Raw genomic sequence first — 227514 nt, 5'->3', positions numbered from 1 at the left:
TGCCACCAGCGCGCGTCCGTGCCGACGAATCCCATGGCCCCCTCGTTGTCCGCCGGGACCTCCGAGGACATCGCCGTCCAGACCGCGCCGGAGATGCCGTCGGCGGCGCTCACGGCCTCGCCCTCGCTCAGCAGCGCGGCCATCTCCTGGGTGGTGCGCTGGAGCGTCGCGTCGACCGAGTCGATGGCCCGGCCCCGTTCCAGCCACACCGCGGTGCTGCCGACGACCACGAGCGTGAGGCCGGTGAGCAGCAGGACCGTCCGGATGATCTTGGCCCGCACCGTGCTGCGGCGGTACCACGGGCGGTCCGCCTGCGTCGGCGTGGCCGCTCCGGGGTCGGGGGCCTCCTCGTGCACCGCCGCCTCGGGCGTGGGGGCCGACGGCGCGGCGTCGCGCGCGGGCGCGCGGGCGGGCCCGGCGGTGCCGCTCCTGCGTCCGTCCACGTCCCAGCCTCCTCCGGGCCGCCCGTCGCGGCCCTGCCCACGCTAGTGTCCGTGGCCGGGATGAGGCGGAGATGAGACACGGGCTGCGGGACTCTCAGCGCCTTGCGCCGGCTCCCGGGACGGGCACGGGCCCGGCGCCGTCGCGCCGGGCCCGTGGCCACCTCGTCCTCGGGGTGCTCCGTTCAGCGGAGCAGCTCCGCCATGCGTCCGAGCGCCTCGGTGAGGTTCTCGTCGGACGTGGCGTAGCTCAGCCGGAGGAACCCCGACGGGCCGAAGGCCTCGCCCGGCACGACCGCGACCTCGACCTCCTCGAGGATGAGCGAGGCGAGCTCGGCGGAGGTCTGCGGGGTCCGGCCGCGGAACGTGCGGCCGAGGAGCCCCTCGACCGAGGGGTAGGCGTAGAACGCGCCCTTCGGCTCCGGCACCTCGATCCCGTCGATCGCCCGCAGGAGGTCGACGACCAGCCGGCGACGCCGGTCGAACGCCATCCGCATCTCCGCCACCGCGGTGAGGTCGCCGGACACGGCGGCGACGGCGGCGCGCTGGCTGACGTTGGCCACGTTCGAGGTCAGGTGCGACTGGAAGTTCGTCGCGGCCTTCACGACGTCGGCCGGTCCGACGAGCCAGCCCACGCGCCATCCGGTCATCGCGTACGTCTTGGCGACCCCGTTGAGCACGATGGTGGTGTCGGCGAGCTCGGGGACGACGCCCAGGACGGGCGTGAACTCGGCGTCGCCGTACACGAGGTGCTCGTAGATCTCATCGGTGATCACCCAGATGCCGTGCTCGAGCGCCCAGCGGCCGATGCGCTCGGTCTCCTCGCGGGAGTAGACCGTGCCGGTCGGGTTCGACGGCGAGCAGAGCACGAGGACCTTCGTGCGCGCCGAGCGGGCGGCCTCGAGGAGGTCGACGTCGACCTTGTAGCTGCGCTCGGCACCGGCGAACACCGGCACGGCCACGCCGCCCGCCAGCGAGATCGCCTCCGGGTAGGTGGTCCAGTACGGCGAGGGGAGCAGCACCTCGTCGCCCGGGTCCAGCACCGCGGCGAACGCCTGGAAGACGGCCTGCTTGCCTCCGTTGGTCACGAGCACGCTGCTCGGGTCGATCGGGTAGCCGGAGTCGCGCAGCGTCTTGGCCGCGATCGCCTCCTTGAGCGCGGGCAGGCCACCCGCGGGGGAGTACCGGTGGTTGACCGGGTCCTTGGCCGCCGCGACCGCCGCCTCGACGATGTAGTCCGGCGTCGGGAAGTCCGGCTCGCCGGCGCCGAGGCCGATGACGGGCCGGCCCTCGGCCTTGAGCGCCTTGGCCTTGGCGTCGACGGCGAGCGTCGCGGACTCGGCGATGCCGGCGAGTCGGGCGGAGATGCGGGGACGGGAGTCGGCTGTCGTCGTCACGACAACCATCGTGGCACGGTCCGCGCCCGGCGTCCCTCCCCGTCCGGGACCCGGTCGTCGGGGTCGCGCGACGCCGGGTGTGACGCGTGACCTTCCGCACCACGGTCGACCATGCCCTGGGCGGTGCGTACTATGGTCCATCGGCGGCGTCAGACCCGCAGACTTCCCCGTGCCCGCACGGTGGTGGGTCGCCGCCGAAGGGCAGTGGCGCAATTGGCAGCGCACCGGTCTCCAAAACCGGCGGTTGAGGGTTCGAGTCCCTCCTGCCCTGCACCTGACGGCGCAGGAGAACGACAGCCGTCGGGCCCGACCCACCGATGGTGGGCGCGCCCGCACCCGTGCCGGGAGCGGGCCACCGGCGACAGGCGAGGGACAGTGTTGACGTGAGCGAGACGACGGCCGCCGAGGGCGGCTCCGGACGCAAGGCGGAGGTCGAGCCCCGGCGCGGGCTGTTCGCACGCATCGCGCGCTTCATCCGGCAGGTCTTCGCCGAGATCCGCAAGGTGGTGCGCCCCACCCGGCGCGAGCTCATCACGTACTTCTTCGTCGTCGTCGTCTTCGTCCTCGTGATGATGGCCATCGTCGGAGTGCTGGACCTCGTGTTCGGCCAGCTCGCCCTGTGGACGTTCGGCTGAGCCGAGACCAGGGCCCTCGGGCCGTGAACCCGTGCGACCGACCGGTCGCGCGACCGACACATCCAAGGAGGATGTTCCCTCGTGTCTGTGGACTTCCATGGCGACGACAGCACGTCGACCGACGACCTGGGCGTGGACGCCGAGGCCGCCGCGTCGACCCCTGACGGCGCCGACGCAGGAGCCGAGGCGGACGCCCCCACCGCGGGGGACGACGCCCCCGGCGCCACCGACGAGCCCGTCGACGGCGCGGACCAGGCCGACGACGCCGAGCCCGAGCTCGACCCCGAGGCCGCGTTCCGGCTCGAGATGCGGATGCTGCCCGGCGACTGGTACGTCGTCCACACCTACGCAGGCTTCGAGAAGCGCGTGAAGGCCAACCTCGAGCACCGGCTGACGACCCAGAACATGGAGGAGTACATCTTCCAGGTCGAGGTGCCGACCGAGGACGTGGCCGAGATCAAGAACGGCCAGCGCAAGATGGTCAACCGCGTGCGCATCCCCGGCTACACGCTGGTGCGCATGGAGCTGACCGACGAGTCGTGGGGCGTCGTGCGACACACGCCGGGCGTCACGGGGTTCGTCGGCAACGCCCACGACCCGATGCCGCTCACGCTCGACGAGGCCATCTCCATGCTCAACGTCTCGCCCCCGCAGGTCGCCGCGGGCGCCGCGGAGGCCGACGGCGAGGCGCCGCAGCCCCAGGGCGGCGAGGCGGCCCCCGTCGTCGTCGACTACGAGATCGGCGAGACGGTCACCGTCACCGACGGTCCGTTCGAGACCCTGCCGGCCACCATCTCCGAGATCCACGTGGAGAGCCGGAAGCTGCAGGTGCTCGTCAGCATCTTCGGCCGGGAGACCCCGGTCGAGCTCTCGTTCTCCCAGGTCACCAAGGCCTAGGGGACGGACCGCGGTCGCCGCCGCGGACCTACGTTCCATCCATCGAAGGACCCGAATGCCTCCCAAGAAGAAGATCTCCGGCTACATCAAGCTCCAGATCCAGGCCGGAGCAGCCACCCCCGCACCGCCGATCGGACCCGCCCTGGGTCAGCACGGCGTCAACATCATGGAGTTCTGCAAGGCGTACAACGCCGCGACCGAGTCGCAGCGTGGGAACGTCGTCCCCGTCGAGATCACCGTCTACGAGGACCGTTCCTTCACCTTCGTCACGAAGACGCCGCCCGCCGCGGAGCTCATCAAGAAGGCCGCCGGCGTGCAGAAGGGCTCCTCGACCCCGCACACCGACAAGGTCGCCACGATCTCCCGCGAGCAGGTCCAGGAGATCGCGCGCACCAAGGCGGAGGACCTCAACGCGAACGACGTCGAGGCCGCCGAGAAGATCATCGCGGGCACCGCCCGCTCCATGGGGATCACCGTCGACGGCTGACCCCCGCAGGCGCCGCGACCGCGGCGCAGTGGCAGGGCCCGGCGTGGGCCCGACCGACCACGACTGCTCGAACCCAGCACAGGAGAAGCAGAATGACCACGCGCAGCAAGACCTACCGCAAGGCCGCCGAGAAGATCCACGACGGCGAGCTCTACGCCCCGCTCCAGGCGGTCCGCCTGGCCAAGGAGGGCGCCACCACGACGTTCGACCAGACCGTCGAGGTCGTCTTCCGCCTCGGCGTCGACCCCCGCAAGGCGGACCAGATGGTCCGCGGCACCGTCAACCTCCCGCACGGAACCGGCAAGACCGCCCGGGTCCTGGTCTTCGCCGTCGGCGACCGTGCGCAGCAGGCCATCGACGCGGGTGCCGACGAGGTCGGCGGCGACGAGCTCATCGAGAAGGTCGCGGGCGGCTACACCGGCTTCGACTCGGCGATCGCCACCCCTGACCTCATGGGCAAGGTCGGCCGGCTCGGCCGCGTGCTCGGTCCCCGTGGCCTCATGCCGAACCCGAAGACCGGCACCGTGACGATGGACGTGGCCAAGGCGGTGAACGACATCAAGGGCGGCCGGATCGAGTTCCGCGTCGACAAGCACGCGAACCTGCACTTCGTCATCGGCAAGGCCTCGTTCGACGAGACGAAGCTGGTGGAGAACTACGCGGCCGCGCAGGAGGAGATCCTGCGGCTCAAGCCGGGCAGCTCGAAGGGCCGGTACATCTCGCGGGCGACGATGAGCACGACGATGGGCCCGGGCATCCCGCTCGACGCCACCAAGACGCGCAACCTCACCAGCGAGGACGCGTCCTGACCGCAGCCTGACGCACCGCGGGCCCGGCACCCACCTGGGTGCCGGGCCCGCTTGCGTGAGCAGGCACACGCCGGGCGGGGGTCCGCCGGAGGGCGCCGCCCGCTACGATGGACCCGCCACAGACCGTCGGTCGTGCGGGACTCGTGTCCCGCGCCGAAGTCCACCCGGGTGGAGCCTGCGCAGGCGAGCTACGAGCCGAAGCATCACACCGATGCCACCGAGCCCCGTGCCGTCCGCGCACGGGGCTCTTCTTCGTCCGTGTGGGCACCCGCCGGTCCCACATCGGAAGGAGGGCTCATGGCAAGGCCGGACAAGACCGAGGCCATCGCCGAGCTCGAGACGGGCTTCCGCGAGGCTCAGGCCGTGCTGCTCACCGAGTACCGCGGCCTGTCGGTCTCCCAGCTCATGGAGCTGCGCCGCTCGCTCGCGGGCACGGCCCGTTACGTCGTCGCGAAGAACACCCTCGCGGCGATCGCGGCCGAGAAGGCCGACATCGAGATCGACCGCGAGTCCCTCACGGGGCCGACGGCGATCGCCTTCGTCCACGGTGAGGTCTCGGAGGCCGCCAAGGCCCTGCGCGACTTCGCCAAGGACAACGAGCAGCTCGCCATCAAGGGCGGTGTCCTCGACGGCGTCCAGCTCTCGGCGGACGACGTCCGCACGCTCGCGAACCTCGAGTCCCGCGAGGTCCTCCTGGGCAAGGCGGCCGGTGCCTTCAAGGCCGCGCTGTTCCAGGCGGCCTACATGTTCACCGCGCCGGCCACCCAGGCCGCCCGCACCATCGACGCCCTGCGCGAGAAGCAGGCAGCCGCCGAGGCCTGACCGGCCCGGCAGTACACCCCACCTCTGCTCGCGTAGCAGGACCGAAACGGAAGGAAAGCCACCATGGCCAAGCTCACCACCGACGAGCTCATCGAGGCGTTCAAGGAGCTCACGCTCATCGAGCTGTCCGAGTTCGTCAAGCAGTTCGAGGAGACCTTCGACGTCGTCGCGGCGGCCCCGGTCGCCGTCGCGGGCGCTGCGCCCGCCGCCGCCGGCGGCGGCGAGGGCGGCGACGACGCGGCCGAGCAGGACTCGTTCGACGTCGTGCTCGAGTCCGTCGGCGACAAGAAGGTCGCGGTCATCAAGGAGGTGCGCGCGCTCACGTCCCTCGGTCTCAAGGAGGCCAAGGACCTGGTCGACGCAGCCCCGAAGGCCATCCTCGAGGGCGTCGACAAGGACGCCGCCGACAAGGCCAAGGAGCAGATCGAGGCGGCCGGCGCCACCGTCACCGTCAAGTGATCGCCGCCCTCTGAGAAGGGGGCGCGCAGAACGACCGGCCCGGGGCCGGGACCCGCACGGGTCCCGGCCCCGGACCTGTTCCGGGAACCCTTCGTGCGCGTTCCAGGGACGGAGCGGGCGCGCGTGCCCTACACTGGACGCGGCCGACGGCCGGTCCGACGCAGCAGGGTCGCTGCGACGGGTCTCACGGACTCACCTGGGTGAGTGCGGGATCACGGGCACCTGCGGGTGCGCGCACCTGGACGGGGCGCTGCGCCGTGTGTAAGGTGGACACTTGCGTTAGCCGACGCCTGCCCTGCCTCCACCCACCCGAGCACCGATGTGCTCCGGACATCTCGAGCCGCGCCACCAGGCGTGATCCTCCCGGGGAACGGGCACGAAGTCGACACGCGCCGCGTGCACACCTCTCCGCAGGGAAGGACCCCCTTTGGCTGCCTCGCGCACCTCTGCCGCCCCGTCCGCCGACCTCGTCGCGAAGCGCCTCGCGTCGCCCAGGCTGTCGTTCGCCAAGATCTACGAGCCGATGCAGGCGCCCGACCTGCTCGGCCTGCAGACCGAGAGCTTCGACTGGCTCCTGGGCAATGACGCCTGGCGGGCCCGCTCCGAGGCCGACCCGGCCGGGTCGAGCCACACCATCTCGGGCCTGGAGGAGATCTTCGAGGAGATCTCGCCGATCGAGGACTTCTCCGAGTCGATGTCCCTGTCGTTCCGGGACCACCGCTTCGAGCCCGCGAAGTACACCGCCGAGGAGTGCAAGGAGAAGGACCTCACCTACGCCGCTCCGCTGTTCGTCACGGCGGAGTTCATGAACAACACGACCGGTGAGATCAAGTCGCAGACCGTGTTCATGGGCGACTTCCCTCTCATGACCGACCGCGGCACCTTCATCATCAACGGCACCGAGCGCGTCGTCGTCAGCCAGCTCGTCCGCTCGCCGGGCGTCTACTTCGAGCGCACGCCGGACAAGACCTCGGACAAGGACATCTTCACCGCGAAGGTCATCCCGTCCCGCGGCGCGTGGCTCGAGCTCGAGATCGACAAGCGGGACGCCATCGGCGTGCGCATCGACCGCAAGCGCAAGCAGTCCGTCACGGTGTTCCTGCGGGCCCTGGGGCTCACCGAGTCCGAGATCCGCGGCCACTTCGAGGACTACCCCGTCCTGCTGGAGTCCCTCGAGAAGGACACGGTCAAGACCCAGGACGAGGCGCTGCTGGACATCTACCGCAAGATCCGTCCGGGCGAGCCGCCCACGGTCGAGGCCGGCCGCAACCTGCTGGACTCCTACTACTTCGCGCACAAGCGCTACGACCTGGCCAAGGTCGGCCGCTACAAGATCAACAAGAAGCTCGGCATGACGACGCCGGCGGGGGAGTCGCTCCTGCGCGTCCAGGACATCGTCTCCACGATCCGGTTCATCCTCGCCCTGCACAAGGGTGAGGAGACGCTGCCCGGCACCCGGGACGGCGAGAAGGTCGACGTCCGGGTCGAGACCGACGACATCGACCACTTCGGCAACCGTCGCATCCGCGCCGTCGGCGAGCTCATCCAGAACCAGGTCCGTACGGGCCTGTCCCGGATGGAGCGCGTCGTGCGCGAGCGCATGACCACGCAGGACGTCGAGGCCATCACGCCGCAGACGCTCATCAACATCCGGCCGGTGGTCGCCTCCATCAAGGAGTTCTTCGGCACCAGCCAGCTGTCGCAGTTCATGGACCAGAACAACCCGCTCTCGGGCCTGACCCACAAGCGCCGTCTCTCGGCGCTGGGCCCCGGCGGCCTGTCGCGTGACCGCGCCGGCATGGAGGTCCGTGACGTCCACCCCTCGCACTACGGCCGCATGTGCCCGATCGAGACCCCTGAGGGGCCGAACATCGGCCTCATCGGCTCGCTGGCGACGTTCGCGCGCATCAACCCGTTCGGGTTCGTGGAGACCCCGTACCGCCAGGTGGTCGACGGCCGGGTCACCGGCGAGATCGAGTACGTCACGGCCGACGACGAGGACCGCCACACGATCGCCCAGGCGTCGGCCCCGCTGAACGAGGACGGCACCTTCGTCGAGGAGCGCGTCCTGTGCCGCACCCCCGGCGGCGAGCCGGCGCTCATCGAGCCCGCCGAGATCGCGTTCATGGACGTCTCGGCGCGGCAGATGGTCTCCGTCGGCACGGCGATGATCCCGTTCCTCGAGCACGACGACGCCAACCGCGCGCTCATGGGCGCCAACATGCAGCGTCAGGCCGTCCCGCTCATCCGCGCCGAGGCCCCGCTCGTGGGCACCGGCATGGAGCGTCGGGCGGCGGTCGACGCGGGCGACGTCGTCACCGCGCAGGTGGCCGGCGTCGTCACCGAGGTCTCGGCCGACTCGGTGGTCGTCCTCGACGACGACGGCGGCAGCTACACGCACCGCATCATGAAGTTCAACCGGTCCAACCAGGGCAATTCCTACAACCAGCGCGTGCTGGTCGACGAGGGCGACCGGGTCGAGGTCGGATCCGTGCTGGCCGACGGCCCCTCGACCGACGAGGGCGAGCTCGCGCTCGGCCGCAACCTCCTCGTCGCGTTCATGTCCTGGGAGGGCTACAACTACGAGGACGCGATCATCATGTCGCAGCGTGTCGTCACCGACGACATGCTCACCTCGATCCACATCGAGGAGCACGAGGTCGACGCCCGCGAGACCAAGCTCGGCGCCGAGGAGATCACCCGTGACCTCCCCAACGTCTCCGAGGAGATCCTCGCGGACCTCGACGAGCGCGGCATCATCCGTATCGGTGCCGAGGTCAGCGCCGGTGACGTCCTCGTCGGCAAGGTCACGCCCAAGGGTGAGACCGAGCTGACGTCCGAGGAGCGACTCCTGCGCGCGATCTTCGGCGAGAAGGCGCGCGAGGTGCGCGACACCTCGCTCAAGGTGCCCCACGGCGAGTCCGGCATCGTCATCGGCGTGCGGGAGTTCACCGAGGACGACGACGAGCTGCCCCCGGGCGTCAAGCAGCAGGTGCGCGTCTACATCGCGCAGCGCCGCAAGATCACCGACGGCGACAAGCTCGCCGGCCGGCACGGCAACAAGGGCGTCATCTCCAAGATCCTGCCCGTCGAGGACATGCCGTTCCTGCCCGACGGCACCCCGGTCGACGTCATCCTCAACCCGCTCGGCGTCCCCGGCCGTATGAACGTGGGCCAGGTCCTCGAGCTCCACCTGGGCTGGGCCGCGGCCAACGGCTGGGACATCACCGAGGCCGTCAAGGCGGCCGAGGAGTGGACGAAGAACCTGCCCGAGCACGTGCACCGCGCCGAGCCCGGCTCGACCGTGGCGACCCCGGTGTTCGACGGCCTGCAGCAGGACGAGCTCGAGGGCATCCTCGGGCACACCCTGGTGGGCCGCGACGGCGACCGCGTGGTCGGGGCAGACGGCAAGGCGCAGCTGTTCGACGGCCGGTCGGGCGAGCCGTTCCCGCACCCGATCTCGGTCGGATACATGTACATCCTCAAGCTGCACCACCTGGTCGACGACAAGATCCACGCCCGGTCGACCGGTCCGTACTCGATGATCACGCAGCAGCCCCTGGGCGGTAAGGCCCAGTTCGGCGGCCAGCGGTTCGGCGAGATGGAGGTGTGGGCGCTCGAGGCGTACGGCGCCGCGCACGCCCTGCAGGAGCTGCTGACCATCAAGTCCGACGACGTCACGGGACGCGTGAAGGTCTACGAGGCCATCGTCAAGGGCGAGAACATCCCCGAGCCGGGCATCCCGGAGTCGTTCCGTGTGCTCATCCAGGAGATGCGCTCGCTGTGCCTGAACGTCGAGGCCCTGGACTCCTCCGGGACGCTCATCGACCTCAAGGACTCCGACGACGAGGTGTACCGCGCGGCCGAGGAGCTGGGCATCGACCTCTCCCGCCGCCCGGACGCCTCGAGCGTCGACGAGCTCTGACCCGCCGCGCAGCGGCATTCGAACACGAGCGCTACCTGAACGAAGGAAGTAGGACACGTTGCTCGACGTCAATCTGTTTGACCAGCTCCACATCTCCCTGGCCACCGCCGGCGATGTGCGCGAGTGGTCGCACGGCGAGGTCAAGAAGCCGGAGACGATCAACTACCGCACGCTCAAGCCGGAGAAGGACGGCCTGTTCTGCGAGAAGATCTTCGGTCCCACCCGGGACTGGGAGTGCAACTGCGGCAAGTACAAGCGCGTGCGCTACAAGGGCATCATCTGTGAGCGCTGCGGCGTCGAGGTCACCCGCTCGAAGGTCCGCCGCGAGCGGATGGGCCACATCGAGCTGGCGGCCCCGGTCACGCACATCTGGTACTTCAAGGGCGTCCCGTCGCGCCTGGGCTACCTCCTCGACCTCGCCCCGAAGGACCTCGAGAAGGTCATCTACTTCGCGGCGTACATGATCACCGAGGTCGACGAGGACGGCCGGCACGAGGACCAGAGCACCCTCCAGAACGAGATCGACCTGGAGAAGTCCGAGCTGAGCAAGGCGCGCGACCTCGCGGTCGAGCAGCGCCGGCAGAAGCTCGAGGCCGACCTGGCCGAGCTCGAGGCCGCCGGCACGGACTCCTCGGCCCGCGACAAGGTCCGCAAGTCGGCCGAGCGCGAGGCGAACCAGATCCGGCGCAAGGGCGACGGTGAGATCGAGCGGCTCGAGAAGGTCTGGGACCGCTTCAAGGCGCTCTCGGTCGGCGACCTCGAGGGCGACGAGTCGCTCTACCGCGAGATGAACGCCCGCTTCGGCATCTACTTCAAGGGCTCTATGGGCGCCACGGCGATCCAGAAGCGCCTGGAGACCTTCGACCTCGAGGCCGAGGCCGAGTCGCTGCGCGAGACCATCGCGACCGGCACCGGTCAGCGCAAGACCCGCGCGCTCAAGCGCCTCAAGGTCGTCAACGCGTTCCTCACCACCGGCAACTCGCCGCTGGGCATGGTGCTCGACTGCGTGCCGGTCATCCCGCCGGACCTGCGTCCCATGGTCCAGCTCGACGGCGGCCGGTTCGCCACGTCGGACCTCAACGACCTCTACCGCCGCGTCATCAACCGGAACAACCGCCTCAAGCGGCTGCTCGACCTGGGCGCGCCGGAGATCATCGTCAACAACGAGAAGCGCATGCTCCAGGAGTCGGTGGACGCGCTCTTCGACAACGGCCGTCGCGGCCGCCCGGTCACGGGCCCCGGCAACCGTGCGCTGAAGTCGATCTCCGACATGCTCAAGGGCAAGCAGGGCCGGTTCCGGCAGAACCTGCTCGGCAAGCGCGTGGACTACTCGGGCCGCAGCGTCATCGTCGTCGGCCCGACGCTGAAGCTCCACCAGTGCGGTCTGCCCAAGCAGATGGCGCTCGAGCTGTTCAAGCCGTTCGTCATGAAGCGGCTGGTCGAGCTCAACCACGCCCAGAACATCAAGGCGGCCAAGCGCATGGTCGAGCGCCAGCGCACGCAGGTGTGGGACGTCCTCGACGAGGTCATCCGTGAGCACCCCGTGCTGCTCAACCGCGCGCCGACCCTGCACCGCCTCGGTATCCAGGCGTTCGAGCCGCAGCTCGTCGAGGGCAAGGCGATCCAGCTCCACCCCCTCGTGTGCGGCGCGTTCAACGCGGACTTCGACGGCGACCAGATGGCGGTCCACCTGCCGCTGTCGGCCGAGTCGCAGGCCGAGGCGCGGATCCTCATGCTCTCGAGCAACAACATCCTCAAGCCGTCGGACGGCCGTCCGGTGACCATGCCCAGCCAGGACATGATCATCGGCCTGTTCCACCTCACGACCGAGCTCGACGAGGGCACCGGCGCAGACCGGTACTTCTCCTCGGTGTCCGAGGCCATCCTCGCGATGGACAACGGCGAGCTCGATCTCGGCGCGAAGATCTCGATCCGGTTCACCGACCTGGTCCTGCCCGAGGGGCACGAGCAGGCCGCGAGCGCCGCCGCCGGCGAGCCCGTCGTGCTGCGCACTACACTCGGTCGCACGCTGTTCAACGAGCTGCTGCCGGTGGACTACCCGTTCATCGACGAGGTCGTGGACAAGAAGCGGCTCGGCCGCCTGGTCAACGACCTGGCGGAGCGGTACCCCAAGGTCGACGTGGCCGCGAGCCTCGACGCGCTCAAGGAGGCGGGCTTCCGCTGGGCGTCCCGCTCGGGCGTGACCATCGCGATCTCCGACGTCGTGGCCCCCGAGGCCAAGGCGGGGATCCTCGAGGAGCACGAGCGCAAGGCCGAGGCGATCCAGGACCAGTACGACATGGGTCTGATCACCGACGACGAGCGGCGCCAGGAGCTGATCGACATCTGGGGCGAGGCCACCGACGCGGTCGCCGACGCCATGCGCGCGAACTTCCCCAAGGACAACACCGTGTTCCGCATGGTGTCCTCGGGTGCGCGAGGCAACTGGATGCAGGTCCGTCAGATCGCCGGCATGCGCGGTCTCGTGGCCGACCCGAAGGGCGAGATCATCCCGCGCCCGATCAAGTCGAACTACCGCGAGGGCCTGTCCGTCCTCGAGTACTTCATCGCCACCCACGGTGCGCGCAAGGGTCTTGCGGACACCGCGCTGCGCACCGCGGACTCGGGCTACCTCACGCGTCGTCTCGTCGACGTCTCGCAGGACGTCATCGTCCGTGAGGCCGACTGCGGGACCCGTGGCGGGCTGCCCGTGACGATCGGCGTCCCGTCGGCGTCGGGGGAGGGCATCGTCCTCGACGAGAGCGTCGAGACCTCGGCGTACGCCCGGTCCCTGGCGGCCGACGTCGTCGACGCCGAGGGCACCGTGCTGGCCTCGGCGGGCGACGACGTCGGTGACGTGCTCATCGACCAGCTCGTCGCCGCCGGCGTCACCGAGGTCAAGGTCCGGTCCGTGCTCACGTGCGAGTCGAGGGTCGGGACCTGCCAGAAGTGCTACGGCCGGTCGCTGGCCACGGGCAAGCTCGTGGACATCGGCGAGGCCGTCGGCATCATCGCGGCGCAGTCGATCGGCGAGCCCGGTACCCAGCTGACGATGCGCACCTTCCACACCGGTGGTGCGGCGTCGGCGGACGACATCACCCAGGGTCTGCCCCGTGTCCAGGAGCTCTTCGAGGCCCGCACCCCCAAGGGTGAGGCCCCGATCTCCGAGGCCGCCGGCCGCGTGACCGTCGAGGACACCGACAAGGGGCGCTCGCTCCGCGTCACCCGTGACGACGGTCAGGAGGACGTGGTCTACCCCGTGTCCAAGCGGTCGCGCCTCCTCGTCGAGGACGGGCAGCACATCGCCGTCGGCGACCAGCTGGTGTTCGGCGCGGTCGACCCGAAGGCCGTGCTGCGCATCCTGGGCCCGCGCCGGACCCAGGAGCACCTCGTCGCGCAGGTCCAGGAGGTCTACCGCTCGCAGGGCGTGGACATCCACGACAAGCACATCGAGGTCATCGTGCGGCAGATGCTGCGTCGCGTGACCGTGCTGGACTCGGGCGAGACCCGGCTGCTGCCGGGCGAGCTCATCGACCGGACCGCGTTCAACGACGAGAACCGTCGCGTCGTCTCCGAGGGCGGGAAGCCGGCAGCCGGCCGGCCCGAGCTCATGGGCATCACCAAGGCGTCGCTCGCGACCGACTCGTGGCTCTCTGCGGCCTCCTTCCAGGAGACCACCAAGGTGCTCACCGAGGCGGCGATGAGCGGCCGTCGCGACCCGCTGCTCGGCCTGAAGGAGAACGTCATCCTCGGCAAGCTCATCCCCGCGGGGACGGGTCTGCCGCGCTACCACGACGTCGTCGTGGAGCCCACCGAGGAGGCGCGTCAGATGGCCTTCACCGAGCTGGGTTACTCCGAGCTCGACTTCGTCGGCAGCCGTGCGGGCGAGCCCGTGCTGCTGGACGACATCGACTTCTCCGCCTACGGCGGCGAGACCTACCCCGAGTTCCGCTGACCACGGGGGAGCGGCGCTCCCCCGTCCGCAGCACCCTGCCGCCGGCCCCGACGCATCGCCGTCGGGGCCGGCGGCGCCCCGGAAGGCGTCGACGTGTCACATCACACCACTTCGGCGACCCCGGTCCTTTGACGCCAGAAACTGGCGGCCGCTACTCTGGACGGCGGTGCCCGGACCGATCGGGCCCTTGCGCGCACGTCACCTGCCCCGGTCCTCGACCAGCGGCCGGCGGCGGACGACCAGAGGCGGACCGCCCGCGACGTCACCACGGCCCTCCGGGGCCGGTCGGCGTCACGCAGGTGCGCCACGCCCGAGCGCGGGGTGCAGAGATCAGATCGATCCGAGGCAGTCGCACCGATTGCAGCAACGAGACGGAGAAGTAGTGCCCACGATCCAGCAGCTGGTCCGCAAGGGCCGGTCGGTCAAGTCGAGCTCCTCGAGCACGCCGGCCCTCAAGGGGAGCCCGCAGCGTCGTGGCGTGTGCACCCGCGTGTACACGACCACCCCGAAGAAGCCGAACTCGGCACTGCGGAAGGTGGCGCGCGTCCGTCTCTCGAGCGGCATCGAGGTCACCGCCTACATCCCGGGCGTCGGGCACAACCTCCAGGAGCACTCGATGGTGCTCGTGCGCGGCGGTCGTGTGAAGGACCTGCCCGGTGTCCGCTACAAGATCGTGCGCGGCGCGCTCGACACGCAGGGCGTGAAGAACCGCAAGCAGGCCCGGAGCCGCTACGGCGCCAAGAAGGAGAAGAAGTAATGCCTCGCAAGGGTCCTGCCCCGAAGCGTCCCGTCGTCGTCGACCCGGTCTACGGCTCGACGATCGTCACCCAGCTCGTCAACCGCGTGCTGCTGGACGGCAAGAAGTCCACCGCCGAGCGGATCGTCTACGGCGCCCTCGAGGGCGTCCGCGGGAAGACCGAGGGCGACCCGACGGCCGTCCTCAAGCGCGCCCTGGACAACGTGCGGCCCTCGCTCGAGGTCCGTTCGCGCCGCGTGGGTGGCTCCACCTACCAGGTGCCGGTCGAGGTCCGTCCCTCCCGGTCCACCACGCTGGCGCTGCGCTGGCTCGTCGACTACGCGCGCGCCCGCCGCGAGAAGACGATGACCGAGCGCCTGATGAACGAGATCCTCGACGCCTCGAACGGGCTCGGTGCCGCGGTCAAGCGCCGCGAGGACATCCACAAGATGGCCGAGGCCAACCGCGCCTTCGCGCACTACCGCTGGTGATCGAGCGCGGCCGGCACGTCCGGCCGCGCCCCGCATCCGACCGACACCGAGACTCACGAGGAGAAACCCGACGTGGCAACTGACGTCATGACCGACCTCACGAAGGTCCGCAACATCGGCATCATGGCGCACATCGACGCCGGCAAGACGACGACGACCGAGCGGATCCTGTTCTACACGGGCGTCAACCACAAGCTCGGTGAGACCCACGACGGCGCGTCGACGACCGACTGGATGGACCAGGAGCAGGAGCGCGGCATCACCATCACGTCCGCCGCCGTGACGTGCTTCTGGGAGACCAACCAGATCAACATCATCGACACCCCGGGGCACGTCGACTTCACGGTCGAGGTCGAGCGCTCGCTGCGCGTCCTCGACGGTGCGGTCGCCGTCTTCGACGGCAAGGAGGGTGTCGAGCCCCAGTCGGAGACCGTGTGGCGCCAGGCGGACAAGTACGACGTCCCCCGCATCTGCTTCGTCAACAAGATGGACAAGCTCGGCGCGGACTTCTACTTCACCGTCGACACGATCGTCAAGCGCCTCGGCGCGAAGCCGCTCGTGCTCCAGCTGCCGATCGGCGCGGAGAGCGACTTCACCGGTGTCGTGGACCTCGTCCAGATGCGCGCCCTGGTGTGGCCCGCGGACTCCAAGGGCGACACGACGCTCGGCGCCAAGTACGAGGTGCACGAGATCCCGGCCGACCTCAAGGAGCGCGCGGAGGAGTACCGCACCCAGCTCATCGAGACGGTGGCCGAGGCCGACGAGGCCCTCATGGAGAAGTACTTCGAGGGCGAGGAGCTGACGGTCGAGGAGATCAAGGCGGGCATCCGCAAGCTGACGGTCAGCTCGGAGGTCTACCCGGTCCTGTGCGGCTCGGCTTTCAAGAACCGCGGCGTGCAGCCGATGCTCGACGCGGTCGTCGACTACCTCCCCAGCCCGCTCGACGTCCCGGCGATCCCGGGCGTCGACCCCAAGGACGAGAACGTCGTCATCGAGCGGCACGCGGACTCCACGGAGCCGTTCTCCGCCCTCGCGTTCAAGATCGCCGTCCACCCGTTCTTCGGCCGGCTCACCTACATCCGGGTGTACTCGGGGACGATCAACTCCGGGTCCGCGGTGCTCAACTCGACCAAGGGCAAGAAGGAGCGCATCGGGAAGATCTTCCAGATGCACGCCAACAAGGAGAACCCGGTCGAGGAGATCGGTGCCGGCCACATCTACGCCGTCATCGGTCTGAAGGACACGACGACGGGCGACACGCTCTCCGACATGAACGACCCGGTCGTGCTCGAGTCCATGAGCTTCCCGGAGCCGGTCATCCACGTGGCGATCGAGCCGAAGACCAAGGGTGACCAGGAGAAGCTGGGCACGGCGATCCAGAAGCTCGCCGAGGAGGACCCGACGTTCACGGTCCGCCTCGACGACGAGACCGGTCAGACGGTCATCGGCGGCATGGGCGAGCTGCACCTCGACATCCTCGTCGACCGCATGAAGCGCGAGTTCCGCGTGGAGGCCAACGTCGGTGCGCCGATGGTCGCCTACCGCGAGACCATCCGCCGCGCGGTGGAGAAGGTCGACTACACGCACAAGAAGCAGACCGGTGGCTCCGGCCAGTTCGCGAAGGTCCAGGTGTCCTTCGAGCCGCTGGACACCGAGGACGGGGAGCTCTACGAGTTCTCCAACGCCGTCACGGGTGGCCGCGTGCCGCGGGAGTACATCCCGTCGGTCGACGCCGGTATCCAGGACGCGATGCAGGGCGGTGTCGTCGCGGGCTACCCGCTGGTCGGCATCAAGGCCACCCTCCTGGACGGCGCGTACCACGACGTCGACTCCTCGGAGATGGCCTTCAAGATTGCCGGCTCGATGGTCCTCAAGGAGGGCGTGAAGAAGGCGGACCCCGTCCTTCTCGAGCCGACGATGGACGTCGAGGTGCGTACGCCCGCGGAGTACATGGGCGACGTCGTCGGCGACATCAACTCGCGGCGTGGCATGATCCAGTCGATGGAGGACGCCACCGGCGTCAAGGTCGTCCGGGCGCTCGTGCCGCTCTCCGAGATGTTCGGGTACGTCGGTGACCTTCGGTCGAAGACCCAGGGCCGCGCGGTGTACTCGATGCAGTTCCACAGCTACGCCGAGGTTCCTCGGAACGTCGCTGAGGAGATCATCAAGAAGACGCGGGGCGAGTAGGTCCCACGGGCCGCACCCCAGCACCAATCCCAACCGACCCGTAGGATCCATCTGCCCCTGGCGTGGGCATCCGGTTCTCGCCAGACAGACAACTACCCGAGTCCCAGGAGGACACCACAGTGGCTAAGGCCAAGTTCGAGCGGACCAAGCCGCACGTCAACATCGGCACGATCGGTCACGTCGACCACGGCAAGACGACGCTGACCGCGGCGATCTCGAAGGTTCTGGCGGACCAGTACCCCGACCTCAACGACTTCACGCCGTTCGATCAGGTCGACAACGCTCCCGAGGAGCGTCAGCGCGGCATCACGATCAACGTCTCCCACGTCGAGTACCAGACGGAGAAGCGCCACTACGCGCACGTCGACGCCCCTGGTCACGCCGACTACGTGAAGAACATGATCACCGGTGCTGCGCAGATGGACGGCGCGATCCTCGTGGTCGCGGCGACCGACGGCCCGATGGCCCAGACCCGCGAGCACGTGCTGCTCGCCCGTCAGGTCGGCGTGCCCTACCTCCTCGTGGCGCTCAACAAGTCCGACATGGTCGACGACGAGGACCTCCTCGAGCTCGTCGAGATGGAGGTCCGCGAGCTCCTCACGGACCAGGAGTTCCCCGGCGACGACGCCCCCGTGGTGCGCGTCTCGGCGCTCAAGGCGCTCGAGGGTGACGAGCAGTGGGTCAAGTCGGTGCAGGACCTCATGGCCGCCGTCGACGAGAACGTCCCGGACCCGGTCCGTGACATCGAGAAGCCCTTCCTCATGCCGATCGAGGACGTCTTCACGATCACCGGTCGTGGCACGGTCGTCACCGGTCGTGTCGAGCGTGGCCAGCTCAAGGTCAACGAGGACGTCGAGATCGTCGGCATCCAGGAGCAGAAGCAGACCACGACGGTCACGGGCATCGAGATGTTCCGCAAGCTGCTCGACACCGCCGACGCCGGCGAGAACGTCGGCCTCCTCCTGCGCGGCACCAAGCGCGAGGACGTCGAGCGTGGCCAGGTCGTCTGCAAGCCCGGGTCGATCACGCCGCACACGCAGTTCGAGGCGCAGGTCTACATCCTGGGCAAGGACGAGGGTGGTCGTCACAACCCCTTCTACTCGAACTACCGCCCGCAGTTCTACTTCCGCACCACCGACGTCACCGGCGTCATCCAGCTGCCCGAGGGCACCGAGATGGTCATGCCCGGCGACAACACGGAGATGACGGTCGACCTCATCCAGCCCATCGCCATGGAGGAGGGCCTCGGCTTCGCCATCCGCGAGGGTGGCCGCACCGTCGGCTCGGGCCGGGTCGTCAAGATCCTCAAGTGATCGCAGCCGGCACGCGCCGGTAGCAGGGCAGGGCCCGCCACCCCTCCGGGTGGCGGGCCCTTCCGCATGCCCGCAGAGCGTGCGCGGACGGTGGAGGCGCGGCCTGGACCGCACGCTGCCGAGTTGGACCGCGCTCTGCCGAGCTGGACCGATGGCTGCCGAGCCGGACCGCGCTCTGCCGAGCTGGACCGCGGCACGGTCCAGGTCGAGGGCCACGGGTCCACCTCGACGCGCACCGGGCGAGGTGGGCCACGGGGGATCGGCGCCGCAGGGCCGCCGCCGGCGCACCGGGTGCGGAGCCTCACACGGCCGAGCACCCGCCCGGGCTTCCGACCTGCGGGTCGGCGCTGGTAACGTTGACGGCCGGACACCGGTGCGCGCTCGTGCGCGTGCCGACCGCCGCAGGCACTCCAACCAGCGGCGGGCAGACGTTGCGGAGCCCGGGTCAGCCCGGTCAGCCGCAGGCCGGCCGTCACGGACATCGTTCGTGGGGGCGGGGCGTGGGCGGGAGGCCCGCGACGGCAAGCATCCAACGGTCAGGCCCACAAGGGTCGCTCGGGCCGGACGTGCGCAGAACGCGACACGCCCGGGCGCGGGGGTCGGCCGAAGCAAGGGTACGAGAGAGGTATGACGACGCCATGGCGGGACAGAAGATCCGCATCCGGCTCAAGTCCTACGACCACGAGGTCATCGACAGCTCGGCGCGCAAGATCGTCGACACGGTGACGCGCGCTGGTGCGACGGTCGTGGGCCCGGTGCCGCTGCCGACGGAGAAGAACGTCTTCGTCGTCATTCGGTCGCCCCACAAGTACAAGGACAGCCGCGACCACTTCGAGATGCGCACGCACAAGCGGCTCATCGACATCATCGACCCGACGCCGAAGGCCGTCGACTCGCTCATGCGTCTCGACCTGCCCGCGGACGTCAACATCGAGATCAAGCTCTGAGGACCGACGCCATGACCACCACTTCCCAGCAGACCGCCGGGGCCACCGTCAAGGGTCTCCTCGGCACCAAGCTCGGCATGACCCAGGTGTGGGACGAGGACGGGCTCCTCGTCCCCGTGACCGCCGTCAAGGTGGACACCAACGTCGTGACCCAGATCCGCACGCCGGAGCGCGACGGCTACACCGCCGTCCAGATCGCGTACGGCGAGATCGACCCGCGACGCGTGACCCAGCCGCTGCGCAAGCGCTTCGACGCCGCCGGCGTCACCCCGCGCCGCCACGTCACCGAGCTCCGCACGGCCGACGCCGAGGAGTACACGGTCGGTCAGGAGCTCGACGGCTCCACCTTCGAGACCGGCCAGCGCGTCGACGTCGTCGGCACCACCAAGGGCAAGGGCCTCGCCGGCGTCATGAAGCGGCACGGCTTCGCCGGTGTCTCCGCCTCGCACGGTGCGCACCGCAACCACCGCAAGCCCGGCTCGATCGGCGGTGCCGCGACACCCGGCCGCGTGTTCCGCGGCCAGAAGATGGCCGGCCGCATGGGTGTCGCCCGTCGCACCGTCCAGAACCTCACCGTCCACGCCGTGGACCTCGAGCACGGCGTGCTGCTCATCGCCGGCGCGGTCCCCGGCCCGAAGGGCGGCCTCGTCGTCGTCCGCTCCGCCGCGAAGGGGGCCTGACCATGACCGCGATCGACGTCCACGACGCCACCGGCAAGAAGACCGGCACCGCGGACCTCCCGGCCGAGGTCTTCGACGTCCAGGCCAACACGGCCCTCATGCACCAGGTCGTCGTCGCCCAGCTCGCGGCGGCCCGCCAGGGCACGCACGCCACCAAGACCCGCGGCGACGTCCGCGGCGGTGGCAAGAAGCCCTACAAGCAGAAGGGCACCGGTCGCGCCCGCCAGGGTTCGATCCGCGCGCCGCAGTTCGCCGGCGGTGGCGTCGTCCACGGCCCGCAGCCGCGCGACTACAGCCAGCGCACCCCGAAGAAGATGAAGGCCGCCGCCCTGCGCGGCGCCCTGTCCGACCGCGCCCGTGCCGGCCGCGTCCACGTGGTCTCCTCGCTCGTCGAGGGCGACACCCCGTCGACCTCCGCCGCGCGAGCCACCATCGCCGGCCTGACCGGCACGCGTCGCGCCCTCGTGGTGCTCACGCGCTCCGACGAGGTCGCCGCGCTCTCCGTGCGCAACCTCGCCGAGGTCCACGTGCTGTGGGTCGACCAGCTCAACACGTACGACGTCCTCGTCAACGACGACGTCGTGTTCACCTCCGCGGCACTCGACGTCCTCGTCGGCGGGCGCGCGGACGAGGAGGAGTCGAAGTGAGCCTCGAGACCGTCAAGAACCCGCGCGACATCATCGTCCGGCCCATCGTGTCGGAGAAGAGCTACAACCTCATCGACCAGGGGAAGTACACCTTCGAGGTGGACCCCCGCTCGAACAAGACCGAGATCAAGCAGGCGATCGAGCAGATCTTCGACGTGAAGGTCAGCGCGGTCAACACGATCAACCGCAAGGGCAAGACGCGCCGGACGCGGACCGGCACGGGCAAGCGCAAGGACACCAAGCGCGCCATCGTCACCCTGCGGTCCGGGACCATCGACATCTTCGGTGAGGTGGCCGGCTGACCGCCGGTCGGATTGGGATCGAGGGAACCAGAACATGGGAATCCGTAAGTACAAGCCGACCACGCCGGGCCGTCGCGGCTCCAGCGTGGCCGACTTCGTCGAGATCACGCGCTCCACTCCGGAGAAGTCGCTCGTCCGCCCGCTGAGCAAGTCCGGGGGACGCAACTCCTCGGGCAAGATCACCACCCGGCACAAGGGTGGCGGCCACAAGCGCGCCTACCGGGTCATCGACTTCCGTCGCCACGACAAGGACGGCGTGCCCGCCAAGGTCGCGCACATCGAGTACGACCCGAACCGGACGGCGCGCATCGCGCTGCTCCACTACGCGGACGGCGACAAGCGCTACATCCTCGCGCCGACCCGCCTGTCGCAGGGCGACCTCGTCGAGTCGGGCCCGGGCGCGGACATCAAGCCCGGCAGCTCCATGCAGCTGCGCAACATCCCGGTCGGCACCACGGTGCACGCGATCGAGCTCCGCCCCGGCGGCGGCGCGAAGATCGCGCGCTCGGCCGGCTCGTCGGTCCAGCTGCTCGCCAAGGAGGGGATCTACGCCTCGCTGCGCATGCCGTCCGGCGAGATCCGTCAGGTCGACATCCGCTGCCGCGCCACGATCGGGGAGGTCGGCAACGCCGAGCAGTCCAACATCAGCTGGGGCAAGGCCGGCCGCATGCGCTGGAAGGGCAAGCGTCCCACCGTCCGCGGTGTCGTCATGAACCCCGTCGACCACCCGCACGGTGGTGGTGAGGGCAAGACCTCCGGTGGTCGCCACCCGGTGAGCCCGTGGGGCAAGCCGGAGGGTCGCACCCGCCGTCCCAACAAGCCCAGCGACAAGCTGATCGTGCGTCGTCGCCGGACCGGCAAGAAGCGCTGAGCCAAGGAGCACTGACGAGATGCCACGCAGCCTGAAGAAGGGCCCCTTCGTCGACGACCACCTGCAGAAGAAGGTGGACGTCGCCAACGAGAAGGGCGCCAAGAACGTCATCAAGACCTGGTCCCGCCGGTCGGTCATCACGCCCGACTTCCTGGGCCACACCTTCGCCGTGCACGACGGCCGCAAGCACGTCCCGGTGTTCGTCACCGAGGCGATGGTCGGTCACAAGCTCGGGGAGTTCGCCCCGACGCGCACCTACCGCGGGCACGACAAGGACGACCGGAAGGGCCGCCGCCGCTGAGGCGCGCGCCCGACGACCAGCAGAGGTAAGGCAGAGACATGGAAGCCAAGGCGCAGGCGCGATTCGTTCGCGTGACGCCCATGAAGGCACGCCGGATCGTGGACGTCGTCCGCGGCAAGCGCGCCGAGGAGGCCGTGGACGTGCTCCGGTTCGCCCCCCAGGCGGCGGCGGAGACCGTCCGCAAGGTGCTCGAGTCCGCGATGGCCAACGCACGTGTGATGGCCGACCGCGACGGCGAGCGCTTCGACGCGAGCGAGCTCCGCGTCCTCGAGGCGTACGTCGACGAGGGTCCGACGATGAAGCGGTTCCGGCCGCGCGCCCAGGGGCGTGCCGCTCGGATCCTCAAGCGGACGAGCCACATCACCGTCGTCGTCGGCGACGAGTCCGAGGTGCCCGCGGGCGCCGGAAGCAAGGGAGGGACCAACTAGTGGGTCAGAAGGTCAACCCGACCGGTTTCCGGCTCGGCATCACCACCGACCACCGTTCGCGGTGGTTCGCCGACTCCACCAAGGAGGGGCAGCGCTACCGCGACTACGTCCGCGAGGACGTCGAGGTGCGCAAGCTCATGTCGAAGGGCCTCGAGCGCGCCGGCATCTCCAAGGTGGACATCGAGCGCACCCGTGACCGCGTGCGCATCGACCTGCACACCGCGCGTCCGGGCATCGTCATCGGCCGCCGCGGCGCCGAGGCCGACCGCCTGCGCGGCGACCTCGAGAAGCTCACGGGCAAGCAGGTCCAGCTCAACATCCTCGAGGTGAAGAACCCCGAGATGGACGCGCAGCTGGTCGCCCAGGGCATCGCCGAGCAGCTCGCCTCGCGTGTCTCGTTCCGCCGCGCCATGCGCAAGGGCATGCAGTCCGCGCAGCGCGCCGGCGCCAAGGGCATCCGCGTGCAGTGCGGCGGACGCCTCGGCGGCGCCGAGATGTCCCGCTCGGAGTTCTACCGCGAGGGCCGCGTGCCGCTGCACACCCTGCGCGCGAACATCGACTACGGCTTCTTCGAGGCCCGCACGACCTTCGGCCGCATCGGCGTCAAGGTCTGGATCTACAAGGGCGACGTCACCGAGAAGGAGTACGCCCGTCAGGAGGCCGACGCCGGCTCCCAGCGCGGTCCCCGCCAGGGACGCGGCGGTGGCCGTGGTCCGCGTCGGGACTCGCGGCCGGCCCCGGCCGCCACCGAGGGCGCCCCCGCGGCGCCCGCTACGCCCACGACGGAGGCCTGAGCATGCTCATCCCCAGGCGGACCAAGCACCGCAAGCAGCACCACCCCGGACGCCGGGGAATGGCGACGGGTGGCACCACCATCTCGTTCGGCGACTACGGCATCCAGGCGCTCGAGCACGCCTACGTCACCAACAGGCAGATCGAGGCGGCCCGTATCGCCATGACCCGTCACGTCAAGCGTGGCGGCAAGGTGTGGGTGAACATCTTCCCGGACCGCCCGCTGACGAAGAAGCCGGCCGAGACCCGCATGGGTTCCGGCAAGGGCTCCGTCGAGTGGTGGGTGTCCAACGTCAAGCCGGGTCGAGTGATGTTCGAGCTCGCCGGCGTCCCCGAGGACCTGGCCCGCGAGGCCCTGTCCCGTGCGCAGCACAAGCTCCCGATGAAGACGCGATTCGTCGTGCGTGAAGGTGGTGAGGGCTGATGGCCATCGGATCGAAGGGTCTGACGCCGATCGAGCTCGACGAGATGGACGACTCCGTGCTCGCCGAAAAGCTGGCGGAGGCCAAGACCGAGCTGTTCAACCTCCGGTTCTCCTCGGCCACGGGCCAGCTCGAGGACCACGGGCGGCTCAAGGCGGTCAAGCGGGACATCGCGCGCATCTACACGATCGCGCGTGAGCGCGAGCTCGGGCTGCGCACCGCGCCCGCCCCGGCCGAGACCACGAAGAAGAAGTGAAGGACGACATGAGCGAGAACCCCAGCGCCGCCACCACGGCGACGACGACGGACGAGCGCAACTACCGCAAGTCCCGTCGCGGCTACGTCGTGTCGGACAAGATGGACAAGACCGTCGTCGTCGAGGTCGAGGACCGCGTCAAGCACGCGCTCTACGGCAAGGTCCTGCGCCGCTCCGAGCGGGTGAAGGCGCACGACGAGAACAACGAGGTCGGCGTCGGCGACCTGGTCCGGATCATGGAGACCCGGCCGATGTCCGCCACCAAGCGCTACCGCGTCACCGAGATCATCGAGAAGGCCCGCTGACGCGGGCAGCTCGACCCACCATCACATCCGTTCGGCCAGGCTCGCCCGCCGGCGAGAACCGGCACGACGACAGGAGTAAAGAATGATCCAGCAGGAGTCGCGGCTCAAGGTCGCCGACAACACGGGTGCGAAGGAGATCCTCTGCATCCGTGTGCTCGGTGGCTCGGGCCGACGCTACGCCGGCATCGGCGACGTCATCGTCGCCACCGTCAAGGACGCGATCCCTGGCGGCAACGTGAAGAAGGGCGACATCGTCAAGGCGGTCATCGTCCGCACCCGCAAGGAGCGCCGCCGCCCCGACGGCAGCTACATCCGCTTCGACGAGAACGCGGCCGTCATCCTCAAGGCCGACGGCGACCCGCGGGGCACCCGCATCTTCGGCCCGGTCGGCCGCGAGCTGCGCGACAAGAAGTACATGCGAATCATTTCCCTGGCGCCGGAGGTGCTGTGATGGCGAAGATCAAGAAGGGCGACCTGGTGGTCGTCATCGCCGGTCGTGACAAGGGCAAGCAGGGCCGTGTGCTCAAGGTCGACGTCGCGAAGGACCGCCTGATCGTCGAGGGTGTCCAGCGCGTCACCCGGCACACCAAGGTCGGCCAGTCCTCCTCCGGCGGCACCAGCGGCGGCATCGAGACGATCGAGGCCCCGATCCACGTGAGCAACGTGATGCTGGTGGACCCGGAGACCAAGAAGGGCACCCGCGTGGGGTACCGCACCGAGCAGGTGGAGCGCGACGGACGGACCCGCGACGTGCGGGTCCGCGTGGCCAAGCGCTCCGGTAAGGACGTCTGACATGACCGAGACCACCACCGTCGTCCCCCCGCGCCTCAAGGAGCAGTACCGCTCCGAGGTCAAGGCGGGGCTCCTCGAGGAGTTCGGGTACGAGAACGTCAGCCAGATTCCGGGCCTCGTCAAGGTCGTCGTGAACATGGGTGTCGGTGACGCGGCACGCGACTCCAAGCTCATCGAGGGTGCGGTCCGCGACCTCACCCTCATCACCGGTCAGAAGCCCCAGGTGACGAAGGCGCGGCGCTCGATCGCGCAGTTCAAGCTGCGCGAGGGCATGCCGATCGGCGCGCACGTCACGCTGCGCGGCGACCGCATGTGGGAGTTCCTCGACCGCCTGCTGTCCATCGCGCTGCCGCGTATCCGCGACTTCCGGGGCCTGAGCCCCAAGCAGTTCGACCGGAACGGCAACTACACCTTCGGTCTCAACGAGCAGTCGATGTTCCACGAGATCGACCAGGACGCCATCGACCGGGTCCGCGGCATGGACATCACCGTGGTCACGTCCGCCATCAACGACGACCAGGGGCGCTCGCTGCTCAAGCGCCTCGGCTTCCCCTTCAAGGAGGACTGATCCCGTGGCCAAGACCGCTCTCAAGCAGAAGGCCGCCCGCACCCCGAAGTTCAAGGTGCGTGCCTACACCCGGTGCCAGCGCTGCGGACGTCCGCACTCCGTGTACCGCAAGTTCGGCCTGTGCCGCGTCTGCCTGCGCGAGATGGCCCTTGCCGGCCAGCTCCCCGGCGTCACCAAGTCCAGCTGGTAATTCACTGACGTCGCAGGTCCGAGACGGAAACCGCGACGAGGAAGGGCTGCTGCCCACCATGACGATGACCGATCCCATCGCAGACATGCTCACGCGTCTGCGCAACGCCAACTCGGCCTACCACGAGTCGGTGTCCATGCCCTATTCGAAGCTCAAGGCCGCGATCGCCGAGATCCTGCAGGCCGAGGGCTACATCGCCGGGTCGACGGTCGAGGACGCCGAGGTCGGCAAGACCCTCGTGCTCGCCCTGAAGTTCGGCCCCAACCGTGAGCGCTCGCTCGCGGGCGTCCGGCGCGTGTCCAAGCCCGGGCTCCGCGTCTACGCGAAGTCCACGAACCTGCCGCGCGTGCTGGGCGGCCTCGGTGTGGCGATCCTGTCCACCTCCTCCGGTCTGCTGACGGACCGCGAGGCCGGCGACAAGGGCGTGGGCGGGGAAGTCCTCGCCTACGTCTGGTGATCGGGAAGGAAGAGACAGTATGAGCCGCATCGGAAAGTACCCGGTCGCCGTGCCCACGGGCGTGGACGTCACCATCGACGGAGCCGCCGTGTCCGTCAAGGGCCCCAAGGGCGCCCTGTCGCACACGGTCAAGGAGCCCATCACCGTCGCCCGCGACGACGACGGCGCGATCGTCGTCTCGCGTCCGGACGACGAGCGCGAGTCGCGCTCGCTGCACGGCCTGACCCGCACGCTGATCTCCAACATGGTGACCGGCGTGACCGACGGATACACCAAGGGCCTCGAGATCGTCGGCACGGGCTTCCGTGTCGTCGCCAAGGGCTCGGACCTCGAGTTCGCCCTCGGGTTCTCGCACCCCGTGGTCGTGTCCCCGCCGGAGGGCATCACGTTCACCGTCGAGTCGCCCACCAAGATCAAGGTCTCGGGCATCGACAAGCAGCTCGTCGGCGAGACCGCCGCGAACATCCGCAAGATCCGCCGCCCCGAGCCGTACAAGGGCAAGGGCGTGCGGTACGAGGGCGAGCAGGTCCGCCGCAAGGTCGGAAAGGCTGGTAAGTAACGATGGCGATCACGATCAAGGGCAAGGGGCGTCGGGTCGCCCGCTCCCGTCGCCACCTGCGCGTGCGCAAGCGCGTGCAGGGCACGGCCACCCGTCCGCGCCTCGTCGTCACCCGCAGCTCGCGCCACATGGTCGCGCAGCTGGTGGACGACACGGCCGGTGTCACGCTGGCCTCGGCGTCCACGCTCGAGGCCGACCTGCGCTCCGCCGAGACGGAGAAGGTCGAGAAGGCCAGGACGGTCGGCCGTCTCGTGGCCGAGCGTGCCAGGGCCAAGGGCGTCACGGCCGCGGTCTTCGACCGCGGCGGCAACCAGTACCACGGCCGCGTGGCCGCCGTCGCCGACGGTGCCCGCGACGCCGGCCTGGAACTCTGACCCCGAGTAGAGAGCTCAAGGAGAGACATATGGCTGCACAGCAGCGAGACCGAAGCTCCGGCTCGGCCACGACGGGCGGTTCCACGGAGGGCCGTGAGGACCGCCGCGGTCGCGGCGACCGCCGGGGTGGGCGCGACAACCGTCGCGAGGAGAAGAGCCAGTACATCGAGCGCGTGGTGACCATCAACCGCGTGTCGAAGGTCGTCAAGGGCGGCCGCCGGTTCAGCTTCACCGCGCTCGTCGTGGTGGGCGACGGCGACGGCACCGTGGGCGTCGGCTACGGCAAGGCCAAGGAGGTGCCCGCGGCGATCGCCAAGGGGACCGAGGAGGCCAAGAAGAACTTCTTCAAGGTGCCGCGCGTCCGCAACACGATCCCGCACACCGTGCAGGGCGAGGACGCCGCGGGCGTCGTCTTCCTGCGACCGGCCGCCCCCGGTACCGGGGTCATCGCCGGCGGTCCCGTCCGCGCCGTCCTCGACTGCGCCGGGATCCACGACATCCTCAGCAAGTCGCTGGGCTCGTCCAACGCCATCAACATCGTGCACGCCACGGTGCAGGCGCTGAAGAACCTCGAGCAGCCCGAGTCCGTGGCGGCCCGCCGTGGGCTTCCGCTCGAGCGCGTCGCCCCGGCGGCGATGCTCCGGGCGCGCGCCGAGGGCGAGTCCAAGGACCGCGAGGCCAGGGACGCCGATGCGGCCAAGGCCGAGAACGACGCGGCCGTGGCGGGGGTGTCGGCCTGATGACCCAGCTCAAGGTGACCCAGACGAAGTCCACCATCGGTGGCAAGCAGTCCCAGAAGGACACGCTGCGGAGCCTCGGCCTGCGCAGGATCGGCCACACGGTCGTGCGCGAGGACCGACCGGAGGTCCGCGGGATGATCAGCACGGTGGCGCACCTCGTCGCCGTCGAGGAGGTCGACTGACCATGTCGGAGGAGACGACGGGCGCCTCGCGTCCGATCAAGGTCCACCACCTGCGCCCGGCACCCGGCGCCAGGACCGCACGCACGCGAGTCGGTCGTGGTGAGAGCGGAAAGGGCGGCAAGACCGCCGGCCGCGGTACCAAGGGCACGGGCGCGCGCTACCAGGTGCCCGCCGGTTTCGAGGGCGGGCAGACGCCGCTGCACATGCGGCTGCCCAAGATGCGGGGCTTCAAGAACCCGTTCCGCGTCGAGTACCAGGTCGTCAACCTGGACGCGCTGGGCGAGCAGTTCCCCGAGGGCGGCACGGTCGGCGTCGAGGAGCTCGTGGCCAAGGGCCTGGTGCGCAAGGGCCACCCGGTCAAGGTGCTCGGCGACGGCGAGCTGTCGGTCGCCCTCACGCTGAGCGTCGACAAGGCCTCGGCGTCCGCGCGCCAGAAGATCGAGGCTGCGGGCGGTACGGTCACGACCGCGTGACCACCACCCGCGCGTAGCCGAAGGGCGGTCCGGCTCAGCCGGGCCGCCCTTCCGCCGTCCGTGGCCCGCCGTGCGACCGGGCCCGACGACGCGATCCGGGCAGCGGCGGGACCTACGTCACGTCCGCCCGCCGCGCAGCCCTCCGACCCTTGCCGGACCGGCAGGTAGGGTGACCCAGGCGCCGCGTGCGCCGAGGACCGTGCGCCCCTCGCGCAACCGGTCGACGATCATGATCAGGAGACGAACTAGGTGCTGAGCGCATTCCTCCAGGCGTTCCGGACTCCGGACCTACGGCGCAAGCTGCTGTTCACGCTGGGGATCATCGCGATCTACCGGATCGGTGCGTTCGTGCCGGCCGTCGGCGTGAGCTATCCGAACGTGCAGCAGTGTCTCGGTGCGACGCAGCAGAACGACCTCATGGGCATGATCAACCTCTTCTCCGGAGGGGCCCTGCTGCAGCTGTCGGTCTTCGCGCTCGGCGTCATGCCGTACATCACCGCCAGCATCATCACGCAGCTCATGCGCGTGGTGATCCCGCGGTTCGAGGAGCTCCACAAGGAGGGCTCGTCGGGACAGGCGAAGCTCACCCAGTACACGCGCTACCTCACGGTCGGCCTCGCGGTCCTGCAGTCCGCCGTCATCGTCACCGTCGCCAACAACGGCCTGTTCCCCGGCTGCCCCGTCGACCCGATCCCGGACACCTCGCCGGTCTCCCTGCTCGTCACCGTCATCTCGCTGACCGCGGGCACGGTCCTCATCATGTGGTTCGGCGAGCTGATCACGGAGCGCGGCGTCGGCAACGGCATGTCGCTGCTCATCTTCGTCTCGATCGCCGCGTCGTTCCCGTCGGCCATGCTCACGGTGGGCCGCGGCGACGGCGGCGCCGGTCGCTTCGCCCTCATCGTCGGCCTGCTGCTCGTCATCACCCTCGTCATCGTGTTCGTCGAGCAGAGCCAGCGACGCATCCCCGTGCAGTACGCCAAGCGGATGGTGGGGCGCCGGACCTACGGCGGCTCGTCCACCTACATCCCGCTGAAGATCAACATGGCCAACGTCATCCCGGTCATCTTCGCGTCCTCGATCCTCATGCTGCCGACGATGGCCTCGCAGTTCGGCGACCCGAACGAGGGCTGGGTCCAGTGGGTGATGGTCAACTTCTCCCCGCAGAGCGCCGGCTACATGATCCTCATGGCCGCGATGATCCTGTTCTTCGCGTTCTTCTACACGTCGATCACGTTCAACCCCGACGAGATCTCGGACAACATGAAGCGTGCGGGTGGCTTCATCCCGGGCATCCGCGCCGGTCGTCCGACGGCGGAGTACCTGCGCTACGTCACCACTCGCATCACGACCGTCGGCGCCATCTACCTCACGATCGTCGCACTCATCCCGACCATCGCGCTCGCCGCCATGAACGTCACCCAGCTGCCGTTCGGCGGGACCTCGATCATCATCGTGGTCGGCGTCGGCCTGCAGACCGTCAAGGAGATCAACTCCCAGCTCCAGCAGCACCACTACGAAGGGTTCCTGCGATGACCTCACGACTCGTCCTCCTCGGCCCGCCCGGAGCGGGAAAGGGCACCCAGGCCGGTCGGATCTCGGACGCGCTCGGCGTCCCGGCGATCTCGACGGGCGACATCTTCCGGCAGAACGTGGCCCAGAAGACCGAGCTCGGGCGTCGCGCCCAGCGGTACATGGACGCGGGGGAGTACGTCCCCGACGAGGTGACCAACGCGATGGTCCGCGACAGGCTCGCGGAGGAGGACGCGGCGGCCGGCTTCCTGCTCGACGGCTACCCCCGCACCGCGGACCAGGTCGCCGAGCTCGACGACATGCTGAGCGCCGACGGCTCGGGCCTCGATGTGGTCGTCGAGCTCACCGCCGAGACCGACGAGGTCGTGGGCCGCCTCCTGCAGCGCGCGAAGGAGCAGGGGCGCGCGGACGACACGGAGGTCGTCATCCGCCGCCGGCTCGAGGTGTACGCCGAGCAGACGGCGCCCCTGGCCCGGCTCTACGCCGACCGTGGTCTGCTCGTGCAGGTCGACGGCATGGGGGACATCGAGAGCGTGACCGAGCGGCTCCTGGCCGCGCTGCCCCCGGCCGGCTGAGGGGCGTCGGGTGCGCGGGAAGATCGAGTACAAGACCGACGACGAGATCCGGTCGATGCGGACCCCCGGCCTGGTCGTGGCGGCGATCCACGAGGCCGTCCGCGGGGCCGTCTCGCCGGGCGTCACGCCCGTGGACCTCGACGACGTCGCCGCACGGGTCCTGCACGAGCACGGGGCGAGGTCGAACTTCCTGGGCTACCACGGTTTTCCCCGCCACATCTGCGTGTCCGTCAACGACCGGGTGGTGCACGGGATCCCCGACGACCGACCGCTCGCCCCGGGTGACGTCGTCTCCGTCGACGCCGGCGCCGTCGTCGACGGCTGGCACGCCGACGCCGCGTTCACGACGACGGTGGGAGAGCCGGTCGAGCGCGACGCCCACCTCGTGGAGGCCACGCGGCGGGCGATGTGGGCCGGCGTGGCGGCGATCGCACGTGGTGGTCATGTCACCGACGTCGGGCACGCGGTCCGGGACGAGGTCGAGGGGTACGACGCCGAGCACGCCACGTCCCACGACGTGGTCCAGGACTACATCGGCCACGGCATCGGCACTGCCATGCACATGGCCCCCGACGTCGTCAACCACCGGGTCCGCGCCCCGCGCTACCCGGTCCGACCGGGCCTCGTGGTCTGCGTCGAGCCGCTCCTGACGGTGGGCGCGCAGGACAACACGATCCTCGACGACGACTGGACCGTCGTCACCCTCGACGGCTCGCGGGCCGCGCACTGGGAGCACACGGTGGCAGTCCACTCGCGTGGGGCATGGGTGCTCACGGCACCGGACGGCGGGCGCTCCGAGCTGGCCGCGCGCGGGATCGACGTCGTCCCGCTGGGCGCGTAGCAGCTCCTCACGGCGCGACGCCGCCGCACGCGCGGTGCAGATCGTGTGACGACTTCGGTCACTCCTTCCCATCGGGTTGCCTGCAGCGCTACGGTGTCGCTACCTCACCCCCGGGAGGTACTGGTATGCGAGGCCGCATCGTCGTGCAGATCAACGCGTCGCACGCACGCGCAGCGGGATCTCCCGTGATCCCTGGTGCGTTCCGTCCACTGTCAGGAGCCGGCCGATGAGCGGCATACCCCGTGTATCCGTCGGATACCGGATGCCGCCCGTGGCGGCGGCACTGCTCGACCCGCTGCCCGCGCTCACGCTCGTCCACGCCCCCCGCGGCTGGGGCAAGACCTCGCTCATGGCCTCGCGGCTGTCCGGGGCCGGTGGGCACACGGGCCCCGTCCACTGGGTGTCGCTCGGCGAGCGGGCGATCACCGGGGCGGACGTGGAGAGCTACCTCGCCCAGCTGGCCGAGGTGGCGACCGACCCCACCGAGCGACCCACCCTCGTGCTCGACAGCCTGAGCGAGCTGGAGCCCGACGCGGTCACCGTCCTGCTCGAGACGGCCGAGGCCTGGGACGGTCCGAACCTCGTGCTCATGAGCCGGGACTCCCGTCCGCTGGTCACGCTCGCGCCGCTCGCCCCCGACTCGGTGATCATCACCGGCCAGCACCTGCGGATCGACGCCGACCGCACGGTCGAGATCGGCCGGCGCATGGGGGTGGAGCTCTCCACCGAACGCGCGCAGCGGATGGTCGACGACTTCGCCGGCTGGCCCGGACTCGTGCGTGGGGCCCTGTTCGGGGAGGTGACCGGGGGCGCGGGTGCCGCGAGCTACGACGTGCTCACCCGGTTGTCGACCCACGTGATGTCCGACTTCTCCGCGATGACCTCCGGCGGGTACGCAGGGCTCATGCTTCCCGAGCGGATCACCGACTGGGTGGCGGACGAGCTATTCGGCGGCATGGACGCGACCTCGGTCGTGCGCCGGGTCGAGGGCCTGGGTGTCGTCCGCCCCGCCGGTGACGCGTTCGTGTTCGCCGCGGGCATCCGGCGCATCGGGCTGCGCGCGTTCCGGGAGGAGCACCCCGACCATCTGAGGTCGGTCGCGCAGCGGCTCCTCGTGCGGGCGCGCCAGGAGGGGGACGTCCGGGAGGTGGTGCTCCTGGCGGCGGAGGCGGGCGACTGGCAGGCCGTGCGGACGGTCGTGCACGACGAGTGGGAGCTCCTCGTCCGTGACCATCCGGACGCGCTGCACGCGGTCGCGACGCGCGCGCCGGACTCGCAGGTGGCCGACGACCCGCGGCTGCTCGCGGCGCGCGAGCTCCTCGGCGCCGACGGCCCGCCGTCGTGGATGACCGAGTTCATGGCTGCCCGCATCCCGGCGAGCGCGCCCTCGTCGTCGATGGGTCCGCTGCCCGCGGCGGGTGCCCGCGGCATCGACGTGCTCGACTGGCGCAAGACCCTGGCCCTCCTGGCCGTGTCGCGGATGCGTGCCGCGGACGGCGTCACGGCCACCATCGCGGCCCACCAGGCCCTGAAGTTCCGACCCGGCGCCGACGCCGGGACCCCGTCGTGGGCCTCGGACCGGGCCGTGGCGGCCGGACTGTCCCTCGCGCTGACGCTCGTGGGGAACACCGCGGACGCGCTCGCATGGGTGGAGCGCATCGAGCAGACCCCGGGCGCCGGGTCGGCGTCCGGCGAGGACCGGGAACAGGGCGCCGGGCCGGACCCGGACGACCGGACGGCCGAGTCGGTGCTCGTCGCCGGCTGGCTCGCCCGGATCGCCGACGAGCTCGACCGGCTCGGCCCGGTGGCCAGGAGACCGGCGGACGGCGAGGAGGACGTGACTCTCGCCCTGAGGCGGCTGCTCGACTCGACCTCGGACGCCGGGCTCCAGGGCGGGATCGTCCTCGTCCTCACCGGCATCGCGCTCCTGCGGGGGGAGGCGGGCCCGATGCTCGCCGAGGTCGAGCAGCGCGCCGTCGTCGCCCGGTCGGCCACGCAGATCCCGGTGGCGCGCATCCTCATGCACGCCTGCGCCGCCGACCTGTGCCTGGCGCTCGGTCACACCACGGCGGCAGGGTCCTGGATCGACTCCGCGCACACGAGCGCGTACGCCTCGGTCCTCACGGAGCCGGTCACGACGCGGCTGCTGCTCGCCCGCGGGGACGTGGCCGAGGTGCTGCGCCGCACCGAGACGATCGACGAGTCGGTGGCCCCCCGGTACGCCCTCGAGCTCTGGCTCGGCCGTGCCGCCGCGGCGAAGCGCTCGGGACTGATCTACGTCCTGTCCGAGGCGGTCCGCGAGGCCGCGGCGCTCGCCGTCGAGCACCGTATCGTCCGCCCGTTCCTCCAGCTGCCGGCCGACGTCGCCCACGACATCGTCGAGCTGGCCGCGCCCGCCCTCGGTGACCTCGACGTCCCGCTGCTCCACGAGCACCGGGGCGTGTTCCCGGCCCCGGAGGACAAGGTGCGGCTGACGGCTCGCGAGCTCGAGGTCCTCACCGAGCTCGCCAAGGGGGCCACCGTGCCAGGGATCGCCCGCACGTACGTCGTCGCGCCGTCGACCATCCGCACCCACACGTCGGCCCTGTACCGCAAGCTCGGGGTGACGACCCGGGCCGCCGCGATCGAGCGTGCGACCCGGCTCGGGCTCCTGTAGGACGTGACCCGGTTCGGGCTCCTGTAGGACGTGACCCGGATCGGGCTCCTGTAGGACGTGACCCGGATCGGGCTCCTGCAGGAGGAGCTGGGCCGCCGCGATCGAGCGTGCGACCCGGCTCGGGCTCCTGCACGCCTGCAGGTGGGGCCTCGGTGCCCTGCCCGCTGCCGGCCCGGGTGCTCACGGCACGGTGCCTCTGGACACCGCCCGGACCCCACCTGGACGCAGGGTGGACGCTTCTCGAGGCCGAGCGCGCACGTGTCGGCGCTCGTCCTACTGCGCAGGCGTGGTCGGAACGGATTGGATCCGGGTACGGGCCCGGACCAGGGCCACGATCGGGCGGTCCGCGCGCGAGGGACGCGTCCCCCGGGCGCCTCACGGCGCGGCGCATCCGATCGAGCTGGTCACGGGCCCCGGCCGGGCCACGCCCGGCCGGCGCACAGCTGCGGATGCGGGGAAGGGAAGGGCCCGGCAACCGTGCGCGGACGTCAGGGGCGGGCACGGCGGGGGCCGGGTCCGGCCGCGACGTCCAGGGGGTGGGGGCGCGCACGCGCCCTCACCCCCGTGCGGGGGACCGGGGCGGCGCGCCCGTCGGGCCCATCTCGCCCCACCCGAGCTCGGCACGTGCGCTGGCTCACCGAGACGCCCGGTTCCGCGACGAGGCGCCATGGCGTAAAGTGGCCCGCTGGGCATGGCTGTGTCTCGGCACGGCTGAGCGACCGCACGGCGCGGTCGGAGCACCACCCACGACGTGAGCGGAGAGCATGGCGAAGAAGGACGGGGTCATCGAGATCGAGGGCAGTGTCGTCGAGGCACTCCCGAACGCGATGTTCCGGGTTGAGCTGAGCAACGGGCACAAGGTGCTGGCTCACATCTCGGGCAAGATGCGTCAGCACTACATCCGGATCCTTCCCGAGGACCGGGTCGTGGTCGAGCTCAGCCCGTACGACCTCACCCGCGGCCGCATCGTCTACCGCTACAAGTAACCCATCCACATCTCGAGCGTCGACGCCGCCCGAGCCCGTCCCGGGCCGGCGGGCGAGCGACGATGAAGGACACACCACCATGAAGGTCAAGCCCAGCGTCAAGAAGATCTGCGACAACTGCAAGGTGATCCGTCGCCACGGTCGCGTCATGGTCATCTGCGACAACCTTCGCCACAAGCAGCGCCAGGGCTGAACCCCTGGAAGTCGACCGGGCGACCCGGTCGGCGACATTCCGACAGCACGCGCGGCGCGCGTGCCACCCCTGGTCCGGAGGCCGGGGCCCGCACAAGGCGGGAGGTCGGGGTGATCGGACCTCCGGACCGGATCGAGGAGACCCGAGTTGGCACGTCTTTCCGGCGTCGATCTTCCCCGCGAGAAGCGGCTCGAAGTGGCGCTCACCTACATCTACGGCGTCGGCCGCACCCGTGCGGCCAAGACCCTCGAGGCGACCGGCATCAGCCCGGACCTGCGGGTCAAGGACATGACCGACGCCGACCTCGTCGCACTGCGCGACCACATCGAGGGCAACTATCAGATCGAGGGTGACCTGCGGCGCGAGATCGCCGCCGACATCCGTCGCAAGGTCGAGATCGGGAGCTACCAGGGCATCCGCCACCGTCGCGGTCTTCCCGTCCGCGGTCAGCGCACCAAGACGAACGCGCGCACCCGCAAGGGCCCGAAGAAGACCGTGGCCGGCAAGAAGAAGACCAAGTAGCCACATCCGCCGGCGCCCGCCACGCGGTGTGAGCGCCGCACCGATCAACCCACACCCTCGCGAGAACGGACAGACCCCATGCCTCCCAAGGCTCGTACCTCGACGGCCGCCCGCCGTCCGCGTCGCAAGGAGCGGAAGAACGTCTCCGCCGGCAACGCCTTCATCAAGTCGACGTTCAACAACACGATCGTCTCCATCACGGACCCGTCCGGTGCGGTCATCGCCTGGGCCTCGTCCGGCCAGGTCGGCTTCAAGGGCTCCCGCAAGTCCACGCCGTTCGCGGCGCAGCTCGCGGCCGAGGCGGCCGCCCGCCGCGCCCAGGAGCACGGCATGAAGAAGGTCGACGTCTTCGTCAAGGGCCCCGGCTCGGGCCGCGAGACCGCGATCCGTTCGCTGACGGCGACCGGCCTCGAGGTCGGCTCGATCCAGGACGTGACGCCGCAGGCCCACAACGGCTGCCGGCCGCCCAAGCGACGCCGGGTCTGAGACCTCCCGCCCCGGCCCCGTCGGCACCCGCGCACCGCGCGTGGCGCCCGTCGGGACCGGGGTCGCCCCGCCCACGGGCGGGCCCCTGCACGACCCGCGCGGACGGACAGAGTCCGCGCGGCCTGCGAGGCGTCATATAGCGGATGCCCGCCGAAAGGAATGATCGACCGTGCTCATCGCACAGCGCCCCGTTCTCACCGAAGAGGTCGTCGACGACCAGCGTTCGCGCTTCGTCATCGAGCCGCTCGAGCCGGGCTTCGGCTACACGCTCGGCAACTCGATGCGCCGCACGCTCCTGTCCTCCATCCCCGGTGCAGCCGTCACCTCGATCCGCATCGACGGCGTGCTGCACGAGTTCTCCACCGTGCCCGGGGTCAAGGAGGACGTCTCCGAGATCATCCTCAACATCAAGAACCTCGTCGTCTCCTCCGAGAACGACGAGCCCGTCGTCATGTACCTGCGCAAGCAGGGCTCCGGCTCGGTGACGGCCGAGGACATCACGCCGCCCGCCGGCGTCGAGGTCCACAACCCCGACCTGCACATCGCCACGCTCAACGCGAAGGGCAAGCTCGAGATCGAGCTGACGGTCGAGCGCGGCCGTGGCTACGTCTCCGCCCAGCAGAACAAGTCGGTCGACGCCGAGATCGGTCGCATCCCGGTGGACTCGATCTACTCGCCCGTCCTCAAGGTCAGCTACAAGGTCGAGGCCACCCGTGTCGAGCAGCGCACGGACTTCGACAAGCTCGTCGTCGACGTCGAGACGAAGAGCGCGATCACCCCCCGTGACGCGCTGGCCTCGGCCGGCAAGACGCTCGTCGAGCTCTTCGGGCTCGCGCGCGAGCTCAACGTCGAGGCCGAGGGCATCGAGATCGGTCCGTCGGCGATGGACACCGAGCTGGCCCAGGACCTGGCCCTCCCGATCGAGGAGCTCGGCCTGCTCTCCCGCTCGTACAACTGCCTCAAGCGTGAGGGCATCCACTCCGTCGGCGAGCTCGTCGCCCGCTCGGAGGCGGACCTCCTCGACATCCGCAACTTCGGTGCGAAGTCGATCGACGAGATCAAGGAGAAGCTGCAGACGCTCGGCCTCGGTCTCAAGGACAGCCCGGCGGGCTTCGACCTGGCCCAGCACCGCGGCACCGAGGTGGACGACGACTTCGGGGACATCCGGTTCTCCGCCGAGAACCCCGCCTGATCCCACCACCTATCGCGCACCGTATTCACCCAAGGAGTCATCATGCCCAAGCCCGCCAAGGGTCCGCGTCTGGGTGGTAGCCCGTCGCACGAGCGCCACATGCTCAACAACCTCGCGCAGTCCCTGTTCGAGCACGGCAGCATCACCACCACGGTCGTGCGCGCCAAGCGCGTCCAGCCGCTCGCCGAGCGCCTCGTCCAGTTCGCCAAGCGCGGCGACCTGGCCTCGCGCCGGCGGGTGCTGCGTCACCTCTCGGACAAGAACGTCGTCCACGGCCTGTTCGCCGAGACCGCCCCGAAGATGGCGGAGCGCAACGGCGGCTACACGCGCATCACGAAGGTCGGCAACCGCAAGGGCGACAACGCCCCCATGGCCGTGATCGAGCTCGTCCTCGAGCCCGTCTCGCCGAAGCAGGCCGTCGTCAAGGAGGCCACCAAGGCCACGCAGCGCAGCGCGCCGGCGGCCGAGGCCCCCACCTCCGCCGAGCCGATCGCCGAGGACGCGGGCGCCACCGCCGACGTCGAGGACGTCGAGACCGAGGCGCCCGCCGCGGACGAGGCGACCGAGGCACCCGCCGCGGACGAGGCACCCGCCGCGGACGAGGCACCCGCCGCGGACGAGGCGGACGCGTCGAGCGACGCCGCCGAGGAGGCCGGCGCGGACGAGGCCGACAAGGCCTGACGCCGGGCACGTAGCAACGCCGGAGGGCGGACCACCACGGGTGGTCCGCCCTCCGGCGTTCGTGCGTCGGCACGCCGGTGGATCAACGCGTCGGCGGTGCGTCCGTGGACCGGGCCGGTGGGGGAGCGGCGGACCACCGGCAGGGCGTCCCACCGTTCGGGACGCCGACGGCCGCGGTGCCGTCGCACCGCGGCCGTCGTCCGTCCCCGCGTGGACGGGACCCCCTCAGGAACCGTCGTCGCCGGACGGAGGCGCCCCGGGCTCGCACGCTTCCGGGACGCCGTCCGCTCGTGGCCCCCTGGCCGCGAGCGGGGTCAGTCCCCGGAGTCGGCGCTCGGCGCCGAGGCGCCGGAGTCCGCGCTGGGCGCCGAGGCCGGGGAGTCCGCCGACCAGCCCGAGTCGGCCGAGACGGGCGCCTGGCGGGGTGCAGGGGCCGGTGCAGGGGCCGGGGCGGGTGCAGGGGCCGGAGCCGCGGGTGCCTGCTGACGCGGCGCGGGTGCCGGGGAGGGCGCCGACGGGGCGGAGGCGGGCGACGGGCCGGACGCGGGCGACGGCGCCGATGCTGCGCTCGCCGCCGAGACCGCGGACGCCTGGCTCGGGGCGCTCACCGCTGTCCGGGTGCTGTAGGCGGAGTCGGGGAGGGCGAACCGCCCGGGTCCGACCAGTTCCACCCGTGGTGCCGACGGGGCCGAGTCGATGGACGCGGCCGAGTCCGTCGACGCGGCCGAGGCCGGCGACGGTCCGGAGACGGTCTGGCGCTGGGTCGTCGTGCGGTCGGCGGGGTGGTCGTCCCGGTCGTCCGCGACGGCGAGCGATCCGCCCGCGATGATGGCGACGGCCGACAGGGTGCCGGTGGTGATCCACAGCTTCTTGCTCATGGTCTCTCTCTCCTTGGTACGCCATCCGGGGGGATGGGGACTTCCTCGATGACCACACCGTGCCGGGCGCAGAGGTGAAGGCCGGGAGAGCGACGTGAAGGTCCCCTCATCACCGCGTGCGGGCCGGACTACCCTGCACGGGTGCGAGACGACGGGACCGGCGCCGAGCCCGCGGACGCCGTGCGGGACGCTCCGGGTGCCGGCGTGGACGCTTCGCGGGCCGTCGGGGCCGTCGGGGCCGTTGGGGCCGTCGGGGCCGCCGGGGCCGCCTGGCGGCACGCCGCGGAGACCCTGCGCGTCCGGCTCGACCTCGCCTACGACGGCACCGCCTTCTCCGGCTGGGCCGCGCAGCCCGCCCTGCGCACCGTCGAGGGTGAGCTCACCGCGGCTCTGACGACCGTCCTGCGCGTGCCCGGGCTGCGTCTCACCGTCGCCGGCCGCACCGACGCAGGCGTGCACGCGCACCACCAGGTCGCGCACGTCGACGTGCCGGCGGAGGCATGGGCGGCGGTGCCGGGCCGGACGGACCGGGACCCCGCGGACGCGCTCCGCACGCGGCTCGCGGGGGTGCTCGCGCGCTCGGCGAGCGGCCCGCGAGGGGCGAGCGACGTCGTCGTGCACGGCGTGCGCCCCGCCCCGCCGGGCTTCGACGCGCGCTTCTCGGCCACCTGGCGGCGCTACGCCTACCGGGTGAGCGACAGCGTCGCCACGCGGGACCCCGTGCGCCGTGGCGCCGTCCTGTGGCACCCGCGCGCCCTCGACGGCGCAGCGATGGGACGGGCGGCCGCCGGCCTCGTCGGCGAGCACGACTTCCTGTCGTTCTGCCGGCCCCGGGAGGGGGCGACGACGATCCGCACCCTCGAGTCACTCGCCGTGGAGCGGGCGGACGCCGGCCCGGACGCCGGGCTCGTCGTCCTCACCGTGCGCGCCGACGCCTTCTGCCACTCGATGGTCCGATCGCTCGCCGGCGCCCTGCTGGCCGTGGGCGAGGGGAGGCGGCCGGTGACCTGGCCGGCGGAGGCGCTCGCGCTGCGGAGCCGGACCGCCGGCGTCGACGTCGCGCCCGCCCACGGGCTCACGCTCGAGGGGGTCGGCTACCCCGCGGACGAGCTCCTCTCCGAGCGGGCCCGGGCCGCGCGACGCGTCCGCACGCTCGACGAGGACGAGGCGTCGCCCTGACGGGGTCCGACCGCACCGTCGGTGGGCACGGGCCGCACGCACGACACCGACGGCACGCCGTCCTGAGCGCGCCGTGGCCACCGTCACGAGCGCGATCGACGGCGGGACCTCCCGCGACCCGGCCGCGTGGGCTACCCTGGGGAGTCGTCGTACGTCCCTCGTGCGCCCGGTGCCTCCCACTCGCCGGAGTCGCGCCGAGGATGACCACGGCACGAAGCAACCGACCATTGGTGGTGGCGCCCACGAGCGCCGCACCCGTTCGTCAAGAACGCCGACAGTAGTAGTGAGGCATACGCCCGTGCGCACGTACACACCCAAGCCCGGCGACGTCACGCGGCAGTGGCACGTCATCGACGCCACCGACGTGGTCCTGGGCCGCCTGGCCAGCCAGGTCGCCACCCTGCTCCGTGGGAAGCACAAGCCGACCTTCGCCCCGCACGTCGACGGCGGCGACTTCGTCGTCGTGGTCAACGCGGACAAGGTCGCCCTGACCGGCGCCAAGCTGGCGGACAAGAAGACCTACACCCACTCCGGGTTCCCGGGCGGGCTCAAGTCGACGACGTACGTGGAGATGCTGGCCAAGCACCCGACGCGCGCCGTCGAGCGCGCCGTGCGCGGGATGCTGCCGAGGACGACCCTGGGTCGTCAGCAGCTCGACAAGCTCAAGATCTACGCGGGCCCCGAGCACCCGCACGCGGCCCAGCAGCCGCAGCCGTTCGTCATTGACCAGGTCGCTCAGCAGCCCGCCAAGGCCTGAGCCCACCACCGAGACCCACGAGGAGAACCGTGGCCGAGCCCACCACCGAGTTCGACGTCGACGCAGACGACGCGCCCGCCACCTACACGTCAGAGAGCGAGTCGGCCCCCGAGGGTGCCGGCGCCTCGATCACCGCCCCCGGTCAGGCCCTGGGCCGCCGCAAGGAGGCCGTCGCCCGCGTCCGGCTCGTCCCCGGCACCGGTGAGTGGACGATCAACGGCCGCACGCTCGAGGAGTACTTCCCGAACAAGCTGCACCAGCAGCTCGCGCGCTCGCCGTTCACGCTGCTCGACCTCGACGGCCGGTTCGACGTCGTCGCCCGCATCGCCGGCGGCGGCGTGTCCGGCCAGGCCGGCGCGCTGCGCCTCGGCGTCGCCCGGGCGCTCAACGTCATCGACCGCGACGCGAACCGTGCCGAGCTGAAGAAGGCCGGCTTCCTCACCCGCGACGCCCGCGCCATCGAGCGCAAGAAGGCGGGTCTGAAGAAGGCCCGCAAGGCGCCGCAGTACTCCAAGCGCTGATCGCCTCGTCGACGGCCCCGTCCCGGCAAGGGACGGGGCCGTCGTCACATCCGCGCGGGCGCGCCAGTGCGCAGCGCCCCGGCCTGGCAGGCTGGGTGCGGACCGAGATCGAGGAAGGGAACCGGATGGCACGCCTGTTCGGCACGGACGGGGTTCGCGGGCTCGCGAACCGGGACATCACCGCGAGCCTGGCGCTCGAGCTCGGCGTCGCCGCCGCACGCGAGCTGGTCGCGTCGGGGGCCGCGCACGGCACCGGCGACCGGCCCCGGGCGATCGTGGGCCGGGACACGCGCGTGTCCGGCGAGATGCTGTCGGCCGCGATGTGCGCGGGCCTCGCCTCGGCGGGTGTCGACGTCGACGACGTGGGTGTGCTGCCCACCCCGGGGATCGCCCACCTCACCGCGACCTCCGACGTCGATCTCGGCGTCGTCATCTCCGCCTCGCACAACGCGATGCCCGACAACGGCATCAAGTTCTTCGCCCGCGGCGGCTTCAAGCTCGACGACGCCGTCGAGGACCGCCTCGAGGCCCTCCTGGGCACCGACTTCGTCGCGCCCGTCGGCGACGGCCTGGGCCGGCTCGGCTCCGGCGCCGTCACGGCCGGCTCCACCTACGTCGAGCACCTCGTCGGCGCGATCTCCGGCACGCCCCTGGCCGGCCTGCGCGTCGCCGTGGACTGCGCGAACGGCGCCGCCTCCGACATCGCTCCGGCGGCCCTGCGCGAGGCGGGGGCCGACGTCGTCGTGCTCAACGCCTCCCCGGACGGGTACAACATCAACGACGCCTGCGGGTCGACCCACCCCGAGCAGCTCCAGGCCGTGACGGTGGCCGCGGGCGCCGCGTTCGGCGTCGCGTTCGACGGCGACGCCGACCGGTGCCTCGCCGTCGACGCCACCGGCACGCTCGTGGACGGCGACCAGATCATGGGGATCCTCGCGACCGACCTGCACGAGCGGGGCGAGCTCGCGCACGACACGCTCGTCGTCACCGTGATGTCCAACCTGGGGCTCCTGCAGGCCATGGACCGCGCGGGCATCGCGACGGTGCAGACCGGCGTGGGCGACCGCTACGTGCTCGAGGCCATGCGCGCCGGCGGCTTCGTCCTCGGCGGCGAGCAGTCCGGTCACGTCATCGCCGCGTCGCACGCCTCGACCGGCGACGGCGTGCTCACCGCGCTGCTCCTGGCCGCGCGCGTCGTCCAGACGGGCCGCACGCTCGCCGACCTCGCCGCCGTCGTCCCGCGCCTGCCGCAGGTGCTGCTCAACGTCAAGGGCGTCGACCGGGCCGCAGCGGCCACCGACGAGGGCCTGGCCGCGGCCGTCGCCGCCTCCGAGGGGCGCCTCGGCGGCGGGGGCCGCGTCCTCCTGCGCCCGTCCGGCACCGAGCCGGTCGTGCGCGTCATGGTGGAGGCCGGCACCGAGGACGAGGCGCGCCGGGAGGCGGAGGCGCTCGCCGCCGTCGTCGCCGACCGGCTCGCGCTGCCCGCCTGACCGCCATGGGCGAGGTGCTCGAGCTCGTCGACGCCGTCCAGACGTGGATGGTCGACCTCGCGTCCTCGCCGTGGGTGCTGCTCATCGTCCTGGTGGGCTGCATCGTCGACGGCTTCTTCCCGGCGGCACCCAGCGAGAGCGTCGTCATCTCGGCCGCGGCACTCACGGCCGCGGGGGAGGGACCGCACATCTACTTCCTCTGGCCCGTCGCCGCGGCCGGGGCGTTCATCGGCGACAAGATCGCGTACTGGATCGGTAGCAAGATCCCGCTCGCGCGCATCCCGGTGCTCAACGGCACGCAGGGGAGGCGGGCGGTAGCCGGCGCACGGCGCGCGCTGGGACGCCGGGGGGCCTCTCTCATCCTCGCCGCGCGCTTCCTCCCGTTCGGCCGGGTGGCCGTCAACATGACGGCCGGAGCGGTGGACTACCCGCGCACGAGGTTCACCGTGCTGGCCGGCATCGCCGCGGTCGTGTGGGCGACCTACACGGTCGGCCTGGGTTTCGGGGCCGGGGCGGCACTCAAGGACCACCCGCTCCTCGGCGTGGTCGTCGGCGTCGTCGGCGGGGTCCTGCTCGGCCTGGCGCTCGAGCGGCTCCTCGGCTGGGCGCAGGGACGGTTCCTGCCCGACCTGGGGATCCCCGAGGACGAGGGCGACGCCGACGATCTGCCCGCGGGGGCCGGTACCGACGGGGACGCAGCCACCGGCGACGACGCGGCCGCCTGCGACGACGCGTCCGCGGGCGACGACGCGTCCGCGGGCGATGACGCGTCCGCCGACGATCAGGGCCGGGTGGCGTAGCGCCGGCGCGTCAGAGCTTGCGCAGGAGCATGCGGTGCATCCGGTGCTCGCCGTCCTTGGTGATGACGAGCTTGGCGCGGCTGCGGGTGGGCAGGATGTTCTGCTCGAGGTTCGGGGCGTTGATGGTCTCCCAGATGTGGGACGCGGTCGCCGCGCCCTCCTCGTCGTCGAGGTCGGCGTAGCGCCGGAAGTAGGAGTCCGGGACCGAGAACGCGGTCGAGCGCAGCTTGAGGAACCGGTCGATGTACCAGCGCCGCACGTCCGCTGTCCGGGCGTCCACGTAGATCGAGAAGTCGAAGAAGTCGCTCACCGCGAGCATGGAGGAGCGGTCGGCGGCAGGTCGCGCGGGCTGAAGGACGTTGAGCCCCTCGACGATGAGGATGTCGGGGTGGCGGACGACCTTCTGCTCGCCGGGCACGATGTCGTACGTCACGTGGTCGTAGACGGGCGTCGACGCCGACCGCGCGCCCGCCTTGACGGAGGCCATGAAACGCAGGAGCGCGCGCCGGTCGTAGGACTCGGGGAAGCCCTTGCGCCCGAGGAGCCCGCGCCGCTCGAGCTCGGCGTTGGGCAGCAGGAAGCCGTCGGTCGTCACGAGCTCGACCCGGGGCGTCTGGGGCCAGCGCCTGAGCAGCTCGCGCAGCAGCCGCGAGGTGGAGGACTTGCCCACGGCCACCGAGCCCGCCACGCCGATGACGAACGGCGTGCGGGTGTAGCTGCCGCCGAGGAAGTGCTCGGTGCCGGCGTGCAGGTGGTCGGTCGCCGCCACGTACTGCTGCAGCAGCGCGGACAACGGCCGGTAGACGACGTCGACCTCGGAGAGGTCCAGCGGGTCGCCCAGGCCGCGCAGGTTGACGACGTCGGCGTCGGTCAGCGGCAGCGGCGTGGTCTCGGCCAGGCGCGACCAGGACTCCCGGTCGAGCTCGGTGTAGGGGGTGAGGTGGCGCTCGTGAGCGGCGCCGTTCCGGGATCCGTGGTCGGTTCTCAGGTGATCCTCTGACACCCGGACATCCTGCCACCGGCTCGGCGGTTATCCTCGCTCCCATGTGTGGAATCGTCGGCTACGTCGGCCCGAACGTCCCGTCCGCCCGTCCGCTCGAGATCGCGATGGACGGTCTCGCGAGGCTCGAGTACCGCGGCTACGACTCCGCGGGGATCGCCCTGCACACGGGGTCCGAGATCGTGGTGCGCAAGCGCGCGGGGAAGCTGCAGAACCTCAGGGACGCGATCGAGCAGGATCCGGTGCCGGACGCGGTGGCCTCGCTGGGGCACACGCGGTGGGCGACGCACGGCGGGCCGACGGACGGCAACGCGCACCCGCACGTCGGGGGCGCCGGCGCGGTCGCCGTCATCCACAACGGCATCATCGAGAACTTCGCCCCGCTGCGTCGCGAGCTCCTCGAGGCCGGCGTGACGATGAGCTCCGAGACCGACACGGAGGTCGTCGCCCACCTGCTCGCCGACGCCTACGAGGGCGACCTCACGGCCGCGCTGCTCGCCGTCGTCGGTCGCCTCGAGGGCGCGTTCACGATCCTCGCCCAGCACCGCGACCAGCCCGGCACGATCGTGGGCGCGCGCCGGTCCTCCCCGTTGGTCGTCGGCCTCGGGGAGGGCGAGAACTTCCTCGGCTCGGACGTGTCCGCGTTCATCTCCGGCACCAAGGAGGCGCTCGAGCTCGGCGAGGACCAGGTCGTGACGATCACGCCCGACTCGGTCGACGTCGTCGGTTTCGACGGCACCCCGGCGCAGGGCCGCCGCTACACGGTGGACTGGGACGCCGCGGCCGCCGTCAAGGGCGGGTTCCCGACCTTCATGGACAAGGAGATCCACGACCAGCCGGCCGCCGTGCGGGACACGCTGCTCGGCCGCCGCGACGAGGAGGGCCGCCTGGTCCTCAACGAGATGCGGATCGAGGAGTCGGTCCTGCGCACCGTCGACAAGGTCATCATCATCGCCTGCGGCACGGCCGCCTACTCGGGCCACGTCGCCAAGTACGCGATCGAGCACTGGTGCCGCATCCCGTGCGAGGTCGAGCTCGCCAGCGAGTTCCGCTACCGCGACCCGGTGGTCACCGAGCGCACCCTCGTCGTCGCGATCTCCCAGTCCGGGGAGACCATGGACACCCTCATGGCCGTGCGCCACGCGCGCGAGCAGGGCTCGAAGGTCCTGGCGATCGTCAACACGTTCGGGTCCACGATCGCCCGCGAGGCGGACGCGGTGCTCTACACGCACGCCGGCCCCGAGATCGCGGTGGCGTCGACGAAGGCGTTCCTCGCCCAGATCACGGCCTGCTACCTGCTCGGCCTCTACCTCTCCCAGCTGCGGGGCAACAAGTACCCCGAGGAGGTCGCGGGCTACCTCGAGGAGCTCGCCGCGATGCCGGACAAGATCGCGGACGTGCTCGAGAAGGAGGAGGGCCGGGTCCGCGAGCTCGCCCGCTCGATGGCGGACACCCGGTCGGTGCTCTTCCTCGGCCGCCACGTCGGGTTCCCGGTCGCGCTCGAGGGGGCGCTCAAGCTCAAGGAGCTCGCCTACATCCACGCCGAGGGCTTCGCGGCCGGCGAGCTCAAGCACGGGCCGATCGCGCTCGTCGAGCCCGGCCAGCCCGTGTTCGTCGTCGTGCCCACCCCCCGGCGTCCGGTCCTGCACCAGAAGGTCCTGTCCAACATCCAGGAGGTGCGCGCCCGCGGCGCGCTGACGATCGTCGTCGCCGAGGAGGGGGACACCGCGGTCGAGGAGGTCGCGGAGCACGTCATCCGGGTGCCCCGGACGCCGACCCTCATGATGCCGCTGGTGACCACCGTGCCGCTGCAGATCTTCGCGTCCGAGGTGGCCGCGGCGAAGGGCCTCGACGTCGACCAGCCGCGCAACCTCGCCAAGTCCGTCACGGTCGAGTAGCGGGGCGCGCGGTGGCGGTGCGCTCCGTGGGGATCGACGTGTGCTCCGTGGACCGGTTCACGGCGGCGCTCGAGCGCTCCCCGCGGTTGCTGACGCGGCTTTTCACGCCCGACGAGCGCGACATGCCGCCCGCCTCGCTGGCCGCGCGGTTCGCGGCGAAGGAGGCCATCGCCAAGGCGCTCGGTGCGCCGAGGGGCATGCGGTGGCACGACTGCACCGTACGGCGGGTCACGGGCGGGGCGCCGCTCGTGGAGATCCGGGGCACCGTGGCGGCGCGCGCCGCCGAGCTCGGGATCGTCACCTGGCACCTGTCGATCTCGCACGACGCCGGTATCGCCGCAGCGGTGGCGATCGGGGAAGGGAACTGATGCGCGTCGCACTGACCGCCGCGGCCGTCCGCGCGCTCGAGGAGCCGCACCTTGCGGCCGGCGTGCCGCTGATGGAGCGGGCCGCCGGGGCCGTCGCCGCCGCCGTGGAGGCCGAGCTGCGCACCACCCGGAAGGACCTCACCGGATCGCGGGTCCTGGTCCTCGTGGGCTCGGGCGCCAACGGCGGCGACGCCCTGCTCGCCGCCGCCCGGCTGGCCGCCAAGGGGGTCGCGGTCGTCGCCCTCGCCGTGTCCGCCTCCGCGCACCCGCCGGGCCTCTACGCGGCGCGCACCGCGGGCGTCGACGTCCAGGCCGCTCCCGGCGCGGACCTGCCGGACGCCCGCGTGGCCGGCGACCTCGCCGGCCTCGCAGGCTGGGCCGAGCTCGTCGTCGACGGGATGGTCGGCACCGGGGCGACGGGCGGGCTGCGCGGGCCGGCGCTCGCCGTCGCCGAGGCCGTGCTGGCGGCCCCCAGGCGACCGGTCGTCGCGATCGACGTGCCGTCCGGGGTCGGCGTCGACGACGCGACGCTGCCCGGACCCGTGCTGCACGCCGACGTCACCGTGACGATGATCGCCGCCAAGCCCGCGCTGCTGCTCCCACCCGCCGCCGGCCGGGCCGGCCGCGTCGAGGTCGCCGACATCGGCGTGCCCCCGACCGGCGTCCCGCACGTCCTGGCCCCGGAGTGGAGGGACGTCGCGCGTTGCGTGCGCCCGCCCGCCTGGGACGACGACAAGTACTCCCGCGGCGTGCTCGGCGTCGTCGCAGGCTCCGAGGCCTTCCCCGGCGCCGCCGTGCTCACGGTCGCGGGAGCGCTGCGCACCGGCGTGGGCATGATCCGGCTCCTCGCCGGCCGCCGCGCGACCGACCTCGTGCTCGCCGCGCACCCGGAGGTCGTGGGCGTCGACGGGCGCGTCCAGGCACTCGTCGTGGGGCCGGGCACCGACTCCGGGACGGACCGCGACGCCCTCGCGCCGGCGCTCGAGCGGGCGCTGGGTGACGGAACGCCTGCCGTGGTCGACGCCGGGGCGCTGCCCCTCGTGCCCGAGATCGTCGCGCAGCCGGGCGGGGAGGAGCCGCCGGCCGTGCCGCTGGTCCTCACGCCGCACGCCGGCGAGGCCGCGCGCCTGCTGGGCACCCTGCGCGGCGGGGACGTGCCTCGCGCGGAGGTCGAGGAGGCGCCGGCCGCCGCTGCGACCGAGATCGCCGCGGCGACCGGTGCGGTCGTGCTGCTCAAGGGCGCCCGGACCGTCGTCGCCGGAGGCGGCCCGCTGCGGGTCGCCTCGGCCGGCGTGCCCTGGCTCGCCACCGCAGGCTCGGGCGACGTCCTCGCCGGCGTCCTCGGCGCCCTCCTCGCCACGGCCGCCGCCCGTGCGGAGAGCGACGGCAGGACGCTCGCCCCCGCCGAGCTCGCCGACGTCGCCGTCGCGGCCGCCCACCTCCACGGCACCGCCGGCCTGCGGGCCGCCGGTCCCGCGCCGGGCCGGCCGATCGTCGCCGGGGACGTCGCGGCGGCCCTCCCGGGCGTCGTCGCCGACCTCGTGGCCGGCCGGGACCCGGCGGCGGACAACGAGATCGACGCCGGCGGGCGCGGGCTGCTCAGCCGGTTCGGCCTGCGGTGAACGCCGCCTGGCACACTGTCGCGGTGACGAACGAGCAGGTGCCGTCCGCCGCGGGGCCGGGAGCGGACGCGCCCGGCCCGGACGAGCGCGGCACGGAAGCGCGCGGCAGCGACGCGGCGGGGGCGGCGACGGCCGGCTGGCCCGCGACCGCGCGGGTCGACCACGAGGCCCTCGCGCACAACCTCCGCGTGCTCCGGGACCGGGCCCGCGGCGCCGACGCGCTCACCGTCGTCAAGGCCGACGCCTACGGTCACGGCCTCCTGCCGGTCGCCCGCACGATGCTCCGCTCCGGGGCGACGCTGCTCGGCGTCGCCCAGCTCGCCGAGGCGCTCACCCTGCGCGCCGGCCTGGGCGGCCGCGGACGCATCCTCGCCTGGCTCTACGCCCCCGGGGCCCCGCTGGCCGACGCGCTCGACGCCGACATCGAGATCGGGATCAGCGCCCCCTGGATGCTCGACGAGCTCCTCGCCGCCGTGCGGGCCACCGGCCGGGTCGCGACGGTCCATCTCAAGCTCGACACCGGCATGGCCCGGAACGGCTACGCGCCCGCCCAGGTCGACGACCTCGCCGCCCGGCTCGGCCCGGCGGTCGCCGAGGGGGCGCTCCGCGTCGGCTCGACCTTCTCCCACCTCGCTAGCGCTGACGAGCCGGCGAGCGGCACGACCGAGCGGCAGACCGCCCTGTTCCTCGAGCTCGTCGGCCGCCTGAGGTCCGCCGGCGTCGACCCGGGCCCGCTGCACCTGGCCGCCTCGTCCGGCGTGCTGCTGCACCCGGCGACGCACCTGGACATGATCCGTCCGGGCATCGCGCTGTACGGCGTCTCGCCGGCCGAGGACGTCATCCCGGCCGCGGACCACGACCTGCGTCCGGCGATGACCGTGAGCGGGCGCCTGGTCCTCACGCGCGAGTCGCCGGAGGGGACGCCCGTCGGTTACGGGCACACCGCCCGGACGGAGCGGGACACGGTGCTCGGCCTCGTGCCGCTCGGCTACGCGGACGGCGTGCCGCGGGCCGCGTCGAACCAGGTGGCCCTGAGCGTCGCCGGACGTCGGGTGAACCAGGTCGGCCGGGTGAGCATGGACCAGGTCGTCGTGGACCTCGGACCGGGCGCGACGGACCGGCCGGGGGACGAGGTCGTCCTCTTCGGCGACCCGGCCCGTGGGGAGCCCTCCGCCTGGGAGTGGGCGCTCGCCTCGGGGACGATCGCCTACGAGACGCTCACCTCCGTCGGTGTCCGCGTCCCCCGCGTCCACGTGGGCGCCACCCGGGGCGTCGACGACGCCGCCGGGACCCACGGTGAGGTGAGCCCGCGATGACGCCACGGACCTGGAGCGCCGACGCGCCGACGACGGACGACACCAGGGCACTCGCCGGCCGCCTCGCCGCGCACCTGCGTGCGGGGGACCTCCTCGTGCTCAGCGGGCCGCTCGGCGCGGGCAAGACCACGTTCGTCCAGGGTCTCGGCGCCGCCCTCGGCGTCCGCGGCACCATCGCCTCCCCGACCTTCGTCATCGCGCGCGAGCACCCGCCGCTCGGCGACGGTCCCGGCCTCGTCCACGTCGACGCCTACCGGCTCGGCGGAGCCGGCGAGCTCGACGCGCTCGACCTCGACAGCTCCCTGGAGGAGTCGGTCACCGTCGTCGAGTGGGGCGGGGGCACGGCCGAGCCGCTCGCGGACAGCCGGCTGGACGTCGTGCTCACCCGGCCGGTCGGCGACACGCGCACGGCGGGCGGCATGAACTCGTCGGGCGGCACGAACACGGCGGGAGGCGCCGCCGCCGAGCAACCGGGCGACGCGGACGAGCTCGCCGACACCGACGAGCCGCGGCTCGTGGAGATCACTGCGCACGGCCCGCGCTGGGCCGGCGTCGATCTCTCCGACGTGACGGGCCCGCGGTGAGCAGGGCGCCGGTCGCCCTGCTCGTCCTGCTCCTGCTGGGGCTCCTCGCAGGACCGGCCGGTGCGGAGTCGGCGACCGAGTCGCCCACGGAGTCCGCCTCCGACGCCCCGGGCGAGCCGGACCCTGCGCTCGACGGTCTGCTCACGCTCCCGATGACCGTCGAGCGCTGGTTCACGGTCGAGGCCGAGGCGGTCGCGCGCTCAGGTGCGCCCACCGTGCTCGCCGACGTGGTGGGGGACCGGGGGGAGGAGGTCACCGTCGGGACGCCGCGACCGGTCCTCACGTGGACCCGCGAGCTGCTGGCGCAGGACGCCACCGGCCCCGTCGTCACCTCGACCCCCCGCGCCGTCGCGCCCGTGCTCCTCGACGAGCTGCCGGTCGGCGTCGTCGTCCTCGAGACAGGTACCGGCACCTACGGCGGCGAGGTCCGCGACGTGCCGGGGCTCGCGCCGGCCCTCGCTGCGCTCGACCCCGAGGTGGGCGTCGTCGAGGACACGCGGACCGGGGCCTGGTACGCGTACGCGCACGGGCGGGTCGCGCCCCTGGACGACAGGGCGGGCGCCATGCTCGCCGGCTCCGCCGACATCGCCGCGTACCTTCCCTTCCTCCTCGACCCGGAGCCGGTCGGCACGACGCCGGAGGACCGGGGGGACCCGGTGCGCTGGGTGGTCGTCGTCGGCGCGGTCGTGGTGGGCGGCGTGCTCGTCGCGGCCGGGCTCGCCGTGTGGCTGCGCGGCTCGGAGGACGACGACGAGGCGGTACCCCGGCCGGCCAAGGATCGGCTGCGCGCCCGCGTGCGCGCCGAGCTCCGCGAGGGCCGCCCGGGCAGGTGGAGCCACCGGGGCTGACGCGCGCCTACCCTGGGGCGCGTGCGCGTCCTCGTCATCGACACCTCCTCCCGCCCTGTCGCCGCGTGTATCGACGCGGTCGGCGGCGATGCCGCCTCGGCCCACCTGCTCGGGCACGTCCGCGGGGTGCACGACCGGCGGCACGCGGAGGAGCTGGCGCCCGCCGTCGCCGAGCTCGTGGGCGAGCACGGCACGCCGGACCTCGTCGTCGTCGGCACCGGGCCCGGACCGTTCACGGGTCTGCGCGTCGGCCTCGTCACGGCCCGCGCACTCGCCCGCGGATGGGGCGCCGCCCTGGCGGGGGTGCCCTCGCTCGACGCGGTGGCGCGCGACGCGCTCGACGACGCGCCGGGGGCCACGGTCGTCGTCGCCACCGACGCCCGGCGCCGCGAGGTCCACCACGGCCGGTACCGTGCGCGCGGCGCGCACGAGGTGGAGGTGCTGGCCGCCCCCGCCGTCGCCGCCCCCGCGGACGTCCGCCGCGAGCTGGAGCCGAACGACGTCGTCGTCGGGGAGATGGCGCCCGCCGTCACGGCGACGGACGACGGGACCGGGGACCACGGGGCCCGCGAGGTGGAGGCCGGGTCCTCCGGCGCCGGGTCCGCAGCCTTCCCCCTCGCCCTGGCGCGGCTCGCCCTCGCGCGGCTGGCCGCGGGCGAGGAGCTGCCGGCCGAGCCGCTGTACCTGCGTCGCCCGGACGCCGCGGTCCCCGCGCAGGTGCGGCCGTGACGTACCGCCTGCGGCCGCTGACCCGGGCGGACATCGACCGGGTCGCCGAGCTCGAGCCCGTCCTGTTCGGCCCGGACGACTGGTCGGCGGGCATCTACCGCACGGAGCTCGCGCAGCAGGGCCGGACGTACCTCGCGGCCGTCGACGACGAGGACCGGCTCGTCGCCTGGGCCGGCACCGCGGCGGGGGAGGAGACCCAGGTGATGACGGTCGGCGTCGACCCGGCGCACCGGCGTCGGGGGCTCGCGACCCGGCTGCTGGGCGAGCTGGTCGACCGGGCCCGACGCGCCGGCTCGCGCAGCGTCGTCCTCGAGGTGCGGGCCGACGACGACGGCGCCCGGGCACTCTACGAGCGGGCGGGCTTCGAGGCCGTCGGGATCAGACCCCGTTACTACCAGCGGTCCGGCCGCGACGCGGTGGTCATGCGGCTCGGTCTGGAGCCCGGGAAATAGCGCGAGAATTCCGTACGAAACTCCTCACGAAAATGTCTCTTGACCATTTCCGGACCCACCGGAAAGACGAGTTCGGGACCATTCGTCTCGCGTGCGGGGAAAGGCCCGACCCATCGAACCCCCGGGGTTAGGATCGCCCTCGTGACCACCACTGCAGCGCCGTCGAGGGCGCGGACAGCACGGAGGACCACGGTCGCCCTCAAGGTCGCGATGGCCGTCACGGGTGTCATCTTCGTGCTCTTCGTCCTGTCCCACATGTACGGCAACCTCAAGATGTTCCAGGGCGCCGAGGCGTTCGACGGGTATGCGCACTGGCTGCGTGAGGCGTTCTACCCGATCCTCCCGCACCAGGGGCTGCTGTGGCTCATGCGGGTCGCCCTGCTCGCGTCGCTGGTGGTCCATGCCGGGGCGGCGTTCGCGCTCTGGAAGAGGGCCCGGGGGGCCCGCACCACGCGCTACGTGAAGAAGCGCTCGCTGCAGCAGACCTACGCGTCGCGCACGATGCGCTGGGGCGGTGTCATCATCCTCGCCTTCGTCGTCTTCCACATCCTGCAGTTCACGACCATGACGATCGAGGTGGGCGGCTCGTTCGACAGCCCGTACCAGCGGATGGTCGAGGCGTTCCAGCCCGCGCACTGGTGGGTGTACGCGATCTACCTCGTCGCGATGGTCCTGCTCGCCCTCCACGTGCGCCACGGCGTGTGGTCGGCGCTGCAGACCTTCGGCCTGTCGACGAAGCGGCGCGAGGCGGCGTTCAACGGCATCGCGATCGTCGTCGCGCTCCTGCTCCTCGTCGGGTTCATGGCGACCCCGACGGCCATCCTTCTCGGCATCGTGAATTGAGGCGCCCCCGCATGACCGCAGTGATCAACGACCTGTACCGCGAGGGTGCGCCCATCGCTGACACCAGCGCCCCCGCCGGCCCCCTGGCCGAGAAGTGGGCGCAGCGCCAGTTCGGCGCCAAGCTCGTCAACCCCGCCAACCGGCGCAAGATCTCGGTCATCGTCGTCGGGACCGGTCTGGCCGGCGGCGCGGCCGCCGCGACCCTGGGCGAGGCCGGCTACCAGGTCAAGGCCTTCTGCTACCAGGACTCGCCGCGCCGCGCGCACTCGATCGCCGCGCAGGGCGGGATCAACGCAGCAAAGAACTACAAGAACGACGGCGACTCCGTCTACCGGCTCTTCTACGACACCGTGAAGGGCGGCGACTTCCGGTCGCGGGAGTCCAACGTCTACCGGCTCGCCGAGGTCTCGCGTCAGATCATCGACCAGTGCGTCGCGCAGGGCGTCCCGTTCGCCCGCGAGTACGGCGGCCTGCTCGACAACCGCTCGTTCGGCGGCGTCCAGGTCTCGCGGACGTTCTACGCGCGTGGCCAGACCGGGCAGCAGCTCCTCATCGGCGCCTACCAGGCGCTCGAGCGGCAGATCGGCGCCGGGTCCGTCGAGATGAACAGCCGGCACGAGATGCTCGAGCTCGTCGTCGTCGAGGGCCGTGCCCGCGGCATCATCGTGCGGGACATGATCACCGGCGAGATCGAGACCCATCTCGCCGACGCGGTGGTGCTCGCCTCCGGCGGCTACGGCAACGTGTTCTTCCTGTCGACCAACGCGATGGGCTGCAACGTCACGGCCACCTGGCGCGCGCACAAGAAGGGCGCCTACTTCGGCAACCCCTGCTACACGCAGATCCACCCCACGTGCATCCCGCAGACCGGCGACTACCAGTCCAAGCTCACGCTGATGAGCGAGTCGCTGCGCAACGACGGCCGCATCTGGGTGCCGAAGAACGCGCAGGACTGCACGAAGGACCCGCGCGAGATCCCCGAGGAGGACCGGGACTACTACCTCGAGCGGCTCTATCCCTCGTTCGGCAACCTCGTGCCTCGCGACATCGCGTCGCGCCAGGCGAAGAACATGTGCGACGAGGGACGCGGGGTCGGCCCGGAGGTCGACGGCGTGCGCCGTGGCGTGTACCTGGACTTCGCCGAGGCCATCGGCCGGATGGGCCGCGGCGCGGTGGAGTCCAAGTACGGCAACCTCTTCGACATGTACGAGCGCATCACGGGCGAGAACCCCTACGAGGTCCCGATGCGCATCTACCCGGCCGTCCACTACACGATGGGCGGGCTGTGGGTCGACTACGACCTCCAGTCCTCGATCCCCGGCCTGTTCGTCGCGGGCGAGGCCAACTTCTCCGACCACGGGGCCAACCGCCTCGGTGCGTCGGCGCTCATGCAGGGTCTCGCGGACGGCTACTTCGTCCTGCCGAACACCATCAACGACTACCTCGCGGACCACCACGGCGCGCCGGTGCCCGAGGACCACCCCGACGTCGTCGCGGCCGCGGACCAGGTGCGTGAGCGCGTGGCCCACTTCCTTTCCAACGACGGTTCGCGCTCGGTGGACTCCTTCCACAAGGAGCTCGGCACCATCATGTGGGAGTACTGCGGGATGGAGCGCACCGAGGAGGGCCTGCGGACGGCGATCGACAAGATCCGGGCGCTGCGCGAGGAGTTCTGGCGCGACGTCAAGGTCACGGGGAGGAACGAGGAGCTGAACCAGTCGCTGGAGAAGGCCGGCCGCGTGGCCGACTTCTTCGAGCTGGGCGAGCTCATGTGCATCGACGCCCTGCACCGCAGGGAGTCGTGCGGCGGGCACTTCCGTGCCGAGTCGCAGACCGAGGAGGGGGAGGCCCTGCGCCACGACGACGAGTTCGCGTACGTCGCGGCCTGGGAGCACGGCGCGGACGGCGTCCCGGTGCTCCACAAGGAGGACCTCACCTATGAGTACGTCGAGATGAAGCAGCGGAGCTACAAGTGAAGATCACCATCAACGCCTGGCGTCAGTCCGGACCGGAGGACAAGGGGGCCATGCGCTCCTACCGGCTCGACGACGTCTCCGAGCACATGTCGTTCCTCGAGATGCTCGACGTGCTCAACGAGCAGCTCTTCGCGGCGGGCGAGGACCCCATCGCGTTCGACCACGACTGCCGCGAGGGCATCTGCGGCGCCTGCGGCATCGTCATCGACGGCGAGGCGCACGGCCCCGAGGTCACCACCACCTGCCAGCTGCACATGCGGTCCTTCAAGGACGGCGACTCGATCACCATCGAGCCGTGGCGGGCGACCGCGTTCCCGGTGGTCAAGGACCTCGTGGTGGACCGCAGCTCGTTCGACCGCATCATCGCGGCCGGCGGGTACGTCTCGGTCAACACCGGTGCTGCCCCGGACGCGCACGCGACGCCCGTGCCGAAGGACGACGCGGACCGCGCGTTCGAGGCCGCCGCCTGCATCGGGTGCGGCGCCTGCGTGGCCGCCTGCCCGAACGCCTCGGCGATGCTGTTCCTCGGCGCCAAGGTCACCCACCTCGGCATGCTGCCGCAGGGCCAGCCCGAGCGGCAGGCCCGGGTGGTGGACATGCTCGACCAGCACGACGCCGAGGGCTTCGGCGGCTGCACCAACATCGGGGAGTGTGCCGCGGTGTGCCCCAAGGAGATCCCGCTCGACGTCATCTCCCAGCTCAACGCCGACCTCGGCAGGGCCACGATCTCCGGCCGGAGCTGAGCCCGCGCCGCGGGTCAGGGCGTGACCGGCACGTACATCACCACGTGCAGGTCGGCGGCGTCCGAGGGCACGAGCCGGTGGTGCTCGAACTCGAGCAGACCGTGCTCGCGGTGCCGGAAGGTGCGCCTGCGCGACTCGAACCGCGAGACGGCCATCTCGGCGGAGTGGGTGCGGAACTCCTCGCTCGCCCCCGTGAGCCGGTCGACGACCGCCCGGTGCCCCGGGCCGGCCAGCCGCACCCCGGCCTCCGCCCGGAACTCGGCGAGGAAGCGACGGCTGTCCCGCTCCCAGTCGGGGAGCATGCGTCGCAGGTCGGGGTCGGTGTAGACGAGCCACAGCAGGTTGCGGTCGGCCGGTTCGACGTGCGCGATGCGCGGGTAGAGCCACGCGTAGCCGGCGTTCCAGCCGACGATCGCCCAGTCGGCCGTCACGACGAAGGCCGGGAAGTCCAGCGCGTCGACGAGCCGCCGGAGGTGGGCCGGGACGGCCTCACGGCGAGCCGGCGGGGCGACGGCCTCCTGCTCTGCGAGGCCGAGCACGTAGGCGGTCTCGTCCTCGGTCAGCCGGAGCACGCGGGCGACGGCGAGGAGCACCTGGCGCGAGACGTTGGTGTCCCGGCCCTGCTCGAGCCACGTGTACCAGCTGGCGCTCACGCCGGACAGGGCGGCGACCTCCTCCCGGCTCAGGCCCGTGGCGCCTCGGCGGGCCGGCGTCGGCAGGCCGAGCGCCGCCCGGTCGGAGGTGAGGCGCCGGGCCCGGAGGAAAGCACCGAGCTCCTCACGCCGGGGCGTGCGGGGACGGATCACCCACCGATGGTACTGGGAGTACCGGTACCAGCCGCATCCGGCGACCGGGCCCGGATCGTCGTGACGCGGCGTCGGGACGGGGGACGATGGGCACATGCCCGCACATCGCTCACGCACCGTCACCCACGGCAGGAACATGGCCGGGGCGCGCGCCCTCATGCGTGCCTCCGGCGTCGACGGCGCGGACATCGGCCGCAAGCCGGTCATCGCCGTCGCGAACTCCTTCACCGAGTTCGTCCCCGGCCACACGCACCTCGCGCCCGTGGGCCGGATCGTCTCCGAGGCGATCCAGTCCGCCGGCGGCATCCCGCGCGAGTTCAACACGATCGCCGTCGACGACGGCATCGCGATGGGGCACGACGGCATGCTCTACTCCCTGCCCTCGCGCGACCTCATCGCCGACTCGGTGGAGTACATGGTCAACGCGCACTGCGCGGACGCTCTCGTGTGCATCTCCAACTGCGACAAGATCACGCCCGGCATGCTGCTCGCCGCGCTGCGGCTCGACGTGCCCACGGTGTTCGTCTCCGGCGGCCCCATGGAGTCGGGGCGGGCGACGCTCTTGGACGGCACCGTCCGCACGCTCGACCTCGTCGACGCGATGTCCGAGGCGGTCAACGAGAACGTGGCCGACGAGGACCTCATGCGCATCGAGGAGGCGGCCTGCCCCACCTGCGGCTCGTGCTCGGGGATGTTCACGGCGAACTCGATGAACTGCCTCACCGAGGCCATCGGGCTCTCCCTGCCCGGCAACGGTTCGGTGCTCGCCACGCACACCGCCCGGCGCGCCCTGTACGAGAAGGCCGGCTCGCTGGTCGTCGACATCACGCGCCGGTACTACGAGGAGGACGACGACACGGTCCTCCCGCTCAGCATCGCGACCCCGGCGGCGTTCGAGAACGCGATGGCGCTCGACATCGCGATGGGCGGCTCGACCAACACGATCCTCCACCTGCTCGCCGCGGCCAGCGAGGCCGGCGTGGCCTTCGGCCTCGAGGAGATCGACGAGATCTCGCGGCGGGTGCCGTGCCTGTCGAAGGTCGCGCCCAACGTGGCCGAGGGCCGGACCTACTACATGGAGGACGTCCACCGGGCCGGCGGGATCCCCGCCCTGCTGGGCGAGCTGCGGCGCGGCGGTCTGCTGAACGAGGACGTGCACACCGTGCACGCGCAGACGCTGGGCACCTGGCTCGACGAGTGGGACGTGCGCGGCGGTCGGGCCTCGGAGGAGGCCACCGAGCTGTGGCACGCGGCCCCGGGCGGGCGGCGCTCGTCGACGGCGTTCTCCCAGTCCGAGCGGTGGGCGTCCCTCGACGTCGACGACACCCACGGGTGCATCCGGTCCTTCGCGCACGCCTACTCCAAGGACGGCGGCCTGGGCGTCCTGCGCGGCAACATCGCGGTCGACGGCGCCGTGGTGAAGACCGCGGGCGTGGACGAGTCGATCTGGACGTTCTCGGGGCCCGCGGTCGTGTGCGAGTCGCAGGAGGAGGCCGTGCAGCGGATCCTCGGCAAGGAGGTCAAGGAGGGCGACGTCGTCGTCATCCGCTACGAGGGCCCCAAGGGGGGACCGGGGATGCAGGAGATGCTGTACCCGACCTCCTACCTCAAGGGTCTCGGGCTCGGCAAGGCGTGCGCGCTCATCACGGACGGACGGTTCTCCGGCGGGACCTCGGGCCTGTCGATCGGGCACGTCTCGCCCGAGGCGGCCGCCGGCGGCACGATCGCACTCGTCGAGGAGGGGGACACGGTCTCGATCGACATCCCCCGGCGCAGCCTGACGCTCGACGTCCCCGACGAGGAGCTCGAGCGCCGCAGGGCGGCCCTGGAGGCGGGCGGCGGGTACCGGCCGAAGGAGCAGCGCCCCCGCAAGGTCACGCCGGCGCTGCGGGCCTACGCGGCGTTCGCCCAGTCCGCCGACAAGGGGGCCGTCCGGCTGGTGCCCGAGACGGTCTGACGGCGCGGCCCGGTGGTCGGTCGGCCGGCTCCCGGGCCGTCGGGTCGCCGGACGCGCTCCGCGCGTACGATCGCCTGCGTGACCTCCCCGCTCGTCCTCGGCATCGAGACCTCCTGCGACGAGACCGGCATCGCGCTCGTCCGCGGCACCGAGCTCGTGGCCGACGTGACGGCGTCGTCGATGGAGGAGCACGCCCGGTTCGGCGGCATCATCCCGGAGATCGCCTCCCGAGCTCACCTCGAGGCCTTCGGGCCGACGCTCGGCGCCGCCCTGGCGCGCGCGGACGTCGACCTCTCGGAGGTGGACGCGATCGCCGTGACCGCCGGTCCCGGGCTCGTCGGCTCGCTGACCGTGGGGGCGGCCGCCGCGAAGGCGCTCGCGCTGTCCGTGGGGCGGCCGATCCTCGGCGTCAACCACGTCATCGGCCACGCGGCCGTCGACGCCCTCGTCCACGGGGCCGTCCCGGCCCGCTCGGTCGCGCTCGTCGTGTCCGGCGGGCACACCACCCTGCTCTCGGTCGGGACGGGCATCACCGACGTCACCCTGCTCGGGGAGACGCTCGACGACGCCGCGGGGGAGGCGTTCGACAAGGTCGGCCGCCTGCTCGGGCTGCCCTACCCCGGCGGGCCGCACGTCGACCGGCTCGCCGCCACCGGTGACCGGGAGGCGATCCGCTACCCGCGCGGGCTCTCGGCGCCGAAGGACCGGGAGCGGCACGCCTACAACTTCTCGTTCTCCGGCCTGAAGACGGCCGTGGCCCGTGACCTCGAGGCCCGTACGTCCCGCGGCGAGGAGATCCCGGCGGCCGACGTCGCCGCGGGCTTCTCCGAGGCGGTCGCCGACGTGCTCGCGACCAAGGCGCTGCGTGCGTGCGCCGACCAGGGGGCCGACGTGCTCGTCGTCGGCGGGGGATTCTCCGCGAACTCCCGCCTGCGCGAGCTGCTCGCCGAGCGCGGTCCCGCCGCCGGCGTGGAGGTGCGCATCCCGCCGCCGAGGTTCTGCACCGACAACGGGGCGATGATCGCGGCCCTGGGGTCCGCCGTGGTCGAGGCGGGACTGCCCTCCTCGAGCCTGGGCTTCGGCGTCGACTCGTCGATGGCGGCCACGAGCGTCCTGGTCTGAGAACGGCGCCCACCGGCCGAGGCTCGGCGCGGCGGCGCCGGTGCCGCCAGCTCGTGCCGCCGGCGCCGTCAGCTCGCGGCGCCGGTGCCGCCAGCCCGTGCCGCCGGTGCCGTCAGCCCGCGGGGCGTCGCTCCTCGGTCAGCTCCCCGGCCAGGTGCAGGGGCACCGCTGCCCAGCCGTCCTGCTCCGCGGCCGCGAGCTGGCGCCGGTAGGAGGCCCCGGTGTCGAGGACGTGCTCCACGAGGGCGAGGTCGTCCGCGCAACCGAGCCGCTCCGCCGTCGGCGCGAGGTCGGCGACCAGACGTCGCACGGCCTCCGTGGCAGGGACCGAGCCGCCGTCGGTGTCGGTGACGAAGGTGGCGTCGAGCCCGAACCGGGCGGCGCGCCAGCGGTTCTCCGCGGTGAGCCAACGGGGGAGGGCGGGCAGCTCCTCCCCGGCGTCGAGGCGCGTCGAGGAGTCCTCGACGACGCACTGGTTGAGGGCGGTCAGCGCCGCGACCTCGGCGATCGTGGGCGGGGAGTCGCAGATCCGGGACTCGACGGTCCCGAGCTGGGTGGGGCGGGCGTCCCACCGGGTCTCGGTGCGGCGCGCGATGACGTCGGCGGCGAGCAGGTGTTCGACGATGCGCTCGTAGTCCGACCAGGTCGCCATCGAGTCCGGCAGCCCGGCGGTGGGCAGCTGCTGGAAGATCATCGTGCGGTTCGACGCGTAGCCGGTGCCCACCCCGCGCCAGGCGGGCGAGGAGGCCGACAGCGCGAGGATCGGACCGCTCGTCTGCAGGAGGGCACCGACCAGGGGGACCGCCTTGTGCCGGTCCTCGACGCCGACGTGCACGTGCAGTCCGTAGATGAGCATCTCGCGGCCCCACCAGGCGGTGCGGGCGATGAGCCGCTCGTAGCCCTCGGCCACGGGCTGGGCCTGCGGGTCGGCCGTGGCGTGGGCGCCTCCGCCGGACAGGACGAGGTCGCGTCGGCCGGCAGCCTCGACGAGCTCGTCGAGCACCTCGGCCAGCTCGGCGACCGCGGACGCGACGGTGGCGTGGACGCCGGTGACGATCTCGACGGTGCTGGCGAGCAGCTCGTGCGCCAGGCGGGGGTGCGGGGTGCCGGCCGCGGAGCGGAGGTCGTCGATGAGCGCGGGCCCCTCGTCGCGGGGCTCGCCGGTGGCCGCGTCGAGCACCTGGAGCTCCCACTCGACGCCGAGCGACGAGCGCTCCGAGGATCCGAACTCGACGGGCACGGCGCCATTGTGCACCGCGGGCCCCGGCACGAGACCGCGGCGACGCGCTCGGTCTCAGCCCTTGTCGCCGTGCTCGTGCGTCGGCTCGACGCTCGTCGCGTCCACCGGCTCGACGCTCGTCTCCGGCACCGGCTCGACGAGCAGGGCCACGTGCCGCCCCTCGGCGCGGGTGAGCACGAGCGTCGCCCGGTTCGGTCCCCTCAGCCGCAGCCGGCGGCGCACGTCCTCGACCTTCACGCCCGAGCCGCGCTGCTTGATCGTCAGGTCCCCGATCTCGCGAGCGGCGACGGCCCTGGCCAGGCCCTTGGCCCCCGCGTCGACCTGCTCGAGGATGCGGTAGGAGCGGGCGAACGGGGAGGCCGCCGGGGCGTCCGAGGTGAGGTAGGCGATCCGGGGCGAGACCACACCGGCGCCGAGAAGTCGGGCGAGGTCGGCGACGAGCCCCGCACGGATGACGGCGCCGTCGGGCTCGTGGAGGAAGGCGCCCAGCGGTGCCACCGGTGCGTCGTCGTGGGGTGCCGACGGGGGGAGCGGGCCACCACCCTCGGGCGCGAGCAGGTGCGGCTCCTCGCCGAGCAGGACGAGGGCGGAGCGGCCGGCTCCCTCCGGCGCGGCGTCGCCGAACCAGAGCGCGGCCTCGACCACCTCGCGGTCGACCGAGACCCACTGGGCATGCGCGTCGTCCGGGATCCGGTCGAGCTCGATGCCCGGCGCCACCTTGATCCCCGCCGCACGTACCGAGCGGGCTCGGGCGACGACGTCGGCCAGCGGCGGGCTCCAGCTCTCGGGTTCGGTCAGGCGCCGGCCCGCGGCGTCGCGGCGTGCCGGGTCGGCCCACAGGGCGTCGGCACCGAGGTCGGTCAGGTCGACGTCGAGGGCATCTGCCTCGCGCACCTCGGCGCCGTCGAAGGGCTCGAGGTTCGCGCGGGCGAACGCGGCGGTGACCGGGTCCTGCTCGACGGCGACCACCCCGGTGCCCAGACCGGCGATCGCGAGCGAGTCCAGGCCGAGGCCGCAGCCGAGGTCGGCGACCCGGGTGACGCTCGCCCGGCGGAACCGGTGCGCGTGATGTGCGGCGACGACGGTGCGCGTGGCCTGCTCGAGCCCGGCGCGCGTGAGGAGCAGCAGGTCCGCGACCGGGCCGAGACGGTCCGCGGCCTCGGCGCGCAGGGCGAGCTGGGTGAGGGCGGCGGAGGCGAGGTCGGGCGCCATCCCGTGGGCGCGCAGCCGAGCGTTCATGTGCTCGGCCGTCGCGGGCGAGTACGGGGGCAACGCGGCAAGCATCGCGCGGCCCTCGGTCGAGGCGAGAGTGCGCGCGGTGTCGAGCTCCATCCGGCCATCGTCGCAGAGCGGGGGGCGCAGGGCGGCAGGGTGGCGGACGCAGGTGCCGGGGCCTCCTCGTCCGCGGCGCGACATCCACGATCTGGCACTCTGATTGCGCGAGTGCTAATCGGCGACCTAGTCTTGACCCCGACGGACTCACCACGCGCCCGACCCCCGCGACGGCGGGAGCGAGGCTGAGGACGACAGTCAGAGATCCACTCCATACGTAGGAAGGGGAGGTCCGCAGTGTCGGTCTCCATCAAGCCGCTCGAGGACCGCGTGGTCGTCCAGACCCTCGAGGCCGAGCAGACCACCGCGTCCGGTCTCGTCATCCCGGACACCGCCAAGGAGAAGCCCCAGGAGGGCACCGTCGTGGCGGTCGGCCCGGGTCGCGTCGACGACAACGGCAACCGCGTCCCGCTCGACGTCGCTGTCGGCGACGTCGTCCTGTACTCCAAGTACGGCGGCACCGAGGTCAAGTACTCGGGCGAGGACTACCTCGTCCTGGCGGCCCGCGACCTGCTCGCCGTCGTCGAGCGCTGACCCGCTCGGCCCAGTCACGCGAGAGGGCCCCTGCGACCACGTCGGTCGCAGGGGCCCTCTCGTGCGTCCAGGTGCACCGGTGATGCCCGATCCGATCAGACGGCCCGGTCGGCCCGAGGGCCCGGGGCGGACGCTCGACCGCGGGCGGGCGGGTCAGCCGGCCTGCGGGCTCGTTCGTCGTCGGTCCTGGCGGTAGGTCGCCGCACGCTCGTCCTCGCTCAGGCCGCCCCACACGCCGTAGGGCTCGCGCACCGTCAGCGCGTGCTCCCGGCACTGCTCGAGGACCGGGCAGCCGGCGCAGATCGCCTTCGCCGCGTCGTCACGACGACGACGCACCCCGCCTCGCTCTCCCTCCGGGTGGAAGAACTGCTCGGGGTCGACCTCTCGGCAGGTCCCGTGGATCTGCCAGCTCCATACGTCGAGCAGCGGTCCGGGCAGTCGGGACAGCTCGGCCATGGGGCCTCCTCAGATCGGATGAGCAGGGGCCCGGCCGGACGACCGTCCGAGCACCATTCATCAACAGGTTATTACTTGCGCGAAAGTTGGGCAAGGGGGTGCGTGGCGGCACATGGCGCCGGGTCCCGCTGTGGCGTGCATGTTGCGCATGCACCGGAAATGCATAGGTTGGTGTCTCGCCCGTGTTGCCCGCACGGACCGTCGGACGGAGGATGGAGCATGGCCGCACGCCCCGAAGCTGCCCGCGCCTCGCGCCGCGGCACGACGGCGGACCGGGAACCCCCTGCGCAGGAGTCGGTCCACGAGGCTGAACTGGCCGGCGCGGTCGAGAGTCTCGACGGCGCCTACATCGACGAGAGTCGCCCGCTCGACCCGTCCGGAGCTCGACCCCCCGGCGATCGCGGGTCGAGCAGGTCGGCCCGCCGTGCGAACGCCGAGGACGGAGACGGAGATCCGGATCGGGACGAGAGATCTGTTCATGGGACAGACCTCGACCGGGATGCCGTTATCGCTTCGCGCTCGGCGGACGGTGCTGCGGCGGGCGTCGTCGCCGAAGCGCCCCTCACGGTCGGCGCGCTCGCTGAGCGGCTCGGCATCGCCACGTCGACGCTGCGCAGCTGGGACCGTCGCTACGGGCTCGGTCCGAGCGACCACCGCGCCGGCGACCGCCGCCGGTACGGCCCCGCCGACGTCGTCCGTCTCGAGCGGATGCGCGCACTCACGCTCTCCGGCGTCAGTCCCTCCGACGCGGCGCGGGCCGTCACGCAGACGCCGACGGGCTACGGGGCAGGGATGCCGGTCGCCGTGACCGCCACCAGTCTCGACGTGCAGTCGCTCGCCGCGGCGGCCGCCGCCGGGGACCGGAACGACGTCCGGCTCGCCGTGTCCCGGCACGTCGAGGCCCATGGCTGGACGGCCACCTGGCAGCGCCTGCTCTCGCCGACCTGCGACCTGCTCGCCGTCGGGGCGGAGCCCCAGGCACCGGGCAGCGACGGCATCACCGTGCTCACCGGCTGCGCGCTCGAGGTCGTCCGCACGACCGTCCTCGCCCACGGTGTGACGGAGCCCGTCCGCGTGGCCGTCCATACGACCCCGAAGCACGTCCTCGCCGCCCACGTCCTCGCCGGCGCCCTCGCCGAGCGCGGTGTTCTCACGCTCCTGCGGCGGGTCGGCCGCAGCCGGGTGCCGGACGAGGCGCTGTCCGACATCGTCGACCGGACGCCCGACGTCGGGGTGGTGGTGGGGTTCGGACGTGCCGCGAGCGTGCGGGCGCTCGCCGCGTCCGGGCGCGAGCGGCGACCCGAGGTCGTCCTCGTCGGCCCCGGGCTCCCGAGGCGCGTCCCGTCCGAGGCGATCCTGGCCTCCGACCTGCCGTCTGCGGTGTCCACGGTCACTGCGCTTCTCGAGGGCGCGGATCTAGCATGACGGGATGACGGAGACCCCCGCACACGACCCGTTCGCGCTGGTCGGACTGACGTATGACGATGTGCTCCTCCTGCCTGGGGCGACGGACGTCATCCCCTCCGAGGTGAGCACCGCTGCGCGGCTCACGCGCGAGATCGAGCTGCAGGTCCCGCTGGTCAGCGCGGCGATGGACACCGTGACCGAGGCGCGCATGGCGATCGCGATGGCGCGCCAGGGCGGACTCGGGATCCTGCACCGCAACCTCTCGATCGAGGACCAGGCGCAGCAGGTCACCGTGGTCAAGCGGTCGGAGTCGGGGATGATCACGGACCCCGTGACGATCGGCCCCGACGCGACGCTCGCCGAGCTCGACGAGCTGTGCGCCCAGTACCGGATCTCCGGTCTGCCCGTCGTCGACAGCGACGACGTGCTGCTGGGCATCATCACGAACCGCGACCTGCGTTTCGTCCCCACCGACTCCATGGGGGAGCGCACCGTGCGCTCGGCGATGACCTCGATGCCCCTGGTGACCGGTCCGGTCGGGATCAGCAACGAGGACGCCGCGGAGCTGCTCGCCGCCCACAAGATCGAGAAGCTCCCGCTCGTGGACGACGCCGGGCGCCTCCGCGGCCTCATCACGGTCAAGGACTTCGTCAAGTCGGAGCAGTACCCGCAGGCCACGAAGGACGCGGACGGCCGCCTCCGGGTGGGCGCGGCCATCGGCTACTGGGGTGACGCCTGGGAGCGGGCGACGGCGCTCGCCGAGGCCGGCGTCGACATCCTCGTGGCGGACACGGCCAACGGCGAGGCGCGACTCCTGCTCGACATGGTGCGCAAGCTGAAGAAGGACCCGGCCTTCGCGCACGTGCAGGTGATCGGCGGCAACGTGGCGACCCGCGAGGGCGCGCAGGCTCTCGTCGACGCCGGCGTCGACGCGGTCAAGGTCGGGGTCGGGCCGGGCTCGATCTGCACCACCCGCGTGGTGGCGGGCGTCGGCGTCCCGCAGGTCACCGCCATCCACATGGCGGCCCAGGTCTGCGGCCCGGCGGGCGTCCCCGTGATCGGGGACGGTGGGCTGCAGCACTCGGGCGACATCGCCAAGGCCCTCGTCGCGGGCGCCGACACGGTGATGCTCGGGTCGCTGCTGGCCGGGTGCGAGGAGTCCCCCGGCGACCTCGTGTTCGTCAACGGCAAGCAGTACAAGCACTACCGCGGGATGGGCTCGCTCGGCGCGATGGCCTCTCGCGGACGCGTCTCGTACTCGAAGGACCGCTACTTCCAGGCGGACGTCAGCACGGACGACAAGATCGTGCCCGAGGGGATCGAGGGCCAGGTCCCCTACCGCGGCCCGCTGTCCGCGGTCGCGCACCAGCTCGTCGGGGGCCTGCACCAGTCGATGTTCTACGTCGGGGCGCGGACCACCGGCGAGCTGAAGGAGCGCGGGAGGTTCATCCGCATCACGCCCGCGGGTCTCAAGGAGTCGCACCCCCACGACGTGCGGATGATCGCCGAGGCGCCGAACTACACCGCGCGCTGACCGGTTCGAGGCAGGGCTCGCGGGCGTGCGGTGCGCACGCGCGGACCGCGCGTAGGCAGTCGGTCGCGGCGCGCGCACCGGGTGGCCATCCGGCCCTCACTCCAGAAGGTGGTCGAGGTCTGGTGGTTCCGGATCTGGTGCCCGCCGATCCGGCTCGGGAGCCTTCCCGGGCGGAAGGCTGTTCCGCGACGCTGACCCTCGTGGCTCCGGTTCTGGCTGCGGCTCAGGCCCCGGCTCCGGTCGTCGGGTTCGCTCCTCGACGCGTCTCTTGAGCGCCTCGTAGCGCTCGCGGGTCATCTCCGGCGGCGGGGTCGGTCTCCGGTACGGGAACGGTGATCTCGGCGTCCGGTACCGGTGCCCGGTGGGGGTGCGGACCTCGAGCCCCTCGCCACCGGACGCGAGCTCGTGGCGCCACCCCGGGTTGTTCTTCACGTAGTTGTGGGTCTCGCACAGTCCCGACGCGTTGTCCGCGCTGGTCGCGCCGCCCTCCGCGTACGGCGTGGCGTGGTCGACGTGCCTGATCCCGCCGCTGCAGAACGGTCCGGTGCACGCGTCGTCGCGCAGGAGGATCAGCCGCCGGAGCTGCCCGCCGAACACCCGCGCACGGGACTCCATCGACACCACACCGCCCGTGGCGGGATCCGTCCACAGCCGCCGGAACCAGACCTTGGTCGCCTCGCGGAGCTGGTCCCGGACCACCGACGCGGCCACCGGGCCGTGACCGGGCAGCCAGGCCGGCTCGTTGCCACCGGCGAGCGTACGGTCGGTCATGACGATGGTCAGATCGACGTCCCGCGGCTCGGTCGCGCAGGTGCCTGTCACGTGCTCGACCAGGAGGTCGGCGGCGATCTGTCCAGGGGTGCGCCCTCGGGCGTTCCCGGAATTGACGATGCCTCCGGCCTGCGTGAGCAGGGAGGCGTGCACCCGTACCGCCTCGGTCATCGGCAGCAGCGCCGAGACGTAGGCCATCGACCCGGTTGCCGGCCGCACGCTGACATGACGCTGCCGCTTCTCCCGGAGACGCCGGCGCTCGGCGGCCCCCTCGTCGCGCTCGAAGGCGGCCTTGCGCGCGTGGTTACGCACCTGCCGGTCGCCCCAGGTCGGGAGGTCCGGCGCGAGCATCGCGTCGACCTCGCGGCGTTGCTCGACCGAGAGGCCGACGGTCTCCTGCGCGAGGATCGTGGCGCGCCACTCGGACACGAGCCCCTGACTCATCAGCGTGAGGGTCCGGGGCAGCTCGTGGACGAGGGTCTTGGCGAGCCCGAGGTGCCGGTCGCCCTTCGTGGGGGCCTCCTTGCGTGCCAGCGCGACCTCCGCCATCAGGCCCCTGGCGCGCTGACCGGCGGGGACACCGCGATCGGCCTCGTCCTCGGCGCGCATCCGGGCGAGATCGGCCGTGGCCATCGCCTGGCCCGCAGCTGCGACCGCCTTGAGCTCCTCGAGGAACTGGATCTGGTCGACCGCGTCGGCCTCGGAGGCGCGTTCGAGGCGGGGGATCGCCTCCCGCAGGGCTTGAAGCTTGTCCAGCGTCAGAACCGGGGGTGCGACGTCGGTCTCCTGCGTCGTCATCATCGCCCCCTCCGCGTCGTCGTCGACCTCGACCATCCGTGCGTTATATCGACCACGCTAGTCGGCACCACTGACACCGGCGGGGGACCGTCTGGAGCCTGTGGACAGGTGTGACCTGGGAAGACATGTGGAAACGTCGTCGCGGGTGAGCGGGTGAGCGGGTGAGCGGGTGAGCGGGTGAGCGGGTGAGCGGGTGAGCGGGTGAGCGGCTGAGCGGCTGGGCGGCAGGGCTGCCGTCCCGCCGGGGTCCGCCACCACGTCGGTCAGCCGTCGGCGAGCGCGAGCTCCCTGCCGCGCACGACGCCGACCCGCGCCAGCTCGCTCTCGAGCTCGCGCCGCGTCGCCGCGTCGGCGCCGCCGAACCAGGCCACGGACACCTCGCTCCCGCGCGTCCGCCAGGTTCCGACCACGACCCCGCCGCGCACGACGAGGTCGGAACCTCGCGAGACCTCGGCGCGGTGGTGCGGCGGGACGATCCGGTCGTCGGCGGTCCCGGGGCCGAGTACCCACGGGTCGTGACCGGGCAGCAGCCGAACGACGTCCGACGCCCGGGCGCCGAGGATCGCCTCGAGGTCCGCCCCGAGCGCCCAGGCGTCCCGGCCGTCGACGCCGACGCGGACGGCGTCCGCCGACCGGAGCCAGTCGAGGACCCGACGCCTCGGGGCGCTGAGCCCCTCGCCGAGCCAGTACAGGAGGTTCGCCTCGGTCGCGGGTGCGTAGGCGGCGAGATAGAGGACGACGGCGGCGACGCCCGCCTCGTCGGTCGCCTGCTCGATACGACCCGGATCGCGTCCGGGCGCGAGCCGGAATGTCGACCGCCCGTCCCGAGGGGGTCCGAAGACGATGTCGCCCCACCAGTGCAGCGGCTTGTAGAGCGCGTCCGCACCGAGACCGCCTGCGGCCCGTGCCAGGTGCGCGAGCGACGGGCTGCGACCGAGATGTGCCGCGATCTCCTCGCGGGTCGCCGGCCCAGCGGTGAGCAGCTCGCCCACCGCGGCGCGCAGGTCGCCCCAGTCGTCGAGCTCGAAGCTCGCCTGACGCTGGTACCGCGGGGTCTCCCACACCCGGGTCGTGCGGCGCACGGTCAGCAGGGTCCGCGCCGTGCGGGCCTCCATCACGTACGAGCCGCCGCGGAACGCGTAGGCCAGCACGAGGTCGTCACCGCCCAGGGTCTGCTCCAGCGCGCCGGCGGCTGGAACGGAGGACCGCGCCCCCACCGAGAGCTCCGCGCGCTCCGCCGGCCACCCGCGCAGCGCCACGACGCGACGCACGACATCGACCGGGTCGGACGCGCCCGCGTCGCCGAGGCCGTGCCGGTCCAGCCGCCACGCGAGAGCGCGGCGGCCGTCGAGCTCGACGGTGCGACTCATGGCCGTCGCTCGTGACCTATGCCGTCGGCTCGACCGGCCATGCCCGTGAGACGTGCGCGTCGGCACGTCCCTTGCCGCGCAGGAACTCCTCGAAGCTCTCCGCCCACTCGGCGTGCCACGTGGCCTGCGCCCGGTGGAGGTCGGCCGAGGGCAGGTCCGCGACCTTCGGGTGCTTCGCCGCCAGGGCCGTCAGGACGGCGAGCGTGTGCGCCACGTCGCCGTCGGCGGTGTGCGCGGCATCGTTCGCCGCGACCCCGTACGCCTCGCCCATCGCCTCGAGAGTCTTCTTCCCCTTCCGGAACCGCTCGACCTTCCGGTCCACGACGAGCGGGTCGACGACGGGGGAGACCTCCCGCCCGAGCCGCTCCTCGAGAGTGGCGAGGCCGTGCCGGGCGAGCTCGGCGCGCAGGATCGTCAGGTCGTACGTCGCGTTGAACGCGACGAGGACTGCGCCGGACGCGAGGGCGCCCGCGACGACCTGGGCCACCTCCTCGAGCGCCTCCTCCGGGGGCGCCCCGTGCTCGCGCGCGTAGGCCGTCGTGATGCCGTGGACCGCGGTCGCGGCCTCGGGGATCTCCACGCCGGGGTCGATCAGCCACGTGCGCGAGCTGCCGATCGTGCCGTCGGCCTCCCGCACGACGAGCGCCGCCGTCACCACGCGGTCGTTCCCGACGTCGATCCCCGTGGTCTCGGTGTCGAACCCGAGCCACACGTCCTGCGTCCATCCGGTCATCCGTCCTCCTGACGTCTGGGCCACTGTCGCAGAGCCCACCGACGTCGTGCAGGTAGCCTCCACACGTGAGCATCGAGATCGAGATCGGACGTGGCAAGCGCGGCCGCCGCGCATACTCCTTCGACGACGTCGCCGTCGTGCCCTCCCGACGCACGCGCGACCCGGAGGACGTGTCGATCGCCTGGCAGATCGACGCCTACCACGTGGACATCCCCGTGCTCGCGGCGCCGATGGACTCGGTGATGTCGCCGGCCACGGCCGTCGCCCTGGGCCGGCACGGCGGCATCGGGGTCCTCGACCTCGAGGGCCTGTGGACACGCTACGAGGACCCGGAACCGCTCTACGCGGAGATCGCCGGGCTCGACGCCGACGCCGCGATCAACCGGATGAAGGAGATCTACGACGAGCCGATCAAGGCCGAGCTCATCACGGCCCGCCTCAAGGAGATCCGGGCGAGCGGTGTGACGGTCGCCGGCTCGTTGTCCCCGCAGCGCACCCAGGAGCACTGGCGCACGGTCGTGCAGGCCGGCGTCGACCTGTTCGTCATCCGGGGCACCACCGTGTCCGCCGAGCACGTGTCGTCGGCGGCCGAGCCGCTCAACCTCAAGCGTTTCATCTACGAGCTGGACGTCCCCGTGCTCGTCGGAGGCGCGGCCACCTACACGGCCGCCCTGCACCTCATGCGCACCGGCGCGGCCGGCGTGCTCGTCGGCTTTGGCGGCGGCGCCGCCTCCACGACGCGTCAGACCCTCGGCATCCACGTGCCGATGGCCTCGGCGATCGCCGACGTCGCCGCCGCCCGTCGCGACTACCTCGACGAGTCGGGCGGCAGGTACGTCCACGTCGTCGCCGACGGCGGGGTCGGGCACGCCGGCAACCTCGTCAAGGCCGTGGCCTGCGGTGCGGACGCCGTGATGCTGGGGGCCGCGCTCGCCCGCGCCGAGGAGGCGCCCGGCCGGGGCTGGCACTGGGGGTCCGAGGCCCACCACCCGCAGCTGCCGCGGGGCGCGCGCGTCCAGGTCGGCACTGCGGGGACGCTCGAGGAGATCCTGCACGGGCCCTCCGACCGCGCGGACGGCACCGTGAACCTCATGGGTGCGCTGCGGCGTGCGATGGCGACGACGGGCTACTCCGACGTCAAGGAGTTCCAGCGGGTCGAGGTCGTCGTCTCGCCGTACCAGGCGTCCTGAGCCGGGCGGCGCACCCGGTGCCGCTGCCGGTGGGACACTGTGCGCGGCGGGCGCGCGGTCGCGCCCGTGACCGGCGCAGCGAGAGGAAGACGACGACGTGACTGAGTTCCGGATCGAGCACGACACCATGGGCGAGGTGCGCGTCCCGGCGGACGCCCTGTACGCCGCGCAGACGCAGCGGGCCGTGGAGAACTTCCCGATCTCGGGCAAGACCCTCACTCCGCAGCATATCCACGCCATCGGGCAGATCAAGCGTGCGGCGGCCATCGCCAACGCGGAGCTCGGCGTCATCGACAAGGACGTCTCCGCCGCGATCGTGGCGGCCGCCGAGCAGGTCGTCGCGGGGGACCACGACGGCGAGTTCCCGATCGACGTCTTCCAGACCGGCTCCGGCACGAGCTCGAACATGAACACCAACGAGGTCATCGCCACGATCGCCTCGCGCGACTCGGGCCTCGCGGTGCACCCGAACGACCACGTCAACGCGTCCCAGTCGTCGAACGACACCTTCCCGTCCGCGATCCACATCGCCGCCGTCGGGCTCGCGACCACCGGGCTCATCCCGAACCTCACCGTCCTGGCCGAGTCCCTCGAGCGCAAGGCGAGCGAGTTCGCCGACGTCGTGAAGTCGGGCCGCACCCACCTCATGGACGCCACCCCGATCACCCTCGGGCAGGAGTTCTCCGGCTACGCCCAGCAGATCCGCAACGGCATCTCCCGCATCGAGGCGACCCTGCCGCGGCTGGCCGAGCTCCCCCTCGGCGGCACCGCCGTCGGGACCGGCATCAACACCCCCGAGGGGTTCGCGCCCCGCGTCATCTCCCTCATCGCGGAGAACACCGGGCTGCCGCTGACCGAGGCGCCGAACCACTTCGAGGCGCAGGCCGCGCTCGATTCCGCGGTGGAGACCTCCGGCGCCCTGCGCGCGACCGCCGTCTCCCTGACGAAGATCGCCAACGACATCCGCTGGGGCGGCTCCGGGCCCCGCACCGGCCTGGGCGAGCTGCGCCTGCCCGACCTGCAGCCCGGCTCCTCGATCATGCCCGGCAAGGTCAACCCGGTGCTGCCGGAGGCGGCCGTCATGGTCGCCGCCCAGGTCATCGGCAACGACGCGGCCATCGCCTTCGCCGGTGCGCAGGGCAACTTCGACCTGCTCGTCATGCTGCCGGTGATGGCGCAGAACCTGCTCGAGTCGATGACGATCCTCGGCAACGTCTCGCGCGTGCTCGCCGAGCGCTGCATCGACGGGCTCGAGGCCGACGAGGAGCGCTGCCTGCGGCTGGCCGAGTCCTCGCCGTCGATCGTCACCCCGCTCAACCGGGTCATCGGCTACGAGGCGGCGGCGAAGATCGCCAAGCACTCGGTCGCGGCGGACCTGACGATCCGCGAGGCGACCCGCGACCTCGGCTACGTCGAGCGCGGCGAGATCACCGAGACCCAGCTCGACGAGCTCCTCGACGTCCGCACGATGACGGGCCCGAACCAGGCCTGAGCCTCCGTCCGGGCCGCGCTGGACCCGACACCCTCGAGATGGACCTCTGCACGGTCCATCTCGAGGGCCTCTGGTCCAGCTCGGCGCGGGGCTGCCGTCGACGGCGTCGGTCAGGCGCCGCTGACCTCGATCGTCTGCCGAGCGATCGCCAGCTCCTCGTTCGTCGGCACCACCAGCACCGTCACGGCCGAGCCCGGCGTCGAGATCACCCGCGGCTCGCCCGAGCGCGCGGTGTTCGCGTCGTCGTCGAGCTCGATCCCGAGGAAGGCCAGGGGAGCGAGGACCTCGGCCCTGATGAGGGCGTCGTTCTCGCCCACGCCGGCGGTGAACGTCACCGCGTCGAGCCCGCCCATGACGGCCGCGTACGCGCCGATGTACTTGCGCAGCCGGTGCGCGTAGACGTCGAGGGCGAGCCGGGCGTCGGCGTCGCCGGCTCCGGCCAGCTCGCGGACCTCACGCATGTCGTTGTGCCCGGTCATGCCCTTGAGGCCGGACCGCTTGTTGAACAGGTCGTCGATCTCGGCCACGTCGAGCCCGCCGACCCGGTGCAGGTGGAAGGCGACCGCCGGGTCGATGTCCCCGGTGCGGGTCCCCATGACCAGGCCCTCCAGCGGCGTGAGTCCCATCGACGTGTCCACCGCTCGTCCGGCGCGGACCGCCGACGCCGACGCCCCGTTGCCCAGGTGCAGGACGATCTGGCGCAGGTCGTCGCGCCCGAGGCGCTCGCTCACGGCCCTTGATACGAGCTCGTGCGAGGTCCCGTGCGCCCCGTAGCGCTTGACCGCGTACCGCTCGGCGGTGGTCCGCTCGAGCGCGTAGGTGGCTGCGGCCGCCGGCAGGTCGGCGAAGAACGCGGTGTCGAAGACGGCCACGTGCGGGACGTCCGGCACGAGCTCGCGCGCCACCCTGATGCCGGCGACGTTGCCGGGGTTGTGCAGCGGGGCGAGCGGGGAGAGCGCGTCGATGCGCTCCACGGCGTCGTCGTCGAGCTCGACCGGGCCGGAGAACTCCGCGCCGCCCTGGACGACCCGGTGGCCCACCGCGCGGATCCCGGCGTCGGCGAGGACCGGCCCGAGCTCGTCGAACGCCTCCAGCACCGCCGCGAGCCCGGCGGTGTGGTCCGGCACGGGCAGGTCCCGTTCGGTGGTCCCGTCCCCGGTCGTGTGCCGCAGGTGCCCGGAGACCTCGCCGATCCGCTCGAGCAGGCCGGAGGCGACGACGTCCGCGGTGTCGGGGTCGACCAGCTGGTACTTGATCGACGACGATCCCGAGTTGACGACGAGGACGGTGCCGCTCATGCGTTCTCCTTCTGCGCCTGGGCCTGGACGGCCGTGATGGCGACGGTGTTGACGATGTCTCCGACCAGTGCCCCGCGGGAGAGGTCGTTGACCGGCTTGCGCAGGCCCTGCAGGACCGGGCCCACGGCGACGGCCCCGGCCGAGCGCTGGACCGCCTTGTACGTGTTGTTGCCCGTGTTGAGGTCGGGGAAGATGAAGACCGTCGCCCGGCCCGCGACCTCGCTGCCGGGCAGCTTCTTCGAGGCCACGGAGGCGTCGACGGCGGCGTCGTACTGGATGGGGCCCTCGACGACGAGCTCGGCGGCCCGCTCCCGCACCGTGTCCGTCGCCGAGCGCACCTTCTCCACCTCGGCGCCGGCGCCGGACGCGCCGGTGGAGTAGGAGAGCATCGCGATGCGCGGGTCGACGCCGAACTGCGCTGCGGTGTCCGCCGAGCTGATGGCGATGTCGGCGAGCTGGTCCGCCGTCGGGTCCGGGTTGACGGCGCAGTCGCCGTAGACGAGGACGCGGTCCGCGAGGCACATGAAGAACACCGAGCTGACGATCGAGACGCCCGGCCGGGTCTTGATGATCTCGAACGACGGCTTGATCGTGTGGGCGGTGGTGTGCGCGGCGCCGGAGACCATCCCGCCCGCGAGCCCGAGGTGGACCATGAGCGTGCCGAAGTAGGAGACGTCGGTGATGACCTCGCGCGCCCGCTCCAGCGTCATGCCCTTGTGCTCGCGCAGCCGGGCGTACTCGGCGGCGAACTCCTCCACGTGCTCCGAGGTGGCCGGGTCGACGACGCGCGCGGCGTCGATGTCGAGGCCGAGCTCGGCGGCCCGCGCCCGTACCTCCGACTCCTTGCCGAGGATCGTCAGGTCCGCGACCTGGCGGGAGAGCACCGTCGACGCCGCGCGGAGGATCCGGTCGTCGTCACCCTCGGGGAGCACGATGTGCTGCCGGTCGGACCGCGCGCGGTCGAGCAGGGTCGCCTCGAACATCAGCGGCGTGACGACCTCGCTGGCCGGGACGTCGATGAGCCCGAGCAGCCGGTCGGCGTCGAGGTTCTGCTCGACGACGCCGAGCGCGAGGTCCCTCTTGCGCTGGGTGTGGCGGGACATCACGCCGCGCGTGCCGGAGACCTTGAGCGCCGTCTCGAACGTGTCGTCCTCGGTCGTGATGACGGGGAGCCGGTCGACGAGGCCCGACATGAGCTGCCGTAGCTGCTCGCTGGGCAGGTGACCGCCGTTGAGCACGAGCCCGGACAGCGAGGGGAAGCCGTCGGCCGCGTGGGAGGCGATGACGGCGAGGACGGCATCGACCCGGTCCGCGGGCGCGATGACGAGCGTGCCCTCGCGCAGCCGTTCGATGATGTGCTCGGCGTTCATCCCGGTGACGAGGATGTGCTCGGCCTCGCGGGAGAGCAGGTCGGGCTCGCCCATGTACAGGCGTCCCCCGAGGGCCTCGCGGACCTCGTCGACGGTCGGCGCCGACAGCACGGGGATCTCGGGCAGGACGCCGGTGTCCAGGGGCTCGTCCTTCAACGCTGCGCGGACCTCCTCGACCCGGTCGGCCTCGCACCGGTTGACGACCACGCCGACCGTGGTCGCGTGCCCCTGGGTGATCTCGTTGGTGCCCACGCCGACGACCTGGCGGATCTCGTCGACGCTGCGCCCGAGACCGCGGACCACCAGGAGCACGGGCGCCCCGAGGTTCGCCGCGATCCGCGCGTTGGACGCGAGCTCGGTCGGCGTCGTCACGTCCGTGTAGTCCGAGCCCACGACCACGACGACGTCGGTCTGCCGGGCCACCGCCCGGTAGCGCTCGACGATGGTCGTCAGCGCCGCCTCCTCGTCGGCGAACCACTCGTCGTAGGTCACGCCCAGGCACTCGTCGAACCCGAGGTCGACGGCGTCGTGCTCGAGCAGGAGCTCGAGGACGGGGTCGCGCTCCTCGCGGGACTCCACGAGCGGCCGGAAGACGCCGACCCGGGACGCGCGCCGGGCGAGCTGGTCGACCACGCCGAGCGCGACCAGTGACTTTCCCGTGAACCCCTCGATCGAGGCGATGTACAGGCTCTGGGTCATGCTCCGGGCTCCTTACGGGAGAGGACGGGACGCAGTCCTGGGGAGGACGGGACGCAGCCTCGATGCTTCCAGATCGGCGGCGTCCGCGCGTCGGCCGGCTCAGTCAACAGTGCCTGTGCTCGCCTACCCTGGGACGATGGACCCTGTCGCCGAGCGCTTACCCGGCGGGTCGGGGCGTACCGGCGGTGAGCCGGGGCGCACCGGCGCCCGTGGCGGCCTGGCGACGGCCCTGCCCGGCCGTGGCGACGACGAGGCGGCGGAGGACGCCGCGACCGGCGGCGACGGGGACGACCCCGTTCCGCCTCCCGCCCGCGGGATCGCGCCGGACCGGGACCCCGCCGCCATCGCCGCGGACACCGCCCCCGCGCCCGACGCCTCCGCCGGCCGCACACGTCGTCGCCGGGCGCCTCGCCCGAAGGTCTCGGCCCGCGAGCTGTGGCGCTCGGCCTTCTCGCTGCGGATGGTCGGGCTCCTCGTGCTGCTCCTGGCGGCCGCCGTCGTGTGCGTGCAGCTCGCCGCCTGGCAGCTCGACCGGGCCTCGCTGCGGGGGGCCGAGCGCGCGATCGCCGAGCACGCCGCCACGCTCGAGGCCGACCCGGTGCCGCTGGACGACGCCCTGCGGGCGCAGTCGAGCTTCTCCTCCGACGTCTACGCCACCGGAGTGAGTGTCATCGGGCGGTGGGAGCCCGAGAACCAGGTCCTCGTCGTCGACCGTGCCGTCGAGGGGGAGCCCGCGGTCCTCGTCGTCACGGCGCTGCGGCTGACCGACGGTCCCGACGCCGGCGCGATGATCCCTGTCCTGCGCGGATGGCTCCCCGCCGACGACGTCTCGGTGACCGACGCCGGGGCGCAACCTGCCGACCCGGCGGCGCTCGACGTCCCGGACGGGGAGGTCACGGTGACCGGCCACCTGTCGAACTCCGAGGCGCAGCGCACGGGCGACGCGGCGCCCGGCACCGCCCTGTCCATCTCCACGCCCGGCCTCGCCGGCGAGTGGGGCGGTCCGACCTTCTCGGGCTACCTCGTCCAGGGCGCGCACGACGGTGAGGGCTGGGTCCCGCTCCATGGCGCCGACGACGCGCTCGAGCAGGCGCCGGACCCGACCATCGCGGTCGAGACCGGGCTCAACATCCAGAACCTCGCGTACGCGATCGAGTGGCTCGTCTTCGGCGGCTTCGCGCTGTGGCTCTGGTGGCGCCTCGTCCGCGACGACGCGCTCGACCGCCGCGACGAGGAGCTGCTCGACGCGGAGCCGGTCGGGCCCGACGCCGAGGCAGACGCCGACGCCCGGCTCGTGTCGGCGGGCGACGGATCAGTCGGCCGAGCGACCGCCGACTGACTGCCGGCCTGCGCTCAGTCCTGCTGCCAGCTCGCCCACAGGGCCGCGTACTCGCCGCCGGCGGCGACCAGCTCGTCGTGCGGGCCGAGCTCGACGATCCGGCCGTCCTCGACGACGGCGACCCGGTCGGCGTCGTGCGCAGTGTGCAGTCGGTGCGCGATGGCGACGACCGTGCGCCCGGTGAGCACGTTGCCCAGGGACCGTTCGAGGTGCCGCGCGGCGCGCGGGTCGAGCAGCGAGGTGGCCTCGTCGAGGACGAGCGTGTGCGGGTCGAGGAGCACGAGCCGCGCCAGCGCGAGCTGCTGGGCCTGCGCGGGTGTGAGCTCGAGCGCCCCGGAGCCCACCTCGGTCTCCAGCCCGAGCTCGAGCCGGTCGACCCAGTCGAGGGCGTCGACGGCGTCCAGCGCGCGGCGCATCCCGGCCTCGTCCACGCCGGCGTCCGCGAGCCGCAGGTTGTCGGCGAGCGTGCCGACGAACACGTGGTGCTCCTGGGTGACCAGCGCGACCTGCCGCCGCAGCTCCTCCTCGGGCAGGTCGACGAGCCGGACCCCGCCGACGGTCACCGCACCGCCGGTGGGCGGGTGGATGCCGGCGAGCATGCGGCCGAACGTCGACTTGCCCGCGCCCGAGGGGCCCACGATCGCCAGGCGCTCGCCGGGCCGCAGGTCGAGGTCGATGCCGTGCAGGACGTCCTTGCCCTCGACGTACGCGTAGCGCACGGAGCGCGCGCTGATCTCGGCGCCGCGGGGGCGCTGCTCGCCGACGGTCCGGTCGGGCTCGACGAGCGAGATCCCGAAGATGCGGGCCAGGGACGCGGCGGCCACCTGCAGCTCGTCGATCCACATGAGCAGCTCGGTGAACGGTGCCCGCACCTGCATGGCGTACAGCGCCACGGTGGTCACCGCGCCGATGGTGACGACGTCCTGCTCGATGAGCAGCGCACCCCACACGACGACCGCGGCCAGCGGCAGCACGAAGCTCAGCTCGAGGCTGCGGAACAGGTGGACCCGGAGCCAGATGGTGACGACCTCCCAGTGCCAGGCCTCGGCCATCGCGCCGTCCGAGCGTCGGCGGCGCTGCCGTCCGAGCGAGAGGGCGTCGACCGTCCCGGCCTGCTCGACGTTCTCGGTGACGACGCCGTTGATGTCCGCGAACGCGGCAGAGTCGGCGAGGTAGGCGGGCATGGCGCGGCGCAGGTAGCGACGGGCGCTCCACCACAGCAGCGGCAGGCCGACGAGCATGCCGAGCGCGACCCGCCAGTCCACGAGGAACGCGGCCCCGTAGGTGAGGACCACGGTCGTGGCCCCGACGAGCAGCGCCGGGATCCCGAACCTCAGCACCCACTGCACGCGGTCGATGTCGTTCGTCGTCCGGCCGAGCAGGTCGCCCGTGCCGGCGCGCTCGACCGTGGACAGCGGCAGGTGGGTGACGGTGCGCAGGAAGTCCTCCCGCAGCTCGGCGAACAGCTGCTCGCCGAGGACGAGCGACGCACGGTGCGCCCAGGCCGCGAGCAGGGTCTGCGCGACGACGGCGGCCACGAGCCACAGCGCCGTCTCGTCGACCTCGGCGGCGACGGTCCCGGCGGCCACCGAGTCCACGAGCCGGCCGAGCAGCCAGGGCATCGCGAGCGCCGCGACGGCGGCGAGCGACTGGACGAGGACGACGACGGCGAGCTGGCCCGCGTGGGCGCGCAGGAAGCGCAGGCCCTGCCGGGCGGTCGTGCGCGTGTCGGCGACGGGGAGCCTCATCGCACGGCCTCCTGCTCGTCGTCGGCGGTGGACCTGGTGACGACGGCGCGGTAGCGGCGCGCCGCGGCGTCGCCCTCACGGGCGCGGCGGGCGAGCTCGGCGTGCGGGGCCTGCACGGTCACCCGACCGCCGTCGAGGAACGCCACGTCGTCGGCGTGCTCGAGGACGAGCGGGGAGGAGGTGACGACGACGGTCGTGCGGCCGGCGCGACGTCGCACCAGCGTCGCGGCGATCCGCGCCTCGGTGTGGGCGTCCACGGCTGACGTCGGCTCGACGAGCACGAGCGCCGGGGCCTCCGTGAGCAGGGCCCGGGCCAGTGCCACGCGCTGGCGCTGACCGCCCGACAGGGAGCGGCCCTTCTCCGCTATCTCGCCGTCGAGCGCGCCGCCGACGGAGTCCAGGACGTCCTGGCCGTCGGCCGCGGCGAGGGCGTCCAGCAGCGCGGTGTCGTCCCCGCGGTCGCGCACGTCGAGGGTCTCGCGCAGCGTGCCCGCGAACAGCTCGGGGCTCGAGCCGGCCACGACGACGCGCTCGCGCACCTCGGCCACGGCGAGCTCGTCGACCGGCGTGCCGTCGAGCAGCACGGGGGAGGGGGGCGCGGTGGCGCGGTCCGTGCCCGGCAGCGGGTCGGTGGCGTCGGGGACGAGGGTGGGGTCCACGAGCCCGAGGTCCGAGCGGTCCGGGTCGAGGAGCCGGCCGAGGCGGGCGGCGAGCGCGCTCGCGTCCTCCGGCGGGTCGGAGACCACGGCGACGAACGTCCCGGGCTCGGCGGCGAAACCGGACGTGGGGTCGGTGAGGCCCGCCCCGGATCGTGCGGGTCCGGGCCACGGGCGGTCGTCGGCCGCCTCGGACTCGGCGAGCGTGCCGGCGGACGGTCCGGTGCCGACCACCCGGATGACCTTGTCGGCGCCGACGCGGGCGCGGACGAGGAGCTGGACGAACTGGGTGAAGGCCTGGAGCGGGGCCGCGAGGTAGGTGGTGTAGCCGAACAGGGCCACGAGGTCGCCCGGCGACATGTCGCCGCTCAGGGCCAGGTGCGCCCCGAACCAGACGACGAAGGCGACGAAGAGGCCGGGCAGCAGGACCTGCAGACCCCGCATGAGCGCGGCGATCGTCGCAACGGAGACCCCGGCGGCGCGTACCTCCTGCGACCGGGTCGCGTACCGGTCGGTGAACACGTCCTCGCCACCGATGCCGCGAAGCACCCGCAGGCCGGCCACGGTGTCGGTCGCGAGCGCGCCGAGGCGGCCCTGGGCCTCGCGCTGGGCCCACTGGCGCCGCTGCATGGGCCGGACGAGGAGCGCCACGGCCGCGGAGACGACGGGCATGCCGATGAGCACGGCGAGCCCGAGCTGCACCGAGGTCTGCAGGAGCACGACCGCGACGAAGAGCACGCCGGCCAGCGACCCGACGAACCGCTGGGCCATCTCGAAGACGTTGCCGATGTGGAACGTGTCGTTCGTGACGCTCGCGACGACCTCCCCGGTCGCGGCGTTGCGCGTGACGTTCGGCCCGATCCGCGTGACGTGGTGACCCACGAGGCGGCCGGTGTGGAAGGTGCCGTAGACCCAGCTCATCGTCTCGAAGAGGTGCCCGTACGCCGAGGTGAGCGCGGCGGCGACGCCGACGAGCAGGACGGCACCCGCGCCCCACCAGGTGGCCGCCGACAGTCCGTCGGTCAGGCCCGTGTCGAGCGCCCGGCCGAGCACGAGCGGGATCCCGGCCGTCGCGACGTTGCGCGCGACGCCGAACAGGACGGCCACCAGCAGCGTGAGCCGCTGCCTGCGGGCCAGCCAGGCGAGAAAGGCGTTCGCACCCGTGAGCGGCGGCGACCCGGGGTGGTCGGTGGGCATGGTCAGCACCGTCCGGACGCTACGCCGCGGCCCCGACACCGGCCACGGCATTTGGGGTGACCGCCGACTCACCCTCCCCACCTCGTCGAGGAGGGACAATGGAGGCATGTCGGAGACAGGGCCCACCACCACGTCGGCCGAGGCGCGCGCGGCCGGCCAGGCCGCCGCCGAGGTGGCCGAGACCAGGGCGCACCGCGCGTTCGGCTGGTACCGCGCGATGGCGTTCGTCACGGGCGTGATGCTGCTCGTCCTCACCGCCGAGATGGTGCTGAAGTACGTGTTCGGCGCCGCCGGGTACGAGGACGAGTCGAAGTGGTGGACGGCGCGTCCCGTCATGGGCGCATGGGTCGCGATCCTGCACGGCTGGATCTACGTGGTCTACGCCGCCACCGTCCTCAACCTGTGGTCGGTCATGCGCTGGGGGCTGGGCCGGATGGTCGCGCTCGTCGCCGCCGGCGTCGTGCCCGTCCTGTCGTTCGTCCTCGAGCGGAAGGCCCACCACTGGGTCGAGGCCGACCTGCCCGCCGTCACCGGCCGTGCGCGGGTCGTCGCCGAGCGCCGGACTACCCTGGGCCGGTGACCACGGACGCGCCGGACACCGCCGGCACCACGAACCACCGCCCCGTCCTCGTCGTCGACTACGGGGCCCAGTACGCCCAGCTCATCGCGCGGCGCGTGCGTGAGGCCAACGTCCTCTCCGAGGTGGTGCCCCACACCGCCTCGGTCGACGACATGCTCGCCAGGGAGCCCGCGGCGATCATCCTCTCGGGCGGGCCGTCCTCGGTCTACGCCGAGGGCGCCCCGGGGGTCGACCCGGCCCTGTTCGACGCCGGGGTGCCGGTCCTCGGGATCTGCTACGGCTTCCAGGCGATGGCCAAGGCCCTCGGCGGGACCGTCGACCGCACCGGCGAGCGCGAGTACGGCGGCACGGTCGTGCGCGTCGGCGAGGAGCGCGAGGGCTCGACCCTGCTGGCCGGCTCGCCCGACGTGCAGACCGTGTGGATGTCCCACGGCGACGCCGTCTCCGCGGCGCCCGACGGGTTCGAGGTCCTGGCGACCTCGACCGGCGCGCCCGTCGCGGCGTTCGAGGACACCGACCGGCGGCTCTACGGCGTCCAGTGGCACCCCGAGGTCCACCACACCGAGCACGGCCAGACCCTGCTCACCCGCTTCCTGCGCGAGGGGGCCCGGGTCGACGCCGACTGGACGGCCCGCTCGGTGGTCGCCGAGCAGGTCGAGGCCATCCGCAGCCAGATCGGCGACGCCCGCGTGATCTGCGGCCTGTCCGGCGGCGTCGACTCCTCCGTCGCAGCCGCGCTCGTCCAGCGGGCCGTCGGCGACCAGCTGACCTGCGTGTTCGTCGACCACGGGCTGATGCGCGCCGGCGAGGCCGAGCAGGTCGAGCGGGACTTCGTGGCAGCGACCGGCGTCGACCTGCGGGTCATCGACGCCTCGGAGACGTTCCTCGACGCGCTCGCCGGGGTGACCGACCCCGAGGAGAAGCGCAAGATCATCGGCCGGGAGTTCATCCGCACCTTCGAGGAGGCCGCGGCGGGCATCGTGGCCGAGGCGGGGCAGCAGGGCGAGCAGGTGCGGTTCCTCGTCCAGGGCACCCTCTACCCCGACGTCGTCGAGTCCGGCGGCGGCGAGGGCGCGGCGACCATCAAGTCGCACCACAACGTGGGCGGCCTGCCCGAGGACATGACGTTCGAGCTCGTCGAGCCGCTGCGCCTGCTGTTCAAGGACGAGGTCCGCGCCGTGGGTCGCGAGCTCGGCGTCCCCGAGGTGATCGTGGCCCGCCAGCCCTTCCCGGGGCCCGGCCTCGGCATCCGCATCGTCGGCGAGGTCACGCGCGAGCGACTGGAGATCCTCCGCGCGGCCGACCTCGTCGCCCGGGAGGAGCTGACGGCCGCCGGCCTCGACGAGGCGATCTGGCAGTGCCCGGTCGTGCTGCTCGCCGACGTCCGATCGGTCGGCGTCCAGGGCGACGGCCGCACGTACGGACACCCGATCGTGCTCCGACCGGTCACGAGCGAGGACGCGATGACCGCCGACTGGTCGCGCGTGCCCTACGACGTGCTCGCCCGCATCTCGACCCGCATCACCAATTCCGTCCCGGAGGTCAACCGGGTGGTCCTCGACGTGACGTCGAAGCCACCGGGCACCATCGAGTGGGAGTGACGTCGCGCCACGGGTGAGCGGCCCGTGCGCGAGCGGGCCGGGCCCGCGCCCCGTGCGGTGAGCGACCTCATCGGCGCGTGGCAACTGTGCTGACACGGTGACAGATAACCTGGAGGCATGGACATCGTCACCGGCATCCTCCTCGTCATCCACCTCCTCGGCTGGGCGATGGCCCTCGGCATGGCGATCGCCGGGCTGCGCGGCGGCGAGCTCCCCAAGGGTGCGACCCACGGCGTGCTCACGGCCCTCGTCGCCGGCATCCTGCTCGTCGGCATGGCGGAGATGGGCGACGGCGAGGTCAACCACATCAAGATCGGTGTCAAGCTCGTCATCGCCCTCGGCGCGACCGTCGTGGCCTTCCTCGGCGACCGCGACCGCAGGGACGGGAAGAAGGGTTCCCCGATGATCCCGACCCTGATCGGGCTCATCGTCGTCAACGTGGCCGTCGCGGTGCTCTGGACCTGATCCGACGCCGCACCGAGGGGCCGGGACCTGACGGGGTCCCGGCCCCTCGCGCGTGCGGGGCGGCTCCCGCGCGTACGATCTGAGCCGCGCCGCCGACCGGCGCGCACCGACGAGGCAGGAGCGCGACCGTGGCCGAGCTGCTCACGATCCTGGCGATCGTCGTCGGGCTGTTCGGCACGGTGACGATGATCTTCCCCGGCGGCGGTCTCGTCGCGGCAGCCGTCGCGATCTGGGGCTGGTACCAGGGCGGCACGCTCGGCCTCACCGTCGCGATCATCGCGATCGCGTCCTTCCTCCTCGCGATGGTGCTCGGCTACGTCCTCGCCGGGCGGTACATGCAGCGCGGTGGCGTGCGCACGTCCACGCTCGTCGTCGCCGCCCTCGCCGGTGTCGTCGGATTCTTCGTCGTGCCGGTCGTCGGACTGGTCCTGTTCTTCGTCGGCACCGTGTTCCTCGTCGAGCTCGCGCGGCTGCGGGATGTCCGGAGCGCCTGGCCGGCCACGGTCCGCGCGCTCAAGGCCGCCGGGCTGACGATCCTCATCGAGCTCGCCGGGGCGATGGTCGCCGTCGGTACGTTCGTCGTCGCCTGGATCGTGCGGTGAGCGCGCACCCGGGGCGACCGCTGTCGCCGGCTCAGGAACGCCGGGCACGTGCGCGTGCGCCGGTCGGACTCGCCTCGTTCCTCGCGCTCGCCGGCGCGCTCGTCGCGTGCGGGCCGTCGGACGACGAGGCGACGGGGGAGTCGTCCACCGACGCACCCTCCGACGCGGCGTCGGAGGGGCCGCCCGACGCGTCCGCGTCCGACGGACCGGACGAGCCGACCGGTCCGGCCGTGACCGCGCGCACGGTGGCCGACACCGCTTCGCCCGGTGACGTGGTGGTCATCGACGCCGCTCTCATCGCGTACGAGCGGGCCGAGCTGTGCGACGTCGTCGGTGAGACGCACCCGCCCGTCTGTGCGCCCGCGATCCTCGAGCTGACCGGCGCTCCCCTCGACGATCTCAACCTGCTCGAGGCGTCCGGCGCCCGGTGGGGAAGCGTCGTCATCGTCGCCGAGGTCGTCGACGCGGACACGGTGGCCTATCTCGACGTGGTCGAGCAGAACGAGACCCCGTCCGGGTGGCCCGTGTCCGAGGGGCGAGAGTCGTGGACCGTGGCGGACGCCCTAGAGATCGCGGTGCCGAACCTCGGGCTCGTCGTCGACTCTGTCCTAGTCACCACGGATGCTCCGGACGGCTCGGCCTACCTCTGCGACGAGGTCACTGAGACGGAACCGCCCGCGTGCGACGAGCCCCGTATCGAGGTCACCGACGCCCCGCTCGACGAGCTCGACCTCGACGAGTCCGGCGGCGAGCAGGTCGGGCCCGTGCGCCTGGACCTCGGGTTCGTGGACGAGGACACGGCTGTGTTCCTCCGGGCGCGGTAGGCGGCTGCTCGTCGCTCAGTCGCCGAATGCCGCCCGGTCGACGATGACGGCGACCTGCGTGCGGTTCTCCGCCGCCAGCTTGGCCTGGACGCCCGCGAGGTAGGTCTTCACCGTTGTCTCGCCGAGGTGCAGGCGACCCGCGATCTGGCCGTTCGACAGCCCCTGAGCGACGAGGCGGGCGACGTCCATCTCGCGCTCGGTCAGGCCGGCCAGCGCCTCGCGCGCTGCCGTCCGACGCGTGGAGCCGGCTCCCGCCATCCGCCGCAGCAGCCCGGGCTGGACCTGCGGTGAGATCGCGCCGTGCCCCGCCGCCACCGCGTGGATCGAGGCGAGGAGCTCGGCCGGCTCGGCGGTCTTCAGCTGGTAGCCGACCGCCCCGGCCTGCAGGGCGGCGTCGACGCTGCTGTCGACGTCCCACGTGGTGAGGACGAGCACCGCCGGCGGCGACGGGCGCGCGCGGATGGCCCGGGTCGCGGCCACGCCGTCGGTGCCCGGCATCGTCAGGTCCATGAGGACGACGTCCGGGTGGTGGGCGATGACCGCCTCGAGCGCCGCGGCGCCGTCGGCGGCCTCGCCGACGACCTCGAGGGCGTCGTCGGTGTCGATGATCCGTCGCACGAACGCGCGCACCATCGGGTCGTCGTCGACGACGAGCACGCGAGTGGGCGGGGGCACCCGAGCAGTCTAGGAGGAGGTGCTGCCGTCCCCGTCCTGCCAGGGGAGGTGGACGTCCACGCGGAACCGGTCGCCGTCGACGCCGTACCGCGCGGTCCCGCCGAGCAGCTCGGCACGCTCGACGATGCCGACGAGCCCGGCGCCGCCGGGCGCGGCGCCGGGGCCGCGGCCAGTGGCACCGACCGGACCGAGACCGGGTTCGCCAGCCGGACCACCGGACTCGTCGGGCTCCGGTGGTGCGGGCACGCGGTTCGCGGCCTCGACGTCGATACCGGTCCCGGGGCCGCCCGTCACCCGCAGGCGGAGTGTCTCGCGGGGAGCGTGCTTGCGCGCGTTCGTCATGATCTCGGTCGTGATGCGGTGGACCGCCCGGGTGAGCGTGGCCGGCGCGGCGGCACCGTCGTCGATCCGCACCGTCGCCGACAGGAGCTGGCCGGCGTCCGCCGACTCGTCGAGCACGGTCTGCAGGTGGTCGAGCGTGACGACCGGCTCGGGCGTGGGCTCGCGCAGCATCCCCACCAGCGTCCGGAGCTCCTGGGTGGCCTCGGCGGCCTGCGAGCGCAGGCGTGCCGCCGATTCCTCGAGCCGGCCGTCCCCGCGCGCCTCGAGCTGTAGTGCCCCGGCCTCGAGGGAGAGCAGGGAGAGGCGGTGCCCGATGCCGTCGTGGATCTCGCGGGCGACCTGCTCGCGCTCGGCTCTGCGGGACGCGGTCGTCACGGCGTCGTCGCGTTCCCGGCGGGCGTCCATCTCGGCGGTACGCGCCTCCTCGGCCACGCTGCGGGCGCGGTCGGCGGCGTCGCGGGCAGCCCGCGCCTCGAGCCGCGCGCGCCGCAGCTGGCCGATGCCGATCGACGCACCGAACGTGAGGCCGACGAGGACGACGACGCCTGCCCACGGCACGGGTGCGGGCGCGTGGTCGGACGGCGCGTTGGACAGCAGGACCCGCATCCACGACGTCCATGTCGTGGTGCCGAGCAGGTCCCGCCACGTGCACACAGCCGTCGCGACGGCGACCACGGCGCAGGCGAGCACCGGACGGTCGAGCCGGCGGTGCGTGAGGTGGCTCGAGAGCACGACGAGCGCGGCGACGGGGGAGAACGGCAGGACGAGGGCGCTTGCCGAAGCGATCGCCAGGGTCACCCGCGGCCACCGAGCGCGCGGGAGGACCACCAGTCCGTGCAGCGCGCCGGCGAGGGTGAGGACCAGGACGAGCACGACCTTCCAGATGGCGGTCGTGTCGGGGTCCTCCTCCATCCATGCCCGCACCCAGGGGGAGTAGATGAGGTCCATCAGGGCGAAGACCCCGATCACCACGCAGAGCGCGATCGTCCGCGTCCGCCGCAGCTCGCGGCGGACCACCCCGAGTCGAGGAGCCGTGGAGGTGGCTCTGTTCGTGCCGGAGTCCCGGGGCGCTCGCCCGGGCGCCCTGACCCCTGCGGGCTGCATCGCCTCGCTCTCCCAGGCGGTGCCGTAGGCGCCCGGAGGGAGCACGGACGCCGGATCGGCGTGGTGCTCGCCGGGACGGCCGGCGCTCGGGATGGTCATGGCGCACATTGTGTCCGCTCCCGCGGCCTCCGGCGCCCTCCGTACGGCCCGGCCGGTCGGACCGATCGGAGGGGGCGGGGCGGACCGGTCGGGGGAGCCGCCGTGCGGGCCCGGCGGGCGAGTCTTCCCCCGTACCGACCAGCCCCCACCGGAGGATCCGATGACCACGCAGCCCACGCCCGAGAACGGCGGCCCTGCCGCCCCCACCCCCTACGGCGCGCCCGCCGTGCCGATGAGCAAGAAGGAGCTCAAGGCGCAGAAGCGCATGCAGAAGGCGAGCCGCGGCTGGCTCGCCCGCCACAAGGTGCTCACCGGCGTGCTCGTCCTCGCCGGCGTCGGGGTCGTCGGCTCCCAGCTCGGTGGGGACGAGGACGCCTCCGAGGCCGCGACGCCGAGCGTGACCTCGGCGCCCACCGCCTCCGCCGAGGCGACCGCGCCGGATGGCGACGCCTCTGCCGAGGCGACCGACGGCGTCGAGGTGGCCGACGGGGCCCCGGCGGACGACGCGCCGGCGGCCGACGCGCCGGCCGAGGAGCCGGCCGACCCGCAGATCGGCGTCCCGGTCCAGGTCGGCGACCTCGAGGTCACGGTGACCGAGGTCGAGACCGGCATCGCGTCGGTCGGCGACCAGTACTTCGGCGAGCAGGCCCAGGGCCAGTTCGTCCTCGTGCAGCTGAGCATGACCAACACCGGCGACCGCGCCGAGACCTTCGTCGAGTCGAACGCGGTGCTCGTGGACACGGCAGGCCGCCAGCACGACACGTCGTCGGCATCCATCTACCTCGACGGGACCACCTCGTGGCTGGTCACCGACATCAACCCCGGCAACACCGCCTCCGGCGCACTGCTCTTCGACATCCCGGCCGACGCCGAGGTCGACCTCCTCCAGGTCTCGTCCGGCCTGTTCTCCAGCCCCGAGGACGTCCGGTTGCGCTGACCATCGACCGCCCGGCCCGCGACCTCCCCGGCGCGGGCCGGGCCCCCGGTCCGGGATCGCGCGACCCCCGGCGCACGATCCCGGTGCCACGACGGCGGCCCGACGGCGGAGCTCACCCTCCGCCGTCGGGCCGCCGTCCCTCATGGTTCCCCGCTGCTCGTCGGCGCGCCGCCGCGACCTGCGACCGGGCAGAAGGCCCCGTCGGGACCGGTGTGCGCGTGACCGGTCGGCTGAGACCCTCGGGCGGACGGCGCGCCGACGCGGGTGCGAGGGACGGAGGGTGAGGGGCATGTCGGGCGCCGCCGACCAGGAGAGACCGAGGAACGGGGCCACCGGTGACCGCGACCGGCACCCGGGACGGACGCGGCTGCTCGTGGTGCTCGTCGTCGCGCTCGTCGCCGCCAACGTCTACCTGTGGTTCGACGGCTGGCCGGCCTTCGGCCAGGGCGGCGGCCCCGACGGTGACGCCGGGACCGTCGGCCTCGGAGAGCCGGTTCCGGTCGGTGCGCAGTTGCGGGGCGGAACCTCGGCGACGCCCGGCTCCGCCGGGACGCTGCGCGTCGACGAGGTCGAGGTCGGCGCCCCCGCGCCGCGCGGTTTCCGCGAGACCGACGGTCGGTACGTCGTCCCCCGGGTCGTCGTCGAGTCGGACTCGGACCAGATCCCGCTCCACCTCGACTCGGGCCGGCTCCGCGTCGTCGATGAGGAGGGGCGCCGGTACGCGGCGGTCGCCTCCGACGAGCAGCTGAGCGAGCACGCGTGGCTGATGGGCGGCGACGTGACGGTCGACGCCGGAGGACGGACGTCCGGGCGGCTGGTCGTCGACCTGCCCGCCGACGCCGTCCCGGACGCACTCTGGGTCCCGGCGCACCTCACGTCGGGCGCGACCGGTGACGTCCTCGTGGAGCTGCGATGAGCGGCGCGGAGGAGAGCGTGGGTCGCAGGTCCATGACGCGTCCTCAGAAGGTCCTCGCGATCGCGGCCGCGGTGCTGCTCGCCGTGTTCCTCGTCCAGGTGATCGTCGGGTTCGCCAGCACCAACGACGTGCCCGGACGGCTGGGCACGGCCGACGACGACGCCCCTGGCCTCGACGACACCGTCGAGATCGGGGAGCTCGAGGTGCGGGTGACGGATGTCGACGACGTCCTCCTGGGGACCCAGGTCGTCATGCGCGACTACGCCGACGAGGAGGACGGGCCGGGCTACGCGCGCAAGGTCACGGTCGTCACCGTCGCGATCTCCAACCCCACCGACGGCCCGCAGGAGATCGGTCTCGTCAACAGCGTGCTGGTGGACCGCGTGGGCGGTTGGTACGGCACGGTCGAACCCGACTGGCTGGGCGACGAGGCGCTGGCCGAGATCGCCGGCGAGGGGCGAGCCATGCCGCGCACCCAGCACGTCAATCCAGGGCAGACGGTATTCCGGGACCTCGTCTTCGACGCGTCCGAGGAGAGGATGCCGGACCACGTCCGTCTCGTCGGCGGCACGGAACGGTTCGAGCCCACCACGGGTGAGCACGTGGTCCGGTTGGAGGAGTAGGTGCGCCGTCCGGCCCGGTCGGTGAACGGCCCGGACGAGGCCCGTCGATCGGTCCGGCTGGACGGGCCAATCGGCGGTGTGGCTCCAGGCCGATCAGAGGTCCCTCAGAAGGCGGTCTCGAGGCGAATCTTGGCCCATGACAACGACACTCATGGCCCCGTCCACCCCCAGCCCCGCACGGTCCGGCGTCCGCGCCGATCGTCGCCGCCTCGTTCTCGTCGACCTCGAGAACGTCGTACGCGGCGGCGTCTCCACCCCGCAGCTCGCCCGTACCGGGCGCGCGATCATCGAGTCCCAGGTGGGCGTCGGTGAGCATGAGCAGGTCGTCGTCGCGACCGACGTGACCGGCGTCTTCAACGCCCGTACCGCATGGTCGGGCGCTCGCCTCCGGATCGGGACCGGTCCCGACGGCGCCGACCGAGCACTCCTCGAGGTGCTCGACGAGGGCCTGCCCGAGCGGTTCGACGAGCTCGTCCTGGTCTCCGGTGACGGCATCTTCGCCGACCCCGTCGGGCGCCTCGTGCGGCGAGGCCTTCCGGTGCGGGTCGCGGCGTGGAGCTGGTCGCTGTCGCGCCGGCTGAGGAGGGCGGCGTCGGAGACGATCCTCCTCGACCCGTGGTTCGTCACGGACGCGCCTGGCGTGCCGACACTCGCCTGATCAGACGGGGCGTCGGCACGTGTCTCGTGCCGATGCCCCACCTGCGCGCGTCCCCGTCCACAGGCCGGCGCCAGGGTGTCGGCGGGCGCGACTAACCTGGACCGACGATGAGCACCCTGTTCGACGGACTCGACCTCCCCGCGCGCCCGGGCCGCACCACGGCGCTGCCCGCGACCCTCGCCCCCCGCCCGGACGAGGACGACTGGGTGCCGCCCGAGGCGCCCCCCGAGGAGGACCCGGGCCCGTCGGACTCCTTGCCGGCGCAGGCCGACCCGTTCGCCGGCCTGCCCACGGCGGGCTCGGGGGCGCAGCTCCCGAGCCGGGCGGAGCGCGACGCGGCCCGTGCCGCGGCGGCCGGGGCGAGCGACGACGAGCGCGCCGAGTCCCTGCTCGTCGGGCTCAATCCGCAGCAGCGCGAGGCCGTGGCGCACGCCGGCGGTCCGCTGCTCATCGTCGCGGGCGCCGGCTCGGGCAAGACCCGGGTGCTCACGCACCGCGTCGCCCACCTGCTCGCCACCGGCCGCGCACGCCCGGGCGAGATCCTCGCGATCACGTTCACGAACAAGGCCGCCGCCGAGATGCGCGAACGCGTCGAGGACCTCGTCGGCGCCTCCGCCCAGCGCATGTGGGTCTCCACCTTCCACTCCGCCTGCGTGCGGATCCTGCGCCGCGAGCACGAGGCCCTCGGGATGCGCTCCTCGTTCTCCATCTACGACTCGGCGGACAGCCAGCGGCTCATCACGCTGGTCGGGCGCGAGCTCGACGTCGACCTCAAGCGCTTCCCTGCCAAGCTCCTCGCCCGCAAGATCTCCGACCTCAAGAACGAGCTGATCGACCCCGACGACCACGCGTCCTCGGTCATGGGCTCGGGCCAGGAGCTCGACGAGGTCGTCTCCCAGGTCTACCGCGGCTACGACGCGCGGCTGCGCCAGGCCAGCGCGATGGACTTCGACGACCTCATCATGCGCACGGTCCACCTGCTCCAGGCGTTCCCGGCGATCGCGGAGCACTACCACCGCCGGTTCCGGCACGTCCTGGTCGACGAGTACCAGGACACGAACCACGCCCAGTACGTCCTCGTCCGCGAGCTGTCCGGCGGCACCGAGGACGCCGGCGCGCCGACGGGCCCCGGGCAGGCGGTGCCGCACGCCGAGCTCACCGTCGTCGGCGACGCCGACCAGTCGATCTACGCCTTCCGCGGCGCCACGATCCGCAACATCCTCGAGTTCGAGGCCGACTACCCGGACGCCCGCACGATCCTGCTCGAGCAGAACTACCGCTCGACCCAGAACATCCTCACCGCGGCCAACGCGGTTATCACCCCCAACCCGGGGCGGCGCCCGAAGAACCTGTGGACCGACTCCGGCTCGGGCCCGCGCATCGTCGGCTACGTCGCGGACAGCGAGCACGAGGAGGCGCGGTTCGTCGTCGAGGAGGTCGACCGGCTGCGGGACGACGAGGGCGCCACCACCGGTGGGCCTGGGCCGGGCGAGCGCGCGCTGCGCTACGGCGACATGGCGATCTTCTACCGGACCAACGCCCAGTCCCGGGCGCTGGAGGAGATGCTGGTGCGGGCGGGCGTCCCGTACGTCGTCGTCGGGGGGACGCGCTTCTACGAGCGGCGCGAGATCAAGGACGCCGTCGCCTACCTGCGGGCCGTCGCCAACCCCGACGACGAGGCGAACCTGCGGCGCATCATCAACGTCCCCCGGCGAGGGCTCGGCGACAGGGCCGAGCAGATGCTCGAGCGGCACGCGGCGCGGGAGCGCGTCTCGTTCGGCCAGGCGATCGCCGACGCCGCCGGCACGCCGGGGGCGAGCGTCGACGGCCGGACGACCCCCGAGGTGCTCGGCCTGGCCACCCGCAGCCGCACCGCCGTGGGCGGCTTCCACGAGCTGATGAGCGGCCTGCGCGAGATGCTCGACGCCGGCTCGACCCCCGCAGAGATCCTCGACGCCGCCCTGGACCGGTCCGGCTACCTCGCCGAGCTGCGCGCCTCGGAGGACCCGCAGGACGCCGGCCGGGTGGAGAACCTCGCCGAGCTGCACGCCGTGGCCCAGGAGTTCGCCGAGGCCGACCCCGAGGCCACCCTGGGGGACTTCCTCGAGCGGGTCGCCCTCGTCGCCGACGCCGACCAGATCCCCGGCCGCGCGGGGGACGAGGGCGTCGTCACCCTCATGACCGTCCACACCGCCAAGGGCCTGGAGTTCCCGGTCGTGTTCGTCACCGGTCTCGAGGACGGCACGTTCCCGCACCAGCGCTCCCTGGGGGAGTCCGACCAGATCGCCGAGGAGCGCCGCCTCGCCTACGTCGCGCTCACCCGCGCGCGCGAGCGCCTCTACCTCTCCCGGGCGGCGGTGCGCACGGCGTTCGGCCTGCCCCAGGAGATGCCGGAGTCGCGGTTCGTCTCCGACATCCCGCCCGAGCTCGTCGAGTGGCGCCGCGAGCAGTCCTCGACCGACGCGATCCGTGGCTCCGGCCGCGGCGCCGACGGCCGCACCTGGGCCTCGGGCGTGCGGATCTCCCGCGCCGAGCCCCCACGCCCGGCGCGGCCGCCCCGGGGAGGTGCCTCCCCGGGGCCGTGGAAGCCCGGCGAGAACGTCCGCAAGGACGGCGAGGCGCGCTTCGGGTCCGCGACCCCGCGGCCCGACGTCGAGGTCCCGTCCCTGAGCCCGGGCGATCGCGTCACGCACGACGCCTACGGGCTCGGGACCGTCGTCTCGCTGGAGAATCCCGGCCCGTCCGCGGTCGCCAAGGTCGACTTCGGCGGCGGCCAGGTCAAGCGGCTGCTCCTGCGCTACGCGCCGGTGACCAAGCTCTGACGTGTCCGGCACGGCCGGGGACCTCGCGAGGACACCCGGCGTGAACGGGTGAGCCCGTGCCCGGATGCTGCTCCGAGAGGCCCTGACCACGGTGCTCGTGGTGCGTCTGTGGCTGGTGTGACCTGCGGGAATGGGCGGGCGAAGTGCGGGGATGTCTGCCCGCGCGTCGACCTCCCGCAGGGCAGAACCGAGTCATAGCGTGTGGCCGGACGACGTGGTAGCGGCGAGCGCCGGTGCAGCGAGCAACAGGTGGTGAGGCGATGGACGACCGTCAGCGACCAGACGGTTCGGTCGGTGCGCTGCGCGGCCCGACCGCACGAACCGGCCCGCCCCGCGGGGGCTCCTCGGCCCGCGACATCGTCCGCTCGGGACGCATCCCGGGCCTGGACGGCATCCGTGCGCTCGCCGTGGGCGCCGTGCTCGTGTTCCACCTCTTCCCGGCGTTCTCGCGCGGTGGGTTCATCGGCGTCGACCTGTTCTTCGTCCTGTCCGGCTTCCTCATCACGACCCTGCTGCTGCGCGAGATCGGGCGCTCGGGCCGGATCGACCTGCCCGGTTTCTGGCGGCGGCGTGCCAGACGCCTGCTGCCCGCCCTCGCGCTCGTCGTCGTCGTCACGGTGCCGGTGGCGGCCCTCGTCGAGCGCGACCTCATGGTCAACATCGGGCGGCAGGTGCTCGGCGCCCTGACGTTCTCCTCGAACTGGCTGGAGATCGCGGCGGGCTCCTCCTACGCCGACCAGACCGCGCCCCAGCTGTTCGTCAACTTCTGGTCCCTCGCCGTCGAGGAGCAGTTCTACCTCCTCTGGCCGCTGCTCGCGCTACCGCTCGTCAAGCTCGTCCGCGCCCCCCGGGCGCTCGCCGCCGTCGCGATCGTCGTCGCCGTGGTCTCGGGCATCCTCATGGCCGTCCTCGTGACCCCCGGCGCCGACCCGACGCGCGTCTACTACGGCACCGACACCCACCTGTTCGGCCTCATGCTCGGGATCGCGCTGGCGTTCGTCGCGCAGGACTCCCGCGGGCCGCTCACCGCGCCCGCGTGGCAGCGAGCGCGACCGGTCGTGCCGTTCGTCGGCCTCGCGGTGCTGCTCCTGCTCTCGACATTCATGGCGTTCGACTCCGTGTGGACGTTCCGCGGCGGCCTGTTCGCCGCCTCGCTCGCCGCGGCGCTGCTCGTGGCCGCGCTCCTCGGCCCGCGCACCTGGTTCACCGCCGTCATGGAGCTCGCGCCGCTGCGCTGGCTGGGCGAGCGCTCGTACGGCATCTACCTCTGGCACTGGCCGGTCGTCATCGTCCTCGACGCGCTCGTGCCGACTGCCGAGGGCTCCGCCGCACGGACCGTCCTGCGGCTCGCCGCGCTCGTCGTCACCCTCGGGGTGTCCGCCGCTTCCTACGAGTGGCTCGAGCAGCCCGTGCGCCGCAACGGCATCCGCGCCACGCTGCGCTCCTGGCTCGCCGCCATCACGGGTTTCCGCCCCGCCGCCGCAGCGCCCGCCCGCATGGCCGGCGCGCTCGGGCTCCTGCTCGTGGCCGGGACCGGGGTGGCCGTCGCCACCGCGCCCGACCAGACCGACACGGCCGCCCAGATCGAGACCAACGAGGACCGCCTGGCCCAGCAGCGCGCCGAGGAGCTCGCCGCCGCCGAGGAGGCGCAGGGGGCCGCGGGAGAGGCGCCGTCGGGCGGCGAGGACGCCGTGCCGGGGGAGCAGCCGCCGGAGGCCGAGGAGGGGGCCGGCGAGGAGAACTCCGGTTCGGAGAGCCCTGGTGAGGAGGGGTCCGGCGAGGCGGCCCCGTCGGACGAGGAGCCTGCGGAGGAGACGGACCCGATCGACTCCGACGCCGACTTCTCCGTGCCCACGGGCGACGAGCTGTCCGTGTTCGGCGACTCGATGGTCGTCACGACGCTCGACGCCCTGGAGTACTACTACCCGGGCGTGCACGTCAGCGCCCTGTCGAACGACCAGTGGCCGGCGGGGGAGGCCGTCGTCGACGCCGCGATCGAGGCCGGCACGGTGCGCCGCGCCGTCGTCGTCCACTACGGGACCAACGGCGGCGTGCCCGACCCGAGCATCCCCGAGCGGATCCTCGATGCGCTGGGCCCCGACCGGCCCGTCGTGCTCGTCAACCTCTACGGCGCGTCGTCGTGGATCCCCGCCGCGAACGAGGAGCTCGAGCGCCTCGCCGAGGGCCGGGACAACGTGGCGATCGCGGACTGGAACGCCACCGCGACGGCGAACCCCGGCGCGCTGCAGGCGGACAACATCCACCCCGACATCGACGGTGCCCACGAGTACACGCACACGCTGACGGCTGCGTTCGAGGAGATCGCCGAGCGCCACGGCCAGGGATAGGACAACGCCCCGCCACGGTCGTCCCAAGACTTGGCCACGATTGCCGGAAACCGCGGAGATCCGCCGTGGAACGTGGTCTGGCACACCCTGAGACGGTCCGGCCGGGACCTAGGTCCCGCGCTACGCTCCCAGCGGTGTCCCGGAGTCGAGACACCGCCAACGAGCGAGGGAAGGAACCATCGGGTGGACCTCTTCGAGTATCAGGCGCGCGACATGTTCGAGAAGCACGGCGTCCCCGTGCTGCCGGGCATCGTCGCCTCGACCCCGGCCGAGGCGCGCGCCGCCTACGAGGAGCTCGGTGGCGAGCTCGCGGTCATCAAGGCACAGGTGAAGATCGGCGGTCGCGGCAAGGCCGGCGGCGTCAAGCTCGCCCGCTCCGCCGACGAGGCCGAGCAGCACGCCCAGGCCATCCTCGGCATGGACATCAAGGGCCACACCGCCCGCAAGGTGCTCGTCGCCGCCGGCGCGGACATCGACACCGAGTACTACTTCTCCGTTCTCCTCGACCGCTCCGAGCGCCGCTACCTCGCCATGGCGTCCGTCGAGGGCGGCATGGAGATCGAGCAGCTCGCCGTCGAGCGTCCCGAGGCCCTCGCCCGCGTCCCCGTCGACCCGGTCGTCGGCATCGACAAGGCCAAGGCCGACGAGATCGTCGCCGCCGCCGGGTTCTCCGACGACGTCGCCCCGAAGGTCGCCGACGCGATCCAGCGGCTGTGGACCGTCTACCGCGAGGAGGACGCCACGCTCGTGGAGGTCAACCCCCTCGTGCGCACCCCCGACGGCGACATCATCGCCCTCGACGGCAAGGTCTCCCTCGACGACAACGCCTCCTTCCGCCACGAGGACCACGAGGCGCTGGTCGACGCGGCGTCGGAGGACCCGCTCGAGGCCAAGGCCAAGGCCAAGGGGCTCAACTACGTCAAGCTCGACGGCTCGGTCGGCATCATCGGCAACGGCGCGGGCCTCGTGATGTCCACGCTCGACGTCGTGGCCTACGCGGGCGAGACGCACGGGGTCGGACCGGCGAACTTCCTCGACATCGGCGGCGGCGCCTCGGCCCAGATCATGGCCGACGGCCTCGACGTCATCCTCGGCGATACGCAGGTCCGCTCGGTCTTCGTCAACGTCTTCGGCGGCATCACCGCCTGCGACGAGGTCGCCCGCGGCATCGTCCAGGCGCTCGAGATCATCGGCGACCAGGCCACCAAGCCGCTCGTCGTGCGGCTCGACGGCAACAACGTCGAGCAGGGCCGGGCGATCCTCGCCGAGGCGAACCACCCCCTGGTCACCCAGGCGGACACCATGGACGGCGGCGCGGCCAAGGCCGCCGAGCTCGCGGCAGCGAAGTAAGGAACGGGACCCACCACCATGTCGATCTTTCTCAACCGCGACTCCAAGGTCATCGTCCAGGGCATCACGGGCTCCGAGGGCACCAAGCACACCGGCCGCATGCTCGCCGCCGGCACGAACGTCGTCGGCGGAACCAACCCGCGCAAGGCCGGCACCACCGTCGACTTCGACGTGACGCCGATCGGCCCGGGCGCCGAGGAGCGCACCGGCGGGGCGGTGTCCGTCCCCGTGTTCGGCACGGTCGCCGAGGCCAGGGAGGCCACCGGCGCGAACGTGTCGGTCATCTTCGTCCCGCCGGCGTTCGCCAAGGGCGCCGTCGTCGAGGCCGTCGACGCCGGGGTCGAGCTGGTCGTCATCATCACCGAGGGCATCCCGGTCAAGGACTCCGCCGAGTTCTTCACCTACGCGCAGACCAAGGGCGTGCGCCTCATCGGCCCGAACTGCCCCGGGATCATCACGCCCGGCCAGTCCAACGTGGGCATCACCCCGCCGGACATCACCGGTCCCGGCCGCATCGGCCTGGTCTCGAAGTCGGGCACGCTGACCTACCAGATGATGTACGAGCTGTCCGACATCGGCTTCTCCACGGCCATCGGCATCGGCGGTGACCCGGTCGTCGGCACCACGCACATCGACGCCCTGCGCGAGTTCGAGGCCGACCCGGACACCGACCTCATCGTCATGATCGGCGAGATCGGCGGCGACGCCGAGGAGCGGGCGGCGGCGTTCATCAAGGACAACGTCACCAAGCCGGTCGTCGGATACGTCGCCGGCTTCACCGCCCCCGAGGGCAAGACGATGGGCCACGCCGGCGCCATCGTCTCCGGCTCCGCCGGCACGGCCGCGGCCAAGCAGGAGGCCCTCGAGGCCGCCGGCGTCCGCGTGGGCAAGACCCCCACGGAGACGGCGAACCTCGCCAAGGAGATCCTCGCGGCGAAGGCCTGACCCGACGTCGGGCCCGCACCCGCGGCCCGGTGCTGCACGGACGTACGCCCCCGGGCGACCAGATGGTCGCCCGGGGGCGTATGTCGTCGTCGGGCTTGCGCAGTGTCGGGTGCCGGGTGCCGAGGGGCGCGGGCCGCGGCCCGCGGTGAGCACCGACACCCGGGCGTGGCTCCCGCTCTCGGGCGACGATCGGCGCGACCATGTCCCCGATGACCGCCACGACGACCCGACCCGCGGCGACCGGCACCGGCCGCCGGTTGCTCCTGCCCGAGGGCTGGCTGCGCGCGCTCGTCGCCGCCCTCGAGGCGGCGCTGCTGGGCTGGCTGGTCTGCGTGGTCCCCGCGATCGCCGCCTACGTGGCCACGGCCGCCTCGCCGGCGCTGGGGGAGACGACGTGGCAGTCCGCGCTCGGCGTGGGCTCGGCCGCCTGGCTGCTCGGCCACGGCGCGCCGGCCGGGACGCTCTCGCTCGTGCCGCTCGGCCTCAGCGCGGTCCTCGCCGCGCTCGTCATGGCCACCGCCCGGCGCCACGTCCTGGTCGGCGCGACCCACGTCGTCGTCGGCGTCGGCTACGTCGTCCTCGTGCAGGGCGTCAGCCTCCTCTCGCCGTTCGACGTCGACCACCTGCGCCTCGCGCTCGGGTCCGCCCTCGTGGCCGCGGCCGGTGGCCTGTGGTCGTGGTGGCGCACCGGGGCTCGGACCAGGGACGTCATCGCCGACGACGCCGCGGCCGCCCCGAGCGACCGGTTCGGGTACCGCAGCCTCCTGGTCGGTGTCCGCGCCCTGCGCGGTGCGGCCGCGACGCTCGCCGTGCTCGTCTGCCTCGGCCTGCTCGCGTCGGTGGCCGCGCTCGCGCTGCACGCCGACCGGGTCCTCGCCCTCCACGAGTCCTTCGACGCCGGGGTCGTCGGGGCCACCGTGCTCGTGCTCGGCCAGCTCGCGTACCTGCCGACCCTGGGGGTGTGGGCGCTGTCCTACATCGCGGGTCCGGGCTTCGCCGTCGGCGCCGGGACCTCGGTCGCGCCCGGCGGTGTCGAGCTCGGCGCCGTCCCGGGCATCCCGCTCCTCGGCGCGCTGCCGGAGTCGCCGTCACCGCTGGGCGCCTGGCCCGTGCTGCTGGTCGTCGTCGCGGGCGCCGTCGGGGCCTGGTGGACGAGCCGGCCCGGCCACGCCCACCGCCTCGTCGACGCCGTCGCCGGCGCGCTCGGCGCCGCCCTGATCGTGGGAAGCGCGACCCTCGTGGCCGCACTGGCGTCGTCGGGCGGCATCGGCTCGGGGCGGATGGCCGACCTCGGCCCCGACGCCCTCGTGCTCGCCGGCCTCGTGACCGCAGGGGTCGCGCTCGGCGCCCTCCTCACCACGGTCCTTCTCCACCCCCTCGTCCGCGCCGGGATCGCCGGCGGTGTCCGCTCCGTGCGGGGGCGCACGGGAGGTACGGAGGGCACGGACGACGCTGACGCGGGGTCCGGGGCCGCCACAGCAGGGACGTCTACGAAGGGTCCGCGGAGCGAGAAGGGTCCGCGGGGTGAGAAGGGCGCGGCCGCTACGCAGGGCGCAGCGAGCACGACGGACTCGGCGAGCGCGGGTGCGGCGGGGGAGAGCGTGGCGAGGTCGACCGGTGCCGGGAGCGGCGCCGGCACGACCTCGACGCAGTCCTCCTCGGCCCGCTCGAACCGGTCGCGGACGTCGTCGACGCGCACCACCTCGTCGACGAGCGCCACATCCACGACCCGCACCACGTCGTCGGCGAGCGCCGGCCGCTGGTCGGTGACGGGCTCCATGGCGAGCTCCTCGCGGTCCCGCGGCGGTCGAGCGCACGGCGCCGCGGCCTCGGGCTCGACGCGCTGACGGCGCCGCGGCCTCGGACCCGTGGGGCTGACCGCCCCCGGCGTCGGTCAGGCGGCGTAGTCAGGCGGTGGCGGTGACCTGCCGGTCGGCCGAGGTGCGTGCGCGGTCGAGCGCCCGGAGGAGGTCCTCGACCAGGTCCCCGGCGTCCTCGATGCCGACGGAGATCCGCACGAGGTCGTCCGGCACCTGCAGGGGCGTGCCGACGGCGGCGAGGTGCGTCATCGTCGCCGGGTGCTCGATGAGCGACTCCACCCCGCCGAGCGACTCGGCGAGCGTGAACAGCTCGGTGGACTCGACGAAGGTGCGCGCCGCCTCGGCGTCGGTCAGGCGGACCGAGACCATGCCGCCGAACCCGGACATCTGGCGGGCGGCGACGTCGTGCCCGGGATGGGTGGTGAGGCCGGGGTAGGCGACCTCGGTGACGAGCGCGTGGTCCGCGAGGGCCTCGGCGACCCTCGCGGCGTTCGTACAGTGCCGGTCCATCCGCACGGCGAGCGTCTTGATCCCGCGGCTGACCAGCCAGGAGTCGAACGGGGACAGGCCGGTGCCCGCCCCGTTCTGCAGGTCGGCCAGGGCCTCGCGCCACGTGTCGTCGGCGAGGACCACCGCGCCGCCCACGACGTCGGAGTGCCCGCCCAGGTACTTGGTCAGCGAGTGCACGACGAGGTCGGCCCCCAGGGCGATCGGCTGCTGGAGGTAGGGCGTGGCGAAGGTGTTGTCGACGACGACGACCGCCCCGGCCGCGTGGGCGATCTCGGCGACCGCGGCGACGTCGACGATCCGCAGCAGCGGGTTGCTCGGGGTCTCGATCCAGACGACCCGCGGCGGGGTGTGCGCGACGGCCGCCCGCACGGCGTCGACGTCGGACAGGTCGACCGTGGACAGCGTGACGCCCCACGGGCCGAAGGTCGACTCGATGAGCCGGTGCGTCCCGGCGTACGCGTCGTCGCCGAGCAGGACGTGCGCCCCGGGGCCCGTCAGCGTCCGCAGCACGGCGTCCTCGGCGGCCATCCCGCTGGCGAACGTGAACGCCCCCGCGCCGCCCTCGAGCTCGGTGAGCGTCTCCTGCAGCGCGTCCCGCGTCGGGTTGCCGGTGCGGGTGTACTCGTAGCCCGCCCGCAGGACACCCACGGAGTCGTGGCGGAAGGTCGAGGAGAGGTGGAGCGGCCTGCTCACCGCGCCCGTCGCCGGGTCGGGGGACTGGCCCGCGTGGATGGTCCTGGTGCTCGGCTGCGTCATGCCCGCGACGCTAACGGCGCGGCGGAGCGGGCGCTGACGGCGAGGAGCGGTGTCCGGGACGTGGGACGGCGGGACCGGGGTCGGTGGCTCCGGAGCGTCCCTCAGCCGATGGGGAGCATGTCCCGCAGCCGGTCGTCGAGCTCGTTGGCGCAGGCTTCCCGCCCCTGGTTCGTCACGGCGCCGTCGAGGCACTCCTGGTGGTCGAGCTGGATGTTCCAGGCGAGCGCGGGCAGCAGGTGGAGCGCCGCGACGATCGAGCCGATGACGATCGTCACGACGGTCGAGCGCGCACGGCGCTGCTCGAGGGTGGGTCCCGGGCGGTCCTCGGGTGCGTCAGCGGCGCCGGCCCGGCCACCACTGCCGCCCTTTGCACCGCGGCTGCCCTGGCCGCCGACTGGCCCGGCCGGTCCCGCACCCGCCGTCGGTGCGCGGAACCGACGCGCGTAGACCGCGGCGGCGAGGCCCATGAGCGCGAGCACCCCCAGCCCGATGCTCTGCGGGAAGCGGGTGACGACCAGGGTGCCCAGGGCGCTGCCGATGACCAGGACGCTGGCCGCCGTCGACCAGCGGGCCAGCTGCGTGGCACGCTCCTCCTCCGCGGACCCGGACGGCCCCGGGTCGCTCGTCGGGGCGGGCGTCCGTCCGGTCGGTGGCGTCGTCACCGACCCATTGTCACCTCTTCGACGTCTACCGTTGGTCGTCGTGACCACCTCCGCCGCGCAGCGGCTGCGCCTCGTCGTGCTCGTCTCCGGATCGGGGACGCTCCTCCAGGCCGTCCTCGACGCCGCTGCGGGCGGGGCGCCGATCGATGTGGTCGCCGTCGGCGCGGACCGGCCGGGAACGCTCGGCGAGCAGCGCGCCCGGCGGGCGGGCGTGCCGACGTTCGTCGTCGCCCTCGGGGACCACCCGGACCGCGGGGCCTGGGACGCCCGGCTCGCGGAAGAGATCACCACCTGGTCGCCGGACGTGGTCGTGAGCGCGGGGTTCATGAAGATCCTCGGCCCGGCCGTGCTGGCCGCCGGCACCGTGCTCAACACGCACCCCGCGCTCCTGCCCGCCTTTCCCGGCGCCCACGGGGTGCGGGACGCCCTCGCCCATGGGGTGCGCGTCACCGGCTGTACCTGCCACGTGGTCGACGCCGGGGTCGACACCGGACCGATCGTCGACCAACGGGCCGTGCGGATCGAGCAGGACGACACGGAGGCGACGCTCCACGAGCGCATCAAGATCGAGGAGCGGGACATGCTCGTCGACGTCCTCACCCGGCTCGCCCGGGGCGAGCTCGCGCTCCCGGAGACGCGTCCCACGTCCTGACGGCGCGCCGTGCGCCGCGGGAGCGAGCCGTAGACTGGCCACCGGTCGCGACTGGCGAACGAGGTGGGTGACCACCGGGGAGCGACCGACGCACCCCTCACCGCGCCGCTCGCCTGGGCGCCGGGGCCGGGCGCCCGCCGCGCCCGGGACCGCCGACCCGAGGAGGACCCCGTGACCGTCCAGCCGAACACCGACGCCGCGCCCGACGCCGACGCCCCGTCCACGAGCACCGCACCCGGGACGGGCCCCGAGCGCTCCGTCCGGGCCGCCGCGGACCGCCACCAGGTCCGTCGCGCGCTCGTCTCCGTCTACGACAAGACCGGCCTGGAGGACCTCGCCCGGGCGCTCGCGGAGGCGCGCGTGGAGATCGTCTCCACGGGCTCGACCGCCGCCCTCATCGCCGACGCCGGTATCCCCGTCACCCCCGTCGAGGCCGTCACCGGGTTCCCCGAGTGCCTCGACGGACGGGTCAAGACGCTGCACCCGAACGTCCACGCCGGAGTCCTGGCCGACCGTCGGCTGCCCGCGCACCGCGAGCAGCTCGACGAGCTCGGCATCGAGCCGTTCGACCTCGTCGTCGTCAACCTCTACCCGTTCGCGCAGACCGTCGCCTCCGGTGCCGGGTACGACGCCGCGGTCGAGCAGATCGACATCGGCGGACCCACGATGGTGCGCGCCGCGGCGAAGAACCACCCCTCGGTCGCGGTCGTCGTCGACCCGGGCCGGTACGGCGAGGTCGTCGCCGCGCTGGACGCCGGCGGGTTCACGTTCGCCGAGCGGCGGGCGCTCGCCGCCGACGCCTTCGCCCACACCGCCTCCTACGACTCGGCCGTCGCCTCATGGTTCGCCGAGCAGGTCGGGAAGGCCGAGACCGCGTCGACCGGCTATGACGCCGACGCCCCCGTCGCGCAGGCACCGGCCTTCGTGGGGCTGGCGCTCGAGCGGCGCGCCACCCTGCGCTACGGCGAGAACCCGCACCAGGCCGCCGCCCTGTACGCCCCCGCGGGTGCCGTCGACGGTATCGCGGGAGCGACTCAGCTGCAGGGCAAGGCGATGAGCTACAACAACTACGTCGACGCCGACGCCGCCCTGCGTGCCGCACTCGACCACGAGCGGCCCGCGGTGGCGATCATCAAGCACGCCAACCCGTGCGGAATCGCGGTCGGTCAGGACGTCGAGGAGGCCTACCGCGCCGCGCACGCCTGCGACCCGGTCTCGGCCTACGGCGGCGTCATCGCCGTGAACCGGCCCGTGACCGCCGCGATGGCCCGGGCCATGAAGGGCGTGTTCACCGAGGTGCTCGTCGCACCGGAGATCGAGCCGGAGGCCGTCGAGGTGCTGTCCACGCGGAAGAACCTCCGCGTCCTCACGGTGACCCCGGCGCCGCGCGACGGCACGGAGATCCGACCCGTCACCGGCGGTGCGCTCGTCCAGGCCCGCGACGCGGTCGACGCCCCCGGCGACGCCGTGGAGGCCTGGACCCACGTGGCGGGCGAGCCGGCCGACGCGGCCACGCTCGCGGACCTGGAGTTCGCGTGGCGGTCCGTGCGGTCCGTGCGCTCGAACGCGGTGCTGCTCGCGCACGCCGGCGCGACCGTGGGCGTGGGCATGGGCCAGGTCAACCGCGTGGACTCCTGCCGGCTCGCCGTCGAGCGCGCGAACACGCTCGGGGTCGAGGTGAGCTCGGACGTCGACTCCGCGGGCGGCGCGCAGGCCACCGGTGCGGCCGCGCGGCCCGAGCGTGCGCGCGGCGCGGTCGCCGCGTCCGACGCGTTCTTCCCGTTCGCCGACGGGCTGCAGGTGCTCCTCGACGCCGGCGTCCGCGCCGTCGTGCACCCGGGTGGCTCGATCCGCGACGACGAGGTCACCGCGGCCGCGCAGGCCGCCGGCGTGACGATGTACCTCACGGGCACCCGCCACTTCGCCCACTGAGCCGGGCCCGGCCCGGTGCGCGGTCAGCGGCGCGCGATCGCGTCGCGCAGCCGCCGGGACGGGTCCGCCGCGACGGCGGCGTCGAGGTTGGGCCGGCCCCCGCCCGCCAGCGCGCGGCGCAGCGGCGGCACGTCGCGGGGGTGGTCGGCCGTGGCGGCACCGACGAGCCGGCCGGCGTCGTCGGTCCACAGCCAGGTGATCCCGGCGTCGTCCGACCGTTCCACGGTGGGCGGTCCGGTCGGGTCGCCGAGGACCGCGACGTCGTGCCCGAACATCTCCGAGAAGACGTAGGACGCCGGCGGTGGTGGGGCATCGAGGCCGAGGACGCCCGCCGCGAGCGCCGTCGGGTGGTGCAGCGCTCCCTCCCAGTGGGCACCCGGCTCCGTGCGGCCGTCGGGACGGACGGTCGCCGCGGCGTCCCCGACCGCCCACAGCCACGTCGGCCCGTCCAGGGCCCGTCCCAGGGCGTCGACCCGCACGTGACCGGTCGGGGCGAGCGGGGCGGCGCCGGCCAGCCAGTCCGTCTCCGGCACGGCCCCGAGTGCCGCGAGCACGACGTCGGCACGCACCTCGCGGCCGTCCGTCAGGGTGACGACGCGCTCGCCCGGGTCGGCCGGTCCGGCGTCGGGGCCCTCGGCCGGTCCGGCGTCGGAGGCTGCGGCCGGGTCGGCCGGTCCGGCGGCCTCGCGCGTCAGGGCGACGGTGGACACGCCGGTCCCGGTGAGCAGCTCGACCCCCGCGGACTCGAACCAGCCGCGGACGTGGCGCCCGAGCACGCGGGGCGCACGACCGAGCGGCTCGTCGGCGGTCTCGACGACCGTCACCCGGACCCCCGCCGCGGCGGCCGCCCCCGCTACTTCCGCGCCGATCCAGCCCGCGCCGACGACGACGAGCCGCGCTCCGGGTGCGAGCGCGGCCCGCAGACCCGTGGCGTCGGCGGCCGACCGCAGGGTCCGCGCGCCCGGCCACGGAGCGGCGACGGCGCGCGCACCGGTCGCGGCGACGACGACGCGGGCGCGCACGACCGTGCCGTCGTCGAGCGTGACCTCGGCCCTGGCGCCGGCGGGCGCCCCGGGACCGGTCGTCGTGCGGACCGCCGGTCGTGGCGTCGTGCCGGGGGTGCTCCCGGCCGCGTCCTCTCCGGTGGTGTAATCGCCGGCCGCGTCATCGCCCGCCAGGTCTCGCACCGACCGGACGGCCGCCCGGCGATGGGGGACACCGAGCGCGTCGAGGTCGCCGAGGCCGCCCGCGGACAGCAGCGGGGGTGCCTCCTGTGTGAAGAGGTGGGTCGACAGGGTGGTGCGGTCGTACGGGTCGCCCTCCTCGGCGCCGACGAGGAGCACCGTCCCGGCCAGGCCCGCCTCCCGCAGGGCGGCCGCCGTCCGCAGGCCCGCCAGGCCGCCGCCCGCCACGAGGACGTCGACCTGCTCGGGACGGGCTGCCGGCGGACGCATCCGCCCACGGTAGCCTCGCCGCGTGACGACGAACCGGGCACCCGTCCTCCCCGGACTCGCGATCCTCGGCTGGGTCGCGGTCGTCGTGCTCGTCGGCGTCGTCGTCGGCGTGCCGACCGCCTGCTACCTGCTCGCCGGCATGCTCGTCGTCATGGCCGTGGTCCGGGCCGCGTTCGGCGCGCGCGAGATCATCGGGGGCCGCGCGCTCGCGATCGACCTCGCCACGCTGCTCGGTGCGGCGGCCGTCCTGGCCTTCCTCGCCCCGTGGGGGAACGCCGTCGCGGTCTGACGGCCGGGCCGGGCGCGACGGCCGCCATCGCCGGAGCGGAGCGCCACACGCGGCCCGCCACCACGCCCGGTCGACCGACCCGATAATGGACGGGTGCACCCGCTACTTCAGGACTCCTTGCTCGTCCTCGTCTTCGTCCTCATCGGCGGGGTGTTCGCGGCCTCGGAGTTCGCGCTCGTCTCGCTGCGTGAGTCGCAGGTCCGATCGATGGCCGCCCGCGGCGGAAGCGGCGCCACCGTCGCGAAGCTGACCGAGAACCCCAACACCTTCCTGTCCGCGGTGCAGGTCGGCGTCACGCTCGCGGGCTTCTTCTCGGCCTCCTACGGCGCGTCGACGATCGCCCCCTACGTCTCCCCCTACCTCGTGGACTGGGGACTCTCCGAGCGGGTCGCCGGCACAGCGGCGTTCATCGGCATCACGCTCATCGTGTCCTACATGTCGCTCGTCTTCGGCGAGATGGTGCCCAAGCGGCTCGCGATGCAGGGCGCCGAGAAGTTCTCGATGATCGTGGCCCGGCCGCTCAACGTCATCGCCCTCGTCCTGCGCCCCGTCATCTGGCTGCTCGACGTCTCCACCAACCTCGTGCTCCGTGTCCTGGGCCGCGACCCGCACGCCCGCGCGGAGGAGATGGACGCCGAGGAGCTGCGCCAGATCGTCGCCGGCCACGAGGGGCTCGGCGCCGAGGAGCGCCAGATCGTCACCGACCTGCTCGCGGTGGGGGAGCGGTCCGTCCAGGAGGTGATGACGCCGCGCACGGAGGTCGAGTTCCTCGACGCCGACACCCCGATCGAGGACGCGCGCGCGACGGTGGGGTCGATGGAGCACTCGCGCTACCCGGTCCGCGGCGAGAACGACGACGACATCCTCGGCTTCGTCCACGTCCGCGACTTCATCAACCCCGGCCCCGAGATCCGGTTCGTGCGGGACCTCGTGCGCGAGACCCTGTACTTCCCGACGGGCAAGGAGGTCCTCTCGACGCTCACCGAGATGCGCCGCACGCACGCGCACTTCGCCGTCATCGTCGACGAGTACGGCGGCACCGACGGCATCGTGACGATGGAGGACGTCGTCGAGGAGTTCGTCGGCGAGATCCACGACGAGTACGACCGTGAGGAGCCGGAGGTCGTGGAGGGAGCCGGCGCCGACGACGTCTCCGGGCTGCTCAGCCGCGCAGAGATCCAGCGGCTGTTCGATGTCGAGCTGCCGGAGGGCCCCTACGACACGCTCGCGGGCTACATCATGTCCGAGCTCGGTCGTCTGCCGGCCGAGGGCGACGCCGTGGCCTGGGGCGACGCGACGCTCACCGTGCGGACCCTCGACGGACGCCGCATCGACCGCGTCACCGTCACGCGGCCCGAGCCGGAGCCCGAGGACACCCGTGCGGACGGGGCGGACGCGTCCGTCGCCGGTGCCGACGGGGAGCAGGCCCGCGCCGGTGCGGCCGACGACGGACGACCCGGCCCGGACCGGCCGCACGCCCACTAACCTGGAGGCGCGCGGGGCACCCACCGGCAGGCCGCGACCCGACCTGGCGGCGCCCCACCGGCCCACGTCCGCACATCCCCGACGAAGGAGTCCTGCATGTCCGCCACCCCCGTGAACGTCACCGTCACGGGCGCCGCCGGCCAGATCGGCTACGCCCTGCTCTTCCGCATCGCCTCGGGCCAGCTGCTGGGCGCCGACACGCCCGTGCGCCTGCGTCTGCTCGAGATCCCGCAGGCCGTCAAGGCGGCCGAGGGCACCGCGATGGAGCTGGCGGACGGCGCGTTCCCGCTCCTGGCCGGCGTCGACATCTTCGACGACCCGGTCAAGGCCTTCGACGGCACCAACGTCGGCCTGCTCGTGGGCGCACGCCCGCGGGGCGCCGGCATGGAGCGCGGCGACCTGCTCGCGGCCAACGGCGGCATCTTCGGCCCCCAGGGCAAGGCGATCAACGCCGGCGCCGCGGACGACGTCCGGGTCCTCGTCGTCGGTAACCCGGCCAACACCAACGCGCTCATCGCGGCCAAGAACGCCCCCGACGTCCCGGCCTCTCGCTTCACCGCGATGACCCGCCTGGACCACAACCGGGCCGTCAGCCAGCTCGCCTCGAAGACCGGCGCCGCCGTGAGCGACATCGACCGGCTGACGATCTGGGGCAACCACTCCTCGACCCAGTACCCGGACCTCACGCAGACGACGATCGCCGGCAAGCCCGTCACCGACCTGCTCGCCGACCGCGAGTGGGTCGAGAACGACTTCATCCCGACCGTCGCCAAGCGCGGGGCGGCCATCATCGAGGCGCGCGGCGCGTCGTCGGCGGCCTCGGCCGCGTCGGCCGCGATCGACCACGTGCACGACTGGGTGAACGGCGTGACGGGCTCGTGGACGTCGGCGGCCATCTACTCCGACGGCTCCCACTACGGCGTGCCCGAGGGCATCGTCTACTCCTTCCCCGTGACGTCGGAGAACGGCGAGTGGAAGGTCGTCGAGGGCCTCGACGTCGACGAGTTCTCCCGCGGCCGGATGGACGCCACCGCTGCGGAGCTCGTCGAGGAGCGCGACGCCGTCGCGGAGCTAGGCCTGATCTGATCCGTCCCGCCGGCGGGTGAGCCGGCGGGTCGTCCGTGGCTTGCGAGCGGGTGGGGACCACGGCACGTTGCCGGAGCGGACCCCGGTAGATCGCCGGAGCGGACCTCACGGGGCCGCCACCTACGGGTGGCGGCCCCGTCGTCGTTCGTGCTCGTCAAAGGTGCGGTGCGCCCGCTGGTTCTCGCGATGTGGGACCTCGGCATCGTCCGAGATTCCCAGGTCGCGGCGGGGATAGCGTCACGGTTCCCCTCGAGATCAAGGAGAACCATGAGGACCCCTCGACGCGTGATCGGTGGCGCTGCGCTCGGCACGCTGCTCCTGACGGTGGCCGCCTGCGGTGCCGACGATGCTGCGAACGACGACGACACCGCGACGGACGAGTCCGCGACGGACGACGACGCCGGAGAGAGCGAGTCCGGGACGGACGGGGCCGGCGGCTCGGGAGACGCCGTCGACGACGAGGAGCTCGCGCCCGGGCAGCACGAGTTCGCGGCCGAGATCGACGGTCACGACAGGAGCGGAGTCGTGCTCCTGCCGTCCGGCTGGACGCCCGACGCCGATCTCCCGCTCGTGGTCAACCTGCACGGATCCGGCTCGGACGGCGCCGAGCAGGTCCTGTGGTCCGCCGCTACCGGCACGGCGGACGCGGAGGGCTACGTCGTCGTGCTCCCCGACGGAGGGTTCGAGGACCCGGACGGCGGTCGGCTGTGGAACGTCCCCGGCGTGACCGACGCGCCTGACGACGCCCCGGACGACATCGCCTTCCTCCAGGCTCTGGTCGACTGGTCCGCCGAGGAGTACGGGACCTCGACCCAGGACGTCTTCGCGACCGGCTACTCCGGCGGGGGCCGGATGATCTCGCAGGCCGCGTGCGACGACCCGGACCTGTTCCGTGCCATCGCGCCCGTGACGGGACTTCGCTCCGGGGCGCCCGTCGAGGGCGAGGACGGCTGGGTGCCCGACCCCGCCACCTGCGAGCCGGACGAGGTCACGCCGATCGTCACGTTCGTCGGCACCGACGACCCGGTGAACCCGCTCGACGGGGGCGGCGCCGACTACTGGCGTTACGGGCACGAGGCCGCCCTCGACCGGTGGGCCGAGATCGGCGGCTACGAGGTCCGGGAGGACACGGACCAGGGGGACGGCGTCACCCTCACCTCCATCGGCGACGGCGAGGGCCCCGACGAGATCCGCTCGTGGTCCATCGACGGGGCCGGACACGTCTGGCCCGGATCGCCGGCGTTCGAGGAGGAGACCGACTGGGCCGGGACGCCCACGGACGCGATCGATGCGAACGAGCTCATCTGGGACTTCTTCGAGCAGTTCCTGGGCGAGAACCCGACTGCCGACGCAGGGCGCTGAGGCGTCGGACGTGGGTCGGCGGGCGCTGTGGACGTCCGACGACGTCCGCAGCGACCGCCGCACGTGACGGTGGTCAGGGTCGTGAGGGTGTGCGACACTCCCGTCCGAAGGCGCGGTGAACGGGAGATGCACAGTCGACGACGAGTGTGCTGACCGGTCCTGCAGGGCGGTCGCCCGGGGCGAGGATGGTCCGGGCACCGGTGACGGTCGCCCACCCTGCCCATGTCCCCACCCGGCAAGGAGCAACACGACGTGACTGTTCGCCCCATCACCGGACGACGGGGGGTGGGGCTGGGCGCTGTCGTCGCTCTCGGTCTGACCTCCGCCGTCGTTCCCGTCGCCGCGGCGCCCGCGGTGGCCGCACCCGACGACTCCGACGTCATCATCAACGAGTACTACGCGCGCGGTGGGTCCGCGAACGCGCCGTACCAGCAGAAGTTCGTCGAGCTGTACAACCCGACGAGCGAGCCGATCGACCTGTCGGGCATGTCGCTGCAGTACCGGTCCGCGACCGGCACCGGTGCCACGAGCGGCAACGCCGCGCTCGAGGGCACGATCGAGCCCGGTGAGTACTTCGTGGTCTCCGGCGGTTCGAACGGATCGACCGGTCAGGACCTCTCCGAGCTGTCTGACCTTCACGTCGGCGGCTCGCTCAACCCGGGCGGGAGCAACGGGGTGATCGTCCTCGTCGACGGCACGGACAACGTCACGCTGCCGCAGGGCAGCGTGGCGACCGGTGACCTCGACGGCGCGATCGTCGACCTCGTCGGGACGGGCACCGCGACGACGTTCGAGGGCACGGGGGCTGCTGCCAACCAGGGTGGTACCACTGACCCGCTGTCCTGGCAGCGCGACGGCCACGCGGACACCGACGACAACGCGGCCGACTTCGAGATGGCCGCCCCGACCCCGGAGATCGAGGGCGGTGGCACGGACCCCGACCCCGACCCGGATCCGGACCCCGAGCCGGGCGAGCCCCTGACGATCGAGCAGATCCAGGGCATCGGCGACGCGACCCCGTACGACGGCGACGCCGTCACCACACGCGGCGTCGTCACCGCCGTCTACCCGGCCGGCGGGTTCGACGGCTTCACCATCCAGACCGAGGGCACCGGAGGCGACCTGAGCGAGCACACCGCCTCGTCGGGCATCTTCGTCTACGGACCCGACGTCGTCGGCGACGTGGAGATCGGCGACTTCGTCGAGGTCTCCGGCACCGCCGGCGAGTACTTCGGCCTCACCCAGATCTCCGGGCCGACCGTGACGCCTCTGGAGGAGGAGTTCACCGACGTCGAGCCGGTCGAGATCGCCTGGCCCGAGACCGACGCGGAGCGCGAGCTCTACGAGTCCATGCTCATGCTGCCGACCGACGAGTTCACCGTCACCAACACCTACTGGACGCTCCAGTACGGCGAGGTCGGCCTCGCCACCGGCGACAGCCCGCTCATCACCCCGACCGACGTCGCCAACCCGGTCACGGACCCCGAGGGCGTCGCCGCCGTCGAGGCCGACAACGCCGCCCGCGGCGTCGTGCTCAACGACGGGTCGAGCTTTAACCTCATCAACTTCGACTTCGACGACCACGAGATCCCGCTGCCGTACGTCACGCCCGACGCGCCCCTGCGGACCGGCGCAGCCGCGACGTTCGAGGCCCCGGTGATCGTCGACTTCCGCCGCGTCCAGAACGGCGACAGCGCATGGAGCTTCCAGCCCACCACCCGCGCCAGCGGCGAGAACTACACCGACTGGCTCGAGTTCGAGAACGACCGCGCCGAGCACGCCGCCCCGGCGGAGGTCGGCGGCAACATCCAGGTCGCCTCGTTCAACGTCCTCAACTACTTCTCCACCCTCGGCGAGGACGAGGAGAACTGCGACTTCTACCCCGACCGTGAGGGCAACCCGACCACGGCCGACTGGTGCGACGTCCGCGGGGCCTGGTCCAGCGAGGCGTTCGCCCGCCAGGAGGAGAAGATCGTCGACGCGATCAACACCCTCGACGCCGACGTCGTCGCGCTCGAGGAGATCGAGAACTCGGCCGAGTTCGGTCAGGACCGCGACGCGGCCCTCGCCACGCTGACCGAGGCGCTCAACGAGGACGCCGGCGCCGGCACGTGGGGCTACGTCGAGTCGCCCGCCGAGCTCCCCGCGGACGAGGACGTCATCCGTACGGCCTTCATCTACCGGGTCGACACGATCTCGCCCGTCGGCGAGTCGCTGATCCTCACCGACAGCGACGCGTTCGGCAACGCGCGCGAGCCGCTCGCGCAGGAGTTCGCCGCGGTCGGCGCGGACGAGGAGCTCTCGGAGACGACCTTCGTCGTCACCGCGAACCACTTCAAGTCCAAGGGCTCCGGCACCGACGACGGCACGGGCCAGGGCAACGCCAACCCGGACCGCATCGCGCAGGCCGAGGCCCTCGTCGAGTGGACCGAGGGGAACTGGGGCGCCGACCAGCCCGTCCTGCAGGCCGGTGACTTCAACGCCTACTCGGCCGAGGACCCCATGCAGGTCTTCTACGACGCGGGGTACACGAACCTCACGGAGTTCGACCGCTCGGGCGCGCACAGCTACAACTTCGACGGCATGGACGGGTCGCTCGACCACATCCTCGCCAACGAGGCTGCGCTCGAGCTCTTCACGGGCTCGACGATCTGGGAGATCAACGCCAACGAGCCGCTCGCGCTCGAGTACAGCCGGCACAACTACAACGTGACGAACTTCCACGAGGTCTCCCCGTTCCGGTCCTCCGACCACAACCCGGGCATCGTCGGCCTCGACATCCCCCTCGACGCCGAGCCTCCGGCCGACCCGGGTCCGCTGTCGCTCACGGTGGTCAACCGGCAGGACGGTGTGGTGGGTTCGACGGGCTGGTTGTTCGAGTCGGAGGACGGCGCGTCGTTCTACGTCGCGGACAACAACCGGTCCACCGGTGAGGACGGCGTCGAGACGCTTGTCGACGAGGACTCCGCGTTCGGGTCGATCGTGGTCAACGGTCTGCCGGCCGGCGACTACACGGTGACCAACCAGTCGCCCGGTTCCTCGGGCTACCGCGCGCCGGAGCCGATCTCGGTGACGATCACGGGCGAGGAGCAGTCGCTGGAGCCGTTCGTCATGCTCGGCAACGGTTCGACCTCGGTGTTCGCGTACGACGAGGACGGCGAGCTCGTCCCGGGTGTCACCTACCGCTTCACCAGTGCCGAGGGCGAGACCTTCGAGATCGCGGACGGGTCCGAGCAGGACACCTCCGACGTCGAGGGCCGCGTGAGCGTGGGCGGCCTGGAGCTGGTGGACTGGACGATCGAGCTCGTCGAGGTGCCGGACGGCTTCGAACTCGACGAGGAGGCGTCCCTGACGGTTCCGCTGTCGCCGGGCACGCCGCACCGTATGGCCGGTTCGTTCACGCTCGCGGCCGCCCCGGTGGTGCCGGGCCCGGTGAGCTTCTCGGTGGCGGACTCCTCGGGGTACACGATCTCCAACACGGTGTGGCAGTTCACGGACGCCGAAGGCGCCACGTTCACGGTGGCGGACAACAACGCTCGGGCTGCGGACCTGGAGGACATCGACGACGAGCGCAGTCAGGTCACCGTGTCCGGGATCTCGGCCGGTGAGTACACGGTGGAGAACACCTCTGTGGCCTCGCCGTGGCGTGCACCGGAGCCGTTCTCGGTGACGGTCACCGGCGACGAGCAGGACCTCGGCGAGTTCCTCATGCCCGGTAACGGCCGCATCGCGGTGTGGGTGCAGGACCAGGACGAGGAGCCGATCGAGGGCGTGACGTTCCGATTCACGGCTGCCGACGGAACGGAGATCGACGTCGTCGACGGGTCCGAGGAGGACCTGGCGCCGGCCGTGGGCACGGTCCGTGCCGGTGAGCTGGAGCTGGGCACGTACCAGGTCTCGATCGTCGACGCCCCGGGCTACGCGTTCGACCCGGAGGAGACCCTCGAGGTCACGATCGACTCCGGTACCCCGAACAGGTTCGCCGGCGGCTTCACCCTGACCCAGGCCGTTCCGGGTCCGGTGACGATCGATGTCGACGACGTGGACGGACAGTGGGTGAACTTCACGACGTGGCAGTTCACGGACGTCAACGACCCGGAGTCGGTGTTCGTCGTCAACGACAACAACTACTACAGCCAGGACATCGCCAACCTGCAGGACACCGACGACGAGTTCGGTGTCACGACGTTCACGGGCCTGCCGGCCGGTGAGTACGAGGTCGAGGCGCTGCGGGTGCCCGACGCCTGGCGTGCGCCGGAGCCGTTCACCATCGAGGTGACCGGTGAGGAGCAGGCGTTCGAGCCGTGGGTGCTGCCCGGGAACGGGACGGTGACCGCGATGGCTCGGGACGAGGACGGTGCGCTGCTCGCCGGTGCGACGTTCCTGTTCACCGCGCCGGACGGTACGGCGATCGAGGTGGTCGACGGCGGTGAGCTGGACACCAACCCGAACGACGGTGTCGTGCGGCTCTCGGAGCTGGAGTTCGGTACGTACTCGGTCCAGGTGGTCGCGGCCCCGGAGGGCTACGAGTTCGACGCCGAGGACGTCCGCGAGGTCACGCTCACGCGCAGCTCCTACGTCGGATCCATCGGCCGGGCCTTCGAGCTCACCGAGGCGCCGGTCGAGCCGGAGCCGGAGCCGGAGCCGGTCCCGCCGACGCCGGGTCGTGGGTTCTACCTCAACGACGGCTGGGACATCTGGGCGGACCACGAGTTCTCCTTCGGCCGCCCCGGTGACGACGTCCTGGTCGGTGACTGGGACGGCGACGGCTCCGACACGCTTGCTGTGCGTCGGGGCAACAGCTACTTCCTGTCCAACACCCTGTACGGGGGCAACGCGGACGTGGAGCTGACCTACGGCCGCGCGAGCGACACCGTGCTCGTGGGTGACTGGGACGGCGACGGCGTGGACACCCTGGCCGTGCGTCGTGGCAACGCCTACTTCGTGTCGAACTCGCTCGCGGGCGGCAACGCGGACACGGAGCTGACGTACGGCCTTAGCACCGACACGGTCCTGGTGGGTGACTGGGACGGCAACGGGACGGACACCTTCGGTGTGCGTCGCGGGAACGCCTACTTCCTGGCGAACTCGCTGGCCGGTGGGAACGCGGACGTGCAGCTGACCTACGGCCGGGCGAGCGACACGGTGCTGGTGGGTGACTGGGACGGCAACGGCGTGGATTCGTTCGCGGTGCGTCGCGGTAACCAGTACCTGGTGTCGAACTCGCTGACCGGCGGATGGGCCGACCGCGAGGTCCGCTACGGCCGGGTCTCCGACGAGGTGTTCGTCGGTGACTGGGACGGCGACGGCTCCGACACCCTCGGTGTGCGCCGCTGACCCGCACACACGGTCACGCGTGAGCGGGCCCCGCACCCAGATCGGGTGCGGGGCCCGCTTCGTCGTATCGAGGGGATCGTGCTCAGCCGAGCGGTGGGCGATGTGCTCGCTCGCCGGGCGGAAGTCCGATCACTCGTGAGGAGGAAGTCCGCTCACTCGCCAGGGGTCAGGGCAGGACGACCGTGCGGTGTCCGTTGAGCAGCACGCGGTGCTCCGCGTGCCAGCGCACCGCGCGGGCCAGCACGCGCCGTTCGACGTCCTGGCCGCGCGCCACGAGCTCGGCGACCTCGTCGGCGTGGTTCACGCGCTCGACGTCCTGCTCGATGATCGGCCCCTCGTCGAGGTCCGCCGTCACGTAGTGGGCGCTCGCCCCGATGAGCTTGACGCCCCGCGCGTGGGCCTGGGCGTAGGGGCGCGCGCCCTTGAAGCTCGGCAGGAACGAGTGGTGGATGTTGATGGCCCGCCCCTCGAGCTTGCGGCACAGGTCGTCGGAGAGGATCTGCATGTAGCGGGCCAGCACCACCAGCTCGACGTCGAGCTCGTCGACGAGGTTCATCAGCCGGGCCTCGGCCTCGGGCTTCGTCTCCTTCGTCACCGGGACGTGGAGGAACGGCACCCCGTAGAACTGCGCCAGCGGCTCGAGGTCCGGGTGGTTCGAGACCACGGCCTGGATGTCGACCTGCAGGCGGTCCGAGCGCTGCCGGAAGAGCAGGTCGGTGAGGCAGTGGGCCTCCTTGGACACGAGCACGATCGTGCGCAGGGGCCGGCCGACGACGTCGAGCGTGTACGTCATGTCGAACCGCTCGGCGAGCCCCTCGACCGCGGCCCGCACGTCCTCGACGTCGTGCTCGGTGCGGACCTGGACCCGCATGAAGAACAGGCCCGTCTCCGGGTCCCCGTACTGCTGGGATTCGGTGATGTTGCCGCCGTGCTCGGACAGCACGCCGGACACGGCGTGCACGATGCCGGGCCGGTCCGGGCAGGACAGGGCGAGGACGAGGTGCTGCGGATCGACGACGGTGGGGGTCACCGGCCGCACCCTAGCCCTCCCCGCGCAGCCGCGGCCGGGATGACCACGCCTCGCGCCGACGTCCGTCACGGCGGCGCCGAGGGTGGAAGAATGTCGCCATGGACGTAACGATCGACGTGGTCGACGACGAGCACGCGGGCGACCTGCTGACGGTCCGTCGTGCCGCGTTCGTCACCGAGGCCCAGATCTACCAGGACCCGCACCTGCCGGCGCTCACGCAGTCGCTCACCGAGCTGCGGGCCGACCTGGCGCGCGAGGACGTCGTGACGATCGGCGGATGGCTCGGGCACCGGCTCGTCGGCTCGGTCCGGGTCGAGCTCGGTGGGGACCGGGCCACCCTGAGCAGGCTCGCGGTCGTCCCCGACCTGCAGAACCAGGGCATCGGGACCGAGCTGCTGATGTCGGTGCTCGAGTACCTCCCGGAGGAGACCTCCGAGGTGTGGATCTCCACGGGCCAGGACTCCATGCAGAACCTCGCGATGTACCAGAAGAACGGGTTCGAGCACCAGTTCGACCAGCACACCGGCGACCTCACGTACGCCTACCTGCGGCGCATCCTCGGCGAGGGGGAGCCGGTCGGGGCCAGCGCCGGCAGTCCCGAGTAGCCGGCACGGCGCCGGCGGCGCAGGCAGCGTCGAGCAGCCTGCACGGCGCCGAGCAGCCGCAGCCCGCGCGCTGGCACTCCACCCCCGTCGGACCGGTAGGCTGGCCGCGTCGTGACTGGCGCGAGGTGGATCCACCACCGGGGAGCGACGAACCGTGGCCCGCCACGGAGGCAGTCTTCGGCCGTCCGCCTGGGTCGGGGTCACCACAGTCGTGAGTCCTCACGCCGTGGCGTGACCGACCGAGGAGAGAGATGACCACCGAGACCAGCCCGACCGACCGCGCACTCACCGCACCGCTCGCGGAGGTGGACCCCGAGATCGCCGCCGTCCTCGACGGCGAGCTGACCCGCCAGCGCGAGACCCTCGAGATGATCGCGTCCGAGAACTTCGTGCCGCGCGCCGTCCTCCAGGCCGCCGGCTCCGTCCTGACGAACAAGTACGCCGAGGGCTACCCGGGCCGCCGGTACTACGGCGGCTGCGAGCAGGTCGACATCGCGGAGAACCTCGCGATCGATCGTGCGAAGTCGCTGTTCGGCGCCGGCTGGGCCAACGTCCAGCCGCACTCGGGCGCGCAGGCCAACGCGGCCGTGCTGCACGCACTCGCCTCGCCCGGCGACCCGATCCTCGGGCTCGACCTCGCCCACGGCGGCCACCTCACGCACGGCATGCGGATCAACTTCTCCGGCAAGCTCTACGACGTCGCCGCCTACGGGGTGGACGAGCAGACGCACCGCATCGAGATGGACGCCGTCCGGGAGGCCGCGCTGGCCCACCGCCCGAAGGTCATCATCGCCGGGTGGTCCGCCTACCCCCGCCAGCTCGATCTCGCGGCCTTCCGGGAGATCGCCGACGAGGTCGGTGCCTACCTGTGGACCGACATGGCGCACTTCGCCGGTCTCGTGGCCGCCGGGCTGCACCCGAACCCGGTCCCGCACTCGGACGTCGTCTCGACCACGATCCACAAGACGATCGGCGGGCCCCGCTCCGGGATGATCCTCGCGCGGGACCCCGAGCCGCTGGGCAAGAAGCTCAACTCCGCGGTCTTCCCCGGCCAGCAGGGCGGGCCGCTCATGCACGTCATCGCCGCGAAGGCGGTCGCACTCAAGCTGGCGCACGGCGAAGAGTTCAAGGACCGTCAGCGCCGGACCGTGCAGGGCGCCCAGATCCTCGCCGAGCGGCTCCTCGCCGACGACGTCGCCTCGACCGGGGTCTCGCTGGTCACGGGCGGCACCGACGTCCACCTCGTCCTCGTCGACCTGCGCGACCACGCGCTCGACGGCCAGCAGGCCGAGGACCTCCTGCACTCGGCCGGCATCACCGTCAACCGCAACGCGGTGCCGTTCGACCCGCGGCCCCCGCGCGTGACCTCCGGCCTGCGCATCGGCACTCCCGCGCTCGCCACCCGCGGGTTCGGCGAGAGAGAGTTCCGGGAGGTCGCCGACATCATCGCGATCGCCCTGCGCGACGGCCAGGCGGCCGACGTCGCGGCCCTGCACGCCCGAGTCGACGCGCTCACCGCCGACTTCCCCCTCTACGAGGGCCTGACCCAGTGACTGCGCGGCTGCTCCCCGGCGGTCCGGTCGCCGACGCCGTGCTGGCGGACGTCGCCGACCGCGCCGCCCGGCTCGTCGCTGCCGGCACCACCCCGGGACTGGGGACCATCCTCGTCGGCTCCGACTCCGCCTCCGCCGGCTACATCCGGATGAAGCAGGCCAAGGCCGCCGAGCTCGGCTTCACCTCTCCGCACATCCACCTCGGCGACGACGCGACGCAGGCCGACGTCCTGGCTGCCGTGCGCGAGATGAACGAGGCGGACGACGTCCACGGCGTGCTCCTCCAGCACCCCACCCCGCCGCAGATCGACTTCGACGCCGCGCTGCTCGCGCTCGACCCGGACAAGGACGTCGACGGCCTGCACCCGGTGAACATGGGCCGCCTCGCCCTGGGCATGCCCGGACCCGTGCCCTGCACGCCGGCCGGCATCGAGGCGCTCCTCGCGCACCACGAGATCCCGGTCTCGGGCCGCGAGGTGGTCATCCTCGGCCGCGGCACCACCCTCGGCCGGCCGCTCGGCCTCCTGCTGTCCCAGAAGCGGGCCACCGCGGACGCCGCCGTGACGGTCGTCCACACGGGCGTGCCGGACTGGGACCGCTACACGCGCAGGGCCGAGATCGTCATCGCCGCCGCGGGCGTCCCCGGCATCCTCAGGCCCGAGCACCTCTCGCCGGGTGTCACCGTGGTCGGCGGGGGAGTGCGCTACGAGGGCAGGAAGCTGCTGCCCGACGTCGACGAATCGTGCGCCGAGGTCGCGGGCGCCATCACCCCGCGGATCGGCGGCGTGGGCCCGACGACGATCGCGCTGCTGTTCCGCAACGCGGTCGAGGCGGCCGAGCGGGCCGCCGGGGCGGGCACGGCCGCGGGGGCGCAGCGCTGATCCCGGGAGCCCGGGCCCGCGGGTAGACCGACCGGGCGGCGTCCGAAGTTGCCGGGGCACGCGACCCCGGTTACGTTCGAGTGACGCTGCACACGATCCCGTGGAGGCACGTCATGGACCAGCCGCTGCACCTCGTCGTCGACGGCGCGGAGCGCGCCCTGTCGGTCGACCCGCGCACCACCCTGCTCGACGCGCTTCGTGACCGGCTGGGTGTGATGTCGCCGAAGAAGGGCTGCGACCACGGCCAGTGCGGGGCGTGCACCGTCCTCGTCGAGGGCCGGCGCCTCAACTCGTGCCTCGCGCTCGCCCTCGTCCATGACGGCGCGGAGATCACGACGTCGGACGGCCTCGCCGACGGCGACGAGCCCGGCGCACTGCACCGCGCCTTCCTCGAGCACGATGCGTTCCAGTGCGGCTACTGCACGCCGGGGCAGGTCTGCTCCGCCGCCGGCATGCTGCGGGAGGCGGCCGGCGGTGCGCCGAGCGCCGCCACCGAGGACCTCGACGGGCCCTCGGAGCTGACCGACGCGGAGATCCGCGAGCGGATGAGCGGCAACCTGTGCCGCTGCGGCGCCTACGTCAACATCGTCGCGGCCGTCCGCGACGTGGCCCAGGAGCAGCGATGAGACCGTTCGACTACGAGCGGGCGACCGACCCGCGCGGTGCCGTCACCGCCGTCGCGGACCGCCCGGACGCAGCGTTCCTCGCCGGCGGCACCAACCTCGTCGACCACCTCAAGCTCGGCGTGCGCTCGCCGGAGCTGCTGGTCGACATCAACCGGCTCGACCTGGCGAAGGTCGAGGACCTGGATGGCGGCGGCCTGCGTATCGGCGCGATGGTGCGCAACAGCGACCTCGCCGCGCACCCGCGGATCCGACGGCACTACCCGGTGCTCTCGCGCGCCCTGCTCTCCGGCGCCTCCGGACAGCTGCGCAACGCGGCGAGCACCGGCGGGAACCTGCTGCAGCGGACCCGCTGCGTGTACTTCCAGGACGTCACCACCCCGTGCAACAAGCGCGAGCCCGGCTCCGGCTGCTCGGCGATCGGTGGCTACACCCGGTACCACGCCGTCCTCGGAGCGTCCGAGCACTGCGTCGCCACCCACCCCTCGGACATGGCCGTCGCCCTGGCGGCGCTGGACGCCACCGTCGTCGTCCTCGGACCCGACGGTGAGCGCCGCCTCCCGCTCGTCGATCTCCACCGGCTCCCGGGCGACCGGCCCGAGGTGGACACCGTCCTCGCCCACGGCGAGCTGATCACGGCGGTGGAGCTGCCCCCGCCGTCACCCTCGAACCGCTCGACCTACCGGAAGATCCGCGACCGCGCGTCCTACGCCTTCGCGCTCGTCTCCGTCGCGGCGGTCGTGGACGTGGACGACACGGGCCCCGGGCAGAGGATCGCCGGCGCGCGGATCGCCCTCGGCGGCGTGGCCCACAAGCCCTGGCGGGCGCGCCTGGCCGAGGAGGTGCTGCGCGGCGCCGAGCCCACGGTCGACGTGTTCCGCCGCGCCGCCGACGCCGAGCTCGCGGCGGCGCAGCCCCTCGACGGCAATGCGTTCAAGGTCCCGATGGCGCGCGGCACCCTCGTCACCGTGCTGGCCGAGCTCACCGGCATCGAGGCGACCGGCGATGAGTGAGCTCCTGGCCGCCTCGGCGATCGGCACCGACCCGGCGCGGCTCGAGGGCGCCGACAAGGTCCGCGGCCGCGTGCCGTACGCCTACGAGCACGACGTCGGTGCCGCGTTGTACCTCCACCCGCTGCAGTCCGGCGTCGCGCGCGGGCGGGCGGCCGAGATCGACACCGCCGCGGCGGAGGCGGCCGAGGGGGTCGTGCACGTCCTCACCCCTCGCGACGCTCCGCCGCTCGGTGACACCTCCGACGGTGAGCTCGCCATCCTGCAGGGCGACGAGATCGGCTTCCGCGGCCAGTACCTGGGTGCCGTGGTCGCGACGACGCCGGAGGTCGCGCGGTACGCGGCCGGCCTGGTCGAGGTCCGATACGAGCACCAGGATCACGATGCCGACTTCCGGGCCGACCATCCCGCGGAGCGCGAGCCGGAGGGCGGCGCGGACGACGTCGAGGACGGCGACCTGGACGTGGCCCTGGCCGAGTCGGAGGTCGTCGTCGACGAGGTCTACTCCACGCCGATGGAGCACAACAACCCGATGGAGCCGCACACGACCGTCGCGCGATGGGACGGCGACCGGCTCACCCTGTGGATGTCGACCCAGGGTGCACACCCGGCGCGGAAGGCGCTCGCCCCCGTCCTCGGGATCGCACCGGAGCAGCTGCGGATCGTGGCCCCGCACATCGGCGGCGGCTTCGGGTCCAAGGGGCTGCCGCACGCCGACGCCGTGCTCGCGGCGCTGGCCGCGCGCGCCGTGCCCGGACGCGCGGTGAAGTACGCCGTCTCCCGGCAGCAGATGTTCGCGCTGACCGGCTACCGCGCACCGACGCACCAGCACGTGCGCCTCGGAGCCCGTGCCGACGGCACCCTCACCGCGCTCGGGTTCGACGCGGTCGCGATGTCCTCGCGCACCAAGGAGTTCACGGAGCTGGCGTCCAAGCCGGCGCGCATGATGTACGCCGGACCGAACCGGAGGATCACCCAGCGCGTGGTGCCGCTCGACGTCCCCGTGCCGTCGTGGATGCGCGCCCCGGGCGAGGCCCCCGGCATGGTGGGGCTCGAGATCGCGCTGGACGAGCTCGCCGTCCGTTGCGGCGTGGACCCGATCGTCCTGCGCGAGCGCAACGAGCCGGACGTCAACCCGACCAACGGCCTGCCCTTCAACCGGCGCCGGCTGATCGACTGCCTGCACGAGGGAGCGGCCAGGTTCGGCTGGGCCGACCGTGACCCGGCGCCGCGCTCGCGGCGCGAGAACGACTGGCTGATCGGCACCGGCGTCGCGTCGGCGCTCTACCCCTCCTTCCGTCAGCCCGGCTCGGCCGCGAGGATCCGCCGCACCGCCGCCGGCTACCGGGTCGAGATCGGCGCGGCCGACCTCGGAACCGGCACCTGGACCGCGCTGAGCCAGGTCGCCGCGGACGCGCTGGGCGTGCCGCTGGAGCAGATCGAGCTGCGGATCGGCGACACGGACCTGCCGAACGCCACGGTCGCGGGCGGCTCCAGCGGCCTGTCCAGCTGGAGCGCCGCCGTGCTGAGCGCCGCGGAGAGCTTCCGCCGCGAGCACGGCGCCGACCCCGCCCCCGGGGCCGAGTCGGAGGGGGAGGCGGGTCCCAACCCGGCGTCGAAGGAGATGTCGCTCAACTCGTTCGGGGCGCACTTCGCCCAGGTACGCATCAACGAGTCCACCGGCGAGATCCGGCTCGACCGCATGCTCGGCGTCTTCTCCGCCGGCCGGATCGTCAACCCGCGCACGGCCCGCTCGCAGCTCGTCGGCGGCATGACGATGGGCGTGGGCATGGCGCTGCACGAGAAGAGCGAGCTCGACCCGCGGTTCGGCCACGTCGTCAACCACGACCTCGCCGAGTACCACGTGCCGGTGAACGCCGACATCCCCGAGATCGACGTGAGCTGGCTGGACGAGGAGGACCCCGCCGCGGGGCCGTTGGGAGCGCGGGGGATCGGCGAGATCGGCATCGTCGGCGCCCCGGCCGCGATCGCCAACGCCGCCTACCACGCCACCGGTGTGCGGGTACGCGACCTGCCGCTGTTCGGGGACGCCTTCCTGTCCGCCTGAGCCCGCCGCTGCCACCGTGAGCCGGGCGTGGCACCCTGGCCCCATGAGGATCGCGACCGTCAACGTCAACGGAGTCCGGGCCGCCTACCGCAAGGGCATGGGGGAATGGCTGGAGGAGGCCGCCCCCGACGTCGTCCTCCTCCAGGAGGTCCGCGCCGACGAGACGATCCTCGCCGACCTCCTCGGCGAGGGATGGACGATCGTCCAGCAGGCCAGCGACCTCAAGGGCCGAGCCGGAGTCGCCATCGCCACGACGCTCGACGTCTCGGCCGTCCGCATCGGGCTCGGCACGGAGCAGGAGGCGCCGGTCGACACCGGACGGTGGGTCGAGGCCGACGTCGTCGCCCCCGGCCTGGAGGTCCCGCTCACGCTGGTCTCGGCCTACATCCACTCCGGGACGGTCACCGACCAGCAGAAGATGGACAACAAGTACGCCCACCTGCGACGCACGACCGCCCGACTGTCCGAGCTCACCGAGCAGCACAGCTCCGGCGAGCGCGAGGTCCTGCTGGCCGGCGACCTCAACATCGTCCGCAGCGAGCAGGACATCAAGAACTGGAAGGGCAACCACAACAAGACCTCCGGCGTCCTGGACGACGAGATCGCCTACGTCACCACGTGGATCGACGAGCTCGGCCTCGTCGACGTCCACCGCGAGCTCTCCGGCGACGTCCAGGGCCCGTACACGTGGTGGTCGAACCGTGGCAAGGCGTTCGACAACGACGCCGGCTGGCGCATCGACTACCAGCTCGTCACCCCCGGCCTCGCCGGGCGGGCCGAGTCCGCGCGCGTCGACCGGGCACCGAGCTGGGACACCCGCTGGTCCGACCACGCCCCGCTCGTGGTCACCTACCGCTGACCTGCACGTCACAGGGCGCCGAACAGCGCCGGTGTCGTTAGCCTGCTCGGTGTGAGCGAGACGACGGACGAACGGGCGGCATCGACCGCCGACGAGCCACGCACCATGAAGGACCGCGCGCTGGCGGCCTGGGGGTGGATCCAGCAGAGCAGGCTGTGGCGCGCCAACCAGCGCTACGGCACCGCGCGCGGCGCGATGCTCGCGGGCGGTATCGCCTACTCCGCGCTGTTCTCGATCTTCGCGGCCCTCGCCATCGGGTGGACGATCTTCTCCCGGATCATGGGCGGGAACGCCGAGCTGCAGCAGACCGTCATCGACGCCGTCAACGACGCCCTGCCGGGCATCATCGACGACGGGTCCAACGGGGGGCTCATCAGCCCCGACCAGCTCGTCGTCTCGACGGCGCTCAACCCCGCGTCGATCATCGCGTTCCTCGTGCTGCTGTGGACCGCGAGCTCCGTGATGAGCAACCTCCGCCTGTGCATCCAGGCGATGTTCGGCATCAACGCACCGCCGGAGAACTTCCTCGTCGGTCGCCTCGCGCGTCCGATCGCCGGGTTCTTCGTCCTCGCGCTCGCCGTCCTGGCCACCGCGATCGCCTCGATCGCCGTCAACACGATCGGCGAGACGCTCCTGTCGGCCATCGGGGTCGAGGGCTCCACCGGGCAGTGGCTCCTGCGCATCGGCACGCTCGCGGCCTCGTTCGTCGTCGACGCGGCCGTGTTCATCATGCTCATCTCGTTCACCGCGTCCGTGCGAGCACCCCGTAAGGACCTGCTGCTCGGCGCCGCGATCGGCGCGGTCGGCTCGGGCGTCCTGCGAGCGCTCGGCACCACCGCGGTCGGCGCCGTCGACAACCCGCTGCTCGCCGGTTTCGCGGCCATCGCCACGCTCCTGCTCTGGGTCAATCTCCTCGCCCGCCTCATGCTCTACGTCAGCGCGTTCATCGCGAACCCCCCGCTGCCGCAGCGCGCCGAGGAGCCGGAGGAGGTCCACTTCACCGAGCGGCCGAACTACATCACCGAGTCGGTCCCGGAGACCAAGGAGTGGCCGCACCAGCAGATCACCGGGGTCATCGACGTCGACCCCTCGCTGCACCCCGACGCCGTCGCCGCGCGCGAGCGCGAGGAGCGCCTCGCGGAGGAGATGGGGACCAACCCCGGCGGTGTCCTCGGCTCCCTGCGCGAGCGTCGCGTGCGCCGCCTCGAGGAGAAGGCCGAGCGGGCCCGCGCCGAGCTCGACGCCGACACCCGCCGGACCTACCGCAGGTACGGGCCGCGGTCGGAGCGATGACCGCCGAGCCCGGTGGCGACCGGTCACCTCCGATCCACGCCGTCGTCCCCGCCGGCGGTGCGGGCACCCGCCTGTGGCCGCTCTCCCGTCGCGACCGTCCGAAGTTCCTGCTCGATCTCACCGGGTCGGGTCGCACGCTCCTGCAGGCGACCGTCGACAGGCTCGCGCCGCTCGCGGAGACGGTCACGGTCGTCACGGGTGTCGCCCACGAGGTCGCCGTGGCCGAGCAGGTCGGCGACGGCGTCGACGTCCTCGCCGAGCCGAGCCCCAGGGACTCGATGGCCGCGATCGGGCTCGCCGCGGCGATCATCGGGGAGCGGCACGGGCCGGGCGCGCTCGTCGGCTCCTTCGCGGCCGACCACATCGTCTCCGACGACGCGGCGTTCGCGTCCGCCCTCGCCCAGGCGGCGGCGGCCGCCGGGCGCGACGACGTCTCCCTCGTGACGATCGGGCTGACCCCCGACCACGCCGCCACCGGGTTCGGGTACATCGCCGTCGGCGCGCCGCTGGGGGAGGGGCGGGCCCCCGACGCCCGCCGGGTGGGCAGCTTCGTCGAGAAGCCCGACGCCGCGACGGCCGCCCGCTACCTCGCCGGCGGCGCGCACCTGTGGAACGCCGGCATGTTCGTCGCCCGCGTCGGCGCCCTGACCGACGCGCTCGCCGAGCTGCACCCGGAGCTCGCGATCGGCCTCGGCGCGATCGGCCGTGCATGGGACACCCCCGAGCGCGACGCCGTGCTCGACGAGACCTGGCCGACCCTCACCCGCATCGCGATCGACCACGCGCTCGCCGAGCCGCTCGCGGCGGCGGGACGCGTCGCCGTCGTCCCCGCGGACCTGGGCTGGACCGACGTGGGCGACGCCGACGCCCTGGCCTCCGTGCTCGTCCCCGACGACCGGGGCGTGGCCGTCGGGACGGGCACCCGGGTCGTCGCCGAGGACTCCGACGGAGCGTTCGTCCACGCCGCCGGCCGGACCGTCGCACTGCTCGGCGTGCCGGGCGTCGTCGTCGTCGACACGGGTGACGCCCTCCTGGTGACGACCAGGGAGCGGGCCCAGGACGTCAAGGGCATCGTCGAGTCGCTCGACGGGCGCGGGCTGGGTCACCTCGGCTGAGCGCGGGCGCCGGGCCGGTGCGCGGACCGGGTCACCTCGGCTGAGCGCGGGCGCCGGTCATGGGCCCGAGTACCGTGGGCCGGTGCCCGCTCCCGACCTGCTGTCCGCCGTCGTCGCCTCGATCGACGCACGCACCGCCGACCTCGTCGCGTGGCGACGCCGGATCCACGCCCACCCCGAGACCGCCTACACCGAGCACGAGACCGCCGCGTTCGTCACCGAGGTGCTCACCGGCGCCGGGCTGAGCCCGCGGCGGGTGGCCGGCACCGGGGTCGTCGTCGACCTCGGGCCCGACCCGCGGCGGGAGCGACCCGCCCCGCCGGAGGGGGCGAGCACCCCGGCCGACCGCTCGCGCCGCTCCGGCGGCCGGCACGTCCCGGGCGGACGCTTGGCGCTGCGGGCCGACATGGACGCCCTGCCCGTCCCCGAGACGACCCGGCTGTCGTTCGCGTCGAAGCGCCGGGGGGTGGCCCACGCCTGCGGGCACGACATCCACACCACGGCCCTGCTCGGGGCCACCCTCGCCCTCGCGGAGCTCGACGCGAGAGGGAGGCTCCCGCGCGGCGTGCGAGCGATCTTCCAGCCCGCCGAGGAGGCCCAGCCCTCCGGCGCGCGCACGCTCGTCGAGCACGGCGTGCTCGAGGGGGTCGGCGGCATCTTCGCGCTGCACTGCGACCCCAAGCTCGACGTCGGCCGGCTTGGCACCCGCATCGGCGCCATCACGGCCGCGTCCGACGCCGTGACCGTCCACGTCCGCGCCGACGGCGGGCACACGTCCCGGCCGCACCTGACCGGTGACGTCGTCAACGCCCTCGCCACGGTGGTCACCGGCCTGCCCGCCGTGCTCCGCCGCCGCCTCGACCCGCGCATCGGCGTGGACCTCACCTTCGGGTCCGTGCAGGCCGGGAGCGCGCCCAACGCCATGCCGTCCACCGGCGTGCTGCGCGGCACCCTGCGCTGCCTGGACGCCGACGCGTGGCAGGAGGCCGGAGCTCTCGTCGAGCCGGCGGTGCGCGCCATGCTCGAGCCGTTCGGCGTCGAGGTCGACGTCGAGGTGCTGCAGGGCATCCCGCCGGTCGTCAACGACGAGCGCGCCACCCGTGCGCTGGACCGCGCGGCCAAGGCCGTCCTCGGGGAGTCCGCCACCGAGCTGACCGAGCAGTCCCTCGGCGGGGAGGACTTCGCGTGGTACCTGCGGCGGGTCCCCGGCGCGCTCGCCCGGCTCGGCACCCGGACGCCCGGCGGTACCACGTACGACCTGCACCGGGGCGACGCCGAGTTCGACGAGCGGGCGATCGCCGCGGGCGCGAAGGTGCTCGCCGGGGTCGCGCTCACCGAGTCGGACGTCCCGGCGCCGACCCCCTGACGTCCCACCTGCCGGACCCGCGATCCAGCAGGTGAACGCCTCGTGACGACGGGGCGACGGAGCGGTGACCGACGCGACATCCGGGCCGGTCACGGATGCGCATCAAGTGGTCGGGAACGGTCCTTCGGGCCACTAGTGTGAGCCGCACTCACCCCGGGGCGACGGCAATCGGAGCCGTCGCCGGATGGATCGGAGACCCCGTGAAGAAGACCCTCACACTCAGCGGCATCACCCTTGCCGCCGCCCTCGTGCTCGCCGCCTGCGGCGAGGCCCCCGACGAGGAGACCGACGCGGACAGCGAAGCTCCTGCCGACACCGGCGGAGACACCGGCGAGGACACCGGCGAGGCCGGCTCGGAGGCCGGCTCGGAGGCAGGCTCGGAGGCAGGCTCGGAGAGCGGCAGCGAGGCCGCCCCGGGCGGCGGTTCCGGCGACGGCGCCGACACCACTGCCTGCATGGTCTCCGACCAGGGCGGCTACGACGACCAGTCCTTCAACCAGTCCGGCGCCGAGGGCCTGGAGGCCGCGGTCGAGGAGTTCGGCGTCCAGACCATCCTCGTCGAGTCCCAGACCGACGCCGACTACACGACCAACGTCAACTCGCTCATCTCGCAGGGCTGCAACCTCGTCTTCGGCGTCGGGTTCCTCCTGGAGAACGCGATCGAGCAGGCCGCGAACGAGAACCCGGACGTCAGCTTCGCTCTCATCGACTCCGCGTTCGAGACGGACGACTTCGAGCCGGTCGAGCTCGAGAACGGGCGTCCGCTCATCTTCGACACGGTGCAGGCCGCGTACCTGGCCGGCTACGCGTCGGCCGGCATGTCCGAGACCGGCGTCGTCGCCACCTTCGGCGGCATCCAGCTGCCCTCGGTGACGATCTTCATGGACGGCTTCGCCATGGGCGTCGACGCCTACAACGAGGACAACGGCACCGAGGTCGCCGTCCTCGGCTGGGACGAAGAGGCCCAGCAGGGCTCCTTCACGGGTGACTTCGAGGACCAGGGGCAGGGTCAGACCCTCGCCGACCAGTTCATCGCCCAGGGCGCGGACGTCATCATGCCGGTCGCCGGCCCCGTGGGCCTGGGCGCCGCCGCGGCGGCCGAGGCGGCGGGCGACGTCATGATCGTCGGGGTCGACTCCGACTGGTACGAGTCCACGGACTACGGGTCGATCATCCTCACCTCGGTCCTCAAGGAGATCGGCCAGTCCGTCCAGGACACGGTCGGGGACTACGTGAACGACGAGTTCGACAACGAGCCCTACGTCGGCACGCTCGAGAACGGTGGTGTCTCCATCGCCCCGTTCCACGACTTCGAGGCCGACGTGCCGAGCGAGCTCGTCGACAGGCTCGCCGAGATCGAGGAGCAGATCATCTCGGGCGAGCTCGTCGTCGAGTCGGTCTCCAGCCCCCAGTAACGACCGAGAGGCGGCGGCGCTGACCGGTCGCCAGGTGCGCGGCGGCCCGGCCCTCACGGCCGGGCCGCCGTAGCGTCCACCGGGCGGCGATAGTCTGCCCGTCACGGCCGGGTCCGCCCACCGTCGCCCACCACCCGCACGACCGTCGGACCAACCGACCGAGCGAAGGAGCTCAAGTCCCGTGAAGCTCGAGCTGCGCGGCATCACCAAGGTCTTCGGACCGCTCGTCGCCAACGATTCCGTCGACCTCGTCGTCCAGCCCGGCGAGATCCACGCCCTCCTGGGCGAGAACGGCGCCGGCAAGTCGACGCTCATGAACGTCCTGTACGGCCTCTACCGGCCCGACGGCGGGCAGATCCTCATCGACGACGAGCCCGTCGAGCTCGACGGCCCGGGCGACGCCGTCGCCGCCGGTATCGGGATGGTCCACCAGCACTTCATGCTCGTCCCCGTGTTCACGGTGGCCGAGTCGGTCATCCTCGGCCAGGAGACGACCGGCCCGTCCGGCCTGATCAAGAAGCGCGACGCCGCCGCGTCGGTCCGCGAGATCTCCGCCAGGTTCGGTTTCGACCTCGACCCGGACGCGCGCATCGGCGACCTCCCGGTCGGCACCCAGCAGCGCGTCGAGATCGTCAAGGCGCTGTCCCGCAAGGCCTCGGTCCTCATCCTCGACGAGCCCACCGCCGTGCTCACGCCGCAGGAGACCGACGAGCTCATCGAGATCATGCGGGAGCTCAAGGCCTCCGGCACCTCGATCGTCTTCATCACCCACAAGCTGCGCGAGGTCCGTGCGGTCGCCGACACGATCACCGTGCTCCACCGCGGCAAGGTCGTCGACACCGTCGACCCGAGCACTCCCGAGGCCGAGCTCGCCTCGCTCATGGTCGGCCGGCCGGTCGAGATGCAGGTCGCCAAGGAACCGGCCAGCCCGGGCGAGGAGGGGTTCGCCGTCGAGAACGTCACGGTGCTCGACGACCGCAACCGGGTCGTCCTCGACGACGTGTCCCTCGACGTGCGCACCGGCGAGATCCTCGTCGTCGCGGGAGTGCAGGGCAACGGCCAGACCGAGCTGACCGAGATGATCCTCGGGCTGACCAGGCCCGTCCGCGGCCGGCTGACCCTCGGCGGGAAGGACGTCACCAGGCAGCGCGTCAAGCAGCGCCTGCACAGCGGCCTCGGGTTCGTCCCCGAGGACCGCTCGCAGGACGGCATCATCTCCTCGTTCACCATCGCCGAGAACTTCATCCTCGATCTCTACGACACCAGGCCGTACGCGTCCGGACCCTCGATGAAGCCCCGCGAGATCGCCCGGAACGCGCAGGAGCGCACGGAGGAGTTCGACGTGCGGCTGACGTCGGTCGACGACCCGATCTCCACCCTGTCGGGCGGCAACCAGCAGAAGGTCGTCATGGCACGGGAGATGTCGAAGTCCCTGCGCCTCTTCGTCGCCTCGCAGCCCACGCGCGGGGTCGACGTCGGATCGATCGAGTTCATGCACCAGCGGATCGTCGCCGAGCGCGACGCCGGCACGCCCGTCCTCATCGTCTCCACCGAGCTCGACGAGGTCGTCGCCCTCGCCGACCGCATCGCGGTCATGTATCGCGGCCGAGTGGTGGGCGTCGTGCCGGGCGACACCGATCGCGACACGCTCGGCCTGATGATGGCGGGCGTGCCCGCCGACGAGGCGGCCGCGCAGGCTGCCACGCACCACACGACACTCGGTGCCGCGGACCAGGAGGAGGCCTCGTGAGCGAGTCGAACGACGCCGCGGGACGCACGCCCGGCGACCCGCCCGCGCCCACCGCCCCGGTGCCCGACCCCGGCGAGCCGGAAGCCACCACGGCCGGACGGCGCCGTGACTGGCCGGGCACGGTGCGTGACATCTCGACCAAGGGCTGGCTCGTCACGCTGCTGGCCATCGTCGTCGCCCTGGTCGTGGGCTCGCTGCTCGTCATCGTGTCCTCGCCGCGGGTGGCCGAGACGTCGACCTACTTCTTCGCGCGGCCGTGGGACACGATCTACGCGTCGATCGACGCGGTCTACGGCGCCTACCAGGCCATGTTCCGCGGATCCATCTGGGACTTCCGGGCCGACACGCTCACCGGCGCCCTGCAACCCCTGTCCAACACCCTCGTCAACGCGGTGCCGCTGATCCTGGCCGGGCTCGGCCTCGCCATCGGCTTCCGGGCTGGCCTGTTCAACATCGGCGGCCAGGGGCAGATCATCCTCGGCGCCATCGTGGCGACCTACATCGGGTTCAGCTGGGAGCTGCCCTTCCTCGTGCACCTGCTGATCGCGGTCCTCGGCGGCGCACTCGGCGGAGCGGCCTGGGCATCGATCGCCGGCCTCCTCAAGGCAAGGACCGGGGCGAACGAGGTGATCGTGACGATCATGCTCAACTCGATCGCCGGGTTCCTCATCCTCTACGTCCTCAAGACCACGGTCTTCGGCGGCGAGCGGCCCAACGGCCAGACCTCCTTCCGGGTCGACCCCGACGCCACCTACCCGCTGCTCCTCGGGGCCGACTTCCGCCTCCACGCCGGATTCCTCCTGGCGATCCTCGCCGCGATGTTCACCTGGTGGTTCCTCGAGCGGTCCACCTGGGGCTTCGAGCTGCGTGCCGTCGGGGCGAACCCGGAGGCCGCGCGCACGGCCGGGATCTCCGTCCCCAAGGCCATCTTCGTCGCGATGGCCGTCTCCGGCGCTCTGTGCGGGCTGGCCGGTACCGCGCCCGTGCTCGGCACCGAGCAGTACCTCTCCCTCGGGGTCGCCGGCACGTACGGGTTCGACGCGATCACGGTCGCCCTGCTGGGCCGGTCGCGCCCGTGGGGGACCTTCTTCGCCGGCCTCCTGTTCGGCGCGCTCAGGTCCGGCGGCACGCTGATGTCGACGACCAACACGACGCCGCTGGAGGGAGCGCCCGCCTCCATGCCGATCGAGTTCATCCTCGTCCTGCAGTCCGTCATCGTGCTCTTCATCGCCGCCCCGCCGCTCGTGCGCTGGATCTTCCGGCTGCCCGACCCCGCGCGGCGGAAGAAGCCGGCCGCGGCCTCGGCCCAGCGGTCGAGCACGACCGAGGGCGACGACCTCGCCCCGGCCGGCGCCGTCGGCACGGGACGTGGCACCGGTACCGGCGGCGCCACCACCGGCTCGAGCACCACCACGAGCACGAGCACGAACACGAGCACCCGGGAGGACTCATGAGCGCCGCCGTCGCCGATCCGCTCGCCACGCCCGGCGCCGGCCCGGTCCAGCAGCAGGTCCGTACCGAGCTCGCCGCGCGGAGCTGGCGCTGGCCGATCATCCACGCACTCCTCGCCCTGATCGTGCTCGGCTGGTTCCTGCCCCGCACACCGGAGGGAGCCACGACCTTCCAGTTCTCGCTGCGCAGCGACATCGTGCAGGTCCCCAACGCCGAGCTCCCGGGATTCACCACCGTCCTGATCCTGGGCCTGCTCGTCGTCGCGATCCTCGGCGCCGTCACGTTCCTCGCCTGGTCGCGCAGGCACATCACGGTGTGGCTGCACGTGGTCAGCGTCATCGCGCTCGTCGTCGCCTTCCTCACCTGGGTGGGGGCCGGACGGCCGACGATCATCCCGGTCACGTCGCTCATCGCGGGCGGGCTGGCCCTGTCGGTGCCGCTCGTGTTCGGCGCGATGTCGGGCATCCTGTGCGAACGGTCCGGAATCATCAACATCGCGATCGAGGGGCAGCTGCTGTTCGGTGCCTTCCTCGCGGCGATCGTCGCGTCCATGACGGCCTCGGCCTACGTCGGGATGCTCGCGGCACCGGTCGCCGGCGCGCTCGTCGGCGGCCTGCTCGCGCTGTTCACGGTGAAGTACCACGTCGACCAGATCATCGTCGGCGTCGTGCTCAACGTGCTCGTCCTCGGCCTGACGGGCTTCCTCTTCTCGACCGTGCTCTCGGGCGACGGTGCCGACCTCAACCAGCGGCTCCGACTGCCGGACCTCCCGATCCCGTTGCTGTCGGACCTGCCGATCGTCGGCCCGGTGCTGTTCAACCAGTCGATCCTCGTCTACCTCATGTTCGCCGGCGTCGTCCTGCTGCAGATCTACCTCTTCCGCTCCCGCTGGGGCCTGCGGCTCCGGTCGGTGGGCGAGCACCCCAAGGCGGCGGACACGGTCGGCATCGACGTCGTCCGCACCCGCGTGCGCTCGGTGGTCCTCGGCGGCGCCGTCGCCGGGCTGGGCGGGGCGTTCCTCACCGTGGGCTCCGGCCTCGCGTTCGGCAAGGACATGTCCGCCGGACAGGGGTACATCGCGCTGGCGGCCATGATCCTCGGCAGGTGGAACCCGGTGGGCGCGGTGGCGGCCGCCCTGCTGTTCGGGTTCGCGCGCAACGTCGGCAACGTCCTGTCGTCGATCAACTCGCCCGTACCGTCGGAGATCCTGCTCATGCTCCCCTACGCCGTGACGATCGTCGCCGTCGCGGGGCTCGTCGGACGGTCGCGAGCGCCCGCGTCGATCAACACCCCCTACATCAAGGACTGACGCCCCGCCCGACGACGAAGGAGGAGACCGATGTCCCGTCCCCATCCGAACGGCTCGGGTACGGCCGGCCCGGACACGGGCGGTGCGGACGCGGGCGACGCGGACGTGCTCGGCGCGGACGCGCCCGGTCCGGACGTGTGGCAGCGCCTGACGGCGCTCGCCCGCTCCGCGTGCTCGATGGCGTACGTCCCCTACTCGCGGTTCCCGGTCGGCGCGGCCGCGCTCGTCGACGACGGCCGGTACGTCTCGGGCTGCAACGTGGAGAACGCCGGGTACGGGGTCACCCTCTGCGCCGAGTGCGGCCTGGTCTCCGACCTCGTGCTCGGCGGGGGCGGCCGCCTGGTGGCGTTCGCCTGCGTCGGTGCCGACGGAGAGCCGCTCACCCCCTGCGGGCGGTGCCGCCAGCTCCTCGCGGAGCACGCCGCGCCGGGGATGGTCCTGGCCGTCCCGGGCGGGAGAGCCACCATCGAGGAGATGCTGCCCGGCGCGTTCGGCAGCGAGGACATCGACCGGATCGCGGCCTGGCGGGCCGACCGAGCACCTGAGGAGCCCACGTGACCGAGAGCCACGACGCCGTCGACGTCATCCGCACCAAGCGCGACGGCGCACGCCTGAGCGAGGACCAGATCGACTGGGTGGTCGACGCCTACACGCGCGGCGTCGTCGCCGACGAGCAGATGGCGGCCCTCGCCATGGCCGTCTACCTGCGCGGCATGGACGCCGCCGAGACGGCCCGGTGGACGGCCGCGATGATCGCGTCGGGGGAGCGCATGGACTTCTCCTCCCTCGGACGCCCGACGGCGGACAAGCACTCCACCGGGGGCGTCGGCGACAAGATCACCCTCCCGCTCGCGCCGCTCGTTGCCGTCTTCGGCGTGGCCGTCCCGCAGCTCTCCGGCCGTGGCCTCGGGCACACCGGTGGCACCCTCGACAAGCTCGAGTCGATCCCCGGCTGGCGCGCGGCCCTGACGAACGACGAGATCATGGGGATGCTCGACGGGGTCGGCGCGGTCATCTGCGCCGCCGGAACCGGCCTGGCCCCCGCCGACAAGAAGCTCTACGCGCTGCGCGACACGACCGGCACGGTGGAGGCGATCCCGCTCATCGCCAGCTCGATCATGAGCAAGAAGATCGCCGAGGGGACCGACTCGCTCGTCCTCGACGTCAAGGTCGGTTCCGGCGCGTTCATGAAGGACCAGGACCGCGCCCGCGAGCTCGCCACCACGATGGTCGAGCTCGGCGAGCGCGCCGGCGTCGCCACGACCGCCCTGCTCACGGACATGAGCGTCCCGCTGGGTCGCACCGTCGGCAACGCCCTCGAGGTCCGCGAGTCCGTCGAGGTCCTGTCCGGCGGGGGACCGGCCGACGTCCGCGAGCTCACCCTCGCGCTCGCCCGCGAGATGCTCGACGCCGCCGGCAAGGCCGACGCCGACCCCGCCGCCGCGCTCGACGACGGCCGCGCGATGGACGTGTGGCGGCGGATGATCGCCGGCCAGGACGGGGACCCGGACGCCGCGCTCCCGACGGCGCGCCACACCCAGGACGTCGTCGCCGAGCGCGCGGGGGTGCTCACGCGGCTCGACGCCTACGGCGTCGGGGTGGCCGCCTGGCGGCTCGGGGCCGGCCGGGCCCGGCAGGGCGACGCGGTGCAGTCCGGCGCGGGCGTGGAGATCCTCGTGCGACCCGGCGAGCCGGTCGCCGCCGGGCAGCCGATCCTCACGCTGCACACCGACGACGAGCCGCGGGTGGCCCGGGCCCTCGAGGCGCTCGACGGGGCCCTCGAGGTCGGCGACGCAGCCCCACCGGTCGGCGAGGTCGTGCTCGCGCGGATCTCGGGGTGACCCTGGCGCCGGACGCCACCGCGGGGCACGCTGGGCGCATGACGACGCCGGCGCCCCGCCCGTGGGCACACGTCACCCTGTCCACGCTGCTCGACCCGTTCGCCCGCCCCGTGCGCACGACGCCCCTGGCCAGGCGGCTGTCCGCGCTGGTCCTGCCGGCGCGCGCGGCGGGGCTCACCGAGGACACCACGCGTGCCGCGAGCGTCGGCGACGCGCGGCTGCTCGCCGGGGTCCGCGCGGAGATCGGCGGCGCGCACGCCGTCCAGCGGGACCGGACCACGTGCGGGTCGGCCACCCTCGTCGTCCTCGCCGCGCTCGGGGACCCGGCGCTGGAGCGCTGGATCGCGGACGGCACCCGGCCGGCCGGTGCGCGGCCCGAGATCCCGGACGACGCCGAGACCGCGGCCCTGGCCGGCGACGGCCTCACGCTGAACTCGCCGGAGCGTCGGTTCGACGCCGCCCAGCGGATCGTCAAGCGGAGGACCTCCCGGCGGGCGCTCGCGATCGCCGACTGGCCCGACCGGCTGGGCACGCCGCCCTGGGCGGCGGCCCGCGTGGCCCGGTTCCCCGGTGTGCGCTACCGGTGGACCCCGGTCGACGACCGCTCCGAGCGCGGGGCGCAGGTCCTCGCCGCCGTCCACTCCGCGACGCTGGCGGGCGTGCCCGTCCCCCTGTACACCTCGGGCGACCTCGGCGGCGGCCTCGGCGTCGCGGTGCCCCGGCACGTGGTGCTCGCCCTGCCTGCCGTCGACCGCGGGAGCGGACGCGGCGTCGACGACTCGGGCGCGCCGGTGCTGACGATCTACGAGCCCTCGCGCGGGCTCGACCACCAGGTGCCCGTGGCGGACCTGCTCGCCCGGTCCGTCCCGCTCAAGGCACTCGGTTCCTGGTCGCACGTCGCCTGGGCGCTGCTTCCCGTGCCCGCCACGCGCTGAGGGAGGATCAGGTCCCCCTCGGGCGTGCGGGCGGAGGGACGATCAGATCCCGATCGCGGCGGCGACGTCCTCGCGCAGCGCGGCCATCCGGAGGTCGGCCGCCTCACGGGCGGCCGCCAGGCCGGCCTGGCCGACCCCGACGACGACCTCGAGGTAGCACTTGAGCTTCGGCTCGGTGCCGGAGGGACGTACGACGACCCGGTCGCCGACCTCCGTCTCCCACACCACGCCGTCGGTCGGCGGCAGGTCCCGGGACCCGTGAACGAGGTCGAGCGAGACGACGACGGGGGAGCCGGCCAGGTCCGTCGGCGGCTGCTCGCGGACCTGTGTCATCGCCCGGGAGATGAGGGACAGGTCGGTGACCCGCACCGTGAGCGGGGCGGTGACGTGCACACCGTGCTCCAGCGCGAGGTCGTCGAGCAGGTCCTGCAGCGTGCGACCCTCCCGCCGCGCGGTGCCGGCCAGCGCGGCGAGCCGGACCGCGGCGGAGATCCCGTCCTTGTCCTTCACGCCCTCGGGGTCGACGCAGTAGCCGATCGCCTCCTCGTAGCCGAACACGATCCGCGGCGCGCGCGCGATCCACTTGAAGCCGGTGAGGGTGACCGCATGGTCGAGCCCGTGCGCGGCAGCGACCTTGCCGAGCAGCCGCGAGGAGACCACCGAGCTCGCGAGGACCGGCCGCTGCCCGGCGGCCGCCGGAGAGTGCCCGTCGCGGGCGTCCGACGCCGCTCGCGCGGCCTGTGTGCCGAGGAGCGCGCCGATCTCGTCGCCCGTGAGCTGGCGCCAGCCGCCCGCGGCGTGCGGCGCGGGGACGGCGGCCGAGCAGCGGTCGGCGTCGGGGTCGTTGGCGATGACGAGGTCGGCCCCGACGCGGCGGGCCGCGGCGAGCGCGAGGTCGAGGGCGCCCGGCTCCTCGGGGTTGGGGAACGACACGGTGGGGAAGTCGGGGTCCGGGTCCCGCTGCTCGGCGACCTCGCTCAGGTCGCTCGCACCGATGCGCGCCAGCGCCGCCCGCGCCACCTCGGCGCCGACGCCGTGCATGGACGTGTGGACGATCGTCAGCCCCTCGGCGGCGCCGCCGGGAGCGAGCGTGGCGACCCGGTCGAGGTAGGCGTCGACGATCTCCTCGCCGAGCCCCTCGCGCTGCCCGCGGGGCAGCTCGCGCAGGTCGCCTACGGCGGCGATCGCCTCGGCGATCCGTGCGTCCCAGGGCGCGACGATCTGTGCGCCGCGCTCCTCGGCCGGCACGGTGCGGCCACCGAGGTAGACCTTGTACCCGTTGTCGGCCGGCGGGTTGTGGGAGGCCGTCACCATGATCCCGGCGTCCGCGTCCAGGTGCCGCACCGCGAATGCGAGCACCGGGGTCGGCAGGGGACGGGGCAGGAGGAGCGCCCGACCGCCGGCTCCGGAGACGATCTCCGCCGCGTCGCGAGCGAACTCGTGCGAGCCGTGCCGTGCGTCGTGGCCGACGACCACGACCGGGCCGTCGCCGACGTGCTCGCGCAGGACGGCCACGAGTCCCGCAGTCGCCCGCGTCACGGTGGCGCGGTTCATGCGGCTCTCGCCGGCGCCGATCTCGCCCCGGAGCCCGGCGGTGCCGAACTCGAGGGGTCCGTCGAACCGGCTCGCGAGGTCCGTCGCCGCGTCGCGGTCGGTCCCCGCGAGCGCGATGAGCCCGGTGAGCTCGGCCCGGGTGTCCGGGTCCGGGTCCTGGTCGGCCCAGTCGCGGGCCCGGCCCATGACGTCCGGCCCCACGACGATCGGTGCGGTCTCGCTGTCCTGCGCATCGGTCATCCCCCGAACCTACTGCGCGCCGGGGCGGGCCCGCGACGCGGCGGGCCCGGTCTCCCGGTCTCCCGGCCGCCCGTGCGGCGCGGGCGGACCGGCGGGCAGGCGACCCGGCATGCGGACGACCCGGCCCCCCGTGCGGCGCTCCGGCTACGCGGACTCTGGGAGCATGGGCGCCGTGAGCCAGACGACCAGCGCACCGCCGACCGCAGGGGCCGCCCCCGCACCGACCACCGGCCCGAGCACCACGCCGCACGCCGGCACCGAACGTCCGGGCCCCTCGGAGGTCCGAGGCGGGTCCCGCGTCGTCATCCTCGGGGGCGGGCCGGGCGGCTACGAGGGGGCGCTGGTCGCGGCCCAGCTCGGTGCCCGCGTCACGCTGATCGAGCGCCACGGCCCGGGCGGGTCCGCCGTGCTGACCGACGTCGTGCCGTCGAAGACCCTCATCGCCACCGCCGAGTGGCTCACCGTCACGGACTCCGCCCACGAGCTCGGCATCCGCTCCGACGAGGTGCCCGAGAGCGGCATCGGTGACCTGTACGCCGATCTGGGGGTCGTCAACGCGCGGGTGCGCGAGCTCGCCGCCCGCCAGTCGGACGACATCCGCGGCCGGCTCGTACGCGAGGGCGTCGAGATCGTCGACGGCACCGGGGCCCTCGGCGGCGTCCTGTCCGCCGGCGGCACGCGTCGCGTCACCGCGACCCTGGCCGACGGCACCGTCCGCGAGCTCGAGGCCGAGATGGTCCTCGTCGCCACCGGCGCGACCCCACGGGTCCTGCCGACCGCCGAGCCGGACGGCGAGCGGATCCTCACCTGGGCGCAGATGTACGCGCTCGACGAGCTGCCCGAGCACCTGGTCGTCGTCGGCTCCGGCGTCACCGGCGCGGAGTTCGCGAGCGCCTACAACTCGCTCGGCGCCCGGGTCACGCTCGTCTCCTCCCGCCACCGGGTGCTGCCCGGTGAGGACGCCGACGCGGCCGGGCTCATCGAGGACGTGTTCCGGCGACGCGGGATGACCGTCCTGTCCCGCTCGAGGGCCGCGGCCGTGCGCCGGGTCGGGGACGGCGTCGAGGTCGAGCTCACCGACGGCCGGGTGGTCGAGGGCTCGCACTGCCTCGTCGCCGTCGGCGGGGTCCCCGCGACGGACGGGATCGGGCTCGAGGAGGCCGGTGTCGAGCGGACCGGTTCCGGGCACGTCGTCGTCGACCGGGTCTCGCGCACCCGCGCGTTCCGCGTCTACGCGGCCGGCGACTGCACCGGCGTGCTCCCGCTGGCCTCCGTGGCCGCCATGCAGGGCCGGATTGCCATGTGGCACGCCCTCGGCGACGCCGTCCAGCCGCTGGACCTGTCCATCGTGTCCGCCAACATCTTCACGGCGCCCGAGATCGCGACGATCGGCGCGACGGCCGAGGACTGCGCCTCGGGAAGCGTCGACGGGGCGATCTCGATGCTGCCGCTGGCCCGCAACCCGCGGGCGAAGATGCTCGGCATCGCCGACGGGTTCGTCAAGATGATCTCCGACCGGGCCACGGGCACGGTGCTCGGCGGCGTCGTCGTCGCCCCCCGCGCCAGCGAGCTCATCCTGCCGATCACGCTCGCGGTCACCCACCGGCTCACGGTGGACCAGGTCGCCAACGCGTTCACGATCTACCCCTCGCTGTCCGGGTCGATCACGGAGGCGGCGCGCACCCTCCACGTCGCCGGGTCCGAGTCATGACGCCGCGACGGTGGCTCGCGGCGGCGGTCTGCGTGGCGGGCCTGGCTGCCTGCTCGCCCACGCCCTCCGGCCCGACCGACGCGCCGTCCGGGTCGTCGGACGCGCCGTCCGGGAACGACGAGCGGGCCGAGGCGGAGGAGCTGCTGCGGTCGGAGGGCTATCTCGCGGACGACGGCTCGGTCGAGTTCGGGCCGGCCGGGCCCGGGACCGACGAGGTCGACGTGCACGAGGCCCTGTGCACCTACGTCTTCGGCGCCGAGGGCGAGGTCGCCGAGCGGGCGGGCCTCGACGAGGCGGTTCTCGCCGACGGCAGCGGCTACCGGATGCTGGGTGCCAACGGTTCGGGGGTCGAGTGCGCCTGGGGCGCGCCCGAGGCTCCCGTGCTCGTGCTGGCGTCCTGGGGGAGCAGCGACCGGTTCGACGACGACGAGGACGCGCTCGAGGTGCTCGTCGAGCTCCCCGACGGCGTCGGGGTCGCCCACTACGACCCGGACTCCGACGTGGAGCGTCTCCCGGCCGACGAGCTCGAGGAGTGGTTGACGGAGGCGCCCGCGGTCACGCAGTCGGTGTGACCCGCGGGGGAGACTCCGCGCGGGTGCGCCGGCGGTCCGGCTACCCTGGCTCGGTGAGCGACCCCGCCAGTACCGGCCTGCCCCCCACGAACGCCACGCAGCTTCCCGACCTCGCGAGCAGCGACGTCGTCGACCTGTTCCGGGCGGTGTGCGACGTCCCGTCCGTCTCGGGGGCCGAGGCGCCGCTCGCGGACGCGATCGAGAGCGCCCTGCGCGCCCAGCCGCACCTCGAGGTCCTGCGCGACGGCGACACGGTCGTCGCACGGACGCACCTCGGCCGTGCCTCCCGGATCGTCGTCGCCGGCCACATCGACACGGTCCCGCTCGCGGACAACCTGCCCACCGAGCTCGTCGAGGAGGACGGCGCCCAGGTGCTGGTCGGGCGCGGCACCGTCGACATGAAGGGCGGGGTCACGGTGGCGCTCTGGCTGGCGGCCCGCCTGACCGGGCCGCAGCACGACGTCACCTGGGTCTTCTACGACAACGAGGAGGTCGACGCCGACCGCAACGGCCTCGGGCGCGTCGTGCGGGAGCACCCGGAGTGGGTCGCGGGGGACGTCGCGGTCCTCGGGGAGCCCACGGCCGGCGGCGTCGAGGGCGGCTGCAACGGCACGCTCCGCGTCGACGTCACCACCCGGGGCGTCACCGCGCACTCCGCGCGGGCCTGGCGCGGCCACAACGCCGTGCACGCGGCCGGGGAGGTCCTCGAGCGCCTCGCGGACTACGAGCCGGCGGAGGTCGCCGTCGACGGCCTGGTCTACCGTGAGGGCCTCAACGCCGTCGGCATCACCGGCGGGATCGCGACCAACATGATCCCCGACGCCTGCACGGTGAGCGTCAACTACCGCTTCGCGCCGTCGCGATCGGTCGACGAGGCGGTCGAGCACGTGCGCGCCGTGCTCGCCGGCATCGACGCCGAGGTCGTCGTCACCGACGCGGCCGGCGGGGCCCGGCCCGGGCTCGACGACCCCGTGCTGGCCGCCGCCGTGGCCGAGCTGACCGGCGCGACCGGCGGCAGCGTCGGACCGAAGTACGGCTGGACCGACGTCGCCCGGTTCGCCGAGCTCGGCATCCCCGCGCTCAACTTCGGTCCCGGCGACCCGATGCTGGCCCACGCCGACGACGAGCGGTGCCCGACGGACCAGGTGCGCGACTGCGCCCGGGCGCTCGGCGCGTGGCTCGCCCCCGACCTCGATCTCGCCGCCGCGGGGCGGGGAGCCTGACCCGTGGCGGGGGTGCGCACCGTCCCTGGTCGGTGCGCCACACTGGTGCCATGAGCGCCGAACGAGGGCCACAGCGTCGGACCGACGACACGTACCGGAAGGGGCCAGTACTCCTGCGCCGCCAGCAGATCCCCGACCAGACGACCGACGCGCGCCTCCTCGCGCCCGACCAGGACGCCTCCTTCGTCCACCAGGACCCGTGGCGGGTCATGCGCATCCAGTCCGAGTTCGTCGAGGGCTTCGGGGCGCTCGCCGACCTGGGCCCGGCGATCTCCGTGTTCGGCTCCGCACGGCTGGGCGAGGAGTCGCCCGAGTACGAGATCGCGCGCGAGGTCGGCCGGCTGCTCGCCGGCGAGGGCTTCGCGACGATCACCGGCGGCGGCCCCGGCATCATGGCGGCCGCCAACCGCGGCGCGGTCGAGGGGGGCGGGCTCAGCGTCGGGCTGGGCATCGAGCTGCCGCACGAGCAGGGCATGAACGAGTACGTCGACCTCGGCGTCAACTTCCGCTACTTCTTCGCCCGCAAGACGATGTTCCTCAAGTACAGCCAGGGCTTCGTCGTCCTGCCGGGCGGGTTCGGCACGATGGACGAGCTCTTCGAGGCGCTCACGCTCGTGCAGACGCAGAAGGTGACGAGCTTCCCGATCGTCCTGGTCGGCACCGCGTTCTGGTCCGGCCTCGTCGACTGGCTCACCGACACCATGCTCGAGCGGGGCACCATCTCGGAGTACGACGTCGAGCTCGTGCCGGTCGTGGACACCGCCGAGGAGGCCGTCGACGCCGTCCTGTCCCGGGTGCACCGGCTCGCCGACGAGAAGCGGGCCCAGCAGGCCGCCGAGGAGGAGGGCGCCGGTCGGCCCGAGTAGCCGGCGATCCGGGACACTGGTCCGACGGTCCCGAGGTCGGACCACCCATGACCACCCGAGGGCGAGGAGCAGCGCGGATGACGACCAGGACCGAGGAGGACCTGCTGGGCGCGGTCGAGGTGCCCGCGGACGCGTACTACGGGATCCACACGCAACGGGCGATCGACAACTTCCGGATCAGCTCGTCGAGGATCAGCGACTTTCCCGCGATGGTGCGGGCGATGGTGCAGGTCAAGAAGGCGTCCGCGCTCGCCAACGGCGAGCTGCGCACGATCGAGCCGCGGATCGCGCGGGCGATCGCGGCGGGCTGCGACGAGATCCTCGTCGGCGGACGGTGCCTGGACCAGTTCCCGATCGACGTCTTCCAGGGCGGCGCCGGCACGTCGGTCAACATGAACACCAACGAGGTCGTCGCCAACCTCGCCCTCGAGACGCTCGGGCTGCCGAAGGGCCGGTACGACGTCGTCAACCCCAACGACCACGTCAACAAGAGCCAGTCCACGAACGACGCCTACCCCACGGGCTTCCGCCTCGCCGTGTACTCGGTGGTGCACGAGCTGCGGGCGGAGATCGCCCGCCTCGCGGACGCGTTCGGGGCCAAGGGGGAGGAGTTCGCGGACGTCCTGAAGATGGGGCGCACCCAGCTCCAGGACGCCGTGCCGATGACCCTGGGCCAGGAGTTCACCGCCTTCGCCGTGCTGCTGCACGAGGAGGTCCGCCACCTGTCCCGGCTCGCCGAGCTGCTCCTCGAGGTCAACCTCGGGGCCACCGCGATCGGCACGCGGCTCAACACCCCGACCGGCTACTCCGAGCTCGCCGTCGCCAAGCTCGCCGAGGTCTCCGGGCTGCCCGTCGAGCCCGCGGAGAACCTCATCGAGGCGACGTCGGACACCGGTGCCTACGTCTCCATGCACGCCGGGCTCAAGCGCGTGGCCGTCAAGCTCGGGAAGATCTGCAACGACCTGAGGCTGCTGTCGTCCGGCCCGCGCGCCGGGTTCAACGAGATCAACCTGCCCGAGCTGCAGGCCGGGTCGTCGATCATGCCCGCCAAGGTCAACCCGGTCATGCCCGAGGTCGTCAACCAGGTGTGCTTCAACATCATCGGCAACGACGTCACCGTGACGATGGCGTCAGAGGCCGGCCAGCTCCAGCTCAACGTCATGGAGCCGGTCATCGCCCAGGTGCTCTTCGAGTCCGTCGACCTGCTGCGCAACGCCTCGAAGGGACTTCGCGAGAAGTGCGTCGTGGGGATCACGGCGAACCCCGAGGTCGGTCTCGCGGACGTCCTGGGCTCCATCGGGATCGTCACCTACCTCAATCCCGTCATCGGCCACCACAACGGTGACCTCGTGGGCAAGGAGGCGGCCCGCTCCGGCCGGTCGGTGAAGGAGGTCGTGCTCGAGATGGGCCTGCTGGACGAGGCGCGGGTCGACGAGCTGCTCTCCAGGCGCAACCTCATGCACCCCGAGTACCAGGGCGAGATCTTCCCCGACGAGGACCCGGACACCTACCCGCGCCCCGACGGCTCGACGCCGGACGGCGAGATGGCTGCGCACTGACCGGCGTGGCAGGTCAGCGGGGAGGCCGGACCATACAGCACCCTGCTACCTCCGGCGCGTCTTGACCTAGAATGTACGAGGCCATGGTGCCCGCGCGGTCGGTACGGGGCAGGCCCCCGTCTCGCGGCGGGCCCGATGATGCAGGAGAACGAGAGGTGCGGCAATGGCAGCGATGAAGCCGAGGACCGGGGACGGGCCGCTCGAGGTGACGAAGGAGGGCCGCGGGATCGTCATGCGCGTCCCGCTCGAGGGTGGTGGCCGCCTGGTCGTCGAGCTCAACGCGACCGAGGCCGGCGAGCTGAGCGAGGCGCTCTCCGCCGTCGCCTCCTGACCGACGCACCACCTGCCGACGGCCGGCCGCCCAGCGGCCGGCCGTCGGCGTGAACGGAGGACCGCCGTGCGCACCACCGAGACCACCGGCCCGCAGGTCGACCTTCCGGACGTCCGCCTGCCGGAGCTGAGCGTGACCGACCGTCCGTGGGAGGAGGCGCTCGGCGGCGAACCGGCCCCCGGAGCGGTCGTCCTCCTCCTCGGGACCGACGGCCCCGGCCCGCGGGCCCGCGCCGTCGGCGAGCGCTACGGCGTCGACGTCGACGCGGAGTCCGAGGCCGGGGGCGGTGGGGCAGCGGGTGCCGTGCGCACGGTGCGCCTCCCGCGCGTGCTCGACGGCGTCGACGTCCCCTGGGCCGGCCTGCCCCCCGTGCTGCACCTGGTCCGCGCCGGCGCCGGACGGGCGTCGGACCTGCGCGCCGCCGGGCTGGCCGCCGGCCGCGCGCTCGCCGGCACCACCGCCGCCGTCGTCGTCGCGGAGGACCCGGGCGCGTCCGCGCCGGGCGAGAGCGCCGCGGCGTTCGCGGCCGGCCTGTGGCTCGACGCGTACCGGCTGCCGACCGCTGCGCGCGACGACTCCACGAAGGCCCCGGTCTCCGGCGTCGAGCTGATCGTGCCCGGCGGCCCGAACCCCGACGGCACCGCGCTGGCCCGCGAGGCCGTCACCGCCACCCACCGGGCGCGTGCGCTGACCGCGACCCGGTCGACACTGAAGAACCCCGCGTGGCTCGCGGCCGCCGCGCGCCACCTCGTCGAGGGTCTCGAGCCCGCGGTCCGCGCACGCGTGAGCGTCGACGTCCAGGACGAGCGGGCGCTCGCCGAGCGCGGGGCAGGGGCGATCCTCGCCGTCGGCGCCGGCTCGCCCACACCTCCGCGGCTGGTCACCGTGACCTGGATGCCGTCGGGTCCGGTGCGCTCACGGGTCGCCCTGGTCGGCAAGGGCATCACGTTCGACACCGGCGGCCTGTCGAAGAAGCCGACCGACGGCATGCTGACGATGACCACCGACATGGCGGGCTCGGCCGCCGTGCTGTCCGCCGTCCTCGCGGCGGCGCGTCTCGGCCTCCCGCACGCCGTGACCGCTGTCCTCCCGCTCGCGGAGAACTCCTTCGGCGGCGGCTCCTACCGTCCCGGGGACGTCGTGCGCACCCTGTCGGGGCGCACCGTCGAGGTGGCCAACACCGACGCCGAGGGGCGGCTCGTCCTCGCCGACGGCCTCACCCACGCGATCGAGGTCGCCGACCCGGACGTGATCCTCGACGTCGCGACCCTCACCGGTGCCGCTCGCATCGCGCTCGGCACGTCGACGACGGCGATGGTCGCCACGGACGACGAGCTGGCCGCGGACCTGTCCGCCGCCGGCGAGGCGGCCGGCGAGCGACTCTGGCGCCTGCCGATGCCCGCGGACTCCGAGGCGGCGCTGGACTCCGACCTCGCCGACCTCCGGCAGACGCCGCGCGCCGACGTGCACGCCGTGGGCGGCACGATCTTCGCCGCCCTGTTCCTGCGCCGGTTCACCGAGGGCCGGCGCTGGGCGCACCTGGACATCGCCGGGACCGGGCGCTCGACCGGCGGCACGCGGCTGCCCAAGGGGGCACCCACCGGCGTCGGTGCCGCGCTCATCGTCCGGTGGCTCGCCGAGCTCGGCCGGGACTCGACGCCGGAGGACTGACCGGGCGCCGGTGAGGGGCGGTATCGCGGACGGAGGATCAGATGCGGACGGCGGCCACCACGCCGGTACCCGCGGTGAGCAGCGTCGGCAGGAGCCGCTCGTCCTCCCGCAGGGAGCGGACGAGCTCGCGCGCCGTGACGGTCGTGTCGTCCCGCCGGGCTGGGTCGGCCACGCGGTCCCCGGACAGCGCGCCGGAGACGACGAGGACGCCGCCCGGGCGCAGCAGGCGGATCGACTGCTCGACCGCCTCCGGAGCCTCGGCCGGGTCGCCGTCGACGTGCACGAGGTCGTAGGCGCCGTCCGCGAGGCGCGGCACCACGTCGAGCGCCCGGCCCGAGATGAGGCGCGTGCGGGCCGGACGGACGCCGAGCGCGAGGAAGGACTCGCGGGCCGAGCGCTGGTACTCGCCCTCGACGTCGATCGTGGTGAGGACGCCGTCGGCGGGCATGCCGGACAGCAGCCAGAGGCCGGAGACGCCGGTGCCGGTGCCGATCTCGGCGACCACCCTGGCCTGGACGGTCGCGGCCAGGAGGCGCAGCACCGCACCGGTGCCCGGGGAGACGGGCGTGACGCCGAGCTCCTCGGAGCGTGCCCGGGCCCCGGCGATGACGTCCTCCTCGGGGACGAACTCCTCCGCGTAGGCCCACGACTGCGCCTTGTCGACCGACATTCGATGCTCCCTCCACACGGCACGGCGTGCCCGACTGCCCCCGATCGTATGCGCCGGGCCGCCGCACGCCGGGAGGCGGGCCGCGCACCGGCTGCCGCGGGGGACCGCTCCACCGCGCCCGTGCCACGACCAGCACCGCGCGGCGATACCGTATGCCCGACAGAAGGAGGGTCACATGGCCGACGAGAGACAGTTCCCCGCCGGGCCGGGTGCGCGTGACGACGAGCGGCACCCGGACGGACGCCAGGGTCCTGCGGACCCGACGCAGGGGGGCCCGTACTCGCGGTTCGCCCCGCCCGCAGAGCACGACGACGAGCCGGCCGGCCGGCACGCCCAGTCAGGCCCGCAGGGCGGGCCCGGCGCGCCGGACCAGCGCCCGGCGAACCCGGCCCGACCCATCGGCGCGCCGCGCGAGCGGGCCGAGGCCCGGGGCGAGCCCCAGGGTGACGGACAGTGGATGCCCACGGGGGCGCGGCAACCGATGCCGTCCGCCCGTCCGACGGGCACCGGCCCGCAGTACGTGGGCGCGGGCGGCGAGGCTCCGTCGAGCGGTTCGACGACCGGAGCGACGCGCCCCCTCGACGGCGCGTCGGAGACGACTCCGGGGGCCCCCGCTCCCGTCGGTGGCGCGGGCGCGGCCCGGACCGGCGCCGCACCCGTGGCCGGTGGTCCCCAGGGAGGTCACGGGGCTGCGGGTCCTCGTCCGCAGGGTCCCGGTCCCGGCGGCGCCGACCCGACCGCCCCGAGCCAGGGGGCGGCCGGCGCCGGTGCTGCGGGCCGTTACGGACCGGGCGGCGCCTCCGGTCCGGGCGCTCCCGCTCCCTCGGCCACTTCCGGCGCCGGTGCCCACGGCGCCGCGTCGTCCTCGGCCGCGTCCGGAGGTGGCCCGTCGGGCGGTGGATCCTCCATGGGCGGCCACGACGCCGCGTACCGGCCGGGTCACGGCTTCTCCGCACCCGCCGGGTCATCCGACCACGGCGCCGCCCCCGGCCCGGGCGCAGGGACCGGGCAGGGTTTCGGCGGCGGTTCGGGCACGTTCGGAGCAGGTGGGCCCGGCGCCGGCTCGGGGCCGGGCGGGTTCGGCTCCGGGGGCCACGGCCCGGGCGCCGACCGGAGCGCCGCCGCGGGCGGCGACGGCTCCGGGCCGGGACGCACGCGCCGCACGGGGGTCGCCGTACCGATCGTCGCCCTGCTCACGGTCGTCGCGCTCCTGGCCGGGCTCGTGCTCGGCGCCGTCGGGGGCCGCTGGCTGTTCCCGGAGGGGTCCACCGACGCCGCCGACGAGGAGGGGGAGACCAGCGACTCCGCGGAGTCCGAGAGCGGAGCGGTCGGGGTCGACCGCCCGGACGCCTCGGTCGCGCAGATCTCCGACATCGCGCTCGCCTCGACCGTCTACATCGAGGCCCGCAGCGGCCAGGTCGGCGGCACCGGCACGGGGATGATCTACTCCGAGGACGGCCTCATCGTCACGAACAACCACGTGGTCGAGCCCGGCATCGACGGCCGGCTCACCGTGACCTTCCACGACGGGACCCAGGAGGAGGCCGAGCTCGTCGGCCGCTCGCCGGGGTACGACCTCGCGGTCCTCCAGGTGCCGCGCGAGGACCTCACGCCCCTCGCGCTCGCCGACTCCGACGAGGTCGTCGTCGGTGACCTCGTCATCGCCGTCGGAGCCCCGCTCGGCCTCACCGGCACGGTCACCGCCGGGATCATCTCGGCCCGGAACCGGCCCGTGACCGCCGGGGCGCCGGGCGACGAGAGCTACATCAACGCGCTCCAGACCGACGCGGCGATCAATCCCGGCAACTCGGGCGGGCCGCTGCTCAACTACGACGGCGAGGTCGTCGGCATCAACTCGGTGATCTACGCGACGTCGGGCGAGGGCGGTGGAACTCCCGGCAGCATCGGGCTCGGCTTCGCCATCCCGTCCAACCAGGTGGAGATCACGGTAGGACAGCTCATCGAGGACGGGACCGCCTCCTTCGCCCAGATCGGCATCAGCCTCGACCCCAGCTACTTCGGCGAGGGCGTGCGCGTGGTCGAGGACGAGAACGGCATCGTGCCCGACGGCCCCGGCGACGAGGCCGGGATCGAGCCCGGCGACATCATCACCGCCGTCGACGGCACCCCCGTCACGGAGCCGTCGGAGGTCATCGTGTTCGTCCGGTCGCACCAGGGAGGCGACACCCTCACGCTGACGATCGAGCGCGACGGCAACGAGGAGGAGGTCGAGGTCACCCTCGCGGAGGTCGAGGAGGAGGTGTGATGCCCCCCGCCTAGGATGGGGTGCCATGGGGATCAGCGGGAGCGAGCTCGTCGTCCTGCTGCTCGTGGGCTTCCTCGTCGTCGGACCGGAGAAGCTGCCGGAGCTCTCGCGCCAGCTCGCGCGGGTCGTGCGGCGCGTGGTGGCCGTCGCCCGGGACACCGGGGACAAGGTGCGTGCCGAGCTCGGCGACGACCTGGACGACCTCAAGTCCCTCGACCCGCGACAGTACGATCCGCGCCGGATCGTCGCCGACGCCATGAAGGAGCCGGCGCGCACCGCCCGTCCTGCCACGCCGGCCGAGTACACGGGGGCGTCCTCCGGCGCCTCGGGTGCCGCCGCGGGGTCGGTGGCGTCGGGCCTCGCCGGCACTGCCGGGTACCCGGACGGCGCACCGGAGCGTCCGCGGGCCGACCCGGTCGACCCGACCCGCCCGGCGCCGTTCGACCCGGACGCGACCTGACCGGTCGGTGACGTCCGACCCGGACGCGACCCGACCGTGCGTCGGTCCTGCGGCGGCTCAGCTCTCCGCCGGCGCCTCCACCGACCCGGGGGAGCGCATGACGACCAGCTTGGTGACCATCCGCTGGCACAGCTCGTCGTCCTGGTTGAGGGTGCGGCACTCCACGACGACGATGCCGCGGTCCGGCCGCGAGCGTGAGGGCAGGATCTCCTGGACCGTGCTGACGACCCGGAGCGTGTCGCCCGGCCGCGTGGGGCGCGGCCACTCGAGCTCGGCCCCGGCGCCGATGACGCCGGCGGCCAGCGGCACGCTCTCGACGACGAGGCGCATCGTCACGGAGGCGGTGTGCCACCCGCTCGCGGCCAGGCCACGGAAGAACGACTCGTCCGCGGCCTCGGGGTCGGTGTGGAAGGGCTGCGGGTCGTACCGGCGACCGAACTCCACGATCTCCTCGGCCTCGAGGCGGTAGGTCGCGCTCGTGATCTCGTCGCCGACCGTGAGGTCCTCGAGGTACAGGCCGGTCGCGGTCATGCGCGGTGCTCCTTGGTCATGGGTGGCTCTTCGACACGCGTGGCCGCGTCGACGGGTGGTGTGCGGGTGCGTCGGTGGCGCTCAGACCGGGGTGACGCCGAGCGACCGGCCGGCGAGTCCCCGCGCGCGGGTGCCGAGGCGGCTGGCGAGGTCGAGGAGGGCCACGGTCGCGGGGGACGACGCGGCGGCCGGGGAGACGGTCGCCGGGACGCCGGTGTCGCCGGCCTCACGGACCGGGACCTCCAGCGGGAGCTGGGTGAGCAGCGGGACGTCGTAGCCGAGCGTCTCGCTGAGCCTGCGGGCCGTCTCCGCACCGCCGCCGGAGCCGAACAGCTCGGTGCGCGTGCCGTCGGGCCCTTCGAACCAGCTCATGTTCTCCACGACGCCGACGACCTTCTGCCGGGTCTGCTCGGCGATGGTGCCGGCGCGCTCGGCCACCTCGGAGGCGGCGACCTGCGGGGTGGTGACCACGAGGATCTCCGAGCCGGGCAGCAGCTGCGCGACCGAGATGGCGATGTCCCCGGTCCCGGGCGGAAGGTCGAGGAGGAGGACGTCGAGGTCCCCCCAGTAGACGTCGGCGAGGAACTGCTGCAGCGCCCGGTGGAGCATCGGCCCGCGCCATACGACGGGGCGGCGGTCCTGGACGAACATGCCGATCGAGATGACCTTCACGTCGTGCTGGACGGGCGGGAGGATCATGTCGTCGACCTTGGTCGGTGGCAGCTCGACCCCGAGCATGCGTGGGATCGAGAAGCCGTAGATGTCGGCGTCGAGGACCCCGACCTTGAGGCCGGTCGCGGCCATCGCCGTGGCGAGGTTCGCGGTGACCGTCGACTTGCCCACGCCGCCCTTGCCGGACGTCACCGCGTAGATGCGCGTGAGGTTGCCGGGCTTGCTGAACGGGATCTCGGGCTCCGGCACGCCGCCCCGGAGCTGCGTCTTCAGCTCCTTGCGCTGCTCCTCGGTCATGACGCCCATCGCGACGCTGACGCCGCTCACGCCGTCGAGCGCGGCGACGGCGTTCGTCACGTCGCGGGTGATCGTGTCCTTCAGCGGACAACCCGCCGTCGTGAGGTCGATGCCGACCTCGACGTCACCCGCCTCCCCGATGTCGATGCTGCGCACCATGCCCAGCTCGGTGATGGGGCGGCGGATCTCGGGGTCGATGACCTTTGTCAGCTCGGCGCGGACGGACTCGATCGTGGGGGCGGTCATGCCTCCATGGTAGGCAGCCCCGGGCCCGCGTCCCGGTGCGTCTGGTCACCCCGACCGGGGGCGTCCGGACCGGCGTCGCCCGCGGGGCCGGCGCGTCCGGCGCCGTCGCGGGTGTCGTCCCGTGGGGCGTGCGCGTCGTCGGTGACGGTCCCGCGCAGCCCGGCCAGCTCCTTCTCGAGCTCGACGATGCGGCGGTCCCGGTCGGCGACCTCGTCGGCGAGCAGGTCGCGCAGCTCCGAGCGCACGAAGTCCCTGGTGGCGACCTCGCCGACGGCCATGCGCAGCGAGGCGATCTCCCGCGTGAGGTACTCGGTGTCGGTGAGGTTGCGCTCGGCCCGCTGGCGGTCCTGCTCGGCCGAGACCCGGTCCCGGTCGACCTGGCGGTTCTGCGCGAGCAGGATGAGCGGGGCCGAGTACGACGCCTGGAGCGACAGCATGAGGGTCAGGACCGTGAAGCCGAACTCCTGCGAGTCGAACCGCAGGTCGGCCGGCCCCCACGTGTTCCAGGCGAGCCACACGACGACGAACACAGTGAGGTAGATGAGGAACCGCGGCGTGCCGAAGAACGTCGCCACGGACTCCGAGACGCGCCCGACCCGGTCGGGATCGCTCGTGCGACGCAGGAGGCGGGGGCGTCTGGTCGTCGGTGTGTCGAGCCGGTCAGTCATCGGTTCGCCGCTCCTCCACGCTCTCGTCCATGGCCTCGTCGGTGACGTCCCCGTCGGCCTCGCGCCAGTCCTCGGGCAGGAGGTGGTCGAGGACGTCGTCGACGGAGACGGCGCCGAGGAGGCGTCCGTCCTCGTCGCCCACCGGCAGCGCGGTGAGGTTGTAGGTCGCGAGCAGGCGGGTCACCTTCCCGAGCCCGTCGGTGGGCAGCACCGGGTCGATGTCCGTGTCCAGCAGCGTGCCGACGGCCGTGACCGGTGGCTCGCGCAGCGCGCGCTGGAGGTGGACAACACCGAGCAGCCGCCCGGTCGGTGTCTCCAGCGGTGGGCGGACGACGAAGACCAGCGCACCCAGGGCGGCGGGGACGTCGCGGCGGCGCGCGTGGGCGAGCAGCGTCGCGACGGTGGCCTCCGGCGGGAGGATCACCGGCTCGGTCGTCATGAGGCCGCCGGCGGTGTGCTCGTCGTAGGCCAGCAGGCGGCGCACGTCCTCCGCCTCGTCCGGCTCCATCCGCTCGAGCAGTGCCGCGGCCGTCGACTCGGGGAGCTCGGACATGAGGTCGGCGGCGTCGTCGGGCTGCATGACGTCGAGCACGTCGGCCGCCCGCTCGAGGTCGAGGCCGGAGACGATGTGGACCCGGTCGTCCTCACCCATCTCCTCGAGCACGTCGGCGAGGCGCTCGTCCGGCAGCTGGGCGGCGACCTCGAGCCGGCGGTGGTCGGGCAGGTCGTGCAGGACGTCCCCGACGTCGGCCGGCTTGAGGTCGGTGAGCTGGGCGAGCAGGGACTCGGTGCCCTGGGACAGCGTCGCACCGGTGAGGTCGGTGATGCCCTCGATCCCGACGACGAGGGTCTCCCCGCGCTGGAACGTCGCCCGGGGCCGGTGGCGGCGGACGAAGACCTTCGTCACGAGCCAGTCCCGGTTGCGCTGCTGCTCGATCGCGAGGTCGAGGACGGTCGCCTCGCCCGAGCCGTCGGCCAGCGTGACCCGTCGGTCGAGGAGCTCGCCGACCACCTGGCGCTCCGCCGCTCTTGGCTGGAACCGGCGCAGGTTGAGCAATCCGGTGGTGATGACGGCCCCGGGCTCGATCGCCGTGACGCGGGTCAGCGGCACGAAGATGCGGCGCCGGCCGGGCACCTCGACGACGAGCCCGACGGCGCGCGGCGCGGCCCGGACCCGGGTGAGCAGGACGACGTCGCGCACCCGCCCCACCTGGTCGCCGATCGGGTCGAAGACGGCGGTACCGGCGAGCCGGGCCACGTAGACGCGCGCGACGGTGGTCGGTCGGGGCGTGGTGGCTGTCACGAGCGCAGCGTAACCACGGGCGGGCAGGTCGCACGCGGCGGACGGCCCGCGGGGCGCGGTGGCGGACGGTGCGCGGTGCGCGGTGCGCGGTGGCGGCCGGGTCGGGGCGAGCGGGATACTGGGCCCATGTCCATCACGAACCAGCCGCTCGGTGCGAAGGCGCAATCGATCCCCACGGGGGTCCAGATCTCCGCCTACTCCAGCTACGAGGAGGCGCAGCGGGCCGTCGACCACCTCTCCGACAACGATCACGACGTGCGTCTCGTGTCGATCGTGGGGGAGGACCTGCGGCTCGTGGAGCGCATCACCGGGCGGCTCGACTACGGGAAGGTGGCCGGCTCCGGCGCGCTCACCGGAGCCTGGTTCGGTCTGATGATGGCTCTGGTCATGTGGCTGGTCATCGGGAACTTCGGGCTCGTCGACTTCGTCATCCCCGTGCTCGTCGGCGCGGCCTTCGGCGTGCTGCTGGGCATCGTCAGCTACGCGGTCCGGCCCAAGACCCGCGACTTCACCTCGGCCAGCACGGTCGTCGCCAAGCGGTACGTGGTCATCGCCGGTCCGACGGCCGCCGACGAGATGCGCGCCGCCCTGAGCTCGGCGGGCCTGATCGGCGACGCGCCCGCCACGACCGCCCGGGCGCAGGCGGCGCCCTCCGGCGCGGGCGGGCCCGCGGGCCCGCACGGCGGCGGTGCCTATGGCGCCGGCGCTCAGGGTGCCGGCGGCGCTGCGGCCGGTGTCGGCGGAGCTGCGGCCGGCGGCGGCCAGGACGCCTGGACCCCGGGCGCCCGTGGGACCGGCAGCGCGCCCGGAGAAGTGCAGCAGGACACCGGTGTCGAGGATCAGCCCGGCCGCCCGGCGCCGACCGGCTTCGCCCCCGGCGTCGACGGCACGCCGCGCTACGGCGCCCGCCTCGAGGACCTCACCCCGGAGCAGCGCGCACACGCCGAGGCCCAGCTGCGTGAGGCGGACGAGCACCGAGGGGCCGCGGAGAACCGCCCGGCCACCGAGGCGGGCGGGCCCGACCAGCCGTGAGCATCCCGGTCGGCCTCTCCACGGCCTCCGTCATGCCGGGGTCGGTGGAGGACACCTTCGCCATGGCGGCGGAGCTCGGCTACGACGGCGTGGAGATCATGGTGCTCACCGCGCCCGAGTCCCGCGAGCCACGCCTCATCAACGCGCTGTCGCGGAAGTACGGCCTGCCCGTGCACGCGATCCACGCGCCCACGCTGCTGCTCACGCAGGGCGTGTGGGGCCGCGACCCGTGGGAGAAGGTCGACCGGTCGGTGGACCTCGCGGGGCAGGTGGGTGCCGACGTCGTCGTGCTGCACCCGCCGTTCAGGTGGCAGCGGAAGTACGCCCGCCAGTTCGTCGACGCCGTCGCCGAGCGGGAGGCGACGCGCGACGGCGTGCGGCTCGCCGTGGAGAACATGTTCACCTGGCAGGCCCAGGCCGGCGGCGCGCACGTCAAGGCCTACTCACCGGGCTGGGACCCCACCGAGCACGACTACGGCTCGGTGACGATCGACCTGTCCCACGCGGCGACCTCCGGGATGGACGCCGAGGCGACGATGGCGATGGTCCGCTCGCTGGGGAAGAAGCTCGCGCACCTGCATCTCACGGACGGCTCCGGGACGATCAAGGACGAGCACCTGGTGCCCGGTCACGGCAACCAGCCGTGCGCCGAGGTCCTGGCCCACCTGCGGGACACCGGGTTCGGCGGCTCCGTGGTCGTGGAGATCAACACCCGGTCGGTGTCGTCCCTGCAGCGACGCACGATGTGCATGGAGTCGCTCAGGTTCGCGCGCGAGCACCTGGCCGCGGACCGAGCGGGGTAGCCGGAGCGCGGCCGTTCCTCGGGGACCGGGCAGGGGTGTCGACGACCGGGCGGGCGCTCAGCAGGCCTGCTCGGTCGACGAACCCGCCGCCCCGTCGTGGACGGTCGACCACGCGAGCGAGGTCAGCCGCGCAGGTCTGCCATCCACGCCTCGATCGCGCTCGGCGTGCGGGGCAGGGCGGCCGACAGGTTCTCCACCCCGTCCTCGGTGACGAGCACGTCGTCCTCGATCCGCACGCCGATCCCACGCAGCTCCGTGGGCACCTTGAGGTCGTCGGCCCGCAGGTACAGGCCGGGCTCGATCGTGAACACCATGCCCGGGACGAGCTCGGCGTCGAGGTACATCTCCCGGCGGGCCTGCGCGCAGTCGTGGACGTCCAGGCCGAGGTGGTGCGACGTCCCGTGCACCATCCACCGGCGGTGGTACTGGCCGTCGGGCTCGAGCGACATGGCGGCGTCGACGGGCAGCATCCCCCACTCGGCCAGGCGGGCGGCGACGACCTCCATCGCCGCGGTGTGGACGTCACGGAACCGGACGCGCGCGCCGCCCTCGCCGACCCGGGCGGCGACGGCGAAGGCCGCGTCGGCCGCGTCGAGGACCGCCTGGTAGACCCGGCGCTGCGGCTCGGTGAAGACGCCGTCCACCGGGAGCGTGCGCGTGACGTCGGCGGTGTACAGGGAGTCGACCTCGACGCCGGCGTCGAGCAGGAGGAGGTCGCCGGGCCGGACCTCGCCGTCGTTGTGGATCCAGTGCAGCGTGTTCGCGTGGTTGCCGGCGGCCGCGATCGTCTCGTAGCCCATGCCGTTGCCGTCCTCGCGGGCCCGGGCCGCGAACGCCCCCTCGACGACGCGCTCGCCCCGCTCGTGGCCGGACGCCCGGGGGAACGAGCGGACCACGTCCTCGAAGCCCCGGGCGGTGGCGGCGACCGCGGAGCGGATCTCGCCGACCTCCCACTCGTCCTTGACGAGCCGGATCTCGGACAGCCGCTCGGTGAGCTCGGCGTCCGCGCCGGCGGTGCTCGTGAGGCCGGCCTGCGCGCGCACCTCGTCGACGAGCGCGGTGACCGCCCGATCGGCGCCGGTGACGAGGCGGACCTGCACCTGCCCGACGCCGGCGTCCTTGGCGAGGTCGTCCCGCAGGGTGTCGATGTGCGCGGTGCGCAGGCCGGTGGCGGCAGCGACCTCCTCCAAGGAGGGCCGCACCCCGACCCACAGCTCGCCGTACCGGGAGTCGGCGTAGAACTCCTCGGTGTCCTTCCCGGCCCGCGGGCGGAGGTACAGGACGCCCTCGTGGCCGTCGCCCTCGGGGTGCAGGACGAGCACCGAGTCGGGCTCGGTCGCCGCGCCCCAGCCCGTGAGGTGGGCGAACGCCGAGTGGGCGCGGAACGGGTGGTCCGTGTCGTTGCTGCGCACGCGCAGGTCGCCGCCCGGGAGGACCAGCCGCTCGCCGGGGAGCTCGAGGGAGATGGCCGCGCGCGCCGCCGCCGCCGTGTCCGCGGACGGCAGGCGGTCGGGCAGCGGGGCCTCCGTCTCCTCCCAGCCGTCGGCGATGAAGGCACGGAACGCCGCCGAGCTGGGGCGCTGGGACCGGTTCGAGCCGCGGTCCTCGACGGGCTGGCCGTCGGCGGGAGTGGCGGACCGGGTGGCGTCGGAGGAGGAGGTCATGCCCCCATCGTCGCACCGCGCGCGCCCGTACACTCCGTCCGGTGACGACGGCGCGGATCGACCCCCACACGCACTCGACGGTCTCGGACGGCACCGACAGCCCGACCGGACTCGTCGAGGCGGCCGCCGCCGCACGCATCGACGTCCTCGGCGTCACCGACCACGACACGACGGCGGGCTGGGCCGACGCCGTCGCGGCGGGGGAGCGCCTCGGCGTGACGATCCTGCGCGGCATGGAGGTCTCCACCCAGCACGAGGGACGCTCGATCCACCTGCTGGCCTACCTGTTCGACCCCGGGCATCCGGGCCTGCTCGCGCGCACCGAGCGGGCCCGCTCCTCCCGGCTGGACCGGGCCCGGATGATGGTCGAGCGCATCGCCGTGGACTTCCCGATCACGTGGGAGGACGTCCTGCGCCACGTCGACGACGGCACCACCGTCGGCCGGCCCCACATCGCGGACGCGCTCGTCGCCGCCGGACACGTGCCGAACCGCAACGCCGCGTTCGCGCCCGGCGGGCCGTGCGCCAACCGCACGAAGTACTACGTCCCGCACTACGCGCCCGACGTGGGCGAGGCGATCGGGCTCGTCCGGGAGGCGGGCGGCGTGCCGGTCATGGCGCACCCGTGGGCGCAGCGCGGCCGGGCGCTGACTGCCCGGGCGCTGGACGAGGCGATCGAGGCCGGCCTGCTCGGGCTGGAGGTCGACCACCTCGACCACGACGACGAGGCGCGCGCCGGGCTCAGGCGCCTCGCCGAGCGGCACGACCTGCTCGTCACGGGCAGCTCGGACTACCACGGCACAGGCAAGACCAACCGCCTGGGCGACCACCTCACCGACCCGGGCCAGCTCGAGCGGATCGTCGCGGCAGGCACGCTCCCGCTCGCGGGCGCCGGACACCGGGACGCGCGATGAGCGACCTCGTCGACCTCGCGGTCCTGGTCTCCACCTTCGTCACGCTGTTCGTCATCATGGACCCGGTGGGCAACCTGCCCATCTTCCTGTCCCTGACCTCCACGATGACGATCCGCGAGCGCAGCCGTGCGGCGCTCGCCGCCACGTGCGTCTCCCTCGGGGTGATCGGGGCGTTCGCGGCCGGTGGGCCCTACATCCTCGACTTCCTCGGCATCACCGTGCCCGCGCTGCAGCTCGCCGGTGGCCTGCTGCTGCTCATCGTGGCCATGCAGCTCCTCAGCGGGGCCGCCGAGGAGCCCGGCCCCTCGGGCTCCGGCGCCGCGGTCGCGCTCGTGCCGATGGGGACCCCGCTCATGGCGGGGCCGGGCGCGATCGTCGCTGCGATGCTGGCCGTGCAGGACGCGGACACCGGACCGCAGCTCACCGGCGTGGTGATCGGCATCGTCGGTCTGCACGTCGTCATCGGGCTCTCGCTGCGCTTCTCGAGCGTGGTCCACCGCGTGCTCGGGGTCTCGGGGACGACGCTCGTCACGCGCCTGTCCGGCATGCTGCTCGCCGCGATCGCGGTGCAGCTCGTCGCGACGGCGACCTTCGCGTTCGTCGACATGTACCTCGCCGGTCGCTGACCGGACCCGCTCCCGCGCGCCCTCGGCGAGCGAGGTCGTGCTTGGGCTGGCGAGTTCGTGCCTCGCACGCACGATCTCGCCACCGCAGGCACGACCTCGACATCAGGAGCGCGGCCCGGAGCGGGAGCCTCGGGGGCAACCGCTCCGGGCCGGCCGGGGCTCAGTCGGTCGAGGCGGGGGCGCTGGCGCCCTGACCGCCGCCGGCGGAACCACCCGTGCGACGGCGACGCCGCCGCCTGGGTCGGCCGGACCCGCCCTCGCCGCCGGAGCGCTCGGACCGGCCGTCCTGCTCGCCGGAGCGCCGGGAACGCGCGCCGTCGGGCCGACCGCCCTCGGACCTACCGCCGGAGCGCGGCCCGTCGCGTCGGGCGCCGTCACCGCGCCCGCCGTCGGACCGGCGCGAGCTCTGCCGCGAGCCCGCGGACTTCCCGGTCTCACCGATGTCCTCGACCTCCTCCGCGCCGAGCCCGGCGCGCGTGCGGGCCGAGCGGGGCAGCGTGCCGCCCGTGCCCTCGGGGATGTCGAGGTCCGCGTAGAGATGCTCGGAGGTGTGGTACGTCTCCGGCGGCTCGGCCAGGCCCAGGCCGAGCGCGTTGTTGACGACCGACCAGCGCGGGATGTCGTCCCAGTCGACGAACGTCACCGCGGTGCCCGAGTTGCCCGCGCGGCCGGTACGGCCGATGCGGTGGAGGTAGATCTTCTCGTCCTCGGGGCACTGGTAGTTGATGACGTGCGTGACGTCGTCGACGTCGATGCCGCGGGCGGCCACGTCGGTGGCGACGAGGATGTCGACCTTGCCGGTGCGGAACGCGCGCAGCGCCTGCTCACGGGCGCCCTGGCCGAGGTCGCCGTGGATCGCGGCCGACGCGAACCCGCGGTCGGCGAGGTCGTCGGCCACCTTGGCGGCGGTGCGCTTGGTGCGCGTGAAGACGATGGTCAGCCCGCGCTCGCGCGCCTGGAGGATCCGGGCGAGCATCTCGACCTTGTTCATCGCGTGCGCCCGGTAGACGACCTGGCGGGTGGCCTTGACCGTCGCGCCGGTGTCGTCGGGGTCCTGGGCCCGGATGTGCGTCGGCCGCGTCATGTAGCGCCGCGCGAGCGCGACGACCGCGCCCGGCATCGTGGCCGAGAACAGCATCGTGTGCCGGTTGGCGGGCGTGCGGGAGAGCAGGGTCTCGACGTCGGGCAGGAAGCCGAGGTCGAGCATCTCGTCGGCCTCGTCGAGCACGACGGTGGACACGGCGCTCAGGCGCAGCACCTTCTGCTTGAGCAGGTCGATGAGCCGGCCGGGCGTACCGACGACGACCTCGACGCCGGCCTCGAGCGCGGCGATCTGCGGCTCGTAGGCGCGGCCGCCGTAGACCTGGACGATCCGCACGGAGCGGCGGCGGGACGCGGCGACGAGGTCCTCCGCGACCTGCTTGGCCAGCTCACGGGTGGGCACGACGACGAGACCCTGCGGGGCGCCGGGGTCGAGCAGCTCGTCGTAGCCGTCCTCGCCCGGGGCGAGGGTGTGCTGCAGCAGCGGGATGCCGAAGCCCAGCGTCTTGCCGGTGCCCGTCTTGGCCTGGCCGATGATGTCGGCGCGCTTGAGCGCCACGGGCAGGGTGAGGGACTGGATCGGGAACGGGTGCGTGATGCCGACGTCGCGCAGGGCGCCGGCGATCGGCTCCGCGACGCCGATGTCGGCGAACGTCTGCTCGGCCGGGACGCTGGGCGTGTCGGCATCGGTGATGTCGGGGGTGGCGGCGTCGGTCTCGACGGGCGCGTGGGCGCCGGAGACGTCGACGACGCCCGAGGTGGCAGGGGTGGTCATGATCCTTCTTCGGTCGGCGGTGCGCCGGGTTGGCGCGGGCAGCCGATCGCACACGGTGCAGGGCGCTGGGCGCCCGAGGATTCGCAGGAACAACGACCGGTCAGCCGGGACCCCTCGACGATACTCCTCCCGGCGCCGCTCGGCGGGACCGGAGGAGTGGGACGGGACTCAGCCCAGGCCGAACCCCACGCGGCGGTCCTCGACCGCGCCGATCTCGACGTGCCCGATCGCGGCGGCGGGCACGAGGAACCGCTTGCCCTTGGAGTCCGTGACGTCGAGCGGCGAGTCGGACGCCAGCGCCTCACGGACGGAGGCGACGAAGGCCTCCTCGTCGGAGTCGATCTCGACGACGACGTCGCGCATGCTCGACCGCATACCGATCGTGACCTGCATTGATGTTCCTCCGTCCGGCCCGCTCGCGGCGGGCCTCGTGCTGGGAAGCGAGTCACCGAGGTGGTGCTGCTCCATCGTAAGGGCGCTCACTGACAGGTCGGGGCCCGGCTGCCAGACTGGTCGGCGATGTCCGACTCCAGACGACTCCCGACCGTTCTCGGCGTTCTCGCGTGCGCCGCGCTGGTCTCGTCGCCCCTCCTCGCCGCGCCGACGGTCGCGGACGAGCACGCCGCGGGCAGCGACGTGGACCTGCGCGCGGCGTGGGCCGCGCGCCCGGGACCGCTGCTGCCCGACGACGACGAACCGACCCTGCTCGAGCTCGTGCAGGTCCCCGACGGCACGGACGGTGACGGCACGGCGGCCGACGGGGCCGGGGACACCGACGTCGATCTGCCCGAGGGCGTGGACGAGGACGCCTACGGCGCGGGGATCCGGGGCGATCTCGTGGCCGCGGAGGGATCCGGCTCCCTGCGCGTGGTGGCGGGCACCGATCCGGCGCCGCGCGAGGCCGAGCGGACCTACAGCGTGCGGGTCGAGGTCGAGCGCGGCCTGCCGGTGGACCGCGAGGCGTTCGCCGACTACGTGCTGGACACCCTCAACGACGACCGCGGCTGGGGCCACGACGGCTCGGTGGCGTTCGAGCGCGTCGACGGCGAGGACGCGGACTTCGGTGTCACTCTCGCGGACGGGCCGCTGAGCATCGAGCTGTGCGAGCCGCTCGACGTCGGCGGCATCTACTCGTGCGGCCGCAACGGCCGGGCGGTCCTCAACGCCGACCGGTTCGGGGAGTCGATCGAGCCGTTCCTCGAGGCCGGCGGGACGCTGCCGCAGTACCGGCAGTACCTCGTCAACCACGAGGTCGGTCACCTCCTGGGGTACCAGCACGTGGACTGCCCCGCGCCGGGCGACCCGGCCCCGGTCATGGTCCAGCAGTCGATCAGCCTGCAGGACTGCGTCCCCAACGCCTGGGTGGCCGAGGAGTAGAGCCCGCAGCGGGCGGGGGGCCGGGCGCTGCGCCGGTCGGCCTGCCGCAGCGCGACCGATCCGAGCACCCGCCGACCGGGCGAACCGGACGTCGACCCACGGGCGCACCGCGGATGTCGGACCTGCGTGGTTGCATGACGGCATGTCCTCCCCGGTCCGTCCTCGGCTGCGCCTCGACACCGCTCCCGAGCCCGTCGAGGTGCCGCTGAGCCAGGTGGCCCGGTCGGTCGCGGACGAGCTGGCGGCCGGCCCGGGCCCGCACCTGCTCACGCTCGGCGCCCCCGGCGCGGGGCGGACCACGCTGGCCGTGCAGACCGTCGTCGAGGCGGCCCGCGCGGGCCGCCGCGTCGCGCTCCTGACACCGTCCCGGCGCGTGGCCGGTCGTCTGCGGGACGAGGTCGCCCACCGGACCGGGGCGCACGACGCCGCGGTGCAGGTCGTCACGCCGACCTCCTTCGCGTTCGCGCTCCTCGGGCAGCACGCCGCCTACTGGGGCGGTCCGGAGCCCGCTCTCCTGTCCGGCCCCGACGAGGACGGCATCCTCGCGGAGCTGCTCGATGCGCACGACTCGGGGCAGGTCACGTCACCCGGGTGGCCTGCGTCCGTACCCGCCGAGGCGCTCGGGCTGGACGCCTTCCGGCACGAGCTGCGGGACATCCTGGCGCGCGCGGGCGAGCTCGACCTCGAGCCCGACGACCTCCGGCGTCTCGCTGCCGACCACGACCGGCCCGAGTGGGCCGCGGTGGCCGCGGTCCTCGAGCAGTACCGCGACAGCACCGGCGCTCAGGACGCGGCCGACGAGCAGGCGCCCGCCGTGGGACTCGGCCCCGAGCGCCGCTATCGGCGCTACGACTCCGCGCGACTCGTCGACGAGGCGGCGCTCGTCCTCAACTCCTGGCACGTACCACCGACCGGCGTCCCGGCCGGGACCGCCGGTGCACCGACCGTGCCGCGGTGGGACCTCGTCGTCGTCGACGACTACCAGGACGTCACCCGTTCGACCGCGCGCCTGCTGCGCGTGCTCGTCCGGGACGGTGCGCGGCTGCTCCTGCTCGGTGACCCCGACGTCGCCGTGCAGACGTTCCGGGGCGGGAGCCCCACCCTGGTCGCCGAGGCGACGTCGGACTTCTCCGACGGGGGGTTCGGCGCCCAGGTCCGGCTCCTGCCCGAGGTGCACCGCGGGACGCGCGGCCTGCGCGCCGCGGTGGCCCGGCTGACCGAGCGGCTGCCCGCCGGCGGGCCCGGTCTGGCGCGTCGGCGATCGCCGGTCGCCGGAGGAGGAGCCGTTCCTGCACCGGATCCCGGGGCGTCGGGGATCGACGCCGACCGAGACGCGGGCCGTACGGCCGACCGCGACGAGCCGTGGCCCGCCGTCGAGGTACGCACACTCAGCTCCGCGGCCGTCGAGGCCGACACCGTCGCCGACGCCGTGCGCCAGGCCCACCTCGTCGACGGCCTGCCGTACCGGCGGTGCGCCGTCGTCGTGCGGACGAGCGGTCAGGCGAGCTCGATGCGGGCGCTCCTCGGTGCCCGGCGCGTCCCCGTCTCCCCGGGTCGACTGGGTGCGCTGCGGGACGAGCCTGCCGTGCGACCCCTCCTGGCGGCCGTGCGCGTGGCCGCCGAGGGGCCGACGGGCCGGGCGCTGCGCGACCTCATGCTCTCGTCCGTGGGCGGTGCGGACCCGGTGGGCCTGCGCAGCCTCATGCGCACGCTGCGGGCGGCGAGCGGGGCGCGCGGCGGCGCCGTCGACTCCGACACGGTCCTGCTCGACGCCGTGGCGGCGGTGGACGAGGGTGGCGTCGCCGCCCTGCCCGGGTCCATGTCCGCAGCCCTGACCGACCCGCTCGTGCGGGTCGCGCGGGTGGTGGGGCGCACGCGCACCGCGCTCGTCGCCGGAGAGGGACCGACGGCGGTCCTGTGGGCGGCATGGGACGCGGCCGGCCTCGCCGAGCCGTGGCAGACGCGCGCGATCGACGGGGGAGCCGGGGCCGCACAGGCGCACGCCGACCTGGACGCCGTGCTCGCCCTCTTCTACGCCGCCGAACGGTACGAGGCGCGCGGCGCCACGGCCGGTGCGATCGGATTCGTCGACCGCGTCGAGAAGCAGCGCGTCGCCGAGGACACCCTCGCCGCCCAGTCGGGCCGCCGCGACCTCGTCGAGGTGCTCACGCCCGCGCAGGCGGCCGGGCAGGAGTGGGACCTCGTCGCGGTCGCCGGCCTCCAGGAGGACGTCTGGCCGGACATGCGCCGCCGCGACACGATCCTCGGCAGCCAGGCGCTCGTCGACGTCGTCACCGGCCGCGGGGACGGCGCCGACCGCTGGACCGAGGCCCGCAAGGAGGTGCGGGACGACGAGCTGCGCCAGCTCGTGCTCGCGACTTCCCGCGCGACGAGCAAGCTCCTCGTCACTGCCGTCGATGGCGTCGACACGCGCCCCTCGCTGTTCCACGAGCTCCTCGCGCGGGACGCGGCCGCGCACGACCGCGGCGACGCAGGGGCCCGCACGGCTCCGGACGCCGGCGCACGGCCACGGCCAGCGGACCGGGAACAGATCGTGGCCCGGGACCTGCGTGAGCTCGTCGCGCGGCTGCGCCGGCGCCTCGCCGACGATCCGGGAGACGCCGACGCCGCCCGGGTCCTCGCGCGGCTGCGCGCCGAGGGCGTGGCAGGGGCGGACCCGCAGGAGTGGGTGCTCGCCCACGAGGTGAGCACGCTCGCGCCCCTGAGGAGCACGGACGAGCCGGTCACCGTCAGCCCGTCGGCCGTCGAGTCCGTCACCACGTGCGGACTTCGGTGGGCGCTCACCCGGTTCGGCGGGCGGGGCGGCGACTCAGACAGCCAGGCGCTCGGCACCCTCGTGCACGAGATCGCCGAGCAGCACCCGGCCGGCAGCCGCGACGAGCTACGGTCCGCGTTGCACGAGCGGATCGGTGAGCTCGACCTCGGCGAGGGCCTCGCCGCCGACCAGGAGCGGGCCAAGGCGGAGCGGCTCGTCGAGCGGCTCGCCGAGTACGTCGCCGTTCCGGTCCAGGTCGCCACGGAGGTCGACGTCGACGAGATCGTGGGCGAGGCGCGCGTCCGCGGGCAGATCGACCGGCTCGAGACCCAGTCGGACGGGCGGGTGGTGGTCGCCGACCTCAAGACCGGCAAGGGCATCAGCCAGGCCGAGGTCGAGGAGCACGCCCAGCTCGGCGCCTACCAGGCGGCCCTGCTCGAACGGCACCGCCGCGGTGAGGGGGCGGAACCCGCCGGCGCGCGGCTGGTCTTCCTCGGCACCCCCAACAAGTCCGTGGCGATCCGGGAGCAGGACGCCCTCGGCGCCGACCGGGGCACGTGGGCGCACGAGCTCGTCGATCGCGCCGTGACCGAGATGTCCGGAGCCGGTGTCCACGTCCGGACGAACAAGTACTGCGACTTCTGCGAGGTCCGCACCTCCTGCCCGCTGCAGACCGCCGGCCGTCGCGTCGGCGGGACCACCACCTCCGAGGAGACGGAATGACCGAGCCCGGCACGCCGCAGGCCGTGACGCCGGCCGGGACCGCCCGACTCCTCGGGAGCAGCTACGCGCCGACCGAGGAGCAGGCGGGCGTCATGGCGCATCCGATGGCGCCCCAGCTCGTCGTCGCCGGCGCCGGCTCGGGAAAGACCGAGACGATGTCGCTGCGGGTCGTCCACCTCGTCCACGCCGGCCTCGTGCGACCCGACCAGGTCCTCGGCCTCACGTTCACCCGCAAGGCGGCCGGCGAGCTCGACGTCCGCCTGCGCGAGCGGCTCGGCACGCTCCGGCGGGCGCTCGGCCACCGACGGACCGCACCACGCGACGACCTCGAGGCCGAGCGGCCCGAGGTCAGCACGTACGACTCGTTCGCCGGGGCCATCTACACGGACCATGCCCTGCGGCTCGGCCTGGACCCCACCGCCCGCCTCATCACCGCCGCCGAGACCTACGAGCTCGCCCACCGGGTCGTCGCGGGCTGGACCGGGCCGCTCGCCCACTCCTCCGACACCGCGCTGTCGACCCTGGTGAAGGCTGTGCTCGACCTCGACGGTCAGACCATGTCGCTCGTCGCCTCCGACGTCACGCCCGAGGCGCTGCGCACCGAGCTGGCGGCGACGGCGTCGACCCTGCTCGAGGCACCGGTCTCGGGGCGGAAGAAGGGACCGAGCGCGGAGGTGCGGTCGGTGGCCACCAGTCACCTCGCCCGCGTCGAGCTCCTCGAGATGGTTCAGACGTTGCGCGAGGAGCGCCGCGCGAACGGCGTGGCCACGTTCGCCGACATCGCCGACGCCGCCCGTCGGATCGTCACCGAGATCCCCGAGGTGCGCGACGAGCTCCGCGCGAGGTACCGGCTCGTCCTGCTCGACGAGTATCAGGACACCTCCGTGGCCCAGACCGACCTGCTGGCCGCTGCGTTCGGCGGCGGGTGGCCCGTCACGGCGGTCGGCGACCCGCACCAGTCGATCTACGGCTGGCGAGGCGCCTCTGCCGCCGCCCTCGAGGAGTTCCCGACCCGGTTCGGCGGCGCGGAGCCCGCGGCGGTGCGGAACCTGTCGGTGTCCTGGCGCAACGACCACGCGATCCTCGACGTCGCGAACGCGATCGCCGGCCCGCTCCGTTCGGGCTCCGGCCTCGGGCTGCCCACCCTGGACGCTCGGCCCGGCGCGGGGGACGGGACGGTGCTGGGCGCCTGGTTCGCCACCGACGGCGAGGAGGCGGCGGGGCTCGCTCTCGCGCTCCGGCAGCGCTGGTACGAGCCCCACGTCGCCGCCGAGGCGAGCAGACCGGGCTCCGGCCCGACGGCGGCAGTGCTCACCCGCACCAACGCCCAGCTCGCACTCGTCGAGGACGCCCTGCGCGCCGAGGGCGTGCCGTGTCAGGTGGTCGGGGTCGGCGGGCTCGTCACCCGGCCGGAGATCCTCGACGTGCGCGCGGCGCTCGCCGTCGCGGTCGACCCCACGCGGGGCGACCGGCTCGTCCGTCTCGTCACCGGTCTCGGGCTGGGGCTGGCCGACCTGCGCACGCTCTGGGCGTGGGCCGGGCACCTGGCGCGGCTCGGGCTCCGCGACGGCGCCGAGGCGGGCACGGCGGAACTCGCCGACGACGCGCCTGGCGAGAGTGCGGGCGAGGCCGGTCTCGACCGTGAGGAGACGGCCATCGACCCACGGCAGGAGCAGTCCCTCGCCGAGGCGATCGACCACCTCCCGCGCGACGGGTGGGCCTCGGCCGGTCACGCCCTCACCGACGTCGCCCGCGACCGGCTCTCGCGGCTGGCGCGTGCGCTGGGCCGCATTCGTTCGGTCGTGCGCCTACCGGTCCACGACGCCGTCGGGGTGGCGATCGAGGCGCTCGGCCTCGACCTCGAGGTCGTCGCCGCGTCGAGCGAGGCTCCGGCGACCGCCCGCGCCGGCCTCGACGAGCTCGTGCGGCTCGCCGGTACCTACGCGAACGGCATCGAGGGCGCGACGGTCGCCGGTTTCCTCGCCTACCTCGACCGCGCGGAGGAGCAGGAGGGCGGCCTGGCCGACGCGCAGGCCGGCGAGTCGGAGGTCGACGACCCGTTGCGCGGCGTCGTCCAGCTGATGACGATGCACCGGTCGAAGGGGCTCGAGTGGGACGTGGTCGCCGTCCCCGGGCTGTCGCTCGGTTCGTTCCCGAAGGTGTCCGTACCCGCGAGCCTCGCGAACCCCGCCGAGTTCGTCCCCAAGGACTCCGCCTGGCTCACCGACCGCGGCTCCGTCCCGGCGAGCGTGCGCGGCGACGCGGACCGGCTCCCAAAGCTCGAGCTCGCCGACGCGACCGACCAGCACGGCATGGACGACGCCCTCGAGGACTTCAGGCGCGCCGCCGGCCTGCACGCGCTCACCGAGGAACGACGGCTCGCCTACGTCGCCGTCACCCGCGCGCGGAGCGAGCTCCTCCTCACCTGGGCGAGCTTCACCAAGGAGACGAAGACGCAGCGGTACCGGTCCCCGTTCCTCGACGAGGCCGTCGACGCCGGTGTGGTCGAGCCGCTGACGGGCCACCTGCTCGACCGCCCGGACGATGCGCCGGAGGAGAACACGCAGATCGGGCGCGCGCGGGTCGCCACCTGGCCACCGCCGCCCGGACGCGAGGGGGAGGCGGTCCGTCGGGTGCGCGCCGCCGCCCGCGCGGTCGACGCGGCGTCGGCAGGGCCGCTGGATATCGAGGCCGGGGAGGGTGCCTCGGGGTGGGACCGGGCCGCCGCGCTGCTGCTCGCCGAGCGCGACGAGCTTCTCGCCCGCCGCGGCGAGGTCCCGCTCGGCGACCACCTCGCCGCCACCGGTCTTGTCTCGCTCGCGGGCGACCCCGAATGGTTCGCCCGGCAGATCCTGCGCCCCGTGCCACGGGCGCCGCGGCGCGAGGCCGACCTCGGCACGCGGTTCCACGAGTGGGTCGAGCGGCGCTTCGAGGCCGAGGTCCTCACCGGGCTGGCCGGCCACCTCGACGACGCCGAGCGTGGCGCCCTGGGGCTCGACCCCGACAACGGTGACGCGGACGAGGGGGGAGCACCCACCGGGGCCGGCGGGAGTGCCGGCACCGCCTCGGGCCGGGGCCCGGTCGACGAGCGCGAGCTCCGCCGACTCCAGGACGCCTTCGAGTCCTCGGAGTGGGGCAGCCGGCGACCGACCGCCGTCGAGGAGGCCGTCGAGGTGTCGGTCGGTCCGCTCGTCCTGCGCTGCCGCATCGACGCCGTGTACGCGAACGTCGACGGGACCGTGGAGATCGTCGACTGGAAGACCGGTCGGGTGCCGGGGCCCGACGAGCGGGCGGCGAAGCTCCTGCAGCTCGACGTCAACCGGCTGGCGTGGTCGCGGGCGAAGGGCGTACCGATCGACCAGGTGCGCGCGCACCTGTACTACGTGCTGCACGCCGAGACCATCCCCGCCCGGACCGACGACGAGGCCGCGGTCGAGGCGCGGATCAGGTCCGCGATCGAGCGGGGGGTCCGGCCCGGGAGCTGACGCGCGCGACGCGTAGCCCTACGGCTCGCGGCCCTCGCGGCGCCACTGCTCGTACTCCTCGGTGAGGTCCGCCGTCGCCGCGGTCGGCTCCGGGACGCCGGGCGCGTCCGGGGACTCGCCGGGGTGGACGTCGAACGCCGGCCACGCCTCGGTGTCGAGCTCGGCCGCCGCGCCGTCGGGACCGGCGGCGGGCTCGTCCGCCTCGGAGGGCGTCGAACCCTCGGAGCGCTCGACGGACCGCTCGTCGGCGGGCAGGGCAGCACCGGCGGTGTCAGCCGGCTCCTCGCTCGCCCGGTCGCCGTCGAGGGTCCGGTCCGTGGCGTCCGGGACCGCTGCGGCGCCGACGACGGTCACCGGCGCGGCCGCGGCCGCCGTCTCGGCGAGGATCTCGCGCACCTCGGCCCCGATTGGCGGTGCGTCCGCGACGTCGGACGCCAGCTCGGCGAGCATCTGACGCGCGTCGCCCACGACTGCGTCGTCCCGGGTGCGCAGCCCGAACATCAACCACCGCGTGAGCAGCAGCTCGGAGGCGAGCTGCGCACGGTCGAGGAGGAACGGGTCGTCGGGGGCCGAGGCGTGGCGGGCGTAGGAGCCGTGCACCTGCTCGAAGGTCTCCGGGTCGACCCCGGTGACGAGCCAGGCGAAGTCCTCCGCCGGGTCGCCGACGTGCGCGTCCCCGAACTGGGACAGCGCCACCACGCGGTCCCCGGACGCGCGCACGAGCTCGGCGTCGAGGTCCCCGTGGACGACCGTCGAGGCGGCGGGCCACAGGTCGTCCGCCTCCAGGGCCGCCTCCCACCGGTGCACGAGCTCGGCGGGCAGGTTGCCCGTGCGGGACGCCTCGTCGACCTCGGTGAGTCGGCGGGCCCGGTAGGTCGCCATGTCGTACACGGGCAGGCCGGCGCTGCCCACGAGGTCGGTGTCCAGGGAGTGCAGCGCGGCGAGCGCACGCCCGAGGTGGTCCGCCAGCTCGGGGCTCTCGTCGATGTCGCGCGGGTCGATCGCGCGGCCGGGGAGCTCGCGGGCGACCATCGCCCGGCCGCCGCCCTGGAGGGTGGCGAACCCGGCGGGCCGCTCGACGTCGAACGGCAGGTCGCGTGCGTCGACCCGCTCGGCCAGCCGCTCGAGCAGGGCGACCTCCCCCTCGAGGGACGCGCCCGCGGCCGCCGTGCGCGGCGCCCGCACCACCCAGTGGTGACCGCGTGAGTCGAGCACCCCCACGGTCTGGAAGTCGGTGGTGGTGCGGACCGGGGGTCGGGTGGCCACGACGTCGAGCCCCGGCACGGCCAGGGTCGCGAGCGCAGCCAGCGCGATGGGCGAGCGAGTCACGCGCCCACGGTAGGCGCTGCCCGCCGGACCGGTGGTGCTGGCGCGCCGCCGGTCACGGTCCGGTGACGGATGCCGCCTCGTCCACCAGCGCTCGTGCGGCGCGCGCGGCGGCGGCAGGCGCGCCGACCGCCGGCAGTGCGCCTCGCAGGGTGAGCGCACCCTCGTGGAGCGTGGTCAGGGTGAGCGCGAGCCCACGGGAGTCGGCGAGCCCCGCCTCCCGGGCGAGCCGTTCGAGCAGGTCGAGCAGCCACCGCTTCTGGTCGGCGGCCACCGCGTGGGCGGGGTGGCTCGGGTCGGGGAGCTCGGCGAGCGCGTTGACGAACGCGCACCCCCGCGAGCTGCCCGGCGACCACTCGAGCAGCGCGTCGAACGGGGCGGTGACCCGGTCCCGCGCGGAGCCGGCGGCGTCGACCGCTCGCTCCACCGCGCTGCGCCACCGGCGGTCGCGCGCGAGCAGGTAGGTGGCGACGAGGGCGTCCTTCGAGCCGAACCGGTCGTAGAGCGTGCGCTTGGTGACGCCGGACCGCTCGGCGACGAGGTCGACGCCGACCGCCGTGATCCCGCGGTCGTAGAAGAGCTGCGACGCGGCGTCGAGGATGCGCCGCGCGGCAGGGGTCAGCGCGTCCGGGTCGGGCGGGCTTGACCTCACCGATGTGTGAACCATAGCGTCGAGACTAGTTCACCGATCGGTGAGATTGAGGCATCTGGAGGTCACATGTCCGAGGAGACGATGACGGCGGCGGTGCTGCGCCGCCACGGGGGTCCCGACGCCGTCGAGCTGTCCCGGGTGCCCGTGCCACGCCCGGGCCCCGGCGAGGTGCTCGTGCGCGTGCGGGCGGCCGCGCTCAACAACACCGACCTGTGGACCCGCGAGGGCGCCTACGGGTTGCCGGGCGACCCCGACGCCCGGGCGGGCTGGCGCGGCCCCATGACGTTCCCGCGGATCCAGGGCGCGGACGTCACCGGGACCGTGGCGGCGGTCGGGGAGGGCGTGGCCCCCGACGTCGTCGGCCGCCGCGTGCTCGTCGACCCCGCGCTCTACGACGCAGACTCCGACGACGCGCACCCGGTCGGCCTGCTCGGCAGCGAGCGCGACGGCGGGTTCGCAGGCTTCGTCGCGGTCGACGCCGTGCGTGCCCACCCGGTCGACGACTCCCCGCTGACGGACGCCGAGCTGGCGACCCTGCCGACCGCCTACGGCACGGCGCTCGGCATGATCGAGCGCGGCGGCGTGACGCGCGGGGAGACCGTCGTCGTCACTGGTGCGTCCGGTGGCGTCGGCCTGGCGCTCGTTCAGCTGGCCGCCGAGCGCGGCGCGGACGTCGTCGCGGTGAGCAGTGCGGGCAAGCTCGACGCCGTGCGGTCGGCGGGCGCCCGCGCCGTCGTCGACCGTGGGGGAGACCTGTGGGCGGCTGTGGCGGGCGCGGCCCCGGGCGGCGTCGACGTCGTGCTCGACGTCGTCGCCGGGACCGGCGTGGCGGACGGGGTCGGGGTTCTGCGGGAGGGCGGCCGGTGGGTCGTCGCGGGTGCGCTCGGCGGTCACCGCATCGAGGTCGACGTGCGGCGCCTGTACCTGCACAACCGCACGATCGTCGGGTCGAGCATGCACACGCCGGCGCACTTCGCCGCGCTCGTCGAGATCGCCCGCACGGGTCGCGTGCGCCCCGTCGTCGCGGCGACCTACCCGCTCGCGGACATCGCTCGCGCGCACGCCGAGCTGGCCGAGCGGCGGCACGTCGGGAAGCTGGTGATCGACGAGCTCTGATCGGGCGCCTGGCCCGCGGTGGGCGGCAGTGCTTCCGCGCGGCGTCGCCGCCGTACCGAGACAGGGATGCCGATCTCAGACGTCGCCGTCGAAGATCCCGCCGTCGAGCAGCCAGTGGTAGCGCAGCCTGAGCGCCCGCTCGGTGCTGGCCAGGAGCGTGGCGACCAGCAGCGAGACGTTGAACCAGACGGGCAGCTGGATCGGCGATGTGAAGGTGCCCAGGCGCTCGGCGACGGGTGGAATCTGCGTGATCTCCTGAACGAGCTGCGGCACACCGAGCACCAGTGCCACGGCGAGGATGATCCACGAGACGGCGCCGAGGGCGCGGCTCGCCCCCGGGTGGCGGCGCTCGAGCCGGGCGCGCCGCCCCTCGGCCGACCGTGGGTCGGGGGAGAGCTGGCGCTCCGTGCCGTCGTGGGCGACGAAGTGGCACCGCCGGAGCCCGAACCCGCTCGTCACCACCTCGATCGTGCCGCCGGGCACGGGGAACATCGCCGGGAGCTTCGACCGCGCGTGCTGCTGCCCGTCGCGGTAGAGCACGGCCCAGACCTCACCGTTCGAGTCGCCGCCGTGGCGGAGGTCGACGGACCAGATGGGCCACTCGCCCGCCGCGTCGCCGAGGCGCACGTGGAGGAGCGACCGGAAGAAGGTCTGCCACCAGCGAAAGCGCTGGAGCTCGCTGCCGTCACCGGCCTTGATCTTGCGGAATGCTCGTCGTCGTTTTCGGTCCGAGGCCACGGCTGACACGGTAGACGTTGCCCGGCGGTCGTCGCCGAAGGCGTGCGACCCGCGCTCATCCGGTGAGCGCTGCGGCCGATCGCCCGTGCGGGTCCGTCAGTGCCCGAGGAACCCCGTCGACCGCCAGGACGAAACGGCCGGCCGCCTCGGGCTCGACCTCGACCCGGTGCACCACGCCGTTGCCCTCGTTGCTGATCCAGCGGCCCGGCAGATCACTGACCAGGTCGACGAACCGGGCTCGATCCTCGGCCGACAGGTACGCGAGAACGGCGGTGTGGAAGACGACGAGGGTCGCCTCCGTGGGAGCTCCTGCCGCGAGGTCGGGGAGCACGTCGAGCAGGTCGCCGCTCGCCACAGGCGGTGGGTCACGGCGTGCGACCTCGAGCGCCGACACGAGCCTGTGGCGGCGCTCGTCCTGACCCGGCCAGACGAGCGTCTCGAGCCAGGTGCGCGCGTCGTCGTCCTCGACGTCGACCGGCGAGAGATCGATTCCCGCGCGCCAGACCACGTGGGGCACCGTCGTCGGGGGCGTGATGCCGCCGAGGTCGCACTCGATGGTGACGGGCGACGGACCGTCGGCCGGGTCGAGCGTGTCGTCGCCGTATCGATACGAGTATCGGTCGGGCAGCAGGCACAGTCCGGCGGACGCGCCGACCTCCAGCAGCGCGAGCGGACCCGGTAGCTGCGCGAGGAACGGCAGCAGGACGGCACAGCGCCCGGCCTCGTTCGTCTGGGTCGCGCGAACGAGGACGGTCTCCCGTACGTCGTCCCACCGTTCGATCACCGTCCGGCGGAACGATTCGACCGTGGCGGCGGCGCCGTGGAAGCGTGCTGCCGCGAGGACGAGATTCGGCTGGCGCTCGGCACGAGGCAGATCCGCGAGCAGGTCGAGGATCTCGTCGTCGCCGGCGACGGCCTCCGACCACGCCTCGTACACGGGCGAGACGCCGCGCGCCTCACGTCTCGCGAAGAGTCGATAGCCGTCGGCGATCGTCTGCGAGTCACGGCCACCTGCTCGGTCCATGTCGCCCATGGTGCGCGGTGGGCCGCGCCCGCCGCAGCTCAAGGATCGGCGGCGCGCGGCGGACCGTGGACGAGCACGGCCCCGGACGACCGAGGGTCGTCCGGGGCCGCTCAGGGCAGTGCCGCGGTTCCCGGCCCGTCGCCGGGCCGGGGGGCCGGTGGGTCAGGCCGCCTGCGCGTACGACTCCGACGCGGCGTCGAGGCGGGCGATCTCGTCCTCGGTCAGGGCGAGAGACGGCGCCGCCATGAGGGCGGGCAGCTGCTCGACCCGGCTGGCCGAGGCGATCGGCGCGGTGACGCCCTTGGCGAGCAGCCAGGCCAGAGCGACCGTCGCGGGTGCAGTCCTGTGTGCCTCGGCGATCTCGACGAGCGCGTCGACCACGCCGAATGTCGCGTCGCCCAGATACCCGGACGCGAAGTCCTTCCGTGCCGCGCCCTCGAGGTCCTCGGCCGTGCGGTACTTGCCCGTGAGCAGGCCCGAGGCCAGGGAGAAGTAGGGCAGCAGTGCGGCGTCGAACTCGGCGGCGATCGCGCCGTAGCCCTGCTCGACGTCGGCGCGGTGCAGGAGGCTGTACTGCGGCTGGATCGCCACGGGGACGGTCAGCCCCTCGCGGGACGCGGTCTCGAACCACTCGCGCATACGCTCGGGGGAGTGGTTCGACAGGGCGATGTGGCGGACCTTGCCGGACTCCACGAGGGCGTGCGCGGTGCGGACCTGGTCGGCGATCGAGACGTTCTCGTCGTCGTAGTGGAAGTAGTAGAGGTCGACGTGGTCGGTCTGCAGGCGGCGCAGGGAGTCCTCCAGCGCGGCGGTGACGTTCTCCTGCGAGAGCCCGGGACGGGTAGGCAGGCCGCCGACCTTGGTAGCGATGACGACGTCGGCGCGGTTGCCGCGCGCCGCCAGCCACTCGCCGATGATCTGCTCGGACACGCCGCCTGTGCCGTCGGCCCACACGGAGTACAGGTCGGCGGTGTCGATGAAGTTGCCGCCGGCGGCGACGAACGCGTCGAGCACTGCGAACGAGGTCTCGCGGTCCGAGGTCCACCCGAAGGTGTTGGTGCCGAGGTTGAGCGGGAACACGTCGAGGTCCGTGCGCGGGATGAGGGTCATGGGGGCTCCTTCGGTGGTCGTGTGCGGGTGATCCGGCAGGTCTGACCGGACCGGGCCGGGTCTGATGGGACCCGGCCGAGCCGGTGGTGGTCGCCCGGCCGGAATGCTTGCTACGGAAACCACGGTAGGGGCTATTACTTTCCGTGGCAACTCATTGCTACGCTCGGGTGATGGACAGCACCTCGGATCCGCGATGGCTCACGGCCGACGAGATGGCGACCTGGCTCTCGCTGTGGTCGACGATGACCTGGCTGCCCGCGCGCCTGGACGCTCAGCTGCGCAGGGACGGCGGCCTGAGCGCGAGCGAGTACCACGTGCTGTCGCAGGTCTCGATGGCGCCGGGGGGCTCCCGGCGCCTGAGCGAGGTAGCGGCGGCCGCCAACCTCACGCTGTCCCACCTCTCCCGGGTCGCCGACCGCATGGCGCGCGCGGGCTGGCTCGTGCGCAGCCCGGACCCGGCCGACGGCCGCTTCACGCTGGCGACGCTGACCGACGAGGGGATGCGCGTCGTCGAGGCAGCTGCCCCCGGGCACGTCGCCGCGGTGCGCGAGTACGTCTTCGACCGGCTCGACGCCGAGCAGGCGGTGGCGCTGGGGAAGGCGCTCGCCGTCATCGCGGACGCGGCCGGGCCGGCCCCGACGGCGAGGGACTGAGCCGGCCGGCGTCCCCCGCGCGTTCAGCCGACGACGACGAGCCCGGCGCCGGCCCCGATCACGCCGACGACCACCGAGATCCCGCCGGCCGCGATGCACCACCGCATCGCGTTCGGACGCTGCGGGTCGCGGCCGACCACGGAGAGGAAGAAGCCCAGCGGCATGAGGATCGCGCCGAGCAGCACACCGACGGACATCGTCTCCGCCCAGGCCGGCACGTCGGCGCCGCGCAGGTAGAGGCCGATGACGAGCCCGAGGATGACGAGGACCCCGGCGTGGGCGTGGCCGGCCCGGAAGTAGGTGCGCTGCAGCTCGTTGGCGGGTACCTGGCCGCCGACGACCCGCAGCAGGAACGCGCCACCGAACGCGATCGCGACCACGGTGAGCAGGACGATCCCGGCGTTGAGGTCGGTCATGATGAGGCCTTTCGTCGATGGGGCTGTCGCGCGGGCGTGCGGCGTGCCGTCGCACGGGGTGGGCAGGCCCGCGCGCGGCGCACGGCGTCGACGGTGCTCATCCCGGTGACCCGTAGAGCATCCCGGCGGCGCGCCGGACGAGGTCGAGGAGCTCGGGGGCGGGACGTCCGCCGGTGAGGTTGGCCCGCTCGAGGTTGCCCGTCAGGGCGAGCGTGGTGAGGCCGTGGACGAGCGACCAGCCGGCGACGACGGCGGCGTGCGCGTCCTCGACCCGCCCGTCCGCACCGAGCGCCTCGACGCCGGAGCGGAGCTCGCCGAACGCCCGGCCGCTCGCGCGTGCGAGCTCCGGGTCCTCCAGCAGGAGGTCCGGGGCGAACATCACGGCGAAGTGCGCCGGGTGGGAGGTGCCGTACCCGACGTAGGAGACGCCGACGTCGAGGAACGTCCCGCCGCCCTCACGGGTGGCGATCAGGGCGTCGGCGAGTCCGTCGAAGCCCTCGGTGGCGATGGCGGTCAGCAGGCCGTCGCGAGAGCCGAAGTGGTGGCGGGGTGCCGTGTGGGAGACGCCGATCGCGGCGGCGATCGCGCGCAGGGAGAGCTGCTCGGGGCCGGACGACGAGATGATCCTCAGGGCCTCGTCGATGACTGCTCGCCGGAGGTCGCCGTGGTGGTAGCTCGGGTGCATGGCCAGAACTTACCGCCGGTAAGTTGTCGCTGTAAAGATAGGTGCGCGTGCGCCGTCGGGTGGGCTCGAGCGACAGCCGGCAGCGGGAACGGCCACGGCCGTCGTCCCGTTGCGACGCCGAGGCCGGAGGAGGACGATCGCATGAGGAGGCGATCATGACCGGGTACCCGACCATCCGACTCACTGCGATCGATACGACCGACGTACGCGGGCTCGCCGACTTCTACCGCGAGCTCCTGGGCTACCGGTACCGACCCGGGGACGAGCCGCCGACCGGCGGTCCGGACAACGCCGACTGGCTCGTCCTGCAGGACGGCGCGGGGGCCGACCGGTTGGCGTTCCAGGAGGTCGAGCGTCTCGAGCGCACGACCTGGCCCTCCCACGACGTCCCGATGCAGATGCACCTCGACCTGACGGTCGCCGACCGTGACGAGCTCGAGCGACAACGTGGACGGGCAGAGGCGCTGGGCGCGGCGCTGATCATGGACCGGACGGACGACCCTGACGTGCCGCTCTACGTGCTCGCCGACCCGTCCGGGCACCCGTTCTGCATCCTCGTGTGGTGAGGCGGAGGTTGCTCGTCGACCTCCCCCGACCACTGCAGGGACACGATCGACGGCGAGCGGGCGACCGGGGTGCCGGGCCCCGCCGGATCACGCGTCCGCGCGCTCGCCGTCGAGCAGGAGGTCGTCCACGAGTCGCGGTGCTGCAGGGGAGGCGAGCGCGACGGTGCCGTTCGCGCGGGCGTCTCAGTCGGCCGCGAGGCCGCGGAGCACGAGGCCCGGAATCTCGGCCAGCATGGGTGCGAGGTCCGCGTCGAGGTCGCGTTCGAGGAGGGTGGTGGGGGCGTCGATGAGGTGCTCGACGAGCGAGACGGCGACGTCGAGCGGCATCCGACGCAGCTCGCCGGAGGCCATGCCGTCGCCGAGGATGCCCCGTAGGAGCGCCGAGTCCTCCTCGCTCACGACGAGGTAGACGGGGGTCCCCTTCGCGTCCCGGTGGGAGACGGCGATCTCGACGCCGGCCGAGATCTCCGGCCGGTGCGTGTCGAGGTGGTGCAGGTAGGCCTCGACGTAGGCCCGCAGCCGCGCCGTCGGGCCCTCGTGCGGCGCCACGGCTGCGGCGAGCGCGGTCTCGAGATGGCCGAACACGTGCTCGAGGACGTGCATGAGCAGCGCGTCGCGGGAGCCGAAGTAGTAGACGACCGCGCTCTTGGCGACGTCCGCGCGGCGGGCGATCTCGGCCAGCGACGCACGCGGGTAGCCCACCTCGTTGACGGCGGAGATCGCGCCGTCGAGGATCTGCCGGCGCCGCGCCGCGCCGGTGAACGTCTGGGTGGTCACGGGATCTATCCTGCTCGCTCGGCGAGCAGGAGCTCGTCGACCAGGCCCGGCGCGGCGCGCATGGCGAGGTCGACCGCCTCGTCCGCGGCGACGTCGGGGGCCTCGTAGGCGCCCCACCCGCCGGCGGTCATGGCGGAGACCGTGCTCAGCCCGAGCCGGCGCTGCAGCAGCGAGCGGCGCACGGCGATCGTGCTCACGGCGTCGCGGCGCAGCGCGGTCGTGGTGCGGGTCGTCAGCCCGGAGCGCACGACGAGGTGCTCGCCCGAGATCGCGTGCCCCAGGGCCCGGTAGGAGACGATCGCGCCGAGCAGCCCGACCGCCCAGGCCCCGACCGGCAGCCAGCCGACCCACGCGGGGACCGCGCCGGTGAGCACCGGCGTAGCCACCGCCCCCGCGACGACGGCGGCGAGGCCGGTCGCCCACAGGGCGCGCTGGACGAGGGCGGTGCGCGGGTGGCGGCGCAGGGGTGCGTCGAACGGCGACGGGTCGCCGAGCACCTGGCCCGCAACGCGGCGCGCCACGCCGATCGGCCCCCGGGGCAGGATCGCGGTCGGCTCGGACGGGTCCCACACGCTCAGCCCGGTCGTCACCACGTTGGTGTCCGCCATGCCGATGAGCCGGCCGAGCACCGGCTCGCCGATCGACAGCCCCCGCGTGCGCGCCTCGTCCCGGTTGACCTCGCGGGTGCTGAGCAGACCGCGGCGCGTGCGCAGGAAGCTCGTCCCCTCCGAGCGCACGCGGGCGAGCTCGAAGCGCCAGAAGCTCGTGAGGAAGTTGATGCCCATCCCGACCGCGCCCACCAGCCCGCCCGCGACTACCGCGAGCGCGATCCGCGCGATCAGGCCGAGCGAGGACCAGTCGACGAGCCGGCCGCCGATCTGGAGCAGGTCGACGCCGAACGTCAGCGCGAACCAGTACCCGCCCCAGAGCAGTCCCGCGGCCATGAGGTAGGCCCAGATGCTGAACAGGTGGTAGACCACCCACCACGCCCGGAAGGTCACGAGGATCGTCGTGCGGCCGTCGTCGGCGGTCGACGGATCGTCGTCGGTCACCGGTGCGTCGGCAGGCGATGGTTCGTCCGCGGGCTCCGGTTCGTCCGTGGGCGGCGGACCGTCGGGCACCTGCGGCGCCGGCCGGACCCGGGTGCGCAGGAGCTCCTCGCGCAGCCGCTCGGCGTCGGCGGTCGCGAGCGCGTCGAGACGCAGCGCGGACTCTCCCGCCGCCGCTTGCTGACCGGCGCCGATGGCGACGACCCGCAGCCCGCCGAGCCTGTGGTGGAGCCTCGCCTCGGTGTCGACGCTGCGGATGCGTTCGCGCCGGACCGTGCGGTGGCGACGCACGAGGACCCCGGTGCGGCGCTCGACGTGGGTCGGCGTCACCCGGTACCGCGTGAACGCCCACCGCACGAGGTCGGCCGCGGCGCCGACCACGCCGATCACGGCGATGAAGATGAACGGCCACAGGGTGCTCAGCTCGGGCCGGATGCCGAACGCGAGGGCGATCGGGACCGGCAGCGTGGAGACGAGGCTGCGCGCGAGGTCGACCCAGATCACGCGGTAGCTCAGCCGGTACCACGGGGTCGGGTCCGACGCCGGGGCGGCATCCGGATCGCCGGACGCCTCGTCCGTCGGCTCGCGGGTCGACGTCGTCGGGTCGACGCCGACCTCCGGCTGCGTCCCGTCCCACGCGGGGGCGGTCGTGACGCCGTCCGTCGTCGCGGGCCGGCGATCGTCGGGGGAGGACGGGTGCTCGCTCACGTGGCGTCACCCTCGGTGAGCTCGGCCGCCTTCGCCAGCCGCGTGGACGCCTCCTCGGCGACGGCGCGGTCGAGCCCCTGCACCTTGATCGCGCCGTAGGACGAGGCTGTGGTCACGCGCAGCGTCGACAGGCCGAGGAGCTGCTCGATCGGTCCGCGCACGGCGTCGACGGTCTGGATGCGCGAGACCGGGGAGACCCGCCACTCCTGCACGAGCCACCCGGTGGTGGCGTAGGCGGCGTGCTCGGTCAGCTCCCACCGGTGCACGCGGAAGCGCCACCACGGCTCGACGGCGACCCGGACGAGAAGCATCGCACCTGCCGCAACGGCGGGGGCCAGCAGCCACGGCCGCGCCGACTCCCACAGGCCGTACGCGACGAGGAGCGCCGTGAGTGCCGCGCCCCACACCGCGAGCGCCCGGAGCGCCCACATCGCTATGGCGCGGCGCTCGACGCCGTGGGCGGGCCGGCGGACGCGCGCGGCGTCGGCGCCGTCGCCGGGGTGGTCGTCGCTGGCGTTCATGAACCCTCCCGAAGTTGACCGATCGGTCCAAGTCTAGACCGATCGGTCAAGAGCGGTCGACGGCGAGGTCTCGAGCTGCGGGGACCTGCCCGGGCTGAGGGCTCAGGCCGTCCGGTGCCCGCCGGGCGTCGCCGCTCAGGCCGTCCGGGGCTTGCCGGCGGAGACGAGGGCGTTGTGCATGCCCGCCGCGACGTCGCCGGTGAACGTGACCTCGGGGTCCTCGAAGCCGACGTTCCGAAGGATGGTCAGGTACTCGCTGCGGGAGAGGGCGCCGGCGATGCAGCCTGCGAAGGAGCCCCGCTCGGCGCGCTCGGCGGCGCTGAGGTGGTCCTCCGCGACGACGTCGGAGATCGCGATCCGTCCCCCGGGTGTGAGGACCCGGAAGGTCTCGGCGAGGACCGCCGGCTTGTCGGTGGACAGGTTGACGACGCAGTTGGAGATCACGACGTCGACCGAGGCGTCGGCCACGGGCAGGTTCTCGATCTCGCCCTCGCGGATGTCGACGTTCGTGGCCCCGGCCGCCCGCACGTTGGACCGGGCGCGTTCGATCATCGCGGGTGTCATGTCGACGCCGATCGCGTGGCCCGTCGGGCCGACCTGGCGGGCCGCGAGGAGGATGTCGATGCCGGCCCCGGAGCCCAGGTCGAGCACCCGGTCGCCCGGCGCGATCTCGGCGATGGCGCCCGGGTTGCCGCATCCCAGTGAGAGCGCGATGGCGTCCGCGGGGAGGTCGACGAGGGCGGTCGCGTCGTAGAGCCCGGAACCGAAGGGGGGGTCGTCCTCGACAGGCCCGCAGCAGCCGGAGCCCGACGTCGCGACGGCGGAGTACCGCTCGCGGACCTGTTCGCGCAGCCCGGCGACCGGGGTGAGCGACAACGTGGTCGCGGTGCTCTCGGAGGTCGAGCCGCAACAGCCGCTCGCGGCTGCGCCGGTGGTGCTGCCGGCGGGGCTGCAGCAGGAGACCAGCTCGTCCGTCCCGCTCATGCGGACTCCCGTCATCGTGCGACAGCGCGAGGGCCGCGCCGCCCCAGGAACGTGTATCGACCCTGATCAATATAGACATCGGCGGTCCCCGGTGCGGTGGACGTCGTCGCGGGGGCGCTGGCTTCGGATCGCGACCAGCGAGTCGGCGAGTCCGTCGATGCCCTTGGTTGCGATAAGCCGTGAGCAGTTAGATGCCCATGACGAGTCGGATGCCGTCGGCGATCCTGGTGAGCAGGTAGGACGGTACCCGCCCGACCGGGTGCGACTCGATGAACTCCCGGCCGACAGGGCCGACCTGCGAGACGACGGCGACGGAGTCCTTCTCGAGCCCGGCGGCGTCGACAGGAATCAGTACGTTTCCCGGGAACGCGTCGAGGGCCACGTTCGAGGTCAGGGGAGTTACGAGAACTGTGGAGATCCTGGTGGCGAGCAACCAGTCCTCCTGCATGACGACGGCGGGGCGCCGCTTGGCGGGTTCGGAGCCGCGAGGAGAGCCGAAGTCGACCCAGACGACGTCGCCGTGCGAGATCACCAGTCGGTGCTCCTGAGCATCGTGCGCTCCGACTCGTCCAGGAACGGGCTGTCCGCGCCGGGTTGCCCGACTCGTTCGATCACCGAATCCGCCAGAGCCGTCAGCTCCGCCTCGCCCTCGAGCTCCTCGACCAGCCGTCGTCCGGCGCGCCGAAAGAACTGTGACCTGTTCATGCCGTGTCGCGCGGCCACTCGCTCGAAGCGCTCGAAGTCGCGGTCGGGGATAGAGATGGCGGTCTTCATGCACCCCAGTATAACCAGTAATACCGTTCGTTGGGCGTCCTGTGGACGAACAGCGCCCAAGGGCGGGCGGGAGGGCGAAACTGGCACGGACGATCCCGATCCGCCATATGTTCTAGGGCGGCGGTCCGTGATCGCATATCTCTTGGGGGCAGGATGACCGATCCGTTGGCGTTGCTCGAGTCCGAGGTGCGCGAGCTCGTGCGCAGGCGGGACATCGACCCCGCGCGCGAGCCCGACACCACCCGGACGCTGGCCGTCGCGGCCGCCGCGGAGTTCGAGGAACGCTCGACCCGGGGGCTCGTGCCCCCGCTGGCGGACGTCGACGCGGCGATCAAGCACGTGATGGACGCCGTCGTCGGCCTCGGACCGCTCCAGGCCCTGCTCGACGACCCGGAGGTCGAGGAGCTCTGGATCAACGAGCCGGGCAAGGTCTTCGCGGCTCGGCACGGTCGGGCCGAGCTCACCACCGTCTTGCTCGACACCCAGCAGGTGCGGGACCTCGTCGAACGCATGCTCCGCTCCAGCGGCCGACGGATCGACCTGTCCTCGCCGTTCGTCGACGCCGCGCTGCCCGGCGGTGAACGGCTGCACGTCGTCATCCCCGAGATCACGCGCGAGCACTGGGCGGTCAACATCCGCAAGTACCTCGTGCGGGCGCGGTCGCTCGACGACCTCGTCCAGCGGGGATCGCTCAGCCCGCACGCCGCCCGCGTGCTGGACGGCTCCGTCCGTGCCGGCCTCAACGTCCTCGTCTCGGGGGCGACCCAGGCCGGCAAGACGACGATGCTCGCCGCCCTGTGCGGGTCGATCCCGGCGACCCAGCGCGTGGTGACGGTCGAGGAGGTCTTCGAGCTCAACCTCGCCCGGCGCGACGTCGTGGCGATGCAGACCCGGCAGCCCAACCTCGAGGGCAGCGGCGAGATCCCGCTGCGCCGGCTCGTCAAGGAGTCGCTGCGGATGCGGCCGGACCGGATCATCGTCGGCGAGGTGCGCGAGGCCGAGGCGTTCGATCTCCTCGTCGCGCTCAACGCCGGCCTGCCCGGGGCGGCGACACTGCACGCCAACTCGGCGCGGGAGGCCGTCGCCAAGCTGTGCACGCTGCCGCTGCTCGCGGGGGAGAACGTCACGTCGGACTTCACCGTGCCGACGGTCGCCACCTCGGTCGACCTCGTCGTCCACCTCGACCTCGACCACACCGGGCGACGTACCGTCCGCGAGATCGTGCACGTCACGGGTCGGGTGGAAGGTGGCGTCGTGGAGACGTCGCGGATCTTCGAACGCCGCGGCGAGCGCCTCGTGCGCGCCAGCGGGCACATCGGGCCGGACCCGAGGTTCGACCGGGCGGGCCTCGACGTCGCCGCCCTGCTCGCCGAGTCCTGACCGTCGCGACATGAGGTCGCCCGGTCGGTCGGACACCTACGTGTCCGGTCCGCGAACGGGGTTGTGGAAACCGGCCCGCGGCCCCCGCCGTCGAACTACTCTCTCGATTGTGTCTCCGGACACCAGGACCATCAGCCAGGGGGGCGTCATGGCCGACGTGCAGGCCTCGCACGTGAACCGCACCGCGTGCGCGGGCGCGCGCCGGGCCGCCCGACGGCACCCCGGGACCGGCGGCTGACGTGGGCGTCGTCGCGGGTCTGCTGCTGGGGGCCGGACTGTGTCTCGTCTGGTTCTCGTTCTTCGAGCCGGCGGAGCGAGCCACCCGGACCGCCCGGTGGACGGACCACATCCAGGACGTGCTCACCCGGTCGGGCTCGCCGTCGGTGAGCCCGGCCTCGTTCCTCGCCGTGTCGACGGTGCTCGGTCTGGCGGTCCTCGTCGTTGTCCTCGCGCTGACCGGTGCGGCGCCGGTCGCGGTGGCCTTCGGCGTCATCGCCTCGGTCGCGCCGTGGCTCGTCGTCACCTCGAGGGCCCGGGCCCGGAGCACCCGGCTGCGTGAGGTCTGGCCCGACGTCATCGACGCGCTCGTCTCCGCCGTCCGCGCCGGGCGATCGCTGCCCGAGGCCGTCGGCACGCTCGCCGAGCGCGGCCCGGAGTCCGTCCGTCCGGAGTTCCGGCGGTTCGTCGCAGACCACCGCGCCACCGGCAACCTCGTCGTCTCGCTCGATCGTCTCAAGGCTCGGCTCGCCGACCCGGTGGCCGACCGCATCGTCGAGGCGCTCAAGCTCACCCGTGAGGTGGGCGGGTCCGACCTCACCCGGCTGCTGCGGGCCCTGGCACACATGCTGCGCGAGGACCAGCGCACGCGTGGGGAGCTCGAGGCTCGTCAGAGCTGGACCGTCAACGGCGCCCGGCTCGCCGTGGCCGCGCCCTGGGTCGTGCTCGCGCTCCTCGCTGGCCGCCCCGAGGCCGGGGAGGCGTACGGCACGAGCACCGGTGCCGTCGTTCTCGTCATCGGCGCCACCACCTCCGCGCTCGCGTACTGGCTCATGCTCCGGCTCGGTCGCCTGCCCGACGAGGCGCGGGTGCTGCGATGAGCCCAGCCATGTCCGGCGGCGTCGCCGGCCTGCTCCTCGCCGTCGGCGTGTGGGTCGTCGTCGCACGCCTCGGCGCCCGGCGTCCGCGGCTGGCCGACCGGCTCGCGCCCTACCTCGTCGAACGACCGACCTCGTCACGTCTGCTCGCGGAGGCACCCGCCCGCACGCCGCTGACCGTCGTCGAGCGACTCGTCGCCCCGGTGATCGACGACGTCGTGCCCGTGCTGGAGAAGCTCGGCTCGACCACGACGACCGTGCGCCGGCGCCTCGCCGAGGTCGGGTCGACGACGACCGTGGCCCAGTTCCGTACCGAGCAGATGGTCTGGGGGGCGATCGGGCTAGCGGCCGGGCTCGTCGTCGCCCTCACCGTGGGCGCCCTGCGCGATGCGCCCGCCCCGATCCTCCTGCTCGGTGTCGTGCTCTTCGGGGTCGGCGGCGCCGTCATGCGGGACACGCACCTCACCGCGCAGGTCGCGCGACGACGCGAACGGCTCGCGGCCGAGCTGCCGGACATCGCCGAGCTCATCGCGCTGTCCGTCGGCGCCGGCGAGGGGCTCGTGCCCGCGTTGGAGCGCGTGCAGACGGTGGCCCACGGAGCGGTCGCCGACGAGCTCCGGCGCACGCTCGCCGAGACGCGGGCGGGCGCCCCGATGATCGTCGCGCTCGAGAACCTCGCCGGCCGGACCGGCTCGCCCGCCCTGAGCAGGTTCGCCGATGCCGTCGCCGGCGCGGTCGAGCGTGGTACGCCGCTCGCCGAGGTGCTTCGAGCCCAGGCGCAGGACGCCCGCGAGACCACCCGTCGCGAGCTCATGGAGCTCGCCGGCAAGAAGGAGGTGGCGATGATGGTCCCGGTCGTCTTCTTCGTCCTGCCCACCACGGTCATGTTCGCCCTGTTCCCGGGGCTCGCAGCACTCCGGATGGGCCTATGACCGCAGATCCGTACCCCGATCCGACGACGCACACCACTTCGAGAGGCGACCGACATGCATCAGTTCCTGACCCTGCTGACCTGGCTGGGCGACCGGTTCCGCGACGACGACCCGGAGCGTGGCGACGTCCCGGGCTGGGTCATGGTCACGCTGATGACCGCGGGGCTGGTCATCATCATCTGGGCGATCGCGGAGACGCAGCTCGGCGAGCTCTTCCAGACCGCGATCGACCGCGTGCTCGGCGGCGGGAGCTAGTCCGACCAGAGCGGAGCGTCGTCGCGGGTGGTGCTGCCGCCGAGGACGATCGCGAGGACCCGGCGGCCGACGACACCGAGCGGGGCTCGGCCATCGTCGACTTCGTCCTCGTCTCGGCGCTGCTCCTGCTCCTCGTCGCGGCGGTGCTCCAGCTCGCGCTCCTGCTCCACGTGCGCAACACGCTCATCGACTCCGCGTCCGAGGGTGCCCGGCACGGTGCGCTCCTCGGTTCCGACCCCGCCGACGGTGCCGCCCGGACGGCCGACCTCATCCGGGCCGGCCTCGCGGACTCCTACGCCGAGGACGTCTCGGCCGACGTCGTCACCGCCGGCGGCGTCCCGCTCCTCCAGGTCCGCGTGCGCGCGCCGTTGCCTGTCGTGGGCCTGTTCGGCCCGGGCGGCGAGCTCGAGGTCGTCGGGCACGCCGCGCTGGAGGTGGAACCGTGAGCCACCCCCGCCCCTGCCGAAGTCCCAGAGCCCGTATCCGTCCCTCGCGCCGCCCCGAACGGGACCCGGAGGCCGGCAGCGCCGTCGTCGAGTACCTCGGCGTGGCCCTTCTGCTCCTGCTCCCGCTCATCTACGTCGTCGTGGCGATCAGCCGGATCCAGGCGGCGTCGTTCGCCGCGGAGGGGGCCGCGCGCGAGGCCGGGCGCATCGTCGCCCAGGCCGACAGCGAGGCCGCGGCCGCCGGCCCCGCGGCGTCAGCCGTCGAGCTGGCCTTCGCCGACCAGGGGTTCGACGTCGACGGCACCGAGGCGCTCGCCGTCACGTGCGCCGCCGACCCGTGCCACACCCCTGGCGCCCGGATCGACGTCGAGGTCGCCACGGCCGTCGCACTCCCGCTGCTCCCCGCCTCGATCGCGGGCGTGCCGACGTCGATGTCGGTGGAGTCCCGGCACCTCGTCATCGTCGAGGACCACCGGGGGACCGGGTGACGCCCGCCCCGGAGCAGGGTGAGCACCGCCGACGACCCGCACCCCGCACGACCAGTGCCGAGGAGGACCCCGAGGCGGGACGGATCATGGTGCTCGGCATCGGATTCCTCGTCGTCCTGGTCGCCCTGGTCCTCGTCATCATCTCGGTCTCGGCGATCCACCTCGACCGCAAGCGGGCCCTGGCCGCCGCCGACGCTGCTGCCTCCGCGGCGGCCGACGCCGTCGCGGAGGCTGCGTTCTACGCGGAGGAGCGCGACGCCCTGCTCACCGACGAGACGGTGCGTACCGAGGCGGCCGCCTACCTGCAGCAGCTGAACCTCACCTCGAGCGGCGGCATCCGCTCGGTGGAGTTCGGCGAGCCCACCGGCACAGAGGACGGCGAGACGGCCGTCGTCACCCTCGTCGCCGTCGTCGACCCGATGTTCGTCCCGGACCTGGTGAGCGACGCCGTCGGGCCGGTGACGATCACCGTCACCGGGCGCGCCCGGGCCATCGACGTCGAGAACGGGTAGCGCCCCCCGCCGGGGGCGGGGAAATGAGCTGTCCGGCTGAGCGATGATGGGAATCGGCTGTCCGCGTCCGGGTTCGACGTCGCGCTCGCAAGGTGCGCGCCGCGACGGCCGGACGGAAGGAGGGGCCGGATGACCGAGACGCTGCGCGACGCCGGCCAGGTCCCTCTGCCGTGGGCCAGCCGTTCCTGGGGGTGGGAGGGCCTGCCGCGCGCCACGGCCGAGCACCACCGGACCTCCCGTGCCAGCGCCGTCGTGGTGCTGACCAGGCCCGTCGGGGACGACCTCGCCTACCTGATCGTGCGCCGCTCCACCAGGCTGCGCTACCACGCGGGCGAGTTCGCCTTCCCCGGGGGCGGGATCGACCCGGGGGAGACGCCGGTCGCCGCGGCCCTCCGCGAGTGCGGCGAGGAGACCGGGGTGCTGCTCGCTCAGGCCCAGGTCCTCGGCACCCTGCCCGCGCTGTACCTGGGGGCGAGCGGCAACGTCGTCACGCCCGTGCTCGCACGGCTCGGAGCCGGCGACCACCTCCCGCGGATCGCGCACGACGACGAGACCCGGTCCGCCCACTGGGTGACGCGCAGCCACCTCCTCGACCCGAACAACCGCACCACGGTCACCTACCGCGGGCGGTGGGCCGGGCCGGCGTTCCGGTTCGAGGACACCTACATCTGGGGCTTCACGGCCCGCGTGCTCGGCTGGGTCCTCGACGAGGAGAACCTTCTCGCCCAGGACCTGGCGCGCATCCCGGACGTCAGTGACAGGGCGACTCGACGGACACGTTGACCACGTACGGGTCGGTCGTCGGCGCCGCGGGACGTGCGTTCACTTCCGGCTCACCCTCGTCGTGCGGTCGTCGTTCCCGCCTGGATCTCAGTGCTCGGGCACAGGGCCGAGGTCGGGGCCCGACCCGCCGCGGGGGTGGGCGTCACCTGCCCTCTCGGGCATCGGTCGGATCTCCTCGCGCAGGTGCCCCATCCGCTCGTCGAGCTCGGTGGCGAGCCGGGCGGCCTCGTCGAGCTCGCCCGCGAGGTGGGCCGGGAGATCGGCGTCGTACTTGTACTTCAGCTTGTGCTCCACGCTGGCCCAGAAGTCCATGGCGATCGTGCGGATCTGCAGCTCCACCGGCACGTGCTCGGTGTGCGTGGACAGGAACACCGGCACCTGCACGATGAGGTGCAGGGAGCGGTACCCGTTCGCCTTCGGCCGCGCGATGTAGTCCTTGACCTGCAGCACCTCGAGGTCGGGCTGGCGCTCGAGCATCTGCGCGATCCAGTACACGTCCGAGACGAAGCTGCACGTGATCCGGATCCCCGCGATGTCGAGGATCTGACGGCGGATCGCCGGCAGCGAGAGCTCGTCGCAGGTCCGCAACGCCTTGTCCAGCAGGCTCTCGGAGGACTTCAGGCGCGTGCGGACGTGCTCGATCGGGCTGTAGTCGTGGATCTGCTCGAACTCCTGGCGCAGGATGTCGACCTTCGTCCGCACCTCCTCGATACCCGCCTGGTAGTGCATCCGCAGGGCGGCGAAGCCGTCGAGCGCCTCCCGCAGCTGCGCCGCCAGCTCCTCGGTGTCCGCGCCCTGGGCGAGCTGCGCGCCGCGCCGCGCCGCCACCAGCGACCGCATGCGCGCGGCGGCGGCGCCGGGGCCGCCCGTCGGGCCGAGTGTCGGTGCTGGTTCGGAGCTCATGAGGCCTTCGTGGGGGAGCGGGGGAGGTCTCGAGGGTAGTCGCGAGGCGGGCCGGGCGGGCGATCGGACCCTGTGGCGGGGCCGGGACGGCCCGGACCGGCCGAGCCCGCGGTCGCGCCTGGCAGAACCGGCCGGCCCCTGAAGGAGGCTCGGGAACTCCGCTCCAGGATCGTTCCGGACAGAGAACGATAATGATTCTCATCAATGTTAGTGTCGCCCGGTCCGCATCACCAGTCCGGAAGGAGCCGGGCCCGCCGCCGGCGGCGCCCCACCAGCCATGAACACCACCACCGCCCCCCGACGACACCGCGCCCTCGCGGTGCTCGCCGTCCTCCCGCTGGCCCTGCTCGCCGGCTGCTCCGGCGACGCCGAGGGCGATCCGACCGGCGACGCCTCGGAGCCCACGGACCCCGGCGAGACCACCGGGACGGCCTCGGAGTCCTCCTCCGACGAGAGCGAGTCCGAGGCCGGCCACGACCACGACGACGCCGGCGCGGCCACCGAGGCCGCTGCCGCCACGCCCCGTATCGCCCTGACCTACGACGGCGGCATCCAGGTGCTCGACGCCACGACCCTCGAGGTGATCGAGGACGTCGAGCTCGAGGGCTTTAACCGCCTCAACCCCGCTGGTGACGGTCGGCACCTCTACGTCTCGACCACCGGCGGCTTCCAGCTTCTCGACGCCGGAGCCTGGGCCGAGCCCCACGGCGACCACTCGCACTACTACACGGCGCCCCCGGCGCTCACCGAGCAGCTCGTCGAGGCCGACATGCCCGGCCACGTCGTCCCCCATGAGGGGCGCACGGCCCTGTTCGACGACGCCACCGGCGAGATCGTCGTCCTCGACTCCTCCGCCGTCGCCGACGAGGACGCCGAGGGGCGCACCTACACGACGCCGTCGCCCCACCACGGCGTCGCGCTCGAGCTCACGGACGGCTCGCTCGTCGTCTCCGAGGGCACCGAGGACGCCCGCACCGGCATCCGCGTGCTCGACGAGGCCGGCGAGGAGATCGCCGCCTCCGACGAGTGCCCCGGCGTCCACGGCGAGGCGACCGCCGAGGGCGAGGTCGTCGTCATCGGCTGCGAGGACGGCGCACTGGTCTACTCGGGCGGCGAGATCACCCACGTCGACAGCCCCGACGAGTACGGCCGCATCGGCAACCAGGCCGGCAGCGACGTCTCCCCGATCGTGCTCGGCGACTACAAGACCGACCAGGACGCCGAGCTCGAGCGCCCCGAGCGCGTCTCGCTCATCGACACCACCACCGGCGAGCTCTCGCTCGTGGACCTTCCCTCGAGCTACAGCTTCCGCTCCCTGGCCCGCGGCGACGACGGCGAGGCCCTCGTCCTCGGCACCGACGGGAACCTGCACGTCATCGACCCCGCCACCGGTGAGCTGACCGCCTCCCACCCCGTGGTCGAGCCGTGGGAGGAGCCCGTCGAGTGGCAGGAGCCGCGACCCGCGCTCTGGGTCCACGACGGCACCGCGTACGTCACCGAGCCGGCGACGGGCTCGATCCACGCCGTCGACATCCTCACCGGTGAGGTGTGGAACACCGCCGAGCTCGAGGTCACGCCCAACGAGGTCAACGGCATCTCCGGGAACGTCGAGGCCGGATCGACCGAGTTCGGCGCCGGCGAGGACGATCACGAGGGCCACGACCACTCCGGCGAGACCGGGTCCGACCACGACCACTGATCGTTCGCACGGGGTGCCGGGCCGCGCCGGCCCGGCACCCCGCAGCCCTGGAAGGACACCCATGCACCCACGCCCCCGACCGATCCCCCTGCCCGCCCGGCGCCGTCACCCGCGACGGTCCGGCCCGGCCGTCGTCCCGGGCGGCAGCACCGACGGAGGCGGAGGCGCCGACGGTCGGACCCGCGGCGCCGCCGCGCGCACCTCGAGCACGGCGCTCGCCGCCGCGGCGCTGCTCGCCGCCTGCTCCGGCTCGGACGCCGACGACCCCGCCGCTGACGCCGACGCAGCCGCCGTCGTGGTCATGGCGAGCTTCTACCCGCTGCAGTTCGTCGTCGAGCGCGTCGGCGGGGAACACGTGTCGGTGGACAACCTCACCCCGCCCGGGGCCGACCCGCACAGCCTCGAGCTCTCGCCGGCAGAGGTGGCACAGCTGGAGTCGGTCGACCTCGTCACCTACGTGCCCGGGCTCCAGGCGGCGACCGACGACGCCATCGGCGTCACCGACCCGGCCGCCGTGCTCGACGCGGCCGAGGCCGCCGGGGTCGCGGAGGACGACCTCGCCCGCGACCCGCACTTCTGGCTCGATCCCACCCTCGTGGTCCCCCTCGTGGACGGCGTGGCGGACACGCTCGGCGACCTCGACCCCGAGAACGCCGAGGACTACGCCGAGCGGTCCGCCGACCTCGTCGCCGAGCTCACGGACCTCGACGACGCCTACCGCGAGGGGCTCGCCGCGTGCGCCGGCGCCACACTCGTGACCTCCCACGAGGCGTTCGGCTACCTCGCCGAGCGCGACGGGCTCGAGCAGGTCGGGATCAGCGGCATCGACCCCGAGGTCGAGCCGTCACCCGCGCGGCTGCGCGAGGTGGGCGAGGTCGTCCGTGCCGAAGGCGTCCAGACCCTGTACTTCGAGGTCATCGCCGGGCCCGACGTCGTCGAGGCGCTCGCGGCCGACCTCGACGTGGACACCGACGTCCTCGACCCGATCGAGGGGCAGACCGACCCGGACGCCGACTACCTGGACGTCATGCGCTCCAACCTCGCCGCACTCGAGCGCGGCCTCGTCTGCGACGGGTGAGTGCCTCGCGGACGTCCGTGGAGCGGGGGACCGTGCCGGGCGTCCGCGCGACCACCTCGGGCGTCCGAGCGGCTGCCTCGGGCGGCGGCGCGACCCACTCAGGCGCCCGCGCGTTCCCGGCAGCTCGCGCAGCGGCCGTAGATGTCGACGACGTGGCGCACCTTCTCGAACCCGTGCTGCCGGGCGACCTCGTCCATCCACGACTCGTCGGGCGGTTCGACGTCCACGGTCGCCCCGCACGACTCGCACACGAGGTGGTGGTGGTGCCCCACCTCGCAGGCGCGGTAGAGGGTCTCGCCGTCGGAGGTCTGCAGGGCGTCGACGACCCCGTAGGAGACGAGCCGCTTGAGGACCCGGTACACGGTCGCGAGGCCGACCTGCCGCTCGGACCCCTGCATGCGGCGGTGGAGCTCCTGCGCACTGACGAACGTCGAGTCGGCCCCGATGGCCTCCCGGACGGCGGTCTGCTGCCACGTCTGGCGTTGCCGGGTCATCGGCCCATCATCGCCCATCGGCGACGGCGCGTCAGTGTCCGGCGCCACGCCTCCCGGGGGCGGCGGCGGAGCGCCCGGACAGGTGTACCCCGCCACGCGCGGGACCGTGGTGCGCCGCTCTGGCTACGGTGACCCCGTGAACCAATGGAGTGCGCAGAGCCCCGGGAGCGGTGCGCCGGGCGGATGGGGCAGCGCCCAGACGCCCCAGCAACCCGCGGGCTACGGCCCCGGCGGCCCCTGGCAGGGGGGTCAGTACCCGGCGCCGATGCAGCCCGGACCCGGCGGCCCGTGGAACGGCGGTGGCGGCCCCGACGGCGGGAACCGCGCCGTGTACATCGTCCTCGGCATCGCGGCCGTCCTCGTGGTCGCGCTCGTCGTGACCGGCCTGCTCCTGCACCGCAGCTTCACGTCCGGCTCGGGCGCGGAGACCACCACCTCGGCCCCCGGCCCGGACCAGGATCCCGGCGGCGGGACGACGACGCAGCCCTCGGGGCCCACCGCGCCCCCCGGGGTCGAGGCGTCGGGACCGACCACGGTCTTCGACATCGAGGTCGGCAACTGCGCCCTCTACGAGGACTACACCGCGGTGTCGAACGACCTCGTCCTCACGCCGTGCGCCCAGCCGCACTACATGGAGTTCTTCCACGTGTTCGACGTCGAGGACCGCGACCAGTTCCCCGGCGTCGAGACCATCAACGCCGAGGCTCGCGAGGAGTGCGACGCGTTCTGGAACACGCTGCCCGAGGTCGACCTCGACCTGTCCCGCATCAACCTCTCGACCCTCGCGCCGTCCGAGGCGACCTGGGAGCAGGGTGACCGCGAGGTCCTGTGCATCGCCCGGACCGCCGACGACACCGACACGATCCAGGGCAACTTCCAGGACGGCTCGGCCGTCCTCGTCTCCTGACCCCGGGCCCGATCCCCTGACCCCGGGCGCGATCTCCTCGCGCCGCGCGCGTTCTCCTGACCCCGGGCCGAGCCGCCCTGTCCCCGGTGCGACGCAGCTCCTCCTCGGAGGCGTCCGGGCACCCCTGCCTCACGCCGTGAGGTCGTGGTGCCACGGGGCATGGGGAGCGCACCCCATCCGCCGCGGTGCGAGCCCTCCGTCGCGTTATCTATCGTCGCTGCGTGACTCGTTCGTCGCGCCTCCGGGGCGGTCGGCCCGCGCTCGCGGGGCCCGATCGCGCTCCCGCGCACGCCGACGACGCCTCTGCCGAGGAGGCACCGGGGGGCGCCGCGCACCACGAGATCCCCGACGACGAACCGCCCGTCGAGCGCGCCCAGGTGCCGCTCCCGCCCGGTGCCGGGTGGCCCGCGCTGCGCAGCCGGCCCGGCCACCCGGAGGCGGGAGCGGAACCGACCGTCGACCGCTCGCGTCTCGCCCCGACGGCCGACTCGCCGCCCACCGCGCCGCCCGAGGCCGCGGACAGTCGCGGCTCGGGCGCCCGGCCGGCCCCCCGCCCGGGCACGGCCCTGCCCGCCCCCAGTGGTGCGCGGCCCCCCGCCGGTGCGAGGGTCGACACCGACGAGGAGCGACGAGCCACGCCCACCGGCCCCACGGCCCGTCGCGCGCTCCCGCGCACGGTCTTCCACGGGCTGCAGTCCGCCTCGGCGACGGTGCGGCCCGACCAGGCGCGTCCGACGGCGGTGCCGAGCTCCGTGGAGATCGAGGATCCGAGCGAGGGCGCTGCCCGTCCGTTCGACACGGGCGGGGGAGCCGGCGCAGCGGTCGGCCTGCCGCGCATGTCCGACGACGCCCCGGGCCGAGCCCCGGCCGGCGGGGCCCACGCCTGGCGCGGTCCCACCTCGGCCGGACCTGGCGCGGACGGCGCTGCTCGTTCCGGACGTCGACGCCGCCCGGTGGTCCTCATCGGCGCCGCTGCCGCGCTCGCCATGGCCGTCGTCGTCGGCGCCACCACGTACTCCCTCGTCGGCGGGGACGACCTGTCGAGCAACCTCGGCCACTCGCCGGCGCTGTCCGAGGAGGAGGACGGTGCCGCGCACACGGACGCCGAGACCGCTCCCGGGGCAGCGGGCGGAACGACCGACCAGGCGCCCGAGAATCCCCCGGACGCCGCGCAGGACGGTGCCGAGGGCGGGGCACCCGACGAGACCCCCGGCGGGGCACCGGGCGAGACGCGCGAGGAGGAGCCGACCCGTGACCCGGGCAGCGCCTTCGCACCGCCCGGGCTGCAGCGGGGCGAGCGGGAGGGCGGCGCCGAGCTGCGGCAGCAGGGGACCCCCGAGCGGGTCGGCACCGCAGGAGATCTCTCCCTCGGCGACTGCCTGACCGCCGAGGCGTTCGCCGACCGGTCCGAGCGCACCGAGCTCGTCGGCTGCGATGAGCCGTTCCAGGCGCAGGTCGTCGCCGAGATGACGCTCCACCTCGAGACCTTCCCCGGCGAGGACGCCATGCTGCGCAGCGCCGCCGAGTCCTGCTCGAGGCTCGTCGACTCCGACCCACCGCCAGGTCTCGCGGCCTCCGGCGAGCCCGCCATGGTCGCGCTCGCCCCCACGGCCTTCTCCTTCGGCGCCGGTGACCGGACCATCCTGTGCGTCGCCACCACCGGCTCGGACGACGAGTGGTTCGAGGGCTCGCTCCTCGACGAGGACAGCTCGGCCGAGGGCCCCGGCGCCTCCGGCCCGCACGGCGGCCAAGGAGCGCGCGACTAGTAGACTCGATCCTCGTGGCTACAGACTTCTCCTCCGAGATCGCGGACCTGCGCAGCACCTACGCGACCATCTCGGCCGTGACCGACCCTGACGCCCTGCGCGCCCGGATCGCCGAGCTCACCGAGGAGTCCTCCGCGCCGAACCTGTGGGACGACCCGGAGGCGGCCCAGGTCGTGACCTCCCGGCTGTCCCACGCGCAGCACGATCTCGAGCGCCTCGAGCGCGTCGGTACCAAGATCGACGACCTCGAGGCGCTCGTCGAGCTCGCCGAGGAGGAGGACGACGACCTGGAGGAGGAGGCCGAGGCCGAGCTCTCGGCCGTCCGCAAGGCGCTCGGCGAGCTCGAGGTCCGCACGCTCCTGTCGGGCGAGTACGACGAGCGTGCCGCCGTCGTGACGATCCGCGCCGGGGCCGGCGGCGTCGACGCCGCCGACTTCGCCGAGATGCTCATGCGGATGTACCTGCGCTGGGCCGAGCGGCACGGCTACGCCACCACGGTGATGGACACCGCGTACGCGGAGGAGGCGGGTCTGAAGTCCGCCACGTTCGAGGTCGACGCGCCCTACGCCTTCGGCACGCTCTCCGTCGAGTCCGGCACCCACCGGCTCGTGCGGATCTCCCCGTTCGACAACCAGGGCCGTCGGCAGACGTCGTTCGCCGCCGTCGAGGTCATCCCGCTCATCGAGCAGACCGACCACGTGGAGATCCCGGAGTCGGAGATCAAGGTCGACGTCTTCCGGTCGTCCGGTCCCGGCGGGCAGTCCGTCAACACGACCGACTCCGCCGTGCGCATGACCCACGTGCCCACCGGGATCATCGTGTCGATGCAGAACGAGAAGTCGCAGATCCAGAACCGCGCCGCCGCCCTGCGCGTGCTGCAGTCCCGCCTGCTCCTGCAGCGACAGGAGGAGGAGGCCGCCGAGAAGAAGGCGATGTCCGGCGACGTCAAGGCCAGCTGGGGCGACCAGATGCGCTCCTACGTGCTGCAGCCCTACCAGATGGTCAAGGACCTGCGCACCGAGCACGAGTCCGGCAACCCGTCCGCCGTGTTCGACGGCGAGATCGACGACTTCATCGACGCCGGCATCCGCTGGCGGCGCTCGGCCGACCCCGAGGACTGAGCGCCCCGGTCCGCCGTCCATGGCGGACGGCGACGGGAGCCCTCCGGGCCGTCGGGACACGGGCAGGTGACGACGAGCGCAGCGATCCGGTGTCGGGGCGGCGTGGCGTGCGCACCCCGTGACCGGCGGCGACGTAGCATCCAACCGGCCAGGTTCCACCTTCCCCGCCCCCGAGACTGGCCACCGCAGCTGTGATCCGACTCGACAACGTCTCCAAGGTCTACAAGCGGGGCGCACGTCCCGCGCTCGACGAGGTGACCCTGGAGATCGAGCGGGGCGAGTTCGTCTTCCTCGTCGGCGCCTCCGGATCCGGCAAGTCCACCTTCCTGCGGCTCGTGCTGCGCGAGGAGCGTGCCACCTCCGGAACGGTGTACGGGCTCGGCCACGACCTCGCTCGGCTCTCCCGGTTCCGCATGCCCCGGCACCGCCGGCAGATCGGCATGGTCTTCCAGGACTACCGGCTCCTGCCGGGCAAGTCGGTGTTCGACAACGTCGCCATCACCATGCAGGTGACCGGTCGTCCCCGCCACCAGATCCTCACCGTGGTGCCCCAGACCCTCGACCTCGTCGGCCTCACCGGTAAGGAGAAGCGGCTCCCGCACGAGCTCTCGGGCGGCGAGCAGCAGCGCGTGACGATCGCCCGCGCCATGGTCAACCGGCCCCAGGTCCTGCTGGCCGACGAGCCCACCGGCAACCTCGACCCGGACACGTCCGGCGGGATCATGGAGCTCCTCACCCGCATCAACTCCACCGGCACCACGGTCGTCATGGCCACCCACGACGACGATCTGGTCGACCGTGCCCGCCGCCGCGTCGTCGAGCTCGTCGACGGTCGCGTGGTGCGCGACGAGGCCGGCGGCGCCTACCTCGCCGTCGTCGCTGCGGCCCGTCGTGCCGCCGGCCGCACCGAGGACGAGGCCGAGGTGGCGCGATGAGGCTGCGGTTCATCCTCGGCCAGGTCTCCCAGGGGATCCGCCGCAACGTCGCCATGACGGTCGCCGTCGTCCTCGTCACCTTCGTGTCGCTCGTCTTCGTCGGCGCCGGCCTGCTGCTGCAGACCCAGGTCGACCGGCTGAAGGACGACTGGTACGAGCGCGTCGAGGTGGCAGTCTTCATGTGTCCCACGTCGTCGGAGAACCCGGCCTGCGCCGCGGGCGAGGCCACCGAGGAGGAGATCGACGCCGTCGGGAACCTTCTCGAGTCCTCCGACCTCGCGCCGTACGTCGCCGAGGTCTTCCTCGAGACCAAGGAGGAGGCGTACGAGAACTTCCGGGAGCGCCTCGAGGACTCGGCCTGGTCGCGCCAGGTGACGGCCGACCAGATGCAGGTCTCCTACCGGGTCCGGCTGGAGGATCCCGAGCAGTTCCGGATCGTGGCCGACGAGCTCGAGGGACGCGCCGGCGTGGACATCGTCGTCGATCAGCGCGAGCAGCTCGAGCCCCTGTTCGTCATCCTCAACCGGTCCACCGCGGTCGCGCTGGGCATGGCCGGCGTCATGGCCGTCGCCGCCGTCCTGCTCATCACCACCACGATCAGGCTCTCCGCCCTGTCCCGGCGCCGCGAGACCGGCATCATGCGGCTCGTGGGTGCCTCCAACTGGGTGATCCAGGCACCGTTCATGCTCGAGGGCGCGATCGCGGCCCTCCTCGGGTCCGTCCTGTCCGTCGGCGGCCTCCTGGCCGCGGTGCGGTACGGCGTCGAAGGATGGCTCGCTCCGTCCGCCCCGTGGGTACCATTCGTCACGACGTCCGACGTGTGGAGAGTCGCCCCGGTTCTCGTCCTTGCCGCCGTGCTGGTGGCAGGCCTGTCCTCAGTCGTCTCGCTCGCCCGTTACACGAAGGTCTAGGTCCTCCATGCCGACGCATCCCCGCACCCGCCGAGCCCCCGGGCGCTCGTGGACGACCCGGCTGCGCGCCCGGGCGGCGCTCGTGGCGACCGTCGCTCTCGCCGGCACGCTCGTCGGCCCCGGTGCCGTCGCCGACGACGACGACCCCAGCCGCGACGAGCTCGTCGAGCGGCTCGCGGACAACGAGGAGCGGCGCGAGGAGCTCGAGCACGACCTCGAGGGCGTGTCCGCCGAGCTGTCCACCACGCTGGTCGACCTCCAGCTCACCCGGGAGCAGATCCCGGTCGCGCAGGAGGCGCTGCGCGTGGCCGAGGAGGACCTGGCGGCCGCGGACCGGCACCAGGAGCAGGTCGAGGGACGTCTCGGGGTCGCCGAGTCCGACCTTGCGGACCTGGAGGCCGAGATCGCCGACGGCGAGGCCGCCTCGGAAGAGACGCAGGATGCGCTGGGGGAGCTCGCCCGGTCGACCTATCGTGGCGACACGGCGCCATCGACGCTCGCGCTCATCACCGAGGCGTCCTCCGCCGAGGACTTCATCGGTTCCTACTCGGTCGTCAGCACCGCCGTGCGCACGCAGACCGGACTCCTCGACCGGGTGGCCGAGGAGAACGCGACCAACCGCAACCAGCGGCTCCGGCAGGACACGCTCACGCAGCGCGTCGACGACCTCAACGACGAGGCCGTCGAGGCGGTCGCCGCCGCCGACGAGCTCCGCGGCCAGCAGGAGGCGGCGCTGGCCGAGGTCGAGGACCTGGAGGCGCTGCAGGCCGACCTGGTCGAGGAGCTCGAGGGGCGCGAGGAGGACCTGAACGCCGAGATCAACGCGATCGGCCGGTCCAGCCTCACCACCCAGCAGCAGATCGCGGCGATCGACGAGGAGAACCGTCGTCTCGAGCGCGAGCGTCTCGAGCGCGAGCAGCGCGAGCGTGAGGCCGCCGAGGAGGCGCGCCGCGAACGGGAGGCGCAGGAGCGCGCGGACCGTATCGCCCGCGAGCAGGCCGAGATGGAGGCCAACCCGGTCGCTCCGCCCCCGGCGGCCCCGGCGCCGACCCCCACGCCGCCGCCCGCGCCGTCCCCGGAGCCTCCGCCCGCGCCGTCCCCGGAGCCTCCGCCCGAGAGCAGCGCGACGTTCATCCCGCCGGTGCCGCGGCCGCTCGTCATCACCTCGCCGTACGGGCCGCGCATCTACCCGATCACGGGGGCATGGTCGATCCACCCCGGCGTGGACTTCCGCAGCGCCTGCGGCAACACGCAGGTGGCCATCGCCGGAGGCACCGTCTCCGCCACGAACCCCTCCGGGGCCACGGGCACGAGCGGGAACCAGGTGATCATCAACCACGGGATCGTCGACGGGCGCTCGACCGTGTCGATCTACAACCACCTCTCGTCCTTCGCCGTGTCGCCCGGACAGTCCGTCAGCCAGGGACAGGCGATCGGTTCCACCGGCCAGACCGGCATGGTCACCGGCTGCCACGTGCACCTCGAGCTGTGGCTCGACGGACAGATGACCGACCCGATGAACGTCCTCTGACCGACCCGATGCACGTCCTCCGAGCGACCCGAGGAAGGTCCTCCAGCGAGCGCGGGGGAGCGGACCGCCGAGGCCGTGCCGGGTCCGGAATCGGGCTGGACACGTCCCGCTAGGATTGGTCCTCGGCCCTGACGGCATCCCGTCCGCGGGCCGGCAGACACCGCGTCGGGCACACGGCCGGCGGCGGGGACGAGACGGACGGAGGTCGGTCATGAGCAGGATGAGCAGGGCGGCCAAGCCGACCCAGGCGGAACGCGCCAAGGCCGAGGCGGACGCCAAGAAGATCGTGGCGCGCAACAAGAAGGCACGCCACGACTACCACCTGGACGAGGTCCTCGAGGCGGGGCTGTCGCTGTGGGGGACCGAGGTCAAGGCCATGCGCGCCGGCCGCGCCTCCCTCGTGGACGGCTGGGTGGAGTTCGACCGCGGCGAGGCCTGGCTGCGCGACGTCCACATCCCCGAGTACGCCCAGGGCACGTGGACGAACCACGCGCCGCGGCGCAGGCGCAAGCTGCTGCTCCACAAGGAGCAGATCGCCAAGTGGGCGGTGGCCTCGCGGGAGAAGGGACACACCGTGGTCCCGCTCGAGCTGTACTTCATCGGCGGCAAGGCGAAGGTCTCGATCGCGCTCGCCCGCGGCAAGCAGGAGTACGACAAGCGCCAGACCCTCCGCGAGCGCCAGGACGAGATGGAGGCCCGGCGCGCGATGAGCCTGCGCAACCACGGCTGACCGCGGGCGGAGGCGCGGGTCGCGCGCCCACGGACGCGGTGGCACGGGTCGCGAGGAATAGCCTCGCGCCGGACTACGTTGGGCACGTATGATGGACAGTCGCACCGCGGCAACCCGGGGGACCGGACCGCGGCGCAGCACAACTCAACAGGGGATGATCGGTTTCGACGATGGTCGTGCTTCCAGGAGAAGCGGGTAGAGGATGCAGAGTTATCTCTTTAACGCCCTCTGCAAACCAATAGGTGCCGATTCCAAGCGCACCGACTTCGCCCTCGCCGCCTGAGCGAGCCTCGAAGTCCGTCAGCCCGGGCCTGCTCTCGTCCCGGTTCCTGGCGTCATCTAGAGAGCCACTGCTCGTAGCCCTCGTCAGCGGGGCTGCGGGAACACTCAGTTGACTGGGCCTGTCAGCAGCTTGTCCGCGTGACTGCTGGGGCCGAGAAAATCTGCTAGCGGACTGCACCCGGAGAAGTCCTGTTCTCACGCCGTCGGACGCGGGTTCGATTCCCGCCATCTCCACAGACATCCCTGAGCGAGAAGCCCGGGCCCGCGAGGGTCCGGGCTTCTCGTTGCCCTGGCGCGGAGAGGTCGGGGTGGCCGTCGTGCGGGGTCCGCGTGTGACGCTCCGCCGTCGCCTCCCGACAAGGCACCTGGGTCAGGCCCGTATCAGGCCCACCCGGGGCGCTCGCCGGCCACCCCGCCGCTCGCCGGCCACCCCACCGCTGGTCAGCTCCCGAAGGCCTGCACCAGCTCCGGCACCTCGCGCAGGTGGACCGCGATCAGCCGTGAGGCGCGCTCCCCGTCGTGGTCCTCCAGGGCCGAGATGAGCTCGCGGTGCTCGCGGGAGATCGTCTCGTAGCGCTGCGGCGCCGTCGTGATCGTCCGCAGCGCGAGGCGGATCTGCCGCGACCGGAGCGACTCGTACATCTGGGTGAGGACGTCGTTGCCGTTCCACCGGACGAGCTGCTGGTGGAACTCCTGGTCCAGGCGGGCCGAGTCGTGCCAGCGCAGCTCCGCGGCGGCTAGGTCCATCTCGTCCGCGACCGCGCCCAGCTCGGGCGGTGCCCCGCGCCGTCGCTCGCAGATGTTCGCCACCACGTGCGACTCGACCACGAAGCGGGCCTGGTAGATCTCGCCCATCTCCCGCGCGTTGACCATCCGCACCTGCGCGCCGCGCCGGGGGACCAGGTCGACGTACCGCTCGGCCTGGAGCCGTTGGAGCGCCTCGCGCACCGGGGTCCGGGACGTCCCCACCTGCTCCGCGAGCGCGACCTCCTCGACGAACTCACCCTCGGCGAACTCGCCGGTGAGGATGGCCTCGACGATCCAGTCGTAGGCCCGGTCGCCGGCCGGACGGGTACGCGGGGAGCGACGTCGGGGCTCCTTCGCGGGCTCCCTCGCAGTCCGACTCATGCCCGAGAGCATAGCGTTGCACGTTGGATGCACGCCGTGTATACATGGCGTGCACATGGTTCCCGGTGGCCACCGCTGCTCTCCGGGCACCTCCGACGAAGGAGGAAGATGAACTCCCGAACGCAGTCCCGTCACGCGGTCTGGCTGACCGAGCCGTCCACCGCCGCGGTGGAGATGGCCCGCATCGCGGGGTACGACACGATCGTGCTCGACATCGAGCACGGCCTGTTCGACCTCGCCGCGCTCGACTCGCTGATCCCGTTCATCCGGGCCACCGGCATGCGCGTGATCGCCAAGGTGCTCGGTCCCGAGCGCGGGCCCATCCAGCAGGCGCTGGACTTCGGCGCGCACGCCGTCGCGATCCCGCACATCGAGTCCGCCGAGCACGCGGCCGAGATCTGCGGCTTCGCCAAGTTCCCGCCGCTGGGAGACCGCTCCTTCGCCGGCGGCCGGACCTCCTCCTACCGCGGCTTCACCGACCAGTGGGTGAGCGACCAGGACACCGGCACGGCTTGCTACCCGATGATCGAGGACGCCTCCGCGTTCGACGCGATCGAGGACATCCTCGCCCTTCCCGTCGTCGACGGCGTCTTCGTCGGCCCGTCCGACCTCTCGCTGCGCCGGGACCGCGGGGCCTACTCGGTCCAGGCCGAGGACCTCGACGACGTCCGCACCGTCGCCAGGGCCGCGCAGGCCGCCGGCAAGCCGTGGGTCCTGCCCGCCTGGAGCCGCGCCGAGCAGGAGCTCGCGGTCGAGGAAAACGCAGACACGATCGTGGCCGTCATGCAGTACGGGGCCATGCTGAACGGCTTCACGACGACGAGGGACGCGCTGCTCGAGATCGAGTCGCGCGGGAAGGACGCCTGACATGACGCTCACGGCAGCCGTGGTGCAGCTCGCACCCGGCAACGACAAGGACGCCAACCTGGCCGAGATCGAGTCGCACCTCCGTGCGGCCGCCGCCCGCGGCGCGCGGCTCGTCGTGCTCCCCGAGTACGCCGTCTTCACCGTCCCGGCCATGGACCACCGGTTCGTCGAGAGCGCCGAGCCCCTCGACGGGCCGACCGTGCGCAGGCTCGCCGAGCTGGGCGCCGAGCTCGACCTGACGATCGTCGCCGGCGTCAACGAGCCCGCCGGGGACGGCCGCATCCACAACACGCTCGTCGGGCTCCAGGGCGGTCGGGTCGCGGCCGTCTACCGCAAGGTCCACCTCTACGACGCCTTCGGCTACAAGGAGTCCGACCGGGTCGACGCGGCGAGCCCCGCCGCGCCGCAGCTCCTCGAGGTCGACGGCTTCACCGTGGGGATGCAGACCTGCTACGACCTCCGGTTCCCCGAGGTGAGTCGGACCCTCGTCGACGCCGGGGCGGACGTCCTCGCGCTGCCGGCCGAGTGGGTTCCCGGCCCCCTCAAGGAGTACCACTGGAACACGCTGCTGCGTGCCCGGGCGATCGAGAACACCGCCTACGTGGTCGCGGCCGACCAGTGCGCGCCGACCGGCGCCGGCAACAGCGTCGTCCTCGACCCGATGGGAATCGCGGTCGCGGGCGTCGGCGAGGCCGCGGGCGTCGCCGTCGCCGAGCTCGACCCGGACCGGCTCGCCCACGTGCGCACGGTCAACCCCGCGCTCGAGCTGCGCCGGTACGCCGTCGTCCCGCGAGGAGAGCGATGACGTCGGGTCGCACGCGGCACCGTCGGTCGGTCGCGGCGCTCGCGTGCGCCGCGACGGCGGCAAGCCTCGGGCTCGCCGCCTGCGGCACCTCCGCGGAGGAGGGCGAGGAGTTCGTCCTGCACTACACGACCTACTCCAACGCGACCTCGGACCAGAGCCTGACCGTCCAGCGGTGGGCGGACGAGGTCGAGGAGCTCACCGACGGGGGAGTCCGGGTGGAGTTCCACTACTCGGAGAGCCTGGTCGGGGCCGACGAGTCGGTCCAGGCCACCCTCGACGGTCGGGCCGACCTCGCGCAGGTCGGATCGCTGTACGCCGCTTCCGACCTGTCGATGTTCACCGTCGTCGAGCTCCCGTTCGAGACGGAGAACCCTGAGGTGCACATGCGCACCATCGAGCGGATGTACGAGGAGGACCCGATCTACCGGGAGGACTTCGACCGGCAGGGCGTCCGCCAGCTCTTCCCCCTCCCGCTCGCCAGTGCGGTCGTCGGTGTCAACGAACCGGTGGAGTCCCTGGACGAGCTCGCGGGCCGGAGCATCCGCGCCGGTGGCCTCACCGCCGGGGTGCTGCTGGCGGCCGGTGCCAACCCCGTCGCCATGACCGCCACCGACGTGTACGAGTCGATGGAGCGCGGCGTCATCGACGGGTACACGTCGCTGGCCCTCGCCAGCCTGCCCACGTTCGGCCTGTCCGACGTCACGCCGCACATCCTCGACCCCGGCATCGGGGTGTACGCCTCCTCGATCGTCGTCGTCAACGAGGAGCTCTTCGACTCGATGCCGGCGGAGTACCAGGACGCGATCCTCACGGCCTCGGGGAACGCCGTCGACACGGGGCTGGAGGAGATGGGCGTGCTCGGCGACGAGGCGTGCGCCGACCTGCAGGCGAACGACACCGAGTTCTCGTCCCTCCCGGACGAGGACGTCGACGCCTGGCGCGAGTCCGCCGCGGCGGACGAGGACTGGATCGCCCGTTACGACGACCGCGGGTACGACGCCGGTGCCGTGCTCGACACCTACCGGCAGATCATCGAGGAGGAGACCGCGACGTCCACCTACGTCGACCCCCTCCACCAGTGCATGGAGCAGGCCTCGTGACCGCGCCCCGCCTGCCCCGCCCGATCACCGGCTTCGCCCAGGTCCTCAGCCTCCTCGCCGGCGCGCTGCTCCTGGTGCTCGCCCTGCTCACGGTCGCCGACGTCGTCGGGCGGTCCGTGTTCGACCGGTCGATCGTGGGCACGGTCGACATCTCGACGATGCTGCTCGTCGGCGTCGCCTTCCTCGGGCTCGCGGCCGCCCAGGTCGACGGCCGCCACGTCGACGTCGACCTCGTCGAGGCCCGGCTGCCGCAGGGCGCCCGGGTGGCCATGGCGCTCACGCGGTGCGTGCTCCTCGTGCTGCTCGGCGCCGTCCTCACGTGGGGCCTGACCGAGCAGCTCCTCAGCGCCCACGGCCGGGGTGAGACCACCAACGACATCCTCCGCCTGCCCACGTGGCCGGCGAAGCTGGCGCTCGTCGTGTCCTTCGCCCTGTTCTTCGTCACGGCCGTGTGGTCGACGGTGCTCGACGTCCGGCGGCTGCGCCGCGGCGAGGAGCTCGCCCCCTCGTGGGCGGACCAGACGGTCGACGAGAGCCTGCTCGGCACCGCGCAGACCACCACGACCACCGCCACCACGACCACCGACGGAGGTGCGCGATGAGCGCCGAGAATCTCTTCGCACTGGCCTCCGTGCTGGTCGTCTTCCTGGCGCTGCTCGCCGTCAGGTTCCACGTCGGGCTCTCGCTCATGCTCGCCGGCATGGTCGGCGTCGTCATGCTGCGCACGACCGACGCCGCGGTGAGCACGGTCGCCAGCCAGCCGTTCTCCACCTCGGCCGACTACTCGCTGACGATCATCCCGCTGTTCATGCTCATGGGTGTCTTCGCGGTGCACGGCCGGCTCGCCGCCGCGGGCTTCGACGGTGCCTCCCGCATGCTCGGCCGGTTCCCGGGCGGGTCGGCCCTGGCCTCGCTCGCCGGGTCCGGCATGTTCGCCGCGGTCACCGGGTCGAGCGTCGCCACCGTCGCGACCATGGCCCGGGTCTCCACCGACGCGATCGTCAAGGCCGGGCACGGCATCAAGCTCGCCGCCGGAGTGGTGAGCGCGGGCGGCACGCTGGGGGTGCTCATCCCGCCGTCGATCGTCCTCGTCCTCTACGGGGTCGTCACCGAGGAGAGCATCGGGCAGCTCCTGCTGGCCGGCATCGGACCGGGCCTGCTGACGATCCTCGTCTACGGGATCACGATCGTGCTCCTCGTCGTGCGCGAGCGGCGGCGCGCCGCCCGGGCCCCCGCCGCCGCGGCGGCCGTCGGCGGGTCCACCGGGAGTGCCGCGGCCGACGGCGAGGCCGCGCGTCCGGCCACGGACGGCGCCGGGACGGACGTGGCCGGGACGGACGGCGCCCGGCCGGCGCCGGTCACCAGGCCCGACCGGGCGGGGGTCGCCTATCTCGCGGTGATCTTTCTCGTCTCCATCGGCTCGATCTACGCCGGTATCGCGACCCCGACCGAGGCGGCGTCCTTCGGCGCGACGGCGGCCCTGATCATCCTGCTGATCCGCACGCGGCCGCCGCGGTGGATGACGGTGCTCAAGGAGTCGGTGACGGAGGCCGTCGGGCTCACCGCCATGACGTTCCTGCTCATGGCCGGGGCCGGGGTGTTCACCTACTTCCTCGCCCTGTCCGGCGCGAGCAGCGCCCTGGTGGACGCCGTGGTCTCCGCCGACCTCGCGCCCTACCTGGTGCTCGTCCTGTGCCTGCTCATCCTGCTTCCGCTGGGCATGTTCCTCGACGGCGTGTCGATGATCCTCGTCGCGGCCCCGCTGCTGCACCCGATCCTCACCGAGTACGGGTTCGACGGCATCTGGCTCGGGATCCTCGTGGTCAAGGTGGCCGAGATGGCCCTCATCACGCCGCCGGTCGGCATGAACGCCTTCGTCTACGCCGGCTCCGTGCCGGAGGCCGGGCTCGGGCGGGTCTTCCGCGGGATCGTTCCGTTCATCGTGGCGGACATCGTGGTGGTCGCGATCCTCATCCTCGTGCCGGACATCGTCACGTTCCTGCCCGAGATGGGCAACGCCTGACGGCGGCGGCCACCAGGGAGGCGGCGCGGTCGAGATCGCGTCGGCCGACCCCGTGACCGCCCGGACGACGAAGGATCCCGAACCGAACGGTTCGGGATCCTTCGCGTGCGTGCCGACGAGCCAGGAGGGTGCGAGTCTCCCGCTCGGCGGCCCGTCCGCCTCACCGGAGGAGTCCGGCGGCGAGCAGGTGCCGGCCGAGCTCGGCGCGCTCGTAGCCCGTGCTCGCGTCGAGATCGTCGCCGACGTCGTGGCCGAGGAGGCGTCGGACGACGGCGAGGGTTCCGCTGCGCGGGATGGCCGTCGGCGCGTGCACCTCGGGGGTGGTGACCGTGGCGCCGTGCTCCTTACGGATCACGAGGATCGGCTCGTCGACACCGGCGTCCCGGACGGCGGTGCCGATCAGGGGTGGGTCGAGGGTGCTGGGGATGGGCATGGGGTGTCCTTCGCGGTGGTGGGCGCGCGGGAGCGCCCGTCGGGTGTGCGTGCGTCAGGGGCGTGCTCGGGCAGTGCTCGAGCGCCCGGTCGTGGGTGATCGCCCCGTCGGGCAGGCATGCCCGACGTCGAGGAGCAGGGGCGGCTCCCGTGTCGTCTCGCGCGTCACGTGGCCTCGTCCCGTGCGCGTCCTCTAGTGCTGCGTCATGCCGCTCACGCTACGAGGGTGGCCACGGGTGTGTCGCGTCTTTTTCCGCCGACCGCTCAGAGCGACCCGGCGGACCGGAAGACGTCGACGAACGCCGAGGCGGCGGGGCTCAGCTCGCCCGACCGGTGCATGGCGACCACCGTCAGCCCGACCTCGGTGCGCAGGTCGTTGACCTGGAGGCCGGCGTGGCGGGCGAGCGAGCGCCAGCCCTCGGCCATGATCGCGGTCCCCGTCCCCGCGAGCACCATCGGCAGGATGGCCTCGCGGTGCTCGGACTCGATCGCGACGGACGTCGAGCGGTTGGTCGCGACGACCTCGTCGGCGACCTTGCGCATCCCCGTCCCCTCCTGGCCGGCGATGAGGCGGAGCCCCTCGAGGTCGGCGTAGGTCAGCGCCCGGCCCGCGGGCAGGCTGCTGTCGCGCGGGGCGACGACGATGAAGCCCTGGTGCGTGACGGGCACGAGGGTGAGGCTGCCGGAGTCGATCGGCGTCGTCGTGGCCGCGACCCCGACCTCGACGGTCCCGGACAGCACGAGTGTGCTCACCGTCGACGGCGTGCCGGCCGCTCGGATGACGATCTCGACGAGCGGGTACCGGCGCGTGAAGGCGTCGAGCACCGCCGGGAGCGGGTCGACCGCCTGCGACGGCATCGTCGTGATGACGAGGCGCCCCTGGCGCAGCCCGGAGACCGCCTCGACGTTGGCGCGCGACAGCGCGAGCCAGTGCAGCACCTGCCGGGCGGGGGAGACGAGCGCCTCGCCCGCGGCGGTGAGCCGGAGCGAGCGGCCCGTGCGCGTGAACAGGTCCGTCCCCAGGCTGCGCTCCAGGTTCTTGATCGACTGCGACACGGACGGCTGCGCGACGAAGAGCTTCTCGGCGGCCGGGTGCACCCCGCCCTCGTCGACCACGGCGAGGAAGTACTCGAGCTGTCGGGCGTCCATGACGGGACGATACCGAGGCGCGACCTATCAGAGCGCCGATCCTGCTCGGTCTGAACGGCCACGATTCGCTGGGACGATAGCTGCTGCCTATCTGAATGATCCGCAACTCGTCTTGGACGCGCTGCGCTGCCACGCGCTTCACTGTCCGGGTCGCTGCGAGGACGCAGCGCACAGCCGCAGCCGCACAGGAGCGTGTCGTGACGAAGTCGTTGAGCATTGCCGTCATCCCTGCCGACGGGGTGGGGCGTGAGGTGGTCGAGGTCGGCCGGCAGGTCCTCGAGGAGGCCGTCGCCGCGACCGGCGGGGACGCGGACCTGACGTGGACCGAGTACCCGTGGGGCTCCGAGTACTACGCCGAGCACGGCACGATGATGGCGGCCGACGGCCTCGAGCGGCTCAGGGAGCACGACGCGATCTACTTCGGCGCCGTCGGCTGGCCCGGCGTCCCGGACCACGTGAGCCTGTGGGGCCTGCGGCTCGCCATCTGCCAGGGGTTCGACCAGTGGGCGAACGTCCGGCCGGTCGTGTTCCACCCCGGGATCACCAGCCCCTTGCGCAAGGCCGACACCACGCCCCTGGACTGGGTCGTGGTCCGGGAGAACAGCGAGGGGGAGTACGCGGGCATCGGGGGCCGGAACTTCTCGGCCCGCGACGGCGGCGAGGTCGCCGTGCAGAGCTCGCTGTTCACCGAGTCCGGCTGTGAGCGCATCATGCGCTTCGCGTTCGACCTCGCCCGCACGCGGGACCGCAAGAAGGTCGCGAGTGTGACCAAGTCCAACGCACAGCAGTACGGCATGGTCCTGTGGGACGACGTGTTCCGCCGGGTCGCCGCCGACTACCCGGACGTGGAGACCGAGAGCGTGCTCGTCGACGCGATGGCGGCGAAGTTCGTCCTGCGTCCTGAGGAGCTCTCGGTGGTCGTCGCCTCCAACCTCAACGCCGACATCCTCTCCGACCTCGGCAGCGCGCTCGCCGGCAGCCTCGGGCTGGCCAGCAGCGCCAACCTCGACCCCGACCGCCGCTTCCCGTCGATGTTCGAGCCGGTCCACGGGTCGGCGCCCGACATCGCCGGGACCGGGGTCGCCAACCCCATCGGCGCGGTGCTCAGCGGTGCGCTCATGCTCGACCACCTCGGCCTGACGGACGCCGGCGACGCGGTGCGGGCCGCCGTCGACGCCGTGACGGGCTCCGGCGTGCTCACCCCCGACCTCGGCGGCACCTCGGGCACAGCCGACGTCACGTCCGCGCTGCTCGCCGAGCTGCGCTCCGCCGGCGACGCCGCGACCGCCCGGGCCGGTGCAGGAACCGCCGCCCGCTGACCGGCTGGCCGGGCCCGCCCCGGCCGACCATCCGGCGACGACGCGCCCACCGCGTCGCCGCCACGCGCACGACGCACGTACCCGGTTCGCACGACACGATCCAACGGAGGACGAGAGATGAACCGACCGACGAAGACCGCGGCGCCGCTCCTGGCCGGCGCGCTCCTGCTGGCCGCCTGCGGCGGTGGCGGCGGCGATGCCGCCGACTACCCCGAGCAGCCGATCGACTACGTCGTCGCCTTCGACGCCGGCGGCGAGTCCGACATCACCGCGCGCCTCCAGCAGAACCCCCTGGCGGAGGCCCTCGGGGTCGACATCACCGTCTCCAACCAGCCCGGCGGCGGCGGCGCGCTCGCGTGGTCCGAGCTCACCCGCACCGCGCCGGACGGCTACACCGTGATGGGCCACAACATCCCGCACATCATCCTCCAGCCGATGATGCGCGACGACGCCGGCTACGAGACCGACGACCTCGAGCACGTCTACTTCTTCCAGAGCACGCCGAACGTGCTCATGGTCAGCGCCGACAGCGAGATCGAGACCTTCGCGGACTTCGTCGAGGAGGCCCAGGCGAACCCCGGCACCCTGTCGATCGGCGGGTCGGGCGACTACAGCGCCAACCACGTCGGCACCCTCCTGCTCAACGACGAGGCGGGCATCGAGACGACCTACACCCCGTTCTCTGGGACCGGCGCGGCGACCCCGGCGCTCCTCGGCGGCCACGTCGACGCGCTCATGACCTACACGCCGATGATCGACCAGCTCGGCGACCAGGTCCGCGTCCTCGCCGTCGCGACGGAGGAGCGCCTCCCGCAGTGGGAGGAGTACGAGACCTTCATCGAGAATGACGTCGACCTTGCCGACGGCGCCTACCGTGGTGTCGCCGTCCCGCCCGAGACGCCGCAGGAGATCATCGACCAGCTCGTCGCTGCCTTCGAGGAGGTCAACGAGGACGAGGAGCTCGTCTCCCAGTTCGAGCAGCAGGGGTTCGTGCTCGAGAACATCGGGCCGGACGAGGCCCGGGAGCTCATCGACGAGCGCCGCGAGGTCTACACCGACCTGTTCGAGCGTCTCGGCCTGCTCTGACCACCGGCGGCTGAGAGCAGAGACCATGCTGGAGATGCTCGGCCAGGGACTCCTGGCGAACCTCGCGCCGTCCACGCTGCTCCTCGTGCTCGTCGGCACGGCGGGCGGCATGGCGATCGGCGCCATGCCAGGACTGAGCGCCACGATGGGACTGGCGCTCCTGGTCCCCTTCACGTTCACGATGGACCCGACGAACGCGATGGTCCTGCTCGGGGCCTTCTACATGGGGGCCATCTACGGCGGCTCGTTCACCGCGATCCTCGTCAACGCCCCCGGCACGCCGTCGTCCGTCGCGACCGCGTTCGAGGGCTACAAGATGACGAAGAAGGGCAAGAGCGAGCTCGCGGTCGTCGCCGCCACCATGGGTTCGCTCGTGGGCGGCATCGTCGGCGTCGTCGCGCTCATCTTCCTCGCCCCGCCGCTGGCGGACTTCTCGCTGCGGTTCGGCCCCCAGGAGTACTTCTGGGTCGCCATCTTCGGTCTGACGATCATCGTCAGCATGTCGACCGGCTCGATCCTCAAGGGGGTCATCGGCGGTGCCATCGGACTGCTCCTGGCGACCATCGGGATCGCGCCCGTCGGCGGCGACGTCCGCTTCACCTTCGGCGAGCCGATGCTCCAGGGCGGTGTCCCGCTGGTGCCGGCGATGGTCGGCCTCTTCACCATCCCCGAGGTCATCAAGCTCATCGCCCGCAAGGGCCGCGAGGCGGAGATGGAGCTGGCACCGAAGGAGCGCGACAGCGTCTGGCGGATGATCGGCCAGACCGTCGGCAAGCCGTTCAACGCCATCCGCTCGGCCGTCATCGGCACCGTCGTCGGCATCCTGCCCGGGGCCGGGGGCAGCGTGGCCAACCTCGTCGCCTACAGCGAGGCAAAGCGAGCCTCGAAGGTCAAGGAGAACTACGGCAAGGGCGAGGTCGAGGGCGTCGTCGCCGCCGAGTCCGCGAACAACGCCACCGTCGGCGCCGGCCTCATCCCCACGTTGACGATCGGTGTGCCGGGCACGCCGCCGGACGCGATCATCCTCGGAGTCCTGCTGCTGCACGGGCTCCGCCCCGGCGCCGAGCTCTTCGAGACCTCGGGCGACCTCGTCGGCACCCTCATCGTCGCGCTCGCGGTCTCCGCGATCATGATGGTGCCCGTCGGGCTCATCGCCGGCCGCGGCCTGCAGCGCGGCGTGCTCGCGCTTCCTGCCCGCTACCTCGCGCCCGGGATCATGGTGCTGACCATCGTCGGTGCGTTCGCCGTCCGCTCGTCGGTCGTCGACGTCGTCATCATGCTCGTCCTCGGCGTGCTGGCGTACCTCCTTGGGCTCGTCGGGATCAGCTCCGCACCGATCGTGCTGGGACTGATCCTCGGCACGATCGCGGAGACCGGTCTCGTCCAGGGCCTGCTGACGTCGCAGGGCGACGCGACCCCGTGGCTGTCCTTCTTCACCCGCCCGATCAGCATCGTGCTCATCGCGATGACCGTGATCTCGCTGCTCTGGCCCGTGATCCAGGGCATTCGGAAGAGGCGCGGGACGGCCACGGACCTGGAGTCCGAGCTGACCGAGGCGCACGAGGCGGAGAAGGCGTCGGCACTGGCCGACGACGACACGGTGGTGTCCGACGCTCACGCTGCCAACGACCACGACGGGGCCACCACCGACCGTGGCCAGGCCGAGCACCGAGGCGGAAGGGACTGACATGGCACGCGTTCTCACGGCCTCGTCCAAGGTCAACATCCTCGTCGGTGCCCTCGTCGTCGCCGTCGCCGGCGTCTTCTGGAGCCAGCGCAGCTACACGACGCCCTACGGGGGAACGTTCCCCGACCCGATCATCCTCGTCCTGGGCGTGCTGGGACTCGTCCTCGTCGTCCTCGGTCTCCTCGGCAAGGACGTGAGCGGCGGAGACGACCAGGACCTCGAGCGGCTTCCGGTGCTCCGGCTGCTCGTCGCCGTCGCGGTGCTCTCGGGCTGGGTGCTCTCGCTGCCCTTCCTGGGGTACGTGGTCGGCGGCATCGTGTTCTTCGTCCTCACCGCGTTCCTTATGCGCAAGGAGCGCCCCACCTGGAAGGGCGTCGTCCTCGACGTCGCCGTCGCGGTGGTGCTCCTGGTCGTCTTCAACTACCTGTTCGCCGAGTTCCTGTACATCCGGCTGCCCGTCCTGGGCCTCTGAGACCGAGCACGACGACGTCCCGCGCGGGGCGGGCGTCGTCCCGCCCGCACCCGCCCCGGACGCCCGTCCCCACCGAGAGGAAGCCCATCCATGAGGATCGTCGAGATCCGCGAGCGCACGTTCCCGATCAGCTCGCCCATCCGCAACGCCTACATCGACTTCAGCAGGATGACCCTGAGCCTCGTCGCCGTTGTCACCGACGTCGTGCGCGACAGCCGCCCGGTCGTCGGGTTCGGCTTCAACTCCAACGGGCGGTACGGGCAGGGCTCGATGATGCGTGAGCGGTTCATCCCCCGCGTGCTCGAGGCCGACCCGGCCTCGCTTCTGGACGAGACCGGGGAGAACCTCGACCCGTCGGCCGTGTGGGACGCCATGATGTCCAACGAGAAGCCGGGCGGCCACGGTGAGCGGTCCGTCGCCGTCGGGACCATCGACATGGCGGTGTGGGACGCGGTCGCCAAGATCGCGGGCGTGCCGCTCTACCAGCTCCTCGCCGACCGGTACGGCGACGGGACGCCGGACCGCGACGTCTTCGTCTACGCGGCCGGGGGCTACTACTACCCCGGTCAGGACCTGCGTGCGCTGCAGGACGAGATGCGCGGCTACCTCGACCGCGGGTACACCGTCGTGAAGAAGAAGATCGGCGGCGCCGACCTGGACACCGACCTGCGGCGGATCGACGCCATCCACGAGGTCATCGCGGGGCGCGCCACCCTCGCCGTCGACGCGAACGGACGCTTCGACCTGGAGACCGCGCTGCGGTACGGGGAGGCGCTGAGCGACTACGACCTGTTCTGGTACGAGGAGCCGGGGGACCCGCTCGACTTCGAGCTCCAGGCGCAGCTCTCCCAGGCCTACCGGGGGGCGATGGCCACGGGCGAGAACCTCTTCTCCGCCCAGGACGCGCGCAACCTCATCAGGTACGGCGGGATGCGACGCGACCGCGACTGGCTGCAGTTCGACTGTGCCCTGAGCTATGGGCTCGTCGAGTACCTGCGCATCCTCGAGATGCTGCGCGAGCACGACTGGTCCCCCCGGCGCTGCATCCCGCACGGCGGTCACCAGATGTCGCTGAGCATCGCGGCCGGGCTCGGCCTGGGAGGCAACGAGTCCTACCCCGACCTGTTCCAGCCGTTCGGCGGGTTCCCCGACGGGGCCCGGGTCGTCGACGGGAAGGTCACGCTGCCCGAGCTGCCCGGCATCGGGTTCGAGGGCAAGTCCGACCTGTTCGAGCTGATGGCGGACCTGGCGGGCTGAGCCGGCCCGGGCCTGCGGTCAGCCGATGTTGAACATCCAGCCGATGCCGTACCTGTCGGTGACCATCCCGAACGAGGCGCCCCACGGCGCCTCCTCGAGCGGCTGCGTGGCCTCGCCGCCCTCCGCGAGCGCGTGGAACGCAGCGGTCAGCGCCTCCTTGTCCTCGGCGTCCCCGACCAGGGAGATCTGGACGCTGCTGCCGGGCGTGTGCGGCATGTCGGCGGGGACGTCCGCGGCCATGACCTGGAAGCCGAACGGGGTGGTCAGCTGGGCGTGCATGACGAGGTCCGCCTGCTCCGGGGGAACCATGAGCTCGCCTCCGGTGCTCTGCGCGAACGAGGCGTGCGTGTCCACCTCGAGCTCGCCGCCGAGCACGGACCGGTAGTGCTCCATGGCCTCGGCCGCGGTGCCCTGGAAGTTGAGGTAGGGGACGAGTGTGACGGTCATACGGGTTCCTCCCGTGCGACGCCGCCCGGCGGGCGACTCGTTGTCCGGCGCCCACGGCGTCGCAGGCACCCGTCGACCGATGCGCGGTCGACGCCTCACACGCTAGCGCCGGTCACCGACACCGGGAACCCCGGCGGGCCGGCTCCGGTCCGCCCGTGTGGGCGGGTGCCCTGCGCGCGGGAGCCGGCCCGCCCCGCGGGCAGTGACCAGGCGGGCTCGTTCGCGCTCACCCCGCGGGTCGATCGCCGACGGCCCAGCCCTGCCGCACGTGGCGGACCGTCAGGCGCGCGGCCTCGGCGATCACGCGCGCAGCCTCGCCCGACACGAGGGTCGACGCCCCGGCGTCGGGCAGGTCGGAGCCGAGGGCGGCGAAGCCGATCTCCTGGCCGCCGATCCGCAGCAGCCCGGCGTCGTGGCGCAGCCCCGGCAGCTCACCGGGCTTGTGCAGCACCTCGACACCGGGTGGGACGCCCGCCGGTATCCGGTCGTTCGCCGTCTGCTCGGCCAGGATCGTCAGCAGCACCTGCGTCGAGCGACGCGTGAGGAGCTCGCCCGCCCCGACGCGCCGGTAGAGCACCGCGAGCTCGCCCGCGGACGCGACGTTGTCCCGACCCTCACGCGCGGCGGCCGCATCCATCATCCGCCGGCGCAGCGCGGTGGTGCGCAGCCCCAGGGCCGCGACGTGCTCGCCCAACGCGTCCAGGCCGAGCAGGTCGATGAGCATGTTGGTGGCGGTGTTGTCGCTGACGGCGAGGCAGAGCGTGAGCGTCTCGCCCAGCGTGAGCGCCTCGACCGACCCCAGCAGCCGCAGCGTCCCGGACCCCCCGGTACGGACCTCCGGGACCGTCAGCCGCTGCCCCAGGTCGAGCCGCCCGGCGTCGACCTCGCGCAGGACGGCCACCGCCAGCACAGTCTTGACGGTGCTGGCGGCCGGCACGGCGTCGTCGGCGCGCGCGCCGGCCTCCCAGGCCGCCGTGGAGACCGCGAACGACCAGGTCCCCGGGGAGCGCTCGGCGAGCTCGGCCAGCGCCGGCTCGAGCGCGTCCGGCGCCGCGCGTGGACGGCCGGTCACAGCACGAGCAGGAACAGCGCCGCGAACATCACCAGCGTGGCCGCCATGACGGTCCAGCCGTTGATGAGCATCATCTTGAGGTTGGACGACCGGGCGAGGCCCATCTGCGCGATCATGTCGGCGTTGGGGAACGGGCCGAACCAGTCGATCTGGCTGCCGCCCAGCAGCGCGGCCGCCCACAGCCCCGGCGGGATACCCAGCGACATGGCCAGCGGCGCGAACAGCTGGTTGATGAGGACGACCTGCGCCACGGCGGCCCCGGCGATGCCGATCCAGCCGACGACGAGCACGAGCATGAGGAAGCCCCACGGGCCGACGCTCTCGAGGGTGGGCTCGAGCGCGGAGAGCATGCTCTCGTACGCCCCGGAGCCCTCCATGACGACGAGCAGCGGGTTGAACAGCCAGAACAGCAGGAACAGCCAGACGAGGCTGCCGGCACCGCGGAAGAACGCGTCCATCACCCTGGGGGCGGCCAGTCCCGCGGCCAGCGCCGTGGTCACGGTAGTGACGAGCATGGTGACGATCGCCCAGGTGAAGCCGGGCTCCAACCAGATGCCGAGCGCCGTCATCACGAGGATCGTGCCGATGAAGGCGAGTGCGGCGCGCTTCTCGCTCGCCGTCGAGGGGCGGTCGAGCTCGGAGCGGGCGGCGACCTCCTCCTCGTACTGGTCGCCGGCGGTGCGGCGATGGATCACGCGCGCCATGACGAACCCGACGCCCCACACCACGACCGCCATCGGCAGACCGGCGTGCAGGAGGTAGTCGACGTAGCTGATCTCCGCGGCGCGCATGATCGAGACCACCGGCGGCGTGTACGGCCCGATGACGAGGCCCGCCGCACCGGCCGTGTGCAGCATGATCGCCACGGCCGGCCGGGACCGGCTCGCGGCCGCCGCCACGGGGATGACCAGCGGCGCGAGGATGGCGTTGGCGCCCGCGAGCGTGCCCAGCGCGCCGACGAGGACCGTCGAGGCGAGCATGATGCCGACCTGCGCGCGCCCCGGGGTGCTCATGCCCACTCTGCGGAGCAGGACGGCGACGAGCGTGCGGGCCGCCCCGGTCTCCGAGGCGACGGCGCCGAGGCCGCCGCCGAGCATGATGATGAGCCCGACGACGGCGATGAACGACCCGAGCGACTCGGACATCAGGGTGCCCGCCTCGACCGGCGTGGTCCGGGACATGACGAGCGCGACGAGCAGGGCGATCGCCGTCGACAGGACGACGTTGAGCTCGAGGAGGACGAGCACGGCGTACACCACGACGGGGAACAGGCCCCACATGCCGAGCTGGCCGTCCACGGTCAGGGCGACCACCACGGCGGTGACGAGCCCGCCGAGGGCGACGACCATCCCGATGCGCTGACGCAGGGCCGACGCCCCGTGCTCGAGCCTCTCGTCGGAGGCAGGGACAGGGTGACTCATCGGTTCCTCCGTGAGGTCGGGACGTGGTCGGAAGCGGTCGGTCGAGGCGGCCGGTCGGTGATCACGGTGCCGTGGCGGGAGTCGGTGACCCGGCCGCCCACCACGGCGGGGCGACCGCCGACCCAGACGTGCTCGACGCCGTCCGAGAGCTCCCACGGCTCCTCGAACGTCGAGCGGTCCGCGATCGTCCTCGGGTCGAACGCCACGAGGTCGGCGCGCGCACCGACCCCGAGGACGCCGCGATCGGCCAGGGCGAAGCGTGAGGCCGGCAGCGAGGTCATCCGCCGCACGGCCTCGGGCAGGTCGAGCAGACCGCGCTCGCGCACGTACCGGCCGAGCACGCGCGGGAAGGTCCCGAAGTTGCGCGGGTGGGGATGACCCGCACCCCGGGCGCGCAGCACCCACCCGTCGGAGGCGACGGCGCACAGCGGATGCGTGAGCACGGCCTCGACGTCGGCCTCGGCCATCGCGTGGGCGACGACGGTGACCGCACCGGATCCCCGACGGAGCAGCTCGGCGGCCGCCCGGCCCGGCGTGGTGCCCCTGTCCCGGGCGACGTCGGACAGCGACCGGCCGACCACTCCGGCCGGCCCCTGGTCGCCTCCCGCCGCGTCCCGCCCGCCGACCGCGGCGACGACCAGCCGGTCCGGCTCGAAGAGCGGCTGGGCGCCGGCGTCGAGCTGGTCGCTCAGTTCGCTGCGGCGCCGGTCGTCGGAAAGAATCTCGAGCAGTCCGTCGACCCCGGCCGCCATCGCCCAGGCGGGCAGGCGGCTCGTCAGCGTCGTCGAGGAAGCGGTGTAGGGGTAGACGTCGAAGCCGACGTCGAAGCCCTCGTCGACCGCCGCCTCGATGAGGGCGATCGCCTCGTGGACCCGTCCGTGGTTCGCGGCACCCAGGGCCTTGAGGTGGGAGATCTGCGTGCGCACCCCGGTGGCCCGGGTGATCGCCAGCGCCTCGTCCACCGCCTCGAGCAGCGAGCCCGCCTCGTTCCGCACGTGCGTGGAGTACGTGAGCCCGAGCTCGGCCGCGACCTCGGCGACGGCCACGAGCTCCTGCGTCGTCGCGAAGGAGCACGGGGCGTAGGTCAGCCCAGTCGAGTAGCCGCGGGCCCCCTGGGCCGCGGCGTCGGCGAGGAGGCCGCGCATGACGTCGATCTCGCTCACGGTGGCCGGGCGGTCGTTCGGGCCGACGGCGGCGAGCCGGAGCGCGGAGTGGCCGACCTGCAGCGCGAGACCGACGCCGGTCCCGCGCTCCTGCACCGTCCGGGCGAAGGAGCCGGGACCGGTCGCGTCCCAGGGGACCTCGGGGGAGAAGAACGACGACGCCGAGGGCAGGTCCGGGCCGCCGTCGTGCGGGAACGGCGACCAGCCGCAGTTGCCGGACACCAGCGTGGTCACGCCCTGCGTGAGGACGGTGGTGGCGGCCGGCGAGCCCCACAGCGAGAAGTCCGCGTGGGAGTGGATGTCGACGAAGCCGGGAGCAAGGACGAGCCCGGTGAGGTCGATCCGCTCGCGGGCCGGCGGCTCGGGCGCGTCCGGGCGCAGCAGGAGAACGACGCGGCCGTCGTCGACCCCCACCGTGCCGGCACGCAGGGGCGCACCGGTGCCGTCGGCGAGAGTGGCACCCACGAGCAGCAGATCGACCTCGGACATCTCCTCGCTGAGACTCATCGGAGCGACCCTAGGGACGAGCCCGACCGGTCAGCATCCCCCCGGAGGGAGGAGACAGGGCGCCGGCGCCTCGGTCCGCCGGGCCCCGGGCGTCCGTGAACAGCGCCCTGCGCGTGGGCAGGCCCAGCTTGCGCAGGACGTTGCGGACGTGCGTCTTGACGGTGGAGACCTCGAGGAAGAGCTCGGCGGCGATCTCGGGGTTCGTCCGGTGCTCGAGGAGCAGACCGAGGACCTCCCGCTCGCGCTCGGTGAGCCGGGCCTCGTTCCCGAGGGAGGAGGCCGCGGCCGGCCGCGCGGCCCCGGCACCGCCGGCCGCGCCTGGTCCGCCGGCCGCGCCCGGTCCGCCGGCCGCGCCCGAGACGGTGCGCAGGGCCTCGACGAGCGCCGGTCCGTCCGTCGTCTTGGGGATGACCGTCACCTCACCCGACCGCACCAGGCCGGCGGTGGGGACGTCCTCGCTGAAGGCCGTGTAGAGCACGAGCCGCGCGTCGCACACGGCACGCAGCCGACGGCCCAGGTCGATCCCGATGAACTCCCCGCCGAGACGTGCCGGCAGGAGGACGACGTCGGGGCCCAGGCGGCCGGCCGCGCGCAGCGACTCCGCCGCCGAGCCGGCCTCGCCGACGATCTCCATGTCCGGCCGGTGCATGAGCAGGCTCTTGATGCCCCACAGGACGACCGGATGGTCGTCGACGAGCAGCACCCGGGTTCGCCCGTCCACGCCCATCTCCTCCCTGCGCTCCTCCCGACGGGGTGATCCCGCGCCCGGGAGGGCCTACCTACCGTCGCTCCATGACGGATCCGGACGAGTCAGGTTCTCATACCGCGGCGGCAGGAGGCGGGACCCATGACGTCGTCGTGGTCGGCGCCGGTGTGGTCGGGTCGACCGTCGCGCGGCACCTCGCGGCGGGCGGCCGTTCGGTCGTCGTGCTCGATGCGTCGGACGATGTCGGAGGGGGCTGCAGCTACGCCAACGCCGCCCTGCTGGCCCCCGCCCACGTCGGGCCCCTGTCGACGCCGGGCGCCCTGCGGGACGCCGCCCGGCAGCTCGGTCGCCGCCCCCCGGCGGTCCGCGTGCACCCCGACCCGAGCCTCGCCGGGTGGGCGACGCGCCTCCTCGCCGCGGCCGCGTCCGGGCGCGTCGCGGCCACCGCGCAGGAGCTCGGCCGGCTCGCGCACCGCAGCGCCGAGCTCCACGAGGAGCTGCACCGCTCGGGGCTCAACGACTCCTGGTCGCGGACCGGGTCGGTCGACGTCCGGCTCACCGGCGCCGGGCGCGCCCGGCGCGGCGTGGCGTCCGCTCTGTCCGGGGCCGAGCTGCGCGCGCTCGAGCCCGCACTGGGCCCGGTCGTCGGCGGAGACCTGCATCCGCACGAGGCCGTGACGGAGAGTCGCGGGTTCGTCCGGTCGATGCTCTCCTCGTTGCGCGACAACGGCGGCGAGGTGCGGTTCGGGACCCGCGCGACCGGGCTCGACGTCGCCCGCGGCGCGGTCGTCGGGGTGCGGACGGACCGCGGGCCGCTCATCGCGCGCCACGTCGTCGTCGCCGCGGGACTCGGGAGTGCGGCGATCGCCCGGGATGCCGGCCTGCGGCTGCCGCTGCGCGGCGGTCGCGGGTACGTCGTCGATCTCGCCCGCGGACCGGGCGACCCCGCCGTGGCCGTCCGGCTCGTCGAGCACCGTGTGGTCGTCACCCCCATGCAGGACCGGGTCCGGGTGTCGGGGTACCTCGAGCTCGGCGCGGAGGGACGTCCCCTCGACCGTCGTCGCGCGGCCGACCTCGTCCGGGTCGCCGCGCGGGCCGTCCCCGCGCTCACGGGCCGCGTGGTCGTCGACACGTGGGCGGGGGAGAGGCCCGTCCTGGCCGACGGCCTGCCGGCCATCGGCCCGTCGGCGGCGGCGGACGGCCTCGTCCTCGCCGTCGGGCACGGGATGTGGGGGCTCGTGCTCGCGCCCGTCACCGCCGAGCTCGTGGCCGGGCACGTGGACGGCTCCGCCCCTCACCCCGTGCCGGGTCTGTCGCCGGACCGGTTCACCCGCGGCCTGGCCCCCGGCCGGGCGGCATGACCCGGGACGCGGCGTGCCGCGCCCCGCACCCCTGTTGCGGGTGTGACTCATGGTGTCCACGTGACGCGACTGGCCGATGAATCGGCGCCACACCGCCGATTTCTGCCTGCCGAAGCACGCATGGGGCCAGATCTGTGCGTAGTCTCGTCGCACTGCGCTCCACCGGGCGCTCACCACGTACGACGAGAGGGATTACATGTCCGTCAACCGCACCGAGCTCGTGGCCGCCATCGCTGAGCGCGCCTCCCTGACGAAGGCTCAGGCCGACTCCGCCCTGGGCGCCTTCCAGGACGTCCTCATCGAGTCGCTCAAGGCCGGCGACCCCGTCAAGGTCACGGGCCTGCTCTCGGTCGAGCGCGTCGAGCGCGCGGCCCGCACCGGCCGCAACCCGCGCACGGGCGAGGCCATCGAGATCCCCGCCGGCTACGGCGTCAAGGTCTCGGCCGGCTCCAAGCTCAAGGACGCCGTCTCCTCGAAGTGACCTCGGGCTCCGCGACGGGCGGGTGGTGGCTGCCGCCGCCCGCCCGTCGTCGTTCCGGCTCGAGCCGAGCCGCCGCACCTGGCCGGCGCGACACACCCGCGTGGTCTTCGCGACGCCTGAGGGGACTGCCGGGCGCGTTGACCGAGACCTAGACTGGCGGTCATGAGCTCCATCCCGGACGAGAACCAGCCGCACGCCGCCCCGGCGGGCCCGGCGACCTCCACGGACGTCCTCGAGCGCACCGAGACGGAGCACGAGGAGCGGCTCGACGCCGGCGACGCCGAGCGGTACGCCCACTACGTCCGCAAGGACAAGGTCGAGGCCGGGCGGCCCGTCATCGCCCTGTGCGGCAAGGTCTGGACGCCGGGCCGTGACCCGAAGAAGTTCCCCGTCTGCCCCACCTGCAAGGAGATCTACGAGGGTCTCGGCGGCGGCGAGGGCTCAGGTGGCGGACGCCGCGGCTGGCCGTTCGGCCGGGGCCGCGGGGAGTGACCGCCCGCCAGACGTCCAGGTCGGAGCCGACCCCCCAGCACGCGGGACCGCCCGCGCCCCAGGCGCCGTCGACCGCCGCGGCCGAGCAGCTCTCGCCGGCCTTCCCGCAGCGTGCCGCCTGGGGCACGGTCGCTCCGCTGCGTGCCTGGCAGGCCGAGGCGATCGACCGGTTCCGCGAGCTCGACGCCCGGGACTTCCTCGCCGTCGCGACCCCCGGCGCGGGCAAGACGACCTTCGCGCTGCGGGTCGCCACCGAGCTGCTCTCGACCGGTCAGGTGCGGCGCGTGAGCGTCGTGTGCCCGACCGAGCACCTGAAGTCCCAGTGGGCGGCCGCGGCCGAGCGCGTCGGCATCTCGCTCGACCCGTCCTTCACCAACGCCCAGGGGCGCCACGGGGCGCACTTCGACGGCGTCGCCCTCACCTACGCGCAGGTGGCCGCCAACCCCGCGCTGCACCGGGCGCGCACCGAGACCGAGCCCACCCTCGTCATCCTCGACGAGGTGCACCACGGCGGGGACGCGCTGTCCTGGGGCGACGCCGTCCGGGAGGCCTTCGAGCCGGCGCGTCGCCGCCTGGCCCTGACCGGCACCCCCTTCCGCTCCGACACGGCCGCGATCCCGTTCGTCGACTACATCGCCGGCGCCGACGGCATCCGACGCTCCCGCGCCGACATCACCTACGGGTACGGTCAGGCGCTCGCTGACGGCGTGGTCCGGCCCGTCATCTTCCTCGCCTACTCCGGGCTCATGCGGTGGCGCACCCGCACGGGCGACGAGATCGCCGCCTCGCTCGGCGAGCCGCTGACGAAGGACCAGACCGCCCAGGCCCTGCGCACCGCGCTGGACCCCGACGGCGAATGGGTGCCGTCGGTGCTCGCGGCCGCCGACGCCCGGCTCACGGAGGTGCGGCGGACCGTCCCGGACGCGGGCGGCCTCGTCATCGCCACCGACCAGGCGGCCGCTCGCGCCTACGCGCGGGTGCTCGCCGGGATCGCGGGCGAGGAGCCGGTCGTCGTCCTGTCCGACGACGCCGGCTCGTCGGACCGCATCGAGGACTTCGCCCGCGGCGAGCAGCGCTGGATGGTGGCCGTGCGGATGGTGTCCGAGGGTGTCGACGTGCCCCGGCTCTCCGTCGGCGTGTACGCCACGACGACCGCGACCCCGCTGTACTTCGCGCAGGCCGTCGGACGGTTCGTCCGCGCCCGGCGCCGCGGGGAGACCGCATCGTTGTTCCTACCCTCGGTGGGTCCGCTCCTGGCGCTCGCCGGCGAGCTCGAGGCCGAGCGGGACCACGCCCTCGACCGACCGGTGCGGGAGGAGGAGTTCGTCGTGCCCGAGGACGCGCTCCTGGCAGAGGCGAACCGCGAGGAGAAGGCCTCCGACGAGCTCGCGCTCCCCGGCTTCGCCGCCCTCGGCTCGCAGGCGACGTTCGACCGGGTCCTGTTCGACGGCGGGCACTGGGGCACCGAGGCCGACGTCGGGTCGCCCGAGGAGCAGGAGTACCTCGGCATCCCCGGGCTGCTCGAGCCGGAGCAGGTGACGACGCTGCTGCGCGAGCGGCAGGCCAAGCAGGCTGCCGCGCAGAAGGACCAGGCGGCGGCCGCGCGTCGTCGGGCGGCGAACGCGGGGGTCGACGAGCACAAGCGGCGCGCCCAGGCCCGCAAGGAGCTGTCCTCCCTGGTGTCCGCGTGGTCGCGCCGGGCGGGGACGCCCCACGGTGTCATCCACACCGAGCTGCGCTCGCGGTGCGGCGGCCCGGAGGTGGCCACGGCGTCGACGGAGGAGATCGAGGCACGCATCGCGCTCGTGAGGAAGTGGTTCGTCGGCGGTCGCTGACCCCCGCCACCGACGAGTGAGCGGAGTTCTGCTCGGCGAGTGCGCGCGACGCCCGGACGGGGAGGACTGCCACGGCCCGCGGGCACCGGCGCGTGAGAACCTTGACCACGCACCGACGAGAAGCACGACCGAGGAGGACCCCGTGGGCTGGTGGCTGACCCCGTTGCTGCTCGGCGCGCTCGCGATCGTCGTCGGCGTCCACGAGCACGAGATCGGCTGGCTGCAGTGGATCGGCGTTGGGCTGGTCGTCGTCGGGCTCGCCGTGTCGATCGCCCGGCCCGGTGGCACGAGGCAGAAGACGGGGCGCCCGTCGGACGTCCGGGGCGCGGCCGGCCCGTACTTCAGCTGACCTGGGCGGGTCGACAGCCGCACACTCGCTGACCACCATCCGCAGTCCCGGCGACCCGGGGGCAGGGACGCGAGACCCCTCGGCTGCTAGGTGTCGTCGCTCGCGTCGACGTCGACGTGCCGGGTCGGGATCGCCGGCTCGCCCTCCGAGAGTCGCCATGCCGGGTACGGCAGCGCCGCGCGCGCCTCGGCGTGCCGTTCCCGGGCGGCCCCGAGCGCACCCGGGCCGTGGTGCTCGGCGACCGGTTCGCCGCCGACGACGAGGTCGACCATGAGGCGGCGCGCCCCCTGTCGGTCGACCTCCGCCCACACCTGCTCCGACGACGTCCCGGACACGACGAGCTCCTCGACCGCGCGGCCGGCGCCGTCGACGATCCGGCCCGCCCGCTTGAGCCCGCCGACCGACTTCTTCGACGTCGACCGCTTGGCCACCTCGTGCGGCCGGCCGTCCGCGCCCACGCGGGAGACCAGCTTGTAGACGAGCTCGGCGGTCGGGTGTCCGGAGCCGGTGACGAGCTTCGTCCCCACGCCGTAGCTGTCCACGGGCGCGGCGTTGAGCGCGGCGATCGCGTACTCGTCCAGGTCGGAGGTCACGGTGATCCGCGTCGTCGTGGCGCCGAGCGCGTCGAGCTGCGCGCGCACGGTGAACGCCTGCGCCACGAGGTCGCCCGAGTCGAGGCGCACAGCACCGAGCTCGCCGCCGGCGGCGCGCGCGGCCGCGACCGCCAGCTCGACCCCGCGCTCGACGTCGTAGGTGTCCACGAGCAGCGTGGTCCCGGGCCCGAGGGCGTCGACCTGGGCGGCGAACGCCTCCTCCTCGGAGTCGTGGAGGAGGGTGAACGAGTGGGCGGCCGTGCCGATCGCGGTGATGCCGTACCGGCGGCCGGCCTCGAGGACCGAGGTCGCGGAGAAGCCGCCGACGACCGCCGCGCGAGCCGCGGCCACCGCGGCGTCCTCGTGCGTACGGCGGGCCCCCATCTCCAGCAGCGGCCGACCGTGCGCCGCCGTCGCCATTCGGGAGGCCGCGGCTGCCACGGCGCTGTCGTGGTTGAGGATCGACAGCACGAGCGTCTCGATCACGACGGCCTCGAGGAACGTGCCCTCGACCACGACGATCGGCGACCCGGGGAAGAACACCTCGCCCTCGGGGTAGCCGACGACGTCCCCGGTGAACCGGTACTCGCGCAACCGGTCGATCGTCTCCTCGGAGACGATCTGCTCGCGGTGGAGGTAGTCGAGCTCGGCGGGGCCGAACGTGAAGTCGCCGAGCGCATCGAGGAGACGTCCCACGCCCGCGACGACGCCGTACCGCCGCCGCGGCGGGAGCCGGCGGTTGAACACCTCGAAGACGCTGCGACGCTCGGCGGTCCCGGAGCGCACTGCGGCCTCGACCATGGTCAGCTCGTACATGTCCGTCTTCAGCGCGGTCGATGCGCGGGGGCTCATGGACAAAGGTTAGTCGCGAGGGGTCGGCGTCGCCGCGCCCGGACCGCGCGAGGCCGTGACCCCGGCGGCGGACGTTATCGTGGACGCCATGGTCCGACCCGTGGCACCGGCCGCCCCGGAGGCTCCCGCGGCCCCGGAGACCGACCGGCTCGCCGAGGCGAGCGCCGAGCCCGAGGCGCGGCGGGCGCCGGTCTGGCGCTGCGTGGTGCACGACGACCCGGTCAACCTCATGACCTACGTGACGTGGGTCTTCCGCACCTACTTCGGCTATCCGGAGGCGCGGGCCCGCAGCCTCATGCTCCAGGTGCACCAGGATGGCCGCGCGGTCGTGTCGACCGGCTCGCGCGAGTCGGTCGAGGCGGACGCCGCGGCCATGCACGGGTACGGGTTGTGGGCCACGATCGAGGAGGGCGAGGACTGACATGGACCCCTTCCGCCGCGTGCGGGGCGGCATCGCCTCGCGCCTCGACGTCCATGAGCGGCTCTTCCTCGCCCGGCCCTTCTCCGACGTCGCCTCGCTCCTGGGGCACGGCGAGCCGCCGGGCGAGACGGAGGGCGCCGGCACGGCGCCCGGTGACGCAGGAACCGACGGTCGAGGCGCCGCGGGCACCGAGCCCGCGCCCCCCACGGGCGACGACGCCGTCCTCGCGGCCCTCGACTTCGTCCCCACCGATGCCGGACCCGCCGGCGACCGGCCGCCGACCGACCCGGCGCTCGCCCGCCTCCTGCCCGCGATGTCCGAGGACGAGTCGATCGCCGGCGAGCTGCGCGAGCTCACCGAGGCGCCGCTGCGCGCCGAGAAGATCCAGCGCCTCACGGCGGTCGTCGAGGAGCTCGACACCCCGACGGGCCCCGACGGCGCGTTCCTCGTCCGCGACGGCGAGGAGGCCGACGTGCTGCGCGCCGTCAACGACGTCCGCCTCGTGCTCGCCACGCGGCTCGGTCTGGGGGACACCCTCAGCGACGAGGAGCTCTACGCGCGCGCCGAGGCCGCCGGCTCGGGCGCCACGGACGGGCCCGACGCGGTCCTCGAGGCCATGGCGATCCTTTACACGTCCTTGACCTGGTGGCAGGAGTCACTGATCAACGCGCTGCACACGCGACCCCGGTCGAACTAGCGTCGTCGCCATGAATGATGCGCCGATCGGCATCTTCGACTCCGGCGTCGGAGGCCTGACGGTCGCTCGTGCCGTCATCGATCAGCTCCCGCACGAGCAGGTCGTGTACATCGGTGACACGCGCAACAGCCCCTACGGCCCGCGCCCCATCGGGGAGGTCCGCCAGCTCGCGCTCGAGGTCATGGACGAGCTCGTCACCGCCGGTGTCAAGCTCCTCGTCATCGCCTGCAACTCCGCCTCGGCAGCCGTCCTCGCGGACGCACGCGAACGGTACGCCCTCGACGCGGGGGTGCCCGTCGTCGAGGTCATCCGACCGGCCGTGCGGCGTGCGGTCGCAGCCACCGGCACCGGACGGGTCGGCGTCATCGCCACGCGCGCGACCGTCGACTCCGGTGCCTACCGAGACGCCTTCGCCGCGGCTCCCCGCCTGGACCTGACCATCGCTCCTGCGCCGCGGTTCGTCGAGCTCGTCGAGGCGGGCATCACCTCGGGCCCCGAGGTGCTCGAGATCGCGGAGCAGTACCTCGCGCCCGCCAAGGATGCCGACGTCGACACCCTCGTGCTGGGCTGCACCCACTACCCGCTGCTGACGGGGGCGATCTCCTACGTCATGGGACCCGACGTCACCCTCGTCTCCTCCGCGGAGGAGACCGCGAAGGACGTCTACCGCACGCTTGTCGCCCACGACATCGAGCGCAGCCCTGCCGCCGGGCCGCCGCAGCACAGGTTCCTGTCCACCGGGGACCCCGAGGAGTTCGAGCGGCTCGCGCGCCGCTTCCTCGGTCCCGAGGTCAGCAGCGTCGAACCCACCAGCCGAGGGGCGGTCGCGCTGTGAGGCTCACCGTCATCGGCTGCGCCGGATCGATGTCCGGACCCGACTCCGCGGCGTCGGCCTACCTCGTCCAGGCGAGCGGCCCCGGTCCGGACGGCACGGAGCGGGTGCACTCGATCGTCCTCGACCTGGGGCCCGGGGCGATGGGCGCCATGCTCAACCACGTGGACCCGGCCGACCTCGACGCCCTCGTGCTGGGCTGCACCCACTACCCGCTGCTGACGGGGGCGATCTCCTACGTCATGGGACCCGACGTCACCCTCGTCTCCTCCGCGGAGGAGACCGCGAAGGACGTCTACCGCACGCTTGTCGCCCACGACATCGAGCGCAGCCCTGCCGCCGGGCCGCCGCAGCACAGGTTCCTGTCCACCGGGGACCCCGAGGAGTTCGAGCGGCTCGCGCGCCGCTTCCTCGGTCCCGAGGTCAGCAGCGTCGAACCCACCAGCCGAGGGGCGGTCGCGCTGTGAGGCTCACCGTCATCGGCTGCGCCGGATCGATGTCCGGACCCGACTCCGCGGCGTCGGCCTACCTCGTCCAGGCGAGCGGCCCCGGTCCGGACGGCACGGAGCGGGTGCACTCGATCGTCCTCGACCTGGGGCCCGGGGCGATGGGCGCCATGCTCAACCACGTGGACCCGGCCGACCTCGACGCCCTCGTGCT

214 protein-coding genes, 1 tRNA gene, 1 other RNA gene, 2 pseudogenes and 2 riboswitches (1 of these 220 only partly in view) are annotated in these 227514 nt (G+C 73.1%); of the genes and pseudogenes, 163 read left to right on the top strand and 55 right to left on the bottom strand.

The features are described 5' to 3' along the window. Both ACPYO4_RS06235 and ACPYO4_RS06230 read right to left on the bottom strand, forming a co-directional pair. Positions 1–443, bottom strand: the 5' portion of a protein-coding gene (locus ACPYO4_RS06235) for a sensor histidine kinase (protein ID WP_425708352.1). 1219 nt of this gene lie to the left of the window's left edge; the window shows 443 of its 1662 coding nt (coding positions 1–443); its start codon is at positions 441–443; its stop codon lies off the left edge, out of view. 182 nt (positions 444–625) lie between these two features. Continuing rightward, entirely contained in the window at positions 626–1846 is a 1221-nt protein-coding gene (locus ACPYO4_RS06230; protein WP_425708351.1) for a pyridoxal phosphate-dependent aminotransferase, read from the bottom strand. Between the two features lie 189 nt (positions 1847–2035). On the opposite strand from ACPYO4_RS06230, the gene ACPYO4_RS06225 reads away from it, so the two are divergent. The 44 genes from ACPYO4_RS06225 to rplQ all read left to right on the top strand — a co-directional run bounded on the left by ACPYO4_RS06225 (position 2036) and on the right by rplQ (position 38504). Continuing rightward, positions 2036–2108 (top strand) — tRNA-Trp (locus ACPYO4_RS06225). Positions 2109–2220: 112 nt separating this feature from the next. After that, a complete protein-coding gene (gene secE / locus ACPYO4_RS06220; protein WP_425708350.1) occupies positions 2221–2472 on the top strand; it encodes a preprotein translocase subunit SecE in 252 nt (83 codons plus the stop codon). Positions 2473–2553: 81 nt separating this feature from the next. Next, positions 2554–3369 carry a transcription termination/antitermination protein NusG gene (nusG, locus tag ACPYO4_RS06215; protein ID WP_425708349.1) on the top strand — a complete coding sequence of 272 codons (816 nt, stop codon included), beginning with the start codon at positions 2554–2556 and terminating at the stop codon, positions 3367–3369. Between the two features lie 55 nt (positions 3370–3424). Continuing rightward, positions 3425–3856: a 50S ribosomal protein L11 gene (rplK, locus tag ACPYO4_RS06210; protein WP_425708348.1), complete on the top strand. Its 432-nt coding sequence runs from the start codon at positions 3425–3427 to the stop codon at positions 3854–3856. Positions 3857–3948: 92 nt separating this feature from the next. After that, a complete protein-coding gene (gene rplA / locus ACPYO4_RS06205; protein ID WP_425708347.1) occupies positions 3949–4665 on the top strand; it encodes a 50S ribosomal protein L1 in 717 nt (238 codons plus the stop codon). Between the two features lie 297 nt (positions 4666–4962). Continuing rightward, positions 4963–5487, top strand: a complete 525-nt coding sequence (rplJ, locus tag ACPYO4_RS06200) for a 50S ribosomal protein L10 (RefSeq protein WP_425708346.1) — start codon at positions 4963–4965, stop codon at positions 5485–5487. Between the two features lie 63 nt (positions 5488–5550). Continuing rightward, positions 5551–5946 (top strand): 50S ribosomal protein L7/L12, encoded by a 396-nt coding sequence (rplL, locus tag ACPYO4_RS06195; protein WP_425708345.1) that lies wholly within the window; start codon positions 5551–5553, stop codon positions 5944–5946. Positions 5947–6373: 427 nt separating this feature from the next. After that, positions 6374–9871 (top strand): DNA-directed RNA polymerase subunit beta, encoded by a 3498-nt coding sequence (rpoB, locus tag ACPYO4_RS06190; protein WP_425708344.1) that lies wholly within the window; start codon positions 6374–6376, stop codon positions 9869–9871. Between the two features lie 58 nt (positions 9872–9929). After that, the gene (locus tag ACPYO4_RS06185; protein ID WP_425708343.1) at positions 9930–13826 is read left to right on the top strand and encodes a DNA-directed RNA polymerase subunit beta'; all 3897 of its coding nucleotides are present in this window, start codon (positions 9930–9932) and stop codon (positions 13824–13826) included. A gap of 382 nt (positions 13827–14208) precedes the next feature. Continuing rightward, the gene (gene rpsL / locus ACPYO4_RS06180; RefSeq protein ID WP_425708342.1) at positions 14209–14583 is read left to right on the top strand and encodes a 30S ribosomal protein S12; all 375 of its coding nucleotides are present in this window, start codon (positions 14209–14211) and stop codon (positions 14581–14583) included. Continuing rightward, positions 14583–15053, top strand: a complete 471-nt coding sequence (rpsG, locus tag ACPYO4_RS06175) for a 30S ribosomal protein S7 (protein ID WP_425708341.1) — start codon at positions 14583–14585, stop codon at positions 15051–15053. Before rpsL ends, rpsG begins: the two co-directional genes overlap by 1 nt. A gap of 72 nt (positions 15054–15125) precedes the next feature. Then, on the top strand, positions 15126–17240 hold the full coding sequence (fusA, locus tag ACPYO4_RS06170; RefSeq protein ID WP_425708340.1) for an elongation factor G: 2115 nt from the start codon (positions 15126–15128) through the stop codon (positions 17238–17240). 119 nt (positions 17241–17359) lie between these two features. Continuing rightward, complete coding sequence (gene tuf, locus ACPYO4_RS06165; RefSeq protein WP_425708339.1) at positions 17360–18553, top strand: elongation factor Tu; 1194 nt, start codon at positions 17360–17362, stop codon at positions 18551–18553. 638 nt (positions 18554–19191) lie between these two features. Then, positions 19192–19500 carry a 30S ribosomal protein S10 gene (gene rpsJ, locus ACPYO4_RS06160; RefSeq protein ID WP_425708338.1) on the top strand — a complete coding sequence of 103 codons (309 nt, stop codon included), beginning with the start codon at positions 19192–19194 and terminating at the stop codon, positions 19498–19500. Positions 19501–19511: 11 nt separating this feature from the next. Further along, complete coding sequence (gene rplC / locus ACPYO4_RS06155; RefSeq protein ID WP_425708337.1) at positions 19512–20180, top strand: 50S ribosomal protein L3; 669 nt, start codon at positions 19512–19514, stop codon at positions 20178–20180. A 2-nt stretch (positions 20181–20182) separates the two neighbouring features. Next, positions 20183–20827, top strand: a complete 645-nt coding sequence (gene rplD / locus ACPYO4_RS06150; RefSeq protein ID WP_425708336.1) for a 50S ribosomal protein L4 — start codon at positions 20183–20185, stop codon at positions 20825–20827. Continuing rightward, entirely contained in the window at positions 20824–21129 is a 306-nt protein-coding gene (rplW, locus tag ACPYO4_RS06145; protein WP_425708335.1) for a 50S ribosomal protein L23, read from the top strand. Before rplD ends, rplW begins: the two co-directional genes overlap by 4 nt. 34 nt (positions 21130–21163) lie before the next feature. Beyond that, the gene (rplB, locus tag ACPYO4_RS06140; RefSeq protein ID WP_425708334.1) at positions 21164–22000 is read left to right on the top strand and encodes a 50S ribosomal protein L2; all 837 of its coding nucleotides are present in this window, start codon (positions 21164–21166) and stop codon (positions 21998–22000) included. 19 nt (positions 22001–22019) lie between these two features. Further along, positions 22020–22301, top strand: coding sequence for a 30S ribosomal protein S19 (gene rpsS / locus ACPYO4_RS06135; RefSeq protein WP_425708333.1), 282 nt, complete (start codon positions 22020–22022; stop codon positions 22299–22301). Positions 22302–22339: 38 nt separating this feature from the next. Continuing rightward, positions 22340–22729 (top strand): 50S ribosomal protein L22, encoded by a 390-nt coding sequence (gene rplV / locus ACPYO4_RS06130; protein ID WP_425708332.1) that lies wholly within the window; start codon positions 22340–22342, stop codon positions 22727–22729. Continuing rightward, the gene (gene rpsC / locus ACPYO4_RS06125; RefSeq protein WP_425708331.1) at positions 22729–23523 is read left to right on the top strand and encodes a 30S ribosomal protein S3; all 795 of its coding nucleotides are present in this window, start codon (positions 22729–22731) and stop codon (positions 23521–23523) included. Before rplV ends, rpsC begins: the two co-directional genes overlap by 1 nt. 2 nt (positions 23524–23525) lie before the next feature. Next, positions 23526–23945 carry a 50S ribosomal protein L16 gene (gene rplP, locus ACPYO4_RS06120; RefSeq protein WP_425708330.1) on the top strand — a complete coding sequence of 140 codons (420 nt, stop codon included), beginning with the start codon at positions 23526–23528 and terminating at the stop codon, positions 23943–23945. Continuing rightward, a complete protein-coding gene (gene rpmC / locus ACPYO4_RS06115) occupies positions 23945–24199 on the top strand; it encodes a 50S ribosomal protein L29 (RefSeq protein ID WP_425708329.1) in 255 nt (84 codons plus the stop codon). Before rplP ends, rpmC begins: the two co-directional genes overlap by 1 nt. An 8-nt stretch (positions 24200–24207) precedes the next feature. Then, on the top strand, positions 24208–24504 hold the full coding sequence (gene rpsQ, locus ACPYO4_RS06110) for a 30S ribosomal protein S17 (RefSeq protein WP_425708328.1): 297 nt from the start codon (positions 24208–24210) through the stop codon (positions 24502–24504). Positions 24505–24586: 82 nt separating this feature from the next. Then, the gene (rplN, locus tag ACPYO4_RS06105; protein WP_425708327.1) at positions 24587–24955 is read left to right on the top strand and encodes a 50S ribosomal protein L14; all 369 of its coding nucleotides are present in this window, start codon (positions 24587–24589) and stop codon (positions 24953–24955) included. Then, entirely contained in the window at positions 24955–25296 is a 342-nt protein-coding gene (rplX, locus tag ACPYO4_RS06100) for a 50S ribosomal protein L24 (protein ID WP_425708326.1), read from the top strand. Before rplN ends, rplX begins: the two co-directional genes overlap by 1 nt. Before the next feature lies 1 nt (position 25297). After that, on the top strand, positions 25298–25864 hold the full coding sequence (rplE, locus tag ACPYO4_RS06095) for a 50S ribosomal protein L5 (protein WP_425708325.1): 567 nt from the start codon (positions 25298–25300) through the stop codon (positions 25862–25864). Between the two features lie 4 nt (positions 25865–25868). Continuing rightward, positions 25869–26054 (top strand): type Z 30S ribosomal protein S14, encoded by a 186-nt coding sequence (locus tag ACPYO4_RS06090; RefSeq protein ID WP_425708324.1) that lies wholly within the window; start codon positions 25869–25871, stop codon positions 26052–26054. Positions 26055–26112: 58 nt separating this feature from the next. Next, complete coding sequence (rpsH, locus tag ACPYO4_RS06085) at positions 26113–26511, top strand: 30S ribosomal protein S8 (protein WP_425708323.1); 399 nt, start codon at positions 26113–26115, stop codon at positions 26509–26511. 19 nt (positions 26512–26530) lie between these two features. Next, the gene (rplF, locus tag ACPYO4_RS06080; RefSeq protein ID WP_425708322.1) at positions 26531–27070 is read left to right on the top strand and encodes a 50S ribosomal protein L6; all 540 of its coding nucleotides are present in this window, start codon (positions 26531–26533) and stop codon (positions 27068–27070) included. Positions 27071–27072: 2 nt separating this feature from the next. Next, positions 27073–27444, top strand: a complete 372-nt coding sequence (rplR, locus tag ACPYO4_RS06075; protein WP_425708321.1) for a 50S ribosomal protein L18 — start codon at positions 27073–27075, stop codon at positions 27442–27444. A 29-nt stretch (positions 27445–27473) separates the two neighbouring features. Further along, the gene (rpsE, locus tag ACPYO4_RS06070; protein WP_425708320.1) at positions 27474–28184 is read left to right on the top strand and encodes a 30S ribosomal protein S5; all 711 of its coding nucleotides are present in this window, start codon (positions 27474–27476) and stop codon (positions 28182–28184) included. Further along, complete coding sequence (gene rpmD, locus ACPYO4_RS06065; RefSeq protein WP_425708319.1) at positions 28184–28366, top strand: 50S ribosomal protein L30; 183 nt, start codon at positions 28184–28186, stop codon at positions 28364–28366. Before rpsE ends, rpmD begins: the two co-directional genes overlap by 1 nt. 2 nt (positions 28367–28368) lie before the next feature. Further along, complete coding sequence (gene rplO, locus ACPYO4_RS06060) at positions 28369–28839, top strand: 50S ribosomal protein L15 (RefSeq protein WP_425708318.1); 471 nt, start codon at positions 28369–28371, stop codon at positions 28837–28839. Between the two features lie 249 nt (positions 28840–29088). After that, positions 29089–30375, top strand: a complete 1287-nt coding sequence (secY, locus tag ACPYO4_RS06055; RefSeq protein ID WP_425708317.1) for a preprotein translocase subunit SecY — start codon at positions 29089–29091, stop codon at positions 30373–30375. After that, positions 30372–30947 carry an adenylate kinase gene (locus ACPYO4_RS06050; RefSeq protein WP_425708316.1) on the top strand — a complete coding sequence of 192 codons (576 nt, stop codon included), beginning with the start codon at positions 30372–30374 and terminating at the stop codon, positions 30945–30947. Before secY ends, ACPYO4_RS06050 begins: the two co-directional genes overlap by 4 nt. Positions 30948–30957: 10 nt before the next feature. Continuing rightward, positions 30958–31788, top strand: coding sequence for a type I methionyl aminopeptidase (map, locus tag ACPYO4_RS06045; RefSeq protein WP_425708315.1), 831 nt, complete (start codon positions 30958–30960; stop codon positions 31786–31788). Positions 31789–32014: 226 nt separating this feature from the next. Beyond that, positions 32015–34444, top strand: coding sequence for a LuxR C-terminal-related transcriptional regulator (locus ACPYO4_RS06040; protein WP_425708314.1), 2430 nt, complete (start codon positions 32015–32017; stop codon positions 34442–34444). Between the two features lie 764 nt (positions 34445–35208). After that, on the top strand, positions 35209–35430 hold the full coding sequence (gene infA, locus ACPYO4_RS06035; protein ID WP_043501486.1) for a translation initiation factor IF-1: 222 nt from the start codon (positions 35209–35211) through the stop codon (positions 35428–35430). A 79-nt stretch (positions 35431–35509) separates the two neighbouring features. Then, a complete protein-coding gene (gene rpmJ, locus ACPYO4_RS06030) occupies positions 35510–35623 on the top strand; it encodes a 50S ribosomal protein L36 (RefSeq protein ID WP_100421663.1) in 114 nt (37 codons plus the stop codon). A gap of 147 nt (positions 35624–35770) precedes the next feature. Continuing rightward, a complete protein-coding gene (gene rpsM / locus ACPYO4_RS06025) occupies positions 35771–36145 on the top strand; it encodes a 30S ribosomal protein S13 (RefSeq protein WP_425708313.1) in 375 nt (124 codons plus the stop codon). Positions 36146–36223: 78 nt separating this feature from the next. Then, positions 36224–36631, top strand: coding sequence for a 30S ribosomal protein S11 (gene rpsK / locus ACPYO4_RS06020; protein WP_425708312.1), 408 nt, complete (start codon positions 36224–36226; stop codon positions 36629–36631). Positions 36632–36800: 169 nt separating this feature from the next. Next, positions 36801–37823, top strand: coding sequence for a DNA-directed RNA polymerase subunit alpha (locus ACPYO4_RS06015; protein ID WP_425708311.1), 1023 nt, complete (start codon positions 36801–36803; stop codon positions 37821–37823). Between the two features lie 42 nt (positions 37824–37865). After that, a complete protein-coding gene (gene rplQ / locus ACPYO4_RS06010; RefSeq protein ID WP_425708310.1) occupies positions 37866–38504 on the top strand; it encodes a 50S ribosomal protein L17 in 639 nt (212 codons plus the stop codon). A gap of 314 nt (positions 38505–38818) precedes the next feature. Here the strand turns inward: rplQ and ACPYO4_RS06005 are convergent, their stop codons facing one another. Further along, positions 38819–39382: a hypothetical protein gene (locus ACPYO4_RS06005; protein ID WP_425708309.1), complete on the bottom strand. Its 564-nt coding sequence runs from the start codon at positions 39380–39382 to the stop codon at positions 38819–38821. 291 nt (positions 39383–39673) lie between these two features. Between ACPYO4_RS06005 and ACPYO4_RS06000 the strand changes: the two genes are divergently transcribed. The 5 genes from ACPYO4_RS06000 (at position 39674) to ACPYO4_RS05980 (ending at position 44129) form a co-directional block, all read left to right on the top strand. Further along, positions 39674–40561, top strand: coding sequence for a tRNA pseudouridine synthase A (locus ACPYO4_RS06000; protein WP_425708383.1), 888 nt, complete (start codon positions 39674–39676; stop codon positions 40559–40561). A 298-nt stretch (positions 40562–40859) separates the two neighbouring features. Continuing rightward, positions 40860–41318 carry a 50S ribosomal protein L13 gene (rplM, locus tag ACPYO4_RS05995; RefSeq protein ID WP_425708308.1) on the top strand — a complete coding sequence of 153 codons (459 nt, stop codon included), beginning with the start codon at positions 40860–40862 and terminating at the stop codon, positions 41316–41318. Between the two features lie 29 nt (positions 41319–41347). Beyond that, positions 41348–41839 carry a 30S ribosomal protein S9 gene (gene rpsI / locus ACPYO4_RS05990; protein ID WP_425708307.1) on the top strand — a complete coding sequence of 164 codons (492 nt, stop codon included), beginning with the start codon at positions 41348–41350 and terminating at the stop codon, positions 41837–41839. A 125-nt stretch (positions 41840–41964) separates the two neighbouring features. After that, on the top strand, positions 41965–43329 hold the full coding sequence (gene glmM / locus ACPYO4_RS05985) for a phosphoglucosamine mutase (RefSeq protein ID WP_425708306.1): 1365 nt from the start codon (positions 41965–41967) through the stop codon (positions 43327–43329). A 5-nt stretch (positions 43330–43334) separates the two neighbouring features. Beyond that, entirely contained in the window at positions 43335–44129 is a 795-nt protein-coding gene (locus ACPYO4_RS05980) for a DedA family protein (protein ID WP_425708305.1), read from the top strand. 10 nt (positions 44130–44139) lie between these two features. Here the strand turns inward: ACPYO4_RS05980 and coaA are convergent, their stop codons facing one another. After that, complete coding sequence (coaA, locus tag ACPYO4_RS05975) at positions 44140–45117, bottom strand: type I pantothenate kinase (protein WP_425708382.1); 978 nt, start codon at positions 45115–45117, stop codon at positions 44140–44142. A gap of 56 nt (positions 45118–45173) precedes the next feature. On the opposite strand from coaA, the gene glmS reads away from it, so the two are divergent. From glmS to ACPYO4_RS05920, 11 genes are all read left to right on the top strand, one after another. Beyond that, complete coding sequence (gene glmS / locus ACPYO4_RS05970; protein ID WP_425708304.1) at positions 45174–47027, top strand: glutamine--fructose-6-phosphate transaminase (isomerizing); 1854 nt, start codon at positions 45174–45176, stop codon at positions 47025–47027. 26 nt (positions 47028–47053) lie between these two features. Beyond that, positions 47054–47395 carry a holo-ACP synthase gene (locus ACPYO4_RS05965; RefSeq protein ID WP_425708303.1) on the top strand — a complete coding sequence of 114 codons (342 nt, stop codon included), beginning with the start codon at positions 47054–47056 and terminating at the stop codon, positions 47393–47395. Further along, on the top strand, positions 47395–49017 hold the full coding sequence (locus ACPYO4_RS05960; RefSeq protein ID WP_425708302.1) for an NAD(P)H-hydrate epimerase: 1623 nt from the start codon (positions 47395–47397) through the stop codon (positions 49015–49017). Before ACPYO4_RS05965 ends, ACPYO4_RS05960 begins: the two co-directional genes overlap by 1 nt. A gap of 23 nt (positions 49018–49040) precedes the next feature. Next, the gene (gene alr, locus ACPYO4_RS05955; RefSeq protein ID WP_425708301.1) at positions 49041–50333 is read left to right on the top strand and encodes an alanine racemase; all 1293 of its coding nucleotides are present in this window, start codon (positions 49041–49043) and stop codon (positions 50331–50333) included. Beyond that, positions 50330–50917 (top strand): tRNA (adenosine(37)-N6)-threonylcarbamoyltransferase complex ATPase subunit type 1 TsaE, encoded by a 588-nt coding sequence (tsaE, locus tag ACPYO4_RS05950; protein ID WP_425708300.1) that lies wholly within the window; start codon positions 50330–50332, stop codon positions 50915–50917. Before alr ends, tsaE begins: the two co-directional genes overlap by 4 nt. Further along, positions 50914–51765, top strand: coding sequence for a hypothetical protein (locus tag ACPYO4_RS05945; protein ID WP_425708299.1), 852 nt, complete (start codon positions 50914–50916; stop codon positions 51763–51765). Before tsaE ends, ACPYO4_RS05945 begins: the two co-directional genes overlap by 4 nt. A gap of 21 nt (positions 51766–51786) precedes the next feature. Then, positions 51787–52494 carry a tRNA (adenosine(37)-N6)-threonylcarbamoyltransferase complex dimerization subunit type 1 TsaB gene (tsaB, locus tag ACPYO4_RS05940; protein WP_425708298.1) on the top strand — a complete coding sequence of 236 codons (708 nt, stop codon included), beginning with the start codon at positions 51787–51789 and terminating at the stop codon, positions 52492–52494. Further along, the gene (rimI, locus tag ACPYO4_RS05935; protein ID WP_425708297.1) at positions 52491–52946 is read left to right on the top strand and encodes a ribosomal protein S18-alanine N-acetyltransferase; all 456 of its coding nucleotides are present in this window, start codon (positions 52491–52493) and stop codon (positions 52944–52946) included. The genes tsaB and rimI overlap by 4 nt, the downstream gene beginning before the upstream one ends. Positions 52947–53087: 141 nt before the next feature. After that, the gene (locus ACPYO4_RS05930) at positions 53088–53789 is read left to right on the top strand and encodes a succinate dehydrogenase cytochrome b subunit (RefSeq protein ID WP_425708296.1); all 702 of its coding nucleotides are present in this window, start codon (positions 53088–53090) and stop codon (positions 53787–53789) included. A gap of 11 nt (positions 53790–53800) precedes the next feature. After that, a complete protein-coding gene (locus ACPYO4_RS05925) occupies positions 53801–55765 on the top strand; it encodes a fumarate reductase/succinate dehydrogenase flavoprotein subunit (protein WP_425708295.1) in 1965 nt (654 codons plus the stop codon). Then, positions 55762–56508 carry a succinate dehydrogenase/fumarate reductase iron-sulfur subunit gene (locus ACPYO4_RS05920; protein WP_425708294.1) on the top strand — a complete coding sequence of 249 codons (747 nt, stop codon included), beginning with the start codon at positions 55762–55764 and terminating at the stop codon, positions 56506–56508. The genes ACPYO4_RS05925 and ACPYO4_RS05920 overlap by 4 nt, the downstream gene beginning before the upstream one ends. A gap of 14 nt (positions 56509–56522) precedes the next feature. Here ACPYO4_RS05920 and ACPYO4_RS05915 read toward each other — a convergent pair whose 3' ends face one another. Next, positions 56523–57314, bottom strand: a complete 792-nt coding sequence (locus tag ACPYO4_RS05915) for a helix-turn-helix transcriptional regulator (protein ID WP_425708293.1) — start codon at positions 57312–57314, stop codon at positions 56523–56525. 94 nt (positions 57315–57408) lie between these two features. Between ACPYO4_RS05915 and ilvD the strand changes: the two genes are divergently transcribed. Continuing rightward, positions 57409–59271 (top strand): dihydroxy-acid dehydratase, encoded by a 1863-nt coding sequence (gene ilvD, locus ACPYO4_RS05910; protein WP_425708292.1) that lies wholly within the window; start codon positions 57409–57411, stop codon positions 59269–59271. A gap of 78 nt (positions 59272–59349) precedes the next feature. Beyond that, a complete protein-coding gene (gene tsaD / locus ACPYO4_RS05905; protein ID WP_425708291.1) occupies positions 59350–60393 on the top strand; it encodes a tRNA (adenosine(37)-N6)-threonylcarbamoyltransferase complex transferase subunit TsaD in 1044 nt (347 codons plus the stop codon). Positions 60394–60505: 112 nt separating this feature from the next. Here tsaD and ACPYO4_RS05900 read toward each other — a convergent pair whose 3' ends face one another. Then, a complete protein-coding gene (locus tag ACPYO4_RS05900; RefSeq protein ID WP_425708290.1) occupies positions 60506–61633 on the bottom strand; it encodes a YbdK family carboxylate-amine ligase in 1128 nt (375 codons plus the stop codon). A 54-nt stretch (positions 61634–61687) separates the two neighbouring features. After that, a complete protein-coding gene (locus tag ACPYO4_RS05895) occupies positions 61688–62965 on the bottom strand; it encodes a THUMP-like domain-containing protein (RefSeq protein ID WP_425708289.1) in 1278 nt (425 codons plus the stop codon). Between the two features lie 237 nt (positions 62966–63202). On the opposite strand from ACPYO4_RS05895, the gene groES reads away from it, so the two are divergent. Then, a complete protein-coding gene (groES, locus tag ACPYO4_RS05890) occupies positions 63203–63499 on the top strand; it encodes a co-chaperone GroES (RefSeq protein ID WP_425708288.1) in 297 nt (98 codons plus the stop codon). Between the two features lie 153 nt (positions 63500–63652). Here groES and ACPYO4_RS05885 read toward each other — a convergent pair whose 3' ends face one another. After that, positions 63653–63955 carry a WhiB family transcriptional regulator gene (locus ACPYO4_RS05885; protein ID WP_425708287.1) on the bottom strand — a complete coding sequence of 101 codons (303 nt, stop codon included), beginning with the start codon at positions 63953–63955 and terminating at the stop codon, positions 63653–63655. A gap of 219 nt (positions 63956–64174) precedes the next feature. On the opposite strand from ACPYO4_RS05885, the gene ACPYO4_RS05880 reads away from it, so the two are divergent. Then, positions 64175–65380 (top strand): MerR family transcriptional regulator, encoded by a 1206-nt coding sequence (locus ACPYO4_RS05880; RefSeq protein WP_425708286.1) that lies wholly within the window; start codon positions 64175–64177, stop codon positions 65378–65380. Positions 65381–65384: 4 nt separating this feature from the next. Then, a complete protein-coding gene (gene guaB / locus ACPYO4_RS05875; RefSeq protein WP_425708285.1) occupies positions 65385–66896 on the top strand; it encodes an IMP dehydrogenase in 1512 nt (503 codons plus the stop codon). Positions 66897–66992: 96 nt separating this feature from the next. Here guaB and ACPYO4_RS05870 read toward each other — a convergent pair whose 3' ends face one another. From ACPYO4_RS05870 to ACPYO4_RS05860, 3 genes are all read right to left on the bottom strand, one after another. Beyond that, positions 66993–68501, bottom strand: a complete 1509-nt coding sequence (locus tag ACPYO4_RS05870; RefSeq protein ID WP_425708284.1) for an HNH endonuclease — start codon at positions 68499–68501, stop codon at positions 66993–66995. A 227-nt stretch (positions 68502–68728) separates the two neighbouring features. Next, positions 68729–69835 carry a DNA glycosylase AlkZ-like family protein gene (locus ACPYO4_RS05865; RefSeq protein WP_425708283.1) on the bottom strand — a complete coding sequence of 369 codons (1107 nt, stop codon included), beginning with the start codon at positions 69833–69835 and terminating at the stop codon, positions 68729–68731. Positions 69836–69851: 16 nt separating this feature from the next. Beyond that, on the bottom strand, positions 69852–70568 hold the full coding sequence (locus ACPYO4_RS05860; RefSeq protein ID WP_425708282.1) for an exonuclease domain-containing protein: 717 nt from the start codon (positions 70566–70568) through the stop codon (positions 69852–69854). Positions 70569–70633: 65 nt separating this feature from the next. Between ACPYO4_RS05860 and ACPYO4_RS05855 the strand changes: the two genes are divergently transcribed. Both ACPYO4_RS05855 and ACPYO4_RS05850 read left to right on the top strand, forming a co-directional pair. Continuing rightward, positions 70634–71758, top strand: a complete 1125-nt coding sequence (locus ACPYO4_RS05855; RefSeq protein WP_425708281.1) for a GuaB3 family IMP dehydrogenase-related protein — start codon at positions 70634–70636, stop codon at positions 71756–71758. 97 nt (positions 71759–71855) lie between these two features. Then, positions 71856–73250 carry a class II fumarate hydratase gene (locus ACPYO4_RS05850; protein WP_425708280.1) on the top strand — a complete coding sequence of 465 codons (1395 nt, stop codon included), beginning with the start codon at positions 71856–71858 and terminating at the stop codon, positions 73248–73250. Positions 73251–73360: 110 nt separating this feature from the next. On the opposite strand, the gene ACPYO4_RS05845 is transcribed toward ACPYO4_RS05850, so the two are convergent. Together ACPYO4_RS05845 and pta are read right to left on the bottom strand one after the other, a co-directional pair. After that, positions 73361–74548, bottom strand: a complete 1188-nt coding sequence (locus tag ACPYO4_RS05845; protein WP_425708279.1) for an acetate/propionate family kinase — start codon at positions 74546–74548, stop codon at positions 73361–73363. Next, positions 74545–76617 (bottom strand): phosphate acetyltransferase, encoded by a 2073-nt coding sequence (gene pta / locus ACPYO4_RS05840; protein ID WP_425708278.1) that lies wholly within the window; start codon positions 76615–76617, stop codon positions 74545–74547. Before pta ends, ACPYO4_RS05845 begins: the two co-directional genes overlap by 4 nt. Before the next feature lie 136 nt (positions 76618–76753). On the opposite strand from pta, the gene ACPYO4_RS05835 reads away from it, so the two are divergent. Continuing rightward, a complete protein-coding gene (locus tag ACPYO4_RS05835) occupies positions 76754–77956 on the top strand; it encodes an SURF1 family protein (protein ID WP_425708277.1) in 1203 nt (400 codons plus the stop codon). A 14-nt stretch (positions 77957–77970) separates the two neighbouring features. Here ACPYO4_RS05835 and ACPYO4_RS05830 read toward each other — a convergent pair whose 3' ends face one another. Together ACPYO4_RS05830 and ACPYO4_RS05825 are read right to left on the bottom strand one after the other, a co-directional pair. Beyond that, a complete protein-coding gene (locus ACPYO4_RS05830) occupies positions 77971–79704 on the bottom strand; it encodes an ABC transporter ATP-binding protein (protein WP_425708276.1) in 1734 nt (577 codons plus the stop codon). Continuing rightward, a complete protein-coding gene (locus tag ACPYO4_RS05825) occupies positions 79701–81557 on the bottom strand; it encodes an ABC transporter transmembrane domain-containing protein (protein WP_425708275.1) in 1857 nt (618 codons plus the stop codon). Before ACPYO4_RS05825 ends, ACPYO4_RS05830 begins: the two co-directional genes overlap by 4 nt. 106 nt (positions 81558–81663) lie before the next feature. On the opposite strand from ACPYO4_RS05825, the gene ACPYO4_RS05820 reads away from it, so the two are divergent. The 5 genes from ACPYO4_RS05820 (at position 81664) to ACPYO4_RS05800 (ending at position 85629) form a co-directional block, all read left to right on the top strand. After that, positions 81664–82137, top strand: coding sequence for a DUF3817 domain-containing protein (locus tag ACPYO4_RS05820; RefSeq protein WP_425708274.1), 474 nt, complete (start codon positions 81664–81666; stop codon positions 82135–82137). Continuing rightward, the gene (gene guaA, locus ACPYO4_RS05815) at positions 82134–83738 is read left to right on the top strand and encodes a glutamine-hydrolyzing GMP synthase (RefSeq protein WP_425708273.1); all 1605 of its coding nucleotides are present in this window, start codon (positions 82134–82136) and stop codon (positions 83736–83738) included. Before ACPYO4_RS05820 ends, guaA begins: the two co-directional genes overlap by 4 nt. A gap of 117 nt (positions 83739–83855) precedes the next feature. Then, positions 83856–84203 (top strand): hypothetical protein, encoded by a 348-nt coding sequence (locus tag ACPYO4_RS05810; RefSeq protein WP_425708272.1) that lies wholly within the window; start codon positions 83856–83858, stop codon positions 84201–84203. Positions 84204–84331: 128 nt separating this feature from the next. After that, positions 84332–84805, top strand: a complete 474-nt coding sequence (locus ACPYO4_RS05805) for a DUF456 domain-containing protein (RefSeq protein WP_425708271.1) — start codon at positions 84332–84334, stop codon at positions 84803–84805. Continuing rightward, complete coding sequence (locus ACPYO4_RS05800; protein ID WP_425708270.1) at positions 84802–85629, top strand: hypothetical protein; 828 nt, start codon at positions 84802–84804, stop codon at positions 85627–85629. Before ACPYO4_RS05805 ends, ACPYO4_RS05800 begins: the two co-directional genes overlap by 4 nt. A gap of 15 nt (positions 85630–85644) precedes the next feature. Here ACPYO4_RS05800 and ACPYO4_RS05795 read toward each other — a convergent pair whose 3' ends face one another. Then, complete coding sequence (locus ACPYO4_RS05795; protein WP_425708269.1) at positions 85645–86304, bottom strand: response regulator; 660 nt, start codon at positions 86302–86304, stop codon at positions 85645–85647. 9 nt (positions 86305–86313) lie between these two features. Next, positions 86314–87849, bottom strand: a complete 1536-nt coding sequence (locus ACPYO4_RS05790; protein ID WP_425708268.1) for a sensor histidine kinase — start codon at positions 87847–87849, stop codon at positions 86314–86316. A 160-nt stretch (positions 87850–88009) separates the two neighbouring features. Between ACPYO4_RS05790 and ACPYO4_RS05785 the strand changes: the two genes are divergently transcribed. The 9 genes from ACPYO4_RS05785 to ACPYO4_RS05745 all read left to right on the top strand — a co-directional run bounded on the left by ACPYO4_RS05785 (position 88010) and on the right by ACPYO4_RS05745 (position 100295). Next, on the top strand, positions 88010–88786 hold the full coding sequence (locus ACPYO4_RS05785; RefSeq protein ID WP_425708267.1) for a DUF4352 domain-containing protein: 777 nt from the start codon (positions 88010–88012) through the stop codon (positions 88784–88786). Positions 88787–89075: 289 nt separating this feature from the next. Further along, complete coding sequence (locus ACPYO4_RS05780) at positions 89076–89702, top strand: hypothetical protein (RefSeq protein WP_425708266.1); 627 nt, start codon at positions 89076–89078, stop codon at positions 89700–89702. 32 nt (positions 89703–89734) lie between these two features. Further along, complete coding sequence (locus tag ACPYO4_RS05775; protein WP_425708265.1) at positions 89735–90325, top strand: hypothetical protein; 591 nt, start codon at positions 89735–89737, stop codon at positions 90323–90325. A gap of 136 nt (positions 90326–90461) precedes the next feature. After that, positions 90462–90983 carry an NYN domain-containing protein gene (locus ACPYO4_RS05770; RefSeq protein ID WP_425708264.1) on the top strand — a complete coding sequence of 174 codons (522 nt, stop codon included), beginning with the start codon at positions 90462–90464 and terminating at the stop codon, positions 90981–90983. A gap of 107 nt (positions 90984–91090) precedes the next feature. Further along, positions 91091–93805: a UvrD-helicase domain-containing protein gene (locus ACPYO4_RS05765; protein WP_425708263.1), complete on the top strand. Its 2715-nt coding sequence runs from the start codon at positions 91091–91093 to the stop codon at positions 93803–93805. Between the two features lie 260 nt (positions 93806–94065). Then, positions 94066–96153, top strand: coding sequence for an acyltransferase family protein (locus ACPYO4_RS05760; RefSeq protein ID WP_425708262.1), 2088 nt, complete (start codon positions 94066–94068; stop codon positions 96151–96153). A gap of 183 nt (positions 96154–96336) precedes the next feature. Further along, entirely contained in the window at positions 96337–97503 is a 1167-nt protein-coding gene (sucC, locus tag ACPYO4_RS05755) for an ADP-forming succinate--CoA ligase subunit beta (RefSeq protein ID WP_425708261.1), read from the top strand. Positions 97504–97521: 18 nt separating this feature from the next. Continuing rightward, a complete protein-coding gene (gene sucD / locus ACPYO4_RS05750) occupies positions 97522–98448 on the top strand; it encodes a succinate--CoA ligase subunit alpha (protein ID WP_425708260.1) in 927 nt (308 codons plus the stop codon). Positions 98449–98657: 209 nt separating this feature from the next. Beyond that, positions 98658–100295, top strand: coding sequence for a DUF6350 family protein (locus ACPYO4_RS05745; RefSeq protein ID WP_425708259.1), 1638 nt, complete (start codon positions 98658–98660; stop codon positions 100293–100295). A 60-nt stretch (positions 100296–100355) separates the two neighbouring features. Here the strand turns inward: ACPYO4_RS05745 and ACPYO4_RS05740 are convergent, their stop codons facing one another. Then, complete coding sequence (locus ACPYO4_RS05740) at positions 100356–101534, bottom strand: cystathionine gamma-synthase (RefSeq protein WP_425708258.1); 1179 nt, start codon at positions 101532–101534, stop codon at positions 100356–100358. A gap of 101 nt (positions 101535–101635) precedes the next feature. Next, positions 101636–102196, bottom strand: coding sequence for a hypothetical protein (locus tag ACPYO4_RS05735; RefSeq protein WP_425708257.1), 561 nt, complete (start codon positions 102194–102196; stop codon positions 101636–101638). A gap of 40 nt (positions 102197–102236) precedes the next feature. On the opposite strand from ACPYO4_RS05735, the gene purN reads away from it, so the two are divergent. Further along, complete coding sequence (gene purN, locus ACPYO4_RS05730) at positions 102237–102848, top strand: phosphoribosylglycinamide formyltransferase (protein ID WP_425708256.1); 612 nt, start codon at positions 102237–102239, stop codon at positions 102846–102848. 37 nt (positions 102849–102885) lie between these two features. Next, positions 102886–102974, top strand: a riboswitch (ZMP/ZTP riboswitch). Between the two features lie 198 nt (positions 102975–103172). After that, the gene (purH, locus tag ACPYO4_RS05725; RefSeq protein ID WP_425708381.1) at positions 103173–104780 is read left to right on the top strand and encodes a bifunctional phosphoribosylaminoimidazolecarboxamide formyltransferase/IMP cyclohydrolase; all 1608 of its coding nucleotides are present in this window, start codon (positions 103173–103175) and stop codon (positions 104778–104780) included. Between the two features lie 23 nt (positions 104781–104803). Here the strand turns inward: purH and ACPYO4_RS05720 are convergent, their stop codons facing one another. Further along, complete coding sequence (locus ACPYO4_RS05720) at positions 104804–106234, bottom strand: FAD-dependent oxidoreductase (RefSeq protein ID WP_425708255.1); 1431 nt, start codon at positions 106232–106234, stop codon at positions 104804–104806. A 22-nt stretch (positions 106235–106256) separates the two neighbouring features. Here ACPYO4_RS05720 and ACPYO4_RS05715 point away from each other — a divergent pair, with 22 nt between their 5' ends. From ACPYO4_RS05715 to ACPYO4_RS05695, 5 genes are all read left to right on the top strand, one after another. Continuing rightward, positions 106257–106523: a hypothetical protein gene (locus ACPYO4_RS05715; protein ID WP_425708254.1), complete on the top strand. Its 267-nt coding sequence runs from the start codon at positions 106257–106259 to the stop codon at positions 106521–106523. Positions 106524–106616: 93 nt separating this feature from the next. After that, a complete protein-coding gene (locus ACPYO4_RS05710) occupies positions 106617–108008 on the top strand; it encodes a hemolysin family protein (protein WP_425708253.1) in 1392 nt (463 codons plus the stop codon). A 96-nt stretch (positions 108009–108104) separates the two neighbouring features. Continuing rightward, complete coding sequence (locus tag ACPYO4_RS05705; RefSeq protein ID WP_425708252.1) at positions 108105–109094, top strand: malate dehydrogenase; 990 nt, start codon at positions 108105–108107, stop codon at positions 109092–109094. 267 nt (positions 109095–109361) lie between these two features. Next, positions 109362–110456 carry an alpha/beta hydrolase family esterase gene (locus ACPYO4_RS05700; RefSeq protein WP_425708251.1) on the top strand — a complete coding sequence of 365 codons (1095 nt, stop codon included), beginning with the start codon at positions 109362–109364 and terminating at the stop codon, positions 110454–110456. A gap of 252 nt (positions 110457–110708) precedes the next feature. After that, entirely contained in the window at positions 110709–115793 is a 5085-nt protein-coding gene (locus tag ACPYO4_RS05695; RefSeq protein WP_425708250.1) for an ExeM/NucH family extracellular endonuclease, read from the top strand. A gap of 166 nt (positions 115794–115959) precedes the next feature. Here ACPYO4_RS05695 and purU read toward each other — a convergent pair whose 3' ends face one another. After that, positions 115960–116823: a formyltetrahydrofolate deformylase gene (gene purU / locus ACPYO4_RS05690; protein WP_425708249.1), complete on the bottom strand. Its 864-nt coding sequence runs from the start codon at positions 116821–116823 to the stop codon at positions 115960–115962. 98 nt (positions 116824–116921) lie between these two features. Between purU and ACPYO4_RS05685 the strand changes: the two genes are divergently transcribed. The 17 genes from ACPYO4_RS05685 (at position 116922) to ACPYO4_RS05605 (ending at position 136898) form a co-directional block, all read left to right on the top strand. Continuing rightward, complete coding sequence (locus ACPYO4_RS05685; protein ID WP_425708248.1) at positions 116922–117428, top strand: GNAT family N-acetyltransferase; 507 nt, start codon at positions 116922–116924, stop codon at positions 117426–117428. Between the two features lie 101 nt (positions 117429–117529). Further along, a riboswitch (ZMP/ZTP riboswitch) is annotated at positions 117530–117630 on the top strand. 49 nt (positions 117631–117679) lie between these two features. Next, positions 117680–118981, top strand: a complete 1302-nt coding sequence (gene glyA / locus ACPYO4_RS05680) for a serine hydroxymethyltransferase (RefSeq protein WP_425708247.1) — start codon at positions 117680–117682, stop codon at positions 118979–118981. Continuing rightward, positions 118978–119862, top strand: a complete 885-nt coding sequence (locus tag ACPYO4_RS05675; RefSeq protein ID WP_425708246.1) for a bifunctional 5,10-methylenetetrahydrofolate dehydrogenase/5,10-methenyltetrahydrofolate cyclohydrolase — start codon at positions 118978–118980, stop codon at positions 119860–119862. Before glyA ends, ACPYO4_RS05675 begins: the two co-directional genes overlap by 4 nt. A gap of 113 nt (positions 119863–119975) precedes the next feature. Continuing rightward, positions 119976–120488, top strand: a complete 513-nt coding sequence (locus tag ACPYO4_RS05670; RefSeq protein WP_425708245.1) for a 2Fe-2S iron-sulfur cluster-binding protein — start codon at positions 119976–119978, stop codon at positions 120486–120488. Beyond that, complete coding sequence (locus tag ACPYO4_RS05665) at positions 120485–121498, top strand: FAD binding domain-containing protein (RefSeq protein WP_425708244.1); 1014 nt, start codon at positions 120485–120487, stop codon at positions 121496–121498. Before ACPYO4_RS05670 ends, ACPYO4_RS05665 begins: the two co-directional genes overlap by 4 nt. Next, positions 121491–123563: a xanthine dehydrogenase family protein molybdopterin-binding subunit gene (locus ACPYO4_RS05660; RefSeq protein ID WP_425708243.1), complete on the top strand. Its 2073-nt coding sequence runs from the start codon at positions 121491–121493 to the stop codon at positions 123561–123563. The genes ACPYO4_RS05665 and ACPYO4_RS05660 overlap by 8 nt, the downstream gene beginning before the upstream one ends. Positions 123564–123606: 43 nt before the next feature. Next, positions 123607–124422 (top strand): exodeoxyribonuclease III, encoded by an 816-nt coding sequence (locus ACPYO4_RS05655; protein WP_425708242.1) that lies wholly within the window; start codon positions 123607–123609, stop codon positions 124420–124422. A 51-nt stretch (positions 124423–124473) separates the two neighbouring features. Then, positions 124474–125715: a YihY/virulence factor BrkB family protein gene (locus ACPYO4_RS05650; protein ID WP_425708241.1), complete on the top strand. Its 1242-nt coding sequence runs from the start codon at positions 124474–124476 to the stop codon at positions 125713–125715. Continuing rightward, a complete protein-coding gene (locus tag ACPYO4_RS05645; protein WP_425708240.1) occupies positions 125712–126830 on the top strand; it encodes a mannose-1-phosphate guanylyltransferase in 1119 nt (372 codons plus the stop codon). Before ACPYO4_RS05650 ends, ACPYO4_RS05645 begins: the two co-directional genes overlap by 4 nt. Positions 126831–126912: 82 nt before the next feature. Next, positions 126913–128196: an amidohydrolase gene (locus ACPYO4_RS05640; protein WP_425708239.1), complete on the top strand. Its 1284-nt coding sequence runs from the start codon at positions 126913–126915 to the stop codon at positions 128194–128196. A gap of 200 nt (positions 128197–128396) precedes the next feature. Then, positions 128397–129611 carry a BMP family lipoprotein gene (locus tag ACPYO4_RS05635; protein ID WP_425708238.1) on the top strand — a complete coding sequence of 405 codons (1215 nt, stop codon included), beginning with the start codon at positions 128397–128399 and terminating at the stop codon, positions 129609–129611. A 181-nt stretch (positions 129612–129792) separates the two neighbouring features. After that, on the top strand, positions 129793–131361 hold the full coding sequence (locus ACPYO4_RS05630) for an ABC transporter ATP-binding protein (RefSeq protein ID WP_425708237.1): 1569 nt from the start codon (positions 129793–129795) through the stop codon (positions 131359–131361). Then, the gene (locus ACPYO4_RS05625; protein WP_425708236.1) at positions 131358–132815 is read left to right on the top strand and encodes an ABC transporter permease; all 1458 of its coding nucleotides are present in this window, start codon (positions 131358–131360) and stop codon (positions 132813–132815) included. Before ACPYO4_RS05630 ends, ACPYO4_RS05625 begins: the two co-directional genes overlap by 4 nt. Continuing rightward, positions 132812–134122: an ABC transporter permease gene (locus tag ACPYO4_RS05620; RefSeq protein WP_425708235.1), complete on the top strand. Its 1311-nt coding sequence runs from the start codon at positions 132812–132814 to the stop codon at positions 134120–134122. The genes ACPYO4_RS05625 and ACPYO4_RS05620 overlap by 4 nt, the downstream gene beginning before the upstream one ends. A 30-nt stretch (positions 134123–134152) precedes the next feature. After that, complete coding sequence (locus ACPYO4_RS05615) at positions 134153–134680, top strand: cytidine deaminase (RefSeq protein WP_425708234.1); 528 nt, start codon at positions 134153–134155, stop codon at positions 134678–134680. After that, positions 134677–135963: a thymidine phosphorylase gene (locus ACPYO4_RS05610; RefSeq protein ID WP_425708233.1), complete on the top strand. Its 1287-nt coding sequence runs from the start codon at positions 134677–134679 to the stop codon at positions 135961–135963. Before ACPYO4_RS05615 ends, ACPYO4_RS05610 begins: the two co-directional genes overlap by 4 nt. Before the next feature lie 38 nt (positions 135964–136001). Continuing rightward, a complete protein-coding gene (locus ACPYO4_RS05605) occupies positions 136002–136898 on the top strand; it encodes a hypothetical protein (protein ID WP_425708232.1) in 897 nt (298 codons plus the stop codon). A 42-nt stretch (positions 136899–136940) separates the two neighbouring features. On the opposite strand, the gene ACPYO4_RS05600 is transcribed toward ACPYO4_RS05605, so the two are convergent. Further along, the gene (locus tag ACPYO4_RS05600; RefSeq protein WP_425708231.1) at positions 136941–138692 is read right to left on the bottom strand and encodes a phospho-sugar mutase; all 1752 of its coding nucleotides are present in this window, start codon (positions 138690–138692) and stop codon (positions 136941–136943) included. Positions 138693–138864: 172 nt separating this feature from the next. Between ACPYO4_RS05600 and ACPYO4_RS05595 the strand changes: the two genes are divergently transcribed. From ACPYO4_RS05595 to ACPYO4_RS05565, 7 genes are all read left to right on the top strand, one after another. Next, positions 138865–140403 (top strand): NAD(P)H-quinone dehydrogenase, encoded by a 1539-nt coding sequence (locus ACPYO4_RS05595; RefSeq protein WP_425708230.1) that lies wholly within the window; start codon positions 138865–138867, stop codon positions 140401–140403. Continuing rightward, positions 140400–140975 (top strand): hypothetical protein, encoded by a 576-nt coding sequence (locus tag ACPYO4_RS05590; RefSeq protein ID WP_425708229.1) that lies wholly within the window; start codon positions 140400–140402, stop codon positions 140973–140975. The genes ACPYO4_RS05595 and ACPYO4_RS05590 overlap by 4 nt, the downstream gene beginning before the upstream one ends. A 53-nt stretch (positions 140976–141028) precedes the next feature. Further along, positions 141029–142198 (top strand): succinyl-diaminopimelate desuccinylase, encoded by a 1170-nt coding sequence (dapE, locus tag ACPYO4_RS05585; protein WP_425708228.1) that lies wholly within the window; start codon positions 141029–141031, stop codon positions 142196–142198. A gap of 50 nt (positions 142199–142248) precedes the next feature. Then, positions 142249–143064: a TIGR00730 family Rossman fold protein gene (locus ACPYO4_RS05580; RefSeq protein WP_425708227.1), complete on the top strand. Its 816-nt coding sequence runs from the start codon at positions 142249–142251 to the stop codon at positions 143062–143064. A 77-nt stretch (positions 143065–143141) separates the two neighbouring features. Further along, positions 143142–144623, top strand: coding sequence for an aspartate ammonia-lyase (gene aspA, locus ACPYO4_RS05575; protein WP_425708226.1), 1482 nt, complete (start codon positions 143142–143144; stop codon positions 144621–144623). A gap of 163 nt (positions 144624–144786) precedes the next feature. Further along, positions 144787–144954 (top strand): DUF3117 domain-containing protein, encoded by a 168-nt coding sequence (locus tag ACPYO4_RS05570; protein WP_425708225.1) that lies wholly within the window; start codon positions 144787–144789, stop codon positions 144952–144954. 66 nt (positions 144955–145020) lie between these two features. Further along, positions 145021–146625 carry a leucyl aminopeptidase family protein gene (locus tag ACPYO4_RS05565; RefSeq protein ID WP_425708224.1) on the top strand — a complete coding sequence of 535 codons (1605 nt, stop codon included), beginning with the start codon at positions 145021–145023 and terminating at the stop codon, positions 146623–146625. 37 nt (positions 146626–146662) lie between these two features. On the opposite strand, the gene ACPYO4_RS05560 is transcribed toward ACPYO4_RS05565, so the two are convergent. Further along, entirely contained in the window at positions 146663–147295 is a 633-nt protein-coding gene (locus ACPYO4_RS05560) for an O-methyltransferase (protein ID WP_425708223.1), read from the bottom strand. A gap of 907 nt (positions 147296–148202) precedes the next feature. Here ACPYO4_RS05560 and ACPYO4_RS05555 point away from each other — a divergent pair. Both ACPYO4_RS05555 and ACPYO4_RS05550 read left to right on the top strand, forming a co-directional pair. Next, complete coding sequence (locus ACPYO4_RS05555; RefSeq protein WP_425708222.1) at positions 148203–149561, top strand: trypsin-like peptidase domain-containing protein; 1359 nt, start codon at positions 148203–148205, stop codon at positions 149559–149561. A gap of 25 nt (positions 149562–149586) precedes the next feature. Continuing rightward, a complete protein-coding gene (locus ACPYO4_RS05550; protein ID WP_425708221.1) occupies positions 149587–150021 on the top strand; it encodes a twin-arginine translocase TatA/TatE family subunit in 435 nt (144 codons plus the stop codon). Between the two features lie 57 nt (positions 150022–150078). Here ACPYO4_RS05550 and ACPYO4_RS05545 read toward each other — a convergent pair whose 3' ends face one another. The 4 genes from ACPYO4_RS05545 to ACPYO4_RS05530 form a co-directional block, all read right to left on the bottom strand. Beyond that, positions 150079–150552 carry a MaoC family dehydratase gene (locus ACPYO4_RS05545; RefSeq protein ID WP_425708220.1) on the bottom strand — a complete coding sequence of 158 codons (474 nt, stop codon included), beginning with the start codon at positions 150550–150552 and terminating at the stop codon, positions 150079–150081. Between the two features lie 81 nt (positions 150553–150633). Next, entirely contained in the window at positions 150634–151767 is a 1134-nt protein-coding gene (locus tag ACPYO4_RS05540) for an Mrp/NBP35 family ATP-binding protein (protein WP_425708219.1), read from the bottom strand. Continuing rightward, on the bottom strand, positions 151764–152435 hold the full coding sequence (locus ACPYO4_RS05535) for a DUF1003 domain-containing protein (RefSeq protein ID WP_425708218.1): 672 nt from the start codon (positions 152433–152435) through the stop codon (positions 151764–151766). The genes ACPYO4_RS05540 and ACPYO4_RS05535 overlap by 4 nt, the downstream gene beginning before the upstream one ends. Next, positions 152428–153738 carry a magnesium transporter MgtE N-terminal domain-containing protein gene (locus ACPYO4_RS05530; protein WP_425708217.1) on the bottom strand — a complete coding sequence of 437 codons (1311 nt, stop codon included), beginning with the start codon at positions 153736–153738 and terminating at the stop codon, positions 152428–152430. The genes ACPYO4_RS05535 and ACPYO4_RS05530 overlap by 8 nt, the downstream gene beginning before the upstream one ends. Positions 153739–153864: 126 nt before the next feature. Here ACPYO4_RS05530 and ACPYO4_RS05525 point away from each other — a divergent pair, with 126 nt between their 5' ends. Continuing rightward, positions 153865–154770, top strand: coding sequence for a general stress protein (locus ACPYO4_RS05525; protein ID WP_425708216.1), 906 nt, complete (start codon positions 153865–153867; stop codon positions 154768–154770). Beyond that, on the top strand, positions 154767–155573 hold the full coding sequence (locus ACPYO4_RS05520; protein ID WP_425708215.1) for a sugar phosphate isomerase/epimerase family protein: 807 nt from the start codon (positions 154767–154769) through the stop codon (positions 155571–155573). Before ACPYO4_RS05525 ends, ACPYO4_RS05520 begins: the two co-directional genes overlap by 4 nt. A 122-nt stretch (positions 155574–155695) precedes the next feature. On the opposite strand, the gene ACPYO4_RS05515 is transcribed toward ACPYO4_RS05520, so the two are convergent. Continuing rightward, on the bottom strand, positions 155696–157237 hold the full coding sequence (locus ACPYO4_RS05515) for an aminopeptidase P family protein (RefSeq protein WP_425708214.1): 1542 nt from the start codon (positions 157235–157237) through the stop codon (positions 155696–155698). 41 nt (positions 157238–157278) lie between these two features. Here ACPYO4_RS05515 and ACPYO4_RS05510 point away from each other — a divergent pair, with 41 nt between their 5' ends. Then, complete coding sequence (locus ACPYO4_RS05510; protein ID WP_425708213.1) at positions 157279–158151, top strand: PHP domain-containing protein; 873 nt, start codon at positions 157279–157281, stop codon at positions 158149–158151. Further along, positions 158148–158777, top strand: coding sequence for a MarC family protein (locus tag ACPYO4_RS05505; RefSeq protein WP_425708212.1), 630 nt, complete (start codon positions 158148–158150; stop codon positions 158775–158777). Before ACPYO4_RS05510 ends, ACPYO4_RS05505 begins: the two co-directional genes overlap by 4 nt. 160 nt (positions 158778–158937) lie before the next feature. On the opposite strand, the gene ACPYO4_RS05500 is transcribed toward ACPYO4_RS05505, so the two are convergent. Together ACPYO4_RS05500 and ACPYO4_RS05495 are read right to left on the bottom strand one after the other, a co-directional pair. Next, positions 158938–160593, bottom strand: coding sequence for a DEAD/DEAH box helicase (locus ACPYO4_RS05500; protein ID WP_425708211.1), 1656 nt, complete (start codon positions 160591–160593; stop codon positions 158938–158940). Positions 160594–160761: 168 nt separating this feature from the next. Beyond that, the gene (locus ACPYO4_RS05495) at positions 160762–160986 is read right to left on the bottom strand and encodes a DUF3107 domain-containing protein (protein WP_425708210.1); all 225 of its coding nucleotides are present in this window, start codon (positions 160984–160986) and stop codon (positions 160762–160764) included. 126 nt (positions 160987–161112) lie between these two features. Here ACPYO4_RS05495 and ACPYO4_RS05490 point away from each other — a divergent pair, with 126 nt between their 5' ends. The 3 genes from ACPYO4_RS05490 to ACPYO4_RS05480 all read left to right on the top strand — a co-directional run bounded on the left by ACPYO4_RS05490 (position 161113) and on the right by ACPYO4_RS05480 (position 168954). After that, positions 161113–161970: a DUF3152 domain-containing protein gene (locus tag ACPYO4_RS05490; RefSeq protein WP_425708209.1), complete on the top strand. Its 858-nt coding sequence runs from the start codon at positions 161113–161115 to the stop codon at positions 161968–161970. A 142-nt stretch (positions 161971–162112) separates the two neighbouring features. Next, on the top strand, positions 162113–165469 hold the full coding sequence (locus tag ACPYO4_RS05485; RefSeq protein WP_425708208.1) for a PD-(D/E)XK nuclease family protein: 3357 nt from the start codon (positions 162113–162115) through the stop codon (positions 165467–165469). Beyond that, a complete protein-coding gene (locus tag ACPYO4_RS05480) occupies positions 165466–168954 on the top strand; it encodes an ATP-dependent helicase (protein WP_425708207.1) in 3489 nt (1162 codons plus the stop codon). Before ACPYO4_RS05485 ends, ACPYO4_RS05480 begins: the two co-directional genes overlap by 4 nt. Before the next feature lie 18 nt (positions 168955–168972). Here ACPYO4_RS05480 and ACPYO4_RS05475 read toward each other — a convergent pair whose 3' ends face one another. Beyond that, positions 168973–170283 carry a phosphotransferase gene (locus tag ACPYO4_RS05475; protein WP_425708206.1) on the bottom strand — a complete coding sequence of 437 codons (1311 nt, stop codon included), beginning with the start codon at positions 170281–170283 and terminating at the stop codon, positions 168973–168975. A gap of 52 nt (positions 170284–170335) precedes the next feature. Continuing rightward, positions 170336–170947, bottom strand: a complete 612-nt coding sequence (locus tag ACPYO4_RS05470; protein ID WP_425708205.1) for a TetR/AcrR family transcriptional regulator — start codon at positions 170945–170947, stop codon at positions 170336–170338. 51 nt (positions 170948–170998) lie between these two features. Between ACPYO4_RS05470 and ACPYO4_RS05465 the strand changes: the two genes are divergently transcribed. Continuing rightward, complete coding sequence (locus ACPYO4_RS05465; RefSeq protein WP_425708204.1) at positions 170999–172048, top strand: zinc-binding dehydrogenase; 1050 nt, start codon at positions 170999–171001, stop codon at positions 172046–172048. Positions 172049–172123: 75 nt separating this feature from the next. Here ACPYO4_RS05465 and ACPYO4_RS05460 read toward each other — a convergent pair whose 3' ends face one another. The 3 genes from ACPYO4_RS05460 to ACPYO4_RS05450 form a co-directional block, all read right to left on the bottom strand. After that, positions 172124–172786: a hypothetical protein gene (locus ACPYO4_RS05460; protein ID WP_425708203.1), complete on the bottom strand. Its 663-nt coding sequence runs from the start codon at positions 172784–172786 to the stop codon at positions 172124–172126. 55 nt (positions 172787–172841) lie between these two features. Beyond that, entirely contained in the window at positions 172842–173810 is a 969-nt protein-coding gene (locus ACPYO4_RS05455) for a DUF2332 domain-containing protein (RefSeq protein WP_425708202.1), read from the bottom strand. Between the two features lie 162 nt (positions 173811–173972). After that, positions 173973–174920, bottom strand: coding sequence for an aldo/keto reductase (locus tag ACPYO4_RS05450; protein WP_425708201.1), 948 nt, complete (start codon positions 174918–174920; stop codon positions 173973–173975). A gap of 170 nt (positions 174921–175090) precedes the next feature. Here ACPYO4_RS05450 and ACPYO4_RS05445 point away from each other — a divergent pair, with 170 nt between their 5' ends. Continuing rightward, a complete protein-coding gene (locus ACPYO4_RS05445) occupies positions 175091–175573 on the top strand; it encodes a MarR family winged helix-turn-helix transcriptional regulator (RefSeq protein WP_425708200.1) in 483 nt (160 codons plus the stop codon). 23 nt (positions 175574–175596) lie between these two features. Here the strand turns inward: ACPYO4_RS05445 and ACPYO4_RS05440 are convergent, their stop codons facing one another. Both ACPYO4_RS05440 and ACPYO4_RS05435 read right to left on the bottom strand, forming a co-directional pair. After that, positions 175597–175989 (bottom strand): hypothetical protein, encoded by a 393-nt coding sequence (locus ACPYO4_RS05440; protein ID WP_425708199.1) that lies wholly within the window; start codon positions 175987–175989, stop codon positions 175597–175599. Positions 175990–176086: 97 nt separating this feature from the next. Further along, a complete protein-coding gene (locus tag ACPYO4_RS05435; protein WP_425708198.1) occupies positions 176087–176674 on the bottom strand; it encodes a TetR/AcrR family transcriptional regulator in 588 nt (195 codons plus the stop codon). 155 nt (positions 176675–176829) lie between these two features. Between ACPYO4_RS05435 and ACPYO4_RS05430 the strand changes: the two genes are divergently transcribed. Continuing rightward, positions 176830–177240, top strand: a complete 411-nt coding sequence (locus ACPYO4_RS05430) for a VOC family protein (RefSeq protein WP_425708197.1) — start codon at positions 176830–176832, stop codon at positions 177238–177240. Between the two features lie 183 nt (positions 177241–177423). Here the strand turns inward: ACPYO4_RS05430 and ACPYO4_RS05425 are convergent, their stop codons facing one another. The 6 genes from ACPYO4_RS05425 to ACPYO4_RS05400 form a co-directional block, all read right to left on the bottom strand. After that, the gene (locus ACPYO4_RS05425) at positions 177424–178017 is read right to left on the bottom strand and encodes a TetR/AcrR family transcriptional regulator (protein WP_425708196.1); all 594 of its coding nucleotides are present in this window, start codon (positions 178015–178017) and stop codon (positions 177424–177426) included. Between the two features lie 5 nt (positions 178018–178022). Then, positions 178023–179774 carry a PH domain-containing protein gene (locus ACPYO4_RS05420; protein ID WP_425708195.1) on the bottom strand — a complete coding sequence of 584 codons (1752 nt, stop codon included), beginning with the start codon at positions 179772–179774 and terminating at the stop codon, positions 178023–178025. Then, positions 179771–180295: a PH domain-containing protein gene (locus tag ACPYO4_RS05415; protein ID WP_425708194.1), complete on the bottom strand. Its 525-nt coding sequence runs from the start codon at positions 180293–180295 to the stop codon at positions 179771–179773. Before ACPYO4_RS05415 ends, ACPYO4_RS05420 begins: the two co-directional genes overlap by 4 nt. A 135-nt stretch (positions 180296–180430) precedes the next feature. Continuing rightward, positions 180431–181279 carry an arsenite methyltransferase gene (gene arsM, locus ACPYO4_RS05410; protein WP_425708193.1) on the bottom strand — a complete coding sequence of 283 codons (849 nt, stop codon included), beginning with the start codon at positions 181277–181279 and terminating at the stop codon, positions 180431–180433. A 187-nt stretch (positions 181280–181466) separates the two neighbouring features. Further along, positions 181467–181811 carry a type II toxin-antitoxin system PemK/MazF family toxin gene (locus ACPYO4_RS05405; RefSeq protein ID WP_425708192.1) on the bottom strand — a complete coding sequence of 115 codons (345 nt, stop codon included), beginning with the start codon at positions 181809–181811 and terminating at the stop codon, positions 181467–181469. After that, the gene (locus ACPYO4_RS05400) at positions 181808–182053 is read right to left on the bottom strand and encodes a ribbon-helix-helix domain-containing protein (RefSeq protein ID WP_425708191.1); all 246 of its coding nucleotides are present in this window, start codon (positions 182051–182053) and stop codon (positions 181808–181810) included. The genes ACPYO4_RS05405 and ACPYO4_RS05400 overlap by 4 nt, the downstream gene beginning before the upstream one ends. 153 nt (positions 182054–182206) lie before the next feature. Between ACPYO4_RS05400 and ACPYO4_RS05395 the strand changes: the two genes are divergently transcribed. The 4 genes from ACPYO4_RS05395 (at position 182207) to ACPYO4_RS05380 (ending at position 185714) form a co-directional block, all read left to right on the top strand. Continuing rightward, positions 182207–183433 carry a CpaF family protein gene (locus tag ACPYO4_RS05395; RefSeq protein WP_425708190.1) on the top strand — a complete coding sequence of 409 codons (1227 nt, stop codon included), beginning with the start codon at positions 182207–182209 and terminating at the stop codon, positions 183431–183433. Between the two features lie 239 nt (positions 183434–183672). Next, positions 183673–184530 (top strand): type II secretion system F family protein, encoded by an 858-nt coding sequence (locus ACPYO4_RS05390; protein ID WP_425708189.1) that lies wholly within the window; start codon positions 183673–183675, stop codon positions 184528–184530. Next, the gene (locus ACPYO4_RS05385) at positions 184527–185459 is read left to right on the top strand and encodes a type II secretion system F family protein (RefSeq protein ID WP_425708188.1); all 933 of its coding nucleotides are present in this window, start codon (positions 184527–184529) and stop codon (positions 185457–185459) included. The genes ACPYO4_RS05390 and ACPYO4_RS05385 overlap by 4 nt, the downstream gene beginning before the upstream one ends. A 54-nt stretch (positions 185460–185513) precedes the next feature. Further along, on the top strand, positions 185514–185714 hold the full coding sequence (locus ACPYO4_RS05380) for a hypothetical protein (protein WP_425708187.1): 201 nt from the start codon (positions 185514–185516) through the stop codon (positions 185712–185714). Here ACPYO4_RS05380 and ACPYO4_RS05375 read toward each other — a convergent pair. Then, complete coding sequence (locus ACPYO4_RS05375; protein ID WP_425708186.1) at positions 185711–185884, bottom strand: hypothetical protein; 174 nt, start codon at positions 185882–185884, stop codon at positions 185711–185713. The genes ACPYO4_RS05380 and ACPYO4_RS05375 overlap by 4 nt on opposite strands. Between ACPYO4_RS05375 and ACPYO4_RS05370 the strand changes: the two genes are divergently transcribed. The 4 genes from ACPYO4_RS05370 (at position 185858) to ACPYO4_RS05355 (ending at position 187943) form a co-directional block, all read left to right on the top strand. Beyond that, positions 185858–186160 carry a pilus assembly protein gene (locus tag ACPYO4_RS05370; RefSeq protein ID WP_425708185.1) on the top strand — a complete coding sequence of 101 codons (303 nt, stop codon included), beginning with the start codon at positions 185858–185860 and terminating at the stop codon, positions 186158–186160. The genes ACPYO4_RS05375 and ACPYO4_RS05370 overlap by 27 nt on opposite strands. Beyond that, positions 186157–186648, top strand: coding sequence for a pilus assembly protein (locus tag ACPYO4_RS05365; RefSeq protein ID WP_425708184.1), 492 nt, complete (start codon positions 186157–186159; stop codon positions 186646–186648). Before ACPYO4_RS05370 ends, ACPYO4_RS05365 begins: the two co-directional genes overlap by 4 nt. After that, positions 186645–187160, top strand: coding sequence for a pilus assembly protein TadG-related protein (locus tag ACPYO4_RS05360; RefSeq protein WP_425708183.1), 516 nt, complete (start codon positions 186645–186647; stop codon positions 187158–187160). The genes ACPYO4_RS05365 and ACPYO4_RS05360 overlap by 4 nt, the downstream gene beginning before the upstream one ends. Before the next feature lie 129 nt (positions 187161–187289). After that, positions 187290–187943: an NUDIX hydrolase gene (locus ACPYO4_RS05355; protein ID WP_425708182.1), complete on the top strand. Its 654-nt coding sequence runs from the start codon at positions 187290–187292 to the stop codon at positions 187941–187943. Between the two features lie 87 nt (positions 187944–188030). On the opposite strand, the gene ACPYO4_RS05350 is transcribed toward ACPYO4_RS05355, so the two are convergent. Beyond that, positions 188031–188846, bottom strand: a complete 816-nt coding sequence (locus ACPYO4_RS05350; protein WP_425708181.1) for a GTP pyrophosphokinase — start codon at positions 188844–188846, stop codon at positions 188031–188033. A 277-nt stretch (positions 188847–189123) separates the two neighbouring features. Here ACPYO4_RS05350 and aztD point away from each other — a divergent pair, with 277 nt between their 5' ends. Both aztD and ACPYO4_RS05340 read left to right on the top strand, forming a co-directional pair. Then, on the top strand, positions 189124–190545 hold the full coding sequence (gene aztD, locus ACPYO4_RS05345; protein WP_425708180.1) for a zinc metallochaperone AztD: 1422 nt from the start codon (positions 189124–189126) through the stop codon (positions 190543–190545). Positions 190546–190606: 61 nt separating this feature from the next. Then, on the top strand, positions 190607–191623 hold the full coding sequence (locus tag ACPYO4_RS05340) for a metal ABC transporter substrate-binding protein (protein WP_425708179.1): 1017 nt from the start codon (positions 190607–190609) through the stop codon (positions 191621–191623). 98 nt (positions 191624–191721) lie between these two features. Here ACPYO4_RS05340 and ACPYO4_RS05335 read toward each other — a convergent pair whose 3' ends face one another. Then, entirely contained in the window at positions 191722–192117 is a 396-nt protein-coding gene (locus ACPYO4_RS05335) for a Fur family transcriptional regulator (protein ID WP_425708178.1), read from the bottom strand. Positions 192118–192253: 136 nt separating this feature from the next. Here ACPYO4_RS05335 and ACPYO4_RS05330 point away from each other — a divergent pair, with 136 nt between their 5' ends. The 8 genes from ACPYO4_RS05330 (at position 192254) to ssrA (ending at position 200537) form a co-directional block, all read left to right on the top strand. Then, positions 192254–193024: a septum formation family protein gene (locus tag ACPYO4_RS05330; RefSeq protein WP_425708177.1), complete on the top strand. Its 771-nt coding sequence runs from the start codon at positions 192254–192256 to the stop codon at positions 193022–193024. A 221-nt stretch (positions 193025–193245) separates the two neighbouring features. After that, the gene (locus ACPYO4_RS05325) at positions 193246–194790 is read left to right on the top strand and encodes a hypothetical protein (RefSeq protein WP_425708176.1); all 1545 of its coding nucleotides are present in this window, start codon (positions 193246–193248) and stop codon (positions 194788–194790) included. A gap of 14 nt (positions 194791–194804) precedes the next feature. Further along, positions 194805–195911, top strand: coding sequence for a peptide chain release factor 2 (gene prfB, locus ACPYO4_RS05320; protein WP_425708175.1), 1107 nt, complete (start codon positions 194805–194807; stop codon positions 195909–195911). A gap of 191 nt (positions 195912–196102) precedes the next feature. After that, positions 196103–196846 carry a cell division ATP-binding protein FtsE gene (ftsE, locus tag ACPYO4_RS05315; RefSeq protein WP_425708174.1) on the top strand — a complete coding sequence of 248 codons (744 nt, stop codon included), beginning with the start codon at positions 196103–196105 and terminating at the stop codon, positions 196844–196846. Continuing rightward, positions 196843–197757 (top strand): permease-like cell division protein FtsX, encoded by a 915-nt coding sequence (gene ftsX, locus ACPYO4_RS05310; RefSeq protein WP_425708173.1) that lies wholly within the window; start codon positions 196843–196845, stop codon positions 197755–197757. Before ftsE ends, ftsX begins: the two co-directional genes overlap by 4 nt. A gap of 7 nt (positions 197758–197764) precedes the next feature. Then, complete coding sequence (locus ACPYO4_RS05305) at positions 197765–199288, top strand: peptidoglycan DD-metalloendopeptidase family protein (protein WP_425708172.1); 1524 nt, start codon at positions 197765–197767, stop codon at positions 199286–199288. A 220-nt stretch (positions 199289–199508) separates the two neighbouring features. Then, positions 199509–200018 (top strand): SsrA-binding protein SmpB, encoded by a 510-nt coding sequence (smpB, locus tag ACPYO4_RS05300; RefSeq protein WP_425708380.1) that lies wholly within the window; start codon positions 199509–199511, stop codon positions 200016–200018. A 150-nt stretch (positions 200019–200168) separates the two neighbouring features. Continuing rightward, positions 200169–200537: a transfer-messenger RNA gene (gene ssrA, locus ACPYO4_RS05295) on the top strand. 204 nt (positions 200538–200741) lie between these two features. Here the strand turns inward: ssrA and ACPYO4_RS05290 are convergent. After that, complete coding sequence (locus ACPYO4_RS05290) at positions 200742–201428, bottom strand: GntR family transcriptional regulator (RefSeq protein ID WP_425708171.1); 687 nt, start codon at positions 201426–201428, stop codon at positions 200742–200744. A gap of 108 nt (positions 201429–201536) precedes the next feature. On the opposite strand from ACPYO4_RS05290, the gene ACPYO4_RS05285 reads away from it, so the two are divergent. From ACPYO4_RS05285 to ACPYO4_RS05265, 5 genes are read left to right on the top strand one after another with little or no spacing between them, the layout of a single operon-like run. Further along, positions 201537–202295 (top strand): HpcH/HpaI aldolase family protein, encoded by a 759-nt coding sequence (locus ACPYO4_RS05285; RefSeq protein WP_425708170.1) that lies wholly within the window; start codon positions 201537–201539, stop codon positions 202293–202295. Position 202296: 1 nt separating this feature from the next. After that, positions 202297–203100, top strand: a complete 804-nt coding sequence (locus ACPYO4_RS05280) for a carbon-nitrogen hydrolase family protein (protein ID WP_425708169.1) — start codon at positions 202297–202299, stop codon at positions 203098–203100. Then, complete coding sequence (locus ACPYO4_RS05275; protein ID WP_425708168.1) at positions 203097–204200, top strand: C4-dicarboxylate TRAP transporter substrate-binding protein; 1104 nt, start codon at positions 203097–203099, stop codon at positions 204198–204200. Before ACPYO4_RS05280 ends, ACPYO4_RS05275 begins: the two co-directional genes overlap by 4 nt. Then, positions 204197–204802, top strand: coding sequence for a TRAP transporter small permease (locus tag ACPYO4_RS05270; protein ID WP_425708167.1), 606 nt, complete (start codon positions 204197–204199; stop codon positions 204800–204802). Before ACPYO4_RS05275 ends, ACPYO4_RS05270 begins: the two co-directional genes overlap by 4 nt. Then, on the top strand, positions 204799–206223 hold the full coding sequence (locus ACPYO4_RS05265; RefSeq protein ID WP_425708166.1) for a TRAP transporter large permease: 1425 nt from the start codon (positions 204799–204801) through the stop codon (positions 206221–206223). The genes ACPYO4_RS05270 and ACPYO4_RS05265 overlap by 4 nt, the downstream gene beginning before the upstream one ends. A 160-nt stretch (positions 206224–206383) precedes the next feature. On the opposite strand, the gene ACPYO4_RS05260 is transcribed toward ACPYO4_RS05265, so the two are convergent. Continuing rightward, positions 206384–206656: a hypothetical protein gene (locus ACPYO4_RS05260; RefSeq protein ID WP_425708165.1), complete on the bottom strand. Its 273-nt coding sequence runs from the start codon at positions 206654–206656 to the stop codon at positions 206384–206386. 263 nt (positions 206657–206919) lie between these two features. Then, entirely contained in the window at positions 206920–207804 is an 885-nt protein-coding gene (locus tag ACPYO4_RS05255) for a LysR family transcriptional regulator (RefSeq protein ID WP_425708164.1), read from the bottom strand. 197 nt (positions 207805–208001) lie between these two features. Here ACPYO4_RS05255 and ACPYO4_RS05250 point away from each other — a divergent pair, with 197 nt between their 5' ends. The 5 genes from ACPYO4_RS05250 (at position 208002) to ACPYO4_RS05230 (ending at position 213625) form a co-directional block, all read left to right on the top strand. Continuing rightward, positions 208002–209123, top strand: coding sequence for a tartrate dehydrogenase (locus tag ACPYO4_RS05250; protein ID WP_425708163.1), 1122 nt, complete (start codon positions 208002–208004; stop codon positions 209121–209123). 117 nt (positions 209124–209240) lie between these two features. After that, positions 209241–210209, top strand: a complete 969-nt coding sequence (locus ACPYO4_RS05245) for a tripartite tricarboxylate transporter substrate binding protein (RefSeq protein WP_425708162.1) — start codon at positions 209241–209243, stop codon at positions 210207–210209. Positions 210210–210234: 25 nt separating this feature from the next. After that, on the top strand, positions 210235–211896 hold the full coding sequence (locus tag ACPYO4_RS05240; protein ID WP_425708161.1) for a tripartite tricarboxylate transporter permease: 1662 nt from the start codon (positions 210235–210237) through the stop codon (positions 211894–211896). A 1-nt stretch (position 211897) separates the two neighbouring features. Beyond that, on the top strand, positions 211898–212368 hold the full coding sequence (locus tag ACPYO4_RS05235; protein WP_425708160.1) for a tripartite tricarboxylate transporter TctB family protein: 471 nt from the start codon (positions 211898–211900) through the stop codon (positions 212366–212368). A gap of 90 nt (positions 212369–212458) precedes the next feature. After that, on the top strand, positions 212459–213625 hold the full coding sequence (locus ACPYO4_RS05230; protein WP_425708159.1) for a mandelate racemase/muconate lactonizing enzyme family protein: 1167 nt from the start codon (positions 212459–212461) through the stop codon (positions 213623–213625). Positions 213626–213643: 18 nt separating this feature from the next. Here ACPYO4_RS05230 and ACPYO4_RS05225 read toward each other — a convergent pair whose 3' ends face one another. The 5 genes from ACPYO4_RS05225 to ACPYO4_RS05205 all read right to left on the bottom strand — a co-directional run bounded on the left by ACPYO4_RS05225 (position 213644) and on the right by ACPYO4_RS05205 (position 218956). Further along, positions 213644–214072 carry a VOC family protein gene (locus ACPYO4_RS05225; RefSeq protein ID WP_425708158.1) on the bottom strand — a complete coding sequence of 143 codons (429 nt, stop codon included), beginning with the start codon at positions 214070–214072 and terminating at the stop codon, positions 213644–213646. 226 nt (positions 214073–214298) lie between these two features. Next, a complete protein-coding gene (locus ACPYO4_RS05220) occupies positions 214299–215144 on the bottom strand; it encodes a serine hydrolase (protein WP_425708157.1) in 846 nt (281 codons plus the stop codon). After that, positions 215141–216565, bottom strand: coding sequence for an SLC13 family permease (locus ACPYO4_RS05215; protein WP_425708156.1), 1425 nt, complete (start codon positions 216563–216565; stop codon positions 215141–215143). Before ACPYO4_RS05215 ends, ACPYO4_RS05220 begins: the two co-directional genes overlap by 4 nt. Beyond that, positions 216562–218235, bottom strand: a complete 1674-nt coding sequence (locus tag ACPYO4_RS05210) for an N-acyl-D-amino-acid deacylase family protein (RefSeq protein WP_425708155.1) — start codon at positions 218233–218235, stop codon at positions 216562–216564. Before ACPYO4_RS05210 ends, ACPYO4_RS05215 begins: the two co-directional genes overlap by 4 nt. Positions 218236–218245: 10 nt before the next feature. After that, positions 218246–218956 carry a response regulator transcription factor gene (locus ACPYO4_RS05205; protein ID WP_425708154.1) on the bottom strand — a complete coding sequence of 237 codons (711 nt, stop codon included), beginning with the start codon at positions 218954–218956 and terminating at the stop codon, positions 218246–218248. Between the two features lie 71 nt (positions 218957–219027). Between ACPYO4_RS05205 and ACPYO4_RS05200 the strand changes: the two genes are divergently transcribed. The 5 genes from ACPYO4_RS05200 (at position 219028) to ACPYO4_RS05180 (ending at position 223459) form a co-directional block, all read left to right on the top strand. Next, positions 219028–220302 carry an NAD(P)/FAD-dependent oxidoreductase gene (locus tag ACPYO4_RS05200; protein WP_425708153.1) on the top strand — a complete coding sequence of 425 codons (1275 nt, stop codon included), beginning with the start codon at positions 219028–219030 and terminating at the stop codon, positions 220300–220302. A 196-nt stretch (positions 220303–220498) separates the two neighbouring features. Continuing rightward, positions 220499–220783 (top strand): HU family DNA-binding protein, encoded by a 285-nt coding sequence (locus tag ACPYO4_RS05195; protein WP_425708152.1) that lies wholly within the window; start codon positions 220499–220501, stop codon positions 220781–220783. Between the two features lie 162 nt (positions 220784–220945). After that, positions 220946–221275, top strand: coding sequence for a DUF3039 domain-containing protein (locus ACPYO4_RS05190; RefSeq protein ID WP_425708151.1), 330 nt, complete (start codon positions 220946–220948; stop codon positions 221273–221275). Continuing rightward, entirely contained in the window at positions 221272–223110 is a 1839-nt protein-coding gene (locus ACPYO4_RS05185) for a DEAD/DEAH box helicase (protein WP_425708150.1), read from the top strand. The genes ACPYO4_RS05190 and ACPYO4_RS05185 overlap by 4 nt, the downstream gene beginning before the upstream one ends. A gap of 142 nt (positions 223111–223252) precedes the next feature. Then, the gene (locus ACPYO4_RS05180; protein WP_425708149.1) at positions 223253–223459 is read left to right on the top strand and encodes a hypothetical protein; all 207 of its coding nucleotides are present in this window, start codon (positions 223253–223255) and stop codon (positions 223457–223459) included. A gap of 86 nt (positions 223460–223545) precedes the next feature. Here the strand turns inward: ACPYO4_RS05180 and ACPYO4_RS05175 are convergent, their stop codons facing one another. Continuing rightward, positions 223546–224904: a nicotinate phosphoribosyltransferase gene (locus ACPYO4_RS05175; protein ID WP_425708148.1), complete on the bottom strand. Its 1359-nt coding sequence runs from the start codon at positions 224902–224904 to the stop codon at positions 223546–223548. 88 nt (positions 224905–224992) lie between these two features. On the opposite strand from ACPYO4_RS05175, the gene clpS reads away from it, so the two are divergent. The 5 genes and pseudogenes from clpS to ACPYO4_RS05150 all read left to right on the top strand — a co-directional run. After that, positions 224993–225325 carry an ATP-dependent Clp protease adapter ClpS gene (gene clpS, locus ACPYO4_RS05170; protein ID WP_425708147.1) on the top strand — a complete coding sequence of 111 codons (333 nt, stop codon included), beginning with the start codon at positions 224993–224995 and terminating at the stop codon, positions 225323–225325. A 1-nt stretch (position 225326) separates the two neighbouring features. After that, complete coding sequence (locus ACPYO4_RS05165; RefSeq protein WP_425708146.1) at positions 225327–226022, top strand: DUF2017 family protein; 696 nt, start codon at positions 225327–225329, stop codon at positions 226020–226022. 10 nt (positions 226023–226032) lie between these two features. Then, positions 226033–226857: a glutamate racemase gene (murI, locus tag ACPYO4_RS05160; protein WP_425708145.1), complete on the top strand. Its 825-nt coding sequence runs from the start codon at positions 226033–226035 to the stop codon at positions 226855–226857. Between the two features lie 176 nt (positions 226858–227033). Continuing rightward, a pseudogene (locus ACPYO4_RS05155) lies at positions 227034–227321 on the top strand (glutamate racemase); the annotation flags it as partial. After that, a pseudogene (locus tag ACPYO4_RS05150) lies at positions 227318–227514 on the top strand (MBL fold metallo-hydrolase); the annotation flags it as partial. The pseudogenes ACPYO4_RS05155 and ACPYO4_RS05150, both read left to right, overlap by 4 nt.

Source organism: Georgenia sp. Z1491 (genome assembly GCF_049856175.1).
In the GTDB taxonomy this organism is placed as follows: Bacteria; Actinomycetota; Actinomycetes; order Actinomycetales; family Actinomycetaceae; genus JB111.
The sequence above is the reverse complement of the archived record's forward strand: the minus strand, read 5'-3'. Positions and strand labels throughout refer to the sequence as shown.

Excerpts from the sequence above, each read along its gene's own strand:
- ftsX (WP_425708173.1), top strand. The coding sequence starts at position 196,843 with ATGAGGCTGCGGTTCATCCTCGGCCAGGTCTCCCAGGGGATCCGCCGC.
- ACPYO4_RS05255 (WP_425708164.1), bottom strand. The coding sequence starts at position 207,804 with ATGGACGCCCGACAGCTCGAGTACTTCCTCGCCGTGGTCGACGAGGGC.
- rpsG (WP_425708341.1), top strand. The coding sequence starts at position 14,583 with ATGCCTCGCAAGGGTCCTGCCCCGAAGCGTCCCGTCGTCGTCGACCCG.
- rplX (WP_425708326.1), top strand. The coding sequence starts at position 24,955 with ATGGCGAAGATCAAGAAGGGCGACCTGGTGGTCGTCATCGCCGGTCGT.
- aspA (WP_425708226.1), top strand. The coding sequence starts at position 143,142 with ATGACGACCAGGACCGAGGAGGACCTGCTGGGCGCGGTCGAGGTGCCC.
- ACPYO4_RS06050 (WP_425708316.1), top strand. The coding sequence starts at position 30,372 with ATGACCTCACGACTCGTCCTCCTCGGCCCGCCCGGAGCGGGAAAGGGC.
- ACPYO4_RS05380 (WP_425708187.1), top strand. The coding sequence starts at position 185,514 with ATGCATCAGTTCCTGACCCTGCTGACCTGGCTGGGCGACCGGTTCCGC.
- ACPYO4_RS05305 (WP_425708172.1), top strand. The coding sequence starts at position 197,765 with ATGCCGACGCATCCCCGCACCCGCCGAGCCCCCGGGCGCTCGTGGACG.
- rplK (WP_425708348.1), top strand. The coding sequence starts at position 3,425 with ATGCCTCCCAAGAAGAAGATCTCCGGCTACATCAAGCTCCAGATCCAG.
- rplN (WP_425708327.1), top strand. The coding sequence starts at position 24,587 with ATGATCCAGCAGGAGTCGCGGCTCAAGGTCGCCGACAACACGGGTGCG.
- ACPYO4_RS05445 (WP_425708200.1), top strand. The coding sequence starts at position 175,091 with ATGGACAGCACCTCGGATCCGCGATGGCTCACGGCCGACGAGATGGCG.
- ACPYO4_RS05765 (WP_425708263.1), top strand. The coding sequence starts at position 91,091 with ATGAGCACCCTGTTCGACGGACTCGACCTCCCCGCGCGCCCGGGCCGC.
- ACPYO4_RS05285 (WP_425708170.1), top strand. The coding sequence starts at position 201,537 with ATGAACTCCCGAACGCAGTCCCGTCACGCGGTCTGGCTGACCGAGCCG.
- ACPYO4_RS05450 (WP_425708201.1), bottom strand. The coding sequence starts at position 174,920 with ATGACCCTCATCCCGCGCACGGACCTCGACGTGTTCCCGCTCAACCTC.
- ACPYO4_RS05620 (WP_425708235.1), top strand. The coding sequence starts at position 132,812 with ATGAGCGCCGCCGTCGCCGATCCGCTCGCCACGCCCGGCGCCGGCCCG.
- ACPYO4_RS06230 (WP_425708351.1), bottom strand. The coding sequence starts at position 1,846 with ATGGTTGTCGTGACGACGACAGCCGACTCCCGTCCCCGCATCTCCGCC.
- ACPYO4_RS05200 (WP_425708153.1), top strand. The coding sequence starts at position 219,028 with ATGACGGATCCGGACGAGTCAGGTTCTCATACCGCGGCGGCAGGAGGC.
- ACPYO4_RS05870 (WP_425708284.1), bottom strand. The coding sequence starts at position 68,501 with ATGGTCGAGGTCGACGACGACGCGGAGGGGGCGATGATGACGACGCAG.
- ACPYO4_RS05430 (WP_425708197.1), top strand. The coding sequence starts at position 176,830 with ATGACCGGGTACCCGACCATCCGACTCACTGCGATCGATACGACCGAC.
- ACPYO4_RS05495 (WP_425708210.1), bottom strand. The coding sequence starts at position 160,986 with ATGCAGGTCACGATCGGTATGCGGTCGAGCATGCGCGACGTCGTCGTC.
- rplB (WP_425708334.1), top strand. The coding sequence starts at position 21,164 with ATGGGAATCCGTAAGTACAAGCCGACCACGCCGGGCCGTCGCGGCTCC.
- ACPYO4_RS05525 (WP_425708216.1), top strand. The coding sequence starts at position 153,865 with ATGTCCATCACGAACCAGCCGCTCGGTGCGAAGGCGCAATCGATCCCC.
- ACPYO4_RS05810 (WP_425708272.1), top strand. The coding sequence starts at position 83,856 with ATGGACATCGTCACCGGCATCCTCCTCGTCATCCACCTCCTCGGCTGG.
- ACPYO4_RS05465 (WP_425708204.1), top strand. The coding sequence starts at position 170,999 with ATGTCCGAGGAGACGATGACGGCGGCGGTGCTGCGCCGCCACGGGGGT.
- rplR (WP_425708321.1), top strand. The coding sequence starts at position 27,073 with ATGGCGATCACGATCAAGGGCAAGGGGCGTCGGGTCGCCCGCTCCCGT.
- ACPYO4_RS05265 (WP_425708166.1), top strand. The coding sequence starts at position 204,799 with ATGAGCGCCGAGAATCTCTTCGCACTGGCCTCCGTGCTGGTCGTCTTC.
- glmM (WP_425708306.1), top strand. The coding sequence starts at position 41,965 with ATGGCACGCCTGTTCGGCACGGACGGGGTTCGCGGGCTCGCGAACCGG.
- guaB (WP_425708285.1), top strand. The coding sequence starts at position 65,385 with ATGACGGAGACCCCCGCACACGACCCGTTCGCGCTGGTCGGACTGACG.
- ACPYO4_RS05570 (WP_425708225.1), top strand. The coding sequence starts at position 144,787 with ATGGCAGCGATGAAGCCGAGGACCGGGGACGGGCCGCTCGAGGTGACG.
- rplC (WP_425708337.1), top strand. The coding sequence starts at position 19,512 with ATGACCACCACTTCCCAGCAGACCGCCGGGGCCACCGTCAAGGGTCTC.
- rpsH (WP_425708323.1), top strand. The coding sequence starts at position 26,113 with ATGACGATGACCGATCCCATCGCAGACATGCTCACGCGTCTGCGCAAC.
- tsaE (WP_425708300.1), top strand. The coding sequence starts at position 50,330 with ATGACGCCACGGACCTGGAGCGCCGACGCGCCGACGACGGACGACACC.
- pta (WP_425708278.1), bottom strand. The coding sequence starts at position 76,617 with ATGACCCAGAGCCTGTACATCGCCTCGATCGAGGGGTTCACGGGAAAG.
- ACPYO4_RS05780 (WP_425708266.1), top strand. The coding sequence starts at position 89,076 with ATGTCGGGCGCCGCCGACCAGGAGAGACCGAGGAACGGGGCCACCGGT.
- rpmJ (WP_100421663.1), top strand. The coding sequence starts at position 35,510 with ATGAAGGTCAAGCCCAGCGTCAAGAAGATCTGCGACAACTGCAAGGTG.
- ACPYO4_RS05660 (WP_425708243.1), top strand. The coding sequence starts at position 121,491 with ATGAGTGAGCTCCTGGCCGCCTCGGCGATCGGCACCGACCCGGCGCGG.
- rplD (WP_425708336.1), top strand. The coding sequence starts at position 20,183 with ATGACCGCGATCGACGTCCACGACGCCACCGGCAAGAAGACCGGCACC.
- ACPYO4_RS05280 (WP_425708169.1), top strand. The coding sequence starts at position 202,297 with ATGACGCTCACGGCAGCCGTGGTGCAGCTCGCACCCGGCAACGACAAG.
- ACPYO4_RS05480 (WP_425708207.1), top strand. The coding sequence starts at position 165,466 with ATGACCGAGCCCGGCACGCCGCAGGCCGTGACGCCGGCCGGGACCGCC.
- ACPYO4_RS05865 (WP_425708283.1), bottom strand. The coding sequence starts at position 69,835 with ATGAGTCGCACCGTCGAGCTCGACGGCCGCCGCGCTCTCGCGTGGCGG.
- ACPYO4_RS05485 (WP_425708208.1), top strand. The coding sequence starts at position 162,113 with ATGTCCTCCCCGGTCCGTCCTCGGCTGCGCCTCGACACCGCTCCCGAG.
- ACPYO4_RS05860 (WP_425708282.1), bottom strand. The coding sequence starts at position 70,568 with ATGACCGGATGGACGCAGGACGTGTGGCTCGGGTTCGACACCGAGACC.
- ACPYO4_RS05820 (WP_425708274.1), top strand. The coding sequence starts at position 81,664 with ATGTCGGAGACAGGGCCCACCACCACGTCGGCCGAGGCGCGCGCGGCC.
- ACPYO4_RS05515 (WP_425708214.1), bottom strand. The coding sequence starts at position 157,237 with ATGACCTCCTCCTCCGACGCCACCCGGTCCGCCACTCCCGCCGACGGC.
- smpB (WP_425708380.1), top strand. The coding sequence starts at position 199,509 with ATGAGCAGGGCGGCCAAGCCGACCCAGGCGGAACGCGCCAAGGCCGAG.
- ACPYO4_RS05385 (WP_425708188.1), top strand. The coding sequence starts at position 184,527 with ATGAGCCCAGCCATGTCCGGCGGCGTCGCCGGCCTGCTCCTCGCCGTC.
- ACPYO4_RS05230 (WP_425708159.1), top strand. The coding sequence starts at position 212,459 with ATGAGGATCGTCGAGATCCGCGAGCGCACGTTCCCGATCAGCTCGCCC.
- infA (WP_043501486.1), top strand. The coding sequence starts at position 35,209 with ATGGCGAAGAAGGACGGGGTCATCGAGATCGAGGGCAGTGTCGTCGAG.
- ACPYO4_RS05785 (WP_425708267.1), top strand. The coding sequence starts at position 88,010 with ATGACCACGCAGCCCACGCCCGAGAACGGCGGCCCTGCCGCCCCCACC.
- murI (WP_425708145.1), top strand. The coding sequence starts at position 226,033 with ATGAATGATGCGCCGATCGGCATCTTCGACTCCGGCGTCGGAGGCCTG.
- ACPYO4_RS05980 (WP_425708305.1), top strand. The coding sequence starts at position 43,335 with ATGGGCGAGGTGCTCGAGCTCGTCGACGCCGTCCAGACGTGGATGGTC.
- rplO (WP_425708318.1), top strand. The coding sequence starts at position 28,369 with ATGTCGGAGGAGACGACGGGCGCCTCGCGTCCGATCAAGGTCCACCAC.
- ACPYO4_RS05335 (WP_425708178.1), bottom strand. The coding sequence starts at position 192,117 with ATGACCCGGCAACGCCAGACGTGGCAGCAGACCGCCGTCCGGGAGGCC.
- ACPYO4_RS05500 (WP_425708211.1), bottom strand. The coding sequence starts at position 160,593 with ATGACCACCCCTGCCACCTCGGGCGTCGTCGACGTCTCCGGCGCCCAC.
- ACPYO4_RS05225 (WP_425708158.1), bottom strand. The coding sequence starts at position 214,072 with ATGACCGTCACACTCGTCCCCTACCTCAACTTCCAGGGCACCGCGGCC.
- ACPYO4_RS05560 (WP_425708223.1), bottom strand. The coding sequence starts at position 147,295 with ATGTCGGTCGACAAGGCGCAGTCGTGGGCCTACGCGGAGGAGTTCGTC.
- ACPYO4_RS05760 (WP_425708262.1), top strand. The coding sequence starts at position 94,066 with ATGGACGACCGTCAGCGACCAGACGGTTCGGTCGGTGCGCTGCGCGGC.
- ACPYO4_RS05195 (WP_425708152.1), top strand. The coding sequence starts at position 220,499 with ATGTCCGTCAACCGCACCGAGCTCGTGGCCGCCATCGCTGAGCGCGCC.
- glmS (WP_425708304.1), top strand. The coding sequence starts at position 45,174 with ATGTGTGGAATCGTCGGCTACGTCGGCCCGAACGTCCCGTCCGCCCGT.
- ACPYO4_RS05885 (WP_425708287.1), bottom strand. The coding sequence starts at position 63,955 with ATGGCCGAGCTGTCCCGACTGCCCGGACCGCTGCTCGACGTATGGAGC.
- ACPYO4_RS05210 (WP_425708155.1), bottom strand. The coding sequence starts at position 218,235 with ATGAGTCTCAGCGAGGAGATGTCCGAGGTCGATCTGCTGCTCGTGGGT.
- ACPYO4_RS05490 (WP_425708209.1), top strand. The coding sequence starts at position 161,113 with ATGTCCGACTCCAGACGACTCCCGACCGTTCTCGGCGTTCTCGCGTGC.
- ACPYO4_RS05535 (WP_425708218.1), bottom strand. The coding sequence starts at position 152,435 with ATGACTGACCGGCTCGACACACCGACGACCAGACGCCCCCGCCTCCTG.
- ACPYO4_RS05825 (WP_425708275.1), bottom strand. The coding sequence starts at position 81,557 with ATGCCCACCGACCACCCCGGGTCGCCGCCGCTCACGGGTGCGAACGCC.
- ACPYO4_RS05245 (WP_425708162.1), top strand. The coding sequence starts at position 209,241 with ATGAACCGACCGACGAAGACCGCGGCGCCGCTCCTGGCCGGCGCGCTC.
- ACPYO4_RS05745 (WP_425708259.1), top strand. The coding sequence starts at position 98,658 with ATGACCGCCACGACGACCCGACCCGCGGCGACCGGCACCGGCCGCCGG.
- ACPYO4_RS05470 (WP_425708205.1), bottom strand. The coding sequence starts at position 170,947 with ATGGTTCACACATCGGTGAGGTCAAGCCCGCCCGACCCGGACGCGCTG.
- ACPYO4_RS05165 (WP_425708146.1), top strand. The coding sequence starts at position 225,327 with ATGGACCCCTTCCGCCGCGTGCGGGGCGGCATCGCCTCGCGCCTCGAC.
- ACPYO4_RS05880 (WP_425708286.1), top strand. The coding sequence starts at position 64,175 with ATGGCCGCACGCCCCGAAGCTGCCCGCGCCTCGCGCCGCGGCACGACG.
- ACPYO4_RS05340 (WP_425708179.1), top strand. The coding sequence starts at position 190,607 with ATGCACCCACGCCCCCGACCGATCCCCCTGCCCGCCCGGCGCCGTCAC.
- ACPYO4_RS05540 (WP_425708219.1), bottom strand. The coding sequence starts at position 151,767 with ATGACCGCCCCCACGATCGAGTCCGTCCGCGCCGAGCTGACAAAGGTC.
- sucD (WP_425708260.1), top strand. The coding sequence starts at position 97,522 with ATGTCGATCTTTCTCAACCGCGACTCCAAGGTCATCGTCCAGGGCATC.
- ACPYO4_RS05645 (WP_425708240.1), top strand. The coding sequence starts at position 125,712 with ATGACCGCCGAGCCCGGTGGCGACCGGTCACCTCCGATCCACGCCGTC.
- rplL (WP_425708345.1), top strand. The coding sequence starts at position 5,551 with ATGGCCAAGCTCACCACCGACGAGCTCATCGAGGCGTTCAAGGAGCTC.
- ACPYO4_RS05655 (WP_425708242.1), top strand. The coding sequence starts at position 123,607 with ATGAGGATCGCGACCGTCAACGTCAACGGAGTCCGGGCCGCCTACCGC.
- rpmC (WP_425708329.1), top strand. The coding sequence starts at position 23,945 with ATGGCCATCGGATCGAAGGGTCTGACGCCGATCGAGCTCGACGAGATG.
- ACPYO4_RS05275 (WP_425708168.1), top strand. The coding sequence starts at position 203,097 with ATGACGTCGGGTCGCACGCGGCACCGTCGGTCGGTCGCGGCGCTCGCG.
- ACPYO4_RS05455 (WP_425708202.1), bottom strand. The coding sequence starts at position 173,810 with ATGGACCGAGCAGGTGGCCGTGACTCGCAGACGATCGCCGACGGCTAT.
- ACPYO4_RS05830 (WP_425708276.1), bottom strand. The coding sequence starts at position 79,704 with ATGAGGCTCCCCGTCGCCGACACGCGCACGACCGCCCGGCAGGGCCTG.
- ACPYO4_RS05350 (WP_425708181.1), bottom strand. The coding sequence starts at position 188,846 with ATGAGCTCCGAACCAGCACCGACACTCGGCCCGACGGGCGGCCCCGGC.
- ACPYO4_RS05175 (WP_425708148.1), bottom strand. The coding sequence starts at position 224,904 with ATGAGCCCCCGCGCATCGACCGCGCTGAAGACGGACATGTACGAGCTG.
- ACPYO4_RS05700 (WP_425708251.1), top strand. The coding sequence starts at position 109,362 with ATGAGGACCCCTCGACGCGTGATCGGTGGCGCTGCGCTCGGCACGCTG.
- ACPYO4_RS05580 (WP_425708227.1), top strand. The coding sequence starts at position 142,249 with ATGAGCGCCGAACGAGGGCCACAGCGTCGGACCGACGACACGTACCGG.
- rpsJ (WP_425708338.1), top strand. The coding sequence starts at position 19,192 with ATGGCGGGACAGAAGATCCGCATCCGGCTCAAGTCCTACGACCACGAG.
- ACPYO4_RS05790 (WP_425708268.1), bottom strand. The coding sequence starts at position 87,849 with ATGACCATCCCGAGCGCCGGCCGTCCCGGCGAGCACCACGCCGATCCG.
- ACPYO4_RS05545 (WP_425708220.1), bottom strand. The coding sequence starts at position 150,552 with ATGACCGCGACCGGCCTGTACCTCGAGGACCTCACGGTCGGCGACGAG.
- rpsS (WP_425708333.1), top strand. The coding sequence starts at position 22,020 with ATGCCACGCAGCCTGAAGAAGGGCCCCTTCGTCGACGACCACCTGCAG.
- rpsQ (WP_425708328.1), top strand. The coding sequence starts at position 24,208 with ATGAGCGAGAACCCCAGCGCCGCCACCACGGCGACGACGACGGACGAG.
- ACPYO4_RS05615 (WP_425708234.1), top strand. The coding sequence starts at position 134,153 with ATGTCCCGTCCCCATCCGAACGGCTCGGGTACGGCCGGCCCGGACACG.
- aztD (WP_425708180.1), top strand. The coding sequence starts at position 189,124 with ATGAACACCACCACCGCCCCCCGACGACACCGCGCCCTCGCGGTGCTC.
- ACPYO4_RS05395 (WP_425708190.1), top strand. The coding sequence starts at position 182,207 with ATGACCGATCCGTTGGCGTTGCTCGAGTCCGAGGTGCGCGAGCTCGTG.
- rplF (WP_425708322.1), top strand. The coding sequence starts at position 26,531 with ATGAGCCGCATCGGAAAGTACCCGGTCGCCGTGCCCACGGGCGTGGAC.
- ACPYO4_RS05665 (WP_425708244.1), top strand. The coding sequence starts at position 120,485 with ATGAGACCGTTCGACTACGAGCGGGCGACCGACCCGCGCGGTGCCGTC.
- ACPYO4_RS05685 (WP_425708248.1), top strand. The coding sequence starts at position 116,922 with ATGGACGTAACGATCGACGTGGTCGACGACGAGCACGCGGGCGACCTG.
- ACPYO4_RS05355 (WP_425708182.1), top strand. The coding sequence starts at position 187,290 with ATGACCGAGACGCTGCGCGACGCCGGCCAGGTCCCTCTGCCGTGGGCC.
- ACPYO4_RS05590 (WP_425708229.1), top strand. The coding sequence starts at position 140,400 with ATGACGCCGCGACGGTGGCTCGCGGCGGCGGTCTGCGTGGCGGGCCTG.
- ACPYO4_RS05925 (WP_425708295.1), top strand. The coding sequence starts at position 53,801 with ATGACCGCAGTGATCAACGACCTGTACCGCGAGGGTGCGCCCATCGCT.
- rplJ (WP_425708346.1), top strand. The coding sequence starts at position 4,963 with ATGGCAAGGCCGGACAAGACCGAGGCCATCGCCGAGCTCGAGACGGGC.
- ACPYO4_RS05290 (WP_425708171.1), bottom strand. The coding sequence starts at position 201,428 with ATGAGTCGGACTGCGAGGGAGCCCGCGAAGGAGCCCCGACGTCGCTCC.
- ACPYO4_RS05555 (WP_425708222.1), top strand. The coding sequence starts at position 148,203 with ATGGGCGGCCACGACGCCGCGTACCGGCCGGGTCACGGCTTCTCCGCA.
- glyA (WP_425708247.1), top strand. The coding sequence starts at position 117,680 with ATGACCACCGAGACCAGCCCGACCGACCGCGCACTCACCGCACCGCTC.
- rplA (WP_425708347.1), top strand. The coding sequence starts at position 3,949 with ATGACCACGCGCAGCAAGACCTACCGCAAGGCCGCCGAGAAGATCCAC.
- ACPYO4_RS05770 (WP_425708264.1), top strand. The coding sequence starts at position 90,462 with ATGACAACGACACTCATGGCCCCGTCCACCCCCAGCCCCGCACGGTCC.
- ilvD (WP_425708292.1), top strand. The coding sequence starts at position 57,409 with ATGCCCGCACATCGCTCACGCACCGTCACCCACGGCAGGAACATGGCC.
- ACPYO4_RS05705 (WP_425708252.1), top strand. The coding sequence starts at position 108,105 with ATGTCCGCCACCCCCGTGAACGTCACCGTCACGGGCGCCGCCGGCCAG.
- ACPYO4_RS06005 (WP_425708309.1), bottom strand. The coding sequence starts at position 39,382 with ATGAGCAAGAAGCTGTGGATCACCACCGGCACCCTGTCGGCCGTCGCC.
- arsM (WP_425708193.1), bottom strand. The coding sequence starts at position 181,279 with ATGAGCGGGACGGACGAGCTGGTCTCCTGCTGCAGCCCCGCCGGCAGC.
- clpS (WP_425708147.1), top strand. The coding sequence starts at position 224,993 with ATGGTCCGACCCGTGGCACCGGCCGCCCCGGAGGCTCCCGCGGCCCCG.
- rplP (WP_425708330.1), top strand. The coding sequence starts at position 23,526 with ATGCTCATCCCCAGGCGGACCAAGCACCGCAAGCAGCACCACCCCGGA.
- ACPYO4_RS05550 (WP_425708221.1), top strand. The coding sequence starts at position 149,587 with ATGGGGATCAGCGGGAGCGAGCTCGTCGTCCTGCTGCTCGTGGGCTTC.
- rplV (WP_425708332.1), top strand. The coding sequence starts at position 22,340 with ATGGAAGCCAAGGCGCAGGCGCGATTCGTTCGCGTGACGCCCATGAAG.
- rplE (WP_425708325.1), top strand. The coding sequence starts at position 25,298 with ATGACCGAGACCACCACCGTCGTCCCCCCGCGCCTCAAGGAGCAGTAC.
- ACPYO4_RS05960 (WP_425708302.1), top strand. The coding sequence starts at position 47,395 with ATGCGCGTCGCACTGACCGCCGCGGCCGTCCGCGCGCTCGAGGAGCCG.
- ACPYO4_RS05440 (WP_425708199.1), bottom strand. The coding sequence starts at position 175,989 with ATGACCGACCTCAACGCCGGGATCGTCCTGCTCACCGTGGTCGCGATC.
- ACPYO4_RS05400 (WP_425708191.1), bottom strand. The coding sequence starts at position 182,053 with ATGAAGACCGCCATCTCTATCCCCGACCGCGACTTCGAGCGCTTCGAG.
- ACPYO4_RS05720 (WP_425708255.1), bottom strand. The coding sequence starts at position 106,234 with ATGCGTCCGCCGGCAGCCCGTCCCGAGCAGGTCGACGTCCTCGTGGCG.
- rpmD (WP_425708319.1), top strand. The coding sequence starts at position 28,184 with ATGACCCAGCTCAAGGTGACCCAGACGAAGTCCACCATCGGTGGCAAG.
- ACPYO4_RS05835 (WP_425708277.1), top strand. The coding sequence starts at position 76,754 with ATGGACCCTGTCGCCGAGCGCTTACCCGGCGGGTCGGGGCGTACCGGC.
- ACPYO4_RS05190 (WP_425708151.1), top strand. The coding sequence starts at position 220,946 with ATGAGCTCCATCCCGGACGAGAACCAGCCGCACGCCGCCCCGGCGGGC.
- rpsK (WP_425708312.1), top strand. The coding sequence starts at position 36,224 with ATGCCTCCCAAGGCTCGTACCTCGACGGCCGCCCGCCGTCCGCGTCGC.
- ACPYO4_RS05505 (WP_425708212.1), top strand. The coding sequence starts at position 158,148 with ATGAGCGACCTCGTCGACCTCGCGGTCCTGGTCTCCACCTTCGTCACG.
- ACPYO4_RS05895 (WP_425708289.1), bottom strand. The coding sequence starts at position 62,965 with ATGGAGCTCGACACCGCGCGCACTCTCGCCTCGACCGAGGGCCGCGCG.
- ACPYO4_RS05775 (WP_425708265.1), top strand. The coding sequence starts at position 89,735 with ATGACGCGTCCTCAGAAGGTCCTCGCGATCGCGGCCGCGGTGCTGCTC.
- ACPYO4_RS05845 (WP_425708279.1), bottom strand. The coding sequence starts at position 74,548 with ATGAGCGGCACCGTCCTCGTCGTCAACTCGGGATCGTCGTCGATCAAG.
- ACPYO4_RS05670 (WP_425708245.1), top strand. The coding sequence starts at position 119,976 with ATGGACCAGCCGCTGCACCTCGTCGTCGACGGCGCGGAGCGCGCCCTG.
- ACPYO4_RS05600 (WP_425708231.1), bottom strand. The coding sequence starts at position 138,692 with ATGACCGATGCGCAGGACAGCGAGACCGCACCGATCGTCGTGGGGCCG.
- ACPYO4_RS05235 (WP_425708160.1), top strand. The coding sequence starts at position 211,898 with ATGGCACGCGTTCTCACGGCCTCGTCCAAGGTCAACATCCTCGTCGGT.
- ACPYO4_RS05260 (WP_425708165.1), bottom strand. The coding sequence starts at position 206,656 with ATGCCCATCCCCAGCACCCTCGACCCACCCCTGATCGGCACCGCCGTC.
- rplQ (WP_425708310.1), top strand. The coding sequence starts at position 37,866 with ATGCCCAAGCCCGCCAAGGGTCCGCGTCTGGGTGGTAGCCCGTCGCAC.
- ACPYO4_RS05605 (WP_425708232.1), top strand. The coding sequence starts at position 136,002 with ATGACGACGCCGGCGCCCCGCCCGTGGGCACACGTCACCCTGTCCACG.
- ACPYO4_RS05215 (WP_425708156.1), bottom strand. The coding sequence starts at position 216,565 with ATGAGTCACCCTGTCCCTGCCTCCGACGAGAGGCTCGAGCACGGGGCG.
- ACPYO4_RS05435 (WP_425708198.1), bottom strand. The coding sequence starts at position 176,674 with ATGCACCCGAGCTACCACCACGGCGACCTCCGGCGAGCAGTCATCGAC.
- ACPYO4_RS06040 (WP_425708314.1), top strand. The coding sequence starts at position 32,015 with ATGAGCGGCATACCCCGTGTATCCGTCGGATACCGGATGCCGCCCGTG.
- ACPYO4_RS05240 (WP_425708161.1), top strand. The coding sequence starts at position 210,235 with ATGCTGGAGATGCTCGGCCAGGGACTCCTGGCGAACCTCGCGCCGTCC.
- ACPYO4_RS05740 (WP_425708258.1), bottom strand. The coding sequence starts at position 101,534 with ATGACGCAGCCGAGCACCAGGACCATCCACGCGGGCCAGTCCCCCGAC.
- ACPYO4_RS05415 (WP_425708194.1), bottom strand. The coding sequence starts at position 180,295 with ATGAACGCCAGCGACGACCACCCCGGCGACGGCGCCGACGCCGCGCGC.
- rpsE (WP_425708320.1), top strand. The coding sequence starts at position 27,474 with ATGGCTGCACAGCAGCGAGACCGAAGCTCCGGCTCGGCCACGACGGGC.